The following is a 224,311-nucleotide window of genomic DNA, read 5'->3' as shown; positions in this document are numbered from 1 at the left end:
CAGGCCGCCGAGCCGGTGACGACGAGCTTGCCGACCGTGTGGCCGGCCTCGAGTTGGGCGAGGGCGGCGGATGCCTCGGCGAACGGGTACTCACGCTCGATCACCGGGACCACGCGGCCATCCGCGACGAGTTCGAGGAGCTTGGCCAGAACCTCGGGGCGGGGCGTCGCAGCGAGGGGACGGATGCTCCGCGAGCCGATCGACAGGAACACCGCACGCAGCATCCGCGGGATGGGACCCAGCACGTGACCGCCGTCGCCCGTGACCAGCACGACCGTTCCACCGGGGACGACGAGGCGTTTCAGCTCGCGCAGCGGCATTCCTCCGGCGATGTCGATGATCGCGTCGAAGCGGCCGTCCGGCAACGCGCTCAACGGCGACTCCCTGTGGTCGAACGTGCGCACGGCGCCGAGCTGCTCGACCAGCGGCGCGTTTCGGTCTCGGCAGGTCGCCCACACCTCGGCGCCGCGGAGAGTCGCGAGTTGCACCGCGAACGTGCCGACTCCTCCGGATGCACCGATGATCAGCACTCGCGGTGCTCCCCCCGCTGCGTGGCTTCCGTGCGCGAGCCCCACCCCGGCGAGGTCGAGGGCCTGCCATGCGGTACCACCGGCGACCGGCAGACACGCGGCGGCCTCCGGGGCGATGTCGGTGGGGATCCGCACGAGCCGCGCTGCAGGAACGCACACGTACTCGGCGAGGCCTCCTCCACCGACGAGCTCGCCGACGACGTCTTCACCGATCTCGGCGCCGACGACGTCCGGCCCCACGGCGACCACGGTGCCGGCGACCTCCATGCCGCGCACCGGATGCTTCGGACGGGTCAGCCCGAACACCGGTCGCACGAGCAGCGGATCACCGAGCAGGAGGCGCACATCACCCGCGTTCAAGGCCGTGGCATGCACCCGCAGCAGCACTTCGCCGCGGCCGGGCGCCGGGATCGGAATGCGTTCTAGGGTCACACCATCGGCCGGCCCGTAGGTCTCCCGGCGCCACGCCTTCATCGACCGGCTCATGATGATGCTCCTGACGTGTCGGGGTACTCGAAGAGCTCGTCGAGACCCACACCGAACGCGCGGGCGATCTGGAACGCCAGTTCGAGCGTCGGCGAGTACTTCTGCTGCTCGATCGCGATGAGCGTCTGCCGTGTCACGCCGACCGTGCGGGCGAGTTCGGCCTGAGTGAGTCCGGCCTGTTCGCGATGCGCGCGGATCGTGTTCGAGACGAGGGTGGGCTTGACCATCAGACGAGTCCCCGCCGGTAGGCGATCACTCGCGCGATGCCGCCGACGAGCGCCGAAACAGCGAAGCCCGCGAACATCGTGTTCGCGATCCAGAACACGTCAGCTCCCACCGCGCAGAGCGCGATCACCCCGAGGCCCGCGATCACGACGAAGCCCTGCTCGACACGACCACCCATCCGGCTGATGTCGCGGTCGCGGATGTCGGAGCGGCCGACCCCGTCGGGGTCCTCCATCCCGGCGATGATTCCCCACCCGACACTGAGGATGATGGTCGCGACGATGCCGCCGCCGATCACCCACAGCATCAGCGGGAACCAGTCGACGTCGGTGAGCGGCCCTCCCGCGGCCTGTTGGAGCACCAGCACGACGTAGACGACCATCACGATCGGGCTCACGATGAGCCCCGCCCATGCATTGCGTTCTTCGTAGACCATGACGCCTCCGATGTAAAAGATTCTTGACACGCTCAGCGTACGTCGAGCATCCGCCCTATGTCAAACATTCTTTACACATCGACGGGCTCCGGTCGCAGTTCCTGCCGCACCAACGCGAATCGTGCGGCAGGAAGTGCGACCGGAACGAGGGGTGGCGGCAGGAAGTGCGACCGGAACGGGAGCGGGCGGCAGGAAGTGCGACCGGAACGAGGGGGTGCGCGTCAGATCACGCCGCTGCTCCAGGAGTCGGGGTTGCCGTAGCGATGCGCGGTGATCGAGATCGACTGCTCGTGCACGAAGGGCAGCAGCTCGATGCGGGCAGCGGCCGTCACCTCGCCGTCGTACACCGCGAGGTCCGGATCGCCACCGGATGCCGTCGCCAGAGAGGTGTGCAGCGCGGCCACGGCGGCACGACCGCCGACCAGACGCACCCGGTCACTCACCGGCAGCGCGACACCCTCGGGGGCATCATCCTGTCGAAGCATCCGCTGCAGCCACTCCTCGTCGCTCTCGAGGAACACCTGGGCGTCGAGGTCGCCGAGCGCGCGGCGCACGTCACCGGGCAGTCCGACCGGGGTCGAGATCACGAACTTCGCCCCCGAACGCACTCCGGCGATCACCACGCGCAACAGATCCTGCAGCGCGGCATCGTCGGTCGCACGGACCTCGACCGGCACCGGCCGATAGCGGAAGAGGTTGCGCTCGACGCCGAGGCGCGAGACGTCGCGCACCTGTCCGAACTCCCGGTCCCAGGCCAGAGCATCCGACAACGCGGAACGGCGCAGCCACTCGAACCTCTCGTACTCGAGCGACGACTGCGCCGACTCGATGAGGGCCGTGATGCGGGAATCGAGTCCCCGCAGATGCAGGGTGCTGGATGCCGGGCCACCCGGCTGCGAGCGCCAGGATCCCAGTCCGATCAGGTAGTTCGGGCCACCGGCCTTGGCACCGGGGCCGACCGAGGAGCGCTTCCACCCGCCGAACGGCTGCCGCTGCACGATCGCGCCGGTGATGCCGCGGTTCACGTACAGGTTGCCCGCCCGCACCCGGTCGAGCCAGTACGACAGCTCCTCCGGGTCCTGCGTGTGGAGCCCGGCGGTGAGCCCATAGGCGACGGCGTTCTGCATCTCGACGGCACGCGCGAGGGTCGGGGCGTGCATCACGCCGAGCACCGGGCCGAAGAACTCCTCGGTGTGGAAGCGTGATCCCGGCTGCACTCCGACGCGCACGCCGGGGCGCCACAGCCGGTTGCCGCCGTCGTCGTCTGCGGCGAGCGTGGGCTCGATCAGCCACTGCTCGTCGCCCTCGAGCTCGCTCAGCGCCCACGCGAGCTTGCCCTGCGGCGGCTCGATCACCGGGCCCACCTCGGCCAGCGGATCGGTGGGCTGTCCGACGTGCAGCGAGCGCACGGCGTCGGCGAGCTGTCGAGCGAACCGGGCCGAGCGACCGACGGGCCCGACGAGGATCGCGAGCGAGGCCGCCGAACACTTCTGCCCGGCGTGTCCGAAGGCGCTCTTGACGAGGTCGGCGACCGCGAGATCGAGATCGGCCGAGGGGGTGATGATGATCGCGTTCTTACCGCTGGTCTCGGCGAGCAGCGGCAGGTCGGGGCGCCAGGAGCGGAACAGCGCTGCCGTGTCCCACGCACCGGTGAGGATCACGCGGTCGACGGCGTCGTGCGTGATGAGCGCGCGACCGAGCTCGCCCTCCTCGATGTCGACGAGGGCGAGCAGGTCGCGCGGCACGCCCGCCTGCCACAGGGTCTCGGCGATCACGGCGGCGCAGCGGCGGGCCTGCGGGGCGGGCTTGAACACGACGCCGGAGCCTGCGGCGAGCGCGGCGAGCACTCCCCCGGCGGGGATGGCGAGAGGGAAGTTCCAGGGCGGAGTGACGACGGTGACGGATGCCGGGACGAACACGGCGCCCGCGATGGCGTCGAGCTCGCGCGCCTTGGCAGCGTAGTAGCGGGCGAAGTCGACCGCCTCGCTCACCTCGACGTCGGCTTCGGCGAAGACCTTGCCCGTCTCGGAGGCCGCCACCTCGATGAGGTCTCCCCGGCGCGACTCGAGCGCGGCGGCGGCACGCAGCAGCACCTCGGCACGCTCGGCGGCAGGGCGTGCGCCCCACGACGGCGCCGCACGGCGCACGCCCTGCACGATCCGTTCGAGGTCTTCCGCATCCGACACCCGTGCGACGGCGATCGTGGCGACCCCGAGCTCGGAGGTGGGGATGCGCTCGCGCACCTCGCGCGCCCAGTCGCGGTTCGCGGGCAGTGCCGGGTCACTGTCGGCCGTGTTCGAGAAGCCGGGAGCACCACCGGCATCCTGCCCCATCTCGCGAGCGGAGTACACGGCCGTCTCGAGGAACGCCTCGCGGCCGCCCTCGTCGTCGGAACCACGCGAGATCCCGAGCACCGCTTTGGTGAGGTCGGTCTCCGGTGCGGGGGCGGCCGGCGCCGTCCGCACCGACTCGTGCACCGGCGCCTGGCGGTCCTGTGTGCGGCGCGGACCGCTGCGAAGAGTCGCGTCCCCCGCCCGGTCGAGCGCGTCGAGGAAGCGATCCTGCTCCCGCACGAACAGCGACTCGTCCTCGCCGAGCCGGAACGCGGCGGAGAGGAAGTTGTCGGGCGAGGCGTTCTCCTCGAGCCGGCGCACCAGGTAACTGATCGCGACATCGAACTCTGCGGGCTCCACGACCGGCACGTACAGCAGCACCGGGCCGACCTCGCGCGAGACGGCCTGCACCTGCCCCTGCGCCATGCCGAGAAGCATCTCGAACTCGACCGCCTCGCGCACGCCCCGCTCACCCGCCCGAAGCCACGCGTAGGCGATGCCGAACAGGTTGTGTCCGGCGACGCCGAGCTTCACGGCGGCGGTGTGCTCGGGCTGCAGCGCCCAGTCCAGGCAGCGCAGGTAGTTCGCGTCGGTGTCGAGCTTGGTGTCGTAGGTCGCGGGGGTCCAACCGTGCATCCGCGCCTCGACGTGCTCCATCGCGAGGTTCGCACCCTTGACGAGTCGCACCTTGATGCGGGCGCCGCCGTGCGCGACGCGGTCCTGCGCCCAGGCGGTGAGCTCCTGCAGGGCGGGCAGCGCATCGGGCAGGTAGGCCTGCAGCACGATGCCCGCTTCGAGTCCGGCCAGGCGCGGGTCCTCCAGGATGCGCGTGAAGACCGCGATCGTGAGGTCGAGGTCGCGGTACTCCTCCATGTCGAGGTTGAGGAAGGTGCCGTCTGCCGCTGCCGTGACGTAGAGCGGCAGGAGCCGAGCGACCACCTCGTCGACGACCTCGTCGAAAGCCCACATGGAGAGGTGACTGATGATCGCCGAGACCTTCACCGAGACGTAGTCGACATCCGGGCGCTGGATGAGCGCGTGGATGCCGTCGAGCCGCCGCCGCGCCTCCGCCTCGCCCAGCACGGCCTCACCGAGCAGGTTGAGGTTGAGTCGGGAGCCGTTCGCCCTGATCCGCTCGATCGCCGCCCCGAGCTTCGCGGGACGTGCGTCGACCACGAGATGCCCGACCATGTCGCGGAGCACCCTGCGGGCGATCGGCACCACGGGCGATGGCAGGATCTGCGCGACACCGCCGCCGAGACGGACGGCCGAGCGCAGGTACCAGGGCAGGAACTCGGGCACGATCGGCGCGATCCGGTGCAGCTGCGATGCCGCAGCGGTCAGGCTCTCCGGGCGCATCACGCCGTCGACGAAGCCGAGCGTGAACGGCAGTCCGTTCGCGTCCTGCAGCACTCCGGCCAGACGCGCGGCCGCGGGGTCGGGTTCGATCGCCGCGGCCTCGATCGCCCACCGCCGAGCGAGCTCGACGGCACGGTCTGCGAGGGGTGCGGATGCCACGGCATCCGGCGGGAGGTCTGCCATGACTTTCACCCTAGGTCTGGATGCGCCGGATTCCGCGCCGCGCCGCCCGTGCTCACCCTGTTCCGGTCGCATTTCCCGTCGCTTTCCGGCGTGCGGAGCGACAGGAAGTGCGACCGGAACAGGGTGAGCATGGGGAGGGGCGGGCTACAGTGCGGCGATGATGTCCTCCACCCGCTGCTTCGCGTCGCCGAAGAGCATCGACGTGTTGTCGCGGAAGAACAGCGGGTTCTGCACGCCCGCGTAGCCCGTGGCCATCGAGCGCTTGAACACGATGACGTTCTCGGCCTCCCACACCTTGAGCACCGGCATCCCGGCGATCGGACTTCCCGGGTCTTCGGCGGCGGCCGGGTTCACGGTGTCGTTCGCGCCGATCACGAGCACGACCGCGGTCGAGGCGAGGTCGTCGTTGATCTCGTCCATGCTCAGGACGATGTCGTACGGCACCTTGGCCTCGGCCAGCAGCACGTTCATGTGGCCGGGAAGGCGCCCCGCGACCGGATGGATGCCGAAGCGCACGTCCACACCCCGCTCGCGGAGTCGTCGGACCAGGTCGGCCACCGGATACTGCGCCTGCGCGACCGCCATGCCGTAGCCGGGCGTGATCACGACGGTGCCGGCCGCGACGAGCATCTCAGCCGCACCCTCGGCGGTGATCTCGCGGTGTTCGCCGTACTCGGTGTCATCCGCGGACGGCGCCGCGATCCCGAATCCGCCTGCGATGACGGAGAGGAACGAGCGGTTCATGGCCTTGCACATCACGTACGAGAGGTACGCACCCGACGATCCCACCAGCGCACCGGTGACGATGAGCAGGTCGTTGTTCAGGAGGAAGCCCGCCGCGGCCGCCGCCCAACCCGAATAGCTGTTGAGCATCGAGACGACCACCGGCATGTCTCCGCCGCCGATCGAGGCGACCAGGTGCCAGCCCAGTGCGAACGCGAGCACGGTGACCGCGATCAGGAGCCACAGCTGCTGGTCGTTCACGAACCACACGGTCAGGGCGACGAACGCGACCAGCGCCCCGATGTTGAGCCCGTTCTTGCCCGGGAGCATGAGCGGCTTCGACGACATCTTCGCCGAGAGCTTGAGGTACGCGACGATCGACCCGGTGAAGGTGACACCGCCGATGAAGATCCCGATGAACACCTCCGCGTTGTGGATGCCGACGAGCTGAGGGGCGATCTCCGGGTGCGCGAGGTAGCCGTTCCAGCCGACGAGCACCGCGGCGAGGCCGACGAAGCTGTGCAGGAGCGCGATGAGCTCGGGCATCCCGGTCATCTCCACGACCCGCGCTCGCCAGAGCCCGATGGCCGCACCGATCAGCACGGCGGCCACCAGCAGACCCAGGCCGAGGAACGCCCCGGTGCTCCACGCATCCGCCACGGTGAGGGCGACGGTCGCGACCAGCGCGATGGTCATGCCTGCGATGCCGTAGACCACGCCGGATCGGGCGGACTCGTGACGGCTGAGCCCGGCGAGGCTGAGGATGAACAGCAGGGCGGCGACGATGTAGGCCGCCCCGGCGAGCGCGTCGACGGTCACTTCTGGCCGCCCTTCGCCGATGTCCCGAGTGTGAACATCGCGAGCATCCGACGGGTCACCGCGAAGCCTCCGAAGATGTTGATGGAGGCGAGCAGCACAGCGATCGCGGCGAGCACCTGCACGACCGGCAGCGGCGAGGTGATCTGCAGCATCGCCCCGACCACGATGACGCCGGAGATGGCATTGGTCACCGACATGAGCGGGGTGTGCAGCGCGTGGTGCACCTTGCCGATCACGTAGAACCCGATCACGACCGACAACACGAGCACCGTGAAGTGCTGCGGGAGCGGAGCGGGGGCGAACGCGTTCACGGCGAACAGCGCGGCGATCCCCACCACGATCAGCGTGACCTTGCGCGCGGTGGACATCTTCTTCGGCGGTGCGATCTCGACCGGCGGCGCTGCAGCCTTCGCCGCGGGGGCGGCTGCGACCTGCACGGCGGGCGGCGGCCAGGTGACCTCGCCGTCGCGGACGACCGTGACCGAGCGCTGCACCACGTCGTCGAAGTCGATCACCAGTTGCCCGTCCTTCGCGGGGGTCAAAAGCGCCACGAGGTTGGCGAGGTTCGTGCCGTAGAGCTGCGATGCCTGGGCGGCCAGGCGCGAGGCCAGGTCGGTGTATCCGAGGATGATGACCCCGTTGTCGGTGACGACGCGTTCGCCGGCGACCGAGCCCTCGACGTTGCCGCCCTGCCCCGCGGCCATGTCGACGATCACGCTGCCCGGCTTCATCTGCGCGACATCGGTTGCCGTGATCAGGCGAGGGGCCGCCCGGCCGGGGATGAGCGCGGTCGTGATGATGATGTCGACGTCGGCGGCCTGCTCGGTGTAGATCTCGGCGGCCCTGCGGTCGTAGTCCGCGCTCGTCGCCTTGGCGTAGCCGTCGGTGGAGGCTGCGACCTCGACGTCGACCGGAAGGTACGAGCCGCCGATCGAGGTGACCTGGTCGGCGACCTCGGGGCGCGGGTCTGTCGCTCGCACGATCGCTCCGAGACTCGATGCGGCCCCGATGGCGGCGAGACCTGCGACTCCGGCACCCGCGACCAGCACCTTCGCCGGCGGCACCTTGCCCGCGGCCGTCACCTGGCCCGTGAAGAAGCGGCCGAACTCATGCGCAGCCTCGACGACCGCGCGGTAGCCTGCGATGTTCGCCATCGAGCTGAGCACGTCCATCGACTGCGCGCGCGAGATGCGCGGCACCGCATCGAGGGCGACCGCCGTGATGCCGCGTTGCGCGAGCGACTCGACGAGGTCGGGGCGCAGTGCCGGCGAGAGCAGCGCGATGAGGGTGGCGTCGTCGGAGAGGAGGGCGATCTCCTCCGCCCCGGGGGCCGTGATCGCGAGGACGACTTCGCTCCCCCACGCCTCGGCACGATCGACGAGTGCTGCACCTGCCGCCTCATACTCCCGGTCGGGGTACGACGCTGCTCCGCCCGCTCCCCGTTCGACCCTGACCGTGTGGCCCAGCTTCCCGAGCGACGCGATCGTCGCCGGGGTGGCCGAGACCCGTGCTTCGCCCGCAGGCTCCCGCACGATGCCGATGACTGCCACTGCATCCTCCTCCGCCCGTCTGCGTCGACGGGATCACCGGGGCGTCTGCGCCCCTGACTTCCCGCTCAGAGTACTGAGGAGCGTTCCCGAAGCACCCCTCCTTCTGCTCTGTGACGGGGAAAGAAGCGGGGTTCTTACGGAAAGCGGAGGAGCACTCCGCGCTCAGAGCGCCGGGTGCCGGTCCTTCGCTTCGAGGAACCATCGGCGCGCCGACGGCACAAAAAGCAGCAGCCCCTGCCCGATGCCGATGGGGCCGACCCAGAGCCCGATGGGCGTCGCGATGAACAGCGCGGTCATCGCGAGCCCCTGGCCGACCGCGACCCAGCGCATCCACGAGATGCGCCGCGCGAGCCCGACGAGCACGGCGACGTTCACCAGCATGCCGAACACGACCAGTCCGCCCCAGAGGATCGTCGATGTCGCGTTCGCCGGGGTGGGGAGCGTCGCCAGGAGCCAGATCAGCAGGGCGCCTGCACCGAGCCAGACGAGCGCGAGGAGCGCGGAGAGGAACATCGGGATGGCGATCGTCACGGGCATCCACTCCCGCTGCGGGCGATCCCGCGTCGCTGCTGTCCCGGTCACCGTCGTATCCCTTCGCACCACCGTGTGCGCGTGGCGCGCACCCTCACCCTAGGTCGTGCGGGGATCGGCGTCGAGAACTGCTCAGCCCCAGACGCTCGGGCCTTCACCCGGTTCTATGCTGTTGCCGTGACCACGAAGCCGCCGGAGCCTCCGGCCCAGGTGCCTGACCGGGCTGTCATCGCCGCGAACGCCGGGGCGCGCGCGAAGGTGCTCGGCTGGGCGCGGCGCAGCATCGATCTCATCCCGACCTCCTGGCTCCTCACCGGCGCCGGAGCCGTGATCCTGGCGACCACGGCCGTGTTCGGCGGGCTCGAGGCCGCCGCCGTCGACCCGACCCCTGTCGTCAAGGTCGGCGAGACCTTCGCAGGCTCCGATCTGGAGATGACAGTCGTCGGAGTCGAGTTGCGCGACGAGCTGAGCGCTGAAAGCGGCCACGCCCTGGTCTATCCGGACGAAGAGAAGGGCGAGCGAATCCTGGTCGTCACGGTCGACGTCACCAACACGTTCGACAAGCCGCGACCGTCGACAGCGAACCCCCCGCTATCCCCGGTCGTCGACGGCATCCGCATCGAAGGGCTCGACAAGAAGGGCGACGTCCTCCGTGCCGACGACGGCGAGCGCGCACCCCGGTTGCAGCCCGATGTCCCCGCCCGCCTGCTGCTCACCTGGACCGTCGGGCCGGACGACTTCCACGACGGCGATGAGATCACTCTCACCCTCCCCGATTCGGACCACTACGTCGGGCAGAGCGTGATGCGCGGCGATTACTGGGTGGATGTCACCGTCGGGGCCACCCTCATGGCGACGATCGATGAGGTGATACTCCCGTGAAGAAGCACGCCCTCATCTGGCTCGCCACCGCCGCGCTGCTCGTCTGCGCGTGGGGTGTCTCGAAGGCGACGCTTCCCGACGACGCTCCGGACGCGCCGTTCCCCACGGTCGCGCAGATCGGCGAGCAGGCCTCCACGCGCAACCTCGTCGCGACGGCGACCGACGTACACCTCGCGAACCGAGTCGCAGATGTGGCGGGATGGTCTGCCGAGGGCACCTGGCTCGTCGTCGATCTCGAGGCCGCGAGCGGGGTCACACAGGATCTGAGCACCCTCAGGCTCGCTGAACTCACGATCGGCGACCGGACATTCACAGCGACGGATCGCGGCACCACCTTCGTGGATCAGCGCCTGGTCACCGGCGTTTCCCGTGCCGGGAGCCTCGCCTTCGAGCTCCCCGAAGACGTCGTGGGCGACAGGGCCACACTCCGTCTGGGCGTGCCCGGAGCGGGCGGCTTCGAAGTGCGGCGCGACGGCGTGATCGATCTGTCGATCGACCTGGCCGCGCTGCCCGTCGAGACCGAGGTGCTCCTGGACGAGAACGGCTGGGCCCGATGACGATTCCCCTCCCGCCCCCACCGCCCGCACCTAAGGAAAAGCGGGAGGCTGCGGATGCACGGCCGAAACGGCCTTCCTGGTGGCGGCGCAACACTCTGGCCCTGGTCGCGCTCGCCCTGCTCCTGCCGGCGACCGCCGTCGCGGTCGGCTGGCAGGAGTGGTACCAGTACTTCGGATTCGGCGCTCGCGCGGTCACGCCAGTGGTTGTGCCGGAGGGGGAGACGACTGATCTCGCCGGCGCGGCCTGGGGTCCGGTGCGCGGCGGCGAGATCGAGGATGTCTCGGGGCTCGACGTGCCGGAGCACACGCGCCTGATCGCGGTCGCGGTGCCGGTGGATGCCGGCTCCGAGGGGATCGGGTGCGAGGCGCCGATGCTCGTGGAGCAGTCGACGGGGCGGGAGTGGAGTCCCGTGCGTGCGGAGGTCGGGCTGGACTGGAGCGCAGACGAACCCGAGACCTGCCTCAGCGAGCAGGCGGGCGCCTATGAGCTGATCGTCCCGTTCGTGGTGCCGGACGATGTCGAGGGACCGTTCTGGGTCGACGTGCGCCCCTACGAGGCCGGCGGATCCTTCGTGAGATTCGAATTCGAACCCTGACCTTCGACGCCGTCCCTGACCGGCGCGTCGACCATCGCCGCGGCGACGGCGTCCACCGAGGAGGGCGAAGACCCGCGGCATCGGCCACGGCGCGCATCTCCGACTCCTGCGGCGAAAGACCTGTCGTATCGGTGCGGTCCTGCTGCCGCCGACGCAGCCGCCCGAGGGTCGCGTCGTACGCCCCGCTGATCACCGCGATCCGCAGCGGCTCCATGAGCAGCAGAGGCACCAGCGACACCAGCGGCGTCGCCACCGCCCAGAACACGTACTCCTGGGGCCCGATGAGTCGGGTGATGCCGAAGGAGAGGTACGACTCGAGCGCCTTCACGAGAACGTAGAGCAGGGCATACGAGCCGACGAGCAGCGGACCGGCGCGCCACATCAGCAGCAGCGCCCGGCCGATCGGGCGGAAGCGCGCGCCGAGCTCTTCCCCCAGGTCTTTGAGCCGTCGTACGAGCGGATTGGGGATGACGGCCGCGTGCTCACGTACGCGGGCGATCAGCTCGCTTTCGACGCGCAGCTTCTCGGCGACGATCGCCTGGCCGAAGACCACCCCGGCGATGGTCAGCCAGGCGAGCGGAGCGAGGAGGACAGGCCCCGCCTCGGAGAGCAACCAGCCGATCGCCTCCCATAGCCAGCGCAGCGGGGCGACGGCATCGAGGATCTGCTCTCTGACCGTCTCGAGGAAGGCCATGGCGGCGCGGCTGTCGACCCACCCCTTGATCGTGTCGAAGATGTCGCCGAGCACCATCACCGAGAAGAAGACCCAGACGACCTCGAAGTAGACCGCGACCGGCGAGAGCCACTTCGCGAGCTTCGCCGACCACTTCGACCAGGCCCAACGGCCGGCGAACGCGAGCACGATGATCGAGACGGTCCACACGTTGATCGGCAGGTTGAGCACGGTGTCGACTGAGCTCACCGGATCCTCGCCGTTGACAGCCGCCGTCCAGATGATGCCGTTGCGCACCTCGAGAGCGCGCAACGAGTACGCCCGGATGTCCTCGCCCAGCAGCCCCTGCGCCCAATAGACCGCGAAGAAGGGGAGGATGCCGGCGAGCAGCGCCGAGAGGAAGGTGCGACGGCGATCCACGGCCGTCTCCGGAAGAGGTGCGACCTCCTGCAGGTTGCGCAGACCGTCGCGCAGCACCAGGAACATCGCCACCAGACTCACCAGGCGCGCGAGGATCGCGACAGGAAGGACGAGGAAGCCGACCGTGGCCGAGGACGCACCGATGAAGCCCGCGATCTCGGTGATGACGTAGTGCATGAGGACGCCGGCCAGATACCACGCCATCAGCGCGGGCCAGTGTCTCCACAGCACCCGCCCGGTGGTCGTCAGGATCGCCAGCACACGGTCAATATATCGCTGCTCGTGCGGGCGCCGGCGTCATCAGCCCCAGACGCTCGGGGCCTTCACCCGCACGGGCGGGAGGGCGGATGCCGCGGCCCAGTCGTGCACCCACGCGTCGATCTCCGGCACACCCTCGGGCTTGCCCACCGCGGCGAACAGCTCTTCGTTGCTGACGGTGCCTCCGGTGCGGCGCAGCATCCGAGCCCGCACGATCGCCCGGGCGTACACCTCGCCGTCGACCACGGCGCGGTGCTCCATGAAGAGCGCCTTGTCGTCATGTCCGATGAAACGCGACTGCACCTCGAACCGCTGCCACAGCTGCAGCGACTTGCGGAAGGTGACCGTCTCGCTGGAGACCACCGCGTACCAGCCGCGGTCCTTCATCGCGTCGAACAGCCCGGTGCGGATGAGCTGATCCCAGCGCCCGAGGTCGAACAGCGACAGGTAGCGGCCGTTGTTCATGTGGCGCAGGATGTCGATGTCGGTCGGGAGAGTGGTGAGGCGGATCGTGCCGACGGCGGTGGGGTCGAGGCTTTTCCCCCGTCGCACGCGACGGCGAGCGCCGAGGATCACGAGGAGGGTCCGCCAGATCACGTTCACGAGGACTTATCGTAGCCAGGCGTGCATGATCTGCGAACTTCGTTGTGCGAACCCTCCATGCGACGACGTCACGTCTCGTCGGGGTCCCACTCGATTTCCTCTTCGCCGACGCCGCGCGTAGAGTCACGAACATGAGCGCCGAAGCCCAGTCTGAAGTCATCGTCCGTCCGGTCCGTGATGTGGATGCGGAAGCCCTCGGTCGCGTGCACGCGCAGTGCTGGCACGAGACCTACGACCACCTGATCAGCACGGCTGCGCTGGAGAAGGTCTCGCCCCGCCGCATGGCCGAGTTGTGGACGCACTGGGCCTCACAGGGCCCCGAGTTCAAGATGAACGCCGCGCTCGTCGACGGTGAGATCGTCGGCTTCGTCGGCTCCGGCCCTGCCCGCGACAAGGATGCTCCCGCGTTCCGCGAGCTCTACTTCATCTACCTGCTCGACGCGTGGCACTCCACCGGCATCGGCCAGAAGCTGTTCGACGCCGCCGTCGAGAAGGATGAGCCGCTCTACCTCTGGGTGGCCGAGGACAACCCCCGCGCGCACCGCTTCTACACGCGCAACGGATTCCGCCTCGACGGAGCGTCGCACACCGAGCCGTTCCTGGGCGAGACGCTGACCGAAGTGCGCTTCGTCCGCCCCTGATCCACCGCGTACACAAGAGCGGGCCGTCTCCGATCGGAGACGGCCCGCTCTTTGCGTCTGTTCTCGCGCACGGCTCCGGGGTCAGAGGCGTTCGAGGATCGTCACGTTCGCGACGCCGCCGCCCTCGCACATCGCCTGCAGGCCATAGCGACCGCCGGTGTGCTCGAGCTCGTTCAGCATCGTGGTCATGAGCCTCGTGCCGGTCGCCCCGATGGGATGACCGAGCGCGATGGCTCCGCCGTTGACGTTGACCTTCTCGTGTGGGGCGTCGAGCTCGCGCATCCAGGCGAGCACCACGGGGGCGAAGGCCTCGTTCACCTCGAACAGGTCGATGTCGGCGACGCTCAGACCCGCGCGCTCCAGGGCGAGCCTCGTCGCCGGGATGGGCGCGGTGAGCATGAGTACGGGGCTGGCACCGCGCACCGTCATCTGATGGATGCGTGCGCGTGGCGTGAGCCCGTGTTCGCGCACCGCTCGCTCGCTCGCGATGAGCACCGCGCTGGAGGCATCGCTGATCTGCGACGACACGGCGGCGGTGATCCGTCCGCCCTCCCGCAGCGGCGCGAGGCCGGCCATCCGCTCCAGAGTGGTGTCCCGGCGCACACCTTCGTCGTGGTCGAGACCGTTCAGCGGGGCGATCTCGTTCTCGAACCGACCCTCATCCTGCGCGAGCGCCGCGCGCCGATGGCTCTCCAGGGCGAACTGCTCCATCTCTTCGCGGGAGATGTCCCACTTCTCGGCGATCAGCTCCGCGCCGGCGAACTGCGAGATCTCCTGGTCGCCATACCTCTCGCGCCATCCGGGCGACTCCGCATACGGCGTCGTGAAGCCGTACTGCTCCCCGACGATCGCGGCCGCGGTCAGCGGCACCTGCGACATGTTCTGCAGACCGCCGGCGACCACGAGGTCGTTCACGCCACTCATCACGGCCTGCGCCGCGAAGTGCACGGCCTGCTGGCTCGACCCGCACTGACGATCGATCGTGACACCGGGCACATGCTCGGGGAATCCGGCGACCAGGGCGGCGGTGCGCGCCACGTTCCCTGCCTGCCCGCCGATCGCGTCGATGGCGCCGAGGATGACATCGTCGACGGCATCAGGATCGACACCGACCCGGTCGACCAGCGCCCGCAGGCTGTGCGCCCCGAGATCAGCGGGATGGATGCCGGAGAGCGATCCCCCGCGCCGTCCCACCGGGGAACGGACCGCGTCGATGATGTACGCCTCGGCCATGATCTTCCTTCCGTCGTGCGGGTGACGCTGTGTCGTCGAACGCCGTCGGGTCAGCGGCCCGAGACCTTGCCGAACGCCTTCGCGATGGGTGCGAGCACGAGAGGCCGGGCGGCCACCCAGGCGATCGCGATCACCACGAGCGAGAGGATGAAGACCCAGAACCCGGTCCAGGTGACCGCATCCTGCGACGCGAACATGTGGTTCAGGTTGCGCAGGAATCCGGTGAGCATCACGAGGGCGACGTGCGCGATGATGAACGCCACGAAGTAGAGCATGATCGGGAAGTGCAGCGCCCTGGCCCACTCCACCGGGTACGCCTTCGACAGCTTCTCGGCCTTCTTCGGCCAGAGCCCCGACATGCGGAACCCGGTGATCGCCGCCAGAGGTGCAGCGATGAACACGGTCGCGAAGTAGGCGAGCTGCTGCAGGCTGTTGTAGTTGTTCCAGCCGTTCTCGTGCGGCCAGTCGAACGACACGTACTGCAGGGCCGCCGAAAGTGCGTTCGGGAACACCTCCCAGCTCGTCGGCACGATGCGCACCCAGTGCCCGGTGACGAACAGCAGCACCACGAAGATCACGCCGTTCACGAGCCAGAGGATGTCGAGCGACTGGTGGAACCAGAGGTTCAGACTGATCTTGCCCTTCGCGTCGCCACGGGGTGTCCAGAAGACTGTGGGTCGCTTCTCGGTGCGCACCTGGAGCCCCGAGCGGATGATCAGCACCATCAGGAACATGTTGAAGAAGTGCTGCCAGCCGATCCACGGGGAGAAGCCGGGCTCGACGGCGATGGCCGGCTCGTACTCCCCGGGGAAAGCCGCGAGGAAGTCCTGCACGAACGGGAAGCTCAGCAGCGTGCGCACGAAGGCGATGGCGGCTCCAGCGATCACCCCGAGCGCTGCGGCCCCGAAGAGGACGGCGATGGCCTGCGGCCACGTCGGGCGAGGGCGACCGGATGCCGGCGCCGGCGCCTCGGCGATGTGACGTGGCGCGCGCCCGTTCCACACCGTGCGCGTCCACGGCAGCGGAACGGAGACGTCGGCGATGGCGGGTGCGGATTCGACGACGGCCACATCGGTGGCGTCCGCCGCGGCGGCAGCGTTGCTCTCGGGAGCGACGGACTCGGGCGCCACGGAATCGGGCGCCACGGAATCGACAGGGGCCGCGACGGTCGCGAGCGCAACGGTGCCTGCGGGCGGCCAGGGCTCACCCCCGACGACGCGGGGCAGGCCGCGACGGATGCCGTCGGCAGCGGCGGTCTGCGCGGCGGGTGCAACCACGGCGGGTGCAACGACGGCGGGCGTCGGAGCGGGCGATGCGACAGCCGGCGCCGACGATCCGGGAGCGACTGCCGCGACGTTCGATACGGGCACCGCGGCGTGCGCAGCGGGAACTGCCGCAGCGGTGGGGGACGCGGTCTGCGACGGGGGCCAGGGCTCTCCGCCCGGCACGCGCGGCAGGCCGCGACGGACCTTCGATGCTCCGGTGGTCGCCACGGGAGCGGCGCCGGCAGTCGGCGCGGTGGAAATCACCGGCGCCGGATCCACGGCATCGGTCGACACGACAGGATCGACGGCCGCGGCGAGGCCCGGAGTCACCGCGCGCTCGATCGGCGCCTGGGTCGCGACAGCATCCCCGACCGCCACACCGACGGCCGTCACATCCGCAGCCGTCTCCTCCACAGCCACCGCATCCGCGGGGGGCCAGGGCTCCCCGCCAGGTGTACGCGGCAGACCGCGTCGCAGCATCCGCGTCGCCATGACTACTTCTTCCGCGCCTCGAGGGCCGCGATCACCTGCGGCACCACCGCGAACACGTCGCCGACGATGCCGAAGTCCGCGACGTCGAAGATCGGCGCCTCGGGGTCTTTGTTGATCGCGACGATGTTCTTCGACGTCTGCATGCCCGCACGGTGCTGGATCGCACCGGATATGCCGAGTGCGACATACAGCTGCGGCGACACCGACACCCCGGTCTGTCCGACCTGGTGAGACTGCGGGATGTACCCCGCATCGACGGCAGCTCTGGAGGCGCCGACGGCCGCGCCGAGAGCATCTGCGAGCTCCTCGACGAGAACGAACTTCTCCTTCGACGCGAGACCACGACCGCCGGAGACGACGCGCGCTGCTCCGCGCAGTTCTGGACGGGAGGATGCGACCTCCACCGCCTCGACCGGACCGGCGGTCGCTGCGACAGCCCCGGACGGTGTGACATCGAGCACCTCGACCGAGTGGGAAGGAACGGCCTCAGCGCGCGCATCCACCGCGCCCTGGCGCACCGTGATCACCGGAGTGCCGAAGGTGGGAGCCGAGTCGACGAGGAATGCCCCACCGTAGACGGAGTGGTGGGCGACGATGCCCTCGTCATCGCGGGAGACACCCACGGCGTCGACGGAGAGCGCACTCTTCGTGCGCACGGCGAAGCGTCCCGCGACGTCGCGACCGGAGATCGAGTTCGAGATGAGCACGGCGTCGGGGCGCAGCTGTGCGGCCGCGGCCTGCAGAGCATCCACGATCGGCACGGTGAGCGCGGCTGGGTCGCCCTCGGCGGTCAGCACGACGGAGGCTCCCGCCGCAGCGGCCTGATCCACCGCGGCCGGGCTGCCTCCGACGATCAGCGCGACGGGCGAGCCGATCGTCGAGGCCGCCCCGATGAGCGCAGCAGTGCTGGTCGCGACGTAGCCGGACGGGTCGACATCGATGAGGACGAGGATCGGGTTCTCGGAGGAAGTCATCTCACACCAGCCTGTTCTGCACAAGGTAGTCGACGAGCTTGTCGGCCGCGTCGCCCTCATCGGTGATCTTCACGCCGGCAGCCCGCGGGGGCTTCTCCGACACGGTCGTCATGATGGTCCGCGGAGCGGCGGACGGGTCTGCCGAGACGTCGAGGTCGGCGAGCGAGAGCACCTCGAGCGGCTTCTTCTTCGCGGCCATGATGCCCTTGAAGTTGGGGAAGCGTGCGTCGGGGAGCGCCTCGGTGATCGAGATCACGGCCGGGAGCGGCGCTGACACCGGCTGGCTTCCGGCATCCGCACCCCGGATTCCGGAGATGCCGTCGGCGGTGATCTCGACCGATGTGAGCGCCGTCGCCTGAGCGAAGCCGAGGTGCTCGGCGAGCATCGCGGGAAGGACACCACCGGATCCGTCTGTCGACAGGTTGCCGGTGATCACGAGATCGGGGGCGCCACGGCGGATTGCCGCGGCGAGCACCTCTGCGGTGAGACCGAGGTCGGCGCCGGCGAGCTGCTCGTCGGCGATGTGCACGGCCGAGCCCGCACCGATCGCGAGCGCTCTGCGCACGGAAGCCGTCGAGCCTCCGGGCGCCATTGCGACGGCCACCACCTCGGTGCCGTCATTCTTGTCGGCATAGCTGAGCGCGACCTCGAGAGCCCGCTCCGTGATCTCATCGAGGACGACATCGCCGGCCGCACGGTCGGCGAGCCCCGTCTCGAGATTCAGCTTGCGATCGCCATAGGTGTCCGGCACCTCTTTGACCAGGACGAAGATCTTCATCGATTGCTCCTCACGACTGCTGCAATTCTAGACCGCGATACTGAGTTCCAGCTCACTTGCGACTGAGGCCCACCCGCGCCGACTTCGCCTACGTCGCGCGCCGTCGCCGGGGCGCAGCCTCCCGCCGCTACCGTAGAGACGTGACCCGACCCCGACCGCTGCCCATCGATCCGCTCGCCGAGGCGAAGCGCCAGTGGCTCGCGCACGGATGGACGGATGCCGCGGACGGCATGGCGGTCGTCACCTCGGTCATGCGGGCCCAGCAGCTGCTGCTGGCGCGCGTCGATGCCGCCCTCAAACCGTTCTCGCTCAGCTTCGCCAGGTTCGAGGTGCTGCGCCTGCTGGCCTTCAGCCGTGCGGGCAGCCTCCCGCTGTCGAGCGTGGTCGCCCGCCTGCAGGTGCATCCGACCACGGTCACGAGCACGGCGGAACGACTGGTCCGCGACGGCCTGATCGCGCGTGAGCCGCACCCGCACGACGGACGCGCAGCCCTCCTCGTCCTGACGGAGTCCGGCCGGGAACTGGTCGAGCGCGCCACCAAGGCCCTCAACGCCGACGTCTTCGCCGAGCCGGGCATGAGCCGTGACGACGCCGCCGAGCTCGTCGCGATCGTGGCCCGGCTTCGCAAGGACGCGGGCGACTTCGCCGATCCGCGCCCGCAGCCCGAAGCCCTCTGACATGGCCCGGTTCGCGCTCGAGACGATCATCGGCGCGACTCCCGCCGAAGTGTTCGCCGCGTCGCTCGACCCCGCGCTCCATGTGAAGAGCATGGCCCGATACGGCGAGTCGATGGTCGAGGCACCGGCCGGCGGCGTCTTCACCGAAGGCAGCACCGCGACCTGGCGGGCACGCCACTTCGGCATCCCGTTCCGTCTGCGCTCGATCGTGTTCGACATCGATCCACCCCACGGGTTCTCGGACCGACAGATCTCCGGCCCGTTCGGCGCCTTGCTGCACGAGCACCGGTTCGAGGAGCATCCGGACGGCACCCTGATGCGCGACACCGTGACCTTCCGCTCACCGTTCGGTCCGCTCGGGCGGCTCGTCGACGCGATGTTCATGCGCGCATACATGCGCCGGCTGATCGCAGAGCGCAACGCGATTCTCGCCGCCGAGTTCGAGGGTCCCGGGCGTACGCTTTCGGCATGAGCGAACTGCGTCTGCACACCGTCCTCACCGGCCGCGGTCCCGCTGCGGCGATCCTCCTCAGCGATGAGCAGGTCGCATCTCTCGGTGCCGGAAAGGCCTTCCCGGTGGCCGTGACCATCGGCGGACGCACCGCACGCCTGCGCCTGGCGCGGATGGGCAGCGAGAACATGATCGGCTTCAGCAAGGCCGTGCGCGGCGACCTCGGACTCGAGATCGATCAGGAGATCGACGCCGTGATCCGGGTGGATTCCGCCGAGCGCACGGTCGACGTTCCGGCCGAGCTCGCCGCAGCGCTTGACGCCGACCCCGCGCTGCGCACCGCCTTCGACGCCCTGTCGTACACCGTGCGCAAAGAGCACGCGCGGAGCGTGACCGAGGCCAAGCAGGAGGCCACGCGCGAGCGCCGGATCGCCAAGATCGTCGATTCTCTCGGCGGCTGACGGCTCCTCGGTTCCGGCACTCATCGCGTCATCTCTGCGGGCGCTCAGCGGTTCTGGAAGTCGGGCGCCCGCTTCTCCCGGAAGGCCGACATGCCCTCCTTCTGATCCGCGGTGTCGAACAGCGCGGCGAAAGCCTGCTTCTCGTGCGCGAGCCCCTCAGCCAGGGTCGTCTCCATCGCGGCATCCAGCGCGGCCTTCGCGGCGTAGACCGACGGCAGCGACTTCGAGGCGATGGTGTCGGCGAGCTTCGTCGCCTCGGCGAGGAGGTCGGATGCCGGCACGACGCGTGACACGAGGCCGGAGCGCTCCGCCTCCTCCGCGCCCATGAACCGCCCGGAGAGCACCAGCTCTGCCGCCTTGTAGTAGCCGACCGCGCGGATCAGACGCTGCGTGCCGCCCATGCCGGGGATGACGCCGAGGTTGATCTCGGGTTGACCGAACTTGGCGTTGTCTGCGGCCAGGATGATGTCGCACATCATCGCCAGCTCGCATCCGCCGCCCAGGGCGAAGCCTGCGACTGCCGCGATCACGGGGGTCCGCACCGCGGCGAACTCGTGCCAGACGCCGAAATGGTCGGTCTCGAGCATCTGCGCCGCGGACATGCCCTCCATCTCCTTGATGTCGGCACCGGCGGCGAAGGCCTTCTCAGACCCGGTCACCACGATCGCGCCGACGCCCTCATCCGCATCGAAGGCGAGCGCGGCGGCGGTGACCTCTTCCGCAAGCCGGCTGTTCAACGCGTTCAGCGCTTCCGGGCGGTTCAGGGTGATCCGCCCCACCCGTCCGCGCTGCTCGACCAGGATCGTCTCGTACTCGGTCATGTCGCCCTCTCCGTCGTGGTGTTCTTCAGCATTCACCCTGGCCGTCGAATCGCGCAAATGGCCGCATGTTCGCCCCGGATCGGGCCATTTGCGCGATTCGAAACCGGCCGTCAGACCCGGTCGTCGCGGATGTCGGTGATGATCCCGGAGAAGTCGCGCGTCGCACCATCGCCGGCGGCGAACGCGGCGTAGAGCTCCTGCGCGAGCCGGCCCATGCGCGCATCCGTCGAGGTCTGCTCGATCGCCTGCAGCGCGAGACCGAGGTCCTTGGCCATCAGGGCCCCGGCGAAACCCGGCTGATAGTCGCGGTTGGCCGGGCTCGTGGGCACCGGGCCCGGGACGGGGCAGTTGGTCGTGATCGACCAGCACTGACCGGATGCCTGTGACACCACGTCGAACAGCGCCTGGTGCTCGAGTCCGAGCCGCTCCCCCAGCACGAATGCCTCGGCCACCGCGATCTGCGAGACCGCGAGCACCATGTTGTTGCACACCTTCGCCGCCTGACCGAGGCCGGGACCGCCGCAGTGCACGATGCGCGTGCCCATGACTTCCAGCAACGGAAGCGCCGCAGCGAAGTCGTCCTCCGACCCGCCGACCATGAACGCGAGCGTGCCGTTCTCGGCCCCCACGACGCCGCCCGACACCGGCGCGTCGACGTTGCGGTGCCCGGCGGCGAGCGCGAGCGCGTGCGCGGCCCGAGCTTCGTCGACGGCGATGGTCGACGACTCGATGAAGAGCGTGTCGGGCTTGGCGGCCGCCAGCAGTTCGGTGCGATACGCCTCGATCACGTGCTTCCCCGCGGGGAACATCGTGATGACGACATCCGCTCGAGCCACGGCTTCCGCTCCGCTCGCCGCCACCGGGATGCCGGCCGCCTGCGCCGCCTCGATCGCCGCGGGCACGAGGTCGAAGCCATGCACCTCGTGCCCCGCCGCGACGAGGTTCTTCGCCATCGGCAGCCCCATGTGTCCGAGGCCGAGGAACGCGACCACCGCCTTCGCAGACGAGGTGGTCATGATGCGCTCCGCATCTGGTCGCCGCCGCTGCGCTGGAGGGACGCCGAGCCCGCTGGTCGCAGCATCTCTCGTCCGACGATCAGTCGCATGATCTCATTCGTCCCTTCCAGGATCTGGTGCACCCGCAGATCGCGGACGACCTTCTCGATGCCGTAGTCCTGCAGATAGCCGTAGCCGCCGTGCAGCTGCAGCGCGCGGTTCGCGACGTCGAAGCCGGCGTCGGTCGCGAAGCGCTTGGCCATGGCGCAGCGCATCGTGGCGTCCGGCGCGTGGTCGTCGACCGCTTGCGCCCCGTCGCGCACCATCAGGCGAGCCGCGTGCAGCTGCGTGCGCATGTCGGCGATCGCGAACAGGATCGACTGCTTCTCGGCGAGAGGTTCACCGAAGGCCACACGCTCATGCACGTACTGCACCGCGCGGTCGAGGGCCCACTCCGCGCCGCCGAGCGAGCATGCGGCGATGTTGAGGCGTCCGCCGTTGAGCGCCGACATCGCGATCGCGAAGCCTCGCCCTTCGTCGCCGAGCATCGCGGATGCCGGAACCCGGAGGCCGTCGAAGATCACCTGTCGCGTCGGCTGGGCATGCCAACCCATCTTCTTCTCGAGGGCTCCGAAGCTCAGCCCCTCAGCGTCTCCCGGCACCAGGAAGGCGCTGATCCCGCGGGCACCCGGCTCCCCCGTGCGCGCCATCACGACATAGACGGCGGCCTCGCCCGCACCGGAGATGAACTGCTTCACCCCGGTGAGCACGTAGTCGTCGCCGTCGCGGACCGCACTGGTCGCGATGTTCGCGGCGTCCGATCCTGCGCCGGGCTCGGTGAGGCAGTAGCCCCCGAACTCCGACATGGCGGTGAGCTTCGGCAGCCATCGTCCGCGCTGGGTGTCGTCACCGTAGGTGTCGATCATCCAGACGACCATGTTGTGGATGGAGATGTAGGCGGCGACGGCGGGGTCGGCCTTCGCGAGCTCCTCGAAGATCGCCACCGTGTCGATGCGGCTGAGGCCGGTGCCGCCGAACTCCTCGCGCACATAGATGCCGCCGAGGCCGAGCTCACCGCCCCGGTTCAGCGATTCCCGCGGGAACAGATGCTTCTCGTCGCGCTCCGCGGCGAAAGGTGCGAGCTCGCTCTCGGCGAACTCGCGGACGGCATCGAGGATCGCCTCGCGCTCCTCGGCGGTGGTGGTGGCGGTGGTCATGGTCATCGTGATTCCTTGTGGGAGTGTGCCGGGACTAGTGCATGGTGGGGATGACGAAGCTGGCACCGTCGCGGATGCCGGCCGCGGGCCAGCGGCTCGTCACCGTCTTGGTCTTCGTGTAGAAGCGGAAGGCGTCGGTCCCGTGCTGGTTGAGGTCGCCGAAGCCGCTGCGCTTCCAGCCGCCGAACGTGTAATACGCGATCGGCACGGGGATCGGCACGTTCACCCCGACCATCCCGACCTCGACGCGGGCCGCGAAGTCGCGGGCGGCGTCGCCGTCACGAGTGAAGATCGCGACACCGTTGCCGTATTCGTGCTCGGAGGCCATGCGCAGCGCCTCCTCGTAGTCTGCGGCGCGGGCGATCACCAGCACCGGGCCGAAGATCTCCTCGCGGTAGATCGCCATGTCGGTGGTGACATGGTCGAACAGGGTCGGTCCGAGGTAGAAACCCTCTTCGTGTCCTTCGACCGTGAAGCCGCGGCCGTCGGCGAGGAGCGTCGCCCCCTCGTCGACACCCTGCTGGATGTAGCCCTCTACCCGTTCCACGGCCGCCCGCGTGACCAGGGGCCCGTAGTCGACGTCGGCCGCGAGAGAGGGGCCGATCCGCAGCTGCGCGACTCGTTCAGTGAGCTTGGCCGCGAGCGCATCAGCCGCCTCCTGCCCCACGGGGACAGCGACCGAGATGGCCATGCAGCGCTCGCCCGCCGAGCCGTAGCCCGAGCCGATCAGCGCGTCGACGGTCTGGTCGAGGTCGGCGTCGGGCATCACGATCATGTGGTTCTTCGCACCGCCGAAGCACTGCGCACGCTTGCCGTGGGCTGCGGCCGTCGCATAGATGTATTCGGCGATCGGCGTCGAGCCGACGAAGCCGACGGCGCGGATGCGGTCGTCGGTGAGCAGGGTGTCGACCGCTTCCTTGTCGCCGTGCACGACGTTGAGGACACCGGCGGGGAGGCCGGCTTCGAGGAAGAGCTCGGCGATGCGCACCGGCACCGAGGGGTCGCGCTCGCTGGGCTTGAGCACGACCGCATTGCCGGCGGCGAGCGCAGGACCCGCCTTCCACAGCGGGATCATGGCGGGGAAGTTGAACGGGGTGATCGCGGCGACGACCCCGAGCGGCTGCCGCATCGAGTAGACGTCGATCCCGGTTCCGGCACCGGTGGAGTACTCGCCCTTGAGCAGGTGCGGGGCGCCGGCTGCGAACTCGATGACCTCGAGGCCGCGCTGGATGTCGCCCTTCGCATCATCGACCGTCTTGCCGTGCTCGCTCGCGAGCAGCTCGGCCAGCGAGGTCATCTCGCGCTGCACCAGGTCGAGGAAGCGCAGCAGCACGCGAGCGCGTTTCTGCGGGTTGGTCGCACCCCAGGCGACCTGGGCCTCTTCGGCGTTCGCGATCACGCGGCGCACCTCGTCGGCCGAAGCCAGAGGAACACGCGCCTGCACCGCGCCCGTGCTCGGGTCGAACACGTCGGCGAAGCGACCGGAGTCGGGAGTGAGAAGCGATCCGCCCACGAAGTGCGGGATAGTACGAGTCATTGTGTGACATCCCTTCGTGCCGTCATTGGCACATTGGAGAGTTTACTCGGAGGGCCGGACATTTACTAGGACATCCTTGTATATCGATCCACTCGGCGCCTCGCTCGGATCGAGGTTGTTCGCATCGCGTTCACCGCCCCGTCATCTCGGCCGAGTACAACTGCAAGTGCGCGGACAGAGACTCAGACCGGATCGGGTGTCACGTCTACCGCGCGCACGGTGAGCGCTCTCGCTCCCGTCGCGGCTCCCACGCCGCGAGACCCCCGCCGAATCGGGTCGGCGGGGGTCCTCCTCGTGGGGCGGCGAGTGGGGCGGGGAGCGGGGCGGGGAGCGGCCGGGAACCTGCCGCATCCGAATTAGAATCGAGGGTGCGCCGCCACCCCTGGCGCATCCGCTTCGGCGTCCCGACCCCGGACGCCCGTTCCCCCGAGGACCGCACCATGTCCGAACCCCTCACCGTGTCCATCCGCCGCGAAGTCGACCCCGAGCGCATCGTCGAGGCGACCGCCTGGGTGCAGACGGGGGTGAACCTCGCGACGAAGTATCCGGGCTTCCTCGGCTCCGGCTGGGTGCGCGCCGGCGAGGACTCGCAGGTGTGGCACATGCTCTACCGCTTCGCGAGCGAGGATTCGCTCACCGCGTGGGAGCAGTCGGCCGAGCGGGCGTGGTGGCTGTCGATGGGCGAGGGCTTCGTGCGCAGCGAGCGCTCCAAGCGCCGCACCGGGATCGAGGGCTGGTTCGACGAGCCGACCACCGGCACGATCACGCTGCCCTCCTCCGACGGCACCACCGAGACCGTCACGGTCGCTCCGGCCCCGCCGCGGTGGAAGCAGGCGACCTCGATCTGGCTGGGCTTCTTCCCCGTGAATCTCGCTTTCACCTACGCGATGAGCCCCGTGCCGGGGTGGAACGAGCTGCCGATCTGGCTGCGGGTACTCGTCACCACCCTCGTGCTCACGCCGATCATGGCGTACTGGGTGCTCCCGTTCGTCACCCGGTCACTGCGGAGCTGGCTCACGCGCTGACGCCCGTCTCACCCGATCATGCGGGATCAGGCGACGGCCAGCCGAAGCGCCCGCTCGATCTCGGCGACGACATCGGTGAGCGGACCGGGGCGGCGCACCAGGTAGAGGGTGTTGATCGGCGGGTCGTCGGTCTCGCGCAGCACGGCCAGCCGCCCGTCGGCGAGCTCCTCGGCGATCAGGTAGGTCGGCAGCACCGTGATCCCCGCTCCGGCGACGGCTGCCGCGGCGAGGGCTCGGAGGTCGGGCACGATCAGGGCGGGTTCGCGCTCGAGACGGAGGCCGAACACATGCCGCCAGTACCGCCGCAGGATCGGCACGTCGTGCGCGTACGCGAGGAGCGGGATGCCCTCGAGGGCGCTCGGCACGAGTTCAGCGGAAGCGCTGACCCCGAGCGACGGCGCGGCGACCAGCGCGAACTCCTCGTCGACGAGGGCCGCAGCAGGAAGCGCGCGCCCCTTCGGGCGGATGGCCGAGAGCACGAGATCGAGGCTTCCGGCACCGAGCTGTTCGAGCAGCTCATCCGCCAACCCCGTGGTGACGGTGATCCGCCGCCCCTCCGCGATCATCGGCGCCAGCGCCGGCATCACCACGCGCTCGACGAACTCACCCGCTCCGCCGATGCGCACCGGCGGAGCGGTGGCCGGCGACGGGCTTCCGACGACGAGGGCGAGCGCGTCGAGCGGCCCGGCCACGCGCGCGGCCAGATCGTCTGCGCGGGGAGTGGGGACGATCCCGCGCGCATGGCGGATGAAGAGCGGCTCCCCCATGCTCCGCTCCAGCGCCTGCAGCTGCGTCGTCACGGAGGACTGGGCGATGCCCAACATCCGCGCCGCCGCCGACACCGACCCGGAGCGATGCGCGGCGAGGAAGGTCCGCCACAGGGCGAGATCGCGCAGTCCATCGGAATTCCGATCGTTCATATCGCGAATCTATCGGAATCGGATGCGAACATCAGTCGTTGTCCTCGGTATCGCATCCGCACGGCGTCTGCCGTCAGACCTTCTGGAGCACGCATGTCCTCTGTTCTCTTCGTCGTCACCGGCGCCCGCACCTGGACCCTCGCCGATGGCACCGCGCACCCGACCGGCTACTGGGCGGAAGAACTGCTGACCCCCTACCGACTGCTCAGCGAGGCCGGCCACACGGTGTCGTTCGCGACCCCGGGTGGCGTCGCACCGGTAGCCGATGCGTCCAGCCTCGCCGAGGGCGACGCCGAGTCGATCGCCGCGATCGACGGGCTCACCGCCCCGCTGGTTCTGGCCGACGTCGACCCCGCAACGTATGACGCGGTCTACTACCCCGGTGGCCACGGCCCCATGCAGGATCTGGCGGTCGACGAAGACTCCGCCGCACTGATCACGGCGACGCTCGCCACCGGCCGCCCGCTCGCCGCCGTCTGCCACGGGCTCGCAGCTCTGCTCCCCGCCCGCACCGCGGCCGGAGAATCGGTCGTGGCCGGACGCCGCATCACCGGGTTCACCGACGAGGAGGAGCGCATCGGCGGCCTCGCCGACCGTGCCCCGTTCCTGCTCGAGAGCGAGCTGCGGGCGCGGGGCGCCGAGCTCGACATCGCCTCCCCGTGGAGCGACCACACCGTGGTCGACGGGCTGCTCATCACCGGCCAGAACCCGCAGTCGTCGGCATCCGCCGCTCGGGCGCTCGTCGCCGCACTCGCCTGAGCGAGACCGGCGCCGCGATCACCGCGGCGCCGGTTCCGCTCCGTCTCGGGGCTACGCCCCACTCGTCTTCCCCTTGTCCGCTGACTCCACGAGCGAGAGCGGATCCGCGATGTCCTCCAGCGACTTCCCCGCAGCGCTCACCCCGAACACTCCGCAGACGATGCCGCCGAACATCATGATCGCCGCACCGAGCACGTAGCCCCAGAACAGCGGGCCGCGGTCGCCGCTTTCGGCGCTCTGACCGATCAGGGCGCCGTAGAGGACCGGTGCGATCGCACCGACCAGCTGCCCGATGGAGAAGATGTAGGAGATGACCTGGCTGCGCAGCTCCAACGGGAAGATCTCGCTCACGGTCAGATAGGCCGCGGAGGCGCCGGCGGAAGCGAAGAAGAACGAGGCACACCAGAATGCCGTGTGCGTCGCCGCGTTCAGCACTCCGGCGTTGAACAGGAAGGCGCTCACGAGAAGGATGAGGCCGGCGAGCATGTACGTGCCGAACAACATCCGTCGGCGGCCCCAGGTGTCGAAGAAGTGCCCGAGGATGAGCGCACCGGCGAGATTGCCCACCGCGAACACGATGAAGTACTGCGACGCCGAAGCCGGCGGGGTGTCGTAGAAGTTCTCCAGCACCAGCGCGTACGTGAAGAAGATCGCGTTGTAGAGGAACGACTGCGTCACCATCATCGTGATGCCCACCAGGGTGCGCCGCGGGTACTTGCGGAACAGCACCTTCGCGATGACGAGGAACGGCACGCGGCCGTATTCCTTGACCGTGATCGCCTTGCTCTCGTCCACAGGCGGGATCGTCTTGCCCTCCTTGCGGATGCGCTCCTCGATCTCGTCGACGTTGCGCTCTGCGGCCTCCTCGCGGCCGTGGGTCATCTGCCAGCGCGGGCTCTCCGGGATGTGCCGGCGCATGTAGATGAGCAGCAGCCCGAGTATGGGGCCGAGGAAGAAGCTGAGCCGCCACCCGATGTCCTCCGGCAGGATGTCGGTGTTCAGGAAGAACACGTTCGCCACCGCACCGAGCGCCGCGCCACCCCAGTAGGTGCCGTTGATCGCGATGTCGACACGTCCGCGGTAACGCGCCGGGATGATCTCGTCGATCGCCGAGTTGATCGCCGCGTACTCGCCGCCGATGCCGGCACCGGCGACGAACCGCCAGATGTAGAAGAACCAGGGCGCGAAGGCGAGACCGGCGACGGCGGATCCGACCAGGTAGACCGCGAGCGAGACGAGGAAGAGCTTCTTGCGTCCGAGGCGATCGGTGAGGCGTCCGAAGAAGAGTGCTCCGAACACCTGGCCGAGCAGGTAGCACGTGCCGGCCAGCCCGACCTCGGCCGGTCCCATACCGAGGGTGGCGGCATACCCGTTCGCGGCGACGATCTGCACTTCGAGGCCGTCGAGGATCCACGAGAAGCCGAGCCCGACGACGATCAGCCAGTGGAATCGCGACCACGGCAGCCGGTCCATGCGCGCAGGAACGAGCGATTTGACCTCTTTGACGGTGGCGTCGGATGCGGACATGGACCCTCCTTCGTGCGCGGGGCGGAAACTCCCCGGCATCTGTCTTACTCCGAGGAGGAATTCGGTGCACCGCCTTGACCGCGGGGATCCCGCCGCGCTAAGCACGACGAAAGGCCCCGATGCGGTCGACGCATCAGGGCCTTTCGTCGGTCGGGTCAGTCGGTGACGTGCCGCTCGTCGGGGCCGTCGTAGAAGGACAGCGGACGGATGAGCGCGTTCGATCCGGCCTGCTCGATCACGTGCGCGGTCCAGCCCGTCACCCGTGCCGCCACGAAGAGCGGCGTAAACGTGAGGGTGTCGAACCCGATCAGGTTGTAGGCCGGACCCGAGGGGTAGTCGAGGTTCGGGTAGATGCCCTTGCGCGCGACGAACTCCGACTCGAGCGCGTCGTAGAGAGCGGCCACATCGGGGCGGTCGTAATGCTCCACGAGGGTGTCGAGCGCGGCCTTCATGGTCGGCACGCGGGAGTCGCCCTTCTTGTAGACGCGGTGCCCGAAGCCCATGATCTTCCGCTTCTCGGCGAGAGCCGCATCCAGCCAGGGCACGACGTTGCCGGCCGTGCCGATGTCGTCGAAGATATGCAGCACCGCCTCGTTGGCGCCACCGTGCAGCGGACCCTTGAGCGCGCCGATCGCACCGACCACTGCCGAGTAGATGTCACTCAGGGTCGAGGTGATCACGCGCGCGGTGAACGTCGAGGCGTTGAAGGAGTGCTCGGCGTAGAGGATCATCGAGCGGTTGAAGGCATCCACCACGACGTCGTCCGCCTCTTCTCCGAACGTCATCCAGAGGAAGTTCGCGGAGTAGTCGAGGTCGTCACGGGGTGCGATGATCTCCTGGCCGCGACGACGACGCTGACCGTAGGCGACGATCGCCGGGAGGGCGGCGAACAGGCGGATGCTGCGCTCGAGGTTCTGCTCCGGACTGCCGCCCGCGTCGAGCACCGAGCCGCCGGCACCGGGGTCGGAGGCGCCGATCAGGCTGACCGCGGTGCGCACCTCGTCCATCGGGTGCGCGTCGAGCGGTACCAGATCGATCGCGGTCTTGACGTTATCGGCGAGCGCGCGATGCTTCCGCTCCTCCAGCCGGAATGCCGCGAGCTCTTCCGGAGTGGGCAGTTCGCCGTTCCACAGCAGGTAGGCGACGGCCTCGAACGGCTGCGTGTCGGCCAGCTCCTGCACGGGGTAGCCGCGATACAGCAGGCTGTTCGTCTCGGGGTTGACCTTCGAGATCGCGGTCGTGTCGACGACGACGCCAGCGAGGCCCTTCTTGATGTCCGGCTCGGTCATGGTCACTCCTTCGTGATGGTGAAGTTGAAGACGCCCGAGTCGAAGTGGTTGTACGACTCGTAGTCGATCAGATCGTAGAGATCGGCGCGGTGCTGCATCTCGCCGAGCTTCGAGGTCAGGTGCCCCTCGTCGTTCAGCGTATCGAGCGCACGGCCCGCCGCCCCCATCGAGATGCGCAGCAGCGACACCGGCCAGATCACCAGGTTCACCCCGGCGTCGCGAAGCTGGTCGACCGAGAACAGCTCGCTCTTGCCGAACTCGGTCATGTTCGCCAGGATCGGCACGTCGAGCGCCTCGGCCATGGCTTCGAACTCGGCGAGCGTACGCATGGCCTCGGGGAACACCGCGTCGGCACCGGCATCCACCAGCGCCTTGGCGCGGTCGATCGCGGCGTCCAACCCCTCGACGGCCCGGATGTCGGTACGCGCCATGATGAGGAAGTTCTCGTCGCGACGGGCGTCGGCGGCGGCACGGATGCGCTTGATCGCGGTGTTCTCGTCGACCACGGCCTTGCCGTCGAGGTGTCCGCAGCGCTTCGGGTTGATCTGGTCCTCGATGTGCGTGCCGGCGAGGCCCGCGTCTTCGAGCTCCTGGATCGTGCGGGCGACGTTCATCGGCTCGCCGAAGCCGGTGTCGGCGTCGACGATCGCAGGGAGGTCGGTCATGCGGGCGATCTGCTTCGCGCGTCCGGCGACCTCGGTGAGCGTGGTGAGGCCGATGTCGGGCAGGCCCAGGTCGGCTGCGAGCACGGCGCCGGAGATGTAGACCCCGTCGAAGCCCTTCTGCTCGATCAGGCGGGCGCTCAGGGGGTTGAACGCGCCGGGGAAGCGCAGCAGCTCGCCGCTCGCGAGGCGCTCGCGGAACAGCCGGCGCTTCTCGGCGGGCGTGACGGTGGAGTACAGCATCAGAAGAGTCCCGCAGGAGACGGCGCTGCCTCGAGCAGGCCGGGCTTCGCGACGATCGACAGCTCGCCGACCTCGGCCGCGGTCAGCTCGGGCAGGCGCTGCACGAGGGCGAGGAACCGCTCGATCTCGGCCGGCTCGAGCACGGGCTCTGCCAGCACACGGAACTTCGCGATGTAGTTCTCGCGGGCGAACGGACGAGCTCCGAGCGGGTGCGCATCGGCCACGGCGATCTCGTCGACCACGGTGGAGCCATCGGTCAGGCGGATCTCGACGCGACCGCCGAACGCCTTCTCGTCCGGGTCTTCGGAGTGGTAGCGGCGCGTCCACTCGGCATCCTCGGCCGTGGTGATCTTGTGCCACAGCGCGACGGTGTCGGCACGGCCCGCACGCTCGGGGGCGTAGGAGTCGACGTGGTGCCAGCCGCCATCCTGCAGCGCGACCGCGAAGATGTAGGGCACCGAGTGGTCGAGCGTCTCGCGCGATGCGGTCGGGTCGTACTTCTGCGGGTCGTTCGCGCCGGAGCCGATCACGTTGTGGGTGTGGTGGCTGGTGTGGATGACGATCGACTCGATGTTCGCGGGGTCGCGCAGCGCCGGGTTCGAGGTTCCGAGCTTGCGGGCGAGGTCGATCAGCGCCTGGGCCTGGTACTCGGCCGAGTGCTCCTTCGTGTACGAGTCGAGGATCGCGCGCTTGGGCTCACCCGCGGCGGGCAACGGCACGTCGTAGGAGGCATCCTTGCCGTCGAGCATCCAGGCGATCACGCCGTCTTCGCCTTCGTAGATCGGCGCGGGGCTGGTCTGGCCGCGCATGGCCCGGTCGACCGCCTCGACGGCCATCTTGCCGGCGAAGGCGGGGGCATGCGCCTTCCAGGTCGAGATCTCGCCCTTGCGGCTCTGACGCGTGGCGGTCGTGGTGTGAAGGCCCTGGCCGACGGCCTGGTAGATGGTCTCGACATCGAGGCCGAGCAGGGTGCCGATGCCGGCGGCGGCCGACGGGCCGAGGTGGGCGACGTGGTCGATCTTGTGCTTGTGCAGGCAGATCGCGCGCACCAGGTCCATCTGGATCTCGTAGCCGGTGGCGATGCCGCGCACGAGCGCGCGGCCGTCCTTGCCGACGTGCTGCGCGACCGCGAGGATCGGCGGGATATTGTCGCCGGGGTGCGAGTACTCCGCGGCCAGGAACGTGTCGTGGTAGTCGAGCTCGCGCACGGCCACGCCGTTCGCCCAGGCCGCCCATTCGGGGCTGGTGCGGTGGTCGAGCGCCGCCCCGAAGAGGTTCGCGCCGACGCCGCCGGTCGAGACGGGGTGGCTGAACGCCTGCGCACGGGCCGCGTTGATCGGCGCGCGGGTGAGGGAGGCCGCCGCCACCGACGCGTTGTCGATGATGCGGTTGATGATCATGTCGACGACGTCCTGCTCGACCTCGACCTGGTCGGCGGCGACCTCGGCGATCTTCCAGGCGAGCTGGTCTTCCCTGGCGAGGTTCTCGGAGCTTGGGTGCACACGGACGTGGTGGGTGACAGTCATTTCTTATCCTTCACTGTTGCGAGAGTCGACACTGTTGCTGGAGTCGAGGGAGTCGAGGATGCCGGCGAGCGCGTTGTGCAGGTGCACGTGCGTGGCGTGGGCGGCGAGGTCGCCGTCGCGGGCGGCGAGCGCTTCGGCGATGGTGCGGTGCTCGGCGGCGGAGGCCGCGAGGCGGGTGGGCTTGTCGCGGGCCATCCGGCGCACCCGCACGAGGTGCGTGCGCACGGTGCGCAGCGCCGAGGCGATGTAGTCGTTGGCGACAGCGGCGTCGAGGGCGGCGTCGAAGCGGGCGATCAGCGCGTAGTAGGCGTCGCGGCCTTCGACCGCAGCGAGGTCGACGTGCGCGAATTCGTCGGCGAGGGCGGCGAACAGGGCAGCGTCTCCCCTGGCGGCGGCGAGGCGGGCCGAGCTCTCCTCGAGTGCGCGGCGGATCTCGAAGAGAGAGCGGATGTCGTCGGCGTCGAGGTCAGCGACCACCGTGACCCGCGGCGACTGCTGCACGACGAGGCCATCCGCGATGAGCCGTCGCAGCGCTTCGCGCATCGGGGTGCGACTCACGCCGAGGCGTTCGGCCTGTTCGACCTCGCCGAGCACGAAGCCGGCCGCAAGAGCGCCGGACTGGATGTCGTCGAGCAGGGCCGCATACGCGCGATCGCTCGCGGTGGTGCGTTCGACAACCAGGGTCATGCCCTCAGTGTATACATAAAGCGGCTAGACGGGTTCAGATCTCTTCCGAAGAGCGCTTCTCGTATACATTCTCTCCCGCCGGCACCGGCTCGATGAACTCCGGGGCGGAGGGCTCACCCAGCTTGACGACCACGACGCCGACGAGCACGAGCACGCCGCCGAGAGCCTGCAGCAGGTCGGTCAACTGCCCGAGCAGCAGCCATCCGAACAGCAGAGCAGCGACCACCTCGGCGAGGGCGACGAACGACGCGAGGCGCGAACCCAGCATCCGCGTCGAGGCGATGCCGAGCAGATAGGCGAGCGCAGTCGCGACGACACCCATCGCCAGCACCGGGACGAACCAGGGCACGCTGCCGAACCGGTACGCGATGTCGTCGGTCGTCCAGGTGATCGGCAGCACGCCGATCGCCCCGGCTGCGGTGAGCCCGAGTGCCCCGAGCAGCAGACCGCTGCCGGCGAGCGCGATGGGCGGCAGCCCCGTGTCGGCCTTGGCGGAGAGCACGAAGTACGTCGCCGCTCCCACCATGGCTCCGAGCGCCCACAGGATGCCGGCCACGTTCACATCGGCCCCGGTGAGGATGTCGAGCATGAGCACCAAGCCGACGAAGGCGATGGCCGCACCGATGATGCTCCGGCGCGTCGGGCGCTCCCCTCGCCGCAGCCAGAGCCACAGCAGCACCGCGACCGGGGCGGTGTACTCGATGAGCAGAGCCAGCCCCACATCCATGACCGCGACGGCCTGGAAGTAGAAGAGCTGCGTCGCCGTGACCGCGAGCAGTCCGTAGGCGAGGATCATGCCGGCGTTGCGACGTAGCAGCCCCCAGCGTCCACGCAGCGACAGGATCGTGGGGATGAGCAGCACGAGGGCTGCGACCCAGATGCGTGCGGTGACTGCGGCGCCAGGAGTCCATCCGGCATCGATGAGCCCGCGCGCCCAGCCGCCGGACATGCCGAAGGCGAAGGCTGCGGCGATCGCGAGCGGCAGCCCGAGGCGCACGTCACGTGCGGACGCGACCACCGTGTCACTGCTCACCTTGCTCATGATCGATGACGCTACTCGCGCGCGCTGTAAGATGTCAACATGATCTTCACCGATGACACGGAGGATGCCCTGCGCTCCGCCGTCTGGCTCGTGAACTCCGCGGAGCATCCGGACACGCTGACCGACATCGCCGACGAGGCCGCGTTCCTCGAGGAGTTCCCCTACACCGGGCGACTCGACCGCGACGCGAAGGAGGTCGCCTCACTGCGCAGCCTGCGCCCCCGTCTGCGCGCGATGCTGCTGGCACCCCGCGACGAGATGGCCGCCCACGTCAACGACGCCCTCGCGGAATCACGCCTCACCCCCGCATTGCGCCGCCACGACGGCACCGACTGGCACCTGCACGCCGTGGCCGACGACCACCCCCTCGCGGAGCGCGTGCTGATCGAGACCGCGATGGCCATGATCGATGTCATCCGCTCCGACGAGGGCTCGCGCCTCACCGTCTGCGAAGACGACACCTGCCAGGCGATCGCGCTCGACCTGTCCCGCAACCGCTCGAAACGGTACTGCTCGACCACGTGCGCGAACCGCAACGCCGTCGCCGCCTACCGCGCCCGGCTCGCCGAAGCCTGACCCGGCGCGGACGCGGCCTCGCGCTTCACCCCCGCGCTCCGGCCGCCGCACTCCGGCCGGCCCCGCACTCCGGCCAGGCCCGCACTCCGGCCAGGCCCGCGCTCCATCCGCCCCGACCCGCTCCATCCGGCCCCCACGCTCCGGCTGGCCCACCTCGACCCGCTCCGCTCCGGTCGCAGTTCCTGCCGGATTCTTCGCGATCAGGCGGCACCAACTGCGACCGGAGCGGCGGCAGGCAGCACCAACTGCGACCGGAGGACCACCGCCGACCGCCAACCCCCTGCCCCTGCCCCCTGCCCCTGCCCCCTGCGGTCCGGCTGTCACTCCACGCTCCGGTCGCACTTCCTGCCGGATTCTTCGCGATCAGGCGGCACCAACTGCGACCGGAGCGGCAGCAGGCGGCACCAACTGCGACCGGAGCGGCAGTAGGCGGCGCCAACTGTGACCGGAGGGCCACCGCCGACCCGCGCACCGCGCGCAGATGCGCGCGGCAGATCGCGCGCGGGCGCAACCTGCTCTGGACGCCACCTGTCATAACAGGTACAGTGAACCTGTCATTACAGGTTGCGCAGCGCCGCAGCATCCTTTACGAGGAGCACCGATGCCCGAGTTCCACACCCCGCCGATCTCTCCGATGGCGATCGCCTTCGACGCCGAGAAGCTCACGCTCTCGCCCGAAGGACCGACCCTCACCCGGCGGATGTCCGACCTCGAGGGGCTCTTCCTCGATGCCGAGGCCTGGGCCGCAACATCCGCCGGCGAGAACCCCGTGGTCTACACGGTCGTGAGCTCCCCCGTGCCCGAGATCGACCGGGAGCTGCCGCAGTCGATCACCACGATCATGCCCGGCGACACAGCCGGCGAGCTCTGGATGACCAAGGGACACCAGCACCCGAACCACCAGGGCGAGATCTACCTGGCGTTGAAGGGTCAGGGCGGACTGCTGATGTTCGACGGCGAGCGCACCGAGTGGCTCGACATGCTGCCCGGCACCATCGGCTACATCCCCCCGGGCTGGGCGCACCGCTCGGTCAACACCGGCGACGAGCCCTACGCCTTCCTCGCGGTGTATCCGGGAGGAGCAGGGCACGACTACGGCTGGGTGCTGGAGCACGGAATGGGCTCGCGTGCCTATCGCGCAGCCTCCGGCGTCGACCTGCGTCCCTACGCGGAATAGGCTCCGGCCATGATCATCGCGCACGACCTGGGCACGACCGGCAACAAGGCGTCGCTCCACCACGACGACGGCCGGATCGTCGCCTCGGTCACCGTGCCGTACCCCGCGCACTTCGCCGCCGGCGGGGTCGCCGAGCAGAACCCCGCTGACTGGTGGGACGCGGTCGTCACGGCGACCCGCGACCTGATCGCCCGCACCGACACAGCCCCGGCCGATGTCGCAGGGCTCGTGGTGAGCGGACAGATGATGGGCGCCGTGCTGCTCGATGCCGACGGCGAACCCGCGCGCCCGGCGATCATCTGGGCCGACACGAGGGCCGGCGCGCAGCAGCGCGAGCTCGAGGCCGCGATCGGAGCCGAGCGCGCCTACGGCATCCTCGGCCACCGCCTCAACCCGACATATTCGGTCGAGAAGATCATGTGGGTGCGCGACAACGAGCCCGACACCTGGGCGCGCGTGCGTCGGGTGTGCGTCGCGAAGGACTTCATCGTGCTGCGCCTCACCGGACGCCTCGCGACCGACCGCTCGGATGCCTCGGGCACCAATGCCTACGACCAGGCGACCGGTACCTGGTCGGACGAGGTGCTGCAGGCTGCACGACTCGACCCCGCACTGTTCCCCGAGATCCTGGAATCCACGCAGATCGCCGGCACACTGACGGATGCCGCAGCCATGGCCCTCGGCCTGCCCGCGAGCGTCAGCGTGGTGATGGGCGGCGGCGACGGTCCGATGGCCGCCGTCGGCTCGGGTGTCGTCGCGCCGGAGGACGGCCCCTACGTGTGCCTCGGCACCTCGTCGTGGATCTCGTTCGCCGCCGACGCCCCGCTGCACGACCCCGCGATGCGCACCTTCACGTTCGACAACGTCGTGCCCGGTTCGTTCGTGCCCACCGCCACCATGCAGGCCGGCGGTGCCTCGGTGCAGTGGATCGCCGAGGCCCTCTCCCTCGACCCCGCGCATCCCGAGACCGCGCGGCTGACGGCCGAGGCATCCGCCGACGTCGACACCGACGACCTCTACTTCCTCCCCTACCTCCTCGGCGAGCGCTCCCCCATGTGGGATCCGGATGCCCGTGGCGCGTTCGTCGGCCTCGCCCGCCACCACGGCAGGGCGCACCTCGTGCGGGCCGTGCTCGAGGGCACCGCGTTCAACCTGCTCAGCTGCATCCAGGCGTTCCGCGAAGCCGGCGCCTCGATCGACCGCATCGACGCGGTCGGCGGCGGAGCCCAGAGCGACGTCTACCTCTCGGTGCTCGCCGACGTGTGGGGTGTGCCCGTGCGTCGACGGACGATCGTCGAAGAGGCGAACAGCCTCGGCGCCGCGGTCACCGCCGCGGTCGGGCTCGGGCTCACCGACTTCTCGGCCGCCCGCGCCCTGAGTGAGGTCACCGCCGAGTTCACCCCGGATGCCGCGCGTCACGCCGTCTACGCCGAGCGGCACGCCCGCTTCGCCGACGCGTACACGGCCCTCGCGCCGTGGTTCGCCGGACGGCCGCGCTGATGGGCGTCATCCTCGTCACCAGCCGCTCGTTCTCGGACGGCGACCTCGACCTGGTCGAGCGTGCGGCGCAGGCCGGGCATCGCATCCTGCGCGGACCGGCACACCACGACCTCGACGAGCTGCGGTCGCTGCTGCACGGTGCCGACGCCTGGATCGCCGGCACCGGTGCGGTCACGGATGCACATTTCGCCGCGGCTCCGAAGCTCAAGGTCGTCGCCCGGTATGGCGTCGGCACCGAGTCGGTCGACCTGGCGGCGGCGCGCGATCGCGGCATCCCGGTGACCAACACCCCCGGCGCCAACGCCGACGCGGTGGCCGACCATGCGGTCGGGCTCATGCTCGCCGCGCTCCGCTTCGTGCCCGACGGGGACCGCCGCGTGCGAGCCGGCGACTGGGGCGTGCGTCGCGGTCGGGAGCTCGGTGCCGCAACGATCGGCATCGTCGGCTTCGGGCGGATCGGCCAGGGGGTCGCCGCACGGCTGAGCGGCTTCGGTCCGCGCGTGCTCGCGGCCGACCCGTTCCTGCCCGACGAGGTCGTACGCGCTCGCGGCGCGGAGCCCGTCTCGCTCGACGACCTGTTCCGTCATGCCGACGTCATCACGCTGCACGCCCCCGGTGGCCAGCGACTGGTCGACGCCGAGCGCCTCGCGGGCATGCGACCGGGCACTGTGCTGGTCAACACCGCCCGCGGCGACCTGATCGACGAGGCCGCCGTGGCACAGGCGCTGCACGACGGCATCCTCGCCGGCTATGCGGCAGACACCCTCGACGGCGACACGGCCGCGCACGACAGCCCGCTGCTCGCACCCGAGCTCGCCGACCGCGTGATCGTCACCCCGCACCTGGGCGCGCAGACCACGCAGGCCGTCGACAACATGGGCTCCCTCTCGCTCGCCGACGTGATCGCGATCCTGGCAGGCGTCGAGCCCGCCCACCCTGTTGCCGTCCCCGTCCCCGCCGCTGTTGCCGTCCCCGTCCCTGTCCCCGAGGAGACCCGATGACCACCACCGCCGACGTCGTCGTCACCGCCCCCGCTCCTGCGTCCGCCGACTACATGGGCTTCGTCGGGGTGACCACCGCGTCGTCGTCGATCATGAAGGTCTTCCCGCTCTGGGCCGACATCCTCGGGCTCCCGACCCGCACCCTGGTCGGCCACGACCTGCCGATGGATGCCGATCCCGCGCAGTACCGCGCGATGGTCGAGCAGATTCGCGACGACCCGCACCACCGCGGGGCCCTCGTGACCACGCACAAGATGAACGTGTACGCCGCGGCCTCCGACCTGTTCGACGAGCTCGACCCGTTCGCGGTGTCGTGCTCCGAGATCTCCAGCATCTCCAAGCGCGGCCGCGTCCTGTCGGGGCGCGCGAAGGACCCGATCACGGTCGACCTCGCGCTGAACGACTTCCTTCCCGCCGATCACTTCGCCCGCACGGGGGCTGCGGTCGTGATCCTCGGCGCCGGAGGCTCGGGCACCGCCCTGAGCTGGGCACTGGCCGAACGCGAAGACGCCCCGGCGAAGATCACGGTCACCGCCCGCACGCAGGACAAGCTCGACCACCTGCGCGAGGTTCATCGCCAGCACGGCACGCGCGAGGGGCTGATCGAGTACGTCGTGACCGCCTCCCCCGCAGAGGCCGATGCCCTCGTGGCCGCCGCCCCCGTGGGTTCCGTGATCACCAACGCGACCGGGCTCGGCAAGGACCGCCCCGGCTCGCCGCTGACCGACGCGGTGGTGTTCCCCGAGGGCGCGTACGCGTGGGAGTTCAACTACCGCGGCTCGCTCGAGTTCCTCCACCAGGCCGAAGCGCAGGCATCCGCACGCGGGCTGCACGTGGTCGACGGCTGGCGCTACTTCATCCACGGCTGGTCGCAGGTCGTGGCCGACGTGTTCGAGCTCGACCTCACCCCCGAGGTCGTCGAGCGACTCGCCGAGGCCGCGGAGTCGGTGCGCTGATGCCCGCCCTCGTCCGCACGGTGCTCGGTGACATCGACCCGGCGCTGCTCGGGCGGGTCGATTATCACGAGCACCTGTTCCAGGTGTCGCCGTTGCTGCCGGGCGATGAGCTCGACGACGAGAAGGCCTCGGGCGAAGAGGCGGCCCTGCTGCAGGCGAGCGGGTTCGAGGCGATGGTGGATGCCACCCCGTTCGGCCTCGCGCGCGACCCCGCAGCCCTGGCCCGCATCAGCGCGACAACCGGGATGCACATCGTCGCGACGACCGGCCGACACCGTGAGGCTCACTACGGTGTGGATCACCCGATGCAGGTGTGGACCGCCGATCGTCTGGCTGCCCTCTTCATCGCCGACATCACGCGCGGCATGCCCGCCGACGACGGGGAGATCTTCGAGACGCCGGATGTGTCTCTCGCCGCAGCGCCCGATCGCAGCCCCGTGCGGGCAGGTCTCCTCAAGGGCGGCGCCGACTACTGGCGCATCAGTCCGTTCGAGCGCACCACCCTGATCGCCGTGGCCGAGGCGCACCGTGCGACAGGCACTCCGGTCATGGTGCATCTGGAGTTCGGCACGGCTGCCCACGAGGTGCTCGACCTGCTCGGTGCCGAGGGTGTGCCCGCCGACCGGGTCGTGCTCGCACACGCCGACCGCGACCCCGATGCCGGGCTGCACGTGTCGCTCGCCGAACGCGGAGCCCACCTCGGCTACGACGGCTTCGCTCGTCCGCGCACCCGCTCCGACGCCGAGCTGCTCGCCCTGACGGTCGCGGTGGTGGAGCGCGGCGCCGGTGACCAGATCGTGCTCGGCGGCGACGTGGCCCGGCGCACGCGATACATCGCGTACGGCGGCTTGCCCGGACTCGCCTACCTCGGCGACCGCTACCTCCCCCGCCTGCGCGCGGCTGTCGGCGACGAGGCCGTGCACCGGATGCTCGTGACCACCCCGGCCCGCCTGCTGACCCTCACGCCCTGATCTTCAGACCCTGCGCACGAGCATGACCATGAGCATCCGCCTCCACTCCCGACACCCCCGAGGAGACACCGTGTCCGAGCCGACCATCCTGCACGCCACCTTCACCGCCCAGCCTGGAACGGGCGACCGTGTGGCGGCCCTGTTGCGCGACTTCGCCGAGGTCGTGCGCGCCGAGGAGGGCAACGTCGTCTTCGATGCGACCCGGCTCGTCGACGACCCCGACCGCTTCTTCGTCTACGAGGTCTATCGCGACGATGCGGCCTTCCAGGCGCACATCGATGCCCCCGCAGGCATCCCCTTCAACGCGGCGCTGCAGGAGCTCATCGTCGAACCGTCATCGCAGCTCACCTTCCTCCGCCGCCTCTGACCGGCGACCTGCACTACGTTGCACGGTGGTCCCGCGAGCGGGCATCGCCAGTCCGACTCGTTCACCTGTCGGGAGCGTGCACGCATGTCGGACGAATCGCCGGCGTCCACCCCCGCATCCGGAATTCCTCCCGACATCCGGCACACGCCCCCGGGACACGAAGAAGCCCCCCACCCGAAGGTGAGGGGCTTCTTCATGAAAGCGGTGTCACTCGTAGAGGACTGCCGCGATCTTCGGGTCGTCGATGTTGGTCTTGTCGTACCAGTACGAACCGGTGTCGTAGAACTTCTCGACCGACTCACCGTTCGCGGCGTCGTACGCGGCCTGCACGACCTGTGCGCCGATGCCGATCGGGTCCTGCGTGATGGCGCCGGCCATGGTGCCGTCCTTGATGGCGTTGATCTGCGCTGCGCCGGAGTCGAATCCGACGATCGTGATCTTGCCCTTCTCGAGGCCCAGCTCGTTCACGGCGTTCACGACGCCGATGGCCGAGCCTTCGTTGGTGCCGTAGATGCCCTTGAGGTCGGGGTGAGCGGCGATCAGGGTCTTGGCGATGTCAGCCGACTTGAGGTGGTCGCCGTCACCGTACTGGATGTCGACGATCTCGATGTCGGGGTAGTCCGCCTTGATCTTGTCGACGAAGCCGTCGCGACGCTCGACACCGGTCGAGTTGATCTGCGAGTGGCCGACGATCGCGACCTGGCCCTCGCCGCCGATCAGCTCGGCCATGTGCTCGGCCGCGAGTGCACCGGCGACCTTGCTGTCGGTGGCCGACAGGCTGAGCCCGACGTCACCGTTGCAGGGAGCGTCGAAGTAGACGACGGGGATGTCCTTCGCCTTGGCCTGCTCGAGCGGGGCGACGCACGCCTCGGGGTCGAGGGCGGCGTAGGCGATGGCATCCGGGTTCTTGTCGATCGCGGCGGTCAGCATCTCGAGCTGAGCGGCGATCTCGGTCTCGGCCGCGGGACCTTCGAACGTGATCTTGACGCCGAGCTCTTCGGCCTTGTCCTCTGCGCCCTTCTTGACGGCCTGCCAGAACTGGTGCTGGAAGCCCTTCGAGACGAGCGCGATGTACATCTCGCCGTCGCTGCTTCCGCCGCTGCTCGAGCCTTCGTCGATCACGTCGCCGCCACCGCCGGCACAGCCGGCGAACACCAGTGCGGATGCGGCCACGAGGGCCGCGAATGCGGTCTTCTTCCCGAATTTCATGAAAACTCCATTGTTTGGGTACGAATCGGTTTGTTCTGTGTGGATGCCGGACGAGCCGGCGCTGTGTGCATTCCAGGTGCCTGTGCGGATCGCTCCGCGGGATTCGGCCGGGGCCGGAGGACGACGACGGGCACGGGTTTCGCCGCCGTCCAGATCTCAGGTGCGCTGTCGGTTGCGGAGCGAGTCGAGGAAGACCGCGAGCAGCACGACGATGCCGACGACGATGTTCTGCCACTCGGACTGGATCGACATGATGCGCAGGCCGTTCACGAGCACGCTCATGATCAGCGCGCCGATGACGGTGCCGAGGATGGATCCGCGTCCGCCCAGCAGCGAGGTGCCACCGATGATGACGGCGGCGATCGCCTGCAGCTCGTATCCGGTGCCGATCTGCGGCTGCGCCGAGTCGAGACGGGAGGCGATCACGATGCCCGCGATACCGGTGAAGGCGCCGGCGAACATGTAGATGAGGATCGTCCAACGACGGGTGTTGACGCCCGAGAGGCGTGTGGCCTCTTCGTTCGAGCCGATCGCGAACGTGTACCGTCCGAGCAGGGTCTTCGACAGCACCAGCCAGGCGATGATCGCGACAACGGCGGTGATGAGCACGGCGTTGGGGATGCCGGGGATGATCACGCCGAGGGCGATCTTCTTGAAGTCGGGCGCCGAGGTGGAGAAGTAGATCGGCGAGACGTTGGAGATGACCAGCGCGAGGCCACCGGCGATCATCATCATCGCGAGGGTGGCGATGAACGGGGGCAGGCGGAGGAACGTGATGTTGACGCCGTTCACGAGCCCCATCAGCACACCGGTCAACACACCGCCGATCACGCCGACCCAGACCGGGAGTCCCATATTCGTCACGAACACACCCGTCATCACGGCACACAGCGCCATGCCGGTGCCGATCGACAGGTCGATGCCGCCGGTGATGATGACGAAGGTCGTGCCGAGGGCGAGGATGCCGATGACGGCGGTCGACAGCAGCACCGTGGCGATGTTGCTGAAGGTGAAGAAGTTCGGGCTGGCGATCGAGAAGAAGATGACGAGCACGATGAGTGTGCCGAACGCCAGCGACTGCTGGAGCTGGCGCTTCAGGAACGCGCCGACGTCTCTCTTATCGGTGTTCTCGTTCACCGCGGTCTGGATGATCGTCGTCGTCGACGATCCGGGCTGCTGTGGAGCGCTCATCAGTCTTCCTCCCCGTGGGCTGCGAGTTGCATGATCTTCTCCTGGCTTGCTTCCTCGTTGCGGAGCGTCCCGGTGATGCGGCCGTTGGCGAAGACCGCGATGCGGTTCGCCACACGGAGGATCTCCGGGAGCTCGGATGAGATGACGATGATGGATTTGCCTGCGTCAGCGAGCTGCTGCATCAGGCGGTAGATCTCTTCCTTCGCGCCGACGTCGATCCCTCTGGTCGGTTCGTCGAAGATGAGGATGTCGCAGTCGCGCATCAGCCACCGGGCGATGACGACCTTCTGCTGGTTCCCTCCGGAGAGGAGCTTGACGACCTGGTTGACCGATGGCGTCTTCACGCGCAGCTGCTGCACGTATTCCTTGGTGCGGTTCTTCGCCTTGCTGTCGCCCATCCAGCCGATCCCGTTGGCGTAGGAGCCGAGAGAGGCGAGCACGGTGTTGAACGTCACATCCTGCTCGAGCATGAGGCCGAGGAGCTTGCGGTCTTCCGAGAGGTAACCGAGACCGTGGTGCACGGCATCCGCCGGCTGGGAGATGCGCACCTGGCGTCCGCCGATGGCGATCGTGCCGCCGTCGCGGTGGTCCGCACCGATCACCGCACGCGCGGTCTCGGTGCGCCCTGCACCCATGAGCCCGGCGAAACCGAGGATCTCACCCTTGTGCAGCTGGAACGAGACGTCTTTCAGGAGGTTCTTCGTCGACAGCCCCTCCACCTCGAGCACCACGGGGTCGTTCGCGTGCTCGCGGGCCTTCGGCCGGGTTCCCTCGTCGATCGCGCGCCCGACCATCATCTCGATGATCGTCGGGATGGTGATGTCGGCTTTGTCGAGTGATCCGATGTATGTGCCGTCTCGTAGAACGGTCACGCGGTCGGCCAGACGGCGCAGCTCGTCCATGCGGTGCGAGATGTAGACGATCCCGGTGCCCCGCGTCTTGAGCTGCTCGATCAGGACGAACAGCGTCTCGACCTCGGTGTCGGTGAGCGCGGAGGTCGGCTCGTCCATGATGAGGACCTTGGCGTTGAACGACAGGGCCTTGGCGATCTCGACCATCTGCTGCTCGGCCACCGTGAGCTCGCCGACGAGCTGTCGCGGGTTCAGGTTGATGTCGAGGCGCTTGAGCAGCTCGGCGGTCTGCGCGTTCAACTTGCGCTCCGACAGGAACGGGCCCGTGGTGGGTTCGCGCCCCACGTAGATGTTCTGCGCGACTGTGAGATCGGGCATCAGGTTGAGCTCCTGATGGATGATCGTGATTCCGAGCTCCTGTGCCTGGAGGGGCCCGGTGAGTTCGACCTCGCGGCCCTCGAACGTGATCGTGCCCTCGTCCTTGGTGTAGATCCCGGAGAGGATCTTCATCAGCGTGGACTTGCCGGCGCCGTTCTCGCCCACGAGCACGAGCACCTCGCCGGCGTGCACCTCGAGGTGCACGTCTTTCAGCGCCTGCACGCCGGGGAATCCTTTGCTGATCCCCTCGACCCGGAGGATGGGTCCACTCATGCGCTCACCTGCTTCCTTGAAGGTTCTGCTTCGATGTCGACGGATCATTCCGTCGCAAACATCGGATCAATTCTGCGTCCTACGCTACGGGAAGCGCAAGTTGTATCTAAATGTATCTAAGGTCGACGGGAATGGGAAGACCTGTAATGACATCTTGATCTTCCACCCCCGATCCGCCCCCGATCCGCCCCGGATCCGCCCCGGATCCGCCCCGGATCCGCCCCGGATCGGTCTCAGTGGAACCGGATCGACTCGACCGCCACGAGCTTGTCGCGGATGTACGCGTTGGCGTGGGCGCCGAGCTCGACGTTGTCGTTCCAGAGGTTCCGCCAGATGCCGAGCATCCGACTGAGGTCAGGAGCGACCACCGCAGACGAGAACGACTCGAACACGATCGGTCCGTCGTAGCCGATGCGCGCGAGGGCCTTGAAGAACGTGTCGAAGTCGACGGTGCCGGTACCGAGGTAGCCACGGTGACTCTCGCCGATGTGCACGTAGCGCAGCGCGGGGGCGGCGTCGAGGACGGGCGCGAACATATCCGACTCCTCGATGTTCATGTGGTACGTGTCGATGTGGATCCCGAGGTTCGGCCGATCGACCTCGGCGACATATGCCAGGGCCTGACGCGCGGTGTTCAGCACGTTCGTCTCGTAGCGGTTCACGACCTCGAGCGAGACCGACACTCCGCGCTCGGCCGCATGGTCGGCGACGCGGGCGATCGCGGCCTTGCTGCTCGCGAGCCCCTCGGCGGTCACGGGCTCCATGTACTTCTTCATGGCGCTGTAGATCACCCCGCAGAAGTGCTGTCCGCCGAGGTCTGCGAGCACGTCGACGGCCTTGATCAGGAGTGCTTCACCCGCCGCGACGATCGCGGGGTCGGAGCTGGTCACATCCGTCGCCTCCGAGAGTCCGAGCGATGCGCTGACGGCGAGGTCGTACTCCTCCAGCGCGTCTTTCGCGACGGCGACGTCGAACGAGAACGGATCCATCAGCGGGAACTCGATGAGGTCGAAACCCGCTTCCTTCGTCTTCTGCACCGCCAGACGGATGCCGTCGGCATCGAAGTTCCCCGTCCAGACGAGCCCGTGGCAGCCGATGTTCATGAGACCTCTCACAGCGGGTGTGCGGCACCGTCGCCGTTCAGACTTGGCACGTTGCAAGTCCGGTGTGCGAGTCACGCTACGTCGAGCGGGCAAGCCCTGTCAAGAACTTTCTTGGCACGTTGCAACTCGTCCGATATCCTGAGGCCGCCGACGCGGTCCGGAACCCCGATCGACGCGGCGACGATGAAGGAGCACCATGCCAGCGAGCGTCAAAGACGTCGCCGCCCTCGCCGGGGTCTCCTCTTCCACCGTGTCGAACTACCTCAACCACCCGCATGTGCTCGGAGCTGCGAGCCGCGAACGGGTGCGGGCGGCGATCGAGCAGCTCGGCTTCGTGCCCAACGAGTCGGCACGGCAGCTGCGCGCAGGGTCGAGCAAGGCCCTCGCACTCATCCTTCTCGACGCGTGGCTGCCCTACTTCCACGAGCTCTCGCGCGGGGTCGAAGATGTGGCACGCGAGGGCGGTTGGTCGCTCTTCTTCAGCAACAGCAACCGTGACGACGCGCAGGAGCGGCGCAACCTCGACATGTTCGAGGCGCACCGGGTGCAGGGCATCGTCATCTACCCGCTCGGCGATGTGGTCCCGCGTCTGGAAGCGCTCGCCGACCGCGGCATCCGCTCGGTCGTCGTGGGCCCGATCCGCGCTTCGTCGAAGGTCGCCTCCGTCCTCTTCGACGATCGCGGCGGCGGGCGACTCGCCGGAGAGCATCTCGTGGAACTCGGCCGGCGGCGCATCCTGTTCCTCGGCAGCCCGGCGGTGAGTCAGTCGAACGACCGCCTGGCCGGGCTCCGGGAAGCAGTGGCAGGCACCGACGCGACCGTGTCGGTCATCGACGTCCCGCACCTGGCGACCGAAGACGGCCTGCATGCCGGCGCGCAGATCATCGCGATGCCGGCGTCCGAGCGCCCTGACGCGGTGTTCGCCGCGAACGATCTGGTCGCACTCGGGGTGCTCACGCAGCTGCTGCGCCACGGCGTCCGGGTGCCGGAGGAGATAGCACTCGTGGGCTTCGACGACGTCGCCCACGCGCACCAGGGAGTCGTGCCGCTCACGAGCGTGCGGCAGCCCGGCTACGAGATCGGCCGAGCCGCAGGCGCCGCCCTCCTGCAGCAGCTCGCCGACCCGACGGCTCCACCACCCGCGACGACGCCGTTCCCCGCCGAGCTCATCGTGCGGGAATCGACCGTCGGTCGCTGAGCGGAGGAACCACCGGTTCAGGTCGCGGGGATGAGCCCTTCCGCGGCGAGGTTCTCCCACAGCGCCGTCGGGATCTCGAGCGCGGCGTACTCCGCGTTCTGCTGCAACTGCGCCGGACGACTGCCACCCACCACGACCGAGCGCACGACGTCGGACTGCAGCGGGAACCGGATCGCCGCAGCGGGCAGCGGCACACCGTGGTCGGCGCACACGGCGGCGATGCGGAGGAGTCGGTCCCAGAGCTCGTCCGGAAGCTGCCCGTACTCATAGCGCCCGTCGCGACGCGGCTCGCTCGACGCGAGCAGCCCGGAGTTGAACACCGAAGCGGCGACGATCCCGGTCCCGGTCTCGCGGCACGCGGGGAGCACGTCGACCGCGGCGGGCTGTTCGAGCAGCGTGTAGCGGCCGGCCACCATGATCAGGTCGAGGTCGGCCGAGCGCACGGCAGCGGCGAGAGCATCCGACACCATCGAGCCGATGCCGATCGCGGTCACCTCGCCGTCGGCGCGCAGCTGCTCCATGGCCGGAAGGGCTTCGGCGAGCGCGAGGTCGAGGTCGTGCCGCTCGGGGTCGTGCAGGTAGAGCAGGTCGATGTGCTCGATGCCAAGGCGTTCGCGGGACTCCTCGACGCTGGTGCGGATGCCCTCCGCCGAGAAGTCCCACACGCGCTGCAGGTCGTCCGGCACGTGGAAGTCGTTCGCGGTGTCGAGGCCGCCGGTGCGCTCGGGGTTCGGCCGCAGCAGGCGCCCGGCCTTGGTCGAGAGCACGTAGTCGCCCCGCGGCTTGGTCTGCAGGAAGGCCCCGAGCCGACGCTCCGAGAGCCCGAGGCCGTAGTGCGGCGCGGTGTCGTAGAAGCGGATGCCGCTCTCCCACGCCGCATCCAGCACGGCCCAGGCCTCGTCGTCGGACAGCGGGCGGAACAGGTTGCCGACGTTCGCGGCACCGTAGCCCAGCGTGGGAACCGCCAGGCGGTCAGGCACTCCGCTCAGATCAGGCGCCGACATGCGCACCCGTCCAGGTGTAGGTCGCGATGCTGTCGGCCTTCATCTCCATGCCGCTTCCCGGCGCGGTCGGCGCCATGTAAGAGCCGCCCTGGATGTCGGTGGGCACGACGAAGTGCTCGTGCAGGTGGTCGACGAACTCGATCATGCGGCCCTCGCGGGTACCGGTGACCGCGACGAAGTCGAACATCGACAGGTGCTGCACGGCCTCGCACAGGCCGACGCCGCCCGCGTGCGGGCACACCGGCACGTCGAACTTGGCGGCGAGCAGCAGGTTCGCGATGTTCTCGTTCACTCCGGCGACGCGCACGGCATCGATCTGCATGACCGAGATCGCCTCGGCCTGCAGCAGCTGCTTGAAGATGACGCGGTTCTGGGCGTGCTCGCCGGTCGCGACACGGATGGGGGCGACACCACGGGCGATCTCGGCGTGGCCGAGCACGTCGTCGGGGCTGGTGGGCTCCTCGATCCAGGCGGGGTGGAACTCGGCGAGCGCGTTCACCCACTCGATCGCCTCCGACACCTCCCAGCGCTGGTTGGCGTCGATCGCGATCGGGAAGTCGGGGCCGCACACCTCGCGGGCCTTGCGGAAGCGTCGGATGTCGTCGTCGAGGTCGGCGCCGACCTTGAGCTTGATCTGCGTGAAGCCGTCGGCCATGGCCTCGCGGGCCAGGCGCTCGAGCTTCTCGTCGGAGTAGCCGAGCCAGCCGGGGCTCGTCGTGTAACCCGGGTATCCGGTCGCGAGCAGCTGCTGCTCCCGCTCCGCGCGACCGGGTTCGGCCGCCCGCAGGATCTCGAGGGCATCCTCGCGGGTGAGCGCGTTGGTGAGGTAGCGGAAGTCGACGAGGTCGACGAGTTCCGCAGGCGTCATCCGGGCCAGCAGCTGCCAGAGCGGGAGCCCCGCGCGCTTGGCCTTGATGTCCCACAGCGCGTTGATGACCGCGCCGATGGCCATGTGCATGACGCCCTTCTCAGGCCCCAGCCACCGCAGCTGCGAGTCGCCGATGATGTCGCGGAACGTGCCGCCCATGTCGTCGAGCAGCGGCTCGATCTCGCGCCCGACCAGGTGACCGGCGAGCGCGTCGATCGCCGCGACCTGCACGTCGTTGCCGCGGCCGATCGTGAAGACGAAGGCGTGGCCCTCGATGTCGTCAGTGGCATCCGTGCGCACGATGACGTACGCGGCCGAGTAGTCGGGGTCGGGGTTCATCGCATCCGAACCGTCCAGGCTCAGGGACGTGGGGAAGCGGATGTCGGTGGTGTCGAGGGCGACGATACGGCTCACGGGATTCCTCTCCATGCACGGGTGATTTCTCCGTGCGGATCTCTTGGAGTGTAAACATCCGATGTCTATACTGTCAACGAGACCGGCCGCGTCGTCGCGGCCTCCCGACCGATCAGGAGAAACATGAAGTTCGCGCGGCTCGGCACCCCCGGGAATGAGATCCCCGTCCTCGTGGAGGGCGACCGACACCTCGACCTCCGCTCCGTAACATCCGATGTGAACGGCGATTTCCTCGAGAGCGACTTCGTCGCCCGCGTGGCAGCCGCCCGCGAAGCCGGAGAGCTTCCGGAGCTCGCGGATGCCGCATCGATGCGCATCGGCGCCCCGATCGCCCGCCCGAGCGCCGTGATCTGCATCGGCATGAACTATGCGGCCCACGCCGCCGAGTCGGGCTCGGAGCCGCCGACCATCCCGATCCTCTTCCTCAAGACGCCGAACACGGTCGTCGGCCCGAACGACTCCGTGACGATCCCCCGCGGCAGCGAGAAGACCGATTGGGAGGTCGAGCTCGGCATCGTGATCGGCACCCGCGCCTCGTACCTCGACTCCCCCGAGGAGTCGCTCGCGCACGTCGCCGGCTTCGTCGCCGCGAACGACGTCTCCGAGCGGGCGTTCCAGATCGAGGTGTCGGGAGGACAGTGGTCGAAGGGCAAGATCGCCCCCGGCTTCAACCCGACCGGCCCGTGGCTGGTCACCCCTGACGAGGTCGACCACCAGGCGCTCGGCCTTCGCAGTTTCGTGAACGGTGAGCCGCGGCAGGACTCGAACACGAGCGACATGATCTTCACGGTTGAGCACATCGTGCATCACCTGTCGCAGTACGTGACGCTCGAGCCGGGCGACCTGATCCTCACCGGCACCCCGCAGGGCGTCGCCCTGTCGGGGAAGTACCCCTACCTCGCCGCCGGCGACGTGGTCGAGATCGAGATCGACGGCCTCGGCCGTCAGCGGCAGGAATTCGTGGCATGGGAGGCCCAGAAGTGAGCGCATTGAACGGACTGGACGGACTGGTGGCGATCGTCACCGGCGGAGCATCCGGAATCGGCGCGGCGATCGCACAGCGCCTGCACGCCGACGGGGCGACCATCGCCGTCCTCGACCGCGACACCGCCGCGGCCGACCCCGCCTTCGCCGCCTTCACGGCCGATGTCTCCGACCGCGCGAGCGTCGACGCCGCGGTGGCCGCCGTCGCCGAGAAGTTCGGACGCATCGACATCGTCGTCAACAACGCCGGGATCGGTGCGCAGGGCGACATCACGGCGAACGACGACGACGAGTGGGCCCGCGTGCTCTCGGTCAACGTCACCGGCATCGCCCGCGTCACCTCGGCAGCCCTCCCCTGGCTGCGGGAGTCTCCGTCGGCCGCGGTGTGCAACACGGCGTCCATCGCCTCGACGACGGGACTGCCGCAGCGCGCTCTCTACAGCGCGTCGAAGGGTGCCGTCGCGGCCCTCACCCGTGCGATGGCCGCCGACCACCTGCGCGAGGGCATCCGTGTGAACGCGGTCAACCCCGGCACCGCCGACACCCCGTGGGTGGGCCGACTGCTCGACTCGGCTGCCGACCCCGCCGCCGAGCGCGCGGCCCTCGAAGCGCGCCAGCCGCACGGACGCCTGGTCAGCCCCGACGAGGTCGCCGCCGCGGTCGCATACCTCGTGAGCCCCGCAGCAGGCTCGACCACCGGAACCTTCATCGAGGTCGACGGCGGCATGGCCCAGCTGCGCCTGCGCGCGGAGTAGCACCCTTCCGGGTTCCGGGTTCCGGGTTCCGGGTTCCGGGTTCCGGGTTCCGGGGTCCGGGTTCCGGGGTCCGGGTTCCGGGGTCCGGCTTCCGGGTTCCGGGTTCCGGTCGCGCTTCCGGCTTCCGGTCGCAGTTGGCGCCGCCCCCGCACGTTCCGGTCGCACTTGACGCCGTCTCGGAGCCCGCTCCACGGCAGCAACTGCGACCGGAAGCACGACACTCGAGCCACCTGTGGAAAGCAGCAACTGCGACCGGAAGCGTCGAGACCGACCCCGGACGGCAGCAACTGCGACCGGAAGCACGGCACCCGAACCACCTGTGGAAAGCCGCAGCAGCGACCGTGCAATCCTGCGATCGTGGCGCGATGACTCCGTCTCGCCCACTTCCCGCACATCTCGGTGCGTCGTTCTCCGTGCGACAGGCGCTGGATGCTGGAATCAACGCCGGCCGCCTGCGGAGGGGCGACCTCGAGACTCCGTTCCGTGGCGTTCGGCGGCTGGCGCGAACTGCTACCGTTCGCGACGAACTCGATTCCTTCGAGCGGCAACAGGTCGAGAGACGCATCCGCGCGCACGAGTACGGCCCTCGGCTGCGCTCGGGTCAGTTCCTCAGCCACGAGAGCGCCGTCGCGATCTGGGGCGGTCCCATACCTCTGGCCCTCACTGACGGACAGCCCGCCGACGGGCGCACACTCCCGGTGCACGTCACCACCCTCGGTTCTGGGCCTCTTGTCCGCGCGGACGGAGTACGAGCTCATCGACTTCGCGCACCCGCTGCCCGTCTTCTCCACCCATCTGGACTGACGGTCGCCAGCCCGGAGCTGACGTTCGCCGGTCTCGGAACCTGGAGCCTGCTCGACCTCGTCGCCCTCGGTGACTACTTCTGTCGCGTCTGGCGGGTCGGATACGGACGACCGGATCCAGGCAAGGCCTCCTATTCGACGGTGGAACGTCTACGCAGCGCGGTCGAACTCGGACGCCGCGTCGGCGCCAGCCGTCTTCGACAGGCGATCGAACTCATCCGCGAGGACTCCTGGTCTGCGCGCGAATCCACGCTGCGGTGTCACATCGTGTGGGCAGGCCTGCCTGAACCGGAGCTCAACGTCGATGTCTTTGATGACGACGGCCGGTTCCTCGCCTGCGTAGACCTCGCGTATCCGGCCCGGAAGGTCGCGATCGAGTATCAGGGGATCCGGCACGCCCAGCGCTACGCCGCAGATGTCGAGCGGATCGAGGCGCTTCGGGCCGCAGGCTGGACAGTGATCGAGGTCACCAGCGTCCTCATCGCGCGCCCGGACGACCTGATCCTGCGAATCCGACGTGCTCTCGTCAGCTCGCCCGGCATCGCTTCCGGTCGCAGTTGACGCCGCCCGGCCCACACCCCCGCGCGTTCCGGTCGCAGTTGGCGCCGCCTCGGAGGCGGCTCCGCGGCAACAACTGCGACCGGAACCACAGAGAGTGACCCCCGGACAGCAGCAACTGCGACCGGAACCACAGAGACCGACGCCCCACAGCAACAACTGCGACCGGAAGCACAGAGACCGACGCCCCACAGCAACAACTGCGACCGGATGCACAGAGACCGGAACCACAGAGACCGACGCTCAGCCGAGACCGACGCTCAGCCGGGACGACGCTCAGCCGCGATGGCCGCGGAGCCACCCCCGGATGCCGGCGCGCGGAACCTCAGCAGGTGACACCTGCCGCGGCTTGTCGGTGCCGTAGAACTGCTCGGCGTTGTGCCACAGGAGCACGTCGAGGTCGTGGCCTCGCGACTCCGCCCAGGCGATCACGGCATCAGCCCAGCGCGATCGTGCGGTCGGCTGGTAGGTCGCAGAGCCATCCTCCGGCGCGTGCGGGTCGCCGGGCTCGGCCGGACCGATCGCTGAGACGGGCCAGTCGCTCCCCCACATCAGCCGCTCGACGCCGAAGGCATCCGCGGCCACGTCGAGGAACGGCTCGAGCTGCTCGGCACTCCAATCCCCTCCGGCCTCACCCGGCAGCCCCGAGAGCTTGCAGGAGGCGTGCGGATGGCGGGCGATCTCGGCGAGGTCACGCGCCCACTCCGCCGAGGGAGCGAGCGGAGCCGCAGCGGTGCCGACGGCGGGCTTGCCGAGGTGGTCGAGCACGATCTGCAGCTCAGGGATCGCTCCGGCGAAACGGGCGATCTCCGGGAGCTGGTCGGCCCGCACGCACGCGTCGAAGGTCAGGCCACGGGCCGCGACCTCCCGTGCACCGGTCACGAACGCCGCCGAGACGGCGAGTCCGTCGGGCTCGCCCTGCAGGTTGTGTCGCACGCCGACGACGAGGGGCTCAGCCGCGAGACCTTCCAGGTGGGCGACGGTGTCGGTTCCCCGATCGAGACGGATGCCGGCGACGATGCCCACGACCCCCAGCGCCGGCGCCAACCCTGCAACCCAGCGCACCTCGTCGAGGAAGTCGTCTTCGACGGTCTCGGCCTGCACGAACACGCACGTCTCCGGCTCGGCCTGCTGCAGGCGGGCGTGCTCGAGCTCGAGGTCTGCGAAGCGGTACGCCATCGGGCCTTCGAGCCAGGTGTACGTCAGAACCTCCGGATCCCAGAGGTGCAGATGTGAATCGAGAACGCGCATGGCCCTATCCTGCCGCAGACATCCGATCAATCGCTAGGATGACGCCATGGCAGTCACCGACGAGGCGATCGAGAAGATCAAGGCGATGATCGTGGCGGGCGAGCTCGCCCCCGGTGATCGGCTTCCCCCCGAGAAGGAGCTGTCCGAACGACTCGGCCTCTCCCGGAGCTCCATGCGCGAAGCCGTCAAGGCTCTCGAGGTCATCCGAGTCCTCGACGTGCGCCGGGGCGACGGCACCTACGTGACGAGCCTGGAGCCGCACCTGCTGTTGGAGGCCATCTCGTTCGTCGTCGACATGCACGACGACGACTCGATGCTCGAGATCTTCGCCGTGCGGCGGATGCTGGAGTCGCAGGCCACGGGCCTTGCGGCAACGCTCGGCACCGACGAACAGCTCTCCGAGCTGCAGGACGAGGTCGATCGCGTCGACGCCTCGGTCAGCATCGACGAGCTGGTCGACCACGACATCCGCTTCCACCGGGAGATCGCGGCGATGTCGGGCAACGCCTACCTCGCGAGCCTGATCGAGCACTTGAGCAGCCAGACGGTGCGCGCCCGAGCGTGGCGTGGCCTCACCGAGAGCGGAGCCGTCGAGCGCACCCTGTCGGAGCACCGGGCCATCGCCGAAGCCGTCGCGCAGCGCGATGCCGGACTCGCGACCTCGCTCGCCACCGCGCACATCGCCGGCGTCGAGCGCTGGCTGCGCCAGGCCACGGCGACCTGAACCCACCCCGCGATCGGAGCCCGCCTCAGACCTGGCCCCGCCCTAAATCCGGCCCTCACACCGGCGCCCAGGCCCCGCTCAGGCCCCGCTCATGCCCCGCTCATGCCCCGAGGCGCACCATCGCGGCGTCGAACTCGGCCGCCGAGCTGTCGCTGACCTCGTGGAAGAGCACCTGGTCGAGCACGTCGGGCGCGGCGGTGAAGTAGGGCACCCCGGCCAGGCGCAGTCCCGTGATGTCGTCTGCCGATCGGAGCGATGCGGCGAGCACGTTCGAGGCGCTCCCCGCGCACACCTCCTGCATCCGGGCGATCACGGCGTCGCCGTCGATGCCTGCATCGCGCATCCGGCCGAGGTAGGGGGCGATGTACTGTGCACCGATCGATGCGCACGCGAGTGCCTGCGCCACTGAGTACACGGCCGTGACGAGCACGGTCGCCCCATCGCGCACGAGGGCGGATGCCGCGGCGAAACCCGCGGCCGTCGCTGGCACCTTCACCGCCACCCGATCGCCCAGTGCGCGGATGCCATCGGCGTTGCGGAGGAACGAGTCGGTGTCGCCGCCCCAGGTCTGGAAGAAGATCTCTCGCGCCCCCTCCGACTCCCACCGGGCGTAGAGCTCGGGGATCTCCGCGGCGGTGCGACCACCGCGTTCGAGGATGGTCGGGTTCGTGGTGACGCCGTGCACGACGCCGGCGGCGAGCAGCCGGGAGACGCGGTCGACATCGGCGCTGTCGACGTACAGGCGTGGCGCGATCGGGTTCATCGGGGTCTCCTCGCGGACAACCTGTCGTTACAGGTGGCGTTTCGGCTAATGTAATGACAGCCACCGCGGTCTGTCAAAGCGTCGGCTATGCCTGCCGTCGAAGAAGATCAGGAGTGAGATGACCACCGCACACCCCGAAGACCGTTCCGGCGTCGTCATCGTCGGCAGCGTGACCGCCGACGTCACCACCTTCTCCCGGCGACTCCCGGCCAGGGGCGAGACGATCCTCGGCGACGAGTTCACCCTCATGCTGGGCGGCAAGGGCGCGAACCAGGCCGTCGCAGCCGGACGCTCCGGCGCGCGAACGAGCTTCGTCGGCTGCGTGGGCGACGACCTCTTCCACGACCTGGTCGTCGACGGGCTGACCGCGGCCGGTGTCGATCTCACGCATCTGCGAACGGTCCCCGGTCCCACCGGCGTCGCGCACATCCGCGTCGACGCGTCGGCGCAGAACGACATCGTGATGGTGCCGCTGGCCAACGCCGCCCTGAGCGCCGCGCAGATCGACGAAGCACTCGCGGCCCTCGCCCCCACGACCTCCGTCCTTCTCACTCAGCTCGAGACGCCGTCCGCACTCACCGCTCACATCACCGCGCGCGGACGTGAGCACGGCATGACCGTCATCCTCGACCCGGCACCGGCCGCCGAGCTCGACGCCGCGATCTGGCGGAGCATCGACATCGTCACCCCGAACGAGACCGAGGCGACGCTGATCAGCGGCATCGAGGTGACGGATGCCGCGTCGGCCGAACTCGCCGGACGCTGGTTCCTCAACCAGGGCGTCGGCGCCGCCGTGATCACGCTCGCGGGCCAGGGGTCGTGTGTCGTCACGGCCGAGGGCGCATCCGTGATCCCGCCGTTCCCCGTCGAGGCGATCGACACGACCGCCGCGGGCGACGCCTATGCCGGCTATCTCGGCGCGGCCCTCGCGAACGGCAGCACTCTGGCGGATGCCGTGCGTCTGGCCACCGCGGCCGGCGCGCTGACCGTCACGAAGCAGGGCGCGTCGCCGAGCCTGCCGCATCGCGCCGAGGTCGACGCGTTCCTGGCTGAGCGCGCGGCAGCACCCGTCGCGAGCTGAACCTGCGATCTGAGCATCCGGAGAACCGAGGAGAAACATGCGCAAGACAGCCACCACGATCAACCCGGCGCTCTCCCGGGTGATCAGCGAGACCGGGCACACCGACCTGCTCGTCGTCACCGACGCCGGCCTCCCGATCCCTCAGGGCTCGGAGCGCATCGACCTGGCGTATCGCCCCGGGGCTCCGGCCTTCCTCGACGTGCTCGATACCGTGCTCGCCGAACTGGTGGTCGAGGGGGCGACGGTCTCGGCCGAGGTCGCCGAGAAGAGTCCGGAGGTGCTGGTGGCGCTGCGGGAACGGTTCGCCGGCATGGGGTTCGAGATCGAGCTCATCCCGCACGTCGAGTTCAAGAAGCTCAGCCAGGGCGCCCGCGCGTTCGTGCGCTCCGGCGAGTTCACCCCCTACGCGAACGTGATCCTGCACGCGGGGGTGGCGTACTGATGACCATCGTCGACGACGCGATCGACCGTCACTCCGCCGCACCCATGTACGACCAGCTGCGCCAGCTGATCATCGACGGCATCGCCCGCGACGGCCTGCAGCCCGGCGACCCGCTGCCAGGCGAACACCGGCTGTGCGAGCGGTATGGCATCTCCCGGACCGTCGTGCGTCAGGCGCTCGCCCAGCTCGAGCACGAGGGGCTGGTCGAGCGCGTGAAGGGCAAGGGAACGTTCGTATCCCGCCCCCGCACGAGCGAGAGTCTCGTGCACACGCTCGTCGGTCTCTACGACGACGTCGAGCGCCGTGGTGGGCACGTGCACAGCGACGTGCTGCGGCACGAGCAGACGACGGCCGATGAGGAGGTCGCGCTCGCTCTCGAGGTGCCCGTCGGCTCGCCCGTGGTCGTCCTGGAACGACTGCGCCACGTCGACGGCGAGCCGTGGTCGCTGTCGACGACCTGGATGCCCGATGCGGTCGGTTCCGTCACGCTCGGCGCCGACCTGACCGAGGGCTCGCTGTACCGGCTGCTCGCCGACAACGGCATCGTCGCGACGCACGGTGTGCGCTCGGCGGAGGCGACCGTGGCCACGCACGAGCAGGCGCAGCACTTGGGCGTCAGCGCCGGGTCGGCCCTGCTGCGGCTGCGCAGCATCAGCCGCAGTGCCGACACCACACCGATCGAGTACTTCATCGCGTATCACCGCGGCGACCGCTCGCGCTTCGAGTTCCAGCTGCAGCAGGAGCAGTCGCAGGCCTCGCTCCTGCACGTCGACGGCGAAGGTGGGGCGTCCCGCGCCGGGACGGTCGGCTGAGGAGACCCTGTCGGCGCTAGCGCGCCGGGTGTACCGTCACCGCATGATCACCGACGATCCCACCCTCACGAACCCCGATCACTACCGCACGCTCTGGGAGAACGAGCACGTCCGCGTACTCGACTACACCGACCAGCCCGGCGACGAGACGACGCCGCACGACCATCCGAACAGCATCCTGGTCACCCTCAGCGACTTCTCCCGCCGCCTCAGCCTGGGCGAGCGCACCTTCGACACCGTCCTCACCGCGGGGCAGGCCGTCTGGTTGCCCGCGCAGCGCCACTCCGGCGAGAACACCGGCACGACGCCGACCCACACGATCCTCATCGAGCTCAAGGGCGATGCGGCGGGCGAGCCGACCGCCACCCACCTCGGCCCGGAGCATCCCGCCGCCGCGTGATCGGCCAGAGCGCCCGGCTGAGCGACAGGTAGTCTCGAGGGCATGAGCGACTGGACCAGCACCGCGATCGCCCTGCTGGAAGCCGATGCCAACCGCAGCGCCGATACGCACCTGCACCTCTTCCCGCTGCCTCCCGAGTGGGGCATCGACCTGTACCTCAAAGACGAGTCCGTGCACCCGACGGGCTCTCTCAAGCACCGCCTCGCGCGCTCGCTCATCCTCTACGGCCTGGTCAACGGGCGCATCCGCGAAGACACCACGCTCGTGGAGTCGTCGAGTGGGTCGACTGCCGTCTCCGAGGCGTACTTCGCCCGCATGCTCGGGCTGCCGTTCATCACGGTCGTGCCCCGTTCGACCGTGCAGGAGAAGATCGACCTCATCGAGTTCTACGGCGGCACCTGCCACTTCGTCGACCGCGCCGAAGACATGTCGCCGGAGGCGCAGCGCCTCGCGTCGGACTGCACCGGCCACTACCTCGATCAGTTCACGTTCGCCGAGCGCGCGACCGACTGGCGAGGCAACAACAACATCGCCGAGAGCGTGTTCAGCCAGCTCTCCCAGGAGCGGCATCCGATCCCCACCTGGATCGTCACGGGTGCCGGCACCGGTGGCACGAGCGCGACCTTCGGACGGTATGTGAAGTACCGGATGCACGACACGAAGGTCGCGGTCGTCGACCCCGAAGGTTCGGCGTTCTACGACGGCTGGGCCGGGACTGTGGATGCGCCGGCCGGGCGTCCGAGCCGCATCGAGGGCATCGGTCGCCCGCGGGTGGAGGCCTCGTTCGTGCCCACCGTGATCGACGAGATGATCCAGATTCCGGATGCCGGCTCGATCGCCGCGATCCGCCTGCTGCGCGAGCGCACCCTGCACTGGGCCGGCGGCTCGACCGGCACGAACCTCTACGGCGCGTTCCAACTCATCGCCCGGATGCGGGCCGCGGGCGAGACCGGCAGCGTCGTGACCCTGATCTGCGACAGCGGCGTCCGCTACGCCGGCACCTACTACTCCGACGAGTGGGTCGCAGCCCAAGGCTGGGACCTCGCCCCGCACCGGGCACGGCTCGAGAGTTTCCTGGAGACGGGCGTCTGGGTGGAGTGAGTGCTGCGGGCTACGCTGGCCGCATGACTACTCTGATCCTCACCGTCGCGGGTGCAGACCGTCCTGGCCTCGTGGCCGCCGTCGCCGATGTCGTGGATGCGCACGGCGGCAACTGGGAGAACAGCTCGCTGGCTGAGCTCGCCGGCACGTTCGCGGGCGTGATCGAGGTCTCGGTCCCGACCGAGCAGGCGGCAGAACTCGAAAGCGCCCTGCGCGGCCTCCAGGGCCAGGGACTCCTCACGCTCGCCGTGCTCACCGGGACCCCGGACGCCGCCGCCGACGACGATCAGCTGCTCGAGATCCAGGTGCTCGGCAACGACCGCCCCGGCATCGTGCGCGAGGTCTCCGGCGTGCTGAGTGCGCATGCCCTGAGCATCGAAGAGCTGGCGACCGAGACCAGGGATGCCGCGATGGCAGGCGGCCGCCTGTTCGAAGCGTCGGTCACCGCGAAGGTCCCCGCCTCCGTCGATCTCGACGCCCTGCGCGCCGACCTCGAACGCATCGCAACCGAGATCCAGGTCGACATCACGCTTTACTGACCGGCCCGCGACGTTAACCGGTCCCGCGGGCGCTCAGTCCTCGAGCCCCGAGTACTTCCGCACCCAGTACTCCGTGTACGCCACGTGTGCGGAGGCCGCAGCGCTCGCGGCGACGGGGTCGGCGGCGGCGAGTCCGCGCAGGATCGCGCGGTGCCCGGCATCCGAGTGCACCTTGAGCTCTGCTGCATCTTCGGGGTCGGAGATGCGATAGGCCCGCGAGCGCGATCGCAGCACGTCGATCAGACTGGTCAGCGCCTCGTTCCCCGCGACGCCGGATATCGCCATGTGGAACTCGTGGTCGAGCCGCGACTGCAGCTCGAAGTCGGTGGTCGATTCGATCTCGTCGAGCACGCGGTCCAGTGACTCCACGGTCTGCTCGTCGATGCGTGCGGCGGCGAGCGCAGCGGCGTGCGGTTCCAGCACCCGGCGGAGCTCGGTGAGTTCGAGCACTCCGGCCATCGGCAGCAGGCCGACCGTGAGCGAGAGGCTGCCGATCAGGTCGGCCGCACGAAGCTCGCTGACGTAGCTGCCCGAGCCATGGCGCGTATCGAGCACACCGAGGGCAGCGAGCATCCGGATCGCCTCACGGAGGGAACCGCGGGAGACGCCGAGCCGTTCACAGAGCTCGCCTTCGCTCGGCAGCCGGTCGCCGGGCCGCAACGTGCCGTCGGCGATCAGCGCCCGCAACCCGTGCAGCGCCGTGTCGAGTGCGCTCATCGTCATCCTCTCTGACACTCCGCCACCCCTCGTGAAGTCTGTCGGAACTCCCCCCACAGGGAACTCGTATGACAACTATGTTTCAAGATTAGGTTTTCGTGGCGTATTTCGTGGGCATGTGGCAAAGTTGTGCAACAACTCGCCCCACTCACCGATGAGGATCGATGTCCGCACCGCTGTTCCCCGCACCGCTCACGCTGAACTCCGGCATGCGAGCGCGCGACGCCTGGCCCCTCGACCCGGCAGTGATCCACCTCAACCACGGATCCTTCGGCGCCGTCCCGTCCGTCGTCGTCGAGCATCAGGACGCCCTGCGCCGTCGCGCGGACCTCAGCCCGGTCGAGTGGTTCCCGCGCATCGCCGAACGCGTGCAGGAGGCCCGCGAGCGCACCGCCCCGTTCGTCGGTGCCCGCGCGCAGGACAGTGTGTTCGTGCCCAATGCGTCTGCGGCCGCGACGGTCGTCTACAACGCCCTGCAGCTGGAAACCGGCGACGAGATCCTGGTGACCGATCAGGGCTACGGCGCCATCACCATGGGAGCCGAGCGCCTCGCCAGCCGCTTCGGCGCCCGCGTGCGCACCGTCGCCCTGCCCCTGCTCGCCTCCGACGACGAGATCGTGCAGCTCTTCGTCGATGAGCTCACACCCCGCACCCGCCTGCTCGTGATCGACCAGATCACCTCCCCGACCGCCCGGCTGCTGCCCACTCGACGCATCGCCGACGCGGCGGCCGAACGGGGCGTGCGCACGCTCGTCGACGGCGCCCATGCCCCGGGCTTGATTCCGGATGCGGCCGCGGTCGCGGGTGGCGACTGGTGGTTCGGCAACCTGCACAAGTGGCCCTGCGCGCCGCGAGGATCCGCCCTGCTGGTCACATCCGCCCAGGACCGCGACGAACTCTGGCCGCTCATCGACTCCTGGGCAGCGCGCGAGACGTATCCGACCCGCTTCGACACCCAGGGCACGATCGACGCCACCACGTACCTGGCCACCCCGACCGCCATCGACTTCATCGAGGAAGAGTTCGGCTGGGCGGCAGCGCGCACGGCGATGGCGGAGATCGCCGATGCCGGCGCCGAGCTGATCGCCGAAGCACTGCGCCCGTACGGCGACGAGGACCCCCTGACCCCACTCCCCTCACCCGTGCCGTCGATGCGACTCGTGCGTCTTCCGCTCGGACTCGGTGCGACGCGCGAAGAGGCCGATGCCCTGCGCATGGACCTGCTCGACGAGGTCGGCGTCGAGACGGCCTTCACGAGCTTCCGCGGCATCGGCTACTTCCGACTCTCCGCCCACCTCTACAACGAGGCCGCCGACTACGAGGCCTTCGTCGAGCGCTGCATCCCGCAGATCCTGAGCCGTGCCGGCATCCGCCGCGCCGACTCCCTCATCCTTCCCTGACCGCATCCGTCCCCCCACCCGACCGCAACACCCACCCCCACCCCACCGAGAGGCACATCGTGAAGAACAAGATCTTGACGACCGCAGCGGGATTCGGCACCGTCGCCGTCCTCGCTCTCACCGGCTGTTCCGCAAGCTCCGGCCCGTCCGCCGACGGCACCGTCACCTTGCAGATGGTCGAGAGCCTGACCAACCCTGCGCGCACCGAGCTCCTGCGCGGGCTGCTCGACGACTTCGAGAAGGCGAACCCGAAGATCACGGTCAACCTCGTCTCACCGCCCACCGAGCAGGCAGATGCGAAGATCCAGCAGATGCTGCAGTCCGGCAAGGGCGTCGACGTGCTGGAAGTCCGTGACATCACGGTCGGCCCCTTCGCCAACAACGGCTGGCTGTACGACCTCGCCCCCGACCTCGAGAAGTGGGACGGCTGGGATGCTCTGACCGACAACGCCCAGTCCGCCTCGGTCGCCGCCGACGGCAAGAGCTACTTCGTGCCCTACGGCTTCTACGGGCTGTCGCTGTTCTACCGCACGGACCTCGTGAAGGACGCCGGCTTCGACGGTCCGCCGCACAGCTGGAAAGACCTTCTGGAGCAGGCGAGCAAGATCCAGGACCCGTCGAACAACATCTACGGCTACGCCTTCCGCGGTGGCCAGAACGCCAACAGCAACGTGGTCGCGGCCATCGAGGCGTACACGATCGACGGACTCGACGTCGACGACGCGTTCCTCATGGAAGACGGCTCGACGATCTTCGCCGCCCCCGAGGCGCAGGATGCCGTCGACGACTACTTCGACCTGTTCACGGAGGCCTCCCCGCCCTCGGCCGTCTCGTGGGGCTACCCCGAGATGGTCGCCGGCTTCACGAACGGCACCACCGCATTCCTGCTGCAGGACCCCGAGGTCATCGCGACAGTGCAGGACTCCTCGCTGACGGAAGACCAGTGGGACACCGCTCCGCTGCTCGTCGGCCCGTCGGGCAAGGCTGCGCAGCCGCTCGCCGTCGCCGGCTGGGGCGTCGCAGAGGCCAGCGAGAGCAAGGAGGCGGCCGTCAAGCTGGTCGAATTCCTCTCATCGGCCGAGCCCGCCACCGAGTTCGCGCAGGCCAACAGCCTGGTGCCGATCATCTCCGCCGCCGCAGACGACGAGTTCTACGCCTCCGGCCCCTGGACGAGCTACGTCACGATGACGGATGACCCGGAGACCTACGTCAACGTGCGCCAGCCGCGCGGGGTCAGCTGGTGGACCGAGTGGATCCAGAAGTCCGACCAGGACGTGCAGAACGTGCTGCTGGGCAACATGTCGACCAGCGACCTGCTGGCCTCGTGGGATGCGTTCTGGACCGAGAAGTACGCCGCGGAAAAGGGCTGACCTGTGGCCCGCACCGCTCTTGAGGGAGGCTCCGTCGGCACTGCTTCGAAGCAGGCAGCCGTCGGGGCCTCCCCGGCATCCCCTCGACGCCGCCCGTTCCGTGGCCGCCAGGCATGGACGCTGCTGGCCTTCCTCGCGCCGGCGATCGTCTTCGTCTGCTGGTTCACCTACTGGCCGATGCTGCAGGGCGCGCGCATGGCCTTCCACGACTGGAATCTGTGGGACCTCACCTCGACGCCGTTCGTGGGCTTCGACAACTTCCTCGCCGTGTTCCGCGATCCGGCCTTCCCGACCGTGGCGTGGAACTCGGTGCTGTGGGTCGTCGGCTCGCTCGTGCCGCAGCTCGTGATCGGGTTCCTGATCGCGCTGGCCCTGCGCAAGAAGTTCCGCTTCCGCGGGCTCTACCAGGCGCTCGTGTTCTTCCCGTGGGCGGTGTCGGGCTTCCTGATCGGCATGCTGTTCCGTTGGATGTTCAACGCCGAGTTCGGCGTGGTCAACGACCTGCTCATGAAGGCGGGGCTGATCGACGCACCGCTTCCCTGGCTGGCCGATCCGAAGCTCGCGATGTTCGCGGTGATCGTCGCGAACGTCTGGTACGGCGTGACGTTCTTCGCGATCATGATCCTCGCAGCCCTGCAGTCGGTGCCCGACGAGATGCTGGAGGCTGCGAGCCTCGACGGCGCGGGCAAGTTCCGGCAGCTGTTCTCGATCATCATCCCGTACATCTCGATGACGCTGCTGCTGACGATCCTGCTGCGCGTGATCTGGATCTTCAACTTCCCCGACATCATCTACGCGATGACCAACGGCGGCCCCGCCAACCAGACGCACATCATCACGACCTGGATGATCAACTACACCCAGCAGGGCAACTACGGCTTCGCGAGCGCGATCGGCCTCATCGTGATGGCCGTCCTGTTCGTGTTCTGCGCGTTCTACCTGATGGCGATGCGGAGAGTGCAGCGATGACCATGACAGACACCTCCCGGACGGGGTCCTCGATCACCGAGACCCGGCGCATCACCGTGCCGGATCCGGCATCCGCACCGCGTCCGAAGCCCCGCGTCACGATCGGCGGCGTCGTCCGCGTCGTGAGTCTCGGGCTCTGGCTCGTGATCACGCTGTTCCCGCTGTATTGGATCGCGCTCACGTCGATCAAGTCGCCGGGCACGATCAACCGCTTCCCGATCGAGTACTGGCCGAGCGAGCCGTCGCTCGAGAATTACATCAGCCTGTTCCAGAAGAGCTCGTTCGGTGTCTTCCTCGGCAACTCCGCCCTGGTCGCCGTTGTCGGCGGGGCGGTGGCGACGCTCATCGCCCTGCTGAGCGCCTACGTGCTCGCCCGGTTCGAGTTCCGCGGCAAGGGCGCGGTCCTGATCGCGTTCCTGCTCACGCAGATGATTCCGGCGTTCATCGCGTTGGGCCCGCTCTACTCGATGATGACCGACCTGGGCCTGGTCGACACCAAGCCAGGACTCATCCTCGTCTACATCGCGATCTGCATCCCGTTCTCGACGGTCATGCTCCGCGGCTTCTTCGAGAACGTGCCGGATGCGCTCGAAGAGGCGGCGATGATCGACGGATGCTCACGCCTCGGCGCCCTGTTCCGGGTGCTCGTGCCGGTCATGACCCCCGGCATCATCGCAGCGTTCATCTTCAACTTCGTGAACTGCTGGAACGAGCTGTTCCTGTCGGTCGTGCTCATGAACACCGATGCGAACCGCACCGTGCCCTCGGCGCTGAACGGCTTCATCTCGACGTTCAACATCGACTGGGGTTCGATGAGCGCCGCGGCCGTCCTGACGATCCTGCCGACCATGGCGATGTTCGCACTCGCGAGCCGCTGGATCGTGCAGGGCCTGACCGCCGGCGCCGTCAAGGAGTAAGACGGTCGCACCGCGCAGCGAGAAGGCCGCCGTTCCGAGGAGCGGCGGCCTTCTTCGTGAGATGCGTCAGACCAGACGGGACTTCGGTGAGGTCGAGTACGTCGCCTCGGCGTCACGGTTGACCGTGTCGCCCAGGGCCGTGTCGATCGCGGCGAGGGTGTCGGCGTCGAGCTTCACTCCAGAGGCCTTGACGGTCTCGGCGAGCTGCTCCGGACGGGAGGCCCCGACCAGGGCCGCCGCCACGTTCGGGTTCTGCAGAACCCACGCGATCGCGAGCTGCGGCATCGACAGCCCGGCCTGCTCGGCGATGGGCTTCAGGCGCTGGACGGCGGTGAGGATGTCGTCCTGCAGGAAGCTCTTGATGAAGTCGGCGCCGCTGTGCGGGTCGGTCGCACGCGAGCCCTCGGGCACCGGCTGACCGGGCAGGTACTTGCCGCTGAGCACGCCCTGCGCCATCGGCGACCAGACGATCTGCGAGATGCCGAGCTCTTCGGACGCCGGAACGACCTTGCCCTCGATCACGCGCCACAGCATCGAGTACTGCGGCTGGTTCGAGATGAGCTGGATACCGAGCTGCTTGGCGAGGGCGTGGCCGTCGCGCAGCTGCTCGGCCGTCCACTCCGAGACGCCGATGTAGAGCGCCTTGCCCTGACGGACGACGTCGGCGAACGCCTGGAACGTCTCCTCCAGCGGGGTCTCGTAGTCGAAGCGGTGCGCCTGGTACAGGTCGACGTAGTCGGTGCCGAGGCGGGTGAGCGAGCCGTTGATCGACTCGAAGATGTGCTTGCGGCTCAGGCCGGTGTCGTTCGGACCCTTCGGACCGGTCGGGAAGTAGACCTTCGTGAAGATCTCCAGCCCCTCACGGCGCTGACCCTCCAGCGCCTTGCCGAGCACGACCTCAGCCGCGGTGTTGGCGTAGGTGTCCGCGGTGTCGAACGTGGTGATTCCGGCATCCAGTGCGGCATGCACGGTCTTGACGGCGGCGTCGTCGCCGACCTGCGAGGCGTGGGTGACCCAGTTGCCGTAGGTGATCTCCGAGACCTTGAGACCGCTGTTGCCGAGATAGCGATAGTTGACCATGGATCAACGCTACTGGCTGGCCACTATGACGGGGCCGGATGCGACGGACGGCGTCAGGCCAGTGCGGGCGCAGAACGCGAACGGAGCACGACGATGGCCCCGCCGATCACGAGGAGCGTCGCCGCGAGCGCGCTGACCGCGTAGAACGGCACCACCCCGGGCAGGGTGATGCCCGCCGAGATCATGAACGTGTCCGCCAGCGCCATGCCAGGGCCGAAGGACGCGATGAAGAAGCCAGGCCCTCCGAGCATCAGGATGCCCAGGAAGCTCATGGTCGGAACGAGGGGAGCGGCACGCGTCATCATCGCGACTATGGCGACAGCGAGCGCGAGCACGACTCCCACACTGAGGATCACGATCGTCGCGACCTCGTTCACCGACTCACCTGCACCGCTCAGCTCGACCCTGATCTGTTCGAGTGTGAGCCCTGGCGCTGCCGCAAGAGGCGTCCACACGAGGATCTGCACCGCCGCCAACGCCGCATAGGCCGTGACGGCGAGCACGCCGGCGATCGAGATCCACAGGGTCCGACGCTGCTTCCGTGTCATGCGGGTCATCCTAGGAACGCATCCCGAGAGTCTCCCGATACTCACGCCAGGCCGCACCGAGCCGGCGGATGCCTTCGGTGAGCACATCGTCGGGCGCGGTGAAGGGGATGCGGATGTGGTCGTCGGGCGAGGTAGCGACGGCGAAGGCCGCGCTCCCGGCGATCGAGACACCGTGGGCGGCGGCGACGCGGGCGAGCGCGGCCGCAGACCCCGCCGGCAGCGCGACCCACAGCGACAGCCCGCCGCGGGGAGGGTCGACGGTCCACTCGGGCAGGTGTTCGGCCATCAGACTCTGCAGCAGCCTCAGTCGCTCCTGGTGGATGCGGCTGTTGGCCCTTCGGAGGTCGTCGGCGCGGGCGATCAGGTCGAGGGCGAGCAGCTGCCCCGGCACACTCGTGGACTGGTCGGCGAGCTGCCGCGCACCGCGCAGACGTCGCACGAGCACCGGGTCGGCGCGCAGCCAGCCGATCCGCAGCCCCGCCCACACCCACTTCGACACCGACTCGACCACGATGACGGGGGCATCGGCGCGCTCGGCCGCGAGCGTGGGCGGCACCACCCCGTCGAACGAGATGCCGGCGAGCACGCGGTCCTCGATCACGGGCACGCCGTACTGCGCTGCGAGCTCTGCGATGCGATGACGCGCGGCGGCGGGCAGGCGCGACCCCGTCGGGTTCTGGTGGTGCGGGTTGAGTGCGACGAGCACGGGTCGCAGCCGCGCGAGTGCCTGCTCGAGCGCAACGACATCGAGGCCGTCGTCGCCCATCGGGATGCCGTGCACGGTGCCGCCGCGCAGGCCGACCGAATCGGTGACTCCCGGCCAGGTGATCTCTTCGGCGAGCACGATGTCACCGGGGCCCACGAGCGCGTTGACCACGAGACTGATCGCCTGCTGCGCGCCATGCGTGACGAGGATCTGCTCGGGCGTGGTCGGCGTCCCCTCCGCGGTGTACATGTCGGCGATGAGGGTCCGCAGTGCGGGGAGGCCTGCGGGATCGGTCTCGGGCAGCAGGGCGAGGTCGAGCCGCGGTTTGTGATCGCGGATGAGTTGCACCCCGAGTTCGGAGATCTGCGGCACGGTGCGCAGCAGATCGATCGCATTGGGCAGGGCGGAGAACAGTGCTTCGCCTCGTCCCGGCCGCTGGGCCGGCACGGAGGTCGCCACGGCACCGGCGATACGCGTGCCACTCCCCTGCCGCCGATCCACCAGACCACGTTCGGCGAGGTCCGCGTAGGCGGCGACGACCGTTCCGCGCGACACCGAGCCTGCAGCGGCGAGCGCCCGCTCGGCCGGCAGGCGGTCGCCCGAACGCAGCTCGCCGCTCCCGATCAGCGCTTCGATGCCCCGCGCGAGCCGAGTGGCGAGCGTGCCGTCGCCATGCGTCCAGCGACCGAGTCGCGCCGAGAGCGCATCCGATGACACCTCGCCGCCGCGCACGAGGGACGGAGCGCCATCTGTGGCCGATCCGTGGTCCAGTGGCCGCTCATTGGCCCTGTCATCCGCGCTCATGAGACCTGATTCTGGACCAATGGACACGCCATTGACCACCCTCGCCTCCGAACTTGAGCCAATTGATCCAAATTGGACCATAGACGAGCTCGTCGAGTGGCTCAGTGACGACGCGCGTCAGCACGATCCGGCACTGCAGCAGCCGCTGGCCCTGATCGAGGCGGCCCTCACCGGATCCGCATGGTCGCGCTCACCGTCGACGGTCGCCCTGATCCGCTCGCTGACTCTGGCGGCCCCGCATCGTCCCGACTCCGTGATCGCAGACCTGCTGCTTCCGGTCGCAGTTCCTGCCGCTCATCGCGTGAGCGGACGGCAGCAACTGCGACCGGAAGGAAAGCCGCAGCGTCAGGTCGCCTGAGCGGAAGACGCCGCAGCCGGAGTCGTGGCAGCCGACGTCGTGGCAGCCGACGTCGTGGCAGCCGGAGTCGCCGCAGCCGACGTTGTCGGCGATGGGGTCGACGGCGTCGAGACGACGATGTCCGCGCGGTCGCGGAAGCCCTCGGCCGTCACCCTGTCCAGCGCGACCTGCTTGCGGATCGCGGCGGCCTTCTCGTACAGGCTCGGATCGCCGTAGCTCGTGAGCACCTTCACCAGCACCGGCAGCAGCTCGATCATGAAGAACAGCGCGGCGATCAGGATGTGCGCCCACAGGATCGACGGCTCCTTCTCGCTCAGCCGGTTCAGTCCGCTGATCTGGCTGAGCAGTCCGACAGCTCCCGCATTGCCCTGCGCCACGGCATCCGCTCGTGCGTTGTACGCGGCGAGCGCCTGGTCGTAGGAGTCACGGGCGGTCGGCAACTGCGAGTTCGCCTGCTCGCGGTTCTGCGTCTCGGAGGACGAGGTGTTCTCCTTGGCGGCAGTGCCGGCGGCGGCGAGCTCCTCGTTCGCCGTGCGCAGCTGCGCGGCGAGCGCGTCGTAGGTCTGCTGGGCCTCGGCGAGCTGTGCCTTCGCGGCGTCCGAACTGGCTCCCTGGCCGTTGACGCCGGTGCAGCCGGGGACAGTGCCGGCACCCTCACCGGTGAGCTCGCACTGGTAGAGCACGCGCGCCTGGTCGATCACTGCCTGCTGGGCGGTCATCTTCGCCGTCACGTCGTCGACCGTGGCCTGGGCTGCCGACTCGGTCGCCGATGAGGAATCGGTGCCGGCCACGATGCCTGTCGCCGCCTGGTTCTCGAGCGCTGCGACCTTGGCGGTCGCCGCGTCCAGCGCGATCTTCTCCGGCCCCGTCTCCAGGGCCTCCTGATCGGACTGCGACTGGGAGATGTTGGTGGAGGCGACTTCGCGGGCGATGTCGTTGTGGAAGATCTGCAGGACCAGCGGCTCGGCGACGACGAAGCCGATGATCGCGGCCATGATCACACGCGGGATCGCGAGGCCGATGAGGCGCCACACGTTCCTCGTCGAGCTCATGGTGGAGGTGAGGAAGCGGTCGAGGTTGAAGATGATGAGCGCCCACACGAGCGCCAGCGGCACGGCCAGCCAGATGGCCGCCTGCACACCGGTGGTGAGGGCGAACAGCATCGAGATCGCCGAGACGAGCGCGGTGCCGGCGAGCACGAAGAACATCTGCACGAAGCGCGGGGTCTCGCCGGGGACGCGGTCGAGGATCTCGCCTTCCGCTCCTCCGAGGATCGCCAGGGTCCGTGCGCGCGAGCCGCGAGTGCGCGGTTCGCGCTTCTTACGGGGCTTGCGGACGCGCGGCTGACGCGGAGGCTTCACGGGGGCGGGGTCATCCGCGATCGCATCGGCGATCGGGGTCGCCTCGGCGGGGGCTGTGACGGGCGCCTCTCGGGTGGCGTCGTCGGTGCCGGAGGGCTCGTACTCGCGCAGAAAGTCGAGGTCATCCGTGACGGCGTCGGGTTCGCTGTCGAGGATGATCCGACCCTGCGAGTCGTAGCGACCCGGCCTGTGGGCGGAATAGGGCATCCCGACAATCTACGAAACTTCGCCTGTGCATCGCGTGGAAGAGTCCTTTGAGCGACTCACAGGTTCCCGCAGATCCAGGAGAATTCAGTCTCCCGGGAGCAGCCGATCGAGTGCTGCGGCGTAGGCGGAAAGGCCGTCGTCGAGTGTGAAGTGGCCGGCTGCGGCGAGCGTGCCGAGGCCGTGGATCAGTCCCCAGAGCGCCACCACATCGGTCGGGCGGTCAAGGCCCACCGCGGCCGCCCCCTCGGCGAGCACGACCTCGAGCCCATCGATCAGGGGTGCCATCGTCGCTGTCGGTGATCCGGGGACGCAGACCGTCGGGTCGTAGACGGCATCGAACGCGTGCGGGTGCTCGACGGCGAAGCGGATGTACGCCGAGCCGCCGTCGGTGAGTGCTGCCCGCGGGGTCGATGCCTTCTCGGCAGCGGCGCGGACCTGATCGAGGAGGTCGGCCATGCTGCGCTCGGCGATCGCCTTGAGGAGTCCGAGCCGGTCGGAGAAGTGGTGGTACGGGGCGTTGTGGCTGACGTTGGCAGCCCGTGCGACCTCGCGCAGGCTGATCTCCGCCGCGGGCATCCGCTCCAGCAGCTGCATGGCGGCATCTTCCAGGGCACGGGCGAGATCGCCGTGGTGATAGCCATCCTTCGAACTTGACATGAGCAACATCATCTCCTATCTTGACAGTGTCCACCAGCTTGACACTGTCCAGATAGGAACAACGCCATGACTGCTCTCGTGATCGACGGCCACCCCGACGCCCGCTCCCTGACCGCCGCGCTCGCCCAGCGCTATGCCGCAGGACACGGCGACGCCCGCGTGCTCGCGCTGCGTGACCTCGACTTCGACCCCAACCTGCGCTTCGGCTACCGAGAGCGCATGACACTGGAGCCCGACCTCGTCGAGGCGAAGCTCGCGCTGCAGAGCGCCGACACGGTCGTCATCGCGACGCCGCTGTGGTGGGGGTCGGTCCCCGCCCTGCTCAAGGGCTTCTTCGACCGCGCTCTGCTGCCGCAGCAGGAGTACCGCTACACGAAGCTCGGCCTCGTCGAGGGGCTGCTGCCTGCGCGCAACGGCCGCCTGCTCCTGCTCGCGGACACGCCCTGGTACTTCGTGCCGTTCACGGGGCTCCCCGCGCAGACCCACGTCGCCCGAGGGACGATGCGCTTCTGCGGGATCCGTTCGGTGCGCACGCATCGCATGCTCGGCGTGAAGGACGCGAGCAGCGCCACCATCACGCGATGGCTCGACCGCGCCGAACGCCTCGGCGCCGCAGACGGACGCCGGACGGGTGGGTCTCAGACCATCGCGTCTGCGCCTCAGGCCATCGCGGCGGAGGCAGCCTCGTCTTCGGTGGTGGCGACGAGCTGACCGCAGGCGCCGTCGATCTCCTTGCCGCGGGTGTCGCGGAGGGTCGTCGGGATGCCGGCGTCGTTGAGGCGACGCACGAACTCGTTCGTGACGTCTTTCTCGGATGCGGTCCAGATCGAGCCGGGCGTGGGGTTCAGCGGGATCGGGTTCACGTGCACCCAACCGCGACCGCGCTCGTTGAGCTTGTCGGCCAGCAGGTCGGCACGCCAGCCGTGGTCGTTCATGTCCTTGATCAGCGCGTACTCGATCGAGACACGGCGACCGGTCTTCTCGTAGTAGTAGCGGGCGGCGTCGAGTGCCTCGTCGACCTTCCACCGCGAGTTCACCGGGATGAGCTCGTCGCGCAGGTGGTCGTCCGGTGCGTGCAGCGACAGCGCGAAGGTGACGGGGATGCCCTCGTCGGCCAGCTTCTTGATCGCGGGCACCAGGCCGACCGTCGACACGGTGATGCCACGGGCGCTCATGCCGAGGCCGTCGGGCTGCGGGGCGACCATCGAGCGCACCGCATCCATGACGCGCTTGTAGTTGGCGAGCGGCTCACCCATCCCCATGAAGACGATGTTCGAGACGCGCTCCATGCTGTGGTCGTCGGCCTTCTTGCCGCCGAGGCCGCCCTCGGCGATCAGCCGATTGGCGCGCACGATCTGCTCGATGATCTCGGCGGTCGACATGTTGCGGGTCAGCCCCGCCTGTCCGGTCGCGCAGAACGGGCAGTTCATGCCGCAACCGGCCTGGCTCGACACGCACAGCGTGATGCGGCCGGGGTAGCGCATGAGGACCGACTCGACCAGCGCGCCGTCATGCAGGCGCCACAGGAACTTGATCGTGTCGCCCTTGTCGGTCTCGAGGCGGCGGACCTCGGTGAGCAGCGGCGGCAGCATCCCGGCGACGAGCTGCTCCCGGGTGTCGGCCGGGAGGTCGGTCATGTGCTCGGGGTCTGACGTGTAGTGGCGGAAGTAGTGCGTCGACAGCTGCTTCGCGCGGAAGCCGGGAAGCCCGAGCTCCTTCACCTTCTCGACACGCTCGGCCGGGGTGAGGTCGGCCAGGTGCACGGGCGGCTTGCCGCGCTTGGGGCTCGCGAACTGCAGGAGCGGACGCCCCTCGGCATCCTTCTGCTGGGTCCAGCCCTCGGTCGCAGGGCGCACCTGTGGCTTCTTGGTCTCGCGGACCTTGCCCTGGGCGGGCCGACCCTGCGGAGCGGACGCGGATGCTGCGGGGCGCGTCTCGCGCGTGCGGGGAGTCTCGGTCATACCCTCCAGGGTACGCGGTGACGGATGGGAACGCCCTGGGGCGCGGGACGCGACCTCTCTAGACTGAGCCCATGGATGCCGTGCTGTGGATCATCGGGATCGTCGTCGGCCTCATCGTGGTCGTCGCGATCCTCGCCGTCGCGCTCCGCGGCATGCGCCCGAAGCTGCCGGAGCCGCAGGTGTTCACCCCGTCGCCCACGACCGCGCGCACGACCCCGGCGTCGTCGGCGTCGGCCGCCGTTTCGGGCCTCACGCCGACCGTGATCGCCGAGATCGACCGGCTCGTCGCAGCCGGGCAGAAGATCCATGCCATCAAGCTGTACCGCGACCACTCCGGCACAGGTCTCAAAGAGGCGAAGGACCGCATCGACCACTGGTCTGTCAGCACCACGGCCCCGCACCTCGCGGCTGTGTCGAACACCACAGCCACGCACTCCTCGATCACCCCGACGGCGGCGACCCCGTCATCGGTCCGCGCCCAGCTGCCTGCGTCGGCGGCGTCCGACATCGACAGGCTGGTCGCCGGCGGCGCCAAGATCGCCGCGATCAAGGCGCTCCGTGAGCACACCGGACTCGGGCTCAAGGAGTCGAAGGACCTGATCGAGGCCTGGCCGCACAGCCACGTATCCTGACCAACTTGTCATTACAGGCTGCGCCCGGAAGAATGGACGAGCCCGCCCGATGAAGGAGCCCCATGCCCGACCGTCTCGACCGCGCCCGCACCACCGGCATCCTCGCCGTCCTCCGCGCCCCCTCCCCTGAACTGGCGCTCGAGGCCTCGGAGGCGATCATCCGCGGCGGCGTCACCGGGATCGAAGTGACCTTCTCCACTCCCGACGCACCGGCCGTGATCCGCGAACTCATCGCCCGCCACGGCGATGCCGCCTACATCGGAGCCGGCACCGTGACGACGGCAGCACAGGCGGCGCAGGCAGCCGATGCGGGAGCCGAATTCCTCGTCAGCCCCGGCACCCTCCCCCACCTCACCCGCACCATGCTCGACACCGGCCGCGTCGTGATGACCGGCGCGATGACCCCGACCGAGGTCATGGGCGCGCTCGAGCTCGGCGTCGACGTCGTGAAGATCTTCCCAGCATCCCTCGGCGGGCCGTCATACCTCGGCGCGCTTCGCGGACCGTTCCCCGATGCGCCTCTGATGCCGACGGGCGGCGTGAGCCCCGACAACCTGGCCGCCTGGTTCGCGGCCGGTGCGGTGGCGGTCGGCGCCGGCGGAGACCTCGCGAACGGCGCATCGATCAAGGCATCCGACTGGGCGGACATCGAGCAGCGCGCCGCACGGTTCGCCGCCGCGCTCGCCGCCACGCGGGTCTGACCGCCCTACACCCTCGCATCATTTGGTATACCGGATGCATGGGTGCACGACGGATGCTGGCCATCGGCGCGATCGCGATCACGCTGCTGACCGCGGCGGGATGCACGGCCGGGCCGGATCCGTCGACTCTGGATCCGCACCCGCCGACTCAGGAGGCCACCATGACCGTCGCCACTCGTGATCTGCTCGCCGCGGCTGCGAACGGAGATGCCGCTGCCGTGCAGGCGGCGCTCGACGCCGGCGCAGAGATCGAGGCGCGAGGATCCGAGGGCATGACCGCGCTGGTCGCTGCGACCAAGGCGAATCACGTCGATGCGGCGCGGACTCTCGTCGCGGCCGGCGCTGACGTGAACGCGAAGGACGACATCCAGGACTCCGCGTACCTGTACGCGGGCGCTCGCGGGCACGATGAGATTCTCATCCTCACGCTCGAGAACGGCGCGGATCTGACCAGCACGAACCGCTTCGGCGGCACGGCTCTGATCCCGGCATCCGAACGCGGGCTTCTCGCCACCGTCGAGATCCTGCTCGAGGCCGGAGTCGATCCCGACCACGTGAACGACCTGAACTGGACGGCACTGCACGAGGCGATCGTGCTCGGCGACGGCTCGGACGTGTATGTCGATGTGGTGCGCGCACTCATCGACGGCGGAGCGAGCATCGACATCCCCGACGGCGACGGCGTGCTCCCGGTCGACCTCGCCGCGAGCCGCGGTTACGACGCGATCGTCGCCGAGCTCGAACGGTGATCGTCCTCGAGCCCTGGGCATGGGCGGCCCTCGCCGTGGCCGCGGTGACGATCGGCATCTCGAAGACGGCACTGCCCGGCGGCAGCATCCTGGCGATCGCGCTGTTCGCGGCGGTCCTGCCGGCACGCACCTCGACGGCGGCCACCCTGCTGCTCCTGATGGTCGGCGATCTGTTCGCGCTGTTCGCCTACCGCCGTCACGCCCATTGGCCGACGTTGCTGCGGCTCGCCCCCGCTGTCATCGCCGGCCTCCTGGTCGGGTTCGCCTTCCTGGCGCTCGCCGGCGACGGAGTGGTCCGTCGCGCGATCGGCGTGATCCTGCTGCTGATGATCGCCGTGACGCTCTGGCGACGGTGGCGGCAGAGCAGGGCGGATACCGTGGCTCCGCCCTCCGGTGGACTCCTGCTCGCGGGCGCCTACGGCACGCTCGGCGGGTTCACCACCATGGTCGCGAACGCCGGCGGTCCGGTCATGTCGATGTACTTCCTGGCCACCCGCACCCCGGTGCAGGTCTTCCTCGGCACGTCCGCGTGGTTCTTCGCCATCATCAACGTGATCAAGGTGCCGTTACTCGCAGGCCTCGGGTTGTTCCAGACTCCCGTGCTGCTGATGGATGCCGTGCTCGCCCCGCTCGTGGTGGTCGGCGCGCTCGCCGGACTCCAGGTCGCCCGACGCATGAATCAGCGCGTGTTCGACCGCATCGTGATCGTTCTCACGATCGTCGGCGCGGTCTACCTGCTCATCTGACCAGCCTTCGCCCTGGCCGACACCCTCAGTCGAGGAAGATGTCGGGGAAGAGCGCGCTGTCGGGGGTGCCCGGGATCGCGGCGTAGCCGGAGAAGTCGGTCACGCCGTCGGCTTCGAGCACGTCCTCGACGATGAGCGTCTGGCCCGTGTATGACGCTGCGGGCTTGAGGAGCACGGCATACGCGGCGTCCGCGTAGATGTCGGGCGTGCGGCTCGCCGCCATGACCTTGTCTCCACCGAGGAGGTTCTGCACCGCCGCGGTCGCGATCGTGGTGCGCGGCCAGAGCGTATTGGCCGCGATCCCGTCGCGCGCGAACTCCGCCGCAAGGCCCAGGGTCGCCATCGTCATGCCGAACTTCGCGAGCGTGTATCCGGTGTGCGCGCCGAGCCACTTCGGCGTCGGGTTGAGCGGCGGCGAGAGCGAGAGGATGTGCGGGTTCTCGGCATCCTTCAGGATGGGCACGGCCGCGCGAGAGAGCATGAACGTGCCGCGCACGTTCACGTCCTGCATCAGGTCGTACTTCTTGGCGTTCAGGTCGAGAGAGCGCGAGAGATCGATGACGCTGGCGTTGTTGATCACGATGTCGATCCCGCCGAACTCGCCCTGCGTCTTCATGACCGCTTCGGTGATGTCATCGTCGTCGCGCACATCGCCCACGATCGGCAGCGCGTTCCCGCCGGCAGCGCGGATCTGCTCGGCGGCGGTGTGGATCGTGCCCTCGAGCTTCGGATGCGGGGTGTCGGTCTTCGCGAGCATCGCGATGTTCGCACCGTCGGCTGCTGCCCGCAGCGCGATCGCGAGGCCGATGCCACGGCTGCCGCCCGACATCAGGATGGTCTTGCCTGCAAGAGACATGGGTTCTCCTTGGTTCTCAGCCGGAACGGCGGGTTATCTCGGGGCCATGCGGATCGCACCGTCGAGGCGGATGGTCTCGCCGTTGAGGTAGCCGTTCTCGACGATCTGCTGCACGAGGGCGGCGTACTCATCGGGACGACCGAGGCGCGACGGGAACGGAACCTGCTGCCCCAGGGAATCCTGCGCGGCCTGCGGGAGGCCCATCAGCATCGGGGTCTCCATGATGCCGGGAGCGATCGTGCAGACCCGGATGCCGTAGCGGGCGAGCTCGCGCGCCACCGGGAGGGTCATGGCGTGCACGCCGCCCTTGGACGCGGAGTACGCGGGCTGGCCGATCTGGCCGTCGAATGCGGCGACGCTCGCGGTGTTGACGATGACGCCGCGCTCTTCGTCATGGGGCTCGTTCTTGGCGATCACGGCAGAAGCCTGCGAGATGACGTTGAACGTACCGACGAGGTTGATGCGGATCACGCGCTCGAAGTCGGAGAGCACGGCCGGATTGCCCTCGCGGTCGAGCACCTTCGCGGGTGGTGCGATGCCCGCGCAGTTCACGACGACGCGCAGAGGGGCGGCCGACTGCGCGGCGGCGACGGCGGCCTGCACCTCGTCGGCGCTCGTGACGTCGGCGGCGACGAACAGTCCGCCGAGCTCGTCGGCGACCTCAGCGCCCTTCGACGATGCGAGGTCGATGATCGTGACGTGGGCGCCGGCGGCGACGAGGCGGCGCGCTGTGGCGAGTCCGAGGCCCGAGGCCCCACCGGTGATGAGTGCACCCTGTCCGCTGATCTGCATCTGATGTTCTCCTTCGAACGTCGTCGCGCGACATGCATTGATGGAACGCAGTATCAGCCTACGTGGTTCCTGGTTCCACCACGACTCTGAGCGACTGCGTCGAGACCGAGCCTAGTTCCCGTCTCCCGCTCGAAGGAACGGGATAAGTCGTGGGAGTAGGATCCGGAGAATGCGCCGCTCGCCCGGGATCCACCGATCCACGGCGTCTGTCGACCGGCCGGTGATAATGCGCCTCATTACCACTGCGAGCCTGGCACTCCTGCTCCTCTTCGCCCTCACGGTGACCGCCCACAGCGATGCCGGGGAGAACGGAGCGGCTCCCTCACTCGCCGCCGCGTCCATCGAAGCGTTCGACGACGCCGTCGCCGCGGGCAACGCTGCCGCGGTGGAGAACGCTGCCGCGGTGGAGAACGCTGCCGCGGTGGACCAGGACCAGACACCGGCCGCCCTTCCGGCCACCGGGATGAGCGCCCTCGCCGGTGCCGCACTCTGCATTCTCGGGGTGCTGTGCGGCCTCGCCGCGATGCTCCTGCTGTCCCGCGTGCTCCGGCGCCCCGGACAGCTCTCGACCCTCCGGGAGAAGCCGCACGCGCGGCCCTCAGCTCCGGCTTCTCCCGTGCACCCCCGCGTGACCGCGATCTCGCTGATCCAGCTCGGTCTCTCCCGAACCTGATCGTCAACGCGCCGTCATCAGGACGACGCCTTCCGCCGGCATCGCGCGGCTCCTCGGCTTCCTGCGTCGAGTGCGCACGCCCCGGCATCCGGATCGCGCCCGCTCCCACCGGGAATCACGTGACCCCTGCGTGACGGCATCCGACGCCACGCCCGTGCTCACCACCTCGAAGGAGACCCCATGAAACGCACATCGAACGACGGCGAACCGCTCGCTCCCGACAGGCCGGGACGGTGAGCCGGCCGGTCGGCACCACCTCTCGGCATCCGGTCCGCACGACGATCGCTGTGGCGGTTCTCAGTGCCCTGATCATGTTCATCGGTGCGGAGTCGGCAGCCGCCGGCGAGCAGCGCGGTGCCGTCGACGCCCCCAGAACGGATCTTCGCTCAGCGAGTTCAACTCTGAGCCGCATAACGACGCCCGCTCCCGCTCCGACCCCGACTTCCACTCCGACCCCTGCTTCCACTCCGACCCCGACTTCCACCTCCGGCACCACCCACGTGCAGCAGAACGGCGAACAGGGGGTGCAGCGCACCGATCTCGGCTTCCTCGGCGTCGCCTTCCTCTTCGGGATCGGTTTCCTCCTCGCTGCCGGAGCGCTCGGCGTTCTCTTCTCAGGACGCGCGCGGCGTCGGCGCGACCGAGCGGAGGCCGCTGCCGGGGAAGGGGATTCCGATGTCGCGTGAGAACAATCCCCGGTATGGGATCGCCTTCGTCGTCGCCGGCATCATCGTGCTCATCGACCAGGCGAGCAAGGCCGCCGCGATCGCAGGACTCCGCCGGACGGAGCGGATACCCCTCCTGGGCGACGCGCTCGGCCTGCAACTCGCCTTCAACCCCGGCGCGATCCTGTCGCTCGGGTCAGGGGCGACCTGGTTGCTGACCGTGGTGGGGGTGGGTGCGGTGGTGGCACTGTTCGTCGCCGCGACCCGCGCCCGCACGAAGGGGCGGGCCTGGTGGCTCGGATTCATCCTCGGAGGCGCCATCGGGAACGTGCTGGACCGTCTGCTCGCACCTCCCGGGTTCGGTCGCGGTCACGTCACCGACTTCCTCGCCTACGGGAACTGGTTCATCGGGAACCTCGCCGATGTCGCGCTCGCGATCGGGGGCGTCATCCTCGTCGTCGGGCTCTGGATCGACCAGCGGGCGGCGGCGCGGACTGCGCGGACCATCGACCGGCCCGACGGCTCGCGGGAGGACGCGACCGGATGAACGACTGGATGCCCGATGCGCCGCCGACCTTCTCGGACTTCCTCACACCGGTCTTCTTCACTCCGGCCGCGGGACCGTTCCCCCTCCTGCCCCTGGTCGCGGCAGTACTGGCGGTCGCCTATCTGACCGGGGCGATCCGGTTGTGGCGGCAGCACCGTCGATGGCCCGTCTGGCGAACCGTCGTCTTCCTCCTGGGGTGTCTCGCACTCGCGGCCACCACGGGCCTCGGGGTCGAGGTGTACGGCTATGCGCTGATGTCGGTGTTCATGTTCCAGCAGCTCACCCTCATGATCGCGATCCCGCCGCTGCTGGTGCTCGGCTCACCGGGAACGCTCCTCCTGCGCGCAGTGCCGCACCGCGGGGCCGGTGCCGTCGTCCTGCGTGCCGCCCACGCCGGTCTCCGCAGCCGGATCGCCCGGTGGCTGCTGAGTCCGTGGATCGCACTGCCGGTGTATCTGATCGCGTTCTACGGGCTGTACCTGGCCGGTCTCGCTGATCGGGTGCTCGCAGCACCCGGAGGCCACCTCGCCCTGGAGGTCGGGTTCCTCGTCGTGGGCATCCTCTTCGCGATCCCCGTGCTGAGCTCCGACCCGCTTCCGGTGCGCCTCGGCCACGGCGGGCGGGCCCTCGACGTCTTCGCGGAAGCCGCCCTGCACGCGTTCTTCGGTGTCTTCCTGATGATGGCGACCACCATGCTCGTCGACTACTTCGTTGCACCGACTCTGGCACTCGGGATGGATCCGCTCGAAGACCAGCAGCTGGCCGGTGGGCTGGCATGGTCATACGGCGAAGCCCCGACCCTGCTGATGCTCGTCTACGTCATGCATCGCTGGTTCCGTGACGACACGGCCCGCGCCGCCGCCGCCGATCGCTATGCGGATGCCCACGGCACGAGCGAGCTCGACGCCTACAACGCGTATCTGCGCACCCTGCGCGACGAGAGCCGATGACGAGCTTCACGGCGGTCCCGTCGGGCAGGATGGACGGATGAGCATCCCCTCCGCCTCCCTCGACGTGCCGACGCGGGTTCGCGAACTCGCCGGCAGTGCCACACTCGTACCGGTCTGGCTCAACGGGATCGGCGGACTGACGTTCCGCACCGACGACGGTCGGTACATAAAGTGGGGCCCGCTCGACGACGAGGCGAACATGCGCGACGAAGCCGAGCGCATGCGGTGGGCACGAACGTGGCTCCCCGTCCCGGAGGTGCTCGATCAGGGTCAGGACGACACGCACGAGTGGCTCGTCACGGTCGCGATCGATGCGAGCAGTGCCGTCGACCCTCGCTGGGCCGAGCAGCCGGAGACCGCGGTACGGGCGGTCGGGGCGGGCCTTCGAGCACTGCACGACGCGCTGCCGGTGGCCGAGTGCCCGTGGGAGTGGAGCACTCAGTGGCGGATCGCCAACGCCGCCGACCGCGGCACGGTCGTGCCGGAAGAGCTGCACCAGGCACCGCCGATCGACCGGCTGGTGGTGTGCCACGGCGACGCGTGCATGCCGAACACGCTTCTCGACGCCGATGGGCGCCCTGCCGCTTTCGTCGACCTCGCCGCCCTCGGAGTCGCCGACCGCTGGGCCGACATCTCGGTGGCGTCGATGAGCACTCTGTGGAACTTCGGCACCGGGTGGGAGGACACGCTCATCGAGGCCTACGGCGTCGAACCCGACCGCGAACGACTCGAGTACTACCGGAGACTCTGGAACGAGACGTGAGCATCTCTCCCCCGTCTCCCGATCGACCCCCGGTGTTCGGCGCCGTCGTCGACGACATGACCCGGTGCGCGCACTACCGGGGCCCGACCGACATCATCGCGATCCGGTTCGCGTGCTGCGGCGACCACTACCCGTGCCACCTCTGCCATGAGGAGTCGGCGGGGCATCCGGCCGCGCAGTGGGCGCCGGATCAGCACGATACGCAGGCGATCCTCTGCGGTGCGTGCGGGTACGAGCTCACGATCGCGGAGTACTTCGCGGTGACGGCCTGCCCGCGGTGCACTGCGCTGTTCAACGAGCGGTGCGCACTGCACCGGGACCACTACTTCCAGCCGAACCCGGGCTAGCGCGAGCTAGCTCCAGACGAAGCGGAACGTGCCGAGAAGAACCGCGGCGGCGAGCGCGAGCGCCATGATCGCGATGCCACCGATCAGCGCCACCGCATCCCGCGGATGCAGCCGCGACGGACGCGACCAGGTGCGGGTGATGCCGGATCCGAAGCCGCGCGCTTCCATCGCGAGTGCCAGCTTCGAGCCGCGCCGCACCGCGAACACGAGCAGCACGAAGGCCATCGAGAAGAATCTCCGCAGCACACCCCGGTCTCCCACGCCCCGTGCACGACGGGCCAGGCTCATGGTGCGCCAGTCATCGAGGAACAGGCCCAGCATCCGCGTGCCGGCGAGGATGCCGAGCACGAAGCGGCTCGGGAGCTTCGCGACCTGGGCCAGCGCATCGGCGAGCTCGGTCGGGTCGGTGCCACCGAAGAGCAGGATCGTGGGCAGGCCGAGCGCGATCACGCGCAGGCTCACCGCAATCGCGAGCGTGATGGAGTCGTCACTGATGGTCGCGAAGCCGAACGTCCAGTAGATGTGTCCGGCCGGCTCGGCATAGAGCAGCATGCTCACGCCGGCGATCGGTGCGAAGATCGCGATCGGCAGCAGCCGCTTGAGCACCGTCGACAGACGCAGCCCGGTCAACGGCAGGCAGAGCAGCTGCAGAACGATCGCGGCGAGCGCGCTCGTGACGTCGATGGACGCGAACAGCGGCACCGACAGCAGCACTGCGAGCACCAGCTTCGTCACCGGGTTCACGCCGTCGAGCCACACCCGCCGCTCGGTCTCGACCGCCGTCACGATGCTGCCCCCAGTTCGATGCCCAGCTCGATGCGATGACCACCCAGGTGCCGGATCACGGCGTCGTCGTGCGTGACCGCGATGATCGACCGGCCTCGCGCGATCTCCTCCTGCAGCAGGGCGACGAGCGAGATCCACCCGCGACGGTCCTGCCCGAACGTCGGTTCGTCGAGCACGATCACCTCGGGCGCTCCCGCCAGCACGGTCGCGACCGATAGCCGCCGCTTCTGCCCTCCGGAGAGCGTGAACGGGTTGGCGAGTGCGAGAGGGGCGAGGCCGAGGCGCTCGAGCAGCTCGTCGACGACGGCATCCGTCTTCACACGGTCCCAGCCGAGCGCCCGAGGGCCGACGGCGAGCTCGTCGCGCAGCGTCTGGGCGAGGAACTGATGCTCCGGCTCCTGGAACACCATGCCGATACGGGTGAGCAGTTCGCGCGAGGTCCAGCGGATGGGACGCGTGCCCTTGCGCCCGGCGAGCTCAGGCGCAGACCGCACCTCACCTGACTGTTCCGGGATGAGCCCGGCGAGGGTCAGCGCGAGCGTCGACTTGCCTGCCCCGTTCGGCCCCGTGATCACGGTCGCGTTCGCCCGAGGCACCCGCAGGTCGAGTCCCGCCTGCACCACGACGCCCGGCTCCCTGGCGATCGCGAGACCAGAGGCGGTGAGCGCGTCGGGCGCCGACACCTGCTCCAGCACGGGAAGGTCGATGTCGCGGTCGGGCACCCACACTCCGGCGTCGGCGAGCACGTCGCCGTGGGCGGCGAACACCTGATCCGGCGCGCCGTCGGCCAACAGCCCGCCGTCGGCTGCGAGCACGATCACCCGGGTCATCAGATCGACCCAGATCGGCGTGCGGTGCTCGACGACGATCAGCGTCGCACCGGTGGAGGTGACCGCACGTTCGACACTCGCCCGCACCTCCCCGACGCCCTCGGGGTCGAGGTTGGCCGTGGGCTCATCGAGCAGCAGCAGTCCCGGGCGCATCGCGAGGACGCCGGCCAGCACCAGTCGCTGCTTCTGTCCGCCCGAGAGCGCCTTCGTGGGGCGCTGCAGCGGAACATCGAGCCCGACGGCGTCGAGGGCCTCGGCGACGCGGCGGGGGATCTCGGATGCCGCGACACCCAGGTTCTCGCAGCCGAAGGCGACATCGTCGCCCACCTTCGACAGGACGATGCCGGCATCCGGATCCTGCAGGACGAGTCCCACCTGACCGTGCCGCGATTCGGGAGCCGCACCGTCGATGCGCAGCGACCCCGTCCGCTCACCCTCATCGTCGTCGCCCAGCACACCGGCGAGACCGGCGAGCAGCGTCGACTTCCCCGCGCCGGACGCACCGAGCAGCAGCACACGCTCACCGGGTTCGATCGTGAACGAGACGTCAGCGACGGCGGGGCGCTTTCGACCGGCGTACCGCCAGCCCCAGCCCGCAGCCTGCACGCGGGCCGGGGAGGCGAAGGTCACGCTCAGACCTCGCGCACGTGCTCTCGCCCGACGGCGAAGCGGTTGAGTGCACCGGTGACGGCGAGGGCGCGCACGAGCAGCCAGCCGACCACGCCCGCCAGGATCGCGCCGGAGACGATCACGCTGACCAGGTAGATCGTGTTGAACTCGACCGACTTCAGGATGTTGGGCGAGCTGCCGTAGAACAGCTCGAACACCCATGCGGCGACCGCGGCTCCGACTCCGGCCAGCGCGGCGACCGCGATCCCGAAACGACGGTAGAAGAACAGGGCGAAGATGATCTCCGCGCCGAGGCCCTGCACGATGCCCGACAACACGGTCGAGATGCCCCACACGTTGCCGATCAGCATCGACACGATCGCGGCGACCAGCTCGACGACCAGCGCGGCACCCGGCTTGCGGATCACGAGGCCACCGACCACGCCGCCGAGCAGCCAGATGCCCACGGCGATGCCGCCGAGGCCGGGCGTCAGAGCGTCGGCCGCGCCGAACCAGGCGTAACCGATCGTGTTCCAGCCCCAGAACACGAGACCGATCGCGACGCCGAGAACCGCGGCGACGACGATGTCGACGACGCGCCAGCGCCAGATCGATGTGCGGTGGATGCCCGTCGCGGCGGCGGATGCCTGCTGCGCGGATGTGGACGTAGGCGTACTCATCTGAACTCCTCCCTGCGCTGGCATTACCCAGATCAGGTTCGACGGTCGAAGCGCGATTCGCTCCCTCTCAGCCCGGCTCGCCGGACTCCCGTGGTTGTGCTGATGATCTTACCGCCGGCGACACCCGCACGGCGACAAGGCCATGCGCCGCGGAACTCGCCCGGGATTGGGTACCGTAAACGAGTGACCGCAACAGACCCCGCCGACGAGGCGACGGGCGTCGTCAGCGACGACGGCCCGGCGACCGCCGCCCCCTCCGGACCTGTCGATGCTGCGACAGGCGGTTCGGTGCTGACGGCCGAGCAGACGTCGACGCGCGCGCTCGCGCCGGAGTCCGTGATCGCGCCGGAACCGGTGATCGCCCCCGAGCCGGTGACGCCCGCTCTGACCAAGCCACCGTTCATCCCGAAAGAGCGCATCGTCCAGGACGACCCTGACGAAGCGAGCGCCCTCCTGGATCCGGCCTCACCCCGATGGGCGGATGACTCGACCACTGCCACCGCTCTGACGTGGGTCGATACTGCAACGGTCGCCACGCACACCGGCACCGCGACTCTCGACGAGACCTCCGAGAGCGAGAAGGCGCCGGGGCTGATGCGCGGGGCACGCCTTCGTCCCGCGATCGCCCGCCCTGGTGTCCTCGTGCCGCTCGGCACGCTCGTCGGCCTCGTCGCCGTCTACACCGGCACGACGCTGCTCTGGCCACTCCACGAGGTGCCGCCGACGGTACAGTCCGTTGAGATCACGACCGCCCCCGCTCCCGCAGCCACCGTCACCTGGCCGGCACAGGGCGCGGGAGCCGTCGGCATCGCCGGGCTGAGCACCGCCGCATCGGTCCCCGACCCCGTGAGCATCGCGAGCATCACGAAGGTCGTGAGCGCTCTGATGGTGCTCGACCGGATGCCGCTCGCGCTCGGCGAGCAGGGTCCCGAGTTCTCGTTCACCCGCGCCGACAGCGTGAAGTACTGGGACTATCGGCGCAGCGACCAGTCCGCTCTCGATGTGCCGATCGGCGGGGTGCTGACGGAGTACCAGCTGCTGCAGGGCACGCTCCTGGGCTCGGCCAACAACTACATCGACCGCCTGGCTTCCGAGATCTGGGGCTCAGAGAGGGAGTTCGCGACGGCCGCAGAAGTCTGGCTGCGCGAGCGTGGTCTCACCGGAATCACTGTGGTGACCCCCTCGGGCTTCGACGAGCGCAACGTCTCCACTCCCGAGGCCCTGGTCGCGCTCGGCGAGCGGGCGATGCAGAATCCGGTGTTCGCAGAGATCGTCGGCACCAAGTCCGTCGATCTTCCGGGCGCCGGCACCGTGGTCAACACGAACGGGATGCTCGCCGACCCGGGCGTCGTCGGCATCAAGACCGGCACCCTCGTCGGCTGGAACCTGCTCACCGCGAAGGATGTGACCGTCGGGGACACGACCGTGCATCTCTTCGCCGCGGCCCTGAACCAAGACGACAACGAGCAGCGGCTCGCCCTCACTCGTTCCCTGTTCGCTGAGACGGAAGCGGCGTTGGAGGCTCAGGATCCGGCGGTCGCCAAGAGTACGGTCGTCGGCCAGGTCACGACGCTCTGGGGCGACGAAGTCGACATCATCACCGAGGCCGATGCCGATGTGGTGCTGTGGAACGGCGCCACCGCCACGGCGACCGCGGCGTTCGACCTCGGTGACGAGCGCGCGCAGGACGGCACCGTCGGCACGCTCACCGCTGCCGGTCCGCTCAACACCGCGACGATCCCGCTGGTTCTGGCGGAAGACGTCGAGGGGCCGAGCCCCTGGTGGCGTCTGACCCACCCGCTGGAATTGCTCGGCATCACCGCCGAACGCTCCTGACGCACCGCGCTGGGCACCGGCGAGCACGGCGCTGCGGCGCCCGATCTCGCTCCCGACACGGCGCCTTCCAGCCGCTGACCGGACACAGCACGACGCCCCACCCCGCGTGAGCGGAATGGGGCGTCGTCCTGCGATACGCGGGATCAGGAACGGTGGCCGGAGCCGTCCGCACCGTCTTCCAGCACGGCCTGCGCTGCCGCGGTCTCGGCACCGGGCACCTGAGCGCCGACCGACGCGCCCGCCACGGCTGCCGCAGCTTCGGCCGCCGTGCCGTCGGCGTTGCTCGCGTCGCCCGTGACGACGACCGGCGTCGTTCCGGTGAGCGCATCTTCGGCGTCGATGTCTGTCGCCGCCTGCTCGAACTGCGACTGGTACAGACGCCAGTAGGCGCCCTGCGCGGTGATGAGCTCGTCGTGCGTGCCCTTCTCGACGATGTCGCCGTGCTCCATCACGAGGATGAGGTCGGCGTCGCGGATGGTCGACAGACGGTGCGCGATCACGAACGACGTGCGTCCTTCACGGAGCGCGGCCATCGCGTGCTGCAGCAGCAGCTCGGTGCGGGTGTCGACAGCCGATGTCGCCTCATCGAGGATGAGGATCGAAGGCTGAGCGACGAACGCCCGCGCGATGGTGATGAGCTGACGCTCACCCGCCGACACGTTCGCGGCATCCTCGTCGAGCACCGTGTCGTAACCCTCGGGGAGGGCGTGCACGAAGCGGTCGACATAGGTCGCCTTGGCAGCGGCGAGAACCTCTTCGTCGGTCGCGGTGGAGCGGCCGTAGCGGATGTTCTCGCGGATGCTGCCTGCGAACAGCCACGGGTCCTGCAGCACCATGCCGGTGCGAGAGCGCAGTTCGTCGCGCGTCACCTCGGCGATGTCCTGACCGTCGAGCATGATCCGTCCGCCGCTGAGCTCGTAGAAGCGCATGATCAGGTTGACCAGCGTCGTCTTGCCCGCACCGGTCGGACCGACGATCGCGACGGTCTGCCCCGGCTCGACCCGGAACGACAGATCCCGGATGAGCGGACGCTCCGGCGTGTAGGAGAACGCGACGTTCTCGAACTCGATGACGCCCTTGCCCTCCGTGAGCTCGGGAGCATCGGCGTCGTCCGCCTCCTGCTCATCCGCGTCGAGCAGCTGGAAGACCCGCTCGGCCGATGCCGTGCCGGACTGCACCACGGCAGCCATGCCCCCCAGCTCGGACAGCGGCTGCGTGAACTGCTGCGAGTACTGGATGAACGCCTGCACGTCACCGAGACGGAGCTGACCGTTCGCGACCATCAGACCACCGAGCACCGCGATGCCCACGTAGCTGAGGTTGCCGACGAACATCATGGCCGGCATGATGACGCCGGACAGGAACTGGGCCTTGAAGCTCGCCTGGAACAGTTCTTCGTTCTCGACCTGGAACTTGTCCAGCGCGTCCTTCTCGCGTCCGAAGACCTTCACCAGCGCGTGACCGGAGAATGCCTCCTCGACGCGGGCGTTCAGCCGACCGACCTTGCGCCACTGGGTGCCGAAGGCCTTCTGCGAACGCGGTCCGATGATGCCGAAGATGATGCCCATGAGGGGCAGCGTGACGAGAGCCACGAGGGCCAGCTGCCACGAGATCGAGAACATCATCACGAGCACGCCGATCACGGTGAGCACCGAGGTGAGAGCACCGGAGAGCGACTGCTGCATCGTCTGCGTGATGTTGTCGATGTCGTTCGTGACGCGCGAGATCAGCTCACCGCGCTGCACCTTGTCGAAGTACGCCAGCGGCAGGCGGTTGATCTTCGCCTCGACCGACTCACGCAGTCGCCACATGGTGCGCACCATGATCACGTTGATGACGTAGCCCTGGATCCAGGTGAGGAAGGCAGCCGCGACGTAGATCGCGAGCACCGCGGCGATGACCAGCCGCAGCGCGTCGAAGTCGATGCCCTGGCCGACCGTGAAGTCGCCCAGCGCTCCGACCTGATTCGCGAAGTCGTCTTGCCCTCCGGCTCGCAGCGCCTCGACGACGACGTCTTGCGACGTGCCGGCGGGGAAGCCGGGGAAGCCATCGGTCGGCTGTCCGAGCTGGATGGAGATGAAGCCCTTGTAGACGAGGTTGGTCGCCTCCGCGAGCACCTTGGGCGCCGCGACCGTCAGGACCACACCGATCGCACCCAGGATCGACACGAAGACGAACCAGATGGCCGACGGCTTCAGCAGCCCGATCATGCGCGCGAAGCTGGGGCCGAAGTTGTCGGCCTTGCCCGGTGCGACGCTGTCCCAGTCTCCGGAGTTCTGACGCGCCTGCTCAGCGAGCTCGGCCTCGTACTTCTCCTCGGCGCTCAGCTCGACCTCGGCCACTGCTGCCTTGCCGCGGCCGCGGCCGCGCTTGACCTTGCCCTGTTCGTTGTTCTGCTCGCTCATGCGTCCACCCCCAGCTGCGATTCGACGATCTCTCGGTAGGTGTCGCTCGTCTCGAGCAGCTCCTCGTGAGTGCCGACACCGACCATGGTTCCGCCTTCGAGCACGACGATGCGGTCGGCATCGGTGATCGACGAGACGCGCTGGGCGACCACGATCTTCGTGACGTGCGGGAGCTCCCGCCACAGCGCCTGACGCAACCGGGCGTCGGTGGTCAGGTCGAGGGCGGAGAACGAGTCGTCGAAGACGAGGATCTGCGGCTGATGCACGATCGCACGCGCGATGGCGAGACGCTGACGCTGACCGCCGGAGACGTTCGTGCCGCCCTGGGCGATACGGGACTCGAGGCCGTCGGGCATCTCCTCGACGAAGTCGCGACCCTGCGCGATGTCGAGCGCGTGCCAGAGCTCTTCGTCTGTGGCCTCTTCACGGCCGTAGCGCAGGTTCGACGCGACGGTGCCGGTGAAGAGGAACGGACGCTGCGGCACCAGGCCGATGCTGTCCCACAGCGACTCGACGTCGGCCTCGCGCACATCGGTGCCGCCGACATGGACGGAACCACCGGAGACGTCGAACAGACGCGGGATGAGCGAGACGAGCGTCGTCTTGCCCGAGCCGGTCGATCCGACGATGGCGACGGTCTCACCAGGCTCTGCGGCGAAGCTGATGCCGGTGAGCACCGGAGAGTCGGCACCCGGGTAGGTGAACTCGACGTCGTCGAGCGCCACGGATCCGGGGACCGGGAACTCGGTGACGCCGTTCTCCGGGCGCAGCAGCGTGGACTCGGAGTCGAGCACCTCGCCGATGCGCTCGGCCGACACGGCAGCACGAGGGATCATCATCGCCATGAAGCTCGCCATGATGACGCCGCCCATGATCTGGCCGATGTACTGCATGAAGGCGAACAGCGTGCCGACCTGCACCGTGCCGTTGTTGACCTCGATGCCGCCGAACCAGATGACGGAGACGACCGTGACGTTGAGGATGAGCATGAACAGCGGGAACAGCAGCACGAACAGCGAGCCGACCTTGCGGCCGACGTCCATGATGTCGGTGTTGGCTCCGCGGAAACGCTCTTCTTCGATGCGCTCACGCACGAACGCGCGCACGACGCGGACGCCCGTGAGCTGCTCGCGCATGATGCGGTTGACGTTGTCGAGCTTGCCCTGGTAGCTGCGGAACAGCGGCACCATGCGCCCGATCACGAGCGCGGCGAGGATCAGCAGCAGCGGCACCGAGACGGCGATGAGCCAGCTGAGGCCGACGTTGGTCTGCACGGCGAAGATGATGCCGCCGATCGCGAGCAGCGGCGCGGTGACGAGCATGGTGGCGCCCATCATGGCGAGCATCTGCACCTGCTGCACGTCGTTCGTGTTGCGCGTGATGAGCGAGCCGGCGCCGAACTGCGAGACCTCGCGCTCGGAGAACCCGCTCACCTTGCCGAAGACGTCGGCGCGGATGTCACGGCCGGCACCCATCGCGGCGCGCGCCGCGAAGAAGGTCGCCGTGATCGAGGCGATGATCTGGCCCAGCGACACGGCGAGCATGAACAGACCGGTGCGCCAGATGTATCCGGTGTCACCCTGGGCGACGCCCTTGTCGATGATGTCGGCGTTCAGGCGCGGGAGGTAGAGGGTCGCGGCGACACTGGCGAGCTGGAAGACCAGCACGGCCAGCAGCAGCCACCGGTATCGAGAGAGATAGCGGACGAGGATTTTTCCCAGCACAGGCGGACTTTCTAGGAAGGATGGAACGGCGGATTTCTCGGCAGACGGATGCCGACCGACAATCGGCCACAAGACAGAGTGCCACGAACTGCGGACATTCGGATCCCCCTCACGGCGGACCTTCGCTGACAGCGAACCTCTTCCCGCCCCGATCAGCGGTTTCTGCACGCGGGTGAACAACAGAGGGAGGGAATCTCAGGAATATCTTGTATTTACTCGCTGATACAATTTGTGTTAGACATGTGACACAAAGAAGAACGGACGCCACATGCCTGTGACCATCGCCTCCCCGACCGTGCTCGGCCCCTGGTTGAATGATCCCGCACAGTTGCTGGGGGCCATCCTCTCGATGCCGTGGGTATCACTGTTCCTCGCGGCGATCATCGCCGTCGGCATCGTCGCCTCTCCCCGCTGGCGCGCGCGTCAGGAGAGCAGCGTGCGGCTTCCCTCGACGTTGTCCGGCGCGGTCGCCACCCGCCACGCACCCGAGCATCGGACGCTCGGCGTCGCGGCGATCGCGGTCATCGCCGTCTTCCTCGCCGAGAACCTGATCACCGGCTACGCCCTGAACCTCAACGGCGTCGTGTCCTGGTGGCGGTACGCGACGCCCGTGTTCACGGCATCCATCGGCATCGGAGTCCTTCTGGCGCTCATCTCCGCACGAGGCAGCACCCGACCTGAGCGCCCGGTCCTCTCCTCACGCCGCACCTGGCTCACTTTCAGCCCGCGCATCGGCTCCGTGATCGCGACCTCCGCACTGCTCGCCCTCATCGCCACCTCGGTCGCCGCGGGCATGGCCTCTTCACGCATCGGGGACGGCCCCTACGTCTACCTCGAGATCAGCATTCCTAACGAGTCGATCGACCCGATCCGTCCCTGGTTCTACGGGTGGGCCTACGGCATCCCCGTCCTGATCTGCACCGCCGCCCTCATCGCGGTGGCCGTGGCCGCGCTGCATGCCAACGCGGCGCGCCCGTTCCTCCGCCCCGAAACGGTCGTCGCCGAGCAGCGCGAACGTCACGACATCGCGACGGGGGTCACGCGGATCGTGGCGTCCAGCGCCCTGCTCGCCCTCGCGGGGGCGTGGCGGTTCATCGCCGAGGCCGGTTCGATCAGCGGGCTCAGCATCGATGGCGACGGCGGCAGCGACTCGTACGAGGCCTTCTGGAGATACGGCGAGATCGCCGCCGTCGGCGGCTGGCTGGCTCCCGCGCTGGAGATCACGGCATTCGTGCTGCTGCTCATCGTGACGGCGCAACTGGGGTACGTCCCGCGAACGGATGCTCCGGTCGAGAGCGTTGTGGACGAGGAGGCCGCACGATGAGCCCGAATCCGAAGCTGTCGCCCGCCGACGAGGCGAACCCGGCGCTGGGCATCTACCGCCAGCTGCGCGGACTCATCGTCTCCGGGCAGCTCGGCGCGGGTGAGCGGCTGCCGACCGTCCGCCAGACGGCGAGCGATCTCGGAGTGGCTCCGGGCACCGCCGCCCGCGCCTACAAGATGCTCGAGGCAGAAGGCCTCGTGGTCTCGCGCACGGCCGCAGGCACGAGAGTCGCCGAGTCGGCCGGCGTGCTCCCCGCATCCGTGATGCGGCGCATCCGTGAGCTCGTCGATGAGGCCGGGACCGCCGACGCCGATCCGGATGACGTCATCGATGTGCTCCGGACGATCTGGCAGCGACGCTCGAACCCCGAGGCGGCGGCCGATGCCCAGAACTAGAACTAGAGCGAGAACGAGAAGACGATGCCGATCGATCAGGCCGATCGCGGGGCCACCCGGAGCCCGCTCACGACAATGGCGCGATTGATCGCGTTGTAGGCCACACACAGCCACGAGAGCGCCGCGAACTCCTTCTCGGTGAAGACGGCCAGCGCACGACGGCCGAGATCATCGGAGATCGCTCCGGAGGGGATGTGCACGAACGCCTCCGCGATCTCGAGGGCGACCCGCTCACGTTCGCTGAACACGCCGCTCTCCCGCCAGGTGGCGAGTTGCAGGAGCGTGTCGGGCTCCACACCGGCAGCGATCGCGTCTTCCGCGTGTGCGCGGTTGCAGTACGCGCATCCGTTCAACTGCGACGTGTACACGGTCGTCAGTTCCTTCAACCTGTCATCGATGCCGTTGGCCGCGCAGGCCTCGTCGACGGAGTCCGAGAAGGCGTCGAGCGCGCTGTAGGTGTCCGGCTGCGCTTTGAGGAGATTCACTGTGAAAGACGTCATGCCCCAGACGCTACGCAAGCCCGCCTACCGCAGCCCCCGGATACTCCTTACAAAGCGGTGACTTCGCCCACACGCCGCTCCGAGCTCAGAACAGCGACGGCTGCGGAACGTAGGTGCGCGCGGGGGCACCAGCATCCGGAGCGAGCTCCGCCAGGGTCGGCGGGTCCCACTTCGGGTTGCGGTCCTTGTCGACCAGCTGCGCCCGGATGCCCTCGACGAGGTCGGGATGCTCGTTCACGAACCACAGCACCCGGCGGTATTCACCCTCCAACGCGGCGCGGAGCCCTGGCAGCTCGCGCGCCTCTCGGACGGCATCGAGTGTGACGGTGAGCCCGGTGGGTGCGAGCCCTTCCAGAAGATCCGCGGTGGCCGCGGCCTCCGTGGTCCCCTGCGCGTGCAACCGCTCGACGATCTCGGTCACGGTAGGAGCGGAGAACGCCTCGTCGATCCATTCCCGCGATGCCGGCAGCTGCGTGGGCTCGGGGGTCTCATCGAAGAGCAGCACGATCTCGCTCGGCCCGGTCGGGTCGGCACGGAAGGCGAGGGCCTCGCTCAGCGCTTCGAGGCGGTCGGACGGCACGAAGTGGTCGGCGAACCCCAGGTACACGGCATCCGCGCCGCTCATGGTCGCCCCGGTCAGTCCGTAGTATTCGCCGAAGCGCCCCGGGGCGCGGCCGAGCAGCCAGGTGCCACCGACATCGGGCGTGAACCCGATGCGGGTCTCCGGCATCGCGAGCTTCGAACGTTCGGTGACGATACGGATCGCCGCATGACCGGCCAGCCCGATTCCGCCACCCATGGTGATGCCATCGGCGAAGGCGACGACCGGCTTGGGATACTCCGCGATCATCGCGTTCAACGCGTACTCGGCTCGGAAGAACTCAGCAGTCTGATCGGCCTGCCCCGCGACGATCTGGGCATGCAGTGCGCGCACGTCGCCGCCCGCGCACATGCCCCGCTCGCCGGCCCCGTCGAGCAGCACGATCTGCACGTCGGTGTCGTCGCGCCAGGCGTTCAACGTCTCGGTGAGGCTCTCGATCATGTCGACGTCGAGCGCGTTGATCGCCTCCGGGCGGTTGAGAGTGAGCCGCCCCAGGGCCCCTTCGGTGCGGACGAGGACGCGGGATGCAGCGCGAGAATCGGTCACGCTGGCCAGGCTACCCCTTTCGACAAAGGGCGGTATTCCGCGCGAAATGCGGGATCCGACAGGCTTTTCCGGCAGGATAGGGAGGAACTGTTCAAATGCGACGAGAGGTCACGGATGCCTGAAGGACAGGTGCTCGAGTTCACGCACGTGACGAAGCACTTCAATGAGGTGACCGCTGTCTCGGACTTCTCGGCGCGCGTCGAGCCGGGAGCCGTCACCGCCTTCCTCGGCCCGAACGGAGCCGGCAAGACCACGACGCTGCGCATCCTGCTCGGTCAGGTGCGCGCCACATCCGGCACCGCGACGATCGGAGGCACGGCCTACGCCGAGCTCCGCCAGCCGCTGCGCACGATCGGCGCCGTGCTCGAGGAGACGGTCTACCGTCCTCGCCGCACTGCCGAACGCCAGCTCACCATCGCCGCCAAGGCGAACGGCATCCCGCTGGCGCGAGTGGGCGAAGTACTCTCCCTGGTCGGACTCGATGGCGAAGGCGACTCACGGATCGGTGGCTTCTCGCTCGGCATGCGCCAGCGGCTGAGCGTCGCCCATGCACTCCTCGGCGACCCCGGTGCTCTCGTCTTCGACGAGCCGGCCAACGGGCTCGACCCCGAAGGAATCCGCTGGATGCGGCTCCTGATGCGCCGCCTCGCCGACGAAGGACGCACGGTTCTCGTGTCGTCGCACGTGCTCAGCGAGGTCGAACAGGTCGCCGACAACGTGCTCGTCCTGTCGAAGGGGCAGCTCGTGCTGGCCAGCGGCATCGAGACACTCGCCGACCCGAAGGGCGGTGGCTCGGTGATCGTCGACGCCGCCGATCGCGGTGCACTCACCGCGGCCTTGTCCGCGGCCGGATTCGACATCGAGGTGCTGCGTTCCGGCCTGACCGTCCGCGGCGGAGACGCCGGCACGGTCGGAGCAGTCGCAGCCGACGCCGGTATCGCCCTGAGCACCCTCGTGCAGCGTGGGCCGACGCTTGAAGACGTCTTCATCGACCTGATGCGCGGCGGCAGACTCGCGCCGTCGACCGAGCCTGTCGCGCCGCAGCTCGCCGCGCCGGCTCCCGCCGAGGTCACGCCCACCGAACCCGCCTCTGCGTCCGAGCCCGCCTCGGCCCCGGTCGAGTCCGTGGTCGCCATCCCGGTCGCCGCTGCTGCCGCATGGGCAGCTGAGGCTGCTGCCGCTCCGGCGGATGAGGCCGTGGCTGATGACCTCGCCGCGAGCGTTACCGGTGGCGAGGCCGCCGCTGAGGAAGTCGTCGTCGAGGACGTGATCATCGAGGACGTGATCGTTGAGGACGTGATCGTCGACGAAGAAGCGCCCGCAGACGAAGCTCCCGCGGCAGACGCCACCGAAGACGGCACTGAACACGGCACTGAAGACGGCACTGACGAAGAAGCGTCGGCCGAGGCTGACTCGACCGACGCGGACGCATCCGACTCAGACGCTGCACCGGTCGACGAAGCTCACGCCGAAGGCGAGCAGGAGCGCGACGCCCAGACGGACGAAGCCCCAGCCGAAGAGACGCCGGCTCGGTCGTTCGACGAGATCCTGTTCGGTTCCGCAGCACCCGCCGCAGCTGGCGAGGCCACGACGCCCAGCGACGACGACCATGCCGGTGTCGAAGACCATGCCGGTGACGACGACCACGCCGGTGTCGAGGTCTTCGCCGATCTCAACGGCACCGGCGCCTCAGACACTGAGGATGCGGTTCCCGACGCTGAGGATGCGGTTCCCGATGCTGAGGAAGCATCCGAGAACGACCCGCGGTCGGCTGCCGTCAGCTCCATGCTCGCTGCAGCTGCACGCGCGTACTACGAGGACGAGCCGAAGGACTACCCGCTGAGCGCGGAAGACCAGGCCTCGGAAGACGGCTCCACTGAGGAGGGCGCACACTGGACCGTCGCGTCCACCGGCGTCATCGACACCGTTCCGCTGGCCGAATCAGCGGAGGCAGTCTCCGACGAGCACAGTTCCGAAGAGCAGAGCTCCGACGAGCACAGTTCCGAAGTGAACACCTCCGAAGAGAACAACTCAGACGTGAACACCTCAGAAGAGCACGCCTCAGAAGAGCAGAACTCTGACGAGCTCGGTTCCGAAGTGAACACCTCAGAAGAGAACAACTCAGACGAGAACACCTCGGAAGAGGACAGCTCGGAAGAGGACAGCTCGGAAGAGGACAGCTCGGAGGGATCCGTCGCGGCTGATGAGACCGACGCCGAGAACCGCGACGAGCACGTCGACGAGACCGACGGCGAGAACCACCCCGACGGTGAGAACCACCCCGACGGTGAGAACCACCCCGACGGTGAGAACCACTCCGACGGCGAGAACCACCACAGCTAAAGATCCTGCTGACGAGAACGCCCTCCGGACCTACGGGTCACGGAGGGCGTTCGTCGTTCCGGGGCGTCGTGCCGGCGAATGGATCTCGCTCCGTGGCGAGTCAGGCAGGCCGGGGGCGGATGACGGGTCGGCGGCTGCCCTTCGATGTGGGCACCGGCGAGGTCGCGACGATCTCCTCGACGCTCGCCGGCTCGGTCGAGACGTCGAGTCGCAGCGCCTGCGTGAGGGCCAGCCCATGTCGCGTGGTGAGGATCAGCCGGCGGTACTGCTCGTCGCCTTCGAGGTCGATCACGACGCTCGGGCGACGGCGGCGGATCAGCACGAAGTCGAGGCTGCCCGCGGCCTTCCAGCTGCCGGCGGCGAGAACACCGGGGATGTGCGTCCCGGGGTTCGGGACTCCGCGGAGCCAGGTCCAGGCGTCTTCCGTCAGCTGCACCTTCGCGATGGTGTCGCGCGAGATCCGGAGGTTGTCGCGGTGGAAGGTGGCGGCACGTTCGATCGGCGAGAGCACGACCTCCAGTTGCGTCTGGTCCAGCAACAACGTCACCATGTCACCCAGTCTGCCAGCGCCGCCCTGCCAGTTGTCTGGAAGTTGTTCACAGGAACACAACGATCCCTTGTCGGTTGGCACCAGTCATCAAGATTCCCCATTCCACATTCGAATATATGTACTATACTCGATCCATGGCCGCCATCGCGAACGACATCGAGCACTGCGCGGCGCTGCTCGATGCGTGGGTCGAGAAGCGTCGCCTGATCGCAGCGCTCGAAGCCGAGGCTTCAGCTCTCCTCGCCGACCGCATTCGGGTGCTCGACGACGATGTGCGCGAGCAGCCGCAGCATCGTGAGTCGATCCGTCGATCGATGATCGCCGAGTACTCCGCGGCCGGTCGCATGTCGAAGGGCAGCGTCGAGTACGCGTTCGCAGATGCCCTGTTCCTCGAAGCAGAGCATCCTGTCGTGCAGCAGGCTTTCCGCGACGGTGCGATCAGCGGCGCTCATGTCCGAGAGATCGTGCGAGCGGGGATGGTGGTTCGCCAAGCTGTCCGCGACGGTCGTGCCGTCGCGGAGACCCTCGCGCTCTACGACGCAGCCGCCCTGGTCGTGGCTGAGCACGACTCGCCCGCTCGCACACGAGCGGCAGTACGGCAGATCGCTTCGTCTCTCGCCGGCGAGACGATGCTCGAGAGGCACCGGCGCGCCCGCGGCGAACGGTCGGTCACGGTGCGTTCTCTCGACGACGGACTCGCGATGCTTCAGATCGTGCTCCCCGAACACCTCGCCCATGCGATCCTCGATCGCCTGACCCGACTCGCGCAGCACGTCGTCAAGACACTCACCGACCGTGGTCTTCATACCGACTGTGATCCTCACGGAAGCGCAGCGCCGATGCTCTCTCCGGATGAGCTCGACTCGGGCACCAACCCGATCTTCCTGCAAGATCTGGCGGCGGATGACACCCTCCGCGATGCTCCTGCTCTCAATCACTATGCGCTCGGCACCCACCGTCTCGACGACTCCTGGCTCGACGCGCACGTCATCTTCAGCGAGGGCGACACCTTCACCACCGATCCGTCGCACAGCGCGGAGCACATCGCGGCCGACGAACGCGGCATCGATGCGGTTCGCGCCGATCTGCTGAGCGACCTGCTCCTCACCAGCGACCCGTCCGCGGCGAGCGGTACCGGGCTGGAGAACATCCAGGCCCGCATTCAGGTCACGGTCGCCGCCGGCACTCTGATCGGAGCCGACGACCGGGCGGCCGAACTCGACGGCATCGGCCCGCTTCACCCCGACATCGCTCGCGATCTCGCCGGGTGCAACGGCGGGTGGGCGCGACTCTTCCTCGACCACGCGGGGATGGTGACCGCCACGTCTGCCTACACTCCGACGGCGGCGATGCGCCGGCATCTCCAGGCCCGCGACCAGCACTGTCGATTCCCCGGGTGCCGCACACCCGTCCACCGCTGCCAGGTCGACCACAATCACGACCATGCCAGGGGCGGGAAGACGTCGATCGACAACCTCAGCCACTTCTGCGTAGGGCATCATGCCCTCAAGCATCCTGACGTCGACGAAAAGCACCGGTGGCATGCGCGACAACTCACCGGTGGAGATATCGAGTGGATCAGCCCGCTCGGTCGGATCTACACCGATGCGTCACCGCGTCGCGTCATGTTCGTCTGAGCACGCGTCTTCCGAAGGGACGAAGAGCAGAACTGCACGCTCCCTGGCGCGACGACAGCCTGGTCACCAGGGCAGCTGATTAGGCGGTAGCGGTAGCGGCTGCGGCAGCAGCCACGGGAAGCGCGGCCTCGATGTGCTGCAGCTCCTCCTCGCCGTGTGCGGCGGTGAGGAACCATGCCTCGAACACGCTCGGCGGGAGAGCCACGCCCTGCTCGCGCAGCGAGTGGAAGAACGGAGCGTAGCGGAACGACTCCTGCGCCTGCGCTTCGGCGTAGTTCCTGGGTGCCGAGGCGCGGAACGACGCGCTGAACAGGTTGCCTGCTCGCGCGACCGCGTGGGTGACCCCCGCCGCCGTGAGTGCGGCATCGAGAGCGCTCGACACGCGTGCGGACGCCGCGTCCACCGTCGCGTACACCTCCGGCGTCGCGAGCCGCAACGTCGCAAGACCTGCAGCGACCGAGAGCGGGTTCCCGGAGAGCGTGCCTGCCTGGTAGACCGGCCCGAGCGGAGCGAGCAGATCCATGACGTCGGCGCGACCACCGAGCGCGGCCAACGGCATCCCGCCGCCGACGACCTTGCCGAAGGTGAAGATGTCCGGAAGGTAGTCCTCGCCTGCCGCAGCCTGCAGACCCCAGAAGCCCGCCGGGTGCACGCGGAATCCGGTGAGCACCTCGTCGAGGATCATCAGGGCGCCGTGCGCGTGCGCCGTCTCGGCGATCAGGCGGTTGAAGCCGGGGAGCGGAGCGACGACGCCCATGTTCGCGGCCGAGGCTTCGACGATGACGGCGGCGATGCTCTCACCGTGCTCGGCGAACACCGCGGCGAGAGCCTCCGGGTCGTTGTAGCCGATCACGAGCGTCTGGGCCGCGATCGGGGCCGGGACCCCCGCAGAACCGGGGAGCGCCAGCGTGGCGACACCCGAGCCCGCCTCGGCGAGCAGTCCGTCGGAATGACCGTGGTAGTGCCCGGCGAACTTCACGAGCAGGTCGCGACCGGTCGCGCCCCGCGCGAGGCGGATCGCCGTCATCGTCGCCTCGGTCCCGGTCGACACCAGGCGCACACGTTCGATGGGCCGGATCTCGCCGAACCGCACGCGGTTGGCGATCAGCGACGCGAGCTCGACCTCACCCTCGGTCGGAGCGCCGAACGACAGACCGCGCGACGCAGCTTCCTGCACCGCGGCGACGATCTCCGGGTGCGCATGTCCGAGGAGAGCAGGACCCCACGAAGCCACCAGGTCGACGTACTCGCGACCTGCGGCATCCGTCACCGTCGCGCCCTTCGCCGACGCGAGGAACCGCGGCGTCCCACCGACCGAACCGTAAGCGCGCACCGGAGAGTTCACTCCACCGGGGATCACCGCGCGGGCAGCGGAGAACAGGTCGTCATTGCGGTCGGTCATGAAGGAGAGCTCCTCGGAGAAGTCAGTCGCGCAGCCAGCCGGCCGCTTCGGTGGCCCAGTAGGTGAGCACCGCGTCGGCACCCGCACGGCGGATGGAGAGAAGGGATTCGAGGATGGCCGCGCGACGGTCGATCCACCCGTTCGCACCGGCGGCCTCGATCATCGCGTACTCGCCGGAGACCTGATATGCCCACACCGGAATACTCACGGTGTCGCGCACCTCGCGCAGCACGTCCAGGAACGCCATCGCCGGCTTCACCATCACGATGTCGGCGCCCTCGGCCTCATCGACGACAGCCTCACGCACACCCTCGCGCCGGTTGCCGGGGTCGAGCTGATACGTGCGGCGGTCACCCTTGAGCTGAGAGTCGACGGCCTCGCGGAACGGTCCGTAGAAGGCACTCGCGTACTTCGCCGCGTAGGCGAGCAGTAGTGTGTCGGTGAAGCCCTCGGCGTCGAGCGCCTTGCGGATGACTGCGACCTGGCCGTCCATCATCCCGGACAACCCCAGCATCTGCGAGCCGGCACGAGCCTGGGCGAGCGCCATGGACGTGTACCGCTCGAGCGTGGCGTCGTTGTCGACTGAGCCGTCGGCTGCGAGCACACCGCAGTGACCGTGATCGGTGAACTCATCCAGACACAGATCGGTCTGCACCACGAGCGCGTCGCCGACCTCGGCGGCCAGCGCCTCTGTCGCCACGTTCAGGATGCCGCGCGGATCATCGGCACCCGACCCCACGGCGTCGCGCACTGCCGGCACGCCGAACAGCATCACGCCACCGACACCGGTCTCCGCGGCCTCGACCGCTGCCGCACGCAGCGAGTCGAGCGAATGCTGGGCGACGCCGGGCATCGACCCGATCTGCACGGCCTGGTCGATGCCTTCGCGCACGAAGAGGGGCAGCACGAGTTGACGCGGCTGCAGCGACGTCTCACGCACGAGATCGCGAACGGCCCGGGACTGACGCAGTCGCCTCAGCCGGACATCGGGGAAGCTCACGGCGCGAACTCGTCGGCCGCGTGCGGGAGGGTGAAGTGCGAGACGGCATCGATCAGGGCGTCGATGGTCTGACGATCGGCGACCACCGACACCGGAAGTCCGGCGCGCTGGGCATCGTTCGCGGTCCGTGGTCCGATCGCCGCGAGCAGCGTCTCATCGGGGATCTCCGGGAACTGCTCACGCACCTGCTCGGCGACCGAGCCGCTGGTGATGAGGATCGCGTTGATCCGGCCGTTCTCGACGTCGCGTCGGATGCGCTCGGTCACCGGCACACCGACGGTGCGATAGGCGACGACGCCGTGCACATCATGTCCCGCCTCGGAGAGCAGCCGGCTGAGCACGGGTTTCGCGATCTCACTGCGAAGGGCGAGGATGCGACGGGGCTCCTTCTCGAGGGCGATAAGCTGCTGCGCCATCCCCTCGGCGGAATTGTCCTGCTCCGGCACCAGCGTGACCTCATAGCCGACCGCCTGCAGAGCCGCGGCGGTCGTCTCGCCTACGGCGGCGATCCTGGTCTCCCGCGGAACGACCGCCCGGTGGGCGAAGAGCACATCGACGGTGGTCGCGCTCGTGACCGTCAACCAGTCGAACTCACCCGCTGCCAGCTGCGCGAGCGCGGTGTCGAGCGTCGCCTGGTCGGTCGTCGGGGCGAAGTTGATGAGCGGTGCGACGACGGGCACAGCACCCAGCGCCCGCAGACTCGCGGCGACGCTGTCGCCCCAAGGCCCGCCACGGGGCACGAGAATGCGCCAGCCGTCCAGCGGTCGGTCATGCTTGATTTCGGAAGTGGTCATGAGGATTGCTCTCGGGATACGAGGCCGGCTGCCCCTTGATCGAGCAGCCGACGGGCAACAGTGAACCCGAGCTCGCGCGCTGCGTGCATCGGGTCTGCACCATCGGCAGCATCCGCTCCATTGCCACTGCCGTTCCGACGAATATACTCCCCGTTCAGCGGCTCGGTGACGTCGAGCCCGATCCGGCGGCTGCCGTCAACGGCGTAGACGACGGTTCTGACACGGATGGAGGAGCCCTCCACCACTGCGTGCGCCGCCATCGGCGCCTGGCATCCGGCGTCCAATCCTTGGAGGATCGCGCGCTCGACCGTGATGGCCAGACGGGTCTCCGCATCGTCCAGCCCGGCGAGGGCGATGAGCAGTTCTTCGGGAGCATCCGCACGGGTCTCGACGGCGAGCGAACCCTGCCCTGGCGCGGTCGGCCATTCGGCGAGGCCGAGCTCTTCGCGCCGCAGTGGCGACTTCGCTCCGAGCCTGGAGAGACCGGCAGCCGCGAGGATCACGGCATCCAGCTCACCGGATGCGACCCGTGAGAGTCGTGAGTCGACGTTGCCGCGGATGTCGACCACCTCGGCGCCTGGCGCACGTCGGTGCACCTGTGCGATGCGGCGCGGCGAGCCGGTGCCGACGGTGCTGCCTGAACGCAGCTCGTGCAGCGGGACGCCGTCGCGAGTGAGCACCACGTCACGCGGATCCTCCCGCTTCGGAGTCGCCGCGATCACGAGACCGTCCGGGATGGCCGTCGGCAGATCTTTCAAGGAGTGCACGAGGAAGTCGCACTCCCCCGCGAACAGTGCCTCGCGAAGTCGCGTGGCGAAGATGCCCTGGCCGCCGATCTCGGAGAGCGAAGCACGATTGGTGTCGCCCTCACTGGTGATCGGGACGAGCTCGACCTGGCGCCCCGAGAGCTTCTCGAGGGCCGTGGCGACATGACCCGACTGCGCCTGCGCGAGCGCGCTGCGACGGGTACCCAGACGGATGGGGGTGCTCATGGCGTTTACTGGAGAACGTCCGCGATCTCGTCGAACCGGAGTCTGCGCCCCGTGTAGAACGGCACCTCCTCCTTCACGAACAGACGTGCGTCCGTGTAACGGAGGTCGCGCATCAGGTCGACGAGGTCGGTGAGCTCATCGGCCTCGAGCGGCAGCAGCCACTCGTAGTCGCCGAGCGCGAAGGACGCGACGGTGTTCGCGATCACGCCCGTGAACGCGGCACCCTTGCGTCCGTGGTCGGCGAGCATCTTGCGGCGCTCGTCTTCGGGCGCGAGGTACCACTCCGGGGTGCGGACGAACGGGTACAGGCACAGCCAGTCCTTGGGCTCGACACCTCGGAGGAATCCGGGGACGTGCGCGCGATTGAACTCCGCGTCACGGTGCACGCCCATCACGTTCCACACCGGGAGGAGGGAACGCAGCAGCTCGGTGCGACGAAGGCGACGAAGGGCCTTCTGCAGCTCCTCGGCAGTCTCGCCGTGCAGCCAGACCATGAGATCGGCGTCGGCCTTGAGGCCGGAGACGTCGTAGAAGCCGCGGACGGTGACGCCCGAGTCCTCGATGTAGGAGACGATCGTCTCGAGTTCCGTGGCGTCGGTCTCCGTCACGGGGACGTCGGGGTTTCGTCGCCAGACAGCCCAGAGGGTGAAGCCGGACGGGTTCTCATCGCGCTCTTCGGACATCATGCTCCCCAGTCTGCCTCGTTTGCGCAGGAGCCGCTAATCACCCGAGGGGCTGTTTGCGGCATCCTGGAATGCTGCGCCTCAGCGCGAGATCACGCGCGCGATCCCCCAGACCACGCCTCCCACGACCGCAGCGATACCGACCGCAGCAGCGATCGCACCGATCGGATTGCGATCGGCGAAGACCCGGGCCTTCGCCACCGCACGCGTCGACGCCTTCTCGACGCGGCGCGGGATGTTGCCTTTGACCTCGATGGCCGCCAGGGCAGCCTTCAACTCGGCGCGGGCCGAGGTGACCGGGTCGACGATTCCGCCGGGAACGGCGGTGCGCGGCAGCGACTCAGAATTCGTCATCGCCGGCCTCCTTCACGAGTCGGATGTCTTCGGCTACGGCCTGCGCCGGGTTCTGGCGCGCGAGCACCTTGCGGAACTTGAGGATCCCGAGAAGCGCGAACAGCAGCACGGCCAGGATCAGGATGCCGAACACCGCGATCGCCGAGAGCCACACGGGCCACCAGGAGGAGAGCCCGGCGATCGCGAACACGAGGATCACCGGCACCGCCCAGAACAGGAAGAACAGCGCGACGAGGAACCACACGGAACCGATGCCGGCATCCTTCGAGGTGCGCGAGATCCACGCCTTCGCGGCATCGATCTCAGCCTTGACCAGATTCGTGACGAGTTCGGGCAGGTCCCCCAGGAGGGTCAGCAGACTGTCGTCGGCACGATCTCGGTATCCGCGGGGCATCTCAGGCGCCGGACTTCTTGGCTGCGGGCTTGGCAGCCGCAGGCTTCTTCGCGGCAGGCTTCTTGGCGGCGGTCTTCGCCGCGGGCTTGGTCGCAGGCGTGGTCGACTTCGCGGTGGCCTTCGCCGCCTCGACCGCTTCCTCCGTCGCCTCGGCGAGGTCTTCCGCCGCTTCCTTGCCGGTGGCGATGGCGGAGTCGAGCCGCTGACCGGGCGTGCCGTTGCCGCTGACCGACTTCGCGACCTTCACGACACCGGTCCAGAGCGCTCCGGGCACGGCCGCGGCTTTATCGCCGACGAAGCCCTTGACCTTGGAGACCTGCTCCTGCACGGGATCGAGGTGCCACACCTTCAGCCACTGCGTCTTGATCTGCTCGTAGCGCTCACGTCCGGCACGGGTGCCGAGGACGTAGCCCACGCCGAGTCCGACGACGAGTCCGATCTTCCCCTTCATGGGGTCTCCTCACCTTGTTCCGGTAGTCCGGCCAGATTCGCCCGGTTGGGATCGACCACAGGCTCTCACACCCCGCGGCCAGGTACCCAGCGTAACCCCGTATGCCGATTTCGGCATCTATGGGTCAGAGGGTTGACACGGAGCGCGCTCTCACTCCCACAACAGGGCGCGTCGCAGGCGATCGGCCTCGTCCCGCGCATCCGGGATCACCTGGGCAAGGCCGGTTCCGGCGAGCCAGGCGCCGACCGCAGCCACACCCGGGACCGCCGTGACCGCCGCACGCGCAGCAGCGCGGCGCTCTCCGGAGCCGATGATCGAGGCGGGCTGCGACTGGACGAAACGGCCGCGATGCGATGCGATCACCGCTTCCGGTGCGATGGCGACTCCGAGCAGGGCAGCAGCTTCGCGCCGGGCCAGATCTGCGGCGGCCTCATCGCTCAGCTCCGCCGTGGCCGCAGGCTCTCCCTGGGCGCCGAACGACACCCGCACCACCTGCCGAGCGCCGGCGGCATCACGCACCCAGCTCCATTTCGCGCTCGAGTGCGTGAGCGCCTTGGCCGTGTGGCTCCCCGGAACCGTGAGCACACCGGTGCCGCGCGGGGCGACCTCCAGTTCAGGCGCATCGAGGAGGAGCGTGACGATCTCGATCTCGGGCGACGACGCGGCCTCGGTCCTCGTCAGCGCGGGAACGGCCGTGGCGAGGAGATCCCGCGCGGTGGACTCGGGCGTCGCGATGATGACGGCGTCGGCGGTGATGTCTTCGATCACCGGCTCCACTGCAGCGATCTCGGCGGCGTGCAGCTCTGCGGCGAGCGCATCCGCATCGTCGGCGCTCGCGAGAGTGCCACCGGCGGGCGCGACCTCGGTCTCGACCGACCAGGTCGTCGCCGACTTCCGGACGCTGCGCACCCGCACACCCGTCCGCACCTCTGCCCCGAGGCTGGTCAGGTCGGCGGCGAGCGCATCGACGAGCACGCTCATTCCGCCGGAAAGGCCCTCGACCGCCGCCCCCGGCGCCTTCGCCGCGGTCGATGACCCGGGAGCCGAAGACCCCGTGGACTTGGCGGCGGCGTCATCGCGCAGCGCCTGGACGGCGCCGGAGAGGGATCCGACCCTGGTGAGAGCGCTGTTGAGTCCCGGGGCAGCGACATCGATGTCGACATCGTCGGGAGACGCCGAGTATACGCCGGTCGTCACGGGCGCGACGAGGCGATCCCGCACCTTCGCTCCCATGCGCGATCCGACGAGTTTGCCGAGGCTGAGCTGGTGTCCGATCGTGAGCGGCGGACGCACGCGGTCGAGGTACGCGCGCCACACGCCGGACCAGCCGATGATGCGACGGACATCGTCCTGGAACGGGTTCGCGGGGATACCGAGAATGCCGCCTACCGGCAGGGGCGCCGCCCCCACACCGGGGATGCCGGCGAGCCAGGCGCCTCCTGCCTGCGGGGTCACGATGCGGTCGGCCAGACCGAGCTCCTCGACGAGTGCGCGCACGAGGCCGCCCCTGGTCGCATAGCTCTCGGCCCCGGCATCGACGGTCACGCCGTCGAGCTCGACCTTTCGGATCGCGCCGCCCACGTCGTCCGCGGCCTCGAGGAGGGTGACCCGCATGCCGACCTTCGCGCACTCCCGAGCCGCGACGAGTCCTCCGATGCCGCCGCCGATGACGACGACGTGCTTTTCCGCCGCGCGAGCGGCGAGGTCGGACGGCTCGGCGGAAGAGGGCTCAGGGGTCATGCCCTCAATTCTCCCACCGGGGGCGCTCAGGCCTCGACGGGGGCAACCTCGACAGGGGCAGCCTCGACAGGGGCGGCCTCACCGCGGCCGCGCTTGCGCACCTCTCGCAGCACGATCTGCTCCGGGCACACCGTGGAGAGGAAGTCGCCGACCGAGAGCGCGAGCCGCTCGCCGACGAGGGAGTAGAGGATGCGGTTGGCATCGCGGCGCTCACTGATGAGGCCCGCCTGTCGGAGCACGCTCAGGTGGCGGGAGATGGTCGGCCCGCTCGCGGAGAAGCGAGCGGCGATCTCACCGGCCGCGAGCTCACCGTCTTTGAGGTCCTGGAGAATCTGGCGCCGCGTCGGATGCGCGAGCGCTGCGAAGATGTCGGTCGCGCTGTCTGCCATGGTTGCAATATAGCACCTTTGCTAGATAGCATTTAGCCGCATAGCTAATGAGCGAAGGAGATGCACCATGAAGGTTGCGATCACGGGCGGCACGGGATTCGTCGGAAGAAATCTCGCCCAGCGTCTCGACGACGCGGTCGTGATCTCCCGTCGCAGCGGCGTCGAGATCACAGACGTCGACGCGCTGACCGCAGCATTCGAGGGCTGCGACGCCGTCGCCCACTGTGCGGGCATCAACCGCGAGATCGGCGACCAGACCTTCCGCCGGGTGCACGTGGACGGCACGAAGGCTGTGGTGGAGGCCGCCCGCCGCGCAGGGGTGCAGCACATCGTGCTGGTCAGCTTCCTCCGGGCACGCCCCGACTGCGGGTCCGGCTATCACGAGTCGAAGTGGGAGGCGGAGGAGATCGTCCGCGGCTCCGGCATCGCGCACACGATCCTCAAGTCCGGCATGATCTACGGCCCCGGCGGTCACATGGTCGACCACGTGACCAAAGCCGTGCGAACCCTGCCGCTCTTCTGGACCGTCGGTTATCGCGAGCGCACGGCGCGTCCTGTCCCGGTTCGCGATGCGGTCGATGTGCTCATCGCCGCACTCGAAGGCCGCATCCCGGATCCGACGATCGCGGTCATGGGCGCGGACGAGGTCACGCTCGGCGAGGCCATCCGCCGCATCGCTCGTGTCGCCGGGCGTCGTCCGGCATTCATCCCCGTGCCGACGTGGATGGTCCGAGTGCTCGCCCAACTGACCGAGTGGACGATGGTCGTGCCGCTCGTCGCGAAGGCTCAGGCACGGATGCTCGCCGAGGGTGTGAGCGAGGCGGCGCCGTTCGCCCCCGAGGCTCCGATCGGCATCCGCCCCTCGCGCCCGTTCGACGACCAGAGCATCCGCGATGCGCTCCCGGTCGGCCGCTTCACCCTCGACGATCTGCGGGTCATGCGGCGACTGCGGCGGACGCGGGGCGCCTGAACGTCAGACCGTGTGCGCCAGTTCGACGATGCGGGTGAGCTGGTCGGGGTCGGTCTCCGGCGGTACGCCGTGGCCGAGATTCAGGATGTGCGCGCGCGCCGCACGGCCACGCTCGATCACGTCGCGCACGTGCGCCTCCAGCACCGGCCACGGGGCCGACAGCAGCGCCGGGTCGATGTTGCCCTGCACCGTGACATCCGGTCCGAGGATCGCGGCGGCTTCGTCGAGCGGCTGCCGCCAGTCGACCCCCACGCCGTCGGCCACCCCGTCGAGACGCATGTCGGCGAGGAACGGGCCGGTCCCGACACCGAAGTGGATGGTCGGGAGGCCGATACCCGAAAGCGCCGCATGTGAATGCGGGGCCACGAAGGTGCGGTAATCGGCGGTGCTGAGGGATCCGGCCCAGCTGTCGAAGAGCTGGACGACGGATGCTCCGGCGTCGCGCTGCGTCTCCAGGAATCGGCGCGAGACCTTGGCGAGCCAGCCCGCGAGACGGTTCCACGAATCCGGGTCGGAGTGCATCATGGCCCGTGCCCGCAAGTGCTCCTTGGAGGGGCCGCCCTCGACGAGGTAGGCCGCGAGCGTGAAGGGTGCACCCGCGAAACCGATCAGCGGGGTGTCGCCGAGCTCTGCCGTGACGAGCCGAACGGCCTCGGCGATGGCCGTGCCGTCGAGGTCATCCGGGTCGATGGCGGTGATGCGCTCGACGTCGGCCGCCGTGCGCACCGGGTTCGCGAACACCGGGCCGCGACCGGGCTCGATCTCCACCTCGACGCCGGCCAGGCGCAGCGGGATGACGATGTCGCTGAAGAACACGGCCGCGTCGACCCCGTGGCGGCGCACCGGCTGCAGGGTGATCTCGGCGGCGAGGGCGGGGGTGAGGCAGGCGTCGAGCATCCGCGTCCCGACGCGCAGGTCACGGTACTCAGGAAGCGACCTGCCGGCCTGTCGCATGAACCACACCGGGGCGTGGGCCGGGCGGTCGCCGGCGAGGGCGCGCAGGAGCGGAGCGTCGGAGAGGGCCATGAGTCCATCCTCCCATCCGCCTCTTATGGAGCCGCCGAATTCGGCCGTTCGAATCCTCACCGCCGGAGCCTCCGGTACACTCGATCTGTGCTGCTGTGTGTGACGGCGAGTCACAAGACCGCCTCCTTCGAATTGCTCGAACGCCTGAGCCGCACCCCCGACGACGTCGCTCCCACCATCGTGGGCATGACGCCGTGCGTGCAGGGTGCGGTCGTCCTGGCGACGTGCAACCGGTTCGAGGCGTACGTGGAAATGGACGAACCGGTCACCGCCGCCGGTGCCATCGGCGTCGAAGCCGTGATCGAAGCGGTCGAGTCCGCGACGGGCATCGCAGCCGCCGACCTCGACGGCGCCTACACCGTGCACTCGGGTCGCCGCGTGGCCGAGCACCTCTTCTCCGTCGCCTCCGGCCTCGAATCCGTCGTCTCCGGCGAGGGCGAGATCGCAGGGCAAGTGCGCCGCGCCCTCAAGTCCGCCCGCAAGGACGGCACCACCTCGCCAGAGCTCGAGCGTCTGTTCCAGCGCGCCAGCCAGGCTCAGCGCAAGGTCAAGAACGTCACCGCCCTCGGTCGTGCCGGCCGCTCGCTCGTGCGCCTCGCGCTCGAGCTGGCCGACAGCCGCATCGCCGACTGGTCGGCCGAGCGCGTGCTGCTGGTCGGCACCGGCGCCTACGCCGCGGTCACCCTCGCCACGCTCCGAGAGCGCGGCGCCGTGAACATCTCCGTGTACTCGCCCTCGGGTCGCGCCGAAGTCTTCGCCGCGAAGCACGGCATCCGTCCGGTCCCCGCCGACGAGTACGCCCGCACCGCCGCACGGTCGAGTCTGCTCATCACCTGCACCACTGCGACGGAGCCCGTGCTCGGCCCCGAGCACCTGCAGCTGCCGACCGGCCTCGCAGCCGCCGGATGCCCCGTCGGTGCACACAGCCAGCTCGTGGTCGACCTCGGCATGCCGCGCAACGTCGACCCGGCGGTCGCTGCACTCGAAGGGGTCGCGCTGCTCGACCTCGAGACGATCCGCCTGCACGCACCGCTCGAGGAGCTGCAAGCGACGGACGCCGCACGCAGCGTGGTCCGCGAGGCCGCGGAGACCTTCCACGTGGTGGGTGCGCGCCAGAGCGTGACCCCGTCAGTGGTCGCCCTCCGCTCGCACATCTTCGAGCTGCTCGAGCGCGAGATCGATCGCGCCCGCGCGCGGGGCGACGAAGACGGCAAGGTCGAGCAGGCTCTGCGTCACCTCTCCGGCGTGCTGCTGCACACCCCGACCGTGCGCGCTCACGAGCTCGCCGCGGCCGGCCGCGCCGACGAGTTCACCGCGGCACTGGCCACCCTCTACGGCATCGCACCCGAGGCCGACGCCTCTGCCGGCGAGGACGCAGCCACCGCCTGACGTCTGCGGTGGCACACTGGAGGCATGGCCCTTCACATCACCGGAGACACCGCCGCCGACGAGCTGCTGACCGACAACCCGCTGGCGCTCCTGGTGGGCATGCTGCTCGACCAGCAGGTGCCGATGGAGACCGCGTTCGCCGGTCCGCTCAAGATCGAGCAGCGCACCGGAGCGGCCGACGCCGCGACGATCGCGCACATGGCACCGGACGAGTTCCTCGAGGCGTTCAAGCAGACGCCCGCCGTGCATCGGTTCCCAGGGTCCATGGCGACGCGCGTGCAGACGCTGTGCCAGACCCTCGTCGACGACTGGGACGGCGACGCCGCAGCCCTGTGGACCCAGGGCGCCCCCTCAGGCCCCGAGGTGCTGAAGCGGCTGAAGGCCCTCCCCGGGTTCGGCGAACAGAAGGCGAAGATCTTCCTCGCGCTCCTCGGCAAGCAGTACGGCTTCACGGGAGAGGGCTGGCGCGAAGCATCCGCTCCGTACGGTGACGACGGCTCGTATCGCAGCGTCGCCGACATCGTCTCGCCCGACTCGCTCGCGAAGGTGCGCGAGCACAAGAAGGCGATGAAGGCCGCGGCGAAAGAAGCGAAATGAAGCCGACGGGTGATGACGTCGCGGGGCTCATCGCCCGCTCCTCCCCCGCGGTCCGCCGACGGGATGCCGAGACGCTGACCGCGCTCATGCAGGAGATCACCGGGCGCGAGCCGCAGACGTGGGGCACGATCATCGGGTTCGGCTCATGCCACTACCGCTACCCCACCGGCACGGAAGGTGACAGTGGACTGCTCGGCTTCGCTCCGCGCAAGGCCGCGACCACGATCTACCTGTTCGACGGCGTGGCCGAGCACACCGAGGCCCTGGCGAAGCTCGGCCCGCACACCACCGGCGTCGGCTGTCTGTACATCAAGGACCTGGAGCAGATCGACCTCGACGTGCTGCGAGGCATCCTCGAGCGCTCGCTGGCCTGGGTCGAGGCGGGCGGCACCCCCGAGGTGCAGCTCACCGTCACGGGCTGACGCGCGAGTCCCGTCTCCGCGAGCACCCGCTCAGCGCAAGACCTCGACGAGCGCGACCCACGACACCACCACGGCCGAGACGATCGCGAGCAAGCAGCCCGCAGCCGCGAGGTAGAGCCCGGCCGGATGCCCGATCCACACCAGCACACCCGCGGCGAGATAGGCGAAGATCGGCAGGAAGCCGACCAGGTACTTGAGCGGTCGGGCACGGTCCTCGGGGCTCGGGTCGGTCGCGATGAGTCGCGTAGCGTGCACCTGGAACACCGCGGCCAGCAACGTCGCGGCGACGGCCGCGACGCCGAACCAGGGGCCGTCGATGCCGGGGATCAGTCCCAGCGCCGACACCGCAAGGGCCAGGAGCAGGGCGGCGATCCCGGCGAGGAGCCGCGCGGTCAGCGTGCGCGACTTGACGATCTCGGCGATGTTCACACTCGCGGCGACGATCACGAGTCCGGCGAGCGCGGCTGTCGCCCCCGCCATCGCGACGTTGAACTCGCTCCACGACTCGAACATGCCGACATGCTAGACCCACCCGCGCGACGGTCGCACGGGTGGGTCTGGATGAAGGAGCCAGGGCGAAGCGTCAGGACTGCGTGGCGAAGAATGCGCGGATATCTTCGGCGAGCAGGTCGGGCCGCTCCAGAGCGGCGAAGTGCCCGCCCTCGTCGAAGCGGCTCCAGTGCACGATGTTCGAGTTGTCGCGCTCGGCGAAGACCCGGATCGTCTGGAAGTCGTCCGCGAAGACCGCGACCCCGGTGCGAGCGGCGTTGATGCGCGGCTCCGCGCCCTCGGCACCTTCGGCCGCGGCGTCGGCCCTGGCGTTCTCCAGGTAGCTGCGGCTCATGCCGGATGCCGCGTTCGCGAACCAGTTCACGCTGACCTCGAGCAGGATCTTCTCCAACGGCACCAGAGACGTGCCGTTGCCGAACGAGTTGAACAGTTCGCTGTACGCCAGCAGCCCGACCGGGGAGTCGCTGATCCCGACGGACACGGTCTGCGGACGCGAGGCGTTCATCGTGTTGTACCCGCCGACCGACTGGAACCACTGCATGTGCTCGAGGCCGGCGTAGTCCGCGGGTTCGAGCTTCTCGAACTCGGCAGGGTCGCCCGAGGGGAAGGAGAACAGCTGCAGCACGTGGAGCCCGAGGAAGCCCTCCGGGTTCAGCAGTCCGAGCTCGCGCGCGACCATGGCGCCGTTGTCCGAGCCGTGGATGCCGTAGCCGTCGTAGCCGAGTCCGCGCATCAGCCGGTCGTAGGCCTCGGCGACCTTCCCGACCGTCCAGCCCGGTGAGGCGAGGGGCTGCGAGAAGCCGTAACCCGGCGCATCCGGGATCACGACGTCGAACGCGTCTTCTGCACGCCCGCCGTGGGCCACCGGGTCGACGAGCCGGTCGATCACGTCGAGGTAGTCGACGGAGGAGCCGGGATAGGTGTGGGCGAGCAGCAGCGGCGTCGCGCCCTCGTGAGCGGAGCGCACGTGGATGAAGTGGATCGTCTGGCCGTCGACCTCGGTGGTGAAGTGCGGGACGGCGTTGATCCGCTCCTGGGCGGCGGCCCAGTCGAAGTCGCGCCAGGCGGCGACGGCTTCGCGCAGGTAGGAGTTGGGAGTGCCGGCATCCCAGTCATCCGTCGGCGACGGCTGCGGAAGGCGGGTGCGGGCGAGGCGATCCTGAAGATCGGCGACCTCGGCGGCGGAGACCGAGACGGTGAAGGGGTTGAAGGTGAGCGTCGTGTTTTCCATATCTCGAAGGTATGAGGGCATTAGGTTGGATTCGTTCCTAATGGATGCATGGCTTTCGAGGAGTTCCGATGGCAGATCCGACCGCTCGACTGCTCGCGCTGCTGGCACTGCTGCAGACCGGTCCTGAGCGCTCCGGAACAGAGCTCGCCTCGAGGCTCGGCGTCTCATCCCGCACAGTGCGGCACGACGTCGAGCGACTGCGCGACCTCGGCTACCCGGTCGACGCCACGAGAGGCTCCGTCGGTGGATATCGTCTCGGCGCCGGTGGCAGGCTCCCGCCACTGCTGCTCGACGATGAGGAAGCCGTGGCGGTCACGGTCGGGCTCCGCGCCGCGGCCGGCATCGCGGGAATCGCGGAGTCGGGGGCCAGAGCACTCGCCAAGCTCGAACAGGTGCTGCCGTCGCACTTGCGCCCCACGGTCGACGCGCTCCGATCGAGCGTCGACCGGGCGCCGGAGAACAACGACACCGACGCCCCCGACCCAGAGGTCGACGCCGCATCACTGCAGGCCATCGCGAGTGCGATCCGCAACGAGGAGTGGCTGCGCTTCGACTACGAGGGCGCGCCCGTGCTGGTCGAGCCGTATCGACTGCTCACCTGGGTGCGTCGCTGGTACCTGGTGGCGCGCGACCCGCAGACCGCGGAGTGGGGCACGTACCGGGTCGACTGGATGGAGCTGCGGATGCCGACCCATCGCCGCTTCGACCCGCAGCCGCTCCCCGGCGGCGACTACACGGCCTTCGCGATGCGGACCATCGCGGTGAGCGGGTGGATCGTGCACGCCAGGCTGCGCATCGATGCTCCGGCTGCGGCCGTGCTCGACCGGATCCACGCTGCGGTCGGCGTGGTCGAACCGGTCGACGACGAGCACTGCATCCTCGTCACCGGCGCAGACAGCCTCGACACCGTCGCCGCCTACATCGGAATGCTGATGATGGACTTCACGGTCGAGAGCCCGCCCGAGCTGCTCCCCCGCCTGCAGCTGCTCTCCGAGCGGTATGCGCGTGCCGTGGCCGGATCGAGGACGCGCGCATAGCCTCATGCCCTCACGTCGGCGGTTCCGTGGTCGACACGGATCTCCTTCGCACCGCGCCGCCGGGCGCCGTCGATCCAGTGCCGGTCGTGGGTGACCGTGACGACCGCGCCAGGGTGTCCATCGATCGCCGCCTCCAACTGTTCGACGAGCTCGGGGGCCAGTTGGTTCGTCGGCTCATCGAGCAGCAGCACGTCCCCGGGGTCGGCGAGCACGACGGCGAGGTCCAGTCGCCGACGCTGACCGACCGACAGCGAGCGCACCTCCCGTTCGAGGTCATCCTCGGCGAACAGGCCGAAGCGCAGCAAGGCCTCCGCGGCGTCATAGGGGTGGACTCCCGACGAGCGGGAGAACTCCTCGGCGACCGTGCCCTGACGCGGCGTCGACACCTCCTGACGCAGCCAGGAGACCCGTGTCCCCTCGCGCAGCGCGACCGTACCGGACTCCGCCATCCGCTCCCTCGCAAGAAGCCGCAGCAGTGTCGTCTTGCCCGCACCGTTCGGCCCTGTCACAAGCCATCGCTCGCCCGCCGACAGGGACAGGGAGTCGATTCGCAGCGACGGCTCCGCTGCCCGGACATCGTCGAGTGCGATGAGCACCCCCTCGACGACTGCGGCATCCGCGTCGAGATCGGCCGCAAGACGCAGGGGCTCGGGAGCGGGTGGACACGGCCCGGCCCGTAGCCGGGTCAGACGCTCCTTCGCCATCCTGATGCGGCCCCTCGCCCCGTGGTCGCGGCTCCGCGCGCGGAAGGCACCATGTCCGAATCCGTCGAGTTCGAGCTTGCGCGGGATCGCGTCGAGACGGAACGCGTTTGTCGCGGCGAGGGCCTCATTTCTCGCGATCTCCGCCTTCCAGGCCTCGTGGCGTTCCGACATCCGCTGTCGTTCGACGGCCCTGGCAACCAGATATCCGCGGTAACCGTCGCCGTAGCGCCGCAGGGCACCGCCCTCCACATGAACGATGTCGCGTGCGAACCGGTCGAGGAACGCGCGATCGTGGGTGACCACGACGAGAGCGCCGCGGTGGGCCCGGATGCGGGTCTCCAGCCAGGCGAGTGCGCCCTCGTCGAGGTCGTTCGTCGGTTCATCCAGCAGCAGCAGCTCCGCCTGGGCTGAGAGCGCGGCCGCGAGCGCGACGCGCGCCCGCTCACCACCGGAGAGCGAGTCGAACGGACGATCCCGATCGAGCGCGCCGAGCCCCAGTTGGTCGAGCGCTGAGTCCACTCGCCGGTCGACGCCGTACCCGTCACGGGACTCGAACTCTTCGATCAGCCGGGCGAGACCCTCCGCCTCCGATGGGAACTCGACATCCGCCAACCGCTCATATCCGGTCTGGATCTTCCGTTCGAGCGTCCTGAGGTCGGCGAGGAACGCGTCCAGGGCATCCGTCATCGTCGCGCCCGCGTGGACACGCGGTGCCTGCGCAGCGAATGCGACGCCGCCGGGGATAGCGATCTGCGCCTGCCCGGCGTTCGGAGTGCGCACGCCGGCGAGCACCTCGAGCAGCGTCGACTTGCCGGCACCGTTGTCGCCGACGATCGCCAGGCGATCCCGACCACCGACTACGAGGTCGATCTGATCGAGCACGAGCCGGTCGGCGAAGCGCACCGACACGGCACGGAGTTCGCAGGTCCGGTGAGCCGATGGAGCAAGAGCGGGGGTGGGGAATGCAGGGAACATGAGGTCTCCTCTCCGCGACGCGGCTGCGCGTCACGGGACGGCACATCGTCTGATGCGCGTCTGACATGAACCTCGAGCACGCCGATCACCGGCGCGCTCGCTCAGGACCCGCCGCGGAGAGACTCGACGCGGCGTCCCGATCTATCGGTTCAGAGTACCCACGGGCCGAGACGCTACCAGCCATCGGCTCCCACATGCAAGAGACCCCGCCGGCCTTCATGGGCCGGCGGGGTCTCTTGCTACGTGGTCAGGCGCCGCGCAGGCGTTCCGCGAGGTACGCGTGCAGGTCGTCGAGCCCGACCCGCTCCTGCGCCATGGTGTCGCGGTCGCGCACGGTGACGGCACGGTCGTCAAGCGAGTCGAAGTCGACCGTGATGCAGAACGGGGTTCCGATCTCGTCCTGACGGCGGTAGCGGCGGCCGATCGCGCCGGCGTCGTCGAAGTCGACGGCCCAGGATGCCCGGAGCGTGTCGGCGACCTCGCGGGCGAGCGGCGACAGCTTCTCGTTGCGCGACAGCGGCAGCACGGCGGCCTTGACCGGGGCGAGGCGCGGGTCGAGCTTGAGCACCGTGCGCACGTCGGTGCCGCCCTTGGCGTTGGGCACCTGCTCCTCGACGTACGCGTCGACGAGGAACGCCATCATGGCGCGTGTGAGGCCGAACGACGGCTCGATCACGTACGGGGTGTAGCGCTCGCCCGTGGCCTGGTCGAAGTACGTCAGGCTCTGGCCGGACGCCTCGCTGTGGCTGGAGAGGTCGTAGTCGGTGCGGTTGGCGACGCCCATGAGCTCGCCCCACTCCTTGCCGACGAAGCCGAATCGGTACTCGACGTCGATCGTGCCGGCCGAGTAGTGCGCGCGGTCGTCTTCCGGCACGTCGAACTGACGCATGTTCTCCGGGTCGATGCCGAGATCGATGAACCAGTTCCAGCAAGCCTTGACCCAGTGGTCGAACCACTCCTGCGCCTCTGCGGGCGGGGTGAAGAACTCGATCTCCATCTGCTCGAACTCGCGCGTGCGGAAGATGAAGTTGCCGGGGGTGATCTCGTTGCGGAACGCCTTGCCCACCTGGCCGATGCCGAACGGAGGCTTCTTGCGGCTCGCGGTGAGCACGTTCGAGAAGTTCACGAAGATGCCCTGAGCGGTCTCGGGGCGCAGGAAGTACAGGGCCGACTCGTTGTCGACGACACCGAGGTAGGTCTTCACCAGACCGGAGAAGGCCTTGGGCTCGGTGTACTGGCCCTTGGTGCCGCAGTTCGGGCACGGGATGTCGGCGAGGCCGTTCTCGGCCTTGCGTCCCTTGCGCGCCTCGAAGTCCTCGATGAGGTTGTCGGCACGGAAGCGACGGTGACACTGCAGGCATTCGACGAGCGGGTCGGTGAACGTCTCGACGTGTCCGGAAGCCTCCCACACGCGCTTGGGCAGGATGATGCTGGAGTCCAGGCCCACCATGTCTCCACGGCCGCGCACGAACGTCTGCCACCACTGGCGGCGGATGTTCTCCTTGAGCTCCGTGCCGAGGGGACCATAGTCCCAGGCCGATCGCGAACCGCCGTAGATCTCACCCGATTGGAACACGAACCCGCGGTGGCGGGCGAGGGCGATGACCTTGGCGAGGCGGGACTGTTCGGCCATGGTGGCTCCAATGGTCGGATGCGTGGTGACACCCGTGATCACGGGCATGCCATTCTATCCGGGGTTCCCGCGCGCTCCCTGGCCTCAGCGGCTGCGCCGGAGTACCGTCCTGGCATGAGCACTGCAGCGCGAACACCGCGGACCCGCGACGACGACACCCGCTTCTTCGGTCAGCCGTGGGCCCTGGTGCACATCTTCGGCGTGGAGATGTGGGAGCGCTTCAGCTTCTACGGCATGCAGGGCATCCTGCTCATCTACCTGTACTACTCGGTCTCGCAGGGTGGCCTCGGCATCCCGGAGGCGGTCGCGGGCGGCATCGTGGGCGCGTACGGCGGCTCGGTCTACCTGTCGACGATCCTCGGCGCGTGGCTCGCGGACCGGCTGTTCGGCTCCGAGCGGGTGCTCTTCGTCAGCGCGATGGTGATCGTGGCGGGCCACCTGGCGCTCGCGTTCCTGCCCGGCGCCGTCGGGGTGGGAGTCGGCCTGGTGCTCGTGGCCCTGGGCTCCGGCGGGCTCAAGGCGAATGCGACCTCGGTCGTCGGCAGCCTGTACAGCGCTGACGACCCGCGAAGGGATGCCGGCTTCTCGCTGTTCTACCTCGGGATCAACCTCGGCGCTTTCATGGGGCCGATCCTCACCGGCATCCTGCAGTCATCGCTCGGCTTCCACTACGGCTTCGGACTCGCCGCCATCGGCATGACTCTCGGACTCGTGCAGTACTCGTTCGGCCGCCGCTCACTGCCCGCCTCGGTACGCGAGGTGCCGAATCCGCTCCCCCGTTCGCGCTACCCGCTGGTCGGGATCATCGCGGCGGCCGCGATCGTGCTGATCGCCGTACTGGTGCTCACGGGAGTGATCAAGGCCGACAACCTCGCGACCCTGGTCATCTACGGCACGATCATCGCGGCGGTCGCCTACTTCGCGGTGATCCTCTCGAGCCGGCGCATCGACGCCACCGAGCGCTCGCGTGTGTGGGGCTTCCTGCCGCTGTTCGTCACCAGTGTCGCCTTCTGGTCGCTGTACCAGCAGCAGTTCACGGTGCTCACGGTCTACTCCGACAAGCGCCTGGACCGGAACCTGTTCGGCTGGGAGATGCCGGTGTCGTGGGTGCAGTCGATCAATCCGGTGTTCATCATCATCCTGTCCGGCGTCTTCGCCGCGATCTGGACCCGACTGGGAAAGCGTCAGCCCTCGACGCCGACGAAGTTCGCCCTCGGCGCGATCATCATGGGAGCCGCATTCCTGCTCTTCCTCCCGTTCGCCGGCGGCGGGGAGAACTCCACGCCGCTGCTCGCGATCGTCGGCATCCTGTTCGTTTTCACCGTCGCGGAACTTCTCATCTCCCCCGTCGGCCTCTCGGTGGCGACGAAGCTCGCCCCGGCTGCATTCCACACGCAGATGGTCGCGCTGTTCTTCCTGTCGATCGCGCTCGGGACGGCGATCTCGGGCTGGCTCGTGCAGTTCTACAACCCCGACGACGAGGTGCCGTACTTCTCGATCCTCGGCGGCATCGCCATCGTGGTCGGCCTCGGACTGCTGCTGAGCGTGAAGCCCGTGCTGAAGCTCATGCGCGGGGTGCGCTGAGCCCACTCCACCGCGGGATCAGGCCGTGAAGAGGTAGCCGCGTGCGTTGTCGTACCCGGCGATCTTCAGGCCACTGCCGAGCAGGCCCTCCATCTGCGCGCGCAGACGGGTGCGCCACTCGTGGGCCGCTGCCGGGTCGGCGACGCGCAGCGACTCGATGTCGGCCGGGATCTCCAGCGTCTCGACGACCGTGTCGTCGGCCGGGGGCTTGGCGATGTCGGCGAGCGCCCATTCGACATCGAGCCGATCGCTCTCATCACCCGCGTCACCGCCGCCGAAGATGCCGTAGCGGTTGATCGAATAGCCGGTCGCTCGCGCGCCCAGCACGGTGAAGAAGAAGTGCGCGTTGCGCGCGACGAGCGGATCGAATGTCCAGGTGATGCGACCGACATCGCGGGAGAACGCCCACTGACGCTGGTGCTCCTTGAGCTCGCGCCCCCAGCCACGCCCGCGGTACTCGGGCAGCAGTGCCGTGATGTGCGAGTGCATCGCACGCCGGGCGGGCTCGCCGAAGAAGGCGATGGATGCACCGACCATGCGCTCCTCGTCGCCCTCGCCGTCGAAGAAGCCGACGACGTAGTTGCCCGACTGCTGCAGGGCGCGCAGGGTGCCGGCATCCACCACGCGCTGCGGACCCCTGATGGAGTCGAGCAGGCCCTGCGCGTCGAGGATGAGTTCAACGGTGTCGAGATCACGGATGGTTCGCACGCACCCAGTCTGCCCCTCCTCGGCCCGTTCGAGGAATCGGGATGCGGTTCCCACGCCATCCCGGTCAGCACCGATCGACCCCGCACCTCTCGATGGCCGATAGCCTGAGCCGGTGGGTGCGAGTGATGACAGAGCCAGGAAGCGCCTCTCCCGAACCCCGCCGAAGTGGGCGATCGTCGCCGTCCTCGCCTTCGCGGGGCTCTGCTCCTCCTTCATGTTCACGCTGGTCGTGCCGCTGCAGGCCGAGCTTCCACAGCTGCTGAACGCCTCTCGCGAAGACACCACCTGGGTCGTCACGATCACGCTGCTCGTCGCCGCGGTCGCCACCCCGATCTCGGGCCGCCTCGGCGACATGTACGGCAAGCGCCGCGTCGTGATCGCGCTGTTGGCCATCCTGATCCTCGGCTCCGTGATCGCCGCGGTCTCGGGCTCGATCATCGGCGTGATCATCGGCCGCGCACTGCAGGGCGCCGTCACAGGGGTCGTTCCCCTCGGCATCGCCATCATGCGCGACGTGCTGCCGCCCGAGCGGCTGGGCACAGCGGTCGCCCTCATGAGCGCCACGATGGGCGTCGGCGGGGCGATCGGGATGCCGGTTGCCGCCCTGCTCGCCCAGAACGCCGACTGGCACATGCTCTTCTGGCTCGCCGCCGCGCTCGGTGTGGTCGGCCTCGTCCTCGTGCTGGCTGTGATCCCCGAGGATGTCCTGCGTTCCCCCGGCCGGCTCGACGTGCTGGGTGCGATCGGACTCGCGATCGGCCTCACCGGTCTCCTCCTCTTCGTCTCGCGGGGTGCGCAGTGGGGGTGGACATCGCCGCTGACGCTCACCTGCATCATCGGCGGACTCATGGTGCTGCTGGTATGGGGCTGGTACCAGCTGCGCACGAAGGACCCGCTGCTCGATCTGCGCGTCGCCGCACGCCCCGCCGTGCTCTTCACGAACATCGCCGCGATCGGCATGGGCTTCGCGCTGTTCGCCTCGAACGTGACGTTCCCGCAGATGCTCGAGGCTCCGTCGATCGGCGGGGGCTTCGGCCTCGACATGGTCGCCGCATCGCTCGTGATCATGCCTGCAGGCCTCGTGATGATGGTGATCTCACCGCTCTCCGGCTGGCTGGAGCGCACCGTGGGTCCGCGCCCACTGTTCACGGTCGGCGCCACCGCGATCGTGCTCGCCTACGTGTTCGTCCTGCTGTGGTCGAGCGAGGTGTGGCACGTCCTCGTCGCGAACCTGCTGATCGGCGTGGGCATCGGGTTCACGTTCGCCGCGATGCCGATGATCATCATGCGCTCGGTCCCCGCGAACGAGACCGGCGCGTCGAACGGACTGAACGCGCTGTTCCGCTCGGTCGGCACATCCAGCGCCTCGGCCGTGATGGGCGGCGTCCTCGCCGCGATGAGCATCGACATCAACGGCGTGGCAGTGCCCACCAGGACCGCTTTCGAGGTGTGCTTCTGGCTTGCGATCGCGGCTGGCGTCATCGCGGTGGTGCTGTCACTGTTCATCCCGAAGCAGCGCTCCACCGAGCAGCATCCGTCATTGCCCGGCTGAACGCGCAGTTCCGCACGGCGTCAGCGGGAGATCGTGCGCGGGTCCGGATCGTCGGCGCGCGGCGGACGCAGCCTGTCCGGGATCGGCCACTCCACGATGAACTGCGCGGTCGCCGGACGGCTCATGTCGCCGAAGTCGTCGATCTTCACGACGATTCGGCCGGGCACGCCTTCCTCGTCCGGGGTCACCTCGAGGATGCGCACCCGCAGCGGGCGGTCATCCTCACTCTGCCCCTCGAGCATCCACGGATCGGCGAGCCAGGCGATGCCGTGCTCCTCGAGTGCGGCCTCGGCGTCGAGCCATTCGGTGGGAGCGGATGCCGGCCGCCCGAGCACGTCGACGGCGACCCAGTCGTCGCCCACAGGATGGATCCAGCCGAGCAGCTCACCGTCATCGCGACGGTGCGGGGTCCAGTCAGGTCGTGGCATCCGATGATCCTACTCAGTCAGAACGTGAGCACCAGTCGGCTGTCCCCGGACCCGCCGGTGGCGTTCCACGCTGCCTCGACCTCGGACGCGGGCACGGCCGTCGATGCACTCACGATCGTCCCCTCCGCGATCACCTTGACGATCTCGGGAAGCTCCGCGACGAAAGCCGAGCGGCCGACCGAGCCTTGGCCGCTGCCGACGATCGTGAGACCGGACGACCGGAGCGCTGCCGAAGGGATCTGCGCCTCCTGACCGGCAGAGGAGCCGATGGCGATCCAGTCGAGCCTGGAACCCTTCTTCTCCCTGGCTGTCACCACCGCACGCATCGCGTCGACGGCCGGGTCACCCCACACGTAGTCGAGGACGACATCGACGTCGGCGGCGGCACGTCCGAGCGCATCGATGTCGCCCAGCGGCACGATCTCGTCGGCGCCGAGGCCCGGCAGCCCTGCAAGCCGAGCGACGTTGCGACCGCTCGCGATGACCTGCGCGGCCCCCAGGTGCTTCGCGACCTGGACGGCCGCCGTTCCCGCCGCACCCGTCGCGCCGAGGATCAGCACGCGAGCGTCACGCGGGAACGAGATGCGATGACGCAGCGCGACCCACGACGACATGACGGGGTTCGCTGCAGCGGCGATCGCGGCGGGGTCGGCGCCCTCCGGGAGGATCACGCTGGCTCGCGGATCGACGGCCACGCGCTCAGCCATCGATCCACGGGTGTCGCTGGCCACCGCGAAGTAGCGCGTGGTGCCGTCGGGGAAACGGCCGACGCCGTCCACTCCCGGAATGAGCGGAAGGGAGCCTTCGCTCGTGTAGTGCGAGCCGTCGGCCTGCGATCTGACCCTCGGGTGCACCCCCACCGCGAGGACATCGACGACGACCTCGCCGCTGCGTGGTTCCGGCTCCGGAAACGGCTGCCACATGGGTGCGGCGCCGAACGAGTTGACGACAGCTGCGTACATGATGATCTCCTTTGGTTCGTATTACGAATGAATCTAGTTCGTAATACGAACATCGTCAACTATGCTCGGATCATGGCCCGCGACATCTCCGACGACGACGACCTCATAGATGCCCTCGGGCAGACGGCGTTCATGACCATGGGCGCACTCACCGGGCTCGCCGCCGACGCCGGCCTGTCACTGACGCAACTGCGCGTCCTCGCGATCCTGCGAGATCGACGACTGCGCATGAGTGACCTCGCCGAGTACCTGGGGCTGGAGAAGTCCACGATGACCGGGCTGGTCGCACGAGCCGAGCGCAAAGAGCTGCTCGCACGCGTACCGAACGAACAGGATGCGCGCGCTGTCGATGTCGTACTCACCGATCAGGGACGGGACATCGCCGATGCGCTCAGCATCGCCCTCCGCGAGACGCTGACGCCGCTCACCGCGCTGCTGCCCCCGGGTGATCGCGGCGCTCTGACCGCGCTGCTGCGACGTATGCTCCCCTGAGCCCCGCCGGTCGGCCGATCGGCCGGCCACTCGACCGGCCACTCGACCGGCCACTCGTCAGTGCGTGTACTCCATGAGCTCGACGCCGAGCACGCGGAAGGCATCGTGCGCACGCAGACGATGCGTGATCGAGAGGTCGTCGAAGCAGACGATGAGCGAGTAGGCGACACCGGCGCGTGGCCCCGCCAGCACACCGGCCTCGGCACGCACACCGCGGTCGCGACCGGTCTTGTTCACGAAGAGCAGGCCGTGCGCGTCGTGATCGTGGGCGAACGGGTCAAGGCCAGTGGATGCCGCGACCAGGCTCAGGTCCTGATTCAGGCTCAACCACTCCGACACCTGCGCGCTGACGGCGGCATCGACCACCTGCGAGTTCACCAGGGCGGAGAAGAGTCCGGCGAGCTCGCGCGCGGAGCCCACAGCGACCTGTGGGGCGTCGTCGGGTCCACGGCGGTCGCGGAAGCGGTCGAGCAGTGCCGTGCGGCGCAGTCCGAGCGACTCGATGCGCTCACGCACCCGGTCGTGGCCGACCTTCTGCAACAGGGCGTTCACCGCGATGGGGTCGCCCGCGGTCGCGGCCAGCACGGCGAGGTCTTCCAACGGAAGCGCCGGGGCGTGCAGGTGCCGCCAGAGCCCCGAGGTCTCCACGGCCTCGACGCTCTCGCGCTCGATGATCTCTAATGGATCGAGGGTGCCGTTCTGGAAGCCGGCGGCGACCTCGATCAGCAGCGGCACCACGCCGAGGCCGGCGACCGGCATCGTGACGTGGTCGTCGCCGGCCAGCACATGCACGTGGTTGTCGAGGTCGACGACGTGCACCGAGACCTGCGCACCGGAATCGACCAGAGCCTCCAGCGAACGCAGCGTGGCCGTGAATGAACGGCGCCCTGCGGCAGCACGTCGTGGAAGTCGGCGACTGGTCCGGTTCGAGCGACGACCCGTGTCGGGGGCCTCCTGGGCACCGCTGAGAGACTCGGTGGCCGAGGAGTTACGGAAGCCTTCACCAGGCTCGAGAGCGCCCACGCTGATCCTTAGGGGGGTGGATGTGCGGGATACCGAGGGGAGACGCTCCCCAGCGGCAGGGCTATCGTAACCCCACCGCCGGGGGATGCTTCACAGAGTCAGACGATTGGTCACCAGATGGTCACTCGCGACGCCGCAGGCAGCCAGAGGGCGTCGGTCTCGCTCACACCGAACGCCTCGTAGAAGGCGTCGATGTTGCGCACGATCTGGTTGCAGCGGAACTCGTTCGGCGAGTGCGGGTCGATCGTCAGCAGACGCAGCGTCTCGGCGTCGCGGCTCTTCTGCTGCCACACCTGCGCCCACGACAGCAGCAGCCGCTGCACACCCGTGTATCCGTCGATGACCGGCGCCTCGGCACCGTCGAGCGAGAGCTCATAGGCCTTCAGCGCGATGCCGAGCCCGCCGAGGTCTCCGATGTTCTCACCGATCGTGAGGGCGCCGTTGACGTGATGCTCGGCGTCGAGCCCCTCGGGGACCAGCGCGTCGTACTGCGCGATGAGCGCCTTCGTGCGCTCCTCGAACGCCGAACGGTCGGCATCGGTCCACCAGTCCTGCAGCCGACCGTCGCCGTCGTAGCGACTGCCCTGGTCGTCGAAGCCGTGGCCGATCTCGTGGCCGATGACCGCGCCGATGCCGCCGTAGTTCGCGGCTGCATCGCGTGCGGCATCGAAGAACGGGTACTGCAGGATCGCTGCGGGGAACACGATCTCGTTCATCGACGGGTTGTAATAGGCGTTGACCATCTGCGGGGGCATGTGCCACTCGGTGCGGTCGATGGGCTTGCCGACCTTGTCGACGTTGCGGTCGTGCTCGAAGATCGACGCGCGACGTACGTTGCCGAACAGATCGGCCCGATCGATCTCGAGGCTCGAGTAGTCGCGCCACACCTCGGGGTGCCCGATCTTCGGCGTGAAGGAGTCGAGCTTCGCGAGAGCGCGCTCGCGGGTCTCGGCGGTCATCCACTCGAGCTCGGTGATGCTCTGCCGGTACGCCTCGATGAGGTTTGCGACCAGCTCGTCCATCGCGGCCTTCGCCGTCGGCGGGTAGTGCCGCTCGACGTAGACCTTGCCGATCGCCTCGCCGAGCGCGCCCTCGGTGAGCGAGACGCCGCGCTTCCAGCGCTCACGCATCGTGGGGACGCCGGTGAGCTCTGTGCCGTAGAACGAGAAGTTCTCCTGCACGAGGTCGTCGGTCAGGTACGGTGCCGCGGCATGCACGACCTTGGCCCGCAGCCACGCCTTCCAGTCGTCCAGACGCTCGGGAGTCAGCAGCGATCCGAGCCCCTCGAAGAAGCTGGGCTGCGAGACGACGACCTCGTCGAAAGCCGCGGGGTTCGACGGTGAGACGGCTTCGCGCCACGGAGCCAGGTCGACGCCGGCGAGCGCCTGCAGCTCGTCCCAGGTCTTGAGGTTGTAGGTGGCGACGGCGTCGCGGCTGCGCACGTTGTCCCAGTGGTGGCCCGCGAGGTCGGTCTCGAGCGCGATCGCACGGTCGGCCTCCGCCGCAGCATCCGCGACGCCGGCGAGGCCCAGCAGCCGCTCGAGGTGCGCACGGTACGCCGCCCTGGTCTCGGCGAACGTGTCGAGGCGGAAGTAGCTCTCGTCCGGCAGCGACAGGCCGGCCTGCACGAGCACCGGAACGTAGCGCTCCGGGTCTCCGGGGTCTCCGTCGACGTAGAGGCCGATCACGGATGCGCGACCGTCGCGGTCGTAGGCGCCCACGGTGCGCAGGAACGCCGGTACGCCGTCGATCGCGTCGATCTCGGCGAGGGTGTCGGCCAGCGGGGCGACACCTGCGGCGTCGATGCGCTCGGTGTCCATGAAACTCGCGAACAGGTCGCCGATCTTGCCGGCGAGCGTGCCCTCAGCTGCATCCTGCGACTCTTCGATGATCGCGCGGACGTCTTTCTCGGCCTGCTCGGCGAGCAGGTGGAACGAGCCCCACCGCGCCTTGTCGCCCGGGATCTCGGTGCGGGCGAGCCAGGCACCGTTCACGTGGCGATACAGGTCGTCCTGGGGGCGGATGTCGGAGCTGAACTCGTCAAGGGCGAGGCCAACGGGAAGAACGTCAGTCATGCGCCCCAGCCTATGACCCGCCTCCCCCATCGTGTCCACAAGCGCCGTCACACCGGGGCGGGAACCGGGGCGGGAACCGCGCCGAACGGGAGCATCACATTCATGCGGAAGCCCTCGTCCGTGCGCTCGGCGAACACCTCGCCCCCATGGGCGCGCGCGAGACCGCGGGCGATGGACAGACCGAGCCCGGCCCCTGATGCCACAGTGTCCCGCTCGACGGTCGCCGTGCGGGCGGTGTCCTCGCGCCAACCGACGTCGAACATGCGGTCGAGATCTTCCACGGCGACACCGGCGCCGTGATCGAGGATGCCCAGCACGAGCCGGTGCCGGTCGAGCTCCGTGGCCGAGACGACGATCTCGGTGCCGCGCGGGGCGTGCCTGATCGCGTTGGTCAGCAGATTCACGATGATCCGTCCGAGGTGGTGCGGGTCCGCCCAGAGCACATGTCCGGCGACCCCCCGCTCGACGATGCGCACCTCATGGCTCGCCGCCGCGGCCGCGACGTCGGCGACGGCATCCGACACCACATCGAGCAGCTCCACCTGCTGCGTCCGCAACTGGACGGCCCCCGAGGTCAGCTTGGACAGCTCGAACAGGTCGTCGACCATGCGACTCATCGTCTCGACCTGCACTCGCACCTGGCCGGCGAACCGCTCCGGAGCATCGGCCGCACCCTCTTCGATCGACTCGGCGAGCGCACGCACCGCGGTGAGCGGAGTCCGCAGATCATGCGAGATCCAAGCGAAGAACCGTCGTCGCGCCGAGTCGAGGCGCTCCAGCTCAGCGTTCGCGGCATCCACCTTCGCCGACACATCGGCCAGCTGCACCGAGAGGTCGTTCAACTCGCGGGAGCCGACGTGTTCTGCGACGATCACGTCTCCGCGTCCGACCTGCCCGAGCGAGGCGGAGAAGCGCTCGAACGACGAGCGCATGGCCCTGGCCACCGCCCAGGCCGTGGCCAGACCGAGGACGAGCGATACCCCGATCACGACGAGGAGTACGGTCAGGTCGTGCGTGGAGATGTACATCTCGACCGCGATCGCGACGACCGAGGCCGCCATCGTGATGATCCCCGCACTGGCGACGAGCATCAGCTGTACCCGGATCGAGCGTCGTCGGAGCATGCGCAGCAGACCGAGCACGAGCGCGGCCACGCAGACGGCGGCGACCAGACAGGTCAGCACGATCAGCAGGATGTCGCCGCCGCCGAGCATGATCATGAGCGGTCCCCCTCTGTGGAGAAGCGGTACCCGACACCCCACTCGGTGCGCAGGTGGATCGGATCGCGCGGGTCTTCCTCGATCTTCTCCCGCAGCCGGCGCACATGCACCGTGACCGTCGATGCCTCACCGAAGCTCCACCCCCAGGCTTCGCGGAGGATCTCCTCGCGTCCGAGCGGACGCCCCTCGTTGCGCACGAGGAAGAAGAGCAGGTCGTACTCGCGACCGGTGAGGATGATCTCGTCGCCACGGACCCACACTCGACGGCGGAGCGGATCGATCGTGAAGACCCCTGCTCGCACCTCGCCCACCGCGGCCTGGACGACCTGCGAGCGGCGTACCAGTGCCCCCACGCGCATCAGAAGCTCTCGCAGCGAGAAGGGCTTCGCGAGGTAGTCGTCGACGCCGAACTCGAAGCCGTCGATGCGGTCCTCCACCTGACCGAGGGCGGTGAGCATCATGATCGGAACGTCGGAATACGAGCGCAGGTCACGGCACAGCTCGTCGCCGCTGATGCCAGGCAGCATCCGGTCGACGATCACCACATCGGGGATGCTGTCCCGCAGCGCCGTCCGCGCCGACACCCCGTCGCCGAAGCTCGACACCGCGTAGCCGTTGGCCCGAAGATAGGCCCCCACTGCTTCCCTGACGGTGGGGTCGTCTTCGACCACGACGACTTCGGTTGCCTCCTGCATGGGGTCGACACTAGTCGCGCGATCCGCGCCACGGCCGGGTTCCTTACGTTCCTGAAAGGTCTTCCCCACCGCCGCCCGTGTCTTCGTAGCGTTCTTCGAAGTGCGATCCGCCGCGGCATCCGTCGCTCCGGGAACACAGACGCACACACAGTGAACAGGAGAACCTCATGCGCAAGATCGCTCTCGCCGCCACCGCGGCCCTCACCCTCGCCCTCGCCCTGTCGGCGTGCAGCTCGCCCGCCGCGACCGAGGACACCAAGCCCTCCTCGTCGGCGTCGCAGAGCGCTGACGAGGGCGCCACGACGACCATGGCCGAGAAGACCGGTGAGTTCATGGGCCTGAACGAGAAGAAGGTCTCCGGCACCGTCACCGTGACCGACGACGAGATCGCCCTGTCCGGGTTCTCCTCCGACGAGGGCCCCGACCTGCACGTCTACCTCACGAACGGCACGGATGAGGCTGCGGTGACGGCGGGCATGCTCGTCGATGCCGTCTCGTTCGACACCGCAACCCAGACCTTCACCCTCGACGGCGTCGACACGTCGAAGTACACCCACGTCGTGATCCACTGCGACAAGGCGAAGGCCGTGTTCGGAGCAGCAGAGCTCTCATGACCGGATCGCGACCCGCAGGCCCCCTGCCCCTCTCGCTGCTCGGCGGCGGGGCCAGGGTGGCGGTCGGAGTGCTCTGGCTGATCGAGGGCATTCTGAAGTACCGGGCCGGATTCGGGGCGGCCGACATCGAGCTGGTGGCGCAGAGCACGGAGGGGAACCCTCGGGTGCCGTGGTTCTTCGAGCCGCTCGGGTCGTTCATGGGGATGGCACCCGAGCTGTTCGGTGTGGTGATGCCCGCTCTCGAGGTCGCTCTCGGGCTGCTGCTGGTCGCGGGACTCCTGACCAGGATCACCGCCTTCCTGTCGATCGGGACGCTGATGCTCTATTGGAGCGCGGATCAGCTGATCGCCCAGTACCCGGCGATGGTCGTGCTCTCAGCCGTCGTACTCCTCCTTCCCGCCTCCGGGCGGTTCGGGGTGGATGGATGGCTGCGCGCGCGCCGGGCGCGGACGACAGACGACTTCGGGCCTGTGGGAGGCCTGAAGCGGCCGGCGGGCTGAGCCCGCCGGAGGGGACACGGTTTCCGTCGGGTGGGGGCCCGGCTGGAACCGCGTCAGCCGCGGCGCCGTGCGCGCAAGCGCCGGCGTCGCGGCTGCTCGACTGGGGCGGGCTTGGGCCGCGCGGCTCGACGCTCGGCCCAGGCAGCCACCTCGTCGTCGACGTCACGGGGAGACGTGACGACGGGTGGGCCGCCCTGAAGCTGGCGCCGAGCCTCGCGCACCCGCCTGTTGAAGTCTTCGAGGACATCGCGCACATCGGACTCGCGGCCGAGCAGGTCGAGCTGATCGTTCAGCTCCCGGTCCTCGGTGCGCAGCAGAATGGCAGGCGGTCCGAGACCGGTCAGGTTCTCGGTCTCGATCTTGCGGCGGATCCACCAGTCCGGATCGTGATGGGTGCCGAGTCCCTCGATGGGCTTGCCGGCACCTGGCAGGTCGTCGAAATCGCCCCGGCGGATCGCCACCTGGATGGCGGTCTCGATGAACGCGGCACGATCGACAGCAGCGGCGATCCCTGGCGGCGTACCCGACTCCTCATCGCCGTCGGGGTTCTCGCCGCTCTCGCTGTTCTCGCTGTTCTGCTTGCTCGCGAGATACCGCGCGGCCGCGTCGCGGGGATCCGTCATGATGCACCTCCTTGGCATCCGAGTTCCCTCCACCCTACGGCGGCGTCGAGACGGGCCGGCGAGGTCGGCGCCAGGTCATAGGCTCGGAGGATGAGCGCGCGCCCCTCACTCAATCGAGAGATCCTGCGCCTCGCCGTCCCCGCGCTCGGCGCACTGATCGCCGAACCTGCGTTCCTGATCGTGGATGCCGCGCTCGTCGGTCATCTCGGCACGACGCCGCTCGCCGGGCTCGGCATCGCGGGCGCGGTGCTGCAGACGATCGTCGGGCTGATGGTCTTCCTCGCCTACTCGACCACCCCAGCGGTCGCCCGCCGCTTCGGCGCAGGGCAACCGGGCGAAGCCGTCTCGGTCGGCGTCAACGGAATGTGGCTCGCACTCGGGCTCGGTGCCGTGCTCGCCGTGGTCGGAGCCGTCTCCTCCCCGTGGCTGGTGTCGTTGTTCGGCGCGAGCGATGCCGTCGCCGCCCAGGCGAACGAGTACCTCGTCATCTCGATGTGGGGCCTGCCGGCGATGCTCATCGTGTTCGCCGCGACCGGGCTGCTGCGCGGCATGCAGGACACGATGACGCCGCTGTGGATCGCAGGACTCGGCTTCGGCGCCAATGCCCTGCTCAACTGGCTGTTCATCTACGGACTCGGATGGGGCATCGCCGGCTCCGCCGCCGGTACCGTGACCGCACAGTGGGGCATGGTCGCCGCCTACGCTCTGGTCGTGCGTCGCCTCGCCAACCGCCACAGCGCCTCGCTGCGCGCGCAGCGCGCCGGGATCCGCAGCACCGCCACCTCGGGCGGGTGGCTGTTCCTGCGCACCGTGAGTCTGCGCGTCGCACTGCTCGCGACGGTGGGGATCGCGACGGGCATCGGCACCGAGGAGTTGGCCGGGTGGCAGATCGTGTTCACGATCTTCTCCGCGGCCGCCTTCGCCCTCGACGCGCTCGCGATCGCGGCCCAGGCGCTCATCGGCAAGGAACTCGGGGCCGGCGACGAGCAGCAGGTGCACCGCGTGCTGGCGCGCACCGTCGCGTGGGGAGCCTGGTTCGGCGTGGTCGTCGGGGGTCTGATCGCCGCGTCGTCCGGCGTGCTGGGCATGGTCTTCACCGGCGACCCCGAGATCGCGGCGCTCGTGCAGCCGGCGCTGCTCGTGCTCGCGGTCGCCCAGCCGATCGCCGGCGTCGTCTTCGTGCTCGACGGGGTGCTCATGGGCGCGAACGACGCCCGCTACCTCGCGATCGCAGGCGGCCTCAACCTGGTGCCGTTCCTGCCCGCCCTGTGGATCATCGCCGCGACGGGGGTCGACGGCACTGCAGGGCTCGTCTGGCTCGCGGTCGCCTTCTTCGGCGTCTATCTGCTCGCACGACTCGGCACCCTGGGGTGGCGTGTGCGGTCCGGGCGCTGGCTCGCTGCCACGGTCTGACATCGCTGCCCTCCCTCGACAGGCAGCTCCTCCACAGGCACCGTCGAGAACGAGTTCTCCACCTCCCCTGGATTCCGCGGAATACTACGTCGCCGACCCCTGGCGCCCTCGACGATGATCGGGGGACACTGAAGGGATGTTGGGGATGACGGAACCACAGGTGTGGACACTGATCGGCGTCTTCGCCGCGGGCATGTTCGGCACCATCACGCTGATCTCGACGATGTTCCTGCGCACGATGCAGAACGGGTTCGATGGTGTGCGAACGGAAATGCGGAACGAGTTCGCGAGCGTGCGCACCGAGTTCCGGAACGAGTTCGCGAGCGTACGCACCGAGACGGGCAGCGAGTTCGCCGGCGTGCGCACGGAGATCCGCGCTCTGCACGGGCGCATCGATCACCTCGATCGCGACGTCAACGCCATCTATCACCACCTGTTCGGCATCGACCGCGGCTGACCGGCGCCGACCGATCGCACCGCGCCCAGTTCAGGCGCTCTCGAGCTCCGCGATCACGATCTTCTTCATGTGCATCAGGGCCTGGATCTGCTCGGGTCGCTGCTGCAGCAAGTCGAGGCCGGCGGGGATCACCTGCCAGCTGACGCCGAACCGGTCCTTGCACCAGCCGCACGCCTCGGACTCCGGCACGGCCGACAGCGCCTGCCAGTAGTGGTCGATCTCCGTCTGGTCGGCGCACTCGATCACGAAGGAGATCGCCTCGTTGAAGGTGAAGGGCGGTCCGCCGTCGATGCAGCCGAACGGTGTGCCGTTCAGAGTGAACTCGCCGTTGATCACCTTCCCCGACATCCCCTCGAAGTGCTCGCTGAGATTCTCGTCCGGATAGAAGGTGACGCTGTCGATCGACGAGTTCGGGAACACCGAGACGTAGTAGTCCATCGCCTCCTGCGCGCTGTCGACGAACCAGAGATACGGACGGATGGGTGTGACGCCTGCCATGTCGGCCTCCTCGATCGGCACTCACGCTACGCCCGCGGCCACCGCGTGTCGAGAGGGTCTGGACGCGAACTCAGGCCGCGTATCTCCGGCACCACTCGTACATGATCACGGCAGCCGCGGCGCTGGCGTTGATCGAGCGCGTCGAGCCGTACTGCGTGATCTCGATATGGGCGGAAGCGGCGGCGAGCGCCTCGGCGGAGAGCCCCGGCCCCTCCTGGCCGAACAGCAGCACGCAGCGCTGCGGCAGGTCGGCCTTGTCGACGGGCACTGCGCCGTCGACGTTGTCGACCGCGATGATCGGAAGCCCTTCGGCCGCGGCCCACGCGGCGAACGTCTCGACGTCTTCGTGGTGCACGACGTGCTGGTAGCGGTCGGTGACCATGGCCCCGCGCTTGTTCCAGCGCCGGCGACCGATGATGTGCACGGTGTCGGCGAGGAACGCGTTGGCGCTGCGCACGATCGACCCGATGTTCATGTCGTGCTGCCAGTTCTCGATCGCGACGTGGAACGGATGCCGCTGCGTATCGAGGTCGGCGACGATCGCCTCCATCCTCCAGTAGCGGTAGCGGTCGATCACGTTGCGGGTGTCGCCCGCTGCGAGGAGCTCCGGGTCGTACTGCTCACCGGCCGGCCATTCCTCCTCGCTACCGGGCCAGGGACCGACCCCGTACCCGGGCTGGGCGATCGAACCCGTGTTCACCGGCTCCGCCGGAGCGTCGGGGTTCGTGCTCTGCGGCGCGGCGTCATCCATCCCGCCAGGCTATCGCCGTGCCACCCCGGTTCGAATCGCGCAACCGGCCCCATCCCGGCCACATATGCGGCAATTCACGCGATTCGAAAGGATATTTAGGTAGACCGAAAAATACGCTACGGTTTCGGTGTGCCTAAAAATTCCTCGCTCCCGATGACGACTGCCGCCGCTCCCCCCGCCCGCGCCCCGCGCAGCCTGTGGTTGCTCGGTCCCGCACTCGTCGCGGGCGTCGCCTACCTCGACCCCGGCAACGTCGCCAGCAACATGACCGCGGGGGCGCAGTACGGATATCTGCTGGTGTGGGTCGTGCTCGCCGGCAACGTGATGGCGTGGCTGATCCAGTACCTCTCCGCGAAGCTGGGCGTCGTCACCGGGCAGAGCCTCCCCGAGGTGCTGGGCGCACGACTGAAGCGGCCCTGGGCCCGCCGCGCCTACTGGCTGCAGGCCGAGCTCGTCGCGATGGCCACCGACCTGGCCGAGGTCATCGGCGGCGCGGTAGCCCTGAACCTGCTGTTCGACGTGCCGCTGTTGCTGGGAGGCGTGATCACCGGCGCCGTCTCGATGATCCTGCTCACGGTGCAGAGCCGCCGCGGCGCCCGTCCGTTCGAGTTCGTGATCATCGGGCTGATGGCGATCATCACCATCGGATTCGTCGCGGGCGTGTTCGTCGCACCGCCGGACCCGGCAGGGGTCATCGGCGGAATGGTTCCTCGTTTCGAAGACACCGGCTCGGTCCTGCTGGCCGCGTCGATCCTCGGCGCGACGATCATGCCGCACGCGATCTACGCGCACTCCTCTCTCGCCCGTGACCGCTTCGGCGCCACGACCGCTCACGCCGGCGACGAGGCCGTGCGCACCGAGACCTCGCGTATCCGTCGTCTGCTCACGGCCACCCGCTGGGATGTCTCGATCGCCATGGTGATCGCCGGATCCGTCAACCTGTGCATCCTGCTTCTCGCTGCCGCGAACCTCGCCGGCGTCGAGGGCACCGACTCTCTGGAGGGCGCGCACGCCGCGCTCGCCGCCGGGCTCGGACCGGTCGTGGCGACCTTCTTCGCCGTGGGGCTGCTCGCCTCGGGCCTGGCTTCGACCTCGGTGGGCGCCTACGCCGGCGCGGAGATCATGCACGGCCTGCTGCACGTGCGCATCCCGCTGCTCCTGCGCCGACTGGTCACGCTGATCCCCGCACTGGTGATCCTGGGCATCGGCTTCGACCCGACGCTCGCCCTGGTCCTCAGCCAGGTCGTGCTCTCGTTCGGCATCCCGTTCGCGCTGATTCCCCTGGTCGTGCTCACCGCGCAGCGGCGGACGCTCGGCGCCTGGGTCAACCGACGGTGGACGACAGCGGCGGGAATCCTCGCCTCCGTGCTGTTGATCGCGCTCAACGGCGCCCTGCTCTGGCTGGTGCTGACGGGAGCCTGAGCCCGGATAGGCTCGATGCATGTCTGCTGAGAACGCCCGCCGCAACATCCGCATCCTCACCTGGATCGGTTTCGCGACGGGCGTGATCGGCGGCCTGCTGATCGCGTTCCCGAACGTCATCGGCCTCGCGAGCCCCTGGGTGCAGCTCGCACTCGGCGTCGCCACCCTCGTCCTGGCGTTCCGAGCACGCAAGATCGGGATGACTGAGATCGAAGGGTTCGACGGCCGGCTCTCGCTGGCCGCCGCCCTCCTCGGATTCCTCGTCCTGTTCTTCGCAGGTCAGGCCGCGTTCATCATCCTCACCACCCTGGGCTGACCCCGCATCGCGGAACGGATCCGGCCTACGCGGTGACGAATCCCGTCACCAGGTAGAGCACGAACGACACGCCGGCAGCGATGCCCGCATAGGGCAGGATCGCGAGCATCAGGTTGATCGGCTTGATGCCGATCGATCTCGACGCGAGGATGATGCCGTCGCCGTACAGGCAGGTGGTGCTGCCGAGCGCGGCGCCCGAGAACACCGCGGCACCCGCGAGGATCGGGTCGGCCCCGAGAGCGAGCGCCAGCGGGAGGACGACCGGGGTGATCACCGCGGCGAGGTCCCAGAACGAGCCTGTCGCGTACGCGTAGATGCCGCACACGGCGAACACGATCGCCGGGAGCAATGCCGGGGTGAGCACGGGCTCGGTGACCTGGATCACGAACTCCGCGAGCTGGAGGGCGATGTTCATCTCCTGCACCATGAAGGCGAGGACGGTGAGGATCATCACGAAGAGCATGCTCTCGATGCCCTCGAGCGCGGCGTCGAGCACCCCGCGGATGCTGAGCCGACGCTGCACGAGCACGATCACGATCGTCACGGCGAGCGACGCAGCGGTACCGGCCACGACGTTGGCGTTCGTGGCGATCGTGACGCCGACGAGCACGGCCATGGCGATCAGGAAGCCCCACGGCTGCGGTTTGCGGTCGGTCTCGGTCGAGGTCGCGAGGGCTGTGGCGACCCGCTGGGCGGTGGAACCGTCAGGGTCGTCGGCCTTCAGCTCGGCGAGGAGCGCCACACCCTCAGCTCGTCGCTCGTCGTCGGTCGTGCCGAGGGGGAACACGTCGCCGTCACGCTCCGCGCGGATCGCATCACGCTTGATCACACCCAGCTTCGGCAGCCAGCCGATGCTCATCAGGAGCGCGACCGCCAGGGCCGCCCAGCCGAAGAAGATGAACGGGATCGCCTGCAGGTAGGCGCCGAAGCCGGTGCCGCCGACCGTGACGCCCTGCGCCTCGAACAGCCCGGAGAAGAAGAGAGCCCAGGTCGAGACGGGAATCAACACGGCGATCGGCGCGGCCGTCATCTTCATGATCGCGCCGAGCTGCGTACGTGGCACGCGGTAGCGGTCGGTGACCTGCTTCATCGAGGTGCCGGTGGTGAGCACGTTCAGGTAGTCGTCGACGAACAGCACGACCGACAGCAGGAAGGTCAACACCATCGATTTGCGACGCGAGGTCACGAACCGTTCGGCCCAGTTCGCGAAGTCGGTGACGATCCCCGACTTCTCGAACAGCATCATCAGGATGCCGAACAGCGCGACGATCAGCAGGAGCCACTGCGCGGTCTCGTTGGACAGCGCCTTGCCGGTGTACTCGACCCAGACGTCGAAGCCGCCCCAGCCACCGAGGAGCAGTGCTCCGGCGACGGTGCCGCAGAACAGGGCGAAGAGGGTTCGCCTGGTGGCGACCGCGACGATCAGGATCACCACGATGGGCAGGAGCGCGAGAGCGCCGAATTCAGGCATGGAGGTCACCTCAGTGTGAAGGGAGCGAGTGTGAAGGAGGGGTGCGGGCGAGCCGGGGGTCAGGGCTCGGACCCGCCGACGACCGTCGCCTGTACGGGCAGGTCGGGGAGGTCGTCAGGAGAGACGTGCAGCGGGTTCTCCGCCCACACGGCGTAGTCGGCCCGGAACCCGGGAGCGATGCGACCGAGGTCGGCATCACCCTGGGCTCGGGCGGCGCCCACGGTGTAGCCGTGCAGCGCCTGGTAGGGGGTGAGCACCTGGTCGGGCTCGAACACGGGGGCGTCGGGGTCGCCCGGGCGGCGGCGCAGCATCGACCACGCGAGGCCGATGCGGGCGTCGTTCTGCGCGATGGGCCAGTCGGATCCGAGGGCGAGGGGCGCTCCGGCCTCCCAGTAGTCGCGCACACGCCAGGCACGGGCGGCGCGCACGGGCCCGAGCCGGTGCGACCAGTCGTCCGAGCCGTCGGCCTTGCGCCACTGCATGTGCAGGGGCTGCATCGAGGCGGTGATCCCGGCCGCGGCGATGCGCGCGACATCACGGTCGGTGGTCGTCTCGAGGTGCTCGATACGATGCGGCGCCCCTGAGGCACTGCGCACTCCGGCCGCGAGATAGGCGTCGACGACTTCCCCGACGGCCCGATCACCGATCGCGTGCGTCGCGACCTGGAACCCGGCTTCGGCGTATCGCCGCACGGTGCGGCCGTACGCCGCGGCATCCTTCCAGAACGGCTCCAGGCCCTCACCGGCGGAGTCGGGCTCGTGCAGCCAGGCGGTTCCGGTCTCGACCACGCCGTCGGCATAGAGCTTGACCACTCCACCGCGCCACCGGTCGCCGCGCCGGTCGCGCATCGCGAGGTTCGCGGCCGTCCGCTCATCGCCGAACCCGGGCTCGTGGTCGATGGCCGAGACGATGCGGACCGGGAGCCCTGGCCCCTGATCCAGGGAATCGAGCAGTTCGAGCGTGGCGAAGCCGCCGTCCATGATCGTGCCGCCGGTCAGGCCGGAGTCACGCAGTCCGCGCAGCAGCTCATGCCCGACGGCGAGGGTCTGGTCGCGCGTGAACGCAGGGGCGCTCAGCCGTACGGGCTCGTAGGCGCCGAGCTCGCGCAGCTCCCCGGTCGGGCGGCCATCGGCATCGACGACCACGCACGACGAGTCTTCGAACTCGCGCGTTCCGGTGATGCCTGCGCGCGCAAGGCCGGCGCGGCTGGCGAGGGCGGTGTGGCCGTCGAACACGATCAGCAGCGCCGGGAGCCCGCGCACCGCATCCTCGATCGCGGCCGCCGTCATCGGCAGGTCGTGGAACACGTCGTAGTCGAGGTTCCAGCCGCGCACCCACGGATCGGCATCTTCGGCGAGCGCGCGATCGGCTTCGGTACGAAGCGCTGCGAGGAGCGCTGTTCCCGTGGTGAGCCCGCCCAGGTCGATCCCGGCCGTCAGCTCGATCCCCTGGATCGGGTGCAGGTGTGCATCGATGAGCCCTGGCGTCACGGCGGCACCGCTGAGATCGTGCACGACCGTGCGGGGTCCGCGCAGCTCGCGGACCAGCGAGTCGTCGCCCACGGCGAGGAAGCGGCCCTCGCGCACTGCGAAGGCGGTGGCGTGCGGGCGGCGCGGGTCCATCGTCACCACGTGCGCGCCGGTGACAATGGTGTCGGCGTCGAAACCGGTCATGGGCTGTACCTTCGTCGGTATTGACTCGTTCGGTATTGAAAGAGTTTCAATAAAATACCAGACGCCTGAGCAGAATCGAGCACGATGACGAAATCTCCGCGCAGCGTCGGCCGACCGTCGACGCAGGTGCTCACCGAAGAGCGCATTCTGAAGGCCGCCTTCACGCTCAGCGCGCAGCGCACCCCGCGCCAGTTCACGATGACCGCACTCGCGGAATCGCTGGGCGTTCGCACCTCGGCGCTCTATCACCACTTCGCGAACCGCGACGCGGTGATCCGGGCGATGCGCGGGCAGGTCAGCCGCGCGCTCGTCTCCCCCGTGCTGCACGAGATGTCCGTCGAAGACGCACTCCTCACGTGGGCGCACAGCTACCGCGACGCCGCGATCGCCGCACCAGAAGCCATGGTCATCCTCGCGACGTCGCCGATCGACGCCGACGAGGGCTCGTTCGCCGACTACGAGCAGATAGCCCGCCTGCTCAGCGACGACGGCTGGCCGACCGACACGATCGTCGACGCCATTGTGGCTCTGGAGTCGTTCATCATCGGCTCCGCCCTCGACGCCCTCGCTCCCGCGGACAACATGGCCCCTGGAGAGCTCGCCCCGCAGTTCCCGACCTTCGCCGAGGCCGAGACCGCCCGTTCGCGCCTCAGCACGGACCCTGCCCGCCGCACGTTCGAGATCGGGGTACGAGCGCTCATCCACGGACTCACCTCGTGGGCGCGCGAGCGCACCACGTAGGCTGGACCGGTGGCATCCCCTGCAGCCGACGACTACCTGAAGACCGTCTACGCGCACACCGAGTGGCAGGACGCACCGATCACTCCCTCGGTGCTCGCCGCGAAGCTCGGCATCGCCCCGTCGTCTGTCACCGAGATGGTGAAGAAGCTCGCCGCCGCCGGCCTCGTCTCGCACGTGCCCTACGGTGCGGTGCGGCTGACGGATGCCGGCACCGTCCGCGCTCTCGCCATGGTGCGCCGGCACCGCTTGGTCGAGACCTGGTTGGTGCAGGAGTTCGACTACGGCTGGGACGAGGTGCACGACGAGGCCGAGGTGCTCGAGCACACCATCAGCGACCGGCTGCTGGAGGGCATAGACGCACGCCTCGGACGCCCGCGCTTCGACCCGCACGGCGACGCGATCCCCGATGCCGAAGGTCACATCGAGCGCGTGCCGTTCGTGCTGCTCGCCGATGCACCTGCCGGGCATGTCGGTCGGGTGCTGCGGGTGAGCGACCAGGACCCGGAGGTGCTCCGCGCCGTCGAAGCCGCAGGGATCGCCGTGGGCGTCGAGGTCGAGGTGACCGCAGGCGGCTTCTCGATCGGCGGCACCGAGGCCGAGGTCGCGCACGCCGCGGACGCGATCTGGCTCACCGCCTGACGCGATATGAAGCGGCCGCCCGTGTCTGTTCTTCGGGTGCCGATCTCCTAGGGTTGAATCCAAACCGGGGGGTTGGTTCATGTCACAGGATTTCAGCATCACGCAGTTGGTACTGTCGACGCAGCGCACGGAGCTCGAGGTCTCGGCACGTGAACTCGAAGCGAAGATGAGCACTGCCCACGCCGCTGACACCGGCGTGCAGGCACCGGTCGGCCGCACGTCGCTGAGGGAGATGCTGGAGGGCGCCATCGGGGAAACTCATGCGCTGGTGCAGATCGGTCAGGACGACGTGCAGAAGATCGCCGGCCGACTGCTGACACTGGAGACGCAGACCGCGGACCTCGACCTGCGCCTCGGCGCCGGTTGGGAAGATCTCCCGCTGTGACCACCTCGCCAAAGGGCTATCCGTTCGAGCGCATCGAGTACGACGAGGGGCAGATGAACAGCCTCCACGGGCACCTCGAAGATGCGGCCGACGAGGTCTCGTCGATGCAGCTCGTGCTGCGCAACGTGACCGACAACCTCGAAGGACGAGGGCAGGCGCTCGAACAGGCGAAGGTCATGGCGGGCGATGTCGCTGCCGCATTCGAGTCTCCGGCCGCCCGCATCCGTCGCATCAAGGGCATCCTCCTCGCCTACGGTCAGGGTGCAGAGGAGCACGGGGGGCGCGCGAATCAGCTGATGGAGTCGGTCACCGAGGCTCAGACCGCTGTCGCCACGGCCGACGCCAGCCTCGCGGATGCTCAGGGCGAACTGAGCACCTGGGAGCGTAGCGATGACCACGATGCGTGGAGCTCCGGCCAAGACGTGACCACGCCACCCCGGACCCTGCATGCTCGCGACGAGCGCTTTCGCGAAGCCGTGCAGACCGCGCAGACCGGCAACGCCGTCGCGGCATCCGACCTCGAAGACGCATGGGCGGCGTGGGAGCGTGCGTTCGAGTCATGGGACGACGCCTATGCCCGCGCCGTCGCGGCTCTCGCGAGCGTCGACGAGAACTACGTGTCCGCAGCGGACGCCGCTACCCTCGCCTCTCTGTCCGACGCCGACTCACCCGCCGAGGTAGCGGCGATCTGGAACTCCCTCACCGATGCGCAGAAGGAGCACTACCTCGAGGCGTATCCCGGGTTCATCGGGAACCTCGAGGGCGTACCGCATGAGTACCGGATCGCGGCGAACGTGAAGACCCTGGAGAAGACCGGCGAGTCGGAGTGGGGCGAGCCGTTGGACACCACGATCGACCGGCTGCTCGCGGAGTACCGCGAGCGGGACGGCCTCCCCATCGCGCTCAATCTCTGGGACAAGAATCAGCCCACGGCTGCTGTCCTCTACGTCGACGACTACTTCTTCGATCCTGAGAACCCCACGGACCCGCTGAACGGTGTCGAGAACCTCAACGTGCTGATCGGAGGCATGATGAGCGAGGCCGGTCAGATCCGCGACTGGTCGCAGAGCGCGAGAGACCTCAACGAGGTCACCAACGGCAGATCAGCGACGATCGCGTGGTTCGGCTACGACACTCCCAACTTCGCCACGGTGGGCAGCTCCGGACAGGCAAGAGTCGGCGCCGAACTGCTCACGAGCGCGCTGCGCGGGCTCGATCTCGCAGCCCCCTCAGGCGCGACGACGACGGTGATCGCCCACTCCTACGGCACGACCACGGCATTCCTGGCAGTAGGCAGCACGAGCGACGATCTCGGCGTCGATAACCTGATCTCCCTCGGCTCCGCCGGCCTCACCGATCGGGCCCTCGGCGGGCATCCGGACCAGGGGCTGGACTTCTCAGGCACCGCACTCTTCACGACCAGGGGTCCGAACGATTGGGTCTCGCTGGCCGGACGCACCTTCTCGGACCATTCGATCGATCCGGACAGCCTGGAGGGCGTCACCACGTTCCAGAGCGATGGCGGCACCCTCCCCGATGGCACCCACGTCGAGGACACACCTGGGCACGGCACGCATTCGGAGGCGAACCTGCCGATCGGCGCGGTCGTGAACGACGGCGGCTACCTGCAGGACGGCAGCGAATCCTTCGCGAACATCGCCAACATCATCAACTATGGTGAGCCGTTGACGACGGACGATCGGTGATCACGTGAGAGCGACCTCGAGAAGCAGACGACGTGCGAGTGCAGTGCTCGCAGTGATGGGAGTGATCATCATGACCGGATGCACGGTGAGCGGACCCGCCCCCCAGGGACAGGCCCTGTTCAACGAGGCCGAGGAGAACTATCTCCGCTATCGCGGGTTCGTGAACGAGTTGCAGACGACACTGGCCGACGAGGACTGGAAGATCGGCCAGCTCGGTGTCTACGGCATGCAGCCGGTCGAATGCGACGGTGACGACCAGTACCGGTTCGATCTGAACCGCAGCATCGAACTAGACGGCGCCCAACGCGAGGCCTACGCCGACACGGTCGAAGAGTTTCTCACGGACAACGATATGACGCCCCAGCGGCGCGTGCTCGGTGAGGATGGCCAAGAGGGACAACTCATCCAGCTCACGGTGCGCGACGAAGGCGACTTCTCGCTTCTGCTCGTCGAGATCCGACAGGACGGGCGGGTCAGGATCGCCGCAGAAACCGCGTGCTGGCCCGGCGATCGCGATGAGCTCAGCGAACTGCTCTTCCACGGCGAGCGACTCGGCGAGGGGTACCTCCCCACCGATGTCGAGTCCCCGACCGATCCGCTGTTCTTCGGGATCACCCCTGGCGACCCGCAGTTCGTCCGCGACACCCCTGCACCGACCGAGACACCCGCGCCCTAGCTCCCTCCGCAACACGGTCAGGTGCGCGTCGCCTGCGGCCTCTAGGCTGTGCACATGGCACAACGTGACGACATCGAATGCTGGCTCACCGACATGGACGGCGTGCTCGTCCATGAGAACGACGCCATCCCCGGAGCATCCGAACTGCTCGCCGGATGGGAGAGCGCGGGCATCCCGTACCTGGTACTCACCAACAACTCGATCTTCACGGCGCGCGACCTCTCCGCTCGCCTGCGCATCAGCGGACTGCACGTTCCCGAGGAGCGCATCTGGACCTCGGCTCTCGCGACAGCCGACTTTCTGAAGCAGCAGCTCCCCGGCGGTTCGGCGTTCGTGATCGGCGAGGCCGGCATCCTCACCGCCCTGCACGATGCCGGCTTCATCATGACCGAGACGAACCCCGACTTCGTGGTCGTCGGCGAGACGCGCAACTACTCGTTCGAGGCGATCACGAAGGCGATCCGCCTCATCATCGGCGGCGCGCGCTTCATCGTCACGAACCCGGACGCCACGGGCCCGAGCACCGACGGACCGCTGCCGGCCACCGGCGCGATCGCCGCCCTCATCACCAAGGCCACCGGCAAGGAGCCGTACGTCGTCGGTAAGCCGAACCCGATGATGTTCCGTTCGGCGCTGAACAAGATCGGCGCGCACTCGAAGCGCACCGGCATGATCGGCGACCGCATGGACACCGACGTCGTCGCCGGCATCGAGGCGGGCCTGCACACCGTGCTGGTGCTCACCGGCATCAGCGACCAGGCCGAGATCGAGAAGTACCCGTTCCGCCCCGACGAGATCGTGCAGTCCGTTGCCGACCTGCTGCCGCGGATCACCGAGACGATCACGACGGTCAAGACGAAGAAGTAGCACCGTGGGTGTTCTCGACGACGGCGAACGACTCAGGGCAGCGGATGCCGCAGCCTGGCGTTCGTGGCTCGAGGAGAACCACGAACGGGCCGCGGGAGTCTGGCTGCTCAGCGTGCGCGGATCGTCCGACGGCGTCGGCTACGAGGACGCCGTACGGCAGGCCCTCTGCTTCGGATGGATCGACGGCCCGGTGCGCGTCTTCGACGACGGGACGGACGACCGCGCCAACGGGCAGTGGTTCTCCCCTCGTCGCCCCGGCAGCGGCTGGGCGGCCACGAACAAGGCCCGCATCGCGGAGCTCGAAGCCGAAGGGCAACTCGCCCCCGCCGGCATCCGCGTGCTCGAGGTCGCGAAGGCGAACGGCTCCTGGACCGTGCTCGACGGCCCGGAGGCGGGGATCGAACCGGACGAGTTCACTGCCGCGCTCGACGCCGTCCCCGCCGCGCGTGCGAACTGGGACGGGTTCCCGAAGTCGGTCAAGAAGGTCGCACTGACGGCCATCGCCATGGCCAAGCGACCCGAGACGAGGTCTGCCCGCATCGCGAAGATCGTCGCGGATGCGGCGGAGGGGAAACGACCATGAACCAGAGCGACCTGCTGTTCCTCGTCGTGTTCGTGATCCTGCTGAGCTCGCTGACCGTCTTCATCGTGCAGTTCGTGCGCTCCCGGCGTCGGCGCGGCCCGGATGAGGATCATCGCGCCGGCTGGTGGGAAGGCCCCTGGGACGACGACGACCGCAAGCGCTGAGCCTGCGGCCGCCGTCGTGGGATCGGTCAGGCGGCGACCTCAGGATGCCAGCGAAGCCCCGGGGATCGCGGCGAGCAGTTCGCGCGTGTACGGATGCTGCGGAGCGTCGAAGATGCGCTCCGGGGTACCGCTCTCCACCACGACGCCGCGCTGCATGACGTGCACCTCGTCGGAGATCATCCGCACGACGGCGAGGTCGTGGCTGATGAACAGATAGCTCAGGCCGAGGCGGCGCTGCAGGTCGGCGAGCAGGTCGAGGATCTGCGCCTGCACCAGCACGTCGAGCGCCGACACCGCTTCGTCGAGCACCACGAGCTCGGGCTCGAGCGCCAGGGCGCGGGCGATCGCCACGCGCTGCCGCTGCCCACCGGAGAGCTCATGCGGCAGCCGCTCGGCCATCGCCGCCGGCAGCGCGACCTGCTCCAACAGCTCGAGCACGCGCGCGTGACGCGAGGCGGTCGTGCCGATGCGGTGCACACGCAGCGGCTCGGCGATCGACTGCTCGACCGTATAGCGCGGGTCGAGCGAGGCGTAGGGGTTCTGGAACACCGGCTGCACGCGGCGACGCAGCGCGAACAGCTCCTTGCGGCGGAGCGTGGTCAGATCGAGCCCGTCGAACAGGATCGACCCGGAGGTGGCGTCTTCGAGGCCGAGCACCATGTTCGCCGTGGTCGACTTGCCCGAACCCGACTCGCCGACGATCGACACGGTGGTGCCGCGGCGGATCTCGAAGCTCACCCCGTCGACCGCCGTGAACGTCTGCGGCTCCCCTGCCTTGGGCGCACGGAGGGCGAACTCCTTGCGAAGGTCCCTGATCTCGACGAAGGGCGTTCCGGTGGCGGCTTCGCGCTGCGGCAGGGCATCCCGACGCGAGGCGAGGCTCGGCGCCGCGGCAAGCAACTGCTTGGTGTACTCGTGCTGCGGGTCGCCGAGCACCTGGGCCGATGTGCCCTCCTCCACCACCTGGCCGCGGAACATCACGACGATCCGGTCGGCGCGCTCGGCGGCGAGGGCCAGGTCGTGCGTGATCAGGAAGACCGCGGTGCCGAGGTCGTCGGTGAGCGTGTCGAGCTGGTCGAGGATGCGCCGCTGCACGGTCACATCGAGGGCGGAGGTGGGCTCGTCGGCGATCAACAGGCGCGGCTTGCAGGCGAGGCCCATCGCGATGAGCACACGCTGGCGCATGCCGCCGGAGAACTCGTGCGGGTACTGGCTCGACCGCTGCGCGGCATCCGCGATGCCCACCATCTCGAGCAGCTCGACGACCCGCGCCTTGGTGGCGTCGCCATGCGTGTGGCCGTGCACCTCCAACGCCTCGCCGATCTGCTCGCCCACGCGCATCATCGGGTTGAGGTTCGACATCGGGTCCTGTGGCACGAGGCCGATGCCCGCACCGCGCAGCGAGATCATCGCGTTCTCGGGCAGGTCGGTCAGCTCACGACCGTCGAAACGGATGCTGCCGGCCGTGATCACGCCGTTCTCCGGAAGCAGGCGGTTGACCGCGGCCGCGGTGGTCGACTTGCCCGACCCCGACTCCCCCACGATCGCGACGGTCTCACCGGCGGCGATGTCGATGTTGACGTCGCTGATCGCGGTGACCAGCTCGGAACCGGTCCGGAAGGCGACGGCGAGGCCGCTGATGCTCAGCACGGGCTCGGTGGTGCTCATGATGTTCTCGTTCCTTCGTTGTCGTCGGGATCGTTGTCGTCGGGATCGTTGTCACGGAGCCTGTGGACGTTGTCGTCCAGGAGTGCGGGGAGTGCCGTGCGCCACAGTGCTTCGGTCGATGCCGGATCGGGGGCGAAGAGGCGGTTCGTCAGCAGCACTGCGGCTGTACCGGCGGTGGTGGGGGTGCCCGGCACGATGCCGAGCGCGCAGCCCGTGTAACCGGGGTGCCACAGCATCCGGGTCTGTCGACCGGCGACGGCGACCGTGTCACTGCGCCAGCCCAACGCCTGGCCTGCATCGCGCCCGTCGCGGAACAGCTCCGCCACGGTGTCCGGATGCCACAGCTCGGGATGCTGTTCGGGGGCCGCGAGCGCGGCACCGAGGGTAAGCAGATCGTCGGCGGTACTGAAGAGTCCGGCGTGGCCGGAGACGCCACGGAGTGCATGGAAGCAGTTGCCGTCGTTGGCGGCGCCGGTGATCTCGTCTTCCCGCCAGGCGAAGTGACGGGTGGTGGTGAGAATCGGATAGGGCTCGCCGGTGGCGACCATCCGGCGTTCGGCGACGTCGCCCAAGGCGGAGGACGCGACGGGTGCGCCGATCGGGCCGTAGCCGGTTCGGTCGAGGCCGAGCGGCCTGGTCACGAGCTCGCGCACCGCTTCGTCAAGGGGAAGCCCGGTGACGGCCGAGATGATGCGGCCGAGGAGCAGGAAGCCCAAGTCGGAGTAGTGCCGTCCCTCGTCGAGGCCGTACCGCAGCGGGAGGGCATCCGCGGCAGCAACGGCATCCGCGCGCGTGCGGTCGAGGTAGAGCGGCTGCCACTCCCAGAGGCCTGCGCGGTGCTGCAGCAAGTGCCGCACGGTCGTTCCCGGAGCGCAGGCGGTGCCGGAAACGAAGCGGTCGACCGGGTCGTCGAAGCGCAGGTCGCCGCGGCTGACCAGTCGCAGGATCGCGGTCGTGGTCGCCGCGACCTTCGACACCGAGGCGATGTCGAACGCGGTCTCGATGTTCATCGGCGTTCCGGCGAGGTCAGCCAGGCCACCGGCGGCGATGTCGCGCCCGGCATCGGTGACGACGCCCGCGACGGCTCCCCGTGGAGCGGACGCACCGGCGAGGACGGCCGCGACGGCTTCGGCGGCACTCATACGGGCACCTCCGCGCGACGGGAGAGGTCGACGAGGACCTCGGGCTGCGCGTCGGCCGCGAGCCCGCTGATCCCCAGCCCGTTGGCTGCGCCGAGGTCCAACGTGTCTCCGGAGAGCACCACGCCACCGGTCACCGGGGAGCTGCGCAGCCAGAATGCCGCATCCAGGTCGTGCACGGCATCGGGGGCGACGGCCGCCGCAAGGTGGGCTGCGGCGCTCACCCCGACGTGCGACTCCATCATGCAGCCGATCACGACGCCCAGGCCCGCTGCTCGTGCGGCATCCGCGGCGGCGAAGGCCTCGGTGAGGCCACCCGTCTTGGCGAGCTTGATGTTCACGAGGGCTGCTGCGCCGCGGTCGGCGATCATCCGCACGTCGTGGGCCGTACGCACCGACTCGTCGGCCATGATCGGGGTGTCCACGGCGGAGGTGACCTGTGCGAGCGCGTCGAGGTCGTGAGCGGCGACAGGCTGCTCGACGAGTTCGAGTGCGAGTCCGGCGCCTTCGGCGGCGCGGATCACGCGGATCGCGGTCTCGGCGTCCCAGGCCTGGTTGGCATCGATCCGCAGCGTGATGTCGGGGCCGACCGCGGCACGAACTGCCTGGAGCCCCGCGACGGTGTCGTGCGCGGCGGAGACCTTGATCTTGAGGTATCCGAAGCCCGCGGTGACGTGTTCGGCGGCAAGGGACGCGAGCACGGCAGGCTCCCCCGCCGACAGGGTCATATCGGTGCGGATGCGCGAGGGCGCGGTCAGGGCCGTGAGCGTCTGGGCCGTGAGTGTCTGGGCGAGTGCGACTCCCCGCTGCTGCGCGGCGAGGTCGGCGACGGCGCACTCGACCGCGCTGCGCGCGGCGGCATTTCCCCACACGGAGCGCGCGATGTCGGCGGCGATACCGGGGTCACAGGCGTCGCGCCCGAGCACGGCCTCGGCAAGCGGGCCCGCCACGGCGGCAGCCACGCTCTGCGGGCTCTCCCCCGTGACACGCCAGCTCGTGGCGGCCTCACCGTAGCCACGGCGCCCGTCGGCGTCGGTGACCTCGACGAGAACCACATCGAGGTGGTCGGTGCGGCGCACGGCCGTGATGAACGGCCGAACCAGGGGCGACGGCACCCGGAGCACGCGGATGCGCTCCACGGCAGTCATCTCCGCTCCCCGCAGATCTCGGCCCCGCTCATGACCACTCCTTGCGCATGCGCTGCTCGGGCTCGCCGAATTCCGGCTGCGTGCGGGTGGCTCCGTCGGGGTGCCAGCCCTTCGCCTCGTAGAACCCGATCGACGGCGCATTCGCCGCGAACACCCAGAGCGTCGCGGCCTCGGCCCCGGCATCCTGCAGCTCTGCGGTCGCCTGCGCCAGCAGCGCCCTGCCGATCCCGCCGCCATGGGCGCGAGGCGAGACGTACAGGGAGTGCACGGCGCCGTCGATCCGGCCATCGTCGCCGGGGGTCGCTGCATAGCGCGTGATCCCGACGATCCCGCCGTCGCTCTCCGCGACGAGCACGATGCCCAGCGGATCCGCGAGCACCCGTCGCCACAGCACCTCGGCGCGCTCATCGGTCATCGCGTCGATCGCCGCATCGGGGAGGACGCCCCGGTAACTCTCCCGCCAGCAGGCGAGGAACACCTCGAGCACCCCGGACAGGTCGTCCGGGGTGGCGGGGCGCACCTGGAGGCTCACGATGCCGCGGCCTCCGCGAGCACGAGGGAGTCGATGGAGGCGACGGGCTCCGGCATCTGCAGCGGACCGACACCCGGGGTGATGGTGCCGAGGATACGCGGCTCGCGGGCACCCGTACCGCCGGGGACGATCGCGGGAACGCCGTGCATCGTCGACCAGCCGATGAGGGCGAGGAGGATCGCCTCCTTGCTGTCGGCCGCGGCGCCCAGCTCGTCAGCCAGCACGACCTCGGTCGCGGGCAGTGCGGCGCGCAGACCATCGAGGATCAGCGGGTTGCGGCATCCCCCGCCCGACACGGCGAGGAACCCGATGCCTGCGGCTTCGACGTCGCGCGCCACAGTGCGGACCGTGAGCTCGGTGAGGGTGCGCACGACATCGGCGACCACGATCTCGCGACCCTGCGCGGCCAGGTGCTCGTGCACATAGCCGAGGTGGAAGTGCTCCTTGCCGGTACTCTTGGGCGGTGTGAGGGCGTAGTACGGGTCCTCGAGCAGGGCTGCCAGCAGCGCCTCGTCGACCTGTCCGGTGCGGGCGATCGCGGCGTCGTCGTCGTAGCCGAGCGGGTTGAGGCCGTTCTCCACGATGACCGCGTCGACCAGCGCGTTCGCGGGTCCGATGTCGTAGGCGACCAGGCCGCCCTGCCGCACCACCGTCATGTTCGAGATGCCGCCGAGGTTCAGGGCCGCGGAGACCCCGGCGCGCGAACGCAGCAGCAGCTCGTCGAGGAACGACACCAGCGGGGCGCCATGGCCGCCGACCGTGATGTCGCGGATGCGGATGTCGGACACCACGGGGGCTCCGACCTTCTCGGCGATCCAGGCGGGCTGCCCGATCTGCAGGGTGCCCAGCGCGTGCGCGCCGTCGACCCAGTGGTACACGGTCTGTCCGTGCGAGCAGACCGCGTCGACGCCGCCGACCTCTGCCGCGATGTCGGCCGCGACCTCGGCGAACGCCTGTCCGATCAGGGTGTCGAGCTCCGCCACCTCGGCAAGCGTCGTCTGCGCGGGCGGCAGGGCAGCGATCAGCCGCGCCCGCAGCTCGGGGGCGTACGGCACGCTCGTCGCCGCGAGCACCGTGCCGTGCAGATCCACGCCGTGCGCGGTGAACCCGCCGCTGGTCGTGAAGTCGACGACGGCGGCATCGATCCCGTCGTGCGAGGTGCCGGAGATCAATCCGAGGACGCGCATCAGTTCTCCTCCAGTGCGGTGCGCAGCCGACCATCGGCCGCGCCCAGTCGTGCGGTGGCCGCGGCGAGGTCCTCGCCACGGCGGATCATGATCGACGCGAGCTTCACGTCGTAAGCGGCCGTCTCCAGGGCGGCCACCGCCACGTCGCGGTCGACATCCGCGATGGTCTGCACCATCCGGATCGCCCGCTCACGCAGCTTGTGGTTGGTGGCCTTCACATCCACCATCAGGTTGCCGTAGGCCTTGCCGTTTCGCACCATCGAGATGGTCGAGAACATGTTCAGCACGAGCTTCTGCGCGGTGCCCGACTTGAGCCTGGTCGAACCGGAGAGCACCTCGGGACCGACCTCGACCTCGATGCCGTGCTCCGCGGCCGCGCTCAGCGCGGTCCCGACGTTGCACGAGAGGCCGATGCTGAGGGCTCCGAGCTCGCGCGCCCGGCGCACCGCCGCGATCACGTAGGGCGTGCGTCCGCTCGATGCGATGCCGATCACGGTGTCGAGTGGTCCGATGCCGGCCTCATCGATGGCTGCGGCACCCGCCTCCGCGTCGTCCTCAGCCCCCTCGACCGGGTTCACGATCGCACCGGGACCACCGGCCATGATCGCGAAGACCAGCTCCGGCGGGGTGCTGAACGTGGGCGGGCACTCCGAGGCGTCGAGCACGCCGATGCGGCCCGGTGTTCCTGCGCCGACGTAGACCAGGCGTCCGCCCTCCGCCATGCGCGCGGCCGTGGCCTCGATCGCGGGGACGATCTGCCCGAGTGCGCGCTGCACGGCCGCCGGCACCGTGGCATCCGCCTCGTTCATCGTCTGTGCGAGTTCGGCGACGCTCATCAGGTCGAGCTCCGCATACCGGGGATCGCTGGCCTCCGTGGCGAGTCTGCCGAGGTCCTCCATGGTCATCGCTTTCCTCTGTTCCGGGGGTCGAGACTGTCGCGCAGGCCATCGCCGAGCAGGTTCAGCCCGACCACGAGCAGCACCACGATCACACCGGGCGCGATCATGGTCCACGGGGCGATCGTGACGAGGGTGCGCGCCTCGAAGATCATCGAGCCGAGCGAGGGCGCGGGCGGCGGGGTGCCGAGTCCGAGGAAGCTCAGCGACGCCTCGGTGAGCACGGCCCACGACAGCGAGAGCGTGACCTGCACGATGATGATGGACGTGATGTTCGGCAGCACGTGGCGGAACATCGTCGCCATGCGGCTCTGACCGGTGCTCTTGGCCGCCTTGACATATTCGACCTCACGCAGCGACAGCACGGGGCCGCGCGTGACGCGGATGAAGATCGGCACGTAGACGATCGCGATGGCCACGGCGATGGTGAACCAGTTGCGCTCGAACACCGACGCGAGCGACAGGGCGAGCAGCAGCGGGGGGAAGGCGAACAGCACGTTCGTGACCGCCGTGATCGCACCGTCGGAGAAGCCGCGGTAGAAGCCGGCGATGAGTCCGCACACGGTGCCCACCACGGTGGCGAAGGCGACAGCGACGACGGAGATGAGCGCGGAGTTCGCGACACCCGCGGCGACGCGGGAGAACACGTCGCGACCGAACTGATCGGTGCCGAACCAGTGCACGGCCGACGGCGGCTGCAGACGGGAGGGCGGGTCCTGCGCGAGCGGATCGAACGGCAGCAGCCCGAAGGCCGAGACGAGGCTGAGCACCGCGAGCAGCACGACGATGATGAGGCCGGTGAGCCCGCTGCGGCTGCGCAGCAGGAGACGCACGCGCTCCATGGTGCGCCCGCCGCCGGGGGCGAGGGCCGGGGTCTGAGAGATGTCGGTCATGCGGCACGCACCCGAGGATCGATGACCCGGTACAGCAGGTCGGTGAGCAGGTTGACGATGACGAAGGCGAGCGCGATCACGAGCACGGTGCTCTGCACGAGTGCGTACTCCTTCTGCTGGATGCCGAGCAGAACCTGTCGTCCGATGCCCGGGAGCGAGAAGATCTGCTCGACCACCACGGCGCCCCCGAGGAGATAGCCGAACTGCAGTCCGGTCATGGTCACGATCGGGACGAGCGCGTTGCGGAGCACGTGGCGGATCTGCAGGCGACGCGGCGGAACACCCTTCGCCTTCGCGGTGCGGATGAAGTCGTTGGAGCGGATCTCGAGCACGGCAGTGCGGGTGGTGCGCATGATGGGCGCGGCGATGCCGAAGCCGAGCACGATCGAGGGCAGCAGCATCTGCTGGAGGTTCAGCAGCGGATCCTCGAACAGAGTGGCGTAGGCCTGACCGTTCGGGTTGAAGCCGAACGACGAGGCGAGGATCGCGAGGAGCGCGGTGCCGAGCAGGAACGCGGGGATCGAGAGCCCCGCGAGGCCGACCACCTGGCCGAAGCCGTCGCGGACCGAGTCGGGCTTCGACGCGGAGAGCATGCCGAGCGGGATGCCGATGGCGAGAGCGATCACGATCGAGAAGATCGCGAGCTCGAACGTCACGGGCAGGGCTGCGGCGGTGAGGTCGAGGACGCTCGTCTGTGCGCGCGAGGAGAACCCGAGGTTGCCCGTGAAGATGTTGCCCAGCCACGAGAAGAACTGAACGAAGAGCGGCTGGTCGAGGCCGTAGTACGACTCGAGGGCGGCACGCTGCGACGGCGTGAGGGCTGCCGCCTCGGTGCCGAGGCCTGAGCTGATCTGGTCGCCGGGGATGGCGCGCAGCATCAGGAAGACGAAGATGGCGACGCCGAGAAGCGTGCCGAGGGCTGCGAGGATGCGTCGCAGCACACTGTTGCGGAGGAGCTGTCTGAACATGCGCGTGAGTGGGTGCCTGTCGTCGGGGAAGGAGGGGGCGCGGCCGGGCCGCGCCCCCTCGATCCGCTACTTGATGGAGGTGGTCCGCAGGTACTGCAGCGAGCCGTTGACCATCGGCACGAAGCCGTCGACGGTCGACGCGGTCGCCGTGTAGGTGTAGCTCGTGAACAGCCAGATCCACGCGGCGTTGTCCTCGAGGTTGTCGGAGACCTGCGCATAGATGTCCTTGCGCTTGTCGGGGTCGGCCGTCTGGCGGCCCTCGGCGAACAGCGCGTCGAGCTCGGGCGAGGAGTAGCCGGCGACCTTGTTCAGGTTTCCGGTGCTGGTGAAGTAGCGACCGTACATGCCGTCGGGGTCGGGACGACCGCCGTTGAGCGCGACGGCGGCGTCGAAGTCGGCCGCGATCCAGCGGTCCACGTACGCGCCGGACTCGAGCACCTCGAGGTCGAGCGTGATCTTCGCGTCGGCCAGCTGGGCCTTGAGGTTCTGCGCTTCGTTCACCGACGTGGCGTACTCGCCCTGGGAGACGATCGTCTTGATGGTGACGCCGTCTTCCTTGCCCGCCTTCTTCAGGTACTCGGCGGCCTTGTCGAGGTCGCGCTCGGGGCACGGACGCGATTCGGGGTCGGACTTGTACGCGGGAGAGGTGATGGGTCCGGTGACCTCGCCCTCGCCGAGGGCTGCGGTGTCGAGCACCTCCTGGCGGTCGATCGCGCACTGGACGGCGAGGCGCACGTTGACATCAGCGAGGTCGCCACGCGTGGCGTTCAGCTGCAGCGCGTGGTAGCTCAGCTGCGGGGTGGTCGCGACCTCGACGTTCGCGCCCTCCGCGGTCTGCGCGACCAGCGGGTCGTCGAACACGGCCAGCTGCACGTTGCCGGACTGCATCGCCGAGACGATCGAGGACTCGTCGGGGATCACACGGAACTCGACCGTGTCGAGCAGCGCGGTGTCGCCCCAGTAGTCGACGTTCTTGGCGAGCGTGATCGACTGGCTGGCCTTGCGGTCGTCGAGGATGAAGGGACCGGTGCCGTTCGGGGTGGTGTTCAGTCCCTCTTCGGTGTCATCCGAGGAGAGCATCGCCATGTTGATCACGGCGAGGTTGGCGGGAAGCGCGGCGTCGGGAGCGCTCAACGTGAGCGTGACGGTCTTCTCGTCGGTCGCCTCGACCGCGGTGACGGAGGCGAGCGAGGTGCGCGCGACGGCAGCGGTGGCCTCGGCCGCGATGGCGTCGAGCGAGTACTTCACGTCTTCGGAGCCGAACGTGCTGCCGTCGGCGAACGTGACGCCCTCACGGAGGTTGAACGTGACGGTGAGGCCGTCTTCCGAGACGTCCCACGACTCGGCGAGACCGGGGACCACATTGAGGTCCTCGTCGAACTCGGTCAGCGTGCCGTACAGGTTCTGGAGGATGTTGACGGCCTGGAACTGCGTCGCCTTCCACGGGAAGAGGGTGTCGGGGTCGCTCGTGACGCCGACGACGAGGTCGCCGCCCGCCGCGCCTTCCGAGGGCTTGGGGGCGGATGCGGGTGCGGAACACCCGGTGATGACGAGGGCGACGGCGAGGCCCGTCGCGGTGAGAGCGCCGAGTGACGCCCAGCGTGCTGTGCTCATTGCTGGATCCTCCTGAGTGTGACGCGTCGCCGTGGCGTCGGGTCAGGCGCTGTTGCCTGCCGCCCCGTGAACGTCGTCGGTCTTGGTTGGTACCAAAAGTACACGAACGTCACTACTTATGTAACAGAAGTTCCTCTACTGTTATGAACAGTGATCGGAGACCCCATGCCCCATGAAGCCGCCCGCGATGAAGCCGGCGCGCACCCCGTGCTCGTCCGCATGCGCGCGATCCGCCCCGAGCTGCGTCCGAGCGAGCAGCGCATCGCCGACCTGTTCCTCGCAGACCCGGCGGGAACGGCGGGACTCTCGATCGCCGAGCTCGCCCAGCGCTGCGACACCTCGACCACCTCGGTCGTGCGCTTCTGCAAGCGACTCGGCTACGAGCATGTGCGCGAACTCCGAAACCACGTGCTGCGCGACGTCGAGCGCGAGACGTTCGATACCGCAGCCCTTCCCGCGGTCTCCGGCGACATCGACCGCAACGACACCCTGGCCGACATCGTCGCGAAGGTCTCGCTCGCCGAGACGCTCTCCCTCGCCGACACCGCGAAGGTGCTCGACACCGAATCACTGCGGGCTTCGGTCGATGCGATCACCTCCTCCACCAGGGTCGACATCTTCGGCGTCGGCGCGAGCTCGATCGTCGGACTCGACCTGCAGCGCAAGCTGACCCGCATCGGGCGCACGGCCCTGGAGTGGTCAGACCCCCACTCCGCATGGACGTCGGCTGCGACACTCGGCCCCGGCAACGTCGCGATCGCGGTGTCGCACACCGGTGCGACCACCGACACGATCGAGTTCCTGCTGCTCGCCCGCCGGGCCGGAGCGACCACCATCGCGATCACGAACCACGCCGGCGCCCCGCTGGCCGACCAGGCCGACATCGTGCTCACGACGGCCGCCCGCGAGACCGGCTTCCGCTCCGGAGCTCTCGGCAGCCGGATCGCCCAGCTCATGGTGGTCGACTGCATCTTCATCGGCGTCGCCCAGTCGAACTACGACCGCTCGATGGAAGCGCTGCGCGACACCTTCGCCGCGGTGCACCGCGTGCGGGCGTGACGAAAGACGCAGGGCGCGCGCGGGCGGGACTCTTCACCGCGTTCGCGGGCCTCGGCGTCACAGCGGCGTTCGTCCCCGCGATCCTGCCTTCGGCGGAACGGGCGATCGGTTCCGATCTCAGCACGGCCGTGCCTGCCCTGTTCGCGGGGCTCCTCGTCGGCGTGCTGGTCTCCGGCCCGCTGCTGATGCGCCGCCCGCCTCAGACCGCGCTGATGATCGGCAGCGCGCTCCAGGCAGCCGCCATCGTCACGGTGGCGCTGGCCGGCACCCCTGCCGTGTTCATCACCGCGGCCGCCGTCGCCGGTCTCGGGTTCGGGCTGGTCGAGGCCTCAGGCGCCGTGGCCGCGAAATCTCTGGCCACGAGTAGCGCGACGGGGCTGCTCAGCGCCCTGCTCGGCACGGTCGCCGTGTGCGCGGCGGTCACCCCGCTGCTGGTCGCGGCGGGTTCCGGGGCGCGACCGGTGCTCGGCCTCCTGGCAGCCGTGCCGCTTCTCACGATCGCGATGCTCGCCGGGTCGGCATCCCCTGTCACCCGCACCGAGACTCCCGCGCGCCGCGACATGCGCGGATTGCTCGTGCTCCTGCCGTTCGCCGTCGCACTCCCCCTGTATGTCGGTGTCGAGACCGTGCTCTCCGGGTGGTCGGCCGTGATCCCGGAGCGGATCCTCGCGGTCGATCCGGGTCTCGCCGCATTGGGGACCTCGGCGTTCTGGACGCTCATGGCGATCGGACGCTTCGGCGCGGCGGGACTGCGCCGTCTCTCCGTGTCGCCGATCGTGATCCTCGTCTCCGCCACGAGCGCCGCCGCCGTCCTGATGGTCGTCGCGGGGCTGCTGGTGGAGCATGCGCCCGCGGGGGCACTCGTCGCGCTGGCGGCGGTGGTCGTGCTGCTCGCACCGAGCTATGGCCTCATCCTCGGGCTCGCGCTCGACCGACTCGATCCGGCACGCAGCGCCGCCGTGACAGGTGCGCTCGTCGCATGTGGTGCGGTCGGCGGCACCTTCGTGCCCACGCTGATCCTGGTGATCAGCCGCGACCCCGCATCGAGCACGACATTCTTCGTCTCGGCAGGGCTGTGCGCGCTCGTGCCGGTGCTGATGCTGGTCGCGTCGCGTACGCCCCCGCAGACACCCGCGGCGAGCTGACACTTCCTCCACACCTCGCGACACCAGCGGCCTCTTCACAGATGCTGGAATACCGGCGCACACACCGGCGCAGGCGGCGTAACGTCGTCGACACACCCATCCGAGCAAGGAGAGAGCACACGTGTCCACGGAAGTTCTCGCGATCATCATCAGCGCGGTCGGTGTCGTGGTGACGCTCGGCACGAGCATGTTCGTCGGCGCCGCGTGGATGGTCCGACGCATCGATGCCGTCGACGAGAAGCTCAGCTCCCGCATCGATGCCGTCGACGAAAAGCTCAGCACCCGCATCGACGCGGTCGCCGCAGACGTCACCGACCTGAAGATCTCCGTCGCCCGACTCGAAGGCCCACCGCGACGCCTGCTCACCGCGGGAAGGAGTTGAGACGGTGACCACCGAGACCCTCACGATCGTCATCAGCGCGATCGGCATCGTACTCACCCTCGGCACCAGCCTTTTCGCCGCAGGCGCGTGGATGGTGCGCAGAATCGACGATCGCATCGACGCCGTCGAAGAAAAGCTCAGCTCCCGCATCGACGCCGTCGCCGCCGACGTCACCGACCTGAAGATCTCGGTCGCCCGACTCGAAGGACCACCACGGCACCTGCTCACCGCGAGCCGCTGAGCAGGCTTCCGGTCGACCTACCGCAGCACGAGAGCAGCTGCGCCGATGAGAGGTCCCTCGTCGCCGAGCCCCGAACGCACGACGCGCGTGCGACGGGAGTATTCGTGCACCGCACTCGCGGTGAGCGCCTGCTGCACGAGGTCGATGTAGTCCGGAGACACCCGCGAGAAGCCGCCACCGATCGCGACGACATCGAGGTCGACGAGGGTCGCGGCATCAGCCAACGCCTCCCCGACTGCACGAGCCGAGCGCTCGATCGCCGCCCGCGCGACGGTGTCACCTGCTGCCGCATCCCGCGCGAGGTCCTCACCGGTGGCTCCGGTCCAGCCCTGCTGCTGCGCCCAGGCGGCGCTCGCCGGCCCCGACGCGATCTCCTCTAGTGTCAGACCACCTTCGCGGCGCACCTGGCCGAGGTGGCCCGCGTTGCCGGTCGCGCCGGGGATGTAGGCACCGCTCGCGACGAAACCACCACCGACTCCGGTCGAGACGACGATCGACAGCGAGGCGCCGGCACCCTGAGTGGCCCCACGCCACGACTCGGCGAGTGCAAGCGCACCCCCGTCGTGGCCGAGCACGGTGGGCACGTCGCTCCCGAGCACCGTGGTTGCTGCGGCGCGAACGGCCTCTTCGAGACCGAAACCGCGCGCAAGCGGCATGTTCACCGGCATGATCGCACCGGCTGTGCGGTCGATCGGGCCGGCGCTGCCTACTCCCGCTCCGACGAACTCGGCGTCGGCGGGCAGAGCCGCGAGCGCATGCTCGACGATCGCGACGACCGAGGCGTTCAGCGACTCGAGCGTGGCTTCGCGACCGGTCGCCTGCCGACTCCGGCTGCCCTCTACGAGCAGGCCGTCCTCCGCGACGAGCGCGGCCTCCATCTTCGTGCCGCCGACATCGACGGCGAGCGCGTACCGGGTCACTGGGGGTCGAGTCCGAGGTCGTCGAGGTCGAAGGCGGCGCGCCATTCGAGACCCTCGGCTTCGATCGCGGCCTGCGCCCCGGTCTTGCGATCGACGATCACAGCGACGGCGACGATCTCGGCGCCTTCCTTGCGCAAAGCCTCGACGGCCTTGAGCGCCGACTGTCCGGTGGTCGAGGTGTCTTCGAGCACGACGACGCGCTTGCCCTTGACGTCCGCCCCTTCGATCTGTCGGCCGCGACCGTGGTCTTTCGGCTCCTTGCGCACGACGAACGCGTCGAGCGGGGTGCCGGTTGCGACTGAGGCGTGCAGCACCGAGTTCGCGATCGGGTCTGCACCGAGCGTGAGTCCGCCGACCGCCACGACATCGAGGTCGCCGATCAGGTCGAGCATGATGCGGCCGATCGCGGGAGCGGCACGGTGGTCCAGCGTGAGCTTGCGCATGTCGACGTAGTACGTCGCCTGCTTGCCACTGGAGAGGGTGAAGTCGCCGTGGAACACCGCCTCATCCTTGATGAGGTCGAGGAGTGTCTGGCGGTCTGCGTCGAGTGCGGTCACGGCATCCAGTGTAGGAGGCAAGGCCTAGGCTTGACGCATGCGCTTGGCCACCTGGAACGTCAACTCCATCCGCACCCGCGTCACCCGCACCGTCGAATTCGCCGTGCGCGAAGACATCGACGTGCTGGCGATGCAGGAGATCAAGTGCAAGCCGGAGCAGTTCCCCTACGGCCCGTTCGAAGAAGCCGGGTACCACGTCGAGGTGCACGGGCTGAATCAGTGGAACGGCGTCGCGATCGCGAGCCGTCTGCCGATCACCGATGTGCGCACGTCGTTCGACGGGATGCCGGGCTTCGCCAAGGGACACGAGGGGCCGGATGCGCCGCTCGAGGCCCGCGCGCTCGGTGTGATGGTCGACGGGGTTCGGGTGTGGAGCCTGTACGTGCCCAACGGCCGTTCGCTGGAAGACCCGCACTACGCATACAAGCTGCACTGGCTGGAGCAGCTGAAGAAGTCGACCGCCGCCGAGCTGTCGGCGAACCCCGACCTCCCTATCGCCCTGGTGGGCGACTTCAACATCATCCCGTTCGACGTCGACAACGGCGACCCCGACATCGTGATCGGCCGGTCGACCCACGTCTCGCCGCAGGAGCGCGACGCGTTCTTCGCGTTCCAAGACGCCGGGGTCACCGACGTGGTGCGTCCGCTCATCCCCGAGGGCTTCACCTACTGGGACTACCAGCGCCTGAAGTTCCCCCGCAACGAAGGCGTGCGCATCGACTTCGTCTTGGGTTCGCGCACGTTGGCCGAGGCTGTGAAGGGTGCGTCCATCCACCGCGACGAGCGCAAGGGCGAGCAGCCCAGCGATCACGTCCCGGTAGTCGTCGATCTCGATTTCGGCGGCGCCGAGGACGACGACGACATGCCGATGATCTTCTCCTGAATGCCGATCTCGTGAGTGTGCGGCTGATCGCCACTGATCTCGACGGCACTCTTCTCGACTCGTCGTCTGCCGTCACACCGCGCACGCGTGCAGCTCTCGACGCAGCCCGCGCGCGCGGCATCCACGTCATACCGGTCACGGCCCGCCAGCCGATCGGGCTGCGAGCGATCGCGGCCGACGCCGGGTTCGACGGCTGGGCACTGTGCAGCAACGGCGCCTACGCGGTGCGCCTCGACGACGGGCGGATGCTGTTCGCCGAAGAGCTTCCCGCTGACACGATCCGCTCGCTCGCCGAGGCTCTGCGCGCGAGCATCCCCGGCCTGCTGTTCGCAAGCGTGCGCGACGCCGGCGAGACGTTCGTTGCGCAAGACGGCTACGCCGCGATCGCCGCTCTCGCCGACCACAAACGCGACCCTGCGACCATGGGCGGCGTGCCGCTGGAGCAGGTGCTCGCCGCTCCCAGCCTGAAGTTCGTGATCCGACACCCCGAGCTCGCACCCGACGCGCTGTTCGACGTGGTGCGCTCGCTCGGGCTCACCGGCTTCGAGGCGACGCTCTCCGGCGCACCCTTCGTCGAGGTCATGGCAGAAGGCGTCACCAAGGCCACCGGTCTCGCCCGCCTCTGCGACCACCTCGGCATCGACCGCGCCGACGTCGTGGCTTTCGGCGATGCGCTCAACGACGTCGAGATGCTCCGCTGGGCAGGGCACGGCGTCGCGATGGCCGCCGCCGAACCGGTGGTGCAAGATGCCGCCGACGAGACGGCCACCTCGAACGACGACGACGGTGTGGCCCGGGTCGTCGAGCGCCTGCTCGCCTGAGGCGCTATTGCACGACTGGTCGTCATCGCGAGCCTGTGCCAGAACCTGGCCGTTGAGATCTCGAGTCAAAGCGCTGAAGCCATGTTTCCACGTGCCATCGATGTTCAGGGCTGCACTCGACATGATGCTGGACACGCGCCCAGTTGGCCGCGAACACGCTGTTGAAGACCGCAACACGCTCCTCCTGCCGCGCATGCCTTCGTCGCCCCACAGTCGGATCGTATTTGCACCCGGCCGAAGCGTCAGATCCTGCGCCGTCGCCGTGGTGTCAGGATGAGCAGCACCCCGGCCCCCACGAGACCGAGGGCCGTCGTCGCGATGGAGATCGGGGCTTCCACGCCTGAGGCGGCCAGCCCTCCACCGGGCGTTGCCGCACCGCCGTCTGCGGGATCGGCCGCCGCGGTGATGAGCAGGGGTGGGCTGGCGAACTTCGACGTTCCGATCCGGGCGAGGATGTAGTGCTCGCCCACGACAGCGTCGATCGGAATACGGAATGTTCCCGCGAAACTGCCGTCGGCGTCCGTGGTCAGAGTACCCAACCGCAGCGGCTCCGGCTGCAACTCGAACTCGAGCAGCGTCCCGGGGGGAAAGTTGATGCCGGAGATCCCGATCGGGTCACCGGCGCGCACGCGTGCGGACGAGAGCGTCATCGTCGGGACCCTCGTGGTCCCGCACTCCGCAGCCAGCGTGACGTCGAGGCCCGTCAGATTCCCGCCTGCTCCGAGGTCGAAGGTCGTCGCGCCGTCCAGCGTGTGCGCACCCCCGACGAACTGAGTGCAGAATCCCTCGGCTTCGACTCCGATGCGGTAGGCACCGGCGGGAAGCGGGCCCCCGCTCTGAGGCGCCGAGGGATCGAGCCCGCCGAAGATGTAAGCACCCGCCGATGCCGTCGTCGCGATCGGATACCAGCCGGAACCGCCCAACAGGTAGGCGGTGACCTGCGCTCCGCCCGCGGGAAGCGCTCCACCGTCACTCTGCACCGTCCCCTGGATGTTGCCTCCACGCATCAGGTCGAAATCCACACCGGCGCGGTCGGATTCCGCGGTGAGCTCGACCGGAGCGGCGACTCCCGGAGTCGTCGCAGCCGGGTAGTACTGGGGGGCGAAGATGAGGTCGGAAGCCGAGCCCGAAGCTCGCACGGTGTAGACGCCCGCGGGGATGACCAGTTGATACGTACCGTCCGCAGCGGTGGTGGCCGCGCCCGCCACCTGGCCCTCGGAGTACGCCTCGACGATCAGCCCCGAGGTGGGAACGCCCTCCGCGCGCACCGTGCCGGTGATCGCCGTCGCCGCAGCGGGTGCCGCATCGATGGCCTCCGCCTTCTCGCCGACGCGGAGAGACGCATCGATGCCGGCGATCGTCCCGCCCACGGCGACGATCCGTCGGGCGCTGCCCCGGTCGGCAGCATCGTCCCAGAACTCCGAGACGAGGTCGGCGGCGGTGGGACCCGGCGCGAAATGAACGACGTACTCGCCCGGGGGCAGGTCGTCGACGGCGTAGCCTCCGTTCGCGTCCGTGATCCCTTTGTAGGCGTGCCCACCATCGGCATCGGAGATGTCGACACCGACGCCTTCGACCGGGAGCCCGCTGTCCTCGCGCGTGACGCTTCCGGTGATCGTCGTCGTGGCGATGACGTCGGCCGGGGCAGAAGCGGCCGCACCCCCCATGATCAGCACCGTGGTGAGGACGCTCGCAATCAAGCCCCCCAGCCGCACCCGGCGGACAGTACGACGTGATGTCATCACAGTTTCCCCTCGCGATGGGATTCGGATCGCGAGGGCGGCCCTGCCCTCGTGGCCCCGGCCGGGTGTAGCCCTCGGCACCGTGAGGCCGACGATATCCCCAGGAGACGCGGCGAGGGAACACTCGGGGCGCCGGCGTTACCTGTCTGTGATCACCCGAACGTGCCGACCTCCGGCACCCGATCCGTGCGCCCGTAGCGCAGCAGCGTCACGCCCGCCTCGTCTGTGAGGGGCGGCTCGAGCAACCGCAGCACCGACGGAAGGGCGTTGTCGTCGAAGACCTTCTTCCCGACGCCGAGCAGCAGCGGATACACCCACAGGTTCAGCTCATCGAAGAGCCCCTCGGTGAGCAGCGTGTGGACGAAGTCGATGCTGCCGATCACGTGCACCTCGCGGTGCGCCGCCCGCATCGTGGCGATCTCCGCCGCCAGGTCGGCGCCGACGCGGGTACTGCCGTCCCAATCGAGCGCGAGATCGGCATCCCGCGTCGCCACGTACTTCGGAACCCGGTTGAAGAGCGTGCCGATGTCGCCGGACTCTCCCTCGGTGTGATGCGGCCAGTACGACGCGAAGATGTCGTAGGTGCGCCGCCCGAGCAGCAGCGCATCGAGCCCGCGCATGCCTTTCTCGATCTCGGGGCCGACGCCGGATGAGGGGTATCCGGCCTGCCAGCCGCTGAAGCGGAACCCGCCGGAGGTGTCTTCGTCGGTGCCGCCCGGGCCTTGGGCGACGCCGTCGAGCGAGGTGAAGAGGTCGATCAGGATGCGACCGGATGTGTGGTCGTTCATGTCATACTCCCTACTTTCAGCCGTGCGATGTGGAAGGTGGCGGCGAACGAGTCCAACCACGACTCCTCGCCTCTGACGACGGCGACGATGTCCTGCGCCAGTGCCTCCGCGGGTGTGATGTCACCACCGATCAGCCGGCGGATGCCGGGACCGGCGACGATCACCGCGTCCGGTTCACCTTCGGGGAGACGCCCGCCGACGGGCGGGGCCGGAGGGGCGAGCTGCGCGACGAGGAGTTCGCCGTCACGGACGGAGGCTCGGAGGGCGACGTCGCCGACGTGCAGCTCGTACTCGGCGTCCGCCGCCGCATCCGCCACGAACGCCGTGCGCAGTGCCATCGTGAGCGAGTCGGGGGTGACGACGTCACCCTCCTCCGGGTCTCCCATCGCCTGGAACCCCCAGCGGCCGAGTGCGAGCATGATCGGCTCGAAGGAGCGGCCGTAGGGAGTGAGCTCATAGACGAGGCCGCAGTTCAACAGCGGCACCCGCCTGACGACCCCACCCTCCTGGAGATCTTTCAGACGCGTGGACAGGATGTTGGTCGGAATGCGCGGCAGGCCCTGCTTGAGGTCGGTGTACCGACGCGGCCCGACGAGCAGATCACGGACGATGAGCAGCGCCCACCGTTCCCCGATCAGCTCGACGGCCGTCGTCACACCGCAGTATTGGCCGTAGCTGCGCGCCGCCATGTCAGGCCGACGTGGCGGTATCGGCCACGTGGTCCGGGCCGTTCTCGACGGCCTCGGGGGTCATGTAGAGGAAGCCGAGCGAGTTGCCGTCCGGGTCGTCGAGGTCGCGCGAGTACATGAAGCCGTAGTCCTGTGCGGGCTTCGGCTCTGCACCGCCGGCGGCCAGACCCTTGGCGAGGATCGCGTCGACCTCTTCGCGGGAGTCCTGGCTGAAGGCGACGGACACCTGAGCGACCTCGTTCGGGTCGGCGATCGGCTTGTCGGTGAACGTGGCGAAGAACTCGCGCTTGAGCACCATGAAGTAGATGTCCTCACTCCACACGACGCACGCGGCGTTCTCATCGGTGAACTGCGGGCTGATCTCGCAGCCGAGCGCCGTGTAGAACGCTTTGGCGCGCTCGAGGTCGTTGGTGGGCAGGTTGACGAACACCTTGGTCATGATGACTCCTCCGGAGATGCGAGCCCATCGGTCGGTGAGCTCTTTCGAGACAAGCTTGCAAAAAACAACCACGCTTGTCAATAGCAAGTGAAACCCGATCCCCCGCACGGGGGATGCGGTGTCGACGGCCCTCGACCTACGGTGGAGGGATGCCCGCAGCCCCGTTCATCCGCACGCCGACCGAGCGCGAACGACGCAGCGACATCGCGCTCGCCGCCGTCATGTTCGTGGGGGCCGTGCTGAGCGCCGGGCTCTCCTCGATCGCTGAGGTGTGGGGGAAGGAACAGGCGCCGCTGTGGACCGCACTCGTGTACGCGGTCGTCGTGACCGCACCCCTGGCGGTCCGGCGCCGCTGGCCCGGCACGGTCGCGATCATCGTGGTCGCCGCGTACTTCACGGCGGTGACGATCCGCATCCCGGAGATCTACGTCGGCAACATCGCGATGTTCATCGCCATCTACACGGCAGGCGCCTGGATGAACAACCGCCGTCGCGCGATGATCGTGCGCGTCGGGATCATCGTGAGCATGTTCGTGTGGCTGCTGATCACGATGTACCGCGACGCGATCCGCGAGGCCGACAAGGCGGATGTCATCGCCGGGGCCATGTCGCCGTACGTGGCCTTCATGCTCATCCAGCTGCTGCTGAACGTGCTCTACTTCGGCGGGGCGTACTACTTCGGCGAACGCTCATGGGCGGCAGCCGCGCAGCTCGCGGTGCTCGAACAGCGCACCGCCGAGCTCGAGCGCGAGCGCGAGGTCACCGCTGCCCAGGCCGTCGCCCTCGACCGCGTACGCATCGCCCGTGAGCTGCACGACGTCGTCGCCCATCACGTCTCGGTCATGGGGGTGCAGGCGGGAGCCGCACGTCTCGTGCTCGAGCGCGATCCCGCGGAGTCGGCGCGCATCCTCACCGGGATCGAGGGTTCTGCGCGCGACGCGATCCACGAGCTGCGCCAACTGCTGGAGACCCTGCGCACACCCGGCGGAGAGACGACGGATGCCGCATCCACCCTCGAGCTCGATGACATCGCCGAGCTCGTGGAGGCGTCGACCGAGGCCGGGCTGCCGACCGACTACGCGGTGATCGGGGTGCCGGTGCCGGTGCCGTCCCTCGTCGCCGTGAACCTGTACCGCATCGCGCAGGAGTCGCTGACGAATGCCCGCCGCCACGCGGGCCCCGACGCCACCGCCGACGTCCGCGTGCGCTACGACGACGGCGGGGTCGAGGTCGAGATCGTGAACACCGGACGCCCGGTCGCCCACCTCCGTCCGGGGCTCGGCCAACTGGGGATGCGGGAGCGCGCCGCCGCATCCGGAGGCACCCTCGAGGTGACCTCACGACCATTCGGCGGCCTGCGCGTGCGCGCGCGGGTTCCGCTGGCCGCGGCGACAGGATCGAGGGTGGCCCGATGAGCGACCAGATCCGCGTGCTGCTCGTCGACGACCATGCGCTGCTGCGTGCCGGCTTCCGCATTATCCTCGACACCCAACCCGACATCACCGTGGTCGGAGAGGCGTCGTCGGGCGCGGAAGCCGTGACGCAGGCTTCCGCGCTCCGTCCCGACGTGATCACGATGGACGTGCAGATGCCGGACATGGACGGCATCGAAGCGACCAGGCGCATCGTCGCAGACCCGGCCGTCGGCGCGGCCATCGCGATCGTCACGACCTTCGACCGTGACGATTACCTGTATGAGGCGCTGGATGCCGGTGCCAGCGGATTCCTGCTCAAGAACGCCGGCGCTGAGGATCTGATCGCGGCCGTCCGCGCCCTGGCCGCGGGCGACGGGATGCTGGCCCCCGAGGTGACTCGTCGAGTGCTGGCACGGTTCGCCGCGACACCCGCTCCGCATGCAGCACCCGAGGTGGCGCCGACGACGAACCGCGTGCTCCCGAAGGTCGCGCTCGCCGAGCCGCTCACCGACCGCGAGGCCGAGGTGCTGACGCTGCTCGCCGACGCCAGGAGCAACTCCGAGATCGCGCGGGCGTTGTTCATCGGCGAGGCCACGGTGAAGACGCACGTGTCGCGCATCCTGCAGAAGCTCGGCGCACGCGATCGCGTGCAGGCGGTCGTGCTCGCACACCGCATGGGGCTCGCCTGATCCCGCACCCCACCGCCGCCCCGCGCTAACCTCGGAGCCATGCCCGAAGCCGCGCCCCTGTCCCGCCCGATCCTGGCCGGGGTGGTGACCGCACTCGTCGGGTTCACGAGCTCGTTCGCGGTCGTGCTGACCGGGCTCGACGCGGTCGGGGCGAACACGGCGCAGGCGGCCAGCGGCCTGCTCGCGGTGAGCCTCACTATGGGCCTCGCCTGCGTTGTGCTCGCCTGGCGGTACCGGATGCCGATCACCGTGGCGTGGTCCACTCCCGGCGCCGCTCTCCTCGTGGCGACCGGCACCGTGGAGGGCGGCTGGCCGGCGGCGGTCGGCGCGTTCCTGGTCACGGCCGCACTGATCCTGCTCACCGCCCTGTGGCCGGCCCTCGGCTCCCTGATCGCCCGCATCCCTCCCTCGATAGCGCAGGCGATGCTCGCCGGCGTCCTGCTGCCGCTGTGCCTGGCACCGATCACCGGCATCGTCGCAAACCCGTGGGGCGTGGTGCCGGTCGTGCTGACCTGGCTGGTGTTCGCGCGTTTCGCGCCGCGCTGGGCGGTGCCGTTCGCGTTCATCGCCGCAGCAGTCGTGGTGGCCGTCTCGCTGATCGGCACCGCCGTGCCGTTCGACCCCGCCGTCCTGCTCCCGCGCCTCGAGTTCACGACGCCGACGTTCACTGTCGGCGCGCTGGTGGGTCTCGCCCTGCCGCTGTTCATCGTGACCATGGCCTCGCAGAACGTACCGGGCATCGCGATCATGCGCAGCTTCGGTTACGAGGTGCCCTGGCGTCCGGCGATGCTCGTCACCGGCGTCGGCACCGCGCTCGGAGCGACGGCCGGCGGGCACGCGATCAACCTCGCCGCGATCAGCGCCGCTCTCGCAGCATCCCCCGATGCCGACCCCGACCCGAAGCGACGGTGGGTGGCCGGAGTCTCGACCGGGGTGTCGTACCTCGTACTGGGCGCATTCTCGGCCGCGTTCGTCGCCCTCGTGGTGCTCGCGCCTGCCGCCGTCATTCCGGCCGTCGCCGGTCTCGCCCTGTTCGCGGCGTTCGGCTCGTCGGTGCAGCAGGCGATCGACGACCCGGGCGAACGCATCCCCGCGGTCGTGACCTTCCTGGTGGCCGCATCCGGGATCGCCGTGCTCGGCGTCAGCGCCGCGTTCTGGGCGCTCGTCGCCGGCCTCGTGGTGCGCACCGTGCTGCACGCCGGACGCCGCTGACCCCGCCATCCGCCTGACGGTTGATCCCGGCTGGTCCGCCGTGCGGGGGATGTCCTGGCATACCGGCGCTCCGTAACGTGAGGGGCATGACCACAGGAATGCTCGAACTCTCCGGCATCACCAAGAGCTACGGCTCTCGGCGCGTGCTCGACGACGTGTCCTTCACGGTCGCCCCCGGGCGGCTCACGGGCTTCGTCGGCGGCAACGGCGCCGGCAAGACCACCACGATGCGCATCGTCCTCGGACTGCTGTCCTCGGACGGCGGCCAGGTGAACCTCGATGGTGCTCCGCTCACCGCCGAGGACCGCCGCCGCTTCGGCTACATGCCCGAGGAGCGCGGCCTCTACCCGAAGATGAAGGTGCTCGAGCAGATCGTCTACCTCGCCCGCCTGCACGGCTTCGGCAAACCGGAGGCCACGGAGCGCGCGACCTCCCTGCTCACCGAGCTCGGTCTCGGCGAACGGCTGAACGACACGATCGAGTCGCTCTCGCTCGGCAACCAGCAGCGCGCGCAGATCGCCGCCTCGCTCGTGCACGACCCCGAGGTGCTCATCCTCGACGAGCCGTTCTCCGGACTCGACCCGCTCGCGGTCGACGTTGTCGCCGGCGTTCTGCAGTCCAGCGCCGCGAAGGGCGCATCGATCCTGTTCTCCTCCCACCAGCTCGATGTGGTCGAGCGCCTGTGTGACGACCTCGTCATCCTCGCCGGCGGCACGATCCGCGCCTCGGGCTCGCGGGAGAAGCTGCGTGCCGAGCACGCCCGCGACCGCTACGAGCTCGTCTCGGCCGGAGACGCCGGCTGGCTGCGCACCGAACCCGGGGTGACGGTCGTCGACTTCGAGGGCGGCTACGCCCTGTTCGATGCAGACGGCCCTGAGACGGCGCAGCGAGTGCTGCAGTCCGCGGTGCAGCGTGGCGATGTCGCCAGCTTCGCCCCCAAGCATCCGTCCCTCGCCCAGATCTTCAAGGAGGTCATCCAGTGAGCACCCCCGCCCCCGTTCGCAGTTCGAACGGCATCTGGCTCGTCGCCGAGCGCGAGATCGGCTCGAAGCTGCGCAGCAAGGCCTTCCTGATCTCCACCGGCATCCTGCTGGTGCTCGCCCTCGCCGGCATCATCCTCGGTGGCTTCGCGAGCAAGAACACCGACACGATGCCGGTCGCCGCGACCGCGCAGACCGCTGCCGCCGTCTCGGCCATCCCCGGCGTCGAGGTCACCGAGGTGGCCGACCAGGCCGCCGCCGAGAAGCTCGTGCGCGACGACAAGGTCGACGCCGCGGTACTGGAGGGCGACGGGCCGTCGGGTTACACGATCATCGCGCTGCAGGATGCTCCCAGCTCGCTCACCGCTGCGCTCTCGGTGTCGCCCGAGGTGGTCATCCTGGAGCCGGTGACCACCAACCCGGCACTGCGGTACTTCATCGCGATCGCGTTCGGGCTGGTCTTCATGATGGCCGCGGCGACTTTCGGCGGCACGATCGCGCAGAGCGTCGTGGAGGAGAAGCAGACCCGTGTGGTCGAGGTGCTGCTGTCGGCGATCCCGGCGCGCACACTGCTCGCCGGCAAGGTCATCGGCAACACGGTGCTGGCGATGGGCCAGATCCTGGCTCTCGCGGCGGTGGCCACGATCGGGCTGATCGTCACGGGTCAACGCGAGGTGCTCACGACGCTCGGGGCACCGATCATCTGGTTCGCGGTGTTCTTCCTGTTCGGGTTCATCCTGCTGGCGGCGATGTTCGCGGCCGCGGCGTCGATGGTGTCGCGTCAGGAGGACATCGGTTCGACGACCACCCCGATCACGATGCTGATCATGGCCCCGTACATCTTGGTCATCGTCTTCAACGACAACCCGCTGGTGCTGACGATCATGTCGTACGTGCCGTTCTCGGCTCCGGTCGGCATGCCGATGCGCCTGTTCGTCGGCGAGGCGCAGTGGTGGGAGCCGCTGCTCAGCCTCGTGATCCTGCTCCTGAGCTGTGTGGCGGCGATCGTCATCGGCGCGAAGATCTACGAGAACTCGCTGCTGCGCATGGGCTCGCGGGTCAAGCTCTCCGAGGCGCTGCGCGGCTGACACCGCGCATCGAGAAAGCCCCCTGCTCCGCATCGCGCGGGGCAGGGGGCTTCTCTCCTGTCGGCGAAGAGCCTCGGGTCAGATCACGCCGTCGGCGAGGGTGGTCGGGTTGCCGAAGCGGTGGTTCGTGATCGACACGGCCTGCTCGTGCAGGAACGGCAGCATCTCGACCCGGCCGGCACCGGTCACGGCGTGCGACCAGACCGCGACATCGGGGCTTCCGTCGAGCGCCTCGTGCAGAGCCGCGGCGTCGCCACCGACCAGACGCACGCGGTGCCAGGAGTTCGCCGCCTTGGCGTAGCGCTTGGTCCACGCGGCGTCCGACTCGTGCTTCACCGTCACGCCGTGCGCCCGCAGCGCCTTCTCGACGCGCGAGGGCAGGGCCGGAGCCGACACCGTGAACGGGCTGCCGCTGCGCAGGGCGGCGGCGAGCACACGGATGCCGTCCACCAGCGGGGCTTCGTCTGCGATGCGCACGTCGACCGCGACCGGGCGGTAGCGGAAGAGGTTGCGCTCGACCCCGAGTCCGGACTTGTCGCTCACCGCGCCGAACTCGTCGACCCAGGCGCGCTCGTCGGATGCGGCGGCGCGGTGCAGCCAGTCAGACTCGGCCGCGTCGACTTCGGCTGCGGCAGCATCCAGCAGTGCACCGACCGCGGGTACGACGGCCGCGTCGGGAGCGGCGACCGGAAGGTCCGACGGCGTCCACTCACCGAGACCGAAGAGGTAGTTCGGGCCTCCGGCCTTGGCGCCCGCTCCGACGGCCGAACGCTTCCAGCCGCCGAACGGCTGACGCTGCACGATCGCGCCCGTGATGCCGCGGTTCACGTACAGGTTGCCGGCCTCGACGCGGTCGAGCCAGGTGGCGACCTCGTCGGAGTCGAGCGAGTGGATGCCGGCGGTGAGGCCGTAGTCGACCGCGTTCTGCAGGCGCAGGGCCTCATCGAGGTCCTTGGCGTGCATGATGCCGAGCACCGGGCCGAAGAACTCGGTCAGGTGGAAGTACGAGCCCTCGCGCACACCGGTCTTCACGCCCGGCGTCCATTGCTTCCCGTCCTCGTCGAGCTTGCGCGGCTTCACCAGCCAGCGCTCGCCCTTCTCCAGCTTCGTGAGCGCGGTGAGCAGCTTGCCGTTCGCGGGCTCGATGATCGGACCCATCTGGGTGGCAGGGTCGTCGGGCAGACCGATGCGCATCGAGGTCACGGCATCCACCAGCTGACGCTCGAACCGCTTCGAGTCGGCGACCGACCCGACGAGGATGGCGAGCGACGCCGCGGAGCACTTCTGCCCCGCGTGCCCGAACGCGCTGCGGGCCACATCGGCGGCGGCGAGGTCGAGGTCCGCGGAGGGGGTCACGATGATCGCGTTCTTGCCGCTGGTCTCGGCGAGCAGCGGCAGGTCGGAGCGGAACGAGCGGAACAGCTGTGCCGTCTCGTACGCACCCGTGAGGATCACGCGGTCCACCGCGGGACCGGCGACCAGACGCGTGCCGAGGTCGCGCGACGCGAGGTCGACGAGCGCGAGCAGGTCGCGCGGCACACCGGCGGCCCACAGCGCCTCGATCATCACGGCGCCGCAGCGCTGCGTGAGCTTGGCGGGCTTGATGATCACCGCGGAGCCCGAGGCCAGGCCCGCGAGCACACCGCCGGCGGGGATGGCGACCGGGAAGTTCCACGGCGGAGTGACCACGGTGACCTTCGACGGCACGAACTCGGCACCCGAGACGGTCTCGAGGTCCTTCGCGCGCTCGGCGTAGTAGTGCGCGAAGTCGATGGCCTCGCTGATCTCGGGGTCGGCCTCGGCGATGGTCTTGCCCGCCTCGTGGGCCATGATCTCGATGAGCTGACCACGACGTGCGGCGAGCTCGTCTCCGGCTCGGTGCAGCACGGCGGCGCGGTCGGCGGCCGGCAGCGCCGCCCACTTCTCGGCCGCGGCGGTCGCTGCGGTGAAGATGCCGTCGAGTTCGGCATCCGTCTCGACCTTGGCCAGCGCGATGCTGTCGAGGCCGAGCGTCGATCCGACCGAGCGGCCGAGGATCTCGCGACCCCACGCGCGGTTCGCGGCGATGGCCGGGTCGGTGTCGGCCTGGTTCTCGAAGCCCGTGGTCGTGCCGGCCGGCACTGCAGCGGTACGGTCCTGCACGCGGTGGGCCGCCGGGACGTATTGCGGCTCATCGGTCGCGAGCGCGGCGAGCGAGCGCTCGAAGCGCTCCCGCTCCCGGGTGAGGAGCGTCGGGTTCGAGGCGAGCTCGAACACCGCCGACATGAAGTTCTCCGGGCTGGCGTTCTCTTCGAGGCGGCGCACGAGGTACGCGATCGCCACGTCGAACTCGGCCGGGTTCACGACCGGTGTGTACAGCAGCAGACGGCCGACGTCCTTGCGGACTGCCTCGGCCTGGCCGGTCGCCATGCCCAGCAGCATCTCGTACTCGACGAGGGGGTCGGCGCCCGTGGGGTCGGCCACCCCGCGCGCCTCGGCGAGCAGCCAGGTGTAGGCGATGTCGAACAGGTTGTGGCCCGCGACGCCGATGCGCACGGCATCCAGTCGCTCCGGCGTCATCGCCCAGTCGAGCACCCGCTTGTAGTTGGTGTCGGCGTCCTGCTTGGTGCCGTAGGTGGCGAGCGGCCAGCCGTGGATCGCGGCGTCGACCTCTTCCATCGCCAGGTTCGCGCCCTTGACGACGCGCACCTTGATCGGCGCTCCGCCCTTCGCGCGGCGGGCGGCCGCCCACTCCTGCAGATGCTGCATGGCGCCGAGGGCGTCGGGCAGGTAGGCCTGCAGCACGATGCCGGCTTCGAGGTTCTCCAGCCCCGGCTGGTCGAGGATGCTCGTGAAGGCCGCGATCGTCAGGTCGAGGTCGCGGTACTCCTCCATGTCGAGGTTGATGAACTTGGCCTTGCCCTTGGCTTCGGCCTTGGCGGCAAGCTCGTAGAGCGGGGTGAGCTTCTCGACGACATCGGCCACGGCCTCATCGAACGACCACATCGACAGCTGGCTGACGACGCTGGAGACCTTGATCGACACGTAGTCGACGTCGTCGCGGGCGAGGAAGTCTCGGGTGCCCTGCAGACGGTGTCCTGCTTCGCGCTCGCCGAGCACGGCCTCGCCGAGAAGGTTGAGGTTCAGGCGGTTGCCACTCTTGCGCAGCTTCGCGATCGCGGGGCCGAGCTTGGAAGGTGTGGCGTCCAGCACGAGGTGTCCGACCATCGCGCGCAGCACGCGGCGCGAGATCGGCACGACGACACCGGGGAGCTTCGGCGCCCAGAAGCCGCCTGTCTTGATCGCGGCGCGCAGGTAGCCGGGCAGCAGCGCCGGGGTGATGTCGCTCAGCTCGGCGAGCTTGCGGCCGGCGACGCGCAGGTCTTCCGGACGCATCACGCCGTCGACGAAGCCGACCGTGAACGCGAGTCCGTTCGGGTCCTTGAGCACCTCGGACAGGCGCTGGGCGGCAGGCTCGACGGGGTGCGTCTCGCTCTCGACGAGCCAGCGCTGCACCAGGGCGGCGACGTCTTCGGTGCGGGGGGTGGTGGTGTCGGCGGCGACAGGCATCGGTGGGACCTTCCAAGAGAGCGCACACCGGGGTTTCGTGTGCGGGCTGGTTCATTGTCCTGCCGCTCGGTAGGCTCCGTCTATCAACCGATTTGCGTGGATTCTGTTCACTCAAGCTGAACGAAGGATGCCGCCGTGCTGGACGTGAACCGACTGCGGATGCTCGTGGAGCTCTCGCGCCGTGGAACGCTGTCGGCCGTGGCCGATGCCCTGTCCTACAGCAAGGCCTCGGTGTCGCAGCAGCTGAGCGCTCTGGAGCGCGACGTGGGCGTGCCGCTGCTGCGTCGAGTGGGGCGCGGGGTGCAGCTCACACCGCAGGGAAACGTGCTGGTCGCCGAGGCCATCGGCATCCTCGATCAGCTCGAGCACGCCGAGGTCGCGGTCGCCGAATCGCTCACCGAGGTGACGGGCACCGTGCGCATCGCGGTGTTCCAGTCGACGGCGCACTCGCTCCTCCCCCGGGGGCTCGAAGCCCTCAAAGACCGACATCCGGCTCTGCGGGTCGAGGTCACCGAGTGCGACCCGGAGACCGGACTGGTCGGGGTGTCCAGCCGCGACTTCGACCTGATCCTCGCCGAGCAGTACCCCGGCCGCACGCGCCCGATCCACGCCGACCTCGACCGGGTGGTGCTCGCGCACGACGCGATCGCCCTCGCCCGACGCCCCGGAGCCCCCAGGCATGCGGATGCCCTCGCGGAGCTGTGGTCGACCCGCGAAGAGCCGTGGGTGCTCGAACCCGCCGGCACCGCATCTCGCGCCTGGGCCGAGCAGCTCTGCCGCACCGCGGGGTTCGAACCCGACGTGCGCTTCGAGATCGCCGACCTCACCGCCCACGTGCGACTGATCCACGCCGGGCTCGCCGTCGGGCTGCTGCCGGAGCTCGTGTGGGCGGGCGACACCCCGACCGTCGACCTGGCGCCGCTCCCCCATGAGCCGCGGCGCGAGATCTTCTCCTCCGCGCGGCGGGTGTCGGCCGACGCCCCGTCGATCCGCGCGGTGCGCAGCGCACTCGCCGACGCCGCATCGCACAACCTCCCGGTCTGAACCCGGCCGCACTCCCCTGCCGTAACATGTGAAGTGTTACCACGAGGAGCGATGCCATGCAGAACTGCCCCGGCAGCATCGACCGGGTCCCCCTGAACACCTTCGCGATCGCTCTGGGCATCACCGGAGTCGCCTCGACCTGGTCTGCGATGACCGCCGTCGCCGCCATCCCGCCCCAGCTCGCCCAGGTCTTCTGGGCCCTCTCGGCCGTGGCGACGGTCTGGCTGCTCGCCGCTCACGCGGTCAGAGGAGGCCGCAGCGGGAAGCCGCTGCGGGATCAGTTGCGCGATCCCGTCCAAGGGCCGCTCGCCGTCATCGTGCCACTGGTCGGGATGCTCATCGGCGCCGATGTCGCATCCTGGCTCCCCGCCGTCGGGGCGACCATCGCGATCGCGTCGATGATCGCCACGGCCGGGTACTCCGGCTGGCTCGTGAGCACCTGGATGACCGGGCGGATCGAGCTCGGCACCCTCCACGGCGGCTACATCCTGCCGACGGTCGCCGGCGGATTCATCACCGCGAGTACCGCTGACGCGCTCGGTCTGCACGGGCTCGGCTGGGCGGCCTTCGGCGTCGGATGCCTGTTCTGGGTGATCATGACCACCCTGCTGATCGTGCGCATGGTCAGTCGTCCGCCACTGCCGGCCGCGCTCGCCCCGACCCTCGCCGTGCTCATGGCCCCGCCTGCGGTCGGAGGCCTCGCACTTTTCGCCCTGACCGATCAGGTCGCCTCGCCGTCATCGTTCGCCTTCGCTGGCGTCGCGGCGATCCTCGTCATCGCGCAGCTCGCCGCCCTCCCCCGTTACCGCCGCCTCCCCTTCACCCTGGGATTCTGGTCCTTCACATTCCCGGTCGCGGCCGTCGCGACCTACGCCATCGTCTGGCTCGACGTCGCGCACACGCCGTCGGCCGGGGTGCTCGCGATCATCCTCGCCCTCGGCGTGACGCTGTTCGTGGGGGCGATCAGAATCTGCTCGCTGGCGAGACATCCGGCCATCCGGGAATATGCATGCACATGCATCTGTTTGTTCCCCTGTACCCGGACGAAGGAGTCCGATCCACTCCTTCCGAAAGGCACTTCTGTGAGCACTCCCGTGATCGACCGCACCGCACCGACCGAGCACCCCGTCCTCGACGTCCTCGCCGGCCGCTGGAGCCCCCGCGCCTTCGACGCGCAGAACTCGATCGACGAGGCCAAGCTCGCCACCGCCCTCGAGGCCGCGCGCTGGAGCCCCTCCGCCAGCAACTCCCAGCCCTGGCGCTTCATCGTCGCCCGTCGCGGCACCGCGCTGCACGCGCAGGTCGTCGACGCGCTGATGGGCTTCAACCAGGCGTGGGCCGGCAATGCGGCCGTACTCGTCGTCGCGGTCGCCGAGACCACCGACGCCTCCGGCACCCCGATCACGCACGCGCTCTACGACCTCGGTCAGGCCGTCGCGCACTTCTCCGTCCAGGCCCACCACGACGGCCTGCTCGTGCACCAGATGAGCGGCTTCGACCCCGAGGTGGTCCGCGAGTTCGCCGACCTCGAGCCGCGCTTCGTGCCCTTCACGGTCTTCGCCGTCGGCGAGTTCGGCGACATCGAGGCCCTGCCCGAGGTGCTGCAGGAGCGCGAGGTCGCCCCGCGCGTGCGTCGTCCGATCGCTGAGACGGTCATCCTCAGCGCCTGACCCACGCTCTCTCCGAACGGGGCCTCCGGATTGTCCGGGGGCCCCGTTAGCGTGTGCGGATGGACCTTCTCCGCATCACGGGTGCGCGGACGAACAACCTCCGCGACGTCTCCGTCGACGTTCCCAAGAAGCTGCTGACCGTCTTCACCGGCGTCTCCGGCTCCGGCAAATCCTCCCTCGTGCTCGACACGATCGCCGCCGAGGCGCAGCGGCTCGTCAACGACTCCTACTCGACCTTCATCCGCGCGCGACTGCCGCAGATGCCGGCGCCCGACGTGCAGGCGATGGACGGCCTGACCTTCACGGTGCTCATCGACCAGCGCCGGTTCACGGGCAACGCGCGCTCGACCGTGGCGACCGCGACCGACCTGGCCTCCCTCGTGCGCCTCGTGTTCTCGCGCGTCGGCGAACCCTCGGCCGGTTACTCCCCCGCCTACTCGTTCAACGATCCATCCGGCATGTGTCCGACCTGCGAGGGGCTCGGCACGGTGTACGACATCGACATCGACGCGCTGATCGATCCCGAGAAGAACATCGACGAGGGACCGGTGCGGTTCAGCCTGTTCCGTCCGGGTGTGTACCGGTGGAAGCGCTTCGCGTACTGCGGGCTGTTCGACCGCGAGAAGCCGCTCAAGGACTACACGGCCGAGGAGATGGAGCAGTTCCTCTACGCCGACAAGCTCAAGCTCGACGACCCCGATCCGCGGTTCCCGCAGAGCGCCCGCTTCGACGGGGTGATCACGCGGATGCGCGACGTCTTCCTCAAGCAGCGCCCGGTGAAGATGTCGGCCTCGGTGCGCGAAGAGCTCGACCGACTGGTCACCCACCACACGTGCCCGGACTGCCACGGCGCGCGGGTGAACGCGGCCGCACGGGCGAGCCTCATCGACGGACGCTCGATCGTGGACTGGATGCACATGCCGGTGGCCGAGCTGCACGCGCTGCTCGACGAGTTCGACGACCCTCGAGTGGCACCGGCGGTCGGGGGCATCCGTCACGTGCTCGATGCCCTGCTCTCGGTCGGCCTCGGCTACCTCACGCTCGACCGCGAGTCGGCCAGCCTGTCCGGCGGCGAGGCCCAGCGCGTCAAGATCGTGCGCCACCTCGGCAGCGCCCTCACCGACGTCACCTATGTCTTCGACGAGCCCAGCACCGGATTGCACCCCGCCGACATCCAGCGGCTCGTGGCCCTGCTGCAGCGGCTGCGCGATGCAGGCAACACGATCCTCGTCGTCGAGCACCACCCGCAGGTGATCGCCGTCGCAGACCACGTCGTCGACCTCGGACCCGGGGCGGGTTCCGCCGGCGGGATCGTGCAGTTCGAAGGAGCACCGGCAGCACTTCGCCACAGCGACACCCTCACCGGACGACTGCTCGCCGAGCCGCTGCGGCTCGCCACATCGGTGCGACCGGCCAGCGGGAGCGTCACGGTGAAGAATGCGCGATCGCACAACCTCCGCGGTTTCGACGTCGACATCCCGCTCGGTGTGCTCACCGCCGTCACGGGAGTCGCCGGTTCGGGCAAGAGCTCCTTCGCGACGGCTGAGCTGCCACGCCAGCACCCGGAGTTCACCGTCGTCGGGCAGGATCCGCTGCGCGGCGGCGCCCGGTCGACGACGCTGAGCATCCTGCGCATCGCCGACACCGTACGTGAGGTGTTCGCCGCAGCATCCGGCCTCGACGCATCGTGGTTCAGCTTCAACTCCCGCGGGGCCTGCCCCACCTGCCGCGGACGGGGACACATCACGACCGAGCTCGCGTTCCTCGACGACGTCTCCCTCCCGTGCGACGCCTGTGGCGGACTGCGCTTCAACCCGACCGCGCTCGGGGTGCAGGTCGACGGCGCATCGATCGCCGATGTGCTGGCCTCCACTCCCGCCGAGGTCAGCGCGCTCTTCGCCACGCATGCCGATGTCGTGTCGGCCCTCGACTGGGTGCAGCGCACCGGCCTGAGCTACATCCCGGTCGGACGCTCGCTCGACACCCTCTCCGGCGGCGAGAAACAGCGGCTGCTGCTGGCCCGACACCTCAGCGACCCGCAGCGCGACCGGGCAGACCTCATCGTCCTCGACGAGCCGACCTCGGGCCTTCACCCCGACGATGTCGACACCATCAACCGTCTCTTCGACGATCTGCTCGACGAGGGCACGACCCTGGTCGTCGTCGAGCACAACCTGCGGGTGGTCGCCCGCGCCGATCACATCGTCGACATCGGCCCCGGCGCCGGGTCGGAGGGAGGCCGCCTCATCTTCACTGGCACGCCGGCGGAGATCGTGCATGACGAGCGATCACTCACCGGCACGGCCCTCGCCGCAGCTTCTGCAGCTCGCCCCACCCAGCGCTGATCCTCGTATGGCCGACCTCCCCCGCGCGCTCAGCGTCAGGAGTGCTCCGCCTTCACCTCGTTGCCGTGCTTGTCGACGATCTTGCCGTCGACGATCGAGTCGCCGTCTTCGAACGCATCGAGGTAGGCCACCGGGATGTTCCGGGTCGGTGCCGCGGCGAACACAGAGGCATCCTTTCCGGGCTTCTTCCCGAGGTGGTTGAACAGCAGGTTGAGCAGGATCGCGGTGACCGCGGCAGAGCTGATCCCCGAGTGGAAGATCGTCGTGAACCAGGCCGGCATCTGGTCGTAGATGGTGGGGGCGGCGATCGGGAGCATGCCGATTCCGATCGCCGAGGCCACGATGATCAGGTTCATGTTGCCGCGATAGTCGACCTTGGCGAGCGTGCGGATACCGCTCGCGGCGACGCTGCCGAACAGCACGATCCCGGCACCGCCGAGTACCGGTGCGGGCACGGCGGCGACCACACGGCCGAGCACCGGAAGCAGTCCCAGAACGACCAGCACCACACCACCGGCAGTTACGACGAACCGGCTCTTCACGCCGGTGATAGCGACCAGACCCACGTTCTGCGCGAAGGCCGACTGCGTGAACGAGCCGAACACGGGCGAGACGGCGCTGGAGAGCATGTCAGCCCTGAGCCCCGCGGCGATACGCTTCGAGTCGACCTTCGTGCCCACGATCTCGCCGACCGCGAGGATGTCGGCGGTCGTCTCGGTGAGCGTCACCAGGATCACGATGAACATCGAGATGATGGCGGCGATCTCGAACGTCGGCATCCCGAACGCGAAGGGGCTGGGCAGCGCGAAGATCGGCCCCTCGCCCACCGCGCTGAAGTCGACCCTCCCGAGGAGCGCGGCGATGACGGTGCCCACAACGATCGCCAGCAGGATCGACAGCCGCGAGATCACACCGATGCCGACCTTGCTGAGTGCCAGCACGATCAGGAAGGTGATGCCGGCGAGCAGCAGGTTCTCCGGAGCACCGTAGTCCGGCGCGCTGCTGTTCCCGCCCATCGCCCAGCCGGCGGCGACGGGCAGCAGTGTCAGACCGATCGTGGTGATCACCGCTCCCGTGACAACGGGAGGGAAGAACCGGATGATCGTCGCGAACACGGGCGCGATCAGCAGACCGATCACGGACGCGACGATCACGGAGCCGAAGATGGCCGGCAGCCCGCCCCCGCTGGTCACGATGGCCCCCATGGTCGCCACTCCGGCGAAGGAGACGCCCTGCACGAGCGGGAGCTGCGACCCGAAGAAGGGGATGCCGACGGTCTGCAGGATCGTGGCGAGCCCGCCCATGAACAGGCAGGCCGTGATGAGGACGCCGATCTCGGAGCCGTTGAGTCCGGCCATGGAGCCGATGATGAGCGGTGGCGCGATGATGCCGCCGTACATCGTGAGCACGTGCTGGATCCCGTAGGCGATGGTGACCCCGAGCGGCAGGCGCTCGTCTTCGGGGCGTGCTGCACTCTTGTTCTTGTTCATTTCGACCTCTTCGTCGTTATGGGTGGGTTCGCCGTCTGGGGCGTGGATTGCGTTCAGGGTGGATTGCGTTCAGGAGTGTCTGGCGAGGAGCTTCCGTGCGGCCTCGCTGTGGTGGGCGATGAGTTGAGCGACGTCGAGTCCGACGATCTGGCCATCGAGCACACGCCACCGACCGCCGACCATCACCTTGTCGGCGCGCTCGGCGCCGCACAGGAGAAGGGCGGCGACCGGATCGTGGCTTCCGGAGAACCGCAACTCGTTGAGGGTGAACATCGCGAGGTCGGCCTGCTTGCCGGGTGCGAGCACACCGATGTCGCCGCGTCCGAGCGCGCGTGCCGAGCCTGCGGTGGCCCAGCTCAGTGCCCGCTCGGGCGTGACGGCGGCGGCACCGTAGCGCAGCCGCTGCAGGTAGAGCGCCTGGCGCACTTCCTGGATCATGTTCGAGCCGTCGTTCGAGGCCGACCCGTCGACTCCGAGGCCGACCGGCGCTCCGGCCGCCTCGAGTTCGAGCGTGCGCGCGATGCCCGAGGCGAGGCGCATGTTCGAGGTCGCGCAGTGCGAGACTGAGGTGCCCGCAGCCCCCAGACGCACGATCTCGGCATCGTCGAAGTGGATGCCGTGCGCGAGCCAGGTGCGGTCCGACAGCCAGCCGACGCTCTCGAGGTAGTCGACCGTGCGCAGACCGAACATCTCGCGGCAGAAGTCCTCTTCGTCCAGGGTCTCCGCGAGGTGGGTGTGCAGGCGCACATCCAGCTGTTCGGCGAGAGCCGCGGTGTCGCGCATCATGCCGGTGGTCACCGAGAACGGTGAGCACGGCGCGAGGCCGATCTGCACGAAGGCACCGTCGCCGCGCTCGTGATACGTGCTGATGAGTCGCTCGCTGTCGGCGAGGATCACCTCCGGATCCTGCACGGTGCGCTGCGGCGGGAGTCCACCGTCTTCCTCTCCGAGCGACATGGAACCGCGCGTGAGCGTGGCGCGCATGCCGAGCCGGCGCACGACGTCGACCTGCACGTCGATGCCGTCTTCGAGGCCCTCCGGGAAGAGGTAGTGGTGGTCCGCGGCAGTGGTGCAGCCCGACAGCAGGAGTTCGGCGAGTGCCGCCGTCGTCGCGAGTTCGAGATCGCGCGGCGTGAGGCCGGCCCACACGCCATACAGGCCCTTGAGCCAGGGGAAGAGCTCAGCGCTGACGACCGGCGTCCAGGCGCGGGTGAGCGTCTGGTAGAAGTGGTGGTGCGTGTTGATCAGGCCCGGGATGACGACGTGCCGCGAAGCGTCGACGACCTCGTCGACGGGCTCGGCGGGAGCGCCGCCGGCAGGGATCAGCTCCGCGATGCGATCACCGGCGATCACGAGACCGCCCGCGGCATCCGCGTCCGTTCCCGTGTAGATCCCGAGGGGGTTCTTCACCCACACCCTGGCGGTGCGCTGCGACATGACGAGACTCCTGTCCATACGAGTGGAGTCGAGGGCCGACCCCACAGGGGGCCAGCTCAGTGTTTTCCTGTCTGCTGATCCAGGATCCCCGCCATCGGGGTGTACCCAGGTCTACCATCGGGACGGAGTGTCGTCAACGATTAATTTCACATGACGAAGGGATGCTTCCGCATCTCGGAAGCATCCCTTCGCGTTTCTGCTGATCTGCTGTTCTGCTGATCTGCTGATCTGCGACTCAGTCGAGAAGCTCGGCTTCGATCACGTCGTCATCGTCGACCTCGGGTTCCGGCGTCGCCGAGGTGAGGACGAGGCCCGTGCCGTCGGCGGCCATGTCGACGCGGACGGAGTCGCCGTCGTGCACGCCACCCGAGAGCAGCGCGGTGGCCAGCTTGTTCTGTACCTCGCTCTGGATGAGGCGACGCAGCGGACGGGCACCGAACATCGGGTCGTAGCCGCGCGCGGCCAGCCACGACCGGGCGTCAGGGGTGACCGCGAGCGTGAGCCGGCGATCCTTCAGACGCTTGTGAAGCTGGTCGATCGAGAGCTCGACGATCTGCGCGAGGTCGTCTTCACTCAGGGCCGAGAACATCACGATGTCATCGAGTCGGTTCAGGAACTCCGGGCGGAACGCCTGGCGCACGAGAGCCATGACCTGGTCGCGCTTCTCATCGGGTGCGAGCAGCGGGTCGATGAGGATCGGCGAGCCCAGGTTCGACGTGAGGATGAGGATCACGTTCGTGAAGTCGACCGTGCGCCCCTGTCCGTCGGTCAGACGACCGTCGTCGAGCACCTGCAGCAGCACGTCGAACACCTCGGGGTGCGCCTTCTCGACCTCGTCGAGCAGGATGACGCTGTACGGGCGACGCCGCACGGCCTCGGTCAGCTGACCGCCCTGCTCGTAGCCGACGTACCCGGGAGGGGCCCCGACGAGTCGGGACACCGAGTGCTTCTCGCCGTACTCCGACATGTCGATGCGCACCATGGCGTGCTCATCGTCGAACAGGAACTCCGCGAGCGCCTTGGCGAGCTCGGTCTTGCCGACACCCGTCGGCCCGAGGAACAGGAACGAACCGGTCGGACGACCGGGGTCGCTGATGCCGGCCCGTGAGCGTCGGACGGCATCCGACACGGCCTTCACGGCATCCTTCTGCCCGATCAGGCGCTTGCCGAGCTCGTTCTCCAGGTGCAGCAGCTTCTCGCTCTCGCCCTGCAGCAGCCGCCCGACGGGGATGCCGGTCCACGCGGCGATCACGGCGGCGATGTCTTCGTCGGTGACCTGCTCGTTGACCATGCGGGGTTCGTCGCGCGTCGCGGCCTCCGCCTCCTCAGCCTCGGCGATGTCGCGCTCCAGGCGCTTGATGGTCTCGTACTCCAGCTTCGAGGCCTTCGTGTAGTCGGCGTTGCGCATGGCGAGGTCGCGCTGAGTGATGGCGTCGTCGAGCTGCTTCTTCAGGTCGCCGACCCGGTTCAGTCCCTGACGCTCACGCGCCCAGCGCGCCTCGAGTTCGGCGAGCTGGCGCTCCATGCCGACGAGCTGCTCGCGCAGAGCGCCGAGGCGCTCCTTCGACGCGGCATCCTTCTCGCGCTTGAGCGCGAGCTCTTCGAGCTTCATCCGGTCGACCTGGCGCTTGAGCTGGTCGATCTCCACCGGTGAGGAATCGATCTCCATCTTGAGCCGGGACATCGACTCGTCGACCAGGTCGATGGCCTTGTCCGGCAACTGACGGGAGGGGAGGTACCGATCCGACAGTGCGGCAGCTGCGACGAGGGCGCTGTCCGAGATCGTGACACCGTGGTGGGCCTCATAGCGCCCCTTGAGTCCGCGGAGGATCGCGATCGTGTCCTCGACCGTGGGCTCGCCGACATAGACCTGCTGGAAGCGGCGCTCGAGAGCAGCATCCTTCTCGATGAACTCGCGGTATTCGTTGAGGGTGGTCGCACCGATCAGCCGCAGTTCACCGCGGGCCAGCATGGGCTTGAGCATGTTGGATGCCGCGACCGAACCTTCGCCGCCGCCCGCGCCCATCAGCACATGCAGCTCGTCGATGAAGGTGATGACCTGCCCGTCGGACTCGGTGATCTCCTTGAGCACCTGCTTCAGCCGCTCTTCGAACTGCCCGCGATACATGGCGCCGGCCACGAGGGCGGAGATGTCGAGCGTGACCAGCTCCTTACCCTTCAGGGATTCGGCGACGTCACCCGCGACGATGCGCTGGGCGAGGCCCTCGACGACCGCGGTCTTGCCGACGCCGGGCTCACCGATCAGCACGGGGTTGTTCTTCGTGCGGCGGGTGAGCACCTGGCTGACGCGCCGGATCTCGCTGTCGCGTCCGATCACGGGGTCGAGCTTGCCCTGGCGCGCACGATCGGTGAGGTTGATGCCGAACTGCTCGAGGGCGGACTGCTGGTCTTGATTCTGGGAACCGGTCTGCGGGTTGGTCATGCGCTCCTCCTTGGAGATGCTCCTTCTGGTCTCTCTCACGCCCTCAGCGAAGGGCGTGAGATGAAAGTTGAGTGGTTATGACTCAAGTTTACCAAAAGAAGGCCGACCAGACCAGCGTAGGCCCGCGGCAGGAGATGCGTCAGTCGGTCATGCCCCGACGCAGCAGACGGCCGCGCGGGGTCTCGAAGTCGATCACCTCACCGTGCAGCCAGGTCGTGCGCACCACGCCCGCGAGCGCCTTGCCGTGGTAGGGCGTGAGCGGGTTCTTGTGATGCAGCTTGGCGACGTCGACCACGTAGGCATCGTCGGCGGCGAACACCGAGAAGTCGGCGTCGTAGCCCGGAGCTATACGCCCCTTCCCGGTGAGCCCGGCGAACTGCGCCGGCTTCTCGCTCATCCACGCCACGACGGTCTCGAGCGCGAGGCCGCGCTGACGGGCCTCGGTCCAGATCAGCGACAGTCCGAGCTGCAGCGAGGCGACCCCGCCCCACGCCACCGCGAAGTCGCCGTTCTCGAGGTCCTTGAGGTCGAGCGTCGACGGAGAGTGGTCCGACACGATGAAGTCGATCGTGCCGTCCTCGAGCCCCTCCCACAGCTGCTCGCGGTTGCCGGCCTCGCGGATGGGTGGGCAGCACTTGAACTGCGTGGCGCCGTGCGGGATCTCCTCCGCCGTGAGCGTCAGGTAGTGCGGGCAGGTCTCGACCGTGAGCTTGAGCCCGTCGTTCTTCGCCGAGCGCAGCATCGGAAGGGCGTCAGACGACGAGAGGTGCAGGATGTGTGCGCGTCCGCCGGTCCACCTGGCGCGCTCGATGACCTCGGCGATCGCCAGGTTCTCGGCACCGCGGGGGCGGGAGGCGAGGAACTTGCTGTAGTCGTCACCTTCGGGCTGTGGTGCCCGGTCGATGGCGCGAGAGTCCTCGGCGTGCACGATCATCACGGAATCGAAGTTCTTCAGCTCGCGCATGTTCTCTTCGAGCTCGTCGGCGTTCAGCGGCGGGAACTCATCGACGCCGGAGTGCAGCAGGAAGCTCTTGAACCCGAAGACCCCCGCATCGTGCAGCGGCCGCAGGTCGGCCGTGTTGCCTGGCACCGCGCCGCCCCAGAAGCCCACGTCCACATGGGTCTGCCCCTGCGCGGCCTCGCGCTTGATGTTCAGCGCCTCGACGTTCACGGTCGGGGGGATGCTGTTCAGCGGCATGTCGACGATCGTGGTCACGCCTCCGGCGGCCGCGGCACGGGTGGCGGAGGCGAAGCCCTCCCATTCCGTGCGCCCCGGCTCGTTGACGTGCACGTGCGTGTCGACGAGCCCGGGGATCAGCGTCTCGTCGTCGGCCAGCTCGATGATCTCCGTGCCGTCGAGGTTGTTGCCCAACGGCTGCATCGCGACGATGACACCGCCTCGGACACCGACCTCGCGCGGGCGGATCCCCGCCGACGTCAGCACGCGCTCACCACGGATCACCAGGTCGTAGTGCTCGCCCGTCGGGTCGAGCGATACTGCTCCTGCGTCCTCGTGTCCGGTCTCCTGCGACATGTCGCTTCCCTTCTGCCGCCGACCATGCCGGCGGTGTCTCTGTATCGATGATGCGCGCCTCAGCGCGCGGTGGGTCCGAATCCGGTGATCCGCTTCGGACGCGGCGGCGCATAGGTACGCACCTTCGAGGTGCGAAGACCGAGCCGCACGAGCCCTTCCGCTACGGCGACGGCGGCCTGGACGCCGTCGACCACCGGGACACCGCACAACTCGACGACGCGGTCCTTGAGCTCCGCCATGCCGCCGCACCCGAGCACGATGACCTCGGCGCGGTCGACCTCGACGGCGCGCTGCGCTTCGGCGGCGATCGCCTCGATCGCGCGCTCCGGGTCGGACTCGAGTTCGAGCACACCGAGACCGGAGGAGCGCACCGAAGCACATCGGTCGTGGAGGCCGGCGAGGATCAGACGGTCCTCGATCAGCGGCACGGTTCGGTCGAGGGTGGTGACGACGGAGTACGAGCGTCCGAGATACATGGCGGTGGATGCTGCGGCCTCGGTGATGTCGACGACCGGTACGGTGAGCAGCTCCTGCAGCCCTTCGCGTCCGTGCTCGCCGTACCCGGCCTGGATCACGGCGTCGTACTCGCCCTCGTACCGGATGACCTTGTCCATCACGGCGATCGCGGCGAGGTAGCTCTCGAAGTTGCCCTCGCACGACTCGGCGCCGAAGTCGGGGGTGAGCCCGACGATCTCGGTGCCGGGCGAGGCGACCGCGCGGGCGGCTTCGGCGATGCCCTCGGTCATCGTCTCGGTGGTGTTCACGTTCGCGACGAGGATGCGCATGTCGGGGTGTCTTCCTCTCAGTGGGCGGGGGTCACGGCGATGTCGCCGGCCTCGACGTCGTGGAACGGTCCTCGCCGGTCGGCGATCACGCCGTAGACGATCGCCGCGAGACCAGCCGCGAAGAACCAGGAGAAGTCGCGTACCGATTCGAACAGTGGCAGGAAGGTGAACAGCAACGAGATGCCCCCGGACACCACCAGGGCGATGATCGCGCGCGGATTGAAGCCGCGGGAGTACGCGTACTCCGAGACCGGGGAGGTCGAGTAGAGCGCCGGCACGTTGATCTGCTGCTTCTTGATGATCCAGTAGTCGACCATGATGATGCCGAAGAGCGGACCGAGCAGGGCACCGAGACCGCCGAGGAACACGTTGATGACGATCGGTGAGTTGTAGAGGTTCCACGGCGTGATGACGAGGCCGATCACTGCCGACAGGATCGCCGCCTTGCGGAAGTTCAGGTGCCGCGGCAGCAGGTTCGTGAACGCGTAGGTCGGGGCGACGAAGTTGGCCATCAGGTTCACCGCGACGGTCAGGGCGATCAGGGCGAGCGAGGCCAGCACCAGCAGGAAGGTGTTCGGGATGGCCGCGACGACGTCGGCCGGGGAGGAGATGACCTGCCCGGCGATCTCGAACGTGCCGCCCGCGAGGACCACGACGATGACCCCGAAGAACAGCATGTTGATCGGGATGCCCCAGAAGTTGCCGCGGACGATCGCCTTGCGCGACTTCGCTCCACGGGTGAAGTCGCAGAAGTTCAGCACGAACGTGCCGTAGATCGCGACCCAGAGGGAGGCGGCGCCGAGCATCTTCAGCCAGAGCTCTCCACCCTCAGCAGTGCCCTGCGGTGCCCAGTTGATCTGGAAGCCGCTCTGCACGAGCACCCACACGGCGAGCACCACGAAGGTGCCGAGGATGACGGGTCCGGCGAACGCCTCGTACTTGCGGATCATCTCCATGCCGTAGCTGACGATGACGACCTGCACGACCCAGAGCACCAGGAACGTGATCCAGCCGAGGGCGGAGAGGCCGAGAAAGGATCCGGCCTGGAGGGATGCTGCGCCAGGCGCGATCGCGATGATGACGACCTGCAGCACCTGGGCCGCGAGGAACGTCTGCACGCCGAACCAGGCGATGGCGACGATGCCGCGCAGGAGTCCGGGGATCTGCGCGCCGTGCACGCCGAAGGCGATGCGACTCATGACGGGGAACGGGACGCCCGTCTTCTCCCCCATGAAGCCGGAGAGCGTGAGCAGGAGGAACAGGAACAGTGCGCCGAAGGCGAGAGCGCCCAGGATCGCACCGCCGCTGAGCCCGAGGGCGAACAGACCGATCGCGAACGCGTAGTTGCCGAGGCTGTGCACATCGTTGGCCCACAGGGCGAAGATGCTGTACGCGCCCCAGTGCCGGCCCTCACGGGTCGTCGGGGCGAGATCGCTGTTGTACAGGCGGGGGCTGATGCCGGCCTGCACGGCGATGGTGATCGAGGGTGCTTCGTCGAGGCCTTCGGATGCCCGACTCGGAACGTGGACGTACTCTTCGGTGGACATCGATGCCCTTCCTTGACAGCTCTGTCAGGTAAGAAGATGTTCGGGTAGGTGATTCCGTATTGTGGAATCTAGTTTTCAACTACAGAAATTTCATCACACTGCGCCCAGCCTGTCAATGGGCCGAGGTGCGCGGGCGGGTGAGATCGTGGGCGAGCTGCACCCCGATCTCGACGAGCAGGGCCTTCGCGTTCGCGATGCTCGACGCCGGATCGGGTTCGAGCGCGCTGAGCGCGTAGACATCGCGGAAGCCGGCATCCTGCGCCTGCGCTTCCGAGAGCGTCGTTCGTCCGCACACGGCCACCACCGGCACCCCGGCCGCGCGCGCCGCGGCAGCCACCCCCAGTGGCGTCTTGCCGCCCAGGCTCTGGTCGTCGAGACTGCCCTCGCCGGTGATCACGAGGTCCGCACCGACCAGGCGGTCGACGAGACCGGTGAGGCGCTGCACCACATCGATGCCGGGTTCGCGCGAGGCGCCGAGCACCGCGAGAGCGGCGTAACCGACACCTCCCGCGGCTCCCGCGCCGGGCGAATCCGCCGACCGGCGCACACCGGGCTGCACCTCGAGCACCTCGGCGAAGCGGGTGAGGGCCGCCTCGAGGGCGGCGACATCGTCGGCGCTCGCCCCCTTCTGCGGTGCGAACACCGCAGCGGCCCCCCGGTCTCCCAGGAGAGGATTGTCGACGTCGCTCGCCAGCACGATCGACGCTGTGGCCAGGCGCGGGTCGAGGCCCGACACATCGGCCGACACCAGATCGATCAGCGCGGCACCACCCGCCGCCACCGAACCGTGGGACGTCTGCAGCGAGACGCCGAGCGCCTGCAGCATGCCAGCTCCTCCATCGGTGTTGGCGCTGCCACCGACGCCGAGCACGATCCTCGTGCAGCCGCGATCGAGCGCGGCCGAGATCAGCTCCCCCGCCCCACGGCTGGTCGCGGTCAGTGGCGCCTTCTGCCCGTTCGGGAGGAGGTCGAGCCCGCTGGCCGCGGCCATCTCGATGATGGCCTCGGCACCCCGCACGGCGAACCGGGCGGAGACGGGATCACCGACGGGGCCGGTGACCTCGACGGTCACGGGCTCGAATCCGCTCGCGACGGCCGCATCGACAGTGCCCTCACCGCCATCGGCGACGGGAACCGCCTCGACGACGGCATCCGGGATCACGCTCCGGATGCCGTCACCGAGCGACGCCGCCACCTCGGCTCCGGTCGCGGAGCCCTTGAACTTGTCCGAGGCGATCAGGATGCGCATGAACGACCCGTCACCCGTCTCAGTCCAGCAGCGCGGAGACGGCCTGCGGCGCGTCGGCGGCCGTGAGGGCCAGATCCTCGAACTCGTTCATGGTGTCGAGGTCGGCACCCATCGCGATGTTCGTGACGCGCTCGAGGATGACCTCCACGACCACCGGCACCTGGAACTCGTTCTTCAGACGCTCGGCCTCGGCGAAACCCGCAGCGAGGTCTTCCGGACGCTCCACCCGGATCGCCTTGCAACCCAGCCCCTCGGCCACCTTGACGTGGTCGACACCGTAGCCCGTCGCGATGCTCGTCGAGTCCTGCGGGGTGTTGATGTTGTCGAAGGCCAGCGAGACCTCGTAGTCCATCTCGAACGCGCGCTGCGACTGACGGATCAGCCCGAGGTAGCTGTTGTTCACCACGACGTGGATGTACGGCAGCTTGTGCTGCGCGCCCACCGCGAGCTCCTCGATCATGAACTGGAAGTCGTAGTCGCCGCTGAATGCGACCACCTGCTGCCCCGGCTTGCCGCGCACGACGCCGAGGGCGGCTGGAAGCGTCCAGCCGAGCGGGCCGGCCTGGCCGGCGTTGATCCACTGGCGGGCGCCGTAGACATGCAGCAGTTGCGCGCCGGCGATCTGCGAGAGGCCGATCGTCGTCACGTAGGTGGTGTCGCGACCGAACGACGCCAGCATCTCCTGGTAGACGCGGTGCGGCTTCATCGGCACGTTGTCGAAGTTGGTCTTGCGCAGGAGTGTCGTCTTGCGTGCACGGCACTCCTCTGCCCACCCGAGGTAGTCGGGGAGCGTGGCGACGCGGTCACGCGCGGCTTCGAGGAGCGCATCGATGAAAGCACCCGCGTCGGAGACCACACCGTAGTCGGGTGCGAAGACACGGCCGATCTGCGTCGGCTCGATGTCGACGTGCACGAAGGTGCGGCCGTTGCGGTAGGTGTCGAGGCCGCCGGTGTGACGGTTGGCCCAGCGGTTGCCGATGCCGAGCACGAAGTCGGACTCGAGGAAGGTCGCGTTGCCGTAGCGCTGCGAGGTCTGGATGCCGACGAGGCCTGCGGCCAGCGGGTGGTCGTCGGCGATCGCGCCCCAGCCCATCAGGGTCGGGACCACGGGCACGCCCAGCGTCTCAGCCAGCTCCACGAGCTTGTCGGAGGCGCCGGAGTTGACCACGCCACCACCGGCGACGATCACCGGGTGCGCTGACGCCGTGAGCAGGTCGAGCACCTTGTCGGCTTGGGCACGGGTCGCGGCGGGCTTGGCCACGGGGAGCGGCTCGTAGGTGTCGATGTCGAACTCGATCTCACCCATCTGCACATCGAACGGGAGGTCGATCAGCACGGGGCCAGGACGACCCGAGCGCATGATCTGGAACGCCGACTGGAAGACGCCCGGCACCTGCGCGGCCTCGAGCACGGTTTTGGTGAACTTCGTGACCGGCTTCGCGATCGAGGCGATGTCGACGGCCTGGAAGTCCTCCTTGTCGAGCTTCGCGACCGGAGCCTGCCCGGTGATGCAGAGGATCGGGATGGAGTCGGCGATCGCAGCGTAGAGGCCGGTGATCATGTCGGTGCCGGCCGGGCCCGAGGTGCCGATGCAGACGCCGATGCGGCCGTCGCCGGTACGGCTGTAGCCGTCGGCCATGTGCGAGGCGCCTTCGACGTGGCGGGCGAGGGTGTGACGCACGCCGCCGTGCTCGCGCATCGCAGCGTACAGGGGGTTGATGGCGGCGCCGGGAAGGCCGAACGCCTCGGTGGCGCCCTCCTTCACCAGGATCTGGACGATCGCGTCGACTGCGCGCATACGGGTCATGATGTCTCCTTGAAAGTGTGCGGGGGTCGCTCAGTCGCGACCGGAGAGCTCAGCTGTGAGCTTGAAGAGCCCGGAGTGGTCGAGTCCGCCGTCGCCGCGGGCGACGAGGGCGTTCACGAGCTGGGCGACGGCCGCGCCGAGGGGGACGGTGACCCCGACGGAGCGCGCGGCTGCGGTGACGATGCCGAGATCCTTGTTGTGGAGGGCGAGACGGAATCCGGGGGCGAAGTCGCGGTTCAGCATCTTCTGCCCCTTCTGGTCGAGGACCTTCGACCCGGCGAGACCTCCGCCGAGCACGGTGAGCGCGGCGTCGGTGTCGACGCCGAACGCCTCGAGGAACGTCACGGCCTCGGCCAGCGCCTGGATGTTGACCGCGACGATGAGCTGGTTGGCGGCCTTGACGGTCTGGCCGGCACCGGCGGGCCCGACGTGCACGATGGTCTTGCCGATCGCGTTCAGGACGGGCTCGGCAGCGGCGAAGTGCTCGGGAGACCCGCCGACCATGATCGACAGCGCGCCGTCGATGGCGCCCTGCTCCCCGCCGGAGACCGGGGCGTCGACCGCACCGAATCCTGCGGCGACAGCTTCTTCGGCAAGCGTCTTCGCGACATCCGGCCGGATGGAGGAGTTGTCGATCCAGAGCGCTCCGGCCTTGGCGTGGGCGAAGACACCCTCCTCACCGCGCACGACACCTTCGACGTCGGGCGAATCCGGGACCATGGTGATGATGACGTCGGCATCTTTCACGGCATCCGCGATGCTGGCAGCCCCCGTGCCGCCGGCTTCGACGAGCTTGTCGATCGGCTCCTGGCTGCGGTTGAATCCGGTCACGTCGTGACCGGCCTTGACGAGGTTCTTCGCCATGGGAAGTCCCATGATGCCGAGGCCGATGATGGCGATGCTGGTCATGTCGTCGCTCCTTCGCGTGCGGATGTCAGTGGGTGATCCAGGCGAACGGGTCGCTCTGGGTGGCCTTGTACTCGAGGCCGATGGGGCCGGCATAGCCGCCTGCCTGAGCCGCGGCGATCCATTCCGCAAGCGGAAGATCGCCGGTGCCCGGTTCGCCGCGCCCCGGGGCGTCGGCGATCTGGATGTGGCCGAATTCCGCCGCGTGCCCGGCGACGACCGCCGCGACGTCGTCGCCGTTCACGGCCAGGTGGTAGAAGTCGGCGAGCAGGCGCACGTTGTCGACGCCGTGCTCGTCCTTGACGCGTCGGATGATGGCGAGAGCATCGGCCGCGGTCTTCAGCGGGTACGCGTCCATGCCGGAGACGGGCTCGAGGAGCACGATGCCGCCGAACTTCGCCACGGCTGCACCGGCGAAGGCCAGGTTCTGCACGGCCAGGTCGTCCTGCGCCTGGGCGTCGGCACCGTCGATGCGGTTGCCGTAGAGCGCATTGAACGCGCGAGTACCGAGGCGCTCGCCGATGCCGACGACCACGTCGACGTTCGCGCGGAACTCGTCTTCGCGGCCGATCCACGACACCAGGCCGCGGTCGCCGCCCGGCATGTCCCCCGCGAAGAAGTTCAAGCCGGTGAGCTGCACGCCCGCGCCCTGGATAGCTGCGACGAAGTCGTCGATCTCGGACTGCGCCGGGACGGCGGTCGCGAACGGCCACCAGAACTCGACGGCGTCGAAGCCGGCGGCCTTGGCCGCGGCCGGGCGCTCGAGAACAGGCAGCTCGGTCAGCAGGATCGAGGCGTTGACGGTGTAGCTCATGATCATCCTTGATTTCGGATTGTGGAAGAAAGATTCCTGTTAATGAAAAGAGTACGCCGATACGTGCCGTCGCGTCAATGACGGTCTCGGCTGAGAGTCTCGGCTGACGGTCTCCGCTGAGGAGCTCGGCGTCAGGTGAGCCGGATCTGCCGGTTCATGTCCTTGTACAGCAGGTAGCGGAAGGGGTCGGGGCCGCCGGCGTAGCAAGCCTGCGGGCAGAAGGCGCGCAGCAGCATGTAGTCACCGGCCTCGACCTCGACCCAGTCGTCGTTCAGGCGATACACGCCCTTGCCCTGCAGCACGAACAGGCCGTGCTCCATGACGTGCGTCTCGGCGAAGGGGATCGATCCGCCGGGCTGGAAGGTGACGATGTTCACCTGCATGTCGTGCGCCATGTCGGAGGCATCCGAGAAGCGCGTGGTCGCCCACACGTCGTCCGTGTCGGGCATCGAGACCGGAGCCACGTCCTTGTCGCTCGTGACGAAGGATGCCGGAGCGTCGACGCCGTCGAGCCACTCGTAGGCCTTGCGGATCCAGTGGAAGCTGGTGAGCTCCTCGCCCTCGTTCGCGAGCGACCACGAGGCACCCGGCGCGAGGAAGGCGTAGCCGCCCTCTTCGAGCACGTGCCGTTCGCCGTCGAGCGTGAGCGTGAGGCGGCCCGTGGTGACGAACACCACGCCCTCGACGCCCGACTCCGGCTCGGGCTTCGCGGCGCCGCCGCCGGGGGCGATCTCGACGATCAGCTGCGAGAAGGTCGTCGCCGAGCTCGGGGTCGGCCGGGCGATGATCCACGCACGGCTGTTGGTGAATCCCGGGAGGCTGCTGGTGACGATGTCACGCAGCACCCCCTTCGGGATGAACGTGTACGCGAGCTTGACGACCGCGCGATCGGTGAGCAGGTCGGACTGCGGCGGCAGGCCGCCGGCCGGCGTGTAGTAGGACATCAGGCCTCCTCGGCGATGAGTTTCGGGTGGGCGAGGCGGGTGAGCTCCGCCGGTTCTGCGTGCGTGGCGTCGCGCACTTCGTCGACGGTGACGGCACCGCATTCGAGACCGCGCACGACGAAGCGCGCGAGTGCACGGGCCGTCGCCGGCTCGTCCATGATCGATGCGTCGCCGCCGTGCAGGTAGTTGTCGAGGCGTCGCGCCGCAGCGGCGAACCCCTCGCGGTAGAACGCGTAGGTCGCGAAATACCGGGTGGGCAGTTGCTCGGCCGCGAGGTCCCACCCCTGGTAGTACCCGCGCTCCAGTGATCGGCGCACCAGGCGGGCATGCAGCTGCCACGCGGCGAGCACGTGCTCCGGCTCGCCCACGGGGATCACGTTCGTCGATCCGTCCGACAGCCGCACGCCGGTCTCGGCGACCGCGACCTGGCAGACCTGCTTGGCGTAGTCGGCGGCCGGATGCTCCATCGACTGGTATGCCGCGGCGATCTGCAGCGAGGCGCTGTAGTCGTAGGTGCCGTAGTGCAGCGCCGACACGCGACCGTTCGCGCGATGCAGCAGGGTTGCGACCGGCACCGATCCGTCGGCGGCGATGATCAGCTGCGGGGTCTCCATCTGCACCTCGAAGCGCAGCCGGCCCTCGGGCAGTCCGAGCGCAGCCTCGAAGCGCTCGCACAGCGAGACCATCGCCTCGACCTGATCGACCGTGGTGACCTTCGGCAGCGTGAGCACCAGCCCGTCGGGCAACGGCCCCTGCGCTGCGAGCGCGCTCAGGAACAGATCGAGCGTGCGGATGCCACGGCGCCGTGTCGGCGCCTCGAAGCATTTGAAGCGGATGCCGATGAAGGGCGGGGCGACCCCTGCGGCGACGGCCGCGGCCACACGCTCGGCGGCGAGCACCGCATCCGCATCCTCCTCCGCATCCGGGCGTGCGCCGTAGCCGTCTTCGAAGTCGAGGCGGAGGTCTTCGATGGGCTCGGAGACGAGCTTCGCGTCGACGAGCGGCGCGAGCTCGCTGGCGAGGTGCCCGAGCCCCACGGCGCCTGCGAGCGCCGCGGTACCGCCGAACGCGGCCACGGCCGCAGCCGCCTGCGCGCCGAACGCCGTCGGCAGCTCGGGCGTGAAGCGATCAGCCGGCACGTACAGCGTGTGCACCGGCTGACGTGTGCCGTCATCACCCGGGTACTCGGTCGCGAGCAGCGTGTCGGTCCCGGCGAGCCGGGCGTCGATGTCGGCGAGATCCTGTTCCGAGAGAGCCGCCATCAGTCCACCAGCTCGTACGCGGGCGTGGTGAGGAAGTCGACGTACTCGTCGTCGAGGCACAGCTGCCGCACCAGGCGGGAAGCCGGCGCGTAGTGTGCGGCGAAGGCCGCAGGGTCGACCTCGCCGCGCAGACGCTCGACCTCTTCGCCGAGCAGCGTCTCGACGAGCTCGGGTGTGACGGTGTTGCCGGTGTCGGCGAGGACGGTGTGGTTGCGCACCTGCTGCCACACCTGCGAGCGCGAGATCTCGGCGGTCGCCGCATCCTCCATCAGGTTGTGGATCGCGACCGCGCCGTTGCCCGACAGCCAGACCGCTGTGTAGGCCACTGCGACGTAGAGGTTCGCCCGCAGGCCGGCCTCTGTCGCGTCGCCCTCTGCCGACGCGATGTCGAGCAGCTGCTGCGCGGTGACCTGCACGTCGTCGCGCAGGCGGTCGAGCTGGTTCGGCTTGTCGCCGAGCACCGCGTCGAACACCTCACGGCAGATCGGCACCAGGTCGGGGTGCGCGACCCACGACCCGTCGAAGCCGTCGTTCGCCTCGCGGGTCTTGTCGGCGCGCACCTTCGCGATCGCGGCTTCAGTGACCTCGGGGTCGCGACGATTCGGGATGAAGGCGGCCATACCGCCCATCGCGAAGGCACCTCGACGGTGACAGGTGCTCACGAGCAGCTCGGTGTAGGCGCGCATGAACGGGGCGGTCATCACGATGCTCGCCCGATCGGGGAGCACGAAGCGCTCCCCTGCGTCACGGAAGTACTTGATGATGCTGAAGAGGTAGTCCCAGCGCCCCGCGTTCAGACCGGATGCGTGCTCGCGCAGCTCGTAGAGCATCTCCTCCATCTGGAAGGCCGCGGGAATGGTCTCGATGAGCATGGTCGCGCGGACCGTTCCGTGCGGGATCCCGATCTCCTGCTCGGCGAAGGTGAACACGTCGTTCCACAGCCGCGCCTCCAGATGAGACTCCATCTTCGGCAGGTAGTAGAACGGGCCCTGACCGCTCGCGGCCAGCACCTTCGCGTTGTGGAAGAAATGCAGCCCGAAGTCGACCAGAGCGCCGACCGCGGCGGATCCATCGATCTCGATGTGGCGCTCGGCCATGTGCCAGCCGCGCGGGCGGACCACGACGACGGCGAGCGGAGCATCCGTGCGCAGTCGGTACTCCTTGCCCTCGGGAGAGGTGTGCGAGAGGGTTCCCCGCGCGGCGTCGCGGAGGTTGACCTGCGCGTCGACCACGTTGAACCAGTGCGGGGTCGATGCGTCTTCGAGGTCGGCGAGCCAGACCTTCGCGCCCGAGTTCAGGGCGTTGATGGCCATCTTGGCCGGGGTCGCGGGGCCGGTGATCTCGACCCGGCGGTCGCGCAGCGCCTCTGGTGCCTCGGCGACCTGCCAGTCGCCTTCGCGGATGTCGGCGGTCTCGGCCAGGAAGTCGAGCCCGCCTCCCGCGGCGGCTGCGGCGCGATCCTCGACCCGAGCGGCCAGCAGCTCGTCGCGGGTCGCCGCGAAGCGCTCGTGCAGCTTGGTGAGGAAGTCGAGTGCCTCCGGCGTGAGGATCTCGGCGACGCGGGCGATCATGGACGGGGTGGTGACGATGGCGGACACGACGGTCACTCCTTGCTCGAGGCGGTGGATCCGGCGACGCGGACGATCGCCTCGGCGACCGCGCCGGCCACCAGAGGATCGAACACGCTCGGGATGATGAAGCTCGCATTGAGCTCGTCGTCGCTCACGCGGGACGCGATGGCCTCGGCAGCTGCGACCAGCATAGGCGGCGTGATGTCAGAGACACCGGCGTCGAGGAGCCCCCGGAAGAAGCCGGGGAAGGCGAGCACGTTGTTGATCTGGTTGGGGAAGTCGCTGCGACCGGTGGCAACGACCGCGGCGTGCTTCGACGCGACGATCGGGTCGACCTCCGGTGTCGGGTTCGCCATCGCGAAGACGATCGCCTCGTCTGCCATGGCGGCGATGTCAGCCTCGTCCAGCACATGCGGGGCGCTGACGCCGATGAACACGTCGGCGTCGACCATCGCCTCCTTGAGCGTGCCGCGGAAGTCGCGGGGGTTGGTGGTCGCGGCGATCTCGGTGCGGTGCGCGTCGATGTAGTCGGTGCCGCGGTGGATGGCGCCGTCGCGTCCGCAGGCCACGATGTCGCGGGCCCCCTCGGCGACAAGCAGCTGCACGATCGCGTTGCCGGCCGCGCCGACTCCGGAGACGACGATGCGCACGTCTTCGATCTTCTTGCCCACGACCTTGAGCGCGTTGCGCAGCGCGGCGAGGGTGACGATCGCGGTGCCGTGCTGGTCGTCGTGGAACACGGGGATGTCGAGCTCCTCGCGCAGGCGCGCCTCGATCTCGAAGCAGCGCGGTGCGGCGATGTCCTCGAGGTTGATGCCGCCGTAGACGGGGGCGATCGCCTTGACGATGCGGATGATCTCCTCGGTGTCCTTGGTGTCGAGGCACACGGGCCACGCGTCGACATCGGCGAACTGCTTGAAGAGGGCGGCCTTGCCCTCCATGACGGGCAGCGCCGCCTCCGGCCCGATGTCGCCGAGGCCGAGCACCGCGGTGCCGTCTGTGACGACCGCGATCGTGTTGCGCTTGACGGTGAGCTGACGCGCCTTGGACTTGTCCGCAGCGATCGCCATGCAGACGCGGGCGACGCCCGGGGTGTAGGCCCGCGAGAGGTCGTCGCGGTTGCGCAGTCGCACGCGGGGCACGACCTCGAGCTTGCCGCCGAGGTGCATCAGGAAGGTGCGGTCGCTGCTGACGCGCACGTTGACCCCGTCCAGGGCTTCAATGGCCGAGCGCACCTCGTCGGCGTGCTCCTCCCCCGTCGTGTCGCAGGTCAGGTCGACGACGATCGTCGAGTGATGCGACTCCGCCACGTCGAGCGCGGTGACCGCGGCGCCTGCTCCGGCCGCTGCGGCAGCGAGCTCGCTGGTGACGCTGAATTTCGACGGTGCGTCGATCCGCAGGGTGATCGAGTTGCCCGGTCCGGGATTCGCCATGTCTTCTCCTCATCGAGGTGCACCTCCGCGCATCCGCGGCGCACACCATGTGCGTTCTCAAATCTTCCACTTTTTCGTATCGTGGATTCTATTGTCTACTTTATGGAAGTTTGATGCAAGTGGGCAACAGGCTTCGGCGGGGTGTTTCGACATGGACCTCTCGCATGATGGAATGAACCGCGAGCATGGGAGATGCAATGGCTGAGAACAAGACACCGAAGAGTGCCGGATCCGGCGTGCAATCGGTGGAGCGGGTCTTCGAGCTCCTGGAGTTGGTGACAGACGCGGGCGGCGACGTGACGTTGAGCGAGCTCGCCGCCTCCACCGACCTTCCGCTCCCGACCATCCACCGCCTGCTGCGCACCCTCGTGACACTCGGCTACGCACGCCAGCTGCCCAACCGTCGCTACGCGCTCGGCCCCCGGTTGATCCGCATCGGCGAAGGGGCATCGCGGCAGTTCGGTGCGCTCGCCCGCCCCCAGCTCAAGGGGCTCGTCGACGCGCTCGGCGAGAGTGCCAACATGGCGGTGCTCGACGGCGACATGGTCGTCTACGTCGCTCAGGTGCCCTCGCTGCACTCGATGCGCATGTTCACCGAGGTCGGCCGCCGCGCACACCTGCACGACACCGGCGTCGGCAAGGCGATCCTCTCGCAGCTGCCGGACGAGACCGTGCGCGGGATCGTGGCGCGCGCCGGGATGCCCACTCCCACCGAGCACAGCATCGGCACCATCGATGCCCTGCTCTCCGAACTCGCCCTGATCCGCGAACGCGGCTACGCCGTCGACGATCAGGAGCAGGAGATCGGCGTGCGGTGCTTCTCGATGGCCGTGCCGAACGCGCCGACCCCCACCGCGGTCTCGGTCTCCGGACCGGTCTCGCGCGTGGACGAGGCCTTCGGCGAGCGCGCAGTCCCGCTCCTGCGCAAGGCCGCAGAGGCGATCGTCGCCGAGCTCAACGACTGACAGTCGCATCCGAACCCCGGCCGACGAGAGCACTCGCCGACCGGGGTCCTTCCCTTACTCGGCGTCGGACCCGCTGGTGCCCGCGTTCACGTCGAGCAGTCGATAGCGCGCGGCCGCCTGCACGGGGACGGTGGCATCCACCTCTCCCCGTGCCGCGAGCAGCTGCAGGGTGCGCACCACGACAGAGGGGCCGTCGATCTTGAAGAAGCGTCGCGCCGCGGCCCTCGTGTCGGAGAACCCGAAGCCGTCGGCACCGAGCGTCGCCCAGTCGTTGTCCACGAACTGCCGCACCTGATCTGGGAGGTCCTTCGCGTAGTCGCTGACCGCCACGATCGGGCCGTGGGCCTCGGCGAGCTGCTGCACGAGGAACGGCGTCCGCTGCGGCTCCTCCGGATGCAGGAATGCGTGCTCCTCCGCGGCCACCGCGTCGCGGCGCAGCTCCGTCCACGACGTGACCGACCAGACGTCGGACGCGATTCCCCAGTCGTCGGACAGGAGGCGCTGCGCCTCCTGCGCCCAGGTCACCCCGATGCCCGAGGCGAGCAGGTGCGCGCGCGGGGCGTCGACAGCCAAGATCCGGTGGATGCCGCCGAGGATGCCGGGCACGTCCACCCCCTCGGGCTCCGCCGGCTGCACGATTGGCTCGTTGTAGACCATGAGGTTGTAGATGCGGTTGCGATCCTCGGAGTCCTCGCCGTACATCCGCTCGATTCCGGCGCGCACGATGTGGCCGATCTCGTAGCCGAAAGCGGGGTCGTAGGTGACGACCGCGGGGTTGGTGGCGGCGAGCAGCGGCGAGTGCCCATCGGCGTGCTGCAGCCCCTCTCCGGTCAGCGTGGTCCGCCCGGCGGTGGCCGAGATCAGGAAGCCCCTGGTCATCTGGTCGGCCGCCGCCCACAGCGAGTCACCGGTGCGCTGGAAGCCGAACATCGAATAGAACACGTACACCGGGATGAGCGGAACGCCATGGGTGGCGTACGCCGTGCCCGCCGCCGTGAACGCGGCGATCGAGCCCGCCTCGTTGATGCCGACGTGCACGATCTGCCCTGACGTCGCCTCTTTGTACGACAGCACGATGTCCCGGTCGACCGAGAGGTACTGCTGGCCCTTCGGGTTGTAGATCTTCGCCGTCGGGAAGAAGGCGTCCATCCCGAAGGTGCGCGCCTCGTCGGGGATGATCGGCACGATGCGCTTCCCGAAATCGGGGTCGCGCATGAGGTCCTTGAGCACGCGCACGAAAGCCATGGTCGTCGCGGCCTGCTGCTTGCCGGAGCCGCGCGCCGCGACCTCGTAGGCCCGCGGGTCCGGCAGCACGATGGGCCCATGCGAGGTGCGCCGCTCCGGCACGAAGCCGCCGAGCGCACGACGACGCTCCAGCAGGTACGCGATCTCGGGCGCATCCTCCCCCGGGTGGTAGTACGGCGGCTGGTAGGGGTCAGCCTCGAGCTGCGCATCCGTGATCGGCACCCGCAGGTGGTCGCGGAAGTCCTTGAGGTCCTGCAGCGTGAGCTTCTTCATCTGGTGCGTGGCGTTGCGCGCCTCGAAGCGCGGCCCCAGGCCGTAGCCCTTCACGGTCTTCACGAGGATGACCGTGGGCTTGCCGTTGTGCGCGAGGGACTGCTGGTAGGCCGCGTAGACCTTGCGGAAGTCGTGGCCGCCGCGCTTGAGGCCCCAGATCTGCTCATCGGTGTGCCCGTCGACCAGTGCACGCGTGCGTGGATCGCGGCCGAAGAAGTTCTCACGGATGAACCCGCCCGACTCGGCCTTGTAGGTCTGGTAGTCGCCGTCCAGCGTGGTGTTCATGATGTCGACGAGTGCGCCGTCATCATCGCGTTCGAGCAGGTCGTCCCACTCGCGCCCCCAGATCACCTTGATGACGTTCCAGCCCGCGCCGCGGAAGAAGCCCTCGAGCTCCTGGATGATCTTCCCGTTCCCGCGCACGGGGCCGTCGAGGCGCTGCAGGTTGCAGTTCACGACGAAGGTCAGGTTGTCGAGCCCGTCGTTGGCCGCGAGCTGCAGCAGGCCCCGCGACTCCGGTTCGTCCATCTCGCCGTCGCCCAGGAACGCCCAGACGTGCTGCTCAGAGGTGTCCTTGAGTCCGCGGCCCTGCAGGTAGCGGTTCGACTGCGCCTGGTAGATCGCATTCATCGGCCCGATGCCCATCGACACGGTCGGGAACTCCCAGAAGCCCGGCATCAGGCGCGGATGCGGATATGAGGGCAGCCCGTGGCCCTCACGGGACTTCTCCTGCCGGAACCCGTCGAGGTCCTCCTCCGAGAGCCGTCCCTCCAGGAACGCGCGCGAGTACATGCCGGGCGATGCGTGACCCTGGAAGTACACCTGGTCGCCGCCGCCCGGGTGGTCCTTGCCGCGGAAGAAGTGGTGGAATCCGACCTCGTAGAGCGTGGCCGCTCCCGCGTAGGTGGAGATGTGCCCGCCGACGCCGATGCCCGGACGCTGCGCGCGATGCACCATGACGGCGGCGTTCCAGCGCATCCAGGCGCGGCCTCGCCGTTCGAGCTCCTCGTCGCCGGGGTAGGCGGGCTCGTCGGCTGCAGCGATCGTGTTGACGTAGGCGGTCGTCGCGATGGGTTCGGAGCTGAGACCCGCACGATCCACGAGCGTGCGGACGATGCGTTCACCCCGGTCACTGCCGCGTTCTGCGATCAGGGCATCCAGGGATTCGAGCCACTCTGCGGTCTCCTCGGGGTCGAGGTCGACTTCGGTGGCGGAGGCGCGATTGTCGGTCACGGTTCGGCCTTTCTTGTTAGATGGGGTGAGATCGGGCAACAGGAGGTCAGACGTGGACGCACGCATCGCCATCGTGACGGGCGCAGGTTCGGGAATCGGTCGCGCGACCGCGCGGGCCCTGCTCGAGGCAGGCTTCCGGGTCGCGCTCGTCGGCCGCCGAGAAGACCCCCTCCACGAGACGGCGGGAGCGCACCCGCACGCACTGGTCGTGCCGGCCGACGTCACGAGCGCCGACCAGGTCGACGCGCTCTTCGACACGGTGGTCGCCGAGTGGGGCCGGGTGGACGTGCTGTTCAACAACGCCGGCGCCTTCGGGCCCACGGCATCCGCAGCCGAGATCTCTCCCACCGACTGGCAGGCGACCCTGGATGTGAACGTGACCGGCGCGCTGCTGTGCGCGGGCGCCGCGATGCGCGTGATGATCGCGCAGCAGCCCTCGGGCGGTCGCATCATCAACAACGGCTCCATCTCGGCGCACGTGCCGCGGCCGCTCTCGGTGGCCTACACGGTGAGCAAGCACGCGATCACCGGCCTGACGAAGTCCCTCGATCTGGATGGCCGCCCTCACGGCATCTCCGCCGGACAGATCGACATCGGCAACGCCAGGACCGAGATCATGGACCGCCTCGGCGTGGGCGACGGCGCTCTGCAGGCCGACAGCACCCGGCGCACGGAACCCACCTTCGATGTGGCGGATGCCGCGCGCGCGGTGCTCTTCATGGCCCAGCTGCCGCCCGAGGCGAACGTCGCGACCCTCACGGTCGCGGCCGCCGGAATGCCTTTCGGGGGTCGAGGCTGACCCGCTCCTTGCGGAGCGTGCGGATCACATCGGTCTTCACGGCGCGCACGGGGCTCGCCGCGAACACCGACGGGTCCTCCGGCGTCCCCTTGGAGAAGTGGTTGAACACGAGGTTCAGCACGATCGCCATGATCGCCGCCGAGCTGATGCCGGAGCCGAAGATGACCTGGAACCACGTCGGGAAGTTCATGTAGATGTCGTGGTTCACCTCGGGCAGCACGCCGAACGACAGTGAAGCCGCGACGATGATGAGGTTCATGTTGCCGTCGTACTTGACCTTCGAGAGGGTGCGGATGCCGGAGGCGGTCACGGTGCCGAACAGCACGAGTCCTGCGCCGCCGAGCACGGCGGTCGGCACAGCGGCGACCACGCGGCCGAGCACGGGCAGCAGGCCGAGGATGATGAGGATCACCCCGCCGGCGGCGACCGCGTAGCGGCTCTTGATCTTCGTGACGGCGACCAGCCCCACGTTCTGGGCGAAGGCGCTCTGGGTGAACGAGTTGAAGATCGGGGAGATGGCGCTGGAGACCATGTCGGCCCGGAGGCCGGCGGCGATGCGCTTGCGGTCGACCTTCGATCCGGTGATCTCGGCTACCGCGATGATGTCGGCCGTGGTCTCGGTCAGGATCACCAGCACCACGATCGTCATCGACAGGATCGCGGCGAGGTCGAAGGTCGGCACCCCGAACGCGAACGGCGAGGGGAAGGCGAAGACGGGGCCCTCGAACACCTTCGAGAAGTCGGCCCTGCCTATCAGGGCGGCGAAGACCGTGCCGATCACCATCGCGAGCAGGATCGACAGGCGCGAGATGGTCGCGTTGCCGAGTTTGCTGAGCAGCATGATCACGAACAGCGTGAAGCCGGCGATACCGACGAACACCGGGTCCGCGTAGTCGGCGGCCTCGGGATTCGGACCGGTGATCCATCGCGCAGCCACGGGAACGAGTGACAGTCCGATCATCGTGATCACGGTTCCCGTCACGACCGGTGGGAAGAAGCGCACGATCTGCGCGAAGAACGGGGCGATCACGAGGCCGATCAGCGAGGCGACGATGACGGCCCCGAACACGGCGGACAGTCCGCCGCCCTGATTGACGATCGCGAGCATGGTGGCGACCCCCGCGAAGGAGACGCCCTGCACGAGCGGCAGCTGGGAGCCGAAGAACGGCAATCCGAGGGTCTGCAACAGGGTGGCGAGGCCGCCCATGAAGAGGCAGGCGGCGATGAGCACGCCCACCTCGGTCGAGTTCAGCCCGGCGGCGGCGCCGATGATCAGCGGCGGGGCGATGATGCCGCCGTACATCGTCAGGACGTGCTGGAGACCGAAGGTGAATGCGGTCCCCGCGCCCAGGCGCTCGTCTTCCGGGCGGCTCGTCTCCGCCTGGTTCTTTCGGGGCTTGCGTACGGCGAACATCGATGGACCTCCTCGTCCGTGACCCGCAGTGGGGCGTGCTTTCGGATGTGGTTGATGGGTCGAGGGCAGCCTCGAACAGGGGTCAGGTGGGCCCGGTGCGTCGGGAGCCGGGCCCACCCCCAATGCGTCGGCAGGAAGCCGACACACTCAGCGCGATCCGTTGATCGCTGTCTTGTGTCGCGGCGGTCGGAACCGCGGGTCAGCAGAAGCCGGCGACGCCGTCCCAGCCGCGGTGATCGGCATCCGCTCCCTCACGCAGGAACGACGCCTCGATCAGGCCGTACGGACGATCGGCCGCGTAGAACACCTCGTTGGGGTTCTCCAGCCCGAAAGGTGAGAGGTCGACGACGAAGTGGTGGCTGTTCGGGGTCGAGAAGCGCACCTCCTCGATCTCGGGGTGCGCGTCGAGCACGGCTGCGGCCATGTCGTGCAGGGTGTTCTGCAGCGCGTAGGAGTAGTTCGCGGTGAAGGCCTCGAGCAGGATCCGGCGGACGTCGGCATAGACCTCGTTGAAGTCGATGTCGTTGCGCCCGTAGCGCCATTTCGCGGTGACGGACGTGGCGAGGATGCGATCGGTCGTCTCCTGCAGGGTCGTGTACTTGTCTTTCGGGTAGCCGACGAACCCGCTCTCGGTGGACTTGAGCACCTTGAGGTCTTTCAGCCCGGCGATGACGGTCGTCTCGTCGCCGTCGATCTGCACGAGCGCCGTGCGGGTCTCGGTGCCGCCGCGCACGAACGAGTGGTCATGTCCTTCGCCCGCGACGGGGATGCGCTCCCAGGTGTACTGCTCGGCCTCCCAGCGACCACCGGTCACCCAGTCGAACTCGCCGGTGAAGTGGCGTCCGAGGCGGAGCAGGAACTCCTCCGGGCTGCCGACGCCGTCTTTGGCGAAGGCGTACACCGTGTTCTTCTGCGTGTCGGTCGCCACGACGTTCTCGTTGTTGCCGTCGAAGTGCGCACTGGCGAAGTCGCCGCGCAACTGCGAGGTGACGTTGAGATCCTCGATCTCGTGGCGGGCGGTGTCGCGGGTGACGCGGACGACGCGAACCTCGGCCTTGCCGTACTGGTTCTTGCCCAGAATGATGTCGGTCATTTCACTACTCAGCTTCCTCGGTAAGTGGAATATGCGAACGGACTGAGCAGCAGAGGCACGTGATAGTGCTCTTGCTCGGCGTCGACCAGGAAGGTCAGCACCACCTCCGGGAAGAAGGTGTCCGTGTCGATGCCGGCGAAGTAGGTCCCGGTGTCGAACCGGAGGCGGTATGCGCCGCTCTCCAGCCGATCGGGGCCCAGTTCTTTCACCCGTCCGTCAGCATCGGTGAAGCCCGTACCGATCCCGACCCATCCATCGCCGTCGCGGGCTTCGAGTGCGACGGCGACGCCGGGCGCTGGACGCCCGATCGATGTGTCAAGGATGTGGGTGGTCACGTGAGAGACGCTCATGCGCGTGCTCCTTCAGTCTCGATGGCGCCGGCGAGGCGCAGGGCGGCGATCTCGCGCAGTTGCTGGTCGATGACGACCAGCTCCTGCGCAGGGGTGTGGGCGAGGCGCTGCCGGAGCAGGGCGAGGATGTCTTCGGCCGAACGACCGGCCGCGCGGACGAGGAAGACCCGGTCGAACTTCTCCTCGTAGGCACGGTTGCCCTCGGCGAGCGCTTCGGCCGCCGAGGCGTCGACCCCGGCCTGCTCGCTGCGGGCGTGCGCAGCCTCCGCGCTGTCGCCCTGCGCTCGTTCGCCGATGCGGGGGTGGTGCGCCAGGGCGGCGTCGAGCTCTTCTTCGGTGAGTGGTGCGGCGACGGTCATGGCGGCGGACGTCAGCGCCTCGACAGAGGCGTACGGCCGGCCGGCCACGAGCGCGTCGTACCAACGGGGAATGTCCAGTGCAGGCTTCGCGACGCCGATTGCCGCGTCGCGGGTGCGGGAGTTGAACTCCTCGAGCAACATCTTCGATCCTCAAGAACATGCTGGCATCCGGCGCGTAGGGTGATACGGAACTTCTCAAACAAGAGAACTGTTTCCGTATGCCGGAACTGTTATTTCAGCATGTGCAACTATTGTGTGTCGAGGCTACCGCCTTGTCAAGGGTTCTCAGACATCCAGTTCCGCCCGGAGGCGAGCCACGTGCCCTTCGGCGTCCACGCCGTACTCGGCACGCTGCACCACTCCCTCGCCGTCCAGCACGAACGTCGAGCGGATGACGCCGTCGAACGTCCGGTCGCCGATCGTCTTCTCCCCCCACGCGCCCCACGCCTTCGCCACAGCCGCCTCGGAGTCGGCCAGGAGCGGGAACGTGAGGCCCTCCGCGTCGGCGAATGCGCGGATCTCTTCGACGGCGTCCGGCGAGATGCCGATGACCGCGTAGCCCGCCGCCGCGAGCGAGGAGAGGCTGTCTCGGAAGTCGCACGCCTCTGTGGTGCAGCCGGGCGTCGCCGCCTTCGGGTAGAAGTACACGACGACGTTCCGACCACGATGGTCGGCGAGGGCGGTGGCGTTGCCATCCGCGTCTTGCAGAGTGAAAGCGGGGGCGGTGTCGCCGATCGCGAGGGTGGTCATCTCGTTCTCCGTTCAGTGAGTTGCTTCAGGGGTGGTGAGTTGCTTCAGGGGTGGGGTCGCGATGTCGCCGAGCGCGCTTCAGCGCACGGCGAGGTGCGCGTCGAAGGCCTGCGCGAGCTTCATGATCTTGCGGGCGCGGCCGAGGCGCGGCAGGTCGCTGCCGTCGCGCACGACACGACCGCGCGCATCGAAGTCCTGCAGGAACGAGCGCGCCCACTCGACGTCGGTGCGCGTCGGACTGATCACCTCGTTCACGACCGATGTCTGATCCGGCGCGAGGCAGAGCTTGCCCGTCATCCCCATCGACACGGTGATCGCCGACTGCTCCCGGAGAAGGGGATGACTGGTGCCGACGGTCGGCCCGTCGATCGGGCCCGGCAGGTCTCCGCAGCGACTGGCGATCACGAGGCGGGCACGGGGGTACGCCATCGCCTCCCGGTCGGCCGACATTCCGGTGTCGCGTCGGAAGTCGCCGCTGCCGAACGCCAATCGGAACGCCCCCTCGGCGCGCGCGATCTCCGTGGCGTTCTCGATGCCGAGAGCCGATTCGACGAGCGCGACGACGGGCACTCCGCCGCCGAGGCGGTGGAAGGTGTCGGTGACCTGGTTGCCTGACTCGGTCTTCGCGAGCACCACTCCACGCAGTCCGGGTGCCGAGCGGAGCGCCTCGAGATCAGACGCCCAGTGGTCGCTGGTCACATCGTTGATGCGCACCCAGGCGCTACCGCCCTCGCGCAACCAACGCGCCACGTCTTCACGCGCCTCGTCCTTGCGACTGGCATCGACGGCGTCCTCGATATCGAGCACCACCGCATCAGCCGGAGACCGGAGGGCTTCGTCGAAGGTCTCCGATCGGGTCGCCGCGACCAGGAGCCAAGAGCGTGCGAGCTCAGGGGCGATCCCGGGAGCGTTCCCGGTCGTGCGAGGGGTTGTCAGAGTGTCCATCACCGCGTTTTCCGTTCTGCGAAAGTTTGCTTCTACAGTTCGAAATCTTAGCTCTGCGGTGGCGGGTGGCGCCAGAGATCAGCGCGCGGCGGTCACGGCATCCCAGACAGCGGATGCGACCTCGCGCTTCGAGCCGGAGGCCGTCGCGACGACCGCGCCCCCCACGCCGAGGACGAGGACGGCGTTCTCAGCGCGCTCGAAGCCACGGTCCCAGCCGACCTCGTTCACGACCAGCAGATCCACGCCCTTACGGGCCTGCTTGCGCCGAGCCCGCTCGACCAGTTCAGCCTCGTCTCCCACCGTCGCCGGGGTCTCGGCCGCGAAGGCGATGACGAGTTGCCCCTCCGCGCGGGCCTGGACCAGGCCGGCGACGATGTCGTCATTCTGCACGAGCTCGATGCGGGCCAGCCCTCCGGCCTCCTTGGTGAGCTTGCGATCGGACACCTCGCCTGGTCGATAGTCGGCGACCGCGGCGGCCATCATCACCACATCGGCCGATTCCGCCGCATCCGCCATCGCCGCCCCGAGCTCGGCGGCACTTCCGACCTGGACGATGCGGATCGCGGGATGCCGCGCCTCTGCGAGGACCTCGCCCGAGATGTTCGCCGCCACCAGGACGACTTCAGCCCCCCGAGCCGCAGCCTCCGCGGCGAGCGCGACGCCCTGTCTCCCGCTGGAGCGGTTGCCTAGGAAGCGCACCGGGTCGATCGGCTCCCGTGTTCCGCCTGCCGAGATCGCGACGTGCACGCCGAGCAGATCGCGCGGCGCGAGCGCCGCGAACACCGCCGCCGCGATGCTCTCCGGCTCCTCCATCCGTCCCGGCCCGCTGTCGCCTCCTGCGAGCTCGCCGTCAGTCGGGCCGACGATGCGCACCCCCCGATCGCGCAAGGTGGCGATGTTCGCCTGTGTCGCCGGGTGCCGCCACATCTCCGCATGCATCGCCGGAGCGATCAGCACCGGGGCCTCGGTCGCGAGGAGCGTCGTCCCCAGCAGATCGTCCGCGAGACCCGCGGCCATCTTCGCGATGGTGTTCGCGGTGGCAGGGGCGACCACCACGAGGTCGGCGCCCTGACCGAGCGCGACATGCCTCACCTTCGCCACGTCGTCATGCACACTCGTCGTGACCGGGTTCCGGCTTATCGCCTCCCAGGTCGGCAGACCCACGAAGCGCAGAGCATCCGCAGTGGGCACCACGGTCACATCGTGCCCGCCCTTGATGAGCAGGCGCACGAGGTGCACCGTCTTGTACGCGGCGATGCCGCCCGATACTCCGACGACGATGTTCACACTGTCGATTCTGCCAACTTCTAGACTGATCGGGTGTGCACGGTCGTGATGGATGTGGCAGATGCCGAAACGGTCCGGCTGCTCGCCGTCCGTGATGAAGACCCGCAGCGGGAGTGGGATGCCCTCGGCGAATGGTGGCCCGAGACCTATCCGGGGGTCCGCGGGGTCCGCGATCGCCGCGCCGGCGGGGCCTGGCTGGCGGTGAATCCGTCTACGCGACGACTCGCCGTTCTCCTGAACCGGGCTGATGTCCTCGACCTCCCCGACGACCGAGCTGTCTCCCGAGGCTCACTCGCGCTCGAGTCCGTGAGCGGAAGATCCCCGCAGGGAGCCGTGCCGATGCATGGGTTCAACCTCGTCGAGGTCGGGCCCGATGGCGCTCGCGTCCTCAGCTGGGACGGTCAGCAGCTCGTGGAGACGCCGATCGAGGCGGGGACACACATGATCGCGCACGACGACCTCGACGATGAGGGCACGGCACGGATCGCCACGTGGCTGCCGGAGTTCCGCGCGCTCGGGCCCACGTCGGAGAGCTCGGACTGGGCGGGCGACTGGATCGCACTGCTCGCGGAATCGGCACGCCTCTCCCCCGAAGACGACCGCGCGATCATCCGCGACAATCGCCCGCACGGTTTCCCGACACAGTCGCTCCTGTACTGCACGGCATCCGTCACCCCGGATCAGGTCGACCTCGACTATCGCGCCCTTCCGACTCCGGCGCACTGGACCGACTGACCTCTCGCCGCCGACGCGCCCCGGACGCCGTCCAGGCACCCGTCAGTCTCGTGCGACCTCGACCGTCGCCGCCTCGTCGATCAGCTGCAGGAGGCGGGCGGCGACGCTGACCGCGATCGCGGCCGGTTGCTTTCCCGCGACTTCCGGGATGCCGATCGGGGTCGTCACTCTGGCGAGGTCGTTCTCCGTGTGGCCCAGCTCGCCCAGCTTCTTGCGGAAGCGCGCCCACTTCGAGGCCGAGCCGATGAGGCCGATCGAGGCCAGGCCCTCCCGACCGGATGCCATGCGCAGCGACATGTCGACGACGGCGAGGTCTTCGACGTGGTCGTGGGTCATCACGAGCACGTGGGTACCGGCGGGGAGACCGGCGAGCGCGGATTCCGGCACCGGCGCCTGCGTGAGGTGCACTCGGGCGACCGCGTCGGCGAACACCCCGGTCTCACCGGGCACACCGATCCGCTCCGCCGCCAGCATCTCGCGCCGCGAGTCGATCAGGTGCAGGTCGACCTCGTGACGGGCCAGGATCCGGGCGAGCTCCAGCCCTACGTGCCCGATGCCGAAGACCGCGATGCTGGGCGTCACTCGAATCGGCTCGAGCATCATCGTGACCTCTCCTCCACAGCACTGCACGCCATACTCCGTGACCGCCTTGTCGCTCAGGGTCAGCGTCAGAACCTCCGGCTCACCGGCTCCCGCCCCGAGCATCGCCCGCGCGCGATCGACGGCCGTGGCCTCGAGGTTGCCGCCACCGACGGTGCCGAACACCTCTCCCGGAGACACCACCATCTTCGCGCCCCCGTTGCGCGGTGCGTGGCCCCGGACCAGTGCGAGCGTGACGATCACCGCCGGCACGCGCGCCGCACGCAGCTCCTGCAGCGCATCGAGCCAGTCCATGTCTTTCCTCGTCGGCTCCGGCTCAACCGGCGACGACGAGCGCCGGCTCCGTCGCCGCCTCGGCATCCGCCGCCTGCTGCGCGGCACGTACCGCCCAGAACACGGCCTCCGGCGTCGCCGGGGAGGCGAGCTCGACCATGTGACCTGACGGCCCGAATTCGCCGACGGCCTGACGGATCGCCTCGCGCGCACTGAAGGCGAGCATGAACGGCGGCTCGCCGACCGCCTTCGAGCCGTACACGGCGCCGTCTTCGCGGGCGTTCTCGAAGAGTCGCACCGAGAACTCTGCGGGCATCTCCGAGAAGCTCGGCAGCTTGTACGTCGACGCCGACTGGGTCTGCAGTCGGCCGCGGTGCGGACCGTCGCTCTCATCCCAGCGCAGCTCCTCCAGGGTCAGCCAGCCGACGCCCTGGACATAGGCGCCCTCGATCTGCCCGATGTCGAGCATGGGTGAAAGCGAGTCGCCGACGTCGTGGATGATGTCGACGCGGCGCACCGTGTAGGCGCCGGTGAACTCGTCGACTTCGACCTCGGTCGCAGCGCTGCCGTAGGAGAAGTACTTGAAGGGCGAGCCCTGCATGATGTCGGGGTTCCAGTGCAAGCCTTCGGTGCGGTAGTACCCCGCGGCGAAGAGCTGCACCCGCTGGAGGTAGGCGGCGTTCGCGACCTCGGCGAACGTGAGCCGGCCTTCCCTGTTGCCCAGGCCCGTCACGAACCCGCCGGAGAAGCGCACGTCGCGCTCGTCCACCCCGAGCAGTCGCCCGGCGACCGCAGCCATCCGCTCCCGGATCTGCTCGCAGGCGTTCTTCACGGCGCCGCCGTTGAGGTCGCTGCCGGACGAGGCCGCGGTGGCCGAGGTGTTCGGCACCTTGTCGGTGCGGGTGGGCGCCAGACGCACCTGGTGCAGTTCGAGGCCGAGTGCGGTCGCGGCGACCTGCATCATCTTGGTGTGCAGGCCCTGCCCCATCTCGGTGCCGCCGTGGTTGATCAGCACGGAGCCGTCCTTGTACACGTGCACGAGGGCGCCGGCCTGGTTGAAGGCTGCGAAGTTGAACGAGATCCCGAACTTGATGGGCGTCATCGCGAGCGCGCGCTTGAGGTGTGGACTGCGCGCGTTGAACGCATCGATCTCGACCCGGCGCCCGTCGACGTCCGCCTCCTCACGCAGCTGCCCCCAGATGGCACCCATCCGATCGGCGTCCTTGACGAGCTGGCCGTATGGGGTGCTCTGCCCCGGACGGTAGAAGTTCCGCTGCCGCAGCTCGATCGGATCGATGCCGAGCGCCGGGGCGACCCGTCCGAGGATGTCCTCGATGAGGAACACCCCCTGCGGTCCGCCGAACCCGCGATACGCCGTGTTCGACGCCTTGTTCGTCTTCGCGATCCGACCGTGTGCGTGCATGTTCGGGATCCAGTACGCGTTGTCGATATGGCAGAGCGCCCGACCCAGCACCGGCTCGGACAGGTCGAGGCTCCAGCCCCCGTCGCAGGTGAGCACGGCTGCGAGCCCCTGCAGCATCCCGTCCGCGTCGAAGCCGACCTTCCAGGAGATGTGGAACGGATGCCTCTTGCCGGTGATCGTGATGTCCTGCGTCCGGTTCAGCCGCAGCCGCACCGGACGCCCGGTCAGCTTGGCGCCGAGTGCCGCGATCGCGGCGAACCCGTGCGGCTGCATCTCCTTGCCGCCGAAGCCACCTCCCATTCGCAGGCACTGGACCGTGACCTCGTTCGAGCTGATGCCGAGAACGTGCGCGACGATCTCCTGCGTCTCCGACGGATGCTGCGTCGAGCACTGTACGAAGTAGCCGCCCTCGGTGTCGCGGACGGCGAACGAGGCGTGCGTCTCCAGGTAGAAGTGCTCCTGGCCGCCGAACTCGGTGACGCCCTCGAAGACGTGCGCGGCGGATGCCAGGGCGGATGCCGCGTCGCCGCGCTCGACCGTACGCGCGATGCCCTGGTACGAGTCCGCATCGATGGCGTCGCGCACGGTGATCAGCGACGGCAGCGGTTCGTACTCGACCTTCACCCGCTCGGCGCCGAGACGCGCAGCCTCCTGCGTCTCGCCGAGCACCCAGACGAGGGCGTGGCCGTAGAACCGGGATTCGCTGGGGAACAGCGGCTCATCGTGCTTGATGCCGGCGTCGTTGACACCCGGTACGTCTTCGGCGGTGAGCACCCGGACGACTCCGGGCACCTCGTACGCACCGGTGACGTCGACGGTCACCTTCGCATGAGCGTTGGTGGACTGCACCGGCCAGGCGGTGAGCACGCCGGCGGTGCGCACGGCGACGTCGTCGGTGTACATGGCGGCGCCCGTGACGTGCAGGGCGGCGCTCTCGTGTGCAGCACGGGTGCCGACGACAGCGCCTTCCGGACGATCGGCGAGAGCACTCATGCCGACACCTCTTTCGACTCGATGACTGTCGCGCTGTACAGCTTGAGCAGCGCGGTGTTGAGCATGAGCGCGCGGTAGTCGGCGCTCGCGCGGTGGTCGGACATCGGGGTCCCCTCGGAGCCCAGGATCTCGGAGGCCGCGCGCACCGTGGCAAGATTCCACGGCTGCCCGATCAGGGCCGCCTCGGTCGCGCGGGCGCGCAGCGGGGTGGCTGCGACTCCACCGAGTCCGATCTTCGCGGCGGTCACGATGCCGCCGTCGATGTCGAGGGCGAACGCGATCGCGACGCTGGAGATGTCGTCGAAGCGGCGCTTGGCGATCTTGTGGAAGGCGGTGACCGCGGCCAACGGCCGCGGGATGCGGATGGCGCGGATGAGCTCGTCGGGCCGACGCACGCTCTGCCGGTAGCCGGTGAAGTACTCGGACAGCTCGACTTCGCGTTCGATGATCCCGGATCCGGTCGCCGGCGCCGAGACGAGCACGAGCGTGGCGCCGAGCGCCAGAAGCGCGGGCGGGGTGTCGCCGATGGGCGAGCCTGTTCCGAGGTTGCCGCCGAGAGTGCCGCGGTTGCGGATCAGTCGCGACGCGAACTGCGGGAACAGCTGCGCGAGGAGCGGCACCGCGCCGTCGAGACGCTTCTCGACCTCGGACAGGGAGAGCGCGGCGCCGATCTCGATCTCGTCGTCGGTGATGCTGAGGGTGCGGAGCTCGTCCAGCTGCTCGATCGCGACGACGAACGGGGCACGGCGTCCGCGGATGTTCACCTCGACACCCCAGTCGGTGGAGCCGGCGACGAGCAGGGCTTCGGGCTCATCCCGAACGATGCGCAGCGTCTCCTCGAGTGAGGTGGGCCGCAGGAAGCGCGCCCCCTCGACCTCCACATCCATCGGCGCCGCCGCCGGCGCCGGCTCCGCCAGGCGCTGCTGCAGCGGGTCGCTCTGCTCCGGCTCGCCCAGCATATAGGCGGCGTCGCGGATCGGCCGATACCCCGTGCAACGGCAGAGGTTGCCGCTGAGGGCATGCAGGTCGAAGCCGTTCGGCCCGTGCTCACCTTCATGCGCTCCGTCGTGCACCGGGCAGTCGCCGTCGAGATCCGTCGTCGCCGCCGGGGCCGTCCGGTCCTCGCGGTAGTACTCCCCCGCCATGCTGCAGGCGAACCCGGGGGTGCAGTATCCGCACTGCGACCCTCCGGCCTCGGCCAGCTTCTCCTGCACCGGGTGGAGGGAATCAGGGCTGCCGAGACCCTCCGCCGTGACGATCTCCTGCCCGTTCAGCGCATAGACCGGGACGAGGCAGGCGTTCACCGGCGTCCAGGCGGTACCGCCGCCGGGAGTCGGCGTCGCGAGCAGCATCGCGCACGCACCGCATTCCCCCTCGGCGCAGCCCTCCTTGCTGCCGGAGAGGCCGGAATCGCGCAGCCAGTCGAGCGCGGTCGTATGGGCGGCGGTGCCCGCAAGCGGACGACGCTGACCGTTGACGTTGACGACGATGTCATTCACAGTGATCTCCGAGTGAGGTGAGTCTATGCGTGATGGGTGGTGCCGTGGTGGGCGTTTCTCTGCCTCCGGGATCACCCGGCGAGCAGAACCTCGATCGGCCCGCGGACGAAGTAGAGCATGAAGCCGACGGCGACGATCCACATCAGCCAGTGCACCTTGCGGGCACGGCCCGAGAGGGCGTTCACCAGGGTCCAGGCGATGAAGCCCACACCGATGCCGTTGGCGATCGAGTAGGTGAGCGGCATCGTGACGATCGTGAGGAACGCAGGCAGGGCGACCGCGAAGTTCGTGAACTTGATCTCCTTGATCTGCCCCATCATCATCGCTCCCACGATCACGAGCGCGGCGGACCCGACCTCGATCGGCACCACGAGCGTGAGCGGCGTGAAGAACATCGACAGCAGGAACAGGACGCCGACGACGACGGACGACAGGCCGGTGCGGGCACCCTCTCCGATCCCGGATGCGCTGTCGACGTAGACGGTGTTCGACGACGTCGAGGTCATGCCGCCGGCGACGGCACCGAACCCCTCGACCACAAAGGCGGAGCGCAGTCGCGGGAACGTGCCGTCCTTGTAGGCGAGCCCGGCGTTCTTGGCGAGGCCGGTCATCGTGCCCATCGCGTCGAAGAAGTTCGAGAAGACCAGCGTGAACACCAGCATCGTGGCGGCCAGGGCGCCGATGCGGCCGAACGAGCCGAAGAGGTCGAACTGACCGATCAGACCGAAGTCGGGGATCGTCACGAAGGAAGCGGGGATCTCGGGGATGGTCATGTGCCAGCCGTTCGGATCCTCGAAGCTCGGGCCGAGCTTGAGGAACGACTGCGCCACGATCGCGACGACGGTCGCCGCGACGATGCCGATCAGGATTCCACCCGGCACCTTGCGTGCGACCAGCACCCCGATCACGAGCAGTCCGAACAGGAAGATCAGTGTCGGCACCGAGGTGATCGAGCCGCCGTCGCCGAGTTGCACGGGCGGGCCGCCGGGGGTGCGGTTGACGAAGCCGGAGTCGACGAATCCGATGAACGCGATGAAGAGTCCGATCCCGACGGTGATGGCCGCCTTGAGCGCCTGCGGCACCGCGTTGAAGATCGCGGTCCGGATGCCGGTGGCGCCGAAGAGCACGATGAGCACGCCGTTGATGACCACCAGCCCCATCGCCTCCGGCCAGGTGACCTGGCCGACGACGGAGACGGCGAGGAACGAGTTGATCCCGAGCCCCGCGGCGAGGGCGAACGGCAAGCGGGCGACGAGGCCGAACATGATCGTCATGACGCCGGCGGTGAGGCCTGTGGCTGCGCCGATCTGCGCGCCGTCGAGGGCGTTGCCGGCGACATCGTCGACGCCGCCCAGGATCAGCGGGTTGAGGATCACGATGTACGCCATGGTCACGAACGTGACGATGCCGCCGCGGATCTCGCGCCCGACGGTGGATCCGCGCTGCGTGATCTCGAAGAAGCGGTCGAACGCGTTCTTTGGCTCGGCGTCGACGGTGGTCGTCGCGCCGGTTTTCAGCGGCGGATGAACCGCCGGTCGTTCTGCTCCACCTTCGGATTCCTCGGGCGGCGACACATATGAAGACATCTTCGGCTCCAGTCGTTCGGTCGGTCAGTAGTCGACGCGAGTGGCCGTAGTGCTCCACTCGGTGAAGGGGGCGATGCGCTGCGTCGGCGGCAGCACCTCCTGGGCGACCGGCATGATCGCGCGGTCCTCCGCGTCACCCTCGAAGTAGCGATAGAACACCGCGTCATCGAAGCCGGCGTCCGCGGCATCGTCGCGGTCGGCGGCGAAGTAGACGCGATCGATCCGGGCCCACAGCGACGTCGCGAGACACATCGGGCACGGTTCGCAGCTGCTGTAGAGCACGGCGCCGCGGAGGTCGAAGGTTCCGAGGCCCTGACACGCGTTCCGGATGGCGGTGACCTCGGCGTGAGCCGAGGGGTCGAGATCCGCGGTCACCCGGTTCACCCCCTCGAAGACCTGGCCGTCTGCGGTGACGACGATGGCTCCGAACGGCCCTCCGGCGTTGCGCACGTTGTCGGTCGCGAGGGCGACCGCACGGGCGAGATACTCGGCGGGAGTCGGCTGCGGCCCGTTTCCGGGCACGGCGATACGGTTCATGACGAAAAGCTTCCTTGCTGTCGTCGCAGTGATACGGCTTATCGGGTCAGACCCGGATCGGGCCGTTCCACGAGATATACGTCGAACCGCTAGGTGTGCTTTGTCCGCCCGAAGGCCCCTGTTGAGGCCCGAGCTGGGACCGACTGTAACACCCGGAATTGCACACGTCCACCCTTGATGGAAGACGGATTCCGCAATGCGATAGGAGGCGAGCGGGATTCCGGCTCAGGCCGCCGGCACCGCCGACTCCTCCGCGCAGGAGAACCGCGCGCGGTAGGCCGTCGGCGTGATGCCGAGCACTCTGGCGAAGTTCTGCCGGAGCACGGCCGCCGAACCGAAACCGCACTCATCGGCGATGTGCTCGAGCGGGAGGTCGGTGCGCTCGAGCATGCGCTGCGCATGGATGATGCGCTGACGCGCGAGCCAGGATGCGGGCGTCGCGCCGTATTCGGCCTTGAAGCGGCGGGCGAAGGTGCGCGGCGACATCAGCGCCCTGGCTGCGAGCTGATCGACACCGAGATCGTCGCGCAGATGCTCGACCGCCCAGTCGGCGACCGCGGCGAGCGAGTCGGTGGGCACCACGGGGATCGGGCGGTCGATGAACTGCGCCTGGCCACCGTCGCGCTGCGGAGGAACGACCATCCGGCGGGCGATGCGGTTGGTGAGCTCGGCGCCGACCTCCTGCCGGAGCAGGTGCAGGCACGCGTCGATCCCGGCGGCCGTGCCCGCGCTCGTGATGATCTTGCCGTCCTGCACGAACAGCACGTCGGGGTCGATGTCGATCTGCGGGTACATCGAGGCCATGACGTGCGAGTACATCCAATGCGTGGTCGCCCGACGGCCGTCGAGGACGCCTGCGGCGGCAAGGATGAACGATCCGCTGCAGACGCTCATGACCCAGGCGTTGCGGGCGACCGCTTGCCTTGCGAGGTCGAGCAGGAGCGGATCGATGTCGCCCCAGCTCTCGCGAGGAAGGGGGCAGAACACCACCAGGTCGGCTTCATACGCGAAAGCCAGGTCGTTCTCGACGTTGACGGAGAAGCCCATCTTCGACTTCACGACCCCCGCACGGGGTGCCACGATGCGGAAGTCGAAGTTCGGCACACCGTCGTCCGACCGGTCGAGACCGAAGGCCTCGCAGGCGACGCCGAACTCGAAGGGTGCGAACCCGTCCTGGATGACACAGGCGACCGTCTTCATGCATGCTCCTGATTGGCAGTTTTCATACGTTCATAGTCTATTCTGCCACTCGTGGCGGTTCGACATCGAACGTAGCGTTTCTGCCATGATACTCCTCATCGCACTCATCCTCCTGGCCGCGTGGGCGATGGTCGCCACCGTCATCGAACTGCGCCGCGACGGCTACCGCCGCACCCCGACCGACTGGAACCGCGTCGCCGGTCGCGACATCGGCCAGCAGGCCGAGTCCGGGCACATCTACCACTGATCCCCGCGACACAGCGGCCGGGGCTACGCTCGTCGTCATGAGCGAGCCTCAGCAGCCTCCCCACCCGCCATCCGCGCAGCAGCCCCCTGCATCGCCGCCCGCTCCCCCCGCGGTGCATCTGCCCGCAGTCCCGCAGTACCCGGCTGCCCCTCAGTACCCGGCCACCCCGCAGTACCAGGCCACCCAGCAGTACCAGGCCACCCAGCAGTACCAGCCCGTACCGCAGTACTCGGCCACCCAGCATCACCAGGTCGCACCGCAGGATCCGACCCGCACCGGCAATCCGCTCGGGGTCGCGGCGCTCGTGATCGCGGCGGCCACTCTCGCGGTCAACCTGCTCAGCTCCGTCGCTCGACCGTTCGTGTACGGCGGCGATGGAGGGTTCAATTTCATGCTCGCCGTCGACAACGGGATCGGCATCCTCAGCTTCTTCACCTACGTCGTCGCGATGGTGCTGGCGCTGATCGCGGTGCGCCGTTCCACGTCGCGGCTGCTCACCGGAATAGCCATCGGAGTCGCCGGAACCGGCATCATCGGACTCGCGTCCACCGCCCTCACGATCGGCCTGTACCAGTACCTCTGAAGAACCAGTACTTCTGAAGAACCAGTACCTCTGAAGAACCAGTACCTCTGAAGACGCGAGCGTCAGCGTTCGGCCAGCACCCGCTCATAGACCTCGACCATCGCCGCCGTGCGCGACGACTGCCGGAACGCCTCGGCGACCTCCGGAAGCGGGGTCGGAGCCGTGCCTCCTGCGATGTCGGATGCGGCCTGCCGCAGCGTCTCGGCAAGCGCGGCGGTGCGTCGCGCTTCGAGCTCACGGCCGGATGCCACAGCACCGACCTCCGGAGAATCCGCCTCCGGCACGGCCCAGAGTCCACCGCCGAGCTCTGTCGCGATGTCGGGGTCGCAGATCACAGACGGCGTCCCGAGGGTGGCCGCCTCGAACGGAGTCATCCCCTGCGTCTCGAACCCGATCGATGTCTGCACGAGCGCATCGGCCGCGGCGATCCGGGCCAGCGTCTGCGGGTAGGTCAGGCGCCCGGCGAAACGCACGCCGTCGTGCCCGCGGACGATCTTCTCGGCGGCCGAACGCTGTGCGCCACCGCCGATGATCTCCAACTCGGCGTCGACGCCCGAAGCGATGAACGCCTCGAGGAAGGGCAGCAGCCGCTTCTCGGGACTCATCCGCCCGAGCCAGACGAAGCGCGGGCGCCCGGGCTCGCGCTGCATCGGCCGCGCTGCGAGAGTCTGCGCACGCAGGTCGTCGTCGATCCCGTTCCAGATGACGTCGACGTGCGCGAACACGTCGTGCTGCTCGAGGCGCCGGGCGAAATGCGTCGACGGAGCGGTGACAGCGGATGCTCCGATGGCGAGGCCACGTAGGAACGCCCAGCCGTCGCTACCCCGCACCGGGCCTGCACCGCTGCTCGTGGCTACACCGCTGCTCGTGGCTACACCGCTGCTCGTGGCTACACCGCGCATCGCGATGCCCCGCCAGGTGTTCAGCGCCGCGAGCACTGGTCGATGCAGCGGTGTCACGGCGGCGATTCCGACGTCGACGCGGTTGTGCATCGTGTGCACGACCGGGATGCCGTGGCGCTCGGCATAGCGATGTCCGATGAAGGCACCCCAGAAGTCGGCCTGCACATGAACCAGGTCGACGGGCGGGCGACGGGTCATGGCCTTGTCGAGGAAGCGGTCACTCGCGCGGCCGGGCCAGCTCATCGAGTACTCGCGGTCGACCGTGATGGGCATCGATGGAAGGTCGATGTACGCCCCACCGTGGGTGCCGGACGAGTCGCGCGACCCGTGCATCTTCGGGGCGACGACCGTCACCGTGTGCCCTGCGCGTTCGAGGAACTCCCGCTGGAGCCGCATCGACACCTGCGCTCCTCCGAGGGAGTCGAGGTGCTGATCGCCGAAGAAGACGATGTGCATGTCCGGCTGCTCGCTACTCGGGCAGCTGCTCGTCGCGGTACAGCGCCTCGAAGGTGTCGAGGGTGCGGTTGATGTCGTGGATCGCGACACCGTCGAGCGAGGCCTGCTGCATCCGCTCGTATTCCGCGGGTTCCGCGGTGAGCACATCGGTCAGGCGCGCAGCGAGCTCGTCGACGTTGCCCGGCTCGAACAGGTAGCCGTTCTCACCGTCGTGCACGAGGTGCGGGAGGGCGACGGCATCAGCGGCGACGATCGGCAGGGCCGAGGCCATCGCCTCCATGGTCGCGATGGACTGCAGCTCTGCGATCGAGGCGATCACGAACAGGCTCGCGCGCGACAGCAGGGCGCGCAGCTCCTCGTCGCTCGTGCGACCGTGGAATGTGACCCGATCGGCGAGCCCGAGCTGCACCGTGAGGTTCTCGAGCTGCTTGCGCTGGTCGCCACCGCCGACGATGTCGAACGTGGTCTCCAGCGCAGGGTCGAGCTTCGTCATCGCCTTGAGGATGACCTCGACCTGCTTCTCGGCGGTGAGACGGCCGACGAAGATGATGCGGTTCTTCTCGCGCGGGGCGATCACGGGGGCGTACTGCGTGCGATCGATGCCGCAGCTGACGGGGATGACCCCCTTCACCTCGACGGTCTTCTCGAGGAAGTCGGCCGCCCGACGGGTCGGCGTGGTGATCGCGCGCGTCAGGTCGAAGGTCTTCTTGGCATCGGCCCACGCGAACTTCAGGATGAGATCGTCGATGAACTTCGGCATGGTGGTGTGGTCGAGGATGTTCTCGGCCATGACGTGATTGGTCGCGATGACCGGGATGCCGCGTTCGTGGGCGATCCGCGCCAGTCCGCGGCCGATCAGGATGTGGGACTGGATGTGCACGACATCCGGCTGCACCTGGTCGATGACCTTGCGGGCATAGGGCTTCGAACGCCACGGCCAGATGAATCGCAGCCAGTCATGCGGGGGCCAACGCACCGACGGCAGGCGGTGCAGCGTCATCGGCTCGCCCTCGATGACCTCGGTGTGCGGCTGAGCGCGACGGTAGGCCTGGTTGGGTGCGACGACGTGCACCTCGTGCCCGCGCTGCACGAGGCCTGCGGCGAGGCGCTCGGCGAAACGGGCGGCGCCGTTGATGTCGGGGGCGAACGTGTCGCAGCCGATCACGATCTTCAACGGGCGAGGGGCGGATTCGGCGGCGGGGCCGCTCGACGGATCGATCGGATCGTCGGAGGAGGTCACAGACATGCTGCCTTACGATGTGGCGGCCAAGGAGAGCCCTGGTCGGGCGCTGGCCACTCTACCGGAGGGCCCTGATCACACGGCCGAGGCGTACCGGGCATCGCTCAGGCGCAGCCGTTACCGTGGAGCCATGCGACTGACTGCCGACGCCGATCCCCAGCTGTGGATTCCCGTGACGGACTCGCTCGGGTGGAAGGGCCGCCGGCATCGCAAGGTGGCCATCCGGATGCTGCTGGGCCAGGTGAACGCAGCGGTGGGCGCGACAGAGCGGCCGGGGTCGAAGTTCGGCGCGTGGGCGATGAGCCAGGCGGCGCCGATGCTGATGAAACGGGCGGACGGTCGCGTGCTGGTGTGGACCTGGAAGGCCGAGCCGGAGCTGGTCGTGGCGATGGCGACCGCGCAGGTCTTGACACCGGACGTGCGCATCGCACGGGCCTCGATGCCGATGGACTACGACGACACCGAGTCGTTCCCCACCCGCCTCGGCGTGGGCGAGAAGCTGCTGGTGCCGATGCCGCCGTCTCCGGCCTCGCCGCCGTTCGCGACGTACACCTGGGACACCGGCACGCATCTGGTGACCCTGACCGCCGTGTGCAGTGACAAAGAGCGGTTCGGCACGCTGATCGGCGCCCTCGACGACCTGGCACGCGGTCTCCGCATCGCCGACGACCTCACCGGCGGGGAAGCCCCCGACGTGCTGCGGCTCGATCCGGCCTGATCGCCCTCTCCCCGCCACCGGGTCAGGACCCTACTGGTCCTGTGGCAATTTAGTGAATATAGGTAACTATGTAGTAGCCTCATAATCATGAACCCGTTGCTCCTCGACCGCCTCCTCCAGATCGGCGACCTCTTCCAGCAGGACATGGCGCGCGCGTTCGACGGCACCGGGCTCACCACGGCACGCGTGCACCTGCTGTGGGTCCTGCAGCACGCAGGGCCATCGACTCAGCAGACGCTCGCCCACCTGTGCGCCGTCACTCCGCGAAACATCACTGGCCTCGTCGATGCCCTCGAAGCATCCGGTCACGTGCGCCGCACACCCCACCCTTCCGACCGACGGGCTGTCCTCGTCGAGTTGACCCCCTCCGCAACAGCGACGATGGCGCGGATGCAGAAAGAGCACTCCGAACTCAACGCGACCCTCATCGAAGCCGTCGCTCCGGAAGATCGTGCCGCGGTCGACAGGGGCATCAGCGCGATCGCAGCGCACCTCGAGGCGCTCGTCGAGCAGGCGAAAGGTTCGCGATGACCACGGAGCCGGCCACGAGCCGGCCGACGTCGCCCTCACCGCCGACGCCATCGCGCGCAGCCCGCATCCTCAGCATCCTCCGCCGAGCCCTGCACGCCGAGGTCCGCGTCTACTCGAGCATCGGCCGCGCGATCGCCCGCCGCCCCGCCGTTCCGGCCGGAGGAACCGGCATCGGCTACCACCGCCCCATCCTGACGGTCCTCATCGTCTTCATCGTGCTGTCAGCCGTCGAGATCCCCATCCTCGACCTGATCGTGCACCCCTGGCCTGCTGTTCGCATCCCGCTCCTGATCCTCGGGATCTGGGGGCTGACATGGATGGTGGGACTGCTCTGCGCGATGCTCCTCAGACCTCATGCAGTAGCCCCAGATGGTATCCACGTGCGGAGCGGGCTGGAGATCGACGCCTTCATCCCCTGGGAGCAGATCGCGTCCATCGCGATCTCGAGACGGATCGACCAGCCCAAGCAACCCCGGGTCACAGCCTCCGACGAGGGGGTGGAGTACGCCGAGAGGATGCAGGACGAGACGAACATCGACATCGAGTTGGAGCAGCCCGTCCTCATCCGCCTGCCCGGAATCGCGCCCCGTGGTGGTGAGCACCAGGTCACGCGCATCCGGCTCTGGGCCGACGAGCCCCGGGCTCTTCTCGACGCAGCCCGGCCCTTCCTGAGCGCGGCAGGCTGAACTCTCGACGGCCCGGCGGATCGACGCGGCGCTCACTCCAGCCCGCGCTCCCCCAGCCACTGCTTCGCCACCGTGGCGGGCGCCCGCACCAGCCAGGCGTCCGTGATGATCTCGACGAGCCGCTCGCGATCGACGACATCCAGACGCACCAGCAACCCCGGGTAGCCGTCGAAGTGCGGGATCGAGAACAGCGCCTCGGGCTCGGCCGCCAGCAGCGCCTCCTTCTCGCCGAGGTCGGCGACGCGCACCGCGAGCACGGTGCCCTCCGGCCACTCCCGTCCGAGTTCGGCGAGCTGGCGCAGGTCCGTCGCGCTCGGACCCCGGAGCCACGCGAACTGGCCGCTCTTCAGTCGCCAGGCCGCCGCCCCGGTGTGGCCGCTGACCGCCTCCACCGCGCCGGGGAAGGCGAGGGCGATCCCACGCACGTCATCGATGCTCACCATCCCGCAATCGTCCACCCGCTGTCGTCCTGCCACAACAGGCCCGCGTATGCGTCCTGACACGAGAGATCAGGCACACACGAGAGATCAGGCACTTACGCGCGCCTTGGCCTGATCCCGCACCTCCGACTCAGCGCACGACGCGGAGCGTGCGCACCTCGAACGGCCGCAGCTCAAGCGCACCGCCGGTCCGCGCCTCGTCGATGTCGTCTTCGATCAGACTCACCTCGCGCACCTCGCGGTGCTCGAAGCCGACCGACAACTCACCGACCGCACGTCGCCCGAGCGCCTCGTACACGCGCACGATCACGTCGCCGGAGCCGTCGTCGGCGAGCTTGACCGCCGACACCACGATGCCATCGCCCTGCACCGACACCAGCGGTTCGACCTCGCGCCCACCGTGCACGACGGTCGGAAGGGTGTTGATCCGGATGCCCTCGGCCGTGGCGATCGCGGCGTCCGCTCCGATCACGAAGCCGACCTCGATCTCGTGGTGGCCGTGATCGGTGTCCGGGTCGGGGAACCGCGGCGCCCGCAGCAGCGAGAGCCGCACGGTCGTCGCGACCGCGTCGTCCGACACCTCGCGCGAGGTGTCGTAGCCGTAGATCGAGTCGTTCACGAGAGCTACGCCGAAGTCCTGCTCGCGCACCAGCACGAAGCGGTGCATCGAGGTCTCGAACTTCGCCGCCTCCCAGCTGGTGTTCGTGTGCGTCACCCTCGACTGATAGCCGAACTGCGTCTCGGCGTCGGTGTGCGCGGCCTGGATGTCGAGCGGGAAGGCGAGCTTGAGCAGCTTCTCGGTCTCGTGCCAGTCGACCTCGTTGCGCAGCAGCACGGTCCGGGAATCCGGTGCGAGGACGATCGTCTGCGAGATGGTCGACTCCGAGAACGGACGCACGACCGCGATCTTCGCGACACCGCCGACCAGGGACGCCTCGATGGATGAGACCGCGGTGAGGTCCTCGACGCTGTTGCGGTAGTACCGATCGATGTCCCACGCATCCCACATGTTCGGGAAGTCCTGGTGCAGCTGGAACAGGTTCGCGGCCTTGCCCGCAGCCACAGCCTCGCGCCCGGTGGCCTTGTCGACGGCCGAGACGATCAGGCCCTCGGCGGAGACCAGCACCGAGACGAGCTCGTTCTCCAGCCGCCAGCCGCCGGCCTCCTCCGTGAGCGAGACCGCAGCGGCGGTGGGCTCGGGGACGAACGCCGCTCCGAGGGCACGACCGCCCTCCCCGACGCGACCGACCGAGGTCGGCTCGAACCGCAGCTCGCGGTCGCCTTCTCCGGCCAGCGAGCGACGGGCAGCCACCGAGATGTCCTCCGCGTCCGACAGCACATCGGTCAGCACGGAGACGGCCTCGCGGTGCACCCAGGCGATCGAGGTGCCCGGCAGGATGTCGTGGAACTCGTGCAGCAGCACGGCCTGCCAGAGCCTGTCGAACTCGGCCTGCGGGTAGGCGGCACCGGTGCGCACGGCATCGGTGGCGGCCCACAGCTCGGCCTCGATCAGTGCGTGCTCGGCCCAGCGGTGCAGCGCCTTGGTGGCGTGCTGACTGGTGAGCGTGCCGCGGTGCAGCTCGAGGTACAGCTCGCCGACCCAGACCGCCGGGTGCGGCAGCTCGGCCTTCGCGGCGTCGAAGAAGACATCGGGATGCTCCCACACGACCTGCGCGCTGCCCTCGAGGTCGCGCAGGCGCTCGGCCTTGCCCGTCATCTCACGGGTCGTGCCGCCACCGCCGTCACCCCAGCCGACCGGAGCGATCGACCGCGAGCTGAGCCGGTTCTCCTTGAACTGGCGAGAGGCCTTCGCGACCTCCATGCCGCTCAGCTGCGAGTTGTAGGTGTCCATCGACGGGAAGTGCGTGAACACCTGCGAGCCGTCGATGCCCTCCCAGAGGAAGGAGTGGTGCGGGAAGACGTTCTGCTGGTTCCAGGAGATCTTCTGCGTGAAGAACCACTCGAACCCGGCGCGGCGCATCAGCTGCGGCAGGGCAGGCGAGTACCCGAAGCTGTCCGGCAGCCACACGCCCTTCGAGCGGATGCCGAACTCGCGCTCGAAGAACCGCTGCCCGTGCGAGAACTGCCGCACGAGCGACTCACCCGTCGGCATCACGGTGTCGGACTCGACCCACATGCCACCCAGCGGCAGGAAGCGCCCGGCGGCGACCGCGGCCTTGACCCGCTCCCACACCTCGGGGCGGTGCTCCTTGATCCAGGCGTACTGCTGCGCGCTGGACATGCCGTATTGGAACTCGGGCTGCTCGTCGATGAGCGTCGTCATCGACGAGGTGGTGCGCGCGACCTTGCGGATCGTCTCGCGCACGGGCCACAGCCATGCCGAGTCGATGTGCGCGTGGCCGACGGCCGAGATGCGGTGTGCGCTGGCCTCGGCGGGAGCGGCCAGCACGTCTGCGAGGCGAGCACGGGCGTCCGGAGCCGTCGCCACGATGCGCTGCAGATCGAGCACGTCGAGGGCGTCGTCCATCGCCTGCAGGATGCGCATGCGGCGCGGCGACGTCGCCGGCAGCTCGGCCTGCAGCTCGAACAGCACCTCGAGGTCGAGCGACAGGTCGAAGACCTCCTGCTCGAACACGGCCAGGTCCATCCGGCGGGCACGGTAGAGCCGCTCCTTCGAGGAGGTGAGGATGTCGCCCTCCTGCGTCGGCAGGAAGGGGTGGTAGTCGAGCAGCACCGGGTTCGAGGCTGCTTCGAGGTACAGCTCGACGGGTTCGTCACCCGCGGCGGTTTCGGTGATGGGCACCCACTGGTTGCGCGGGTTGATGCTCTTCACCGGGATCGGGTCGGCATCCGCACCGCCCTTGCGATAGGCCAGAGCCTCGCACTGGAAGCCCGTCATGTTCACGTCGAAGCCGAGGTCGATGAGGGCCTCGACCCGGCGCCCCACCCACTCCGCCGGCACGCGTCCGGTGAGCTTGAACCAGGTGGTGCCCCACGCCGGGCCCCAGGGTGCGCCGACGGTCCCGGCTTCGTAGTCGAGCGCAAGCCCTTCCGCAGGAGCGATCGGCTCGCCGGGCAGCTCGTGGATCTCGACGTCCAGCGGCACGGAGGCCGAGTGGATCGCCGGGCGGATGCGCTCCTCGAGCACGCGCTTGACGCGGCCGACGGTGAGCGAGGTGTCGTCATGCATTGGTGGGTCTCCGGGCTCGAAGGTGGGTGGTGGCGGTCGTGATGATGATGATGGCGGTGCTGGT

The 224,311-nt window shown here is 68.8% G+C and carries 215 protein-coding genes, 1 pseudogene and 1 riboswitch (1 of these 217 cut by a window edge); of the genes and pseudogenes, 92 read left to right on the top strand and 124 right to left on the bottom strand.

Annotated elements, in window-relative coordinates:
• The 7 genes from ACIQTX_RS04555 to ACIQTX_RS04525 all read right to left on the bottom strand — a co-directional run.
• Positions 1-1,016: the 5' portion of an NAD(P)-dependent alcohol dehydrogenase gene (locus tag ACIQTX_RS04555; RefSeq protein WP_402969451.1), read on the bottom strand. Its footprint begins 1 nt before the window's first position; the window shows 1,016 of its 1,017 coding nt (coding positions 1-1,016); it begins with the start codon at positions 1,014-1,016; its stop codon straddles the left edge of the window (only 2 of its three bases are visible, at positions 1-2).
• Positions 1,013-1,243, bottom strand: a complete 231-nt coding sequence (locus ACIQTX_RS04550; RefSeq protein ID WP_028500738.1) for a helix-turn-helix transcriptional regulator — start codon at positions 1,241-1,243, stop codon at positions 1,013-1,015. Before ACIQTX_RS04550 ends, ACIQTX_RS04555 begins: the two co-directional genes overlap by 4 nt.
• Complete coding sequence (locus tag ACIQTX_RS04545; protein WP_402969448.1) at positions 1,243-1,677, bottom strand: hypothetical protein; 435 nt, start codon at positions 1,675-1,677, stop codon at positions 1,243-1,245. The genes ACIQTX_RS04550 and ACIQTX_RS04545 overlap by 1 nt, the downstream gene beginning before the upstream one ends.
• Positions 1,678-1,898: 221 nt before the next feature.
• Positions 1,899-5,552: a proline dehydrogenase family protein gene (locus ACIQTX_RS04540; RefSeq protein WP_402969445.1), complete on the bottom strand. Its 3,654-nt coding sequence runs from the start codon at positions 5,550-5,552 to the stop codon at positions 1,899-1,901.
• A 144-nt stretch (positions 5,553-5,696) separates the two neighbouring features.
• The gene (gene pntB, locus ACIQTX_RS04535; RefSeq protein WP_402969442.1) at positions 5,697-7,094 is read right to left on the bottom strand and encodes a Re/Si-specific NAD(P)(+) transhydrogenase subunit beta; all 1,398 of its coding nucleotides are present in this window, start codon (positions 7,092-7,094) and stop codon (positions 5,697-5,699) included.
• A complete protein-coding gene (locus ACIQTX_RS04530; protein WP_402969439.1) occupies positions 7,091-8,644 on the bottom strand; it encodes a Re/Si-specific NAD(P)(+) transhydrogenase subunit alpha in 1,554 nt (517 codons plus the stop codon). The genes pntB and ACIQTX_RS04530 overlap by 4 nt, the downstream gene beginning before the upstream one ends.
• A gap of 162 nt (positions 8,645-8,806) precedes the next feature.
• Positions 8,807-9,226, bottom strand: a complete 420-nt coding sequence (locus tag ACIQTX_RS04525) for a hypothetical protein (RefSeq protein WP_402969436.1) — start codon at positions 9,224-9,226, stop codon at positions 8,807-8,809.
• A 126-nt stretch (positions 9,227-9,352) separates the two neighbouring features.
• On the opposite strand from ACIQTX_RS04525, the gene ACIQTX_RS04520 reads away from it, so the two are divergent.
• Both ACIQTX_RS04520 and ACIQTX_RS04515 read left to right on the top strand, forming a co-directional pair.
• On the top strand, positions 9,353-10,057 hold the full coding sequence (locus ACIQTX_RS04520) for a hypothetical protein (protein WP_402969433.1): 705 nt from the start codon (positions 9,353-9,355) through the stop codon (positions 10,055-10,057).
• Positions 10,054-10,614, top strand: a complete 561-nt coding sequence (locus tag ACIQTX_RS04515; RefSeq protein WP_402969430.1) for a hypothetical protein — start codon at positions 10,054-10,056, stop codon at positions 10,612-10,614. Before ACIQTX_RS04520 ends, ACIQTX_RS04515 begins: the two co-directional genes overlap by 4 nt.
• A gap of 462 nt (positions 10,615-11,076) precedes the next feature.
• Here ACIQTX_RS04515 and ACIQTX_RS04510 read toward each other — a convergent pair whose 3' ends face one another.
• Both ACIQTX_RS04510 and ACIQTX_RS04505 read right to left on the bottom strand, forming a co-directional pair.
• Positions 11,077-12,564: a hypothetical protein gene (locus ACIQTX_RS04510; protein WP_402969427.1), complete on the bottom strand. Its 1,488-nt coding sequence runs from the start codon at positions 12,562-12,564 to the stop codon at positions 11,077-11,079.
• Between the two features lie 39 nt (positions 12,565-12,603).
• Complete coding sequence (locus ACIQTX_RS04505; RefSeq protein ID WP_402969424.1) at positions 12,604-13,164, bottom strand: acyl-CoA thioesterase; 561 nt, start codon at positions 13,162-13,164, stop codon at positions 12,604-12,606.
• A 131-nt stretch (positions 13,165-13,295) separates the two neighbouring features.
• On the opposite strand from ACIQTX_RS04505, the gene ACIQTX_RS04500 reads away from it, so the two are divergent.
• The gene (locus ACIQTX_RS04500; protein ID WP_028500746.1) at positions 13,296-13,805 is read left to right on the top strand and encodes a GNAT family N-acetyltransferase; all 510 of its coding nucleotides are present in this window, start codon (positions 13,296-13,298) and stop codon (positions 13,803-13,805) included.
• An 81-nt stretch (positions 13,806-13,886) separates the two neighbouring features.
• Here the strand turns inward: ACIQTX_RS04500 and ACIQTX_RS04495 are convergent, their stop codons facing one another.
• The 4 genes from ACIQTX_RS04495 to ACIQTX_RS04480 are packed head-to-tail and all read right to left on the bottom strand — an operon-like array spanning position 13,887 to position 18,547.
• The gene (locus tag ACIQTX_RS04495; RefSeq protein WP_402969421.1) at positions 13,887-15,038 is read right to left on the bottom strand and encodes an acetyl-CoA C-acetyltransferase; all 1,152 of its coding nucleotides are present in this window, start codon (positions 15,036-15,038) and stop codon (positions 13,887-13,889) included.
• Positions 15,039-15,088: 50 nt separating this feature from the next.
• The gene (locus ACIQTX_RS04490; protein ID WP_402969419.1) at positions 15,089-16,795 is read right to left on the bottom strand and encodes a cytochrome b/b6 domain-containing protein; all 1,707 of its coding nucleotides are present in this window, start codon (positions 16,793-16,795) and stop codon (positions 15,089-15,091) included.
• A gap of 2 nt (positions 16,796-16,797) precedes the next feature.
• Positions 16,798-17,769 carry an electron transfer flavoprotein subunit alpha/FixB family protein gene (locus ACIQTX_RS04485; RefSeq protein ID WP_402969416.1) on the bottom strand — a complete coding sequence of 324 codons (972 nt, stop codon included), beginning with the start codon at positions 17,767-17,769 and terminating at the stop codon, positions 16,798-16,800.
• A 1-nt stretch (position 17,770) separates the two neighbouring features.
• Complete coding sequence (locus tag ACIQTX_RS04480; RefSeq protein ID WP_402969414.1) at positions 17,771-18,547, bottom strand: electron transfer flavoprotein subunit beta/FixA family protein; 777 nt, start codon at positions 18,545-18,547, stop codon at positions 17,771-17,773.
• 140 nt (positions 18,548-18,687) lie between these two features.
• Between ACIQTX_RS04480 and ACIQTX_RS04475 the strand changes: the two genes are divergently transcribed.
• Genes ACIQTX_RS04475 through ACIQTX_RS04465 form a run of 3 tightly spaced genes read left to right on the top strand, consistent with a single transcriptional unit; the run spans position 18,688 to position 20,136 of the window.
• The gene (locus ACIQTX_RS04475) at positions 18,688-19,224 is read left to right on the top strand and encodes a MarR family winged helix-turn-helix transcriptional regulator (RefSeq protein WP_028500751.1); all 537 of its coding nucleotides are present in this window, start codon (positions 18,688-18,690) and stop codon (positions 19,222-19,224) included.
• Position 19,225: 1 nt separating this feature from the next.
• Positions 19,226-19,696, top strand: a complete 471-nt coding sequence (locus ACIQTX_RS04470) for an SRPBCC family protein (RefSeq protein ID WP_402969411.1) — start codon at positions 19,226-19,228, stop codon at positions 19,694-19,696.
• A complete protein-coding gene (locus ACIQTX_RS04465; protein ID WP_402969408.1) occupies positions 19,693-20,136 on the top strand; it encodes a YdeI/OmpD-associated family protein in 444 nt (147 codons plus the stop codon). The genes ACIQTX_RS04470 and ACIQTX_RS04465 overlap by 4 nt, the downstream gene beginning before the upstream one ends.
• Positions 20,137-20,180: 44 nt before the next feature.
• On the opposite strand, the gene ACIQTX_RS04460 is transcribed toward ACIQTX_RS04465, so the two are convergent.
• The 4 genes from ACIQTX_RS04460 to ACIQTX_RS04445 all read right to left on the bottom strand — a co-directional run bounded on the left by ACIQTX_RS04460 (position 20,181) and on the right by ACIQTX_RS04445 (position 24,706).
• Positions 20,181-20,957 carry an enoyl-CoA hydratase-related protein gene (locus tag ACIQTX_RS04460; protein ID WP_402969405.1) on the bottom strand — a complete coding sequence of 259 codons (777 nt, stop codon included), beginning with the start codon at positions 20,955-20,957 and terminating at the stop codon, positions 20,181-20,183.
• A gap of 110 nt (positions 20,958-21,067) precedes the next feature.
• Positions 21,068-21,973, bottom strand: a complete 906-nt coding sequence (gene mmsB / locus ACIQTX_RS04455) for a 3-hydroxyisobutyrate dehydrogenase (RefSeq protein WP_402969402.1) — start codon at positions 21,971-21,973, stop codon at positions 21,068-21,070.
• The gene (locus ACIQTX_RS04450; protein WP_402969399.1) at positions 21,970-23,175 is read right to left on the bottom strand and encodes an acyl-CoA dehydrogenase family protein; all 1,206 of its coding nucleotides are present in this window, start codon (positions 23,173-23,175) and stop codon (positions 21,970-21,972) included. Before ACIQTX_RS04450 ends, mmsB begins: the two co-directional genes overlap by 4 nt.
• A 28-nt stretch (positions 23,176-23,203) precedes the next feature.
• Positions 23,204-24,706, bottom strand: a complete 1,503-nt coding sequence (locus ACIQTX_RS04445) for a CoA-acylating methylmalonate-semialdehyde dehydrogenase (protein ID WP_402969396.1) — start codon at positions 24,704-24,706, stop codon at positions 23,204-23,206.
• Between the two features lie 440 nt (positions 24,707-25,146).
• On the opposite strand from ACIQTX_RS04445, the gene ACIQTX_RS04440 reads away from it, so the two are divergent.
• Positions 25,147-25,731 (top strand): antibiotic biosynthesis monooxygenase, encoded by a 585-nt coding sequence (locus ACIQTX_RS04440; RefSeq protein WP_058632958.1) that lies wholly within the window; start codon positions 25,147-25,149, stop codon positions 25,729-25,731.
• A gap of 26 nt (positions 25,732-25,757) precedes the next feature.
• Here ACIQTX_RS04440 and ACIQTX_RS04435 read toward each other — a convergent pair whose 3' ends face one another.
• Entirely contained in the window at positions 25,758-26,651 is an 894-nt protein-coding gene (locus ACIQTX_RS04435; RefSeq protein WP_402969392.1) for a LysR family transcriptional regulator, read from the bottom strand.
• Positions 26,652-26,744: 93 nt separating this feature from the next.
• On the opposite strand from ACIQTX_RS04435, the gene ACIQTX_RS04430 reads away from it, so the two are divergent.
• Positions 26,745-27,410 (top strand): type 1 glutamine amidotransferase domain-containing protein, encoded by a 666-nt coding sequence (locus ACIQTX_RS04430; protein WP_402969389.1) that lies wholly within the window; start codon positions 26,745-26,747, stop codon positions 27,408-27,410.
• Positions 27,411-27,461: 51 nt separating this feature from the next.
• On the opposite strand, the gene ACIQTX_RS04425 is transcribed toward ACIQTX_RS04430, so the two are convergent.
• The 6 genes from ACIQTX_RS04425 to ACIQTX_RS04400 all read right to left on the bottom strand — a co-directional run bounded on the left by ACIQTX_RS04425 (position 27,462) and on the right by ACIQTX_RS04400 (position 34,386).
• Positions 27,462-28,937, bottom strand: a complete 1,476-nt coding sequence (locus ACIQTX_RS04425) for an MFS transporter (RefSeq protein WP_105528463.1) — start codon at positions 28,935-28,937, stop codon at positions 27,462-27,464.
• A gap of 155 nt (positions 28,938-29,092) precedes the next feature.
• Positions 29,093-30,226, bottom strand: coding sequence for a bifunctional 2-methylcitrate synthase/citrate synthase (locus ACIQTX_RS04420; RefSeq protein WP_402969386.1), 1,134 nt, complete (start codon positions 30,224-30,226; stop codon positions 29,093-29,095).
• Between the two features lie 2 nt (positions 30,227-30,228).
• A complete protein-coding gene (prpB, locus tag ACIQTX_RS04415) occupies positions 30,229-31,131 on the bottom strand; it encodes a methylisocitrate lyase (protein ID WP_402969383.1) in 903 nt (300 codons plus the stop codon).
• Positions 31,131-32,657, bottom strand: a complete 1,527-nt coding sequence (locus ACIQTX_RS04410; protein WP_402969380.1) for an MmgE/PrpD family protein — start codon at positions 32,655-32,657, stop codon at positions 31,131-31,133. Before ACIQTX_RS04410 ends, prpB begins: the two co-directional genes overlap by 1 nt.
• 3 nt (positions 32,658-32,660) lie before the next feature.
• On the bottom strand, positions 32,661-33,344 hold the full coding sequence (locus tag ACIQTX_RS04405) for a GntR family transcriptional regulator (RefSeq protein WP_402969377.1): 684 nt from the start codon (positions 33,342-33,344) through the stop codon (positions 32,661-32,663).
• 34 nt (positions 33,345-33,378) lie between these two features.
• The gene (locus ACIQTX_RS04400; protein ID WP_402969374.1) at positions 33,379-34,386 is read right to left on the bottom strand and encodes an EamA family transporter; all 1,008 of its coding nucleotides are present in this window, start codon (positions 34,384-34,386) and stop codon (positions 33,379-33,381) included.
• Between the two features lie 39 nt (positions 34,387-34,425).
• Here ACIQTX_RS04400 and ACIQTX_RS04395 point away from each other — a divergent pair, with 39 nt between their 5' ends.
• From ACIQTX_RS04395 to ACIQTX_RS04365, 7 genes are all read left to right on the top strand, one after another.
• Positions 34,426-34,962: a CGNR zinc finger domain-containing protein gene (locus ACIQTX_RS04395; protein ID WP_028500769.1), complete on the top strand. Its 537-nt coding sequence runs from the start codon at positions 34,426-34,428 to the stop codon at positions 34,960-34,962.
• Between the two features lie 601 nt (positions 34,963-35,563).
• On the top strand, positions 35,564-36,139 hold the full coding sequence (locus ACIQTX_RS04390) for a glucose-6-phosphate isomerase family protein (RefSeq protein WP_402969371.1): 576 nt from the start codon (positions 35,564-35,566) through the stop codon (positions 36,137-36,139).
• A gap of 9 nt (positions 36,140-36,148) precedes the next feature.
• Positions 36,149-37,639, top strand: coding sequence for a xylulokinase (gene xylB / locus ACIQTX_RS04385; RefSeq protein WP_402969368.1), 1,491 nt, complete (start codon positions 36,149-36,151; stop codon positions 37,637-37,639).
• A complete protein-coding gene (locus ACIQTX_RS04380; protein ID WP_402969365.1) occupies positions 37,615-38,640 on the top strand; it encodes a phosphoglycerate dehydrogenase in 1,026 nt (341 codons plus the stop codon). Before xylB ends, ACIQTX_RS04380 begins: the two co-directional genes overlap by 25 nt.
• On the top strand, positions 38,637-39,596 hold the full coding sequence (locus tag ACIQTX_RS04375) for a shikimate dehydrogenase family protein (protein ID WP_402969362.1): 960 nt from the start codon (positions 38,637-38,639) through the stop codon (positions 39,594-39,596). Before ACIQTX_RS04380 ends, ACIQTX_RS04375 begins: the two co-directional genes overlap by 4 nt.
• On the top strand, positions 39,596-40,567 hold the full coding sequence (locus ACIQTX_RS04370; RefSeq protein ID WP_402969359.1) for a phosphotriesterase: 972 nt from the start codon (positions 39,596-39,598) through the stop codon (positions 40,565-40,567). Before ACIQTX_RS04375 ends, ACIQTX_RS04370 begins: the two co-directional genes overlap by 1 nt.
• Positions 40,568-40,637: 70 nt before the next feature.
• On the top strand, positions 40,638-40,934 hold the full coding sequence (locus tag ACIQTX_RS04365; protein WP_402969356.1) for a putative quinol monooxygenase: 297 nt from the start codon (positions 40,638-40,640) through the stop codon (positions 40,932-40,934).
• 207 nt (positions 40,935-41,141) lie between these two features.
• Here the strand turns inward: ACIQTX_RS04365 and ACIQTX_RS04360 are convergent, their stop codons facing one another.
• From ACIQTX_RS04360 to ACIQTX_RS04345, 4 genes are all read right to left on the bottom strand, one after another.
• On the bottom strand, positions 41,142-42,143 hold the full coding sequence (locus tag ACIQTX_RS04360; RefSeq protein ID WP_105528654.1) for an ABC transporter substrate-binding protein: 1,002 nt from the start codon (positions 42,141-42,143) through the stop codon (positions 41,142-41,144).
• 156 nt (positions 42,144-42,299) lie between these two features.
• Positions 42,300-43,334, bottom strand: coding sequence for an ABC transporter permease (locus tag ACIQTX_RS04355; protein ID WP_028500777.1), 1,035 nt, complete (start codon positions 43,332-43,334; stop codon positions 42,300-42,302).
• Positions 43,334-44,836: a sugar ABC transporter ATP-binding protein gene (locus tag ACIQTX_RS04350; RefSeq protein WP_402969351.1), complete on the bottom strand. Its 1,503-nt coding sequence runs from the start codon at positions 44,834-44,836 to the stop codon at positions 43,334-43,336. Before ACIQTX_RS04350 ends, ACIQTX_RS04355 begins: the two co-directional genes overlap by 1 nt.
• Positions 44,837-45,069: 233 nt before the next feature.
• A complete protein-coding gene (locus ACIQTX_RS04345) occupies positions 45,070-45,939 on the bottom strand; it encodes a sugar phosphate isomerase/epimerase family protein (protein WP_402969348.1) in 870 nt (289 codons plus the stop codon).
• A gap of 196 nt (positions 45,940-46,135) precedes the next feature.
• Between ACIQTX_RS04345 and ACIQTX_RS04340 the strand changes: the two genes are divergently transcribed.
• The gene (locus tag ACIQTX_RS04340) at positions 46,136-47,137 is read left to right on the top strand and encodes a LacI family DNA-binding transcriptional regulator (protein ID WP_402969345.1); all 1,002 of its coding nucleotides are present in this window, start codon (positions 46,136-46,138) and stop codon (positions 47,135-47,137) included.
• A gap of 17 nt (positions 47,138-47,154) precedes the next feature.
• Here the strand turns inward: ACIQTX_RS04340 and ACIQTX_RS04335 are convergent, their stop codons facing one another.
• Complete coding sequence (locus ACIQTX_RS04335) at positions 47,155-48,141, bottom strand: aldo/keto reductase (protein WP_402969342.1); 987 nt, start codon at positions 48,139-48,141, stop codon at positions 47,155-47,157.
• Complete coding sequence (locus ACIQTX_RS04330) at positions 48,128-49,423, bottom strand: L-fuconate dehydratase (RefSeq protein ID WP_105528650.1); 1,296 nt, start codon at positions 49,421-49,423, stop codon at positions 48,128-48,130. The genes ACIQTX_RS04335 and ACIQTX_RS04330 overlap by 14 nt, the downstream gene beginning before the upstream one ends.
• A 123-nt stretch (positions 49,424-49,546) precedes the next feature.
• On the opposite strand from ACIQTX_RS04330, the gene ACIQTX_RS04325 reads away from it, so the two are divergent.
• The 3 genes from ACIQTX_RS04325 (at position 49,547) to ACIQTX_RS04315 (ending at position 52,526) form a co-directional block, all read left to right on the top strand.
• Entirely contained in the window at positions 49,547-50,407 is an 861-nt protein-coding gene (locus ACIQTX_RS04325) for a fumarylacetoacetate hydrolase family protein (protein WP_402969339.1), read from the top strand.
• Positions 50,408-50,412: 5 nt separating this feature from the next.
• Positions 50,413-51,162: an SDR family NAD(P)-dependent oxidoreductase gene (locus ACIQTX_RS04320; RefSeq protein ID WP_402972952.1), complete on the top strand. Its 750-nt coding sequence runs from the start codon at positions 50,413-50,415 to the stop codon at positions 51,160-51,162.
• A 365-nt stretch (positions 51,163-51,527) separates the two neighbouring features.
• Positions 51,528-52,526, top strand: coding sequence for a DUF559 domain-containing protein (locus ACIQTX_RS04315; RefSeq protein WP_402969336.1), 999 nt, complete (start codon positions 51,528-51,530; stop codon positions 52,524-52,526).
• A 273-nt stretch (positions 52,527-52,799) separates the two neighbouring features.
• Here the strand turns inward: ACIQTX_RS04315 and ACIQTX_RS04310 are convergent, their stop codons facing one another.
• A complete protein-coding gene (locus ACIQTX_RS04310; RefSeq protein ID WP_402969333.1) occupies positions 52,800-53,774 on the bottom strand; it encodes an amidohydrolase family protein in 975 nt (324 codons plus the stop codon).
• A gap of 46 nt (positions 53,775-53,820) precedes the next feature.
• On the opposite strand from ACIQTX_RS04310, the gene ACIQTX_RS04305 reads away from it, so the two are divergent.
• Complete coding sequence (locus ACIQTX_RS04305) at positions 53,821-54,498, top strand: FadR/GntR family transcriptional regulator (RefSeq protein ID WP_028500787.1); 678 nt, start codon at positions 53,821-53,823, stop codon at positions 54,496-54,498.
• A gap of 100 nt (positions 54,499-54,598) precedes the next feature.
• On the opposite strand, the gene ACIQTX_RS04300 is transcribed toward ACIQTX_RS04305, so the two are convergent.
• Complete coding sequence (locus ACIQTX_RS04300) at positions 54,599-55,261, bottom strand: transaldolase family protein (protein WP_402969329.1); 663 nt, start codon at positions 55,259-55,261, stop codon at positions 54,599-54,601.
• 118 nt (positions 55,262-55,379) lie between these two features.
• Here ACIQTX_RS04300 and ACIQTX_RS04295 point away from each other — a divergent pair, with 118 nt between their 5' ends.
• From ACIQTX_RS04295 to ACIQTX_RS04270, 6 genes are read left to right on the top strand one after another with little or no spacing between them, the layout of a single operon-like run.
• On the top strand, positions 55,380-56,342 hold the full coding sequence (locus tag ACIQTX_RS04295; protein WP_402969326.1) for a ribokinase: 963 nt from the start codon (positions 55,380-55,382) through the stop codon (positions 56,340-56,342).
• Positions 56,343-56,379: 37 nt separating this feature from the next.
• The gene (gene rbsD, locus ACIQTX_RS04290; protein WP_402969323.1) at positions 56,380-56,784 is read left to right on the top strand and encodes a D-ribose pyranase; all 405 of its coding nucleotides are present in this window, start codon (positions 56,380-56,382) and stop codon (positions 56,782-56,784) included.
• Positions 56,784-57,596 carry a GntR family transcriptional regulator gene (locus ACIQTX_RS04285; protein ID WP_402969320.1) on the top strand — a complete coding sequence of 271 codons (813 nt, stop codon included), beginning with the start codon at positions 56,784-56,786 and terminating at the stop codon, positions 57,594-57,596. Before rbsD ends, ACIQTX_RS04285 begins: the two co-directional genes overlap by 1 nt.
• Before the next feature lie 43 nt (positions 57,597-57,639).
• Entirely contained in the window at positions 57,640-57,996 is a 357-nt protein-coding gene (locus tag ACIQTX_RS04280) for a cupin domain-containing protein (RefSeq protein ID WP_402969317.1), read from the top strand.
• Between the two features lie 42 nt (positions 57,997-58,038).
• A complete protein-coding gene (locus tag ACIQTX_RS04275) occupies positions 58,039-59,097 on the top strand; it encodes a PLP-dependent cysteine synthase family protein (protein WP_402969314.1) in 1,059 nt (352 codons plus the stop codon).
• 23 nt (positions 59,098-59,120) lie between these two features.
• Positions 59,121-59,636, top strand: coding sequence for an ACT domain-containing protein (locus ACIQTX_RS04270; RefSeq protein ID WP_028500793.1), 516 nt, complete (start codon positions 59,121-59,123; stop codon positions 59,634-59,636).
• 33 nt (positions 59,637-59,669) lie between these two features.
• Here the strand turns inward: ACIQTX_RS04270 and ACIQTX_RS04265 are convergent, their stop codons facing one another.
• Positions 59,670-60,353 carry a FadR/GntR family transcriptional regulator gene (locus ACIQTX_RS04265; protein WP_028500794.1) on the bottom strand — a complete coding sequence of 228 codons (684 nt, stop codon included), beginning with the start codon at positions 60,351-60,353 and terminating at the stop codon, positions 59,670-59,672.
• Between the two features lie 164 nt (positions 60,354-60,517).
• On the opposite strand from ACIQTX_RS04265, the gene ACIQTX_RS04260 reads away from it, so the two are divergent.
• The 4 genes from ACIQTX_RS04260 to ACIQTX_RS04245 are packed head-to-tail and all read left to right on the top strand — an operon-like array spanning position 60,518 to position 65,009.
• The gene (locus ACIQTX_RS04260) at positions 60,518-61,753 is read left to right on the top strand and encodes an aminotransferase class V-fold PLP-dependent enzyme (RefSeq protein ID WP_402969310.1); all 1,236 of its coding nucleotides are present in this window, start codon (positions 60,518-60,520) and stop codon (positions 61,751-61,753) included.
• A gap of 59 nt (positions 61,754-61,812) precedes the next feature.
• Positions 61,813-63,123 carry a sugar ABC transporter substrate-binding protein gene (locus ACIQTX_RS04255; protein ID WP_105527464.1) on the top strand — a complete coding sequence of 437 codons (1,311 nt, stop codon included), beginning with the start codon at positions 61,813-61,815 and terminating at the stop codon, positions 63,121-63,123.
• Positions 63,124-63,126: 3 nt separating this feature from the next.
• Positions 63,127-64,092 (top strand): carbohydrate ABC transporter permease, encoded by a 966-nt coding sequence (locus ACIQTX_RS04250; RefSeq protein WP_402969307.1) that lies wholly within the window; start codon positions 63,127-63,129, stop codon positions 64,090-64,092.
• Complete coding sequence (locus tag ACIQTX_RS04245) at positions 64,089-65,009, top strand: carbohydrate ABC transporter permease (protein WP_402969304.1); 921 nt, start codon at positions 64,089-64,091, stop codon at positions 65,007-65,009. The genes ACIQTX_RS04250 and ACIQTX_RS04245 overlap by 4 nt, the downstream gene beginning before the upstream one ends.
• A gap of 66 nt (positions 65,010-65,075) precedes the next feature.
• Here the strand turns inward: ACIQTX_RS04245 and ACIQTX_RS04240 are convergent, their stop codons facing one another.
• Genes ACIQTX_RS04240 through ACIQTX_RS04230 form a run of 3 tightly spaced genes read right to left on the bottom strand, consistent with a single transcriptional unit; the run spans position 65,076 to position 68,147 of the window.
• Positions 65,076-66,089, bottom strand: coding sequence for an aldo/keto reductase family protein (locus tag ACIQTX_RS04240; protein ID WP_402969301.1), 1,014 nt, complete (start codon positions 66,087-66,089; stop codon positions 65,076-65,078).
• 53 nt (positions 66,090-66,142) lie between these two features.
• Positions 66,143-66,637: a hypothetical protein gene (locus ACIQTX_RS04235; protein ID WP_402969298.1), complete on the bottom strand. Its 495-nt coding sequence runs from the start codon at positions 66,635-66,637 to the stop codon at positions 66,143-66,145.
• Between the two features lie 10 nt (positions 66,638-66,647).
• Positions 66,648-68,147 carry a PLP-dependent aminotransferase family protein gene (locus ACIQTX_RS04230; protein ID WP_402969295.1) on the bottom strand — a complete coding sequence of 500 codons (1,500 nt, stop codon included), beginning with the start codon at positions 68,145-68,147 and terminating at the stop codon, positions 66,648-66,650.
• Positions 68,148-68,166: 19 nt separating this feature from the next.
• On the opposite strand from ACIQTX_RS04230, the gene ACIQTX_RS04225 reads away from it, so the two are divergent.
• Positions 68,167-68,505 (top strand): hypothetical protein, encoded by a 339-nt coding sequence (locus ACIQTX_RS04225; protein WP_402969292.1) that lies wholly within the window; start codon positions 68,167-68,169, stop codon positions 68,503-68,505.
• On the opposite strand, the gene ACIQTX_RS04220 is transcribed toward ACIQTX_RS04225, so the two are convergent.
• Together ACIQTX_RS04220 and ACIQTX_RS04215 are read right to left on the bottom strand one after the other, a co-directional pair.
• Positions 68,493-70,073 (bottom strand): DUF4407 domain-containing protein, encoded by a 1,581-nt coding sequence (locus ACIQTX_RS04220; RefSeq protein WP_402969289.1) that lies wholly within the window; start codon positions 70,071-70,073, stop codon positions 68,493-68,495. The genes ACIQTX_RS04225 and ACIQTX_RS04220 overlap by 13 nt on opposite strands.
• A gap of 84 nt (positions 70,074-70,157) precedes the next feature.
• Complete coding sequence (locus ACIQTX_RS04215) at positions 70,158-70,730, bottom strand: TetR/AcrR family transcriptional regulator (protein ID WP_402969286.1); 573 nt, start codon at positions 70,728-70,730, stop codon at positions 70,158-70,160.
• A 66-nt stretch (positions 70,731-70,796) separates the two neighbouring features.
• Here ACIQTX_RS04215 and ACIQTX_RS04210 point away from each other — a divergent pair, with 66 nt between their 5' ends.
• Complete coding sequence (locus ACIQTX_RS04210) at positions 70,797-71,441, top strand: NAD(P)H-dependent oxidoreductase (protein WP_402969283.1); 645 nt, start codon at positions 70,797-70,799, stop codon at positions 71,439-71,441.
• Here the strand turns inward: ACIQTX_RS04210 and rlmN are convergent.
• Positions 71,390-72,691 (bottom strand): 23S rRNA (adenine(2503)-C(2))-methyltransferase RlmN, encoded by a 1,302-nt coding sequence (gene rlmN / locus ACIQTX_RS04205; protein ID WP_402969280.1) that lies wholly within the window; start codon positions 72,689-72,691, stop codon positions 71,390-71,392. The genes ACIQTX_RS04210 and rlmN overlap by 52 nt on opposite strands.
• A gap of 71 nt (positions 72,692-72,762) precedes the next feature.
• Between rlmN and ACIQTX_RS04200 the strand changes: the two genes are divergently transcribed.
• The 4 genes from ACIQTX_RS04200 (at position 72,763) to ACIQTX_RS04185 (ending at position 75,519) form a co-directional block, all read left to right on the top strand.
• Entirely contained in the window at positions 72,763-73,323 is a 561-nt protein-coding gene (locus tag ACIQTX_RS04200; protein WP_402969276.1) for a ribosomal protein L7/L12, read from the top strand.
• A gap of 62 nt (positions 73,324-73,385) precedes the next feature.
• Entirely contained in the window at positions 73,386-74,024 is a 639-nt protein-coding gene (locus ACIQTX_RS04195) for a bifunctional 4-hydroxy-2-oxoglutarate aldolase/2-dehydro-3-deoxy-phosphogluconate aldolase (RefSeq protein ID WP_402969273.1), read from the top strand.
• 38 nt (positions 74,025-74,062) lie between these two features.
• Complete coding sequence (locus ACIQTX_RS04190; protein WP_402969270.1) at positions 74,063-74,773, top strand: ankyrin repeat domain-containing protein; 711 nt, start codon at positions 74,063-74,065, stop codon at positions 74,771-74,773.
• Positions 74,770-75,519 carry a sulfite exporter TauE/SafE family protein gene (locus ACIQTX_RS04185; RefSeq protein WP_402969267.1) on the top strand — a complete coding sequence of 250 codons (750 nt, stop codon included), beginning with the start codon at positions 74,770-74,772 and terminating at the stop codon, positions 75,517-75,519. Before ACIQTX_RS04190 ends, ACIQTX_RS04185 begins: the two co-directional genes overlap by 4 nt.
• A gap of 25 nt (positions 75,520-75,544) precedes the next feature.
• Here ACIQTX_RS04185 and ACIQTX_RS04180 read toward each other — a convergent pair whose 3' ends face one another.
• Both ACIQTX_RS04180 and ACIQTX_RS04175 read right to left on the bottom strand, forming a co-directional pair.
• Positions 75,545-76,375, bottom strand: coding sequence for an NAD(P)-dependent oxidoreductase (locus ACIQTX_RS04180; protein WP_028500808.1), 831 nt, complete (start codon positions 76,373-76,375; stop codon positions 75,545-75,547).
• 33 nt (positions 76,376-76,408) lie between these two features.
• Positions 76,409-77,167: an SDR family NAD(P)-dependent oxidoreductase gene (locus ACIQTX_RS04175; protein WP_105527455.1), complete on the bottom strand. Its 759-nt coding sequence runs from the start codon at positions 77,165-77,167 to the stop codon at positions 76,409-76,411.
• Between the two features lie 169 nt (positions 77,168-77,336).
• On the opposite strand from ACIQTX_RS04175, the gene ACIQTX_RS04170 reads away from it, so the two are divergent.
• From ACIQTX_RS04170 to ACIQTX_RS04145, 6 genes are all read left to right on the top strand, one after another.
• Positions 77,337-77,840 carry a hypothetical protein gene (locus tag ACIQTX_RS04170; RefSeq protein ID WP_402969263.1) on the top strand — a complete coding sequence of 168 codons (504 nt, stop codon included), beginning with the start codon at positions 77,337-77,339 and terminating at the stop codon, positions 77,838-77,840.
• A 233-nt stretch (positions 77,841-78,073) separates the two neighbouring features.
• Entirely contained in the window at positions 78,074-78,526 is a 453-nt protein-coding gene (locus ACIQTX_RS04165; RefSeq protein ID WP_402969261.1) for a hypothetical protein, read from the top strand.
• A complete protein-coding gene (locus ACIQTX_RS04160) occupies positions 78,516-79,052 on the top strand; it encodes a signal peptidase II (RefSeq protein ID WP_402969258.1) in 537 nt (178 codons plus the stop codon). Before ACIQTX_RS04165 ends, ACIQTX_RS04160 begins: the two co-directional genes overlap by 11 nt.
• Positions 79,049-80,002 carry a cytochrome c oxidase assembly protein gene (locus ACIQTX_RS04155; protein ID WP_402969256.1) on the top strand — a complete coding sequence of 318 codons (954 nt, stop codon included), beginning with the start codon at positions 79,049-79,051 and terminating at the stop codon, positions 80,000-80,002. Before ACIQTX_RS04160 ends, ACIQTX_RS04155 begins: the two co-directional genes overlap by 4 nt.
• Positions 80,003-80,039: 37 nt before the next feature.
• The gene (locus ACIQTX_RS04150) at positions 80,040-80,765 is read left to right on the top strand and encodes a phosphotransferase (protein WP_402969253.1); all 726 of its coding nucleotides are present in this window, start codon (positions 80,040-80,042) and stop codon (positions 80,763-80,765) included.
• The gene (locus ACIQTX_RS04145) at positions 80,762-81,112 is read left to right on the top strand and encodes a CHY zinc finger protein (protein ID WP_402969250.1); all 351 of its coding nucleotides are present in this window, start codon (positions 80,762-80,764) and stop codon (positions 81,110-81,112) included. The genes ACIQTX_RS04150 and ACIQTX_RS04145 overlap by 4 nt, the downstream gene beginning before the upstream one ends.
• 6 nt (positions 81,113-81,118) lie before the next feature.
• On the opposite strand, the gene ACIQTX_RS04140 is transcribed toward ACIQTX_RS04145, so the two are convergent.
• From ACIQTX_RS04140 to ACIQTX_RS04130, 3 genes are all read right to left on the bottom strand, one after another.
• Complete coding sequence (locus tag ACIQTX_RS04140; RefSeq protein WP_402969247.1) at positions 81,119-81,898, bottom strand: energy-coupling factor transporter transmembrane component T family protein; 780 nt, start codon at positions 81,896-81,898, stop codon at positions 81,119-81,121.
• Positions 81,895-83,364: an ABC transporter ATP-binding protein gene (locus ACIQTX_RS04135; RefSeq protein ID WP_402972950.1), complete on the bottom strand. Its 1,470-nt coding sequence runs from the start codon at positions 83,362-83,364 to the stop codon at positions 81,895-81,897. The genes ACIQTX_RS04140 and ACIQTX_RS04135 overlap by 4 nt, the downstream gene beginning before the upstream one ends.
• Complete coding sequence (locus ACIQTX_RS04130) at positions 83,361-84,017, bottom strand: ECF transporter S component (protein ID WP_402969244.1); 657 nt, start codon at positions 84,015-84,017, stop codon at positions 83,361-83,363. The genes ACIQTX_RS04135 and ACIQTX_RS04130 overlap by 4 nt, the downstream gene beginning before the upstream one ends.
• A riboswitch (TPP riboswitch) is annotated at positions 84,010-84,119 on the bottom strand. It overlaps the preceding gene by 8 nt.
• A gap of 81 nt (positions 84,120-84,200) precedes the next feature.
• Here ACIQTX_RS04130 and ACIQTX_RS04125 point away from each other — a divergent pair.
• The gene (locus ACIQTX_RS04125; protein ID WP_402969241.1) at positions 84,201-85,853 is read left to right on the top strand and encodes a D-alanyl-D-alanine carboxypeptidase family protein; all 1,653 of its coding nucleotides are present in this window, start codon (positions 84,201-84,203) and stop codon (positions 85,851-85,853) included.
• Between the two features lie 143 nt (positions 85,854-85,996).
• Here ACIQTX_RS04125 and ACIQTX_RS04120 read toward each other — a convergent pair whose 3' ends face one another.
• Both ACIQTX_RS04120 and ACIQTX_RS04115 read right to left on the bottom strand, forming a co-directional pair.
• The gene (locus tag ACIQTX_RS04120) at positions 85,997-88,258 is read right to left on the bottom strand and encodes an ABC transporter ATP-binding protein (RefSeq protein ID WP_105527448.1); all 2,262 of its coding nucleotides are present in this window, start codon (positions 88,256-88,258) and stop codon (positions 85,997-85,999) included.
• Positions 88,255-89,982, bottom strand: coding sequence for an ABC transporter ATP-binding protein (locus ACIQTX_RS04115; protein ID WP_105527447.1), 1,728 nt, complete (start codon positions 89,980-89,982; stop codon positions 88,255-88,257). The genes ACIQTX_RS04120 and ACIQTX_RS04115 overlap by 4 nt, the downstream gene beginning before the upstream one ends.
• A gap of 268 nt (positions 89,983-90,250) precedes the next feature.
• Between ACIQTX_RS04115 and ACIQTX_RS04110 the strand changes: the two genes are divergently transcribed.
• The gene (locus ACIQTX_RS04110; RefSeq protein WP_402969236.1) at positions 90,251-91,306 is read left to right on the top strand and encodes a hypothetical protein; all 1,056 of its coding nucleotides are present in this window, start codon (positions 90,251-90,253) and stop codon (positions 91,304-91,306) included.
• On the top strand, positions 91,303-91,701 hold the full coding sequence (locus tag ACIQTX_RS04105) for a GntR family transcriptional regulator (protein ID WP_402969233.1): 399 nt from the start codon (positions 91,303-91,305) through the stop codon (positions 91,699-91,701). The genes ACIQTX_RS04110 and ACIQTX_RS04105 overlap by 4 nt, the downstream gene beginning before the upstream one ends.
• 35 nt (positions 91,702-91,736) lie before the next feature.
• On the opposite strand, the gene ACIQTX_RS04100 is transcribed toward ACIQTX_RS04105, so the two are convergent.
• Complete coding sequence (locus ACIQTX_RS04100; RefSeq protein WP_402969230.1) at positions 91,737-92,201, bottom strand: carboxymuconolactone decarboxylase family protein; 465 nt, start codon at positions 92,199-92,201, stop codon at positions 91,737-91,739.
• A gap of 85 nt (positions 92,202-92,286) precedes the next feature.
• Positions 92,287-93,348, bottom strand: a complete 1,062-nt coding sequence (locus ACIQTX_RS04095; protein WP_402969227.1) for an enoyl-CoA hydratase/isomerase family protein — start codon at positions 93,346-93,348, stop codon at positions 92,287-92,289.
• Between the two features lie 114 nt (positions 93,349-93,462).
• On the opposite strand from ACIQTX_RS04095, the gene ACIQTX_RS04090 reads away from it, so the two are divergent.
• Entirely contained in the window at positions 93,463-95,691 is a 2,229-nt protein-coding gene (locus ACIQTX_RS04090; RefSeq protein WP_402969224.1) for an ATP-binding cassette domain-containing protein, read from the top strand.
• Positions 95,692-95,791: 100 nt separating this feature from the next.
• Here the strand turns inward: ACIQTX_RS04090 and ACIQTX_RS04085 are convergent, their stop codons facing one another.
• On the bottom strand, positions 95,792-96,241 hold the full coding sequence (locus ACIQTX_RS04085; protein WP_028500820.1) for a hypothetical protein: 450 nt from the start codon (positions 96,239-96,241) through the stop codon (positions 95,792-95,794).
• Positions 96,242-96,375: 134 nt separating this feature from the next.
• Here ACIQTX_RS04085 and ACIQTX_RS04080 point away from each other — a divergent pair, with 134 nt between their 5' ends.
• Positions 96,376-97,878, top strand: a complete 1,503-nt coding sequence (locus tag ACIQTX_RS04080; RefSeq protein ID WP_402969220.1) for a DUF222 domain-containing protein — start codon at positions 96,376-96,378, stop codon at positions 97,876-97,878.
• Positions 97,879-97,957: 79 nt separating this feature from the next.
• Here the strand turns inward: ACIQTX_RS04080 and ACIQTX_RS04075 are convergent, their stop codons facing one another.
• From ACIQTX_RS04075 to ACIQTX_RS04030, 10 genes are all read right to left on the bottom strand, one after another.
• Complete coding sequence (locus ACIQTX_RS04075; RefSeq protein ID WP_402969217.1) at positions 97,958-99,280, bottom strand: glutamate-1-semialdehyde 2,1-aminomutase; 1,323 nt, start codon at positions 99,278-99,280, stop codon at positions 97,958-97,960.
• Between the two features lie 22 nt (positions 99,281-99,302).
• Positions 99,303-100,280, bottom strand: coding sequence for a porphobilinogen synthase (gene hemB, locus ACIQTX_RS04070; protein WP_402969214.1), 978 nt, complete (start codon positions 100,278-100,280; stop codon positions 99,303-99,305).
• Positions 100,277-101,074 (bottom strand): uroporphyrinogen-III synthase, encoded by a 798-nt coding sequence (locus ACIQTX_RS04065; protein ID WP_105527439.1) that lies wholly within the window; start codon positions 101,072-101,074, stop codon positions 100,277-100,279. The genes hemB and ACIQTX_RS04065 overlap by 4 nt, the downstream gene beginning before the upstream one ends.
• The gene (gene hemC / locus ACIQTX_RS04060) at positions 101,071-102,066 is read right to left on the bottom strand and encodes a hydroxymethylbilane synthase (protein ID WP_402969210.1); all 996 of its coding nucleotides are present in this window, start codon (positions 102,064-102,066) and stop codon (positions 101,071-101,073) included. Before hemC ends, ACIQTX_RS04065 begins: the two co-directional genes overlap by 4 nt.
• A 5-nt stretch (positions 102,067-102,071) precedes the next feature.
• Positions 102,072-102,752: a hydrogen peroxide-dependent heme synthase gene (hemQ, locus tag ACIQTX_RS04055; RefSeq protein ID WP_028500826.1), complete on the bottom strand. Its 681-nt coding sequence runs from the start codon at positions 102,750-102,752 to the stop codon at positions 102,072-102,074.
• Between the two features lie 78 nt (positions 102,753-102,830).
• Positions 102,831-103,103, bottom strand: a complete 273-nt coding sequence (locus tag ACIQTX_RS04050; RefSeq protein ID WP_105527437.1) for a hypothetical protein — start codon at positions 103,101-103,103, stop codon at positions 102,831-102,833.
• Positions 103,090-103,497, bottom strand: a complete 408-nt coding sequence (locus tag ACIQTX_RS04045; protein WP_021198266.1) for a phage holin family protein — start codon at positions 103,495-103,497, stop codon at positions 103,090-103,092. Before ACIQTX_RS04045 ends, ACIQTX_RS04050 begins: the two co-directional genes overlap by 14 nt.
• 1 nt (position 103,498) lies before the next feature.
• Positions 103,499-103,948 (bottom strand): hypothetical protein, encoded by a 450-nt coding sequence (locus tag ACIQTX_RS04040; RefSeq protein WP_402969205.1) that lies wholly within the window; start codon positions 103,946-103,948, stop codon positions 103,499-103,501.
• A gap of 150 nt (positions 103,949-104,098) precedes the next feature.
• Entirely contained in the window at positions 104,099-105,688 is a 1,590-nt protein-coding gene (locus ACIQTX_RS04035; RefSeq protein WP_402969202.1) for a protoporphyrinogen/coproporphyrinogen oxidase, read from the bottom strand.
• Between the two features lie 26 nt (positions 105,689-105,714).
• The gene (locus tag ACIQTX_RS04030) at positions 105,715-106,077 is read right to left on the bottom strand and encodes a metalloregulator ArsR/SmtB family transcription factor (RefSeq protein ID WP_028500830.1); all 363 of its coding nucleotides are present in this window, start codon (positions 106,075-106,077) and stop codon (positions 105,715-105,717) included.
• 67 nt (positions 106,078-106,144) lie between these two features.
• Between ACIQTX_RS04030 and ACIQTX_RS04025 the strand changes: the two genes are divergently transcribed.
• Positions 106,145-107,047 (top strand): NAD(P)H-binding protein, encoded by a 903-nt coding sequence (locus tag ACIQTX_RS04025; protein WP_402969199.1) that lies wholly within the window; start codon positions 106,145-106,147, stop codon positions 107,045-107,047.
• 3 nt (positions 107,048-107,050) lie between these two features.
• On the opposite strand, the gene hemE is transcribed toward ACIQTX_RS04025, so the two are convergent.
• Positions 107,051-108,073, bottom strand: a complete 1,023-nt coding sequence (gene hemE / locus ACIQTX_RS04020) for a uroporphyrinogen decarboxylase (RefSeq protein WP_402969196.1) — start codon at positions 108,071-108,073, stop codon at positions 107,051-107,053.
• Positions 108,074-108,160: 87 nt separating this feature from the next.
• On the opposite strand from hemE, the gene ACIQTX_RS04015 reads away from it, so the two are divergent.
• From ACIQTX_RS04015 to ACIQTX_RS04005, 3 genes are read left to right on the top strand one after another with little or no spacing between them, the layout of a single operon-like run.
• Positions 108,161-109,462: a glutamyl-tRNA reductase gene (locus tag ACIQTX_RS04015; RefSeq protein WP_402969193.1), complete on the top strand. Its 1,302-nt coding sequence runs from the start codon at positions 108,161-108,163 to the stop codon at positions 109,460-109,462.
• 24 nt (positions 109,463-109,486) lie between these two features.
• The gene (locus ACIQTX_RS04010) at positions 109,487-110,059 is read left to right on the top strand and encodes an HhH-GPD-type base excision DNA repair protein (RefSeq protein WP_402969190.1); all 573 of its coding nucleotides are present in this window, start codon (positions 109,487-109,489) and stop codon (positions 110,057-110,059) included.
• Entirely contained in the window at positions 110,056-110,481 is a 426-nt protein-coding gene (locus tag ACIQTX_RS04005) for a DUF1801 domain-containing protein (protein WP_402969187.1), read from the top strand. Before ACIQTX_RS04010 ends, ACIQTX_RS04005 begins: the two co-directional genes overlap by 4 nt.
• A gap of 30 nt (positions 110,482-110,511) precedes the next feature.
• Here the strand turns inward: ACIQTX_RS04005 and ACIQTX_RS04000 are convergent, their stop codons facing one another.
• Entirely contained in the window at positions 110,512-110,994 is a 483-nt protein-coding gene (locus ACIQTX_RS04000; RefSeq protein ID WP_402969184.1) for a hypothetical protein, read from the bottom strand.
• Positions 110,995-111,064: 70 nt separating this feature from the next.
• A complete protein-coding gene (locus ACIQTX_RS03995) occupies positions 111,065-112,222 on the bottom strand; it encodes an epoxide hydrolase family protein (protein ID WP_402969181.1) in 1,158 nt (385 codons plus the stop codon).
• Between the two features lie 68 nt (positions 112,223-112,290).
• Here ACIQTX_RS03995 and ACIQTX_RS03990 point away from each other — a divergent pair, with 68 nt between their 5' ends.
• The gene (locus ACIQTX_RS03990; protein WP_402969178.1) at positions 112,291-113,259 is read left to right on the top strand and encodes a helix-turn-helix transcriptional regulator; all 969 of its coding nucleotides are present in this window, start codon (positions 112,291-112,293) and stop codon (positions 113,257-113,259) included.
• A 2-nt stretch (positions 113,260-113,261) separates the two neighbouring features.
• Here the strand turns inward: ACIQTX_RS03990 and ACIQTX_RS03985 are convergent, their stop codons facing one another.
• Both ACIQTX_RS03985 and ACIQTX_RS03980 read right to left on the bottom strand, forming a co-directional pair.
• Positions 113,262-114,938, bottom strand: coding sequence for an ABC-F family ATP-binding cassette domain-containing protein (locus ACIQTX_RS03985; protein ID WP_402969175.1), 1,677 nt, complete (start codon positions 114,936-114,938; stop codon positions 113,262-113,264).
• A 247-nt stretch (positions 114,939-115,185) separates the two neighbouring features.
• Positions 115,186-116,571, bottom strand: coding sequence for a glycine--tRNA ligase (locus tag ACIQTX_RS03980; RefSeq protein WP_402972949.1), 1,386 nt, complete (start codon positions 116,569-116,571; stop codon positions 115,186-115,188).
• 114 nt (positions 116,572-116,685) lie between these two features.
• Between ACIQTX_RS03980 and ACIQTX_RS03975 the strand changes: the two genes are divergently transcribed.
• Positions 116,686-118,155 carry an oligopeptide:H+ symporter gene (locus ACIQTX_RS03975; protein ID WP_028500840.1) on the top strand — a complete coding sequence of 490 codons (1,470 nt, stop codon included), beginning with the start codon at positions 116,686-116,688 and terminating at the stop codon, positions 118,153-118,155.
• A gap of 18 nt (positions 118,156-118,173) precedes the next feature.
• On the opposite strand, the gene ACIQTX_RS03970 is transcribed toward ACIQTX_RS03975, so the two are convergent.
• Positions 118,174-118,863, bottom strand: coding sequence for a GNAT family N-acetyltransferase (locus ACIQTX_RS03970; RefSeq protein ID WP_028500841.1), 690 nt, complete (start codon positions 118,861-118,863; stop codon positions 118,174-118,176).
• Positions 118,864-118,975: 112 nt separating this feature from the next.
• Between ACIQTX_RS03970 and ACIQTX_RS03965 the strand changes: the two genes are divergently transcribed.
• The gene (locus ACIQTX_RS03965) at positions 118,976-120,415 is read left to right on the top strand and encodes an MFS transporter (protein WP_402969171.1); all 1,440 of its coding nucleotides are present in this window, start codon (positions 118,976-118,978) and stop codon (positions 120,413-120,415) included.
• Positions 120,416-120,435: 20 nt separating this feature from the next.
• Here the strand turns inward: ACIQTX_RS03965 and ACIQTX_RS03960 are convergent, their stop codons facing one another.
• Positions 120,436-120,843 carry a hypothetical protein gene (locus tag ACIQTX_RS03960; protein ID WP_402969168.1) on the bottom strand — a complete coding sequence of 136 codons (408 nt, stop codon included), beginning with the start codon at positions 120,841-120,843 and terminating at the stop codon, positions 120,436-120,438.
• A 17-nt stretch (positions 120,844-120,860) separates the two neighbouring features.
• Positions 120,861-121,805: a zinc-binding dehydrogenase gene (locus tag ACIQTX_RS03955; RefSeq protein WP_402969165.1), complete on the bottom strand. Its 945-nt coding sequence runs from the start codon at positions 121,803-121,805 to the stop codon at positions 120,861-120,863.
• Between the two features lie 72 nt (positions 121,806-121,877).
• Between ACIQTX_RS03955 and ACIQTX_RS03950 the strand changes: the two genes are divergently transcribed.
• Complete coding sequence (locus ACIQTX_RS03950; RefSeq protein WP_402969162.1) at positions 121,878-122,297, top strand: MarR family winged helix-turn-helix transcriptional regulator; 420 nt, start codon at positions 121,878-121,880, stop codon at positions 122,295-122,297.
• A gap of 57 nt (positions 122,298-122,354) precedes the next feature.
• Here ACIQTX_RS03950 and ACIQTX_RS03945 read toward each other — a convergent pair whose 3' ends face one another.
• From ACIQTX_RS03945 to ACIQTX_RS03930, 4 genes are all read right to left on the bottom strand, one after another.
• Positions 122,355-123,320, bottom strand: coding sequence for a serine hydrolase (locus ACIQTX_RS03945; RefSeq protein ID WP_402969159.1), 966 nt, complete (start codon positions 123,318-123,320; stop codon positions 122,355-122,357).
• 110 nt (positions 123,321-123,430) lie between these two features.
• Positions 123,431-125,395: a M13 family metallopeptidase gene (locus ACIQTX_RS03940; RefSeq protein WP_402969156.1), complete on the bottom strand. Its 1,965-nt coding sequence runs from the start codon at positions 125,393-125,395 to the stop codon at positions 123,431-123,433.
• Positions 125,396-125,442: 47 nt separating this feature from the next.
• A complete protein-coding gene (locus ACIQTX_RS03935; RefSeq protein ID WP_402969153.1) occupies positions 125,443-126,615 on the bottom strand; it encodes a sensor histidine kinase in 1,173 nt (390 codons plus the stop codon).
• Positions 126,612-127,310, bottom strand: coding sequence for a response regulator transcription factor (locus ACIQTX_RS03930; protein WP_402969150.1), 699 nt, complete (start codon positions 127,308-127,310; stop codon positions 126,612-126,614). Before ACIQTX_RS03930 ends, ACIQTX_RS03935 begins: the two co-directional genes overlap by 4 nt.
• Before the next feature lie 167 nt (positions 127,311-127,477).
• On the opposite strand from ACIQTX_RS03930, the gene ACIQTX_RS03925 reads away from it, so the two are divergent.
• Together ACIQTX_RS03925 and ACIQTX_RS03920 are read left to right on the top strand one after the other, a co-directional pair.
• Positions 127,478-127,924, top strand: a complete 447-nt coding sequence (locus tag ACIQTX_RS03925) for a DM13 domain-containing protein (RefSeq protein WP_402969147.1) — start codon at positions 127,478-127,480, stop codon at positions 127,922-127,924.
• Positions 127,921-128,424 (top strand): DoxX family membrane protein, encoded by a 504-nt coding sequence (locus ACIQTX_RS03920; RefSeq protein WP_402969144.1) that lies wholly within the window; start codon positions 127,921-127,923, stop codon positions 128,422-128,424. The genes ACIQTX_RS03925 and ACIQTX_RS03920 overlap by 4 nt, the downstream gene beginning before the upstream one ends.
• Positions 128,425-128,477: 53 nt before the next feature.
• Here the strand turns inward: ACIQTX_RS03920 and ACIQTX_RS03915 are convergent, their stop codons facing one another.
• Complete coding sequence (locus ACIQTX_RS03915) at positions 128,478-129,047, bottom strand: DUF1992 domain-containing protein (RefSeq protein WP_402969141.1); 570 nt, start codon at positions 129,045-129,047, stop codon at positions 128,478-128,480.
• Between the two features lie 90 nt (positions 129,048-129,137).
• Here ACIQTX_RS03915 and ACIQTX_RS03910 point away from each other — a divergent pair, with 90 nt between their 5' ends.
• Together ACIQTX_RS03910 and ACIQTX_RS03905 are read left to right on the top strand one after the other, a co-directional pair.
• Entirely contained in the window at positions 129,138-130,460 is a 1,323-nt protein-coding gene (locus ACIQTX_RS03910; protein WP_402969138.1) for an MATE family efflux transporter, read from the top strand.
• Positions 130,461-130,605: 145 nt separating this feature from the next.
• Positions 130,606-130,917, top strand: a complete 312-nt coding sequence (locus tag ACIQTX_RS03905; protein WP_402969135.1) for a hypothetical protein — start codon at positions 130,606-130,608, stop codon at positions 130,915-130,917.
• 30 nt (positions 130,918-130,947) lie between these two features.
• On the opposite strand, the gene ACIQTX_RS03900 is transcribed toward ACIQTX_RS03905, so the two are convergent.
• Positions 130,948-131,415: a VOC family protein gene (locus tag ACIQTX_RS03900; RefSeq protein ID WP_036273653.1), complete on the bottom strand. Its 468-nt coding sequence runs from the start codon at positions 131,413-131,415 to the stop codon at positions 130,948-130,950.
• Positions 131,416-131,485: 70 nt separating this feature from the next.
• Positions 131,486-132,166, bottom strand: a complete 681-nt coding sequence (locus ACIQTX_RS03895) for a TrmH family RNA methyltransferase (RefSeq protein ID WP_402969132.1) — start codon at positions 132,164-132,166, stop codon at positions 131,486-131,488.
• A gap of 153 nt (positions 132,167-132,319) precedes the next feature.
• On the opposite strand from ACIQTX_RS03895, the gene ACIQTX_RS03890 reads away from it, so the two are divergent.
• The gene (locus ACIQTX_RS03890; protein WP_402972947.1) at positions 132,320-133,588 is read left to right on the top strand and encodes an Nramp family divalent metal transporter; all 1,269 of its coding nucleotides are present in this window, start codon (positions 132,320-132,322) and stop codon (positions 133,586-133,588) included.
• 19 nt (positions 133,589-133,607) lie between these two features.
• Complete coding sequence (locus ACIQTX_RS03885) at positions 133,608-133,904, top strand: hypothetical protein (RefSeq protein ID WP_105527407.1); 297 nt, start codon at positions 133,608-133,610, stop codon at positions 133,902-133,904.
• Between the two features lie 25 nt (positions 133,905-133,929).
• Here ACIQTX_RS03885 and ACIQTX_RS03880 read toward each other — a convergent pair whose 3' ends face one another.
• Together ACIQTX_RS03880 and ACIQTX_RS03875 are read right to left on the bottom strand one after the other, a co-directional pair.
• Positions 133,930-135,375, bottom strand: coding sequence for a Na+/H+ antiporter NhaC family protein (locus ACIQTX_RS03880; protein ID WP_402969129.1), 1,446 nt, complete (start codon positions 135,373-135,375; stop codon positions 133,930-133,932).
• A 59-nt stretch (positions 135,376-135,434) separates the two neighbouring features.
• Positions 135,435-137,048, bottom strand: coding sequence for an amidohydrolase (locus ACIQTX_RS03875; RefSeq protein WP_402969126.1), 1,614 nt, complete (start codon positions 137,046-137,048; stop codon positions 135,435-135,437).
• Positions 137,049-137,132: 84 nt separating this feature from the next.
• On the opposite strand from ACIQTX_RS03875, the gene ACIQTX_RS03870 reads away from it, so the two are divergent.
• The 8 genes from ACIQTX_RS03870 (at position 137,133) to ACIQTX_RS03835 (ending at position 142,809) form a co-directional block, all read left to right on the top strand.
• The gene (locus ACIQTX_RS03870) at positions 137,133-137,789 is read left to right on the top strand and encodes a TetR/AcrR family transcriptional regulator (RefSeq protein ID WP_402969123.1); all 657 of its coding nucleotides are present in this window, start codon (positions 137,133-137,135) and stop codon (positions 137,787-137,789) included.
• Positions 137,790-137,798: 9 nt separating this feature from the next.
• On the top strand, positions 137,799-138,428 hold the full coding sequence (locus ACIQTX_RS03865; RefSeq protein ID WP_402969120.1) for a metal-dependent transcriptional regulator: 630 nt from the start codon (positions 137,799-137,801) through the stop codon (positions 138,426-138,428).
• A gap of 79 nt (positions 138,429-138,507) precedes the next feature.
• A complete protein-coding gene (locus ACIQTX_RS03860; RefSeq protein WP_402969117.1) occupies positions 138,508-138,813 on the top strand; it encodes a hypothetical protein in 306 nt (101 codons plus the stop codon).
• A complete protein-coding gene (locus ACIQTX_RS03855) occupies positions 138,810-140,519 on the top strand; it encodes an alpha/beta hydrolase (protein WP_402969114.1) in 1,710 nt (569 codons plus the stop codon). Before ACIQTX_RS03860 ends, ACIQTX_RS03855 begins: the two co-directional genes overlap by 4 nt.
• Positions 140,520-140,604: 85 nt before the next feature.
• The gene (locus ACIQTX_RS03850) at positions 140,605-141,195 is read left to right on the top strand and encodes a hypothetical protein (protein ID WP_402969111.1); all 591 of its coding nucleotides are present in this window, start codon (positions 140,605-140,607) and stop codon (positions 141,193-141,195) included.
• A 54-nt stretch (positions 141,196-141,249) separates the two neighbouring features.
• Entirely contained in the window at positions 141,250-142,062 is an 813-nt protein-coding gene (locus ACIQTX_RS03845; RefSeq protein WP_021198233.1) for an HAD-IIA family hydrolase, read from the top strand.
• 4 nt (positions 142,063-142,066) lie between these two features.
• Complete coding sequence (locus tag ACIQTX_RS03840) at positions 142,067-142,645, top strand: YdeI family protein (protein WP_402969108.1); 579 nt, start codon at positions 142,067-142,069, stop codon at positions 142,643-142,645.
• Positions 142,642-142,809 carry a hypothetical protein gene (locus ACIQTX_RS03835; RefSeq protein WP_402969105.1) on the top strand — a complete coding sequence of 56 codons (168 nt, stop codon included), beginning with the start codon at positions 142,642-142,644 and terminating at the stop codon, positions 142,807-142,809. Before ACIQTX_RS03840 ends, ACIQTX_RS03835 begins: the two co-directional genes overlap by 4 nt.
• 39 nt (positions 142,810-142,848) lie before the next feature.
• On the opposite strand, the gene ACIQTX_RS03830 is transcribed toward ACIQTX_RS03835, so the two are convergent.
• The 9 genes from ACIQTX_RS03830 to ACIQTX_RS03790 all read right to left on the bottom strand — a co-directional run bounded on the left by ACIQTX_RS03830 (position 142,849) and on the right by ACIQTX_RS03790 (position 152,854).
• On the bottom strand, positions 142,849-144,477 hold the full coding sequence (locus ACIQTX_RS03830; RefSeq protein WP_402969102.1) for an ABC transporter ATP-binding protein: 1,629 nt from the start codon (positions 144,475-144,477) through the stop codon (positions 142,849-142,851).
• Complete coding sequence (locus ACIQTX_RS03825) at positions 144,474-145,619, bottom strand: serine hydrolase domain-containing protein (protein ID WP_402969099.1); 1,146 nt, start codon at positions 145,617-145,619, stop codon at positions 144,474-144,476. The genes ACIQTX_RS03830 and ACIQTX_RS03825 overlap by 4 nt, the downstream gene beginning before the upstream one ends.
• Positions 145,616-146,764, bottom strand: a complete 1,149-nt coding sequence (locus ACIQTX_RS03820) for a mandelate racemase/muconate lactonizing enzyme family protein (protein ID WP_402969096.1) — start codon at positions 146,762-146,764, stop codon at positions 145,616-145,618. Before ACIQTX_RS03820 ends, ACIQTX_RS03825 begins: the two co-directional genes overlap by 4 nt.
• 28 nt (positions 146,765-146,792) lie before the next feature.
• Positions 146,793-147,296, bottom strand: a complete 504-nt coding sequence (locus ACIQTX_RS03815) for a GNAT family N-acetyltransferase (RefSeq protein ID WP_402969093.1) — start codon at positions 147,294-147,296, stop codon at positions 146,793-146,795.
• Positions 147,293-148,483: an anhydro-N-acetylmuramic acid kinase gene (locus ACIQTX_RS03810; protein WP_402969090.1), complete on the bottom strand. Its 1,191-nt coding sequence runs from the start codon at positions 148,481-148,483 to the stop codon at positions 147,293-147,295. The genes ACIQTX_RS03815 and ACIQTX_RS03810 overlap by 4 nt, the downstream gene beginning before the upstream one ends.
• Positions 148,483-149,388: an N-acetylmuramic acid 6-phosphate etherase gene (gene murQ / locus ACIQTX_RS03805; RefSeq protein WP_402969087.1), complete on the bottom strand. Its 906-nt coding sequence runs from the start codon at positions 149,386-149,388 to the stop codon at positions 148,483-148,485. The genes ACIQTX_RS03810 and murQ overlap by 1 nt, the downstream gene beginning before the upstream one ends.
• The gene (locus ACIQTX_RS03800) at positions 149,385-150,272 is read right to left on the bottom strand and encodes an ABC transporter permease (RefSeq protein ID WP_021198224.1); all 888 of its coding nucleotides are present in this window, start codon (positions 150,270-150,272) and stop codon (positions 149,385-149,387) included. Before ACIQTX_RS03800 ends, murQ begins: the two co-directional genes overlap by 4 nt.
• Complete coding sequence (locus ACIQTX_RS03795; RefSeq protein ID WP_402969084.1) at positions 150,269-151,240, bottom strand: ABC transporter permease; 972 nt, start codon at positions 151,238-151,240, stop codon at positions 150,269-150,271. The genes ACIQTX_RS03800 and ACIQTX_RS03795 overlap by 4 nt, the downstream gene beginning before the upstream one ends.
• Before the next feature lie 66 nt (positions 151,241-151,306).
• Entirely contained in the window at positions 151,307-152,854 is a 1,548-nt protein-coding gene (locus ACIQTX_RS03790) for an ABC transporter substrate-binding protein (RefSeq protein WP_402969080.1), read from the bottom strand.
• 165 nt (positions 152,855-153,019) lie between these two features.
• Between ACIQTX_RS03790 and ACIQTX_RS03785 the strand changes: the two genes are divergently transcribed.
• The 4 genes from ACIQTX_RS03785 (at position 153,020) to ACIQTX_RS03770 (ending at position 155,681) form a co-directional block, all read left to right on the top strand.
• Positions 153,020-153,913 (top strand): MurR/RpiR family transcriptional regulator, encoded by an 894-nt coding sequence (locus ACIQTX_RS03785; RefSeq protein WP_105527466.1) that lies wholly within the window; start codon positions 153,020-153,022, stop codon positions 153,911-153,913.
• Entirely contained in the window at positions 153,910-155,058 is a 1,149-nt protein-coding gene (locus tag ACIQTX_RS03780; RefSeq protein ID WP_402969078.1) for an MFS transporter, read from the top strand. Before ACIQTX_RS03785 ends, ACIQTX_RS03780 begins: the two co-directional genes overlap by 4 nt.
• 121 nt (positions 155,059-155,179) lie before the next feature.
• A complete protein-coding gene (locus ACIQTX_RS03775) occupies positions 155,180-155,440 on the top strand; it encodes a hypothetical protein (RefSeq protein ID WP_402969075.1) in 261 nt (86 codons plus the stop codon).
• A 4-nt stretch (positions 155,441-155,444) separates the two neighbouring features.
• Positions 155,445-155,681 (top strand): hypothetical protein, encoded by a 237-nt coding sequence (locus tag ACIQTX_RS03770; RefSeq protein WP_402969072.1) that lies wholly within the window; start codon positions 155,445-155,447, stop codon positions 155,679-155,681.
• Positions 155,682-155,698: 17 nt separating this feature from the next.
• On the opposite strand, the gene ACIQTX_RS03765 is transcribed toward ACIQTX_RS03770, so the two are convergent.
• Together ACIQTX_RS03765 and pyrE are read right to left on the bottom strand one after the other, a co-directional pair.
• The gene (locus ACIQTX_RS03765; RefSeq protein WP_402969069.1) at positions 155,699-156,601 is read right to left on the bottom strand and encodes an ROK family protein; all 903 of its coding nucleotides are present in this window, start codon (positions 156,599-156,601) and stop codon (positions 155,699-155,701) included.
• The gene (gene pyrE, locus ACIQTX_RS03760; RefSeq protein ID WP_402969066.1) at positions 156,598-157,158 is read right to left on the bottom strand and encodes an orotate phosphoribosyltransferase; all 561 of its coding nucleotides are present in this window, start codon (positions 157,156-157,158) and stop codon (positions 156,598-156,600) included. The genes ACIQTX_RS03765 and pyrE overlap by 4 nt, the downstream gene beginning before the upstream one ends.
• 37 nt (positions 157,159-157,195) lie before the next feature.
• Here pyrE and ACIQTX_RS03755 point away from each other — a divergent pair, with 37 nt between their 5' ends.
• Both ACIQTX_RS03755 and ACIQTX_RS03750 read left to right on the top strand, forming a co-directional pair.
• Positions 157,196-158,041, top strand: a complete 846-nt coding sequence (locus ACIQTX_RS03755) for an exodeoxyribonuclease III (protein WP_402969063.1) — start codon at positions 157,196-157,198, stop codon at positions 158,039-158,041.
• Positions 158,042-158,052: 11 nt separating this feature from the next.
• Entirely contained in the window at positions 158,053-158,862 is an 810-nt protein-coding gene (locus tag ACIQTX_RS03750; RefSeq protein WP_402969060.1) for a Cof-type HAD-IIB family hydrolase, read from the top strand.
• 242 nt (positions 158,863-159,104) lie between these two features.
• Here the strand turns inward: ACIQTX_RS03750 and ACIQTX_RS03745 are convergent, their stop codons facing one another.
• The 4 genes from ACIQTX_RS03745 to ACIQTX_RS03730 all read right to left on the bottom strand — a co-directional run bounded on the left by ACIQTX_RS03745 (position 159,105) and on the right by ACIQTX_RS03730 (position 162,520).
• On the bottom strand, positions 159,105-160,604 hold the full coding sequence (locus ACIQTX_RS03745) for a carboxypeptidase-like regulatory domain-containing protein (RefSeq protein ID WP_402969057.1): 1,500 nt from the start codon (positions 160,602-160,604) through the stop codon (positions 159,105-159,107).
• Between the two features lie 152 nt (positions 160,605-160,756).
• Complete coding sequence (locus ACIQTX_RS03740) at positions 160,757-161,392, bottom strand: dihydrofolate reductase family protein (RefSeq protein ID WP_402969054.1); 636 nt, start codon at positions 161,390-161,392, stop codon at positions 160,757-160,759.
• Entirely contained in the window at positions 161,389-162,081 is a 693-nt protein-coding gene (locus ACIQTX_RS03735) for a winged helix-turn-helix transcriptional regulator (RefSeq protein ID WP_402969051.1), read from the bottom strand. The genes ACIQTX_RS03740 and ACIQTX_RS03735 overlap by 4 nt, the downstream gene beginning before the upstream one ends.
• A gap of 1 nt (position 162,082) precedes the next feature.
• Complete coding sequence (locus tag ACIQTX_RS03730; protein ID WP_402969048.1) at positions 162,083-162,520, bottom strand: VOC family protein; 438 nt, start codon at positions 162,518-162,520, stop codon at positions 162,083-162,085.
• A gap of 149 nt (positions 162,521-162,669) precedes the next feature.
• Here ACIQTX_RS03730 and ACIQTX_RS03725 point away from each other — a divergent pair, with 149 nt between their 5' ends.
• The 5 genes from ACIQTX_RS03725 to ACIQTX_RS03705 all read left to right on the top strand — a co-directional run bounded on the left by ACIQTX_RS03725 (position 162,670) and on the right by ACIQTX_RS03705 (position 167,904).
• The gene (locus ACIQTX_RS03725; protein ID WP_402969045.1) at positions 162,670-163,935 is read left to right on the top strand and encodes a sensor histidine kinase; all 1,266 of its coding nucleotides are present in this window, start codon (positions 162,670-162,672) and stop codon (positions 163,933-163,935) included.
• On the top strand, positions 163,932-164,624 hold the full coding sequence (locus tag ACIQTX_RS03720; protein WP_402969042.1) for a response regulator: 693 nt from the start codon (positions 163,932-163,934) through the stop codon (positions 164,622-164,624). The genes ACIQTX_RS03725 and ACIQTX_RS03720 overlap by 4 nt, the downstream gene beginning before the upstream one ends.
• A gap of 39 nt (positions 164,625-164,663) precedes the next feature.
• On the top strand, positions 164,664-165,836 hold the full coding sequence (locus tag ACIQTX_RS03715) for a benzoate/H(+) symporter BenE family transporter (RefSeq protein ID WP_402969039.1): 1,173 nt from the start codon (positions 164,664-164,666) through the stop codon (positions 165,834-165,836).
• Positions 165,837-165,934: 98 nt separating this feature from the next.
• Positions 165,935-166,819, top strand: a complete 885-nt coding sequence (locus ACIQTX_RS03710) for an ABC transporter ATP-binding protein (protein ID WP_028500893.1) — start codon at positions 165,935-165,937, stop codon at positions 166,817-166,819.
• The gene (locus tag ACIQTX_RS03705; protein ID WP_402969036.1) at positions 166,816-167,904 is read left to right on the top strand and encodes an ABC transporter permease; all 1,089 of its coding nucleotides are present in this window, start codon (positions 166,816-166,818) and stop codon (positions 167,902-167,904) included. Before ACIQTX_RS03710 ends, ACIQTX_RS03705 begins: the two co-directional genes overlap by 4 nt.
• 78 nt (positions 167,905-167,982) lie before the next feature.
• Here ACIQTX_RS03705 and ACIQTX_RS03700 read toward each other — a convergent pair whose 3' ends face one another.
• Complete coding sequence (locus ACIQTX_RS03700; protein WP_402969033.1) at positions 167,983-171,453, bottom strand: proline dehydrogenase family protein; 3,471 nt, start codon at positions 171,451-171,453, stop codon at positions 167,983-167,985.
• A 135-nt stretch (positions 171,454-171,588) separates the two neighbouring features.
• Here ACIQTX_RS03700 and ACIQTX_RS03695 point away from each other — a divergent pair, with 135 nt between their 5' ends.
• From ACIQTX_RS03695 to ACIQTX_RS03680, 4 genes and pseudogenes are all read left to right on the top strand, one after another.
• A complete protein-coding gene (locus ACIQTX_RS03695; RefSeq protein WP_402969030.1) occupies positions 171,589-172,497 on the top strand; it encodes a LysR substrate-binding domain-containing protein in 909 nt (302 codons plus the stop codon).
• A gap of 56 nt (positions 172,498-172,553) precedes the next feature.
• Positions 172,554-173,447: pseudogene (locus ACIQTX_RS03690) on the top strand (transporter); the annotation flags it as partial.
• Between the two features lie 132 nt (positions 173,448-173,579).
• A complete protein-coding gene (locus ACIQTX_RS03685; protein WP_028501454.1) occupies positions 173,580-174,167 on the top strand; it encodes a nitroreductase family protein in 588 nt (195 codons plus the stop codon).
• 59 nt (positions 174,168-174,226) lie between these two features.
• Positions 174,227-176,512, top strand: a complete 2,286-nt coding sequence (locus tag ACIQTX_RS03680; RefSeq protein WP_402969027.1) for an ATP-binding cassette domain-containing protein — start codon at positions 174,227-174,229, stop codon at positions 176,510-176,512.
• 35 nt (positions 176,513-176,547) lie between these two features.
• Here ACIQTX_RS03680 and ACIQTX_RS03675 read toward each other — a convergent pair whose 3' ends face one another.
• From ACIQTX_RS03675 to ACIQTX_RS03610, 14 genes are all read right to left on the bottom strand, one after another.
• Complete coding sequence (locus tag ACIQTX_RS03675) at positions 176,548-178,002, bottom strand: nucleobase:cation symporter-2 family protein (protein WP_402969024.1); 1,455 nt, start codon at positions 178,000-178,002, stop codon at positions 176,548-176,550.
• A gap of 69 nt (positions 178,003-178,071) precedes the next feature.
• On the bottom strand, positions 178,072-179,439 hold the full coding sequence (locus tag ACIQTX_RS03670) for an 8-oxoguanine deaminase (RefSeq protein WP_402969018.1): 1,368 nt from the start codon (positions 179,437-179,439) through the stop codon (positions 178,072-178,074).
• Between the two features lie 235 nt (positions 179,440-179,674).
• Positions 179,675-181,882: an ATP-dependent Clp protease ATP-binding subunit gene (locus ACIQTX_RS03665; protein ID WP_402969015.1), complete on the bottom strand. Its 2,208-nt coding sequence runs from the start codon at positions 181,880-181,882 to the stop codon at positions 179,675-179,677.
• Positions 181,883-182,021: 139 nt separating this feature from the next.
• On the bottom strand, positions 182,022-183,416 hold the full coding sequence (gene allB, locus ACIQTX_RS03660; protein WP_402969012.1) for an allantoinase AllB: 1,395 nt from the start codon (positions 183,414-183,416) through the stop codon (positions 182,022-182,024).
• Between the two features lie 59 nt (positions 183,417-183,475).
• Positions 183,476-184,201 (bottom strand): aspartate/glutamate racemase family protein, encoded by a 726-nt coding sequence (locus ACIQTX_RS03655; protein ID WP_402969009.1) that lies wholly within the window; start codon positions 184,199-184,201, stop codon positions 183,476-183,478.
• A gap of 17 nt (positions 184,202-184,218) precedes the next feature.
• Entirely contained in the window at positions 184,219-185,748 is a 1,530-nt protein-coding gene (locus ACIQTX_RS03650; protein WP_402969006.1) for an NCS1 family nucleobase:cation symporter-1, read from the bottom strand.
• Between the two features lie 112 nt (positions 185,749-185,860).
• Entirely contained in the window at positions 185,861-186,997 is a 1,137-nt protein-coding gene (locus ACIQTX_RS03645; protein WP_402969003.1) for a glycerate kinase, read from the bottom strand.
• A gap of 19 nt (positions 186,998-187,016) precedes the next feature.
• Complete coding sequence (gene gcl, locus ACIQTX_RS03640) at positions 187,017-188,804, bottom strand: glyoxylate carboligase (protein WP_402969000.1); 1,788 nt, start codon at positions 188,802-188,804, stop codon at positions 187,017-187,019.
• A 30-nt stretch (positions 188,805-188,834) separates the two neighbouring features.
• Complete coding sequence (locus ACIQTX_RS03635) at positions 188,835-189,713, bottom strand: 2-hydroxy-3-oxopropionate reductase (RefSeq protein WP_402968997.1); 879 nt, start codon at positions 189,711-189,713, stop codon at positions 188,835-188,837.
• A gap of 25 nt (positions 189,714-189,738) precedes the next feature.
• Entirely contained in the window at positions 189,739-190,524 is a 786-nt protein-coding gene (locus tag ACIQTX_RS03630; protein ID WP_402968994.1) for a hydroxypyruvate isomerase family protein, read from the bottom strand.
• Positions 190,525-190,655: 131 nt separating this feature from the next.
• Entirely contained in the window at positions 190,656-191,471 is an 816-nt protein-coding gene (locus tag ACIQTX_RS03625) for a bifunctional allantoicase/(S)-ureidoglycine aminohydrolase (RefSeq protein ID WP_402972944.1), read from the bottom strand.
• On the bottom strand, positions 191,468-192,730 hold the full coding sequence (locus tag ACIQTX_RS03620; RefSeq protein ID WP_402968991.1) for a DUF6986 family protein: 1,263 nt from the start codon (positions 192,728-192,730) through the stop codon (positions 191,468-191,470). Before ACIQTX_RS03620 ends, ACIQTX_RS03625 begins: the two co-directional genes overlap by 4 nt.
• Complete coding sequence (gene aceB, locus ACIQTX_RS03615; RefSeq protein WP_402972942.1) at positions 192,730-194,301, bottom strand: malate synthase A; 1,572 nt, start codon at positions 194,299-194,301, stop codon at positions 192,730-192,732. Before aceB ends, ACIQTX_RS03620 begins: the two co-directional genes overlap by 1 nt.
• A 32-nt stretch (positions 194,302-194,333) precedes the next feature.
• Positions 194,334-195,734 carry an NAD-dependent malic enzyme gene (locus tag ACIQTX_RS03610; protein ID WP_402968988.1) on the bottom strand — a complete coding sequence of 467 codons (1,401 nt, stop codon included), beginning with the start codon at positions 195,732-195,734 and terminating at the stop codon, positions 194,334-194,336.
• Positions 195,735-195,931: 197 nt separating this feature from the next.
• On the opposite strand from ACIQTX_RS03610, the gene ACIQTX_RS03605 reads away from it, so the two are divergent.
• Positions 195,932-196,699, top strand: coding sequence for an IclR family transcriptional regulator (locus ACIQTX_RS03605; RefSeq protein ID WP_402968985.1), 768 nt, complete (start codon positions 195,932-195,934; stop codon positions 196,697-196,699).
• Between the two features lie 54 nt (positions 196,700-196,753).
• Here ACIQTX_RS03605 and aceE read toward each other — a convergent pair whose 3' ends face one another.
• Complete coding sequence (gene aceE / locus ACIQTX_RS03600) at positions 196,754-199,516, bottom strand: pyruvate dehydrogenase (acetyl-transferring), homodimeric type (RefSeq protein WP_402968982.1); 2,763 nt, start codon at positions 199,514-199,516, stop codon at positions 196,754-196,756.
• Between aceE and ACIQTX_RS03595 the strand changes: the two genes are divergently transcribed.
• Positions 199,503-200,249 (top strand): SDR family oxidoreductase, encoded by a 747-nt coding sequence (locus ACIQTX_RS03595; RefSeq protein WP_402968979.1) that lies wholly within the window; start codon positions 199,503-199,505, stop codon positions 200,247-200,249. The genes aceE and ACIQTX_RS03595 overlap by 14 nt on opposite strands.
• On the opposite strand, the gene ACIQTX_RS03590 is transcribed toward ACIQTX_RS03595, so the two are convergent.
• From ACIQTX_RS03590 to coaBC, 7 genes are all read right to left on the bottom strand, one after another.
• Positions 200,206-201,663 (bottom strand): nucleobase:cation symporter-2 family protein, encoded by a 1,458-nt coding sequence (locus ACIQTX_RS03590; RefSeq protein ID WP_402968976.1) that lies wholly within the window; start codon positions 201,661-201,663, stop codon positions 200,206-200,208. The two genes, ACIQTX_RS03595 and ACIQTX_RS03590, sit on opposite strands and share 44 nt — an antisense overlap.
• Before the next feature lie 199 nt (positions 201,664-201,862).
• Complete coding sequence (pucL, locus tag ACIQTX_RS03585) at positions 201,863-202,756, bottom strand: factor-independent urate hydroxylase (RefSeq protein WP_402968973.1); 894 nt, start codon at positions 202,754-202,756, stop codon at positions 201,863-201,865.
• A gap of 8 nt (positions 202,757-202,764) precedes the next feature.
• Positions 202,765-203,106 (bottom strand): hydroxyisourate hydrolase, encoded by a 342-nt coding sequence (gene uraH / locus ACIQTX_RS03580; RefSeq protein ID WP_105671546.1) that lies wholly within the window; start codon positions 203,104-203,106, stop codon positions 202,765-202,767.
• On the bottom strand, positions 203,103-203,606 hold the full coding sequence (gene uraD, locus ACIQTX_RS03575; RefSeq protein WP_402968969.1) for a 2-oxo-4-hydroxy-4-carboxy-5-ureidoimidazoline decarboxylase: 504 nt from the start codon (positions 203,604-203,606) through the stop codon (positions 203,103-203,105). The genes uraH and uraD overlap by 4 nt, the downstream gene beginning before the upstream one ends.
• Positions 203,607-203,750: 144 nt before the next feature.
• Complete coding sequence (gene bcp / locus ACIQTX_RS03570) at positions 203,751-204,215, bottom strand: thioredoxin-dependent thiol peroxidase (RefSeq protein WP_402968966.1); 465 nt, start codon at positions 204,213-204,215, stop codon at positions 203,751-203,753.
• 78 nt (positions 204,216-204,293) lie between these two features.
• Entirely contained in the window at positions 204,294-205,160 is an 867-nt protein-coding gene (locus tag ACIQTX_RS03565) for an HpcH/HpaI aldolase/citrate lyase family protein (protein ID WP_402968963.1), read from the bottom strand.
• A 78-nt stretch (positions 205,161-205,238) separates the two neighbouring features.
• Entirely contained in the window at positions 205,239-206,447 is a 1,209-nt protein-coding gene (gene coaBC, locus ACIQTX_RS03560; protein WP_402968960.1) for a bifunctional phosphopantothenoylcysteine decarboxylase/phosphopantothenate--cysteine ligase CoaBC, read from the bottom strand.
• Between the two features lie 33 nt (positions 206,448-206,480).
• Between coaBC and ACIQTX_RS03555 the strand changes: the two genes are divergently transcribed.
• On the top strand, positions 206,481-207,182 hold the full coding sequence (locus ACIQTX_RS03555; protein WP_402968957.1) for an NRDE family protein: 702 nt from the start codon (positions 206,481-206,483) through the stop codon (positions 207,180-207,182).
• A 42-nt stretch (positions 207,183-207,224) separates the two neighbouring features.
• On the opposite strand, the gene xdhC is transcribed toward ACIQTX_RS03555, so the two are convergent.
• The 6 genes from xdhC to ACIQTX_RS03525 all read right to left on the bottom strand — a co-directional run bounded on the left by xdhC (position 207,225) and on the right by ACIQTX_RS03525 (position 215,293).
• Positions 207,225-208,076: a xanthine dehydrogenase accessory protein XdhC gene (gene xdhC, locus ACIQTX_RS03550; RefSeq protein ID WP_402968954.1), complete on the bottom strand. Its 852-nt coding sequence runs from the start codon at positions 208,074-208,076 to the stop codon at positions 207,225-207,227.
• A 22-nt stretch (positions 208,077-208,098) separates the two neighbouring features.
• Positions 208,099-210,471, bottom strand: a complete 2,373-nt coding sequence (gene xdhB / locus ACIQTX_RS03545) for a xanthine dehydrogenase molybdopterin binding subunit (protein ID WP_402968951.1) — start codon at positions 210,469-210,471, stop codon at positions 208,099-208,101.
• Positions 210,468-211,970, bottom strand: coding sequence for a xanthine dehydrogenase small subunit (locus ACIQTX_RS03540; protein ID WP_402968948.1), 1,503 nt, complete (start codon positions 211,968-211,970; stop codon positions 210,468-210,470). Before ACIQTX_RS03540 ends, xdhB begins: the two co-directional genes overlap by 4 nt.
• Before the next feature lie 71 nt (positions 211,971-212,041).
• Positions 212,042-213,556 (bottom strand): NCS2 family permease, encoded by a 1,515-nt coding sequence (locus tag ACIQTX_RS03535; RefSeq protein ID WP_402968945.1) that lies wholly within the window; start codon positions 213,554-213,556, stop codon positions 212,042-212,044.
• Between the two features lie 24 nt (positions 213,557-213,580).
• On the bottom strand, positions 213,581-214,093 hold the full coding sequence (locus ACIQTX_RS03530; RefSeq protein ID WP_402968942.1) for a nucleoside deaminase: 513 nt from the start codon (positions 214,091-214,093) through the stop codon (positions 213,581-213,583).
• Positions 214,094-214,318: 225 nt separating this feature from the next.
• Complete coding sequence (locus ACIQTX_RS03525) at positions 214,319-215,293, bottom strand: GlxA family transcriptional regulator (protein ID WP_402968939.1); 975 nt, start codon at positions 215,291-215,293, stop codon at positions 214,319-214,321.
• A gap of 85 nt (positions 215,294-215,378) precedes the next feature.
• On the opposite strand from ACIQTX_RS03525, the gene ACIQTX_RS03520 reads away from it, so the two are divergent.
• Together ACIQTX_RS03520 and ACIQTX_RS03515 are read left to right on the top strand one after the other, a co-directional pair.
• Positions 215,379-215,540 carry a hypothetical protein gene (locus ACIQTX_RS03520; RefSeq protein ID WP_402968936.1) on the top strand — a complete coding sequence of 54 codons (162 nt, stop codon included), beginning with the start codon at positions 215,379-215,381 and terminating at the stop codon, positions 215,538-215,540.
• A gap of 37 nt (positions 215,541-215,577) precedes the next feature.
• Entirely contained in the window at positions 215,578-216,123 is a 546-nt protein-coding gene (locus ACIQTX_RS03515) for a hypothetical protein (protein ID WP_402968933.1), read from the top strand.
• Positions 216,124-216,185: 62 nt separating this feature from the next.
• On the opposite strand, the gene ACIQTX_RS03510 is transcribed toward ACIQTX_RS03515, so the two are convergent.
• Positions 216,186-217,481: a glycosyltransferase gene (locus ACIQTX_RS03510; RefSeq protein ID WP_402968930.1), complete on the bottom strand. Its 1,296-nt coding sequence runs from the start codon at positions 217,479-217,481 to the stop codon at positions 216,186-216,188.
• A 13-nt stretch (positions 217,482-217,494) separates the two neighbouring features.
• Positions 217,495-218,727, bottom strand: a complete 1,233-nt coding sequence (locus tag ACIQTX_RS03505; RefSeq protein WP_105528360.1) for a glycosyltransferase — start codon at positions 218,725-218,727, stop codon at positions 217,495-217,497.
• A 124-nt stretch (positions 218,728-218,851) separates the two neighbouring features.
• On the opposite strand from ACIQTX_RS03505, the gene ACIQTX_RS03500 reads away from it, so the two are divergent.
• From ACIQTX_RS03500 to ACIQTX_RS03490, 3 genes are all read left to right on the top strand, one after another.
• A complete protein-coding gene (locus tag ACIQTX_RS03500; protein ID WP_402968927.1) occupies positions 218,852-219,439 on the top strand; it encodes a hypothetical protein in 588 nt (195 codons plus the stop codon).
• Positions 219,440-219,526: 87 nt separating this feature from the next.
• Positions 219,527-219,970 (top strand): MarR family winged helix-turn-helix transcriptional regulator, encoded by a 444-nt coding sequence (locus ACIQTX_RS03495; protein ID WP_402968924.1) that lies wholly within the window; start codon positions 219,527-219,529, stop codon positions 219,968-219,970.
• Complete coding sequence (locus tag ACIQTX_RS03490; RefSeq protein ID WP_402968921.1) at positions 219,967-220,656, top strand: hypothetical protein; 690 nt, start codon at positions 219,967-219,969, stop codon at positions 220,654-220,656. The genes ACIQTX_RS03495 and ACIQTX_RS03490 overlap by 4 nt, the downstream gene beginning before the upstream one ends.
• Positions 220,657-220,688: 32 nt before the next feature.
• Here ACIQTX_RS03490 and ACIQTX_RS03485 read toward each other — a convergent pair whose 3' ends face one another.
• Together ACIQTX_RS03485 and ACIQTX_RS03480 are read right to left on the bottom strand one after the other, a co-directional pair.
• The gene (locus ACIQTX_RS03485; protein WP_402968918.1) at positions 220,689-221,099 is read right to left on the bottom strand and encodes an MmcQ/YjbR family DNA-binding protein; all 411 of its coding nucleotides are present in this window, start codon (positions 221,097-221,099) and stop codon (positions 220,689-220,691) included.
• Positions 221,100-221,226: 127 nt separating this feature from the next.
• On the bottom strand, positions 221,227-224,247 hold the full coding sequence (locus ACIQTX_RS03480) for an alpha-mannosidase (protein WP_402968915.1): 3,021 nt from the start codon (positions 224,245-224,247) through the stop codon (positions 221,227-221,229).
• Positions 224,248-224,311 lie beyond the last annotated feature (64 nt).

This window comes from Microbacterium sp. NPDC090281 (genome assembly GCF_044769635.1).
Taxonomy (GTDB): Bacteria; Actinomycetota; Actinomycetes; order Actinomycetales; family Microbacteriaceae; genus Microbacterium.
The sequence above is the reverse complement of the archived record's forward strand: the minus strand, read 5'-3'. Positions and strand labels throughout refer to the sequence as shown.

Excerpts from the sequence above, each read along its gene's own strand:
- ACIQTX_RS04440 (WP_058632958.1), top strand. The coding sequence starts at position 25,147 with ATGTCCGAACCCCTCACCGTGTCCATCCGCCGCGAAGTCGACCCCGAG.
- ACIQTX_RS04130 (WP_402969244.1), bottom strand. The coding sequence starts at position 84,017 with ATGAGTACGCCTACGTCCACATCCGCGCAGCAGGCATCCGCCGCCGCG.
- ACIQTX_RS03835 (WP_402969105.1), top strand. The coding sequence starts at position 142,642 with ATGAACCAGAGCGACCTGCTGTTCCTCGTCGTGTTCGTGATCCTGCTG.
- ACIQTX_RS03535 (WP_402968945.1), bottom strand. The coding sequence starts at position 213,556 with ATGTCTTCATATGTGTCGCCGCCCGAGGAATCCGAAGGTGGAGCAGAA.
- ACIQTX_RS03520 (WP_402968936.1), top strand. The coding sequence starts at position 215,379 with ATGATACTCCTCATCGCACTCATCCTCCTGGCCGCGTGGGCGATGGTC.
- ACIQTX_RS04065 (WP_105527439.1), bottom strand. The coding sequence starts at position 101,074 with ATGACCACTTCCGAAATCAAGCATGACCGACCGCTGGACGGCTGGCGC.
- ACIQTX_RS04245 (WP_402969304.1), top strand. The coding sequence starts at position 64,089 with ATGACCATGACAGACACCTCCCGGACGGGGTCCTCGATCACCGAGACC.
- ACIQTX_RS03755 (WP_402969063.1), top strand. The coding sequence starts at position 157,196 with ATGCGCTTGGCCACCTGGAACGTCAACTCCATCCGCACCCGCGTCACC.
- ACIQTX_RS04325 (WP_402969339.1), top strand. The coding sequence starts at position 49,547 with ATGAAGTTCGCGCGGCTCGGCACCCCCGGGAATGAGATCCCCGTCCTC.
- ACIQTX_RS04500 (WP_028500746.1), top strand. The coding sequence starts at position 13,296 with ATGAGCGCCGAAGCCCAGTCTGAAGTCATCGTCCGTCCGGTCCGTGAT.
- ACIQTX_RS04485 (WP_402969416.1), bottom strand. The coding sequence starts at position 17,769 with ATGACTTCCTCCGAGAACCCGATCCTCGTCCTCATCGATGTCGACCCG.
- ACIQTX_RS04360 (WP_105528654.1), bottom strand. The coding sequence starts at position 42,143 with ATGAAATTCGGGAAGAAGACCGCATTCGCGGCCCTCGTGGCCGCATCC.
- ACIQTX_RS04410 (WP_402969380.1), bottom strand. The coding sequence starts at position 32,657 with ATGACTGTCACCCACCACGTCCGTGTGCACCCAAGCTCCGAGAACCTC.
- ACIQTX_RS04400 (WP_402969374.1), bottom strand. The coding sequence starts at position 34,386 with ATGAGCAAGGTGAGCAGTGACACGGTGGTCGCGTCCGCACGTGACGTG.
- ACIQTX_RS03905 (WP_402969135.1), top strand. The coding sequence starts at position 130,606 with ATGACGGAACCACAGGTGTGGACACTGATCGGCGTCTTCGCCGCGGGC.
- ACIQTX_RS03880 (WP_402969129.1), bottom strand. The coding sequence starts at position 135,375 with ATGCCTGAATTCGGCGCTCTCGCGCTCCTGCCCATCGTGGTGATCCTG.
- ACIQTX_RS03890 (WP_402972947.1), top strand. The coding sequence starts at position 132,320 with ATGACGACTGCCGCCGCTCCCCCCGCCCGCGCCCCGCGCAGCCTGTGG.
- ACIQTX_RS03995 (WP_402969181.1), bottom strand. The coding sequence starts at position 112,222 with ATGGAAAACACGACGCTCACCTTCAACCCCTTCACCGTCTCGGTCTCC.
- ACIQTX_RS04050 (WP_105527437.1), bottom strand. The coding sequence starts at position 103,103 with ATGACGAATTCTGAGTCGCTGCCGCGCACCGCCGTTCCCGGCGGAATC.
- ACIQTX_RS04395 (WP_028500769.1), top strand. The coding sequence starts at position 34,426 with ATGATCTTCACCGATGACACGGAGGATGCCCTGCGCTCCGCCGTCTGG.
- ACIQTX_RS03675 (WP_402969024.1), bottom strand. The coding sequence starts at position 178,002 with ATGAACAAGAACAAGAGTGCAGCACGCCCCGAAGACGAGCGCCTGCCG.
- ACIQTX_RS04240 (WP_402969301.1), bottom strand. The coding sequence starts at position 66,089 with ATGGTCAACTATCGCTATCTCGGCAACAGCGGTCTCAAGGTCTCGGAG.
- ACIQTX_RS04300 (WP_402969329.1), bottom strand. The coding sequence starts at position 55,261 with ATGAACCCGATCGCGCCACGCCTGTACGTCGACAGCGCCGATGTCGAC.
- ACIQTX_RS03610 (WP_402968988.1), bottom strand. The coding sequence starts at position 195,734 with ATGGCGAATCCCGGACCGGGCAACTCGATCACCCTGCGGATCGACGCA.
- ACIQTX_RS04080 (WP_402969220.1), top strand. The coding sequence starts at position 96,376 with ATGGCCGCCATCGCGAACGACATCGAGCACTGCGCGGCGCTGCTCGAT.
- ACIQTX_RS03940 (WP_402969156.1), bottom strand. The coding sequence starts at position 125,395 with ATGACTGACGTTCTTCCCGTTGGCCTCGCCCTTGACGAGTTCAGCTCC.
- ACIQTX_RS04430 (WP_402969389.1), top strand. The coding sequence starts at position 26,745 with ATGTCCTCTGTTCTCTTCGTCGTCACCGGCGCCCGCACCTGGACCCTC.
- hemC (WP_402969210.1), bottom strand. The coding sequence starts at position 102,066 with ATGAGCACCCCCATCCGTCTGGGTACCCGTCGCAGCGCGCTCGCGCAG.
- ACIQTX_RS03935 (WP_402969153.1), bottom strand. The coding sequence starts at position 126,615 with ATGATCATGCTCGGCGGCGGCGACATCCTGCTGATCGTGCTGACCTGT.
- murQ (WP_402969087.1), bottom strand. The coding sequence starts at position 149,388 with ATGACCATGGAGGACCTCGGCAGACTCGCCACGGAGGCCAGCGATCCC.
- ACIQTX_RS04265 (WP_028500794.1), bottom strand. The coding sequence starts at position 60,353 with ATGAGCGCACTCGACACGGCGCTGCACGGGTTGCGGGCGCTGATCGCC.
- ACIQTX_RS03650 (WP_402969006.1), bottom strand. The coding sequence starts at position 185,748 with ATGTCCACCGAAGAGTACGTCCACGTTCCGAGTCGGGCATCCGAAGGC.
- ACIQTX_RS03645 (WP_402969003.1), bottom strand. The coding sequence starts at position 186,997 with ATGCGCATCCTGATCGCCTCGGACAAGTTCAAGGGCTCCGCGACCGGA.
- ACIQTX_RS04470 (WP_402969411.1), top strand. The coding sequence starts at position 19,226 with ATGGCCCGGTTCGCGCTCGAGACGATCATCGGCGCGACTCCCGCCGAA.
- ACIQTX_RS03490 (WP_402968921.1), top strand. The coding sequence starts at position 219,967 with ATGACCACGGAGCCGGCCACGAGCCGGCCGACGTCGCCCTCACCGCCG.
- ACIQTX_RS04085 (WP_028500820.1), bottom strand. The coding sequence starts at position 96,241 with ATGGTGACGTTGTTGCTGGACCAGACGCAACTGGAGGTCGTGCTCTCG.
- ACIQTX_RS04180 (WP_028500808.1), bottom strand. The coding sequence starts at position 76,375 with ATGTCTCTTGCAGGCAAGACCATCCTGATGTCGGGCGGCAGCCGTGGC.
- ACIQTX_RS03985 (WP_402969175.1), bottom strand. The coding sequence starts at position 114,938 with ATGTTCCCTGCATTCCCCACCCCCGCTCTTGCTCCATCGGCTCACCGG.
- ACIQTX_RS04345 (WP_402969348.1), bottom strand. The coding sequence starts at position 45,939 with ATGAACATCGGCTGCCACGGGCTCGTCTGGACGGGGAACTTCGATGCC.
- ACIQTX_RS04075 (WP_402969217.1), bottom strand. The coding sequence starts at position 99,280 with ATGACCGACCGCAATGACGACCTGTTCTCCGCTGCCCGCGCGGTGATC.
- ACIQTX_RS04155 (WP_402969256.1), top strand. The coding sequence starts at position 79,049 with ATGAACGACTGGATGCCCGATGCGCCGCCGACCTTCTCGGACTTCCTC.
- ACIQTX_RS03790 (WP_402969080.1), bottom strand. The coding sequence starts at position 152,854 with ATGAGCACAGCACGCTGGGCGTCACTCGGCGCTCTCACCGCGACGGGC.
- ACIQTX_RS04210 (WP_402969283.1), top strand. The coding sequence starts at position 70,797 with ATGACTGCTCTCGTGATCGACGGCCACCCCGACGCCCGCTCCCTGACC.
- ACIQTX_RS03895 (WP_402969132.1), bottom strand. The coding sequence starts at position 132,166 with ATGGATGACGCCGCGCCGCAGAGCACGAACCCCGACGCTCCGGCGGAG.
- ACIQTX_RS03480 (WP_402968915.1), bottom strand. The coding sequence starts at position 224,247 with ATGCATGACGACACCTCGCTCACCGTCGGCCGCGTCAAGCGCGTGCTC.
- ACIQTX_RS03960 (WP_402969168.1), bottom strand. The coding sequence starts at position 120,843 with ATGCCACGACCTGACTGGACCCCGCACCGTCGCGATGACGGTGAGCTG.
- ACIQTX_RS03720 (WP_402969042.1), top strand. The coding sequence starts at position 163,932 with ATGAGCGACCAGATCCGCGTGCTGCTCGTCGACGACCATGCGCTGCTG.
- ACIQTX_RS04030 (WP_028500830.1), bottom strand. The coding sequence starts at position 106,077 with ATGGCAGACAGCGCGACCGACATCTTCGCAGCGCTCGCGCATCCGACG.
- xylB (WP_402969368.1), top strand. The coding sequence starts at position 36,149 with ATGATCATCGCGCACGACCTGGGCACGACCGGCAACAAGGCGTCGCTC.
- ACIQTX_RS04540 (WP_402969445.1), bottom strand. The coding sequence starts at position 5,552 with ATGGCAGACCTCCCGCCGGATGCCGTGGCATCCGCACCCCTCGCAGAC.
- rbsD (WP_402969323.1), top strand. The coding sequence starts at position 56,380 with ATGCGCAAGACAGCCACCACGATCAACCCGGCGCTCTCCCGGGTGATC.
- ACIQTX_RS03980 (WP_402972949.1), bottom strand. The coding sequence starts at position 116,571 with ATGGCCGAACAGTCCCGCCTCGCCAAGGTCATCGCCCTCGCCCGCCAC.
- ACIQTX_RS03515 (WP_402968933.1), top strand. The coding sequence starts at position 215,578 with ATGAGCGAGCCTCAGCAGCCTCCCCACCCGCCATCCGCGCAGCAGCCC.
- ACIQTX_RS04190 (WP_402969270.1), top strand. The coding sequence starts at position 74,063 with ATGGGTGCACGACGGATGCTGGCCATCGGCGCGATCGCGATCACGCTG.
- ACIQTX_RS03495 (WP_402968924.1), top strand. The coding sequence starts at position 219,527 with ATGAACCCGTTGCTCCTCGACCGCCTCCTCCAGATCGGCGACCTCTTC.
- ACIQTX_RS03800 (WP_021198224.1), bottom strand. The coding sequence starts at position 150,272 with ATGACCGACATCTCTCAGACCCCGGCCCTCGCCCCCGGCGGCGGGCGC.
- ACIQTX_RS03725 (WP_402969045.1), top strand. The coding sequence starts at position 162,670 with ATGCCCGCAGCCCCGTTCATCCGCACGCCGACCGAGCGCGAACGACGC.
- ACIQTX_RS04420 (WP_402969386.1), bottom strand. The coding sequence starts at position 30,226 with ATGACCGAGCCGGACATCAAGAAGGGCCTCGCTGGCGTCGTCGTCGAC.
- ACIQTX_RS04460 (WP_402969405.1), bottom strand. The coding sequence starts at position 20,957 with ATGACCGAGTACGAGACGATCCTGGTCGAGCAGCGCGGACGGGTGGGG.
- ACIQTX_RS03910 (WP_402969138.1), top strand. The coding sequence starts at position 129,138 with ATGAGCGCGCGCCCCTCACTCAATCGAGAGATCCTGCGCCTCGCCGTC.
- ACIQTX_RS03950 (WP_402969162.1), top strand. The coding sequence starts at position 121,878 with ATGGCCCGCGACATCTCCGACGACGACGACCTCATAGATGCCCTCGGG.
- ACIQTX_RS04315 (WP_402969336.1), top strand. The coding sequence starts at position 51,528 with ATGACTCCGTCTCGCCCACTTCCCGCACATCTCGGTGCGTCGTTCTCC.
- ACIQTX_RS03830 (WP_402969102.1), bottom strand. The coding sequence starts at position 144,477 with ATGAGCACCACCGAGCCCGTGCTGAGCATCAGCGGCCTCGCCGTCGCC.
- ACIQTX_RS03665 (WP_402969015.1), bottom strand. The coding sequence starts at position 181,882 with ATGACCAACCCGCAGACCGGTTCCCAGAATCAAGACCAGCAGTCCGCC.
- ACIQTX_RS04270 (WP_028500793.1), top strand. The coding sequence starts at position 59,121 with ATGACTACTCTGATCCTCACCGTCGCGGGTGCAGACCGTCCTGGCCTC.
- ACIQTX_RS04105 (WP_402969233.1), top strand. The coding sequence starts at position 91,303 with ATGAGCCCGAATCCGAAGCTGTCGCCCGCCGACGAGGCGAACCCGGCG.
- ACIQTX_RS04195 (WP_402969273.1), top strand. The coding sequence starts at position 73,386 with ATGCCCGACCGTCTCGACCGCGCCCGCACCACCGGCATCCTCGCCGTC.
- mmsB (WP_402969402.1), bottom strand. The coding sequence starts at position 21,973 with ATGACCACCTCGTCTGCGAAGGCGGTGGTCGCGTTCCTCGGCCTCGGA.
- prpB (WP_402969383.1), bottom strand. The coding sequence starts at position 31,131 with ATGCTGTACTCCACCGTCACGCCCGCCGAGAAGCGCCGGCTGTTCCGC.
- ACIQTX_RS03990 (WP_402969178.1), top strand. The coding sequence starts at position 112,291 with ATGGCAGATCCGACCGCTCGACTGCTCGCGCTGCTGGCACTGCTGCAG.
- ACIQTX_RS04305 (WP_028500787.1), top strand. The coding sequence starts at position 53,821 with ATGGCAGTCACCGACGAGGCGATCGAGAAGATCAAGGCGATGATCGTG.
- ACIQTX_RS03930 (WP_402969150.1), bottom strand. The coding sequence starts at position 127,310 with ATGCAGGAGGCAACCGAAGTCGTCGTGGTCGAAGACGACCCCACCGTC.
- aceB (WP_402972942.1), bottom strand. The coding sequence starts at position 194,301 with ATGATCGCCCGCGTCGCCGAGATCCTCACGCCGGAGGCACTCGACTTC.
- ACIQTX_RS04465 (WP_402969408.1), top strand. The coding sequence starts at position 19,693 with ATGAGCGAACTGCGTCTGCACACCGTCCTCACCGGCCGCGGTCCCGCT.
- ACIQTX_RS03605 (WP_402968985.1), top strand. The coding sequence starts at position 195,932 with ATGGCTGAGAACAAGACACCGAAGAGTGCCGGATCCGGCGTGCAATCG.
- ACIQTX_RS03510 (WP_402968930.1), bottom strand. The coding sequence starts at position 217,481 with ATGCACATCGTCTTCTTCGGCGATCAGCACCTCGACTCCCTCGGAGGA.
- ACIQTX_RS03740 (WP_402969054.1), bottom strand. The coding sequence starts at position 161,392 with ATGAACGACCACACATCCGGTCGCATCCTGATCGACCTCTTCACCTCG.
- ACIQTX_RS04120 (WP_105527448.1), bottom strand. The coding sequence starts at position 88,258 with ATGAGCGAGCAGAACAACGAACAGGGCAAGGTCAAGCGCGGCCGCGGC.
- ACIQTX_RS03885 (WP_105527407.1), top strand. The coding sequence starts at position 133,608 with ATGTCTGCTGAGAACGCCCGCCGCAACATCCGCATCCTCACCTGGATC.
- ACIQTX_RS04550 (WP_028500738.1), bottom strand. The coding sequence starts at position 1,243 with ATGGTCAAGCCCACCCTCGTCTCGAACACGATCCGCGCGCATCGCGAA.
- ACIQTX_RS04285 (WP_402969320.1), top strand. The coding sequence starts at position 56,784 with ATGACCATCGTCGACGACGCGATCGACCGTCACTCCGCCGCACCCATG.
- ACIQTX_RS04355 (WP_028500777.1), bottom strand. The coding sequence starts at position 43,334 with ATGAGCGCTCCACAGCAGCCCGGATCGTCGACGACGACGATCATCCAG.
- ACIQTX_RS03925 (WP_402969147.1), top strand. The coding sequence starts at position 127,478 with ATGCGCAAGATCGCTCTCGCCGCCACCGCGGCCCTCACCCTCGCCCTC.
- ACIQTX_RS03505 (WP_105528360.1), bottom strand. The coding sequence starts at position 218,727 with ATGTCTGTGACCTCCTCCGACGATCCGATCGATCCGTCGAGCGGCCCC.
- uraD (WP_402968969.1), bottom strand. The coding sequence starts at position 203,606 with ATGTTGCTCGAGGAGTTCAACTCCCGCACCCGCGACGCGGCAATCGGC.
- ACIQTX_RS03620 (WP_402968991.1), bottom strand. The coding sequence starts at position 192,730 with ATGGCGGCTCTCTCGGAACAGGATCTCGCCGACATCGACGCCCGGCTC.
- ACIQTX_RS04490 (WP_402969419.1), bottom strand. The coding sequence starts at position 16,795 with ATGGCGACGCGGATGCTGCGACGCGGTCTGCCGCGTACACCTGGCGGG.
- ACIQTX_RS04545 (WP_402969448.1), bottom strand. The coding sequence starts at position 1,677 with ATGGTCTACGAAGAACGCAATGCATGGGCGGGGCTCATCGTGAGCCCG.
- gcl (WP_402969000.1), bottom strand. The coding sequence starts at position 188,804 with ATGACCCGTATGCGCGCAGTCGACGCGATCGTCCAGATCCTGGTGAAG.
- ACIQTX_RS03500 (WP_402968927.1), top strand. The coding sequence starts at position 218,852 with ATGCGACTGACTGCCGACGCCGATCCCCAGCTGTGGATTCCCGTGACG.
- ACIQTX_RS03565 (WP_402968963.1), bottom strand. The coding sequence starts at position 205,160 with ATGGACACTCTGACAACCCCTCGCACGACCGGGAACGCTCCCGGGATC.
- ACIQTX_RS03525 (WP_402968939.1), bottom strand. The coding sequence starts at position 215,293 with ATGAAGACGGTCGCCTGTGTCATCCAGGACGGGTTCGCACCCTTCGAG.
- ACIQTX_RS03795 (WP_402969084.1), bottom strand. The coding sequence starts at position 151,240 with ATGTTCAGACAGCTCCTCCGCAACAGTGTGCTGCGACGCATCCTCGCA.
- ACIQTX_RS04350 (WP_402969351.1), bottom strand. The coding sequence starts at position 44,836 with ATGAGTGGACCCATCCTCCGGGTCGAGGGGATCAGCAAAGGATTCCCC.
- ACIQTX_RS03680 (WP_402969027.1), top strand. The coding sequence starts at position 174,227 with ATGGACCTTCTCCGCATCACGGGTGCGCGGACGAACAACCTCCGCGAC.
- ACIQTX_RS04005 (WP_402969187.1), top strand. The coding sequence starts at position 110,056 with ATGAAGCCGACGGGTGATGACGTCGCGGGGCTCATCGCCCGCTCCTCC.
- ACIQTX_RS03915 (WP_402969141.1), bottom strand. The coding sequence starts at position 129,047 with ATGACGGATCCCCGCGACGCGGCCGCGCGGTATCTCGCGAGCAAGCAG.
- ACIQTX_RS03900 (WP_036273653.1), bottom strand. The coding sequence starts at position 131,415 with ATGGCAGGCGTCACACCCATCCGTCCGTATCTCTGGTTCGTCGACAGC.
- ACIQTX_RS03745 (WP_402969057.1), bottom strand. The coding sequence starts at position 160,604 with ATGACATCACGTCGTACTGTCCGCCGGGTGCGGCTGGGGGGCTTGATT.
- ACIQTX_RS04370 (WP_402969359.1), top strand. The coding sequence starts at position 39,596 with ATGCCCGCCCTCGTCCGCACGGTGCTCGGTGACATCGACCCGGCGCTG.
- ACIQTX_RS04215 (WP_402969286.1), bottom strand. The coding sequence starts at position 70,730 with ATGTCAAGTTCGAAGGATGGCTATCACCACGGCGATCTCGCCCGTGCC.
- ACIQTX_RS04090 (WP_402969224.1), top strand. The coding sequence starts at position 93,463 with ATGCCTGAAGGACAGGTGCTCGAGTTCACGCACGTGACGAAGCACTTC.
- ACIQTX_RS04160 (WP_402969258.1), top strand. The coding sequence starts at position 78,516 with ATGTCGCGTGAGAACAATCCCCGGTATGGGATCGCCTTCGTCGTCGCC.
- ACIQTX_RS03955 (WP_402969165.1), bottom strand. The coding sequence starts at position 121,805 with ATGTACGCAGCTGTCGTCAACTCGTTCGGCGCCGCACCCATGTGGCAG.
- ACIQTX_RS03655 (WP_402969009.1), bottom strand. The coding sequence starts at position 184,201 with ATGCGCATCCTCGTCGCGAACGTGAACACCACCGAGACGATGACCGAG.
- ACIQTX_RS03785 (WP_105527466.1), top strand. The coding sequence starts at position 153,020 with ATGCCCCATGAAGCCGCCCGCGATGAAGCCGGCGCGCACCCCGTGCTC.
- ACIQTX_RS04390 (WP_402969371.1), top strand. The coding sequence starts at position 35,564 with ATGCCCGAGTTCCACACCCCGCCGATCTCTCCGATGGCGATCGCCTTC.
- ACIQTX_RS04310 (WP_402969333.1), bottom strand. The coding sequence starts at position 53,774 with ATGCGCGTTCTCGATTCACATCTGCACCTCTGGGATCCGGAGGTTCTG.
- ACIQTX_RS03715 (WP_402969039.1), top strand. The coding sequence starts at position 164,664 with ATGCCCGAAGCCGCGCCCCTGTCCCGCCCGATCCTGGCCGGGGTGGTG.
- allB (WP_402969012.1), bottom strand. The coding sequence starts at position 183,416 with ATGTCGCAGGAGACCGGACACGAGGACGCAGGAGCAGTATCGCTCGAC.
- ACIQTX_RS04375 (WP_402969362.1), top strand. The coding sequence starts at position 38,637 with ATGACCACCACCGCCGACGTCGTCGTCACCGCCCCCGCTCCTGCGTCC.
- ACIQTX_RS04435 (WP_402969392.1), bottom strand. The coding sequence starts at position 26,651 with ATGAACGATCGGAATTCCGATGGACTGCGCGATCTCGCCCTGTGGCGG.
- rlmN (WP_402969280.1), bottom strand. The coding sequence starts at position 72,691 with ATGACCGAGACTCCCCGCACGCGCGAGACGCGCCCCGCAGCATCCGCG.
- ACIQTX_RS03735 (WP_402969051.1), bottom strand. The coding sequence starts at position 162,081 with ATGGCGGCGCGCAGCTACGGCCAATACTGCGGTGTGACGACGGCCGTC.
- ACIQTX_RS04295 (WP_402969326.1), top strand. The coding sequence starts at position 55,380 with ATGACCACCGCACACCCCGAAGACCGTTCCGGCGTCGTCATCGTCGGC.
- ACIQTX_RS04220 (WP_402969289.1), bottom strand. The coding sequence starts at position 70,073 with ATGCCCTATTCCGCCCACAGGCCGGGTCGCTACGACTCGCAGGGTCGG.
- ACIQTX_RS04040 (WP_402969205.1), bottom strand. The coding sequence starts at position 103,948 with ATGAAGGGGAAGATCGGACTCGTCGTCGGACTCGGCGTGGGCTACGTC.
- ACIQTX_RS03920 (WP_402969144.1), top strand. The coding sequence starts at position 127,921 with ATGACCGGATCGCGACCCGCAGGCCCCCTGCCCCTCTCGCTGCTCGGC.
- ACIQTX_RS04000 (WP_402969184.1), bottom strand. The coding sequence starts at position 110,994 with ATGTTCGAGTCGTGGAGCGAGTTCAACGTCGCGATGGCGGGGGCGACA.
- ACIQTX_RS03975 (WP_028500840.1), top strand. The coding sequence starts at position 116,686 with ATGAGCACTGCAGCGCGAACACCGCGGACCCGCGACGACGACACCCGC.
- ACIQTX_RS04110 (WP_402969236.1), top strand. The coding sequence starts at position 90,251 with ATGCCTGTGACCATCGCCTCCCCGACCGTGCTCGGCCCCTGGTTGAAT.
- xdhC (WP_402968954.1), bottom strand. The coding sequence starts at position 208,076 with ATGGACTGGCTCGATGCGCTGCAGGAGCTGCGTGCGGCGCGCGTGCCG.
- ACIQTX_RS03870 (WP_402969123.1), top strand. The coding sequence starts at position 137,133 with ATGACGAAATCTCCGCGCAGCGTCGGCCGACCGTCGACGCAGGTGCTC.
- ACIQTX_RS04405 (WP_402969377.1), bottom strand. The coding sequence starts at position 33,344 with ATGACCCTGGTTGTCGAACGCACCACCGCGAGCGATCGCGCGTATGCG.
- ACIQTX_RS03670 (WP_402969018.1), bottom strand. The coding sequence starts at position 179,439 with ATGTCGCAGCGCACCGCCAGGGTGTGGGTGAAGAACCCCCTCGGGATC.
- ACIQTX_RS04260 (WP_402969310.1), top strand. The coding sequence starts at position 60,518 with ATGTCCGCACCGCTGTTCCCCGCACCGCTCACGCTGAACTCCGGCATG.
- ACIQTX_RS03530 (WP_402968942.1), bottom strand. The coding sequence starts at position 214,093 with ATGAACCGTATCGCCGTGCCCGGAAACGGGCCGCAGCCGACTCCCGCC.
- ACIQTX_RS03635 (WP_402968997.1), bottom strand. The coding sequence starts at position 189,713 with ATGACCAGCATCGCCATCATCGGCCTCGGCATCATGGGACTTCCCATG.
- uraH (WP_105671546.1), bottom strand. The coding sequence starts at position 203,106 with ATGAGCGTCTCTCACGTGACCACCCACATCCTTGACACATCGATCGGG.
- ACIQTX_RS03845 (WP_021198233.1), top strand. The coding sequence starts at position 141,250 with ATGGCACAACGTGACGACATCGAATGCTGGCTCACCGACATGGACGGC.
- ACIQTX_RS04200 (WP_402969276.1), top strand. The coding sequence starts at position 72,763 with ATGGATGCCGTGCTGTGGATCATCGGGATCGTCGTCGGCCTCATCGTG.
- ACIQTX_RS04100 (WP_402969230.1), bottom strand. The coding sequence starts at position 92,201 with ATGACGTCTTTCACAGTGAATCTCCTCAAAGCGCAGCCGGACACCTAC.
- ACIQTX_RS04340 (WP_402969345.1), top strand. The coding sequence starts at position 46,136 with ATGCCAGCGAGCGTCAAAGACGTCGCCGCCCTCGCCGGGGTCTCCTCT.
- ACIQTX_RS04230 (WP_402969295.1), bottom strand. The coding sequence starts at position 68,147 with ATGAGCGCGGATGACAGGGCCAATGAGCGGCCACTGGACCACGGATCG.
- ACIQTX_RS03710 (WP_028500893.1), top strand. The coding sequence starts at position 165,935 with ATGCTCGAACTCTCCGGCATCACCAAGAGCTACGGCTCTCGGCGCGTG.
- hemE (WP_402969196.1), bottom strand. The coding sequence starts at position 108,073 with ATGGCCCTCTCCGACGCTCCGCTCCTGCGCGCCCTCGCCGGCGACCGC.
- ACIQTX_RS03630 (WP_402968994.1), bottom strand. The coding sequence starts at position 190,524 with ATGAGCTACACCGTCAACGCCTCGATCCTGCTGACCGAGCTGCCTGTT.
- bcp (WP_402968966.1), bottom strand. The coding sequence starts at position 204,215 with ATGACCACCCTCGCGATCGGCGACACCGCCCCCGCTTTCACTCTGCAA.
- pucL (WP_402968973.1), bottom strand. The coding sequence starts at position 202,756 with ATGACCGACATCATTCTGGGCAAGAACCAGTACGGCAAGGCCGAGGTT.
- ACIQTX_RS04335 (WP_402969342.1), bottom strand. The coding sequence starts at position 48,141 with ATGTCGGCGCCTGATCTGAGCGGAGTGCCTGACCGCCTGGCGGTTCCC.
- ACIQTX_RS04025 (WP_402969199.1), top strand. The coding sequence starts at position 106,145 with ATGAAGGTTGCGATCACGGGCGGCACGGGATTCGTCGGAAGAAATCTC.
- ACIQTX_RS03730 (WP_402969048.1), bottom strand. The coding sequence starts at position 162,520 with ATGACCAAGGTGTTCGTCAACCTGCCCACCAACGACCTCGAGCGCGCC.
- ACIQTX_RS03810 (WP_402969090.1), bottom strand. The coding sequence starts at position 148,483 with ATGCGCGTCCTCGGATTGATCTCCGGCACCTCGCACGACGGGATCGAT.
- ACIQTX_RS04035 (WP_402969202.1), bottom strand. The coding sequence starts at position 105,688 with ATGACCCCTGAGCCCTCTTCCGCCGAGCCGTCCGACCTCGCCGCTCGC.
- ACIQTX_RS04225 (WP_402969292.1), top strand. The coding sequence starts at position 68,167 with ATGGACACGCCATTGACCACCCTCGCCTCCGAACTTGAGCCAATTGAT.
- aceE (WP_402968982.1), bottom strand. The coding sequence starts at position 199,516 with ATGCGTGCGTCCACGTCTGACCTCCTGTTGCCCGATCTCACCCCATCT.
- ACIQTX_RS03825 (WP_402969099.1), bottom strand. The coding sequence starts at position 145,619 with ATGAGTGCCGCCGAAGCCGTCGCGGCCGTCCTCGCCGGTGCGTCCGCT.
- ACIQTX_RS03590 (WP_402968976.1), bottom strand. The coding sequence starts at position 201,663 with ATGTTCGCCGTACGCAAGCCCCGAAAGAACCAGGCGGAGACGAGCCGC.
- ACIQTX_RS03860 (WP_402969117.1), top strand. The coding sequence starts at position 138,508 with ATGTCACAGGATTTCAGCATCACGCAGTTGGTACTGTCGACGCAGCGC.
- ACIQTX_RS04170 (WP_402969263.1), top strand. The coding sequence starts at position 77,337 with ATGCGCCGCTCGCCCGGGATCCACCGATCCACGGCGTCTGTCGACCGG.
- ACIQTX_RS04425 (WP_105528463.1), bottom strand. The coding sequence starts at position 28,937 with ATGTCCGCATCCGACGCCACCGTCAAAGAGGTCAAATCGCTCGTTCCT.
- ACIQTX_RS04450 (WP_402969399.1), bottom strand. The coding sequence starts at position 23,175 with ATGACCATGACCACCGCCACCACCACCGCCGAGGAGCGCGAGGCGATC.
- ACIQTX_RS04045 (WP_021198266.1), bottom strand. The coding sequence starts at position 103,497 with ATGCCCCGCGGATACCGAGATCGTGCCGACGACAGTCTGCTGACCCTC.
- ACIQTX_RS03700 (WP_402969033.1), bottom strand. The coding sequence starts at position 171,453 with ATGCCTGTCGCCGCCGACACCACCACCCCCCGCACCGAAGACGTCGCC.
- ACIQTX_RS04275 (WP_402969314.1), top strand. The coding sequence starts at position 58,039 with ATGAGCGACTGGACCAGCACCGCGATCGCCCTGCTGGAAGCCGATGCC.
- ACIQTX_RS04175 (WP_105527455.1), bottom strand. The coding sequence starts at position 77,167 with ATGCAGATCAGCGGACAGGGTGCACTCATCACCGGTGGGGCCTCGGGC.
- ACIQTX_RS04495 (WP_402969421.1), bottom strand. The coding sequence starts at position 15,038 with ATGGCCGAGGCGTACATCATCGACGCGGTCCGTTCCCCGGTGGGACGG.
- ACIQTX_RS04445 (WP_402969396.1), bottom strand. The coding sequence starts at position 24,706 with ATGACTCGTACTATCCCGCACTTCGTGGGCGGATCGCTTCTCACTCCC.
- ACIQTX_RS04480 (WP_402969414.1), bottom strand. The coding sequence starts at position 18,547 with ATGAAGATCTTCGTCCTGGTCAAAGAGGTGCCGGACACCTATGGCGAT.
- hemQ (WP_028500826.1), bottom strand. The coding sequence starts at position 102,752 with ATGATGTCCGAAGAGCGCGATGAGAACCCGTCCGGCTTCACCCTCTGG.
- xdhB (WP_402968951.1), bottom strand. The coding sequence starts at position 210,471 with ATGAGTGCTCTCGCCGATCGTCCGGAAGGCGCTGTCGTCGGCACCCGT.
- ACIQTX_RS03820 (WP_402969096.1), bottom strand. The coding sequence starts at position 146,764 with ATGACTGCCGTGGAGCGCATCCGCGTGCTCCGGGTGCCGTCGCCCCTG.
- ACIQTX_RS04280 (WP_402969317.1), top strand. The coding sequence starts at position 57,640 with ATGATCACCGACGATCCCACCCTCACGAACCCCGATCACTACCGCACG.
- ACIQTX_RS04235 (WP_402969298.1), bottom strand. The coding sequence starts at position 66,637 with ATGACACGGAAGCAGCGTCGGACCCTGTGGATCTCGATCGCCGGCGTG.
- ACIQTX_RS04150 (WP_402969253.1), top strand. The coding sequence starts at position 80,040 with ATGAGCATCCCCTCCGCCTCCCTCGACGTGCCGACGCGGGTTCGCGAA.
- ACIQTX_RS03875 (WP_402969126.1), bottom strand. The coding sequence starts at position 137,048 with ATGACCGGTTTCGACGCCGACACCATTGTCACCGGCGCGCACGTGGTG.
- ACIQTX_RS04010 (WP_402969190.1), top strand. The coding sequence starts at position 109,487 with ATGGCCCTTCACATCACCGGAGACACCGCCGCCGACGAGCTGCTGACC.
- ACIQTX_RS03485 (WP_402968918.1), bottom strand. The coding sequence starts at position 221,099 with ATGGTGAGCATCGATGACGTGCGTGGGATCGCCCTCGCCTTCCCCGGC.